The sequence below is a fragment of the Ruegeria sp. H6 genome, from assembly GCF_056532975.1.
In genome coordinates this window covers 169,466-400,151 of record NZ_JBQFOA010000001.1, presented here as the reverse complement: position 1 = coordinate 400,151, position 230,686 = coordinate 169,466, and the positions used below count along the sequence as shown (strand labels likewise).

Here is a 230,686-nt window from a genome sequence, read left to right as displayed (position 1 = left end):
GAGAACGCGACCCTGATGCCCAAGTCCCTGTTCACCGACGGTCCGATGGGACTGACGGTATGAGCGGGGTTGGCTTTCACATCGCCGGGGCAACAGCGATCCTGACGCTGGACAAACCGTCCAAGCTGAATGCGCTGACCGTCGACATGCTGGACGCGCTTGAGGCGCATGTGAAACAGGTTGAACGGGACGACACGATCCGGGCGCTGGTGTTGACCGGGGCAGGGGAAAAGGCCTTTTGCTGCGGTGCGGATATCAGCGCCTGGGGCGCACTCAGCCCCGCCGAATTCGCGCGTCATTGGGTGCGCGAAGGGCATCGCATCTTTGACCGCCTGTCGCGGATCGGCAAACCCTCGGTCGCGGCGATCAACGGCCATGCCTTTGGCGGCGGGTTGGAGCTGGCAAGCTGCTGTGACCTGCGCTTGATGACACCGCGCGCCACGTTGGCATTGCCCGAAGCCCGCGTTGGGATCGTGCCCGGTTGGTCCGGGACGCAACGCCTAATACGGCTGATCCCCGAAGCCGCGGTCAAGGAAATGGCCCTGTTCGGTCACCGTATTGGCGCAGACCGCGCGGTTGCCTTGGGCTATGCCGCCGAAGTGGCCGACGATGTTTTGACCCGCGCGCTTGAGATCGCCACCGAGGCGCAGACACTGTCCCCCCGCGCCACCGAGATTGCCAAGAACATGATCCATGCGGCGACTGGCGAAGATTCAGCAGCCGCCATCGAGGCGCTTGGCAGCGCTGCCGCGGCGGCCTCAGCCGATCGGGACGAAGGCGTCGCGGCGTTTTTGGAAAAACGTAACCCTCAGTTTTCAGGGCTTTGACGCATATGAAAGACCTCACGATCAACCCTGCGATCCCGTTCGCGCTGCCTGAAATGTTCGAAGGCCGTCATCTGATTGATGGAACGTGGCAGGCCAGTGCCTCGGGCGAGGTATTCGAGCGCCGCTCGCCCTCGCACGGGCATATCGTCAGCCGGTCAGCCCTGGGCAGTGAGACCGAGGCCAATGCCGCAATCGCTGCCGCGCGCACGGCGTTCGACAGCGGCGTCTGGAGCCGCGCCTCGGGCAAGGACCGCGCAGCCGTGTTGCTGAAAGTGGCCGACCTGATCGAGCAGAATGTCGACCGGATCGCTCTGATCGAAACACTGGAAAGCGGCAAGCCGATCAGCCAGTCGAAGGGTGAGGTTGGCGGTGCGGCGGACCTTTGGCGCTATGCCGCCTCACTGGCGCGCAGCACCCATGGCGACAGCCACAACACGCTGGGCGCGGATATGATGGGGGTCGTTCTGAAAGAACCCATCGGCGTTGTGTCGATCATCACGCCCTGGAATTTTCCGTTCTGGATCCTCAGCCAGAAACTTCCTTTTGCGCTGGCCGCAGGCTGCGCGGTTGTTGTGAAACCGTCCGAAATGACGCCCTCGACCACGCTGATGCTGGGCGAGTTGTTGATCGAGGCCGGATTGCCCGCGGGCGTCTGCAACATGGTTCTTGGCTATGGTGTGCCAGTTGGATCCGTGCTTTCCAGCCATGATGCGGTTGATATGATCAGCTTCACCGGCTCGACCGCCGTCGGCAAGACGATCAGCAAGACGGCGTCGGATACGCTCAAGAAAGTCGCGCTGGAGCTCGGCGGCAAGAACCCGCAGGTGATCTTTCCCGATGCCGATCTTGATGCGGCTGCAGATGCGGTAGTTTTTGGTGTCTATTTCAACGTCGGCCAGTGCTGCAACTCCAGCAGCCGCATCATTGTTCATGAGGACATCGCCGAGGCGTTCTCGGCCAGAATTGTAGACCTGTCCCGCAAGGTGAAATTCGGCGATCCTTTGGACCCGAGCACTCAGGTCGGGGCGATTGTCACGCCGGAACACAACGCCAAGATCGACGGATACGTCAAACAGGCTCAAGCCGCTGGCGCGACCATTGCTCTGGGCGGGGACCGCCTGAGCGTCGCGGGGCTTGGCGATCAGTTTTACCAACCTACCATCGTCACAGATGTCCAGCCGGACATGCCGATTGCGCGGGATGAAGTGTTTGGCCCGGTTCTGTCGGTGTTGACGTTCAAAACACTGGACGAAGCCATCGCACTGACCAATGATAGCGCTTACGGTCTGTCTGCCGGGGTCTGGAGTGACGACGTTCACACCTGCCTGGAATTCGCCCGACGCGCAGAAGCGGGTACGGTTTGGACCAACACCTGGATGGACGGATTCCCCGAGGTCGCCTTTGGGGGCGTCAAACAATCCGGGCAGGGGCGGGAGATCGGACGCTACGGGTTTGAGGAATTTTTTGAGGTGAAATCGGTGGTCATGCGCATCGGCAACAGCCGGGCGCCGTGGGTGCCGCAAGAGTGACCGGTGCGACTCGAAGCACCGGAGAAAAGATCGCATTAAGGGAGGAAACAAAATGCGTAATCTTCTGAAGACCAAATCTCTGATTGTGGCAGGCCTGCTGTGCACGACCAGCCTGGCCCATGCGGAAGAGGTTGAGGTTCTGCACTGGTGGACCTCAGGCGGTGAGGCCGCGGCGCTGAACGTTCTCAAGGATGATCTGTCGGGACAGGGTGTCGGCTGGACCGATATGCCGGTTGCAGGCGGCGGTGGTGAGCAGGCGATGACCGTTCTGCGCGCCCGCGTCACCGCCGGCAACGCGCCAACCGCCGTTCAGGGTCTGGGCTTTGACATTCAGGACTGGGCCGCGCAGGGCGCATTGGCCGATCTGAACGACGTGGCCGCGCAGGAAGGCTGGGACGATGTTGTACCGGACGCGCTGAAGGCATTTGCCAAGCATGACGGCAAATGGGTGTCGGCCCCGGTGAACGTGCATTCCACCAACTGGGTCTGGGCCAACAAGGCGGTTCTGGATGCAAACGGCATCGCACAGCCCACCAGCTGGGATGAGTTCGTCGCTGCGGTCGAAGCCCTTAAGGCAGCGGGCGTGACACCGATTGCCCATGGCGGTCAGGCCTGGCAGGATGCGACAATTTTTGACGCGGTGGCCATGTCGACCCTGGGCCCCGACGGCTACAAGGCGGCCTTTATCGATCTGGATGAAGGTGCACTGGGTGGTGACGCCATGAAAGAGGCGTTCGACCGCATGGCCTTTATCCGCGACAATGTGGACGAGAACTTCTCGGGCCGTGACTGGAACCTCGCGACCGCGATGGTCATCAATGGCGAAGCCGGTTTCCAGATGATGGGCGACTGGGCCAAGGGTGAGTTTCTGAATGCAGGCAAAGTGCCCGGCCAGGATTTCCTGTGCTTCCGCTTCCCCGGTACTCAGGATCAAGTCACCTTCAACGCCGACCAGTTCATGATGTTCGATCAGGGCGGTTCGGTTTCGGCTGAACAAGCAGCCCTTGCCAGCGCGATCCTGTCGCCCTCGTTCCAGTCGGCCTTCAACGTGGTCAAAGGATCGGTTCCGGCACGGACCGACGTGAGCGATGCCGATTTCGACGACTGCGGCAAGCAGGGTATGAAGGATCTGGCGGCGGCTGCATCCTCGGGCAACCTGTTCGGGTCGATGGCGCATGGCCATGCGGCGCCTGCCTCGGTCAAGAACGCGGTCTATGACGTCGTGACGGCGCATTTCAACGGCGAATATGACAGCGAAACGGCTGTTGTCGAACTGGTCGACGCCGTCTCAATCGCCAAGTGATCGTGATGTGATCCTCCCGATGGGGCGGCGGAATTGCCGCCCTGTCACCTGCGGGTCCATCCCACGCCTCAACCCAATCCCAACTCGAAGGAGGGCGCGCCATGGCTGCTTCAGCCAACGCGGATTTCAAGACACGCCTTCAGAACTGGATTCCCAAGCTGGTCCTGTCGCCATCGCTGGCGATGATGCTGGTCTTTGTCTACGGCTTCATTCTGTTTTCGGTCTATCTGTCATTCACAGACAGCCGCATCCTGCCAACCTTCGGCTGGGTCGGATGGGAGAATTACGACAAGCTCTGGCGGTTGAGCCATTGGGAAACCTCGCTGATCAATATGGGGATTTTCGCAGGGCTCTACATTGTGATCTGCACCTGCATCGGGCTTGGGCTTGCGATCTTTCTTGATCAGAAAATCCGCGGCGAGGGGCTGCTGCGCCCGATTTACCTCTATCCCATGGCGCTGAGTTTCATCGTAACGGGCACCGCGTGGAAATGGTTTCTGGATCCGGGCATCGGGCTGGAAAACGTGATGCACACCTGGGGCTGGACCAGTTTCGAATTCGACTGGATCAAGAACCGCGACTACGCGATCTATACCGTCGTGCTGGCGGCTGTCTGGCAGACCAGCGGCTTTGTGATGGCGATGTTCCTGGCTGGCCTGCGTGGCATCGACAACGAGATTCTGCGGGCGGCGCAGATGGACGGGGCCTCGAACTGGAACCTCTATCGCCGGATCATCATCCCGCAGCTGCGGCCCGCGTTCCTGTCGGCCTTCGTGATCCTCAGCCACCTTGCGATCAAGACCTTTGACCTTGTGATCGCGCTGACCGGCGGGGGGCCGGGCCGGGCCACCGAACTGCCCGCGACCTTCATGTATTCCTACACCTTCACGCGCAACCAGATGGGGATCGGCGCGGCCTCGGCCACGATCATGCTGATGACCATCGCGGCGATCATGATCCCGTACCTGTATGCTGAACTGCGGGAGAAACGCTGATGTCCCAGGCCACTCAGGATACCGCAATTCGCACCGGTCGCGTCACCCGCACGCTGATCTATCTGGTACTGCTGCTGTTCGCGCTGTTCTACCTGCTGCCGCTTTACGTGATGCTGGTGAACTCGGTCAAACCGCTGGAAGAGATTACCGGCGGTGGCATGATGAACCTGCCCGAAGTTTTCACGCTTGAGCCCTGGTTCAAGGCGTGGTCCTCGGCGCAGATCGGTGTCGATCCGACGGGGTTGAAGCCCTATTTCTGGAACTCGATCAAGATGGTGGTTCCCGCCGTGATCGTCTCGACCATCCTTGGCGCGCTGAACGGCTATGTGCTGACCAAATGGCGCTTCAAGTATGACACCATCCTGTTCGGTCTGATGCTGTTTGCCTGCTTCATCCCGTTCCAGATCGTGCTGATCCCGATGGCGCGGATGCTGGGTATCATCGGGCTGGCGGGCACGACATGGGGTCTCGCCTTGGTCCATGTGGTCTACGGGATCGGGTTTACCACGCTTTATTTCCGCAACTACTATGCGGTTTTCCCGACCGAGCTGATCCGGGCCGCCCAGATTGACGGGGCAGGATTCTTCCAGATCTTCTGGCGCATCCTTCTGCCCAGTTCCGGGCCGATCGCCGTGGTTTCGATCATCTGGCAGTTCACCAACATCTGGAATGACTTCCTGTTTGGTGCGTCTTTCGCCGATGCCAACAGCCAGCCGATGACAGTGGCGCTGAACAATCTGGTGCAGTCGTCAACGGGGGTAAAGGAATACAATGTTCATTTCGCAGGCGCCATTCTGGCCGCCATGCCAACTCTGCTCGTTTACATCGTGGCCGGACGATATTTCGTCCGCGGCCTGATGGCGGGTTCCGTGAAAGGATAAGGTCTCATGGGATTTCTGGACATAGACAACGCGACCAAATCCTACGGGTCGGTCGAGGTGCTGCACAAGGTCGATATCTCGGTGCAGGAGGGTGAGTTTCTGGTGCTTGTCGGCCCGTCTGGCTGTGGCAAGTCGACCTTGCTGAACATGATCGCAGGGCTGGAAGAGATCACCAGCGGCGAGATCCGCATCAAGGATCAGGTGATGAACGGGGTGCACCCGTCGAACCGCAACATCGCCATGGTGTTCCAAAGCTATGCGCTCTACCCGAACATGACGGTTGGGCAGAACATCACTTTCGGGCTTGAGATGCACGGGGTGCCCAAGCCAGAACGCGAAAAGGCGATGCAAGAGGTCGCCAAATTGCTGCAGATCGAGCAATTGCTTGACCGTAAGCCCGGTCAGCTGTCAGGCGGTCAGCGTCAGCGCGTTGCCATGGGCCGCGCGCTGGTGCGCAACCCGGATGTGTTCCTGTTCGATGAGCCGCTGTCTAACCTCGACGCCAAACTGCGGGTCGATATGCGGACCGAAATCAAAAAGCTGCACCAGAACTTGGGCACCACGATTGTCTACGTCACCCATGACCAGATCGAGGCGATGACGCTCTCTAGCCGCATCGCGGTGATGAATGGCGGCTACGTGCAACAACTGGGCTCACCGCAGGAAATCTACGACACGCCGGCCAATATCTTCGTGGCAACCTTCATGGGCTCGCCCGCGATGAACGTGGTGCCTGCCAAAGTCACCGTTCTGAACGGTCGCCCTCATGCCGAGGTTGCGCTGCATGACGGGTCGATGGCGCAGCTGCCGTTCAGCCAGGACAATCTGGCCGCCTGGGACGGGCGCGATATCCTGTTGGGTATCCGGCCCGAGACGATCACGGATATGGACGGCGCCGACCGCAAGTCGACAAACATCGCGCAGATGACCAACCGGATCGTGGTGACGGAACCTGCCGGCTCGGACACGTTTGTGTCGATGCAGTTGGGCGGGCGCGATGTGATCGCCCGGATGCGCTCGGACGCCGAGGTGGTGCCGGGTCAGGATTTCGCCTTTGCGGTGAACATGGAAAAGGCCGTGGCCTTTGATCCGGAAAGCGAGATGCGGATTGTTCCGTGACCCATGCCGACGTCATAATCATCGGGTCGGGTATGGGAGGGGCAACGCTGGCCGCCGCGCTGGCGCCGTCGGGGCGCCGGATCTTGATCCTTGAACGGGGCGCGCATCTGACACCGTCGGACCAGGACCGGGATGCACAGGCGATCTTTGGCGAAGGCGTTTTTCGACCAAAGGAAACCTGGCTGGATGGTCGGGATCAGCCGTTCAATCCCGGCAATTACTACTATGTTGGTGGCAACTCGAAATTCTATGGCGCAGCACTGATACGCTATCGGGCGGAAGATTTCGAACCCATCCAGCACCGCGACGGATCAACCCCGGGCTGGCCGATCACATATGATGAGCTGGAGCAAGATTACCAAGCCGCCGAGGTACTTTACGGCGTGCGCGGTAGAGTGGGCGAGGACCCGACCGAGCCGCATCATTCCGGCGATTATCCTTTTTCTTGCGTACCGCATGAGCCGGATATTCAGGCCCTCAAAACCCGGCTAGAAACCGCGGGGCTGACGCCGTCGACCATTCCCCTCGGGCTTGATCTGGAGACATGGCTTGCGGCTGGGCAAACAACCTGGGACGCGTTTCCCAACACCTGTGCCGGGAAAATGGATGCCGAGACAGGCGGTCTGAAACAGGCGTTGAAGCATAGGAATGTCGAGCTGAAGACCGGCGCATGTGTAACGCGGCTTGTCGCCGGATCGGGTGGTCAGATCACCGGCGTTGAGGTCGAAGGAGACGGGGAAAACCACACGCTGACCGCGCCGATCATCGTGCTCGCCGCAGGCGCGGTTCAGTCCGCCGCTTTGCTGTTGGCCTCGGCCAATGAGAACCACCCAACCGGCCTTGCCAATGGATCTGATCAGGTCGGGCGCAATTTCATGAACCACAATTGCTCTGCGGTGCTGGCGCTGCACCCCTTTCGGCGCAACCGGTGCGTTTATCAGAAAACCCTGATGGTCAATGATTACTATTTGCAGGATGGGAAGGGTGGTCCCCCGTTGGGCAATATTCAGATGCTGGGCAAGATCACCGGCCCCATTCTGGCCGCGACCTCATCCTTGCCCGGATGGCTGGCCTCGTGGGTCACCGCGCGCAGCTTTGATTTTTATGCGATGTCCGAAGACCTGCCCAACCCAGAAAGCCGCGTGACCCTGAAAGATGGGCAGATACGGCTGGATTGGCAGCGATCCAACTGGAAGGCGCATCTGGAACTGGTCCGGTCGCTCAAGCGCAAGCTGCGCAAGGCTGGCTTTCCGGTTGTTGTGTCCCAACCTTTTGACCGTCGCACGCCGTCTCATCAATGTGGCACGGCGCGGATGGGATCGGACCCGGGCACAAGCGTGGTCGATCCCTATTGTCGAAGCCATGATCACCCGAATTTATTCATCGTGGACGCGTCGGTCTTGCCAACGTCCGCAGCGGTGAACCCCGCACTGACGATTGCAGCGCTGGCCCTGCGAACGGGGCGCCACATCCAGAAAAGAGAATGGGCAGCATGACGGCAGGATATGATTTCATTGTGATTGGTGGTGGGTCCGCAGGGTCCGTTATTGCCGCGCGCCTGACGGAAAACCCCGACATACGGGTTTTGCTGCTTGAAGCTGGTGGCAGTGACCGTCATCCGTTTTTCCACCTGCCCGCCGGGTTTGCAAAGATGACCAAGGGCATCGGATCCTGGGGGTGGAGCACGGTGCCCCAGCGGTCGATGCAGAACAAGGTTTTCAACTATACGCAGGCCAAGGTCATTGGCGGCGGTTCCGCGATCAATGCGCAGATCTACACTCGAGGTGCCGCCCAGGATTATGACGAATGGCGTCAGGCCGGGTGTGAGGGCTGGAGCTATGAAGAGGTCCTGCCCTATTTCAAGAAGTCCGAGGACAACGACAGTTATAGCGGCAGGTATCACGGCACCGGCGGGCCGCTTGGTGTGTCGATGCCTGCCGCGCCTTTGCCGATTTGTGATGCCTTCATCGAAGCAGCCGGCCAGCTTGGCATTCCCAAGACCATGGATGTGAATGGCGAAAAGCAGGACGGAGCGGGGTATTATCAACTGACCCAACGCAACGCGCGCCGGTCATCGGCTGCAATGGCTTTCCTTGCACCCGCCAGATCGCGGCCCAATCTGACCATCCAGATGAACGCTCAGGTGCGACGCATCACCGTCAAGGCCGGGCGCGCCACCGGTGTCGAGATGATCGACGGCACCGTGATCACCGCAGATCGCGAGGTGATCCTGTCATCCGGCGCGATCGGCTCACCGCGTCTGTTGCAGCTTTCGGGCATTGGCCCTGCCGACCAGCTGAAGGCCCTGGGGATCGCCCCGGTTCTTGATCAGCCCGGCGTCGGCGCGAACCTGCAGGATCACCTTGATCTCTACGCGATCTGCGAGGTGACCGGACCCCATACCTATGACCGGTTTGCCAAGCTGCACCTGTCCGCATTGGCCGGGCTTCAATACCTGTTCACCCGCAAAGGGCCCGTGGCCTCAAGCCTGTTCGAGACCGGGGGGTTCTGGTATGCGGATGAAAATGCCCGCTCGCCGGATATTCAGATGCATCTTGGCCTGGGCACGGGGATCGAAGCGGGGGTCGAGGCGATGCCCAACGGCGGCGTCACGCTGAATGCGTGTCACCTCAGGCCCCGCTCTCGGGGGACGGTCAGGTTGCAAAGCAGCAACCCCGCGGACATGCCCCTGATTGACCCGAACTACCTGTCTGATCCTTATGATCGCGAGATGTCGATCCGCGGTCTGAAACTGGTGCAGGAGATTTTGGCGCAGGACGCCCTGAAACCCTATGTTCTGGCCGAACGTTTACCGGGGCCGGACGTGAAGACAGATCAGGAATATTTCGATTTCATCTGCGTCCATTCAAAGACGTCGCACCATTGCGCGGGAACCTGCCGCATGGGCAACGACGCCGAGGCTGTTTTGGACCCGCGCCTGCGTTTCAACGGGATCGACGGGTTGCGCGTGGCCGACGCGTCGGTGATGCCGACAGTCAACTCATCTAACACAAATGCGCCTTCAATCATGATCGGCGAGAAAGCCGCCGACATGATCAAGGAAGACCAGGGGGTCCTGTCATGATCAGACATATCGTCTTGACCAAGTTCAAATCCGAGACACCAGAAGAAACTATCACCGGAATTTACAACGGTCTGTCCGCATTGACCCACAAACTGCCGGGTGCGCGCAATTTTGTCGGCGGTCGGTCGGAAAGCCCCGAACAGATCGAGCGTGGGTATATGCACGGCTTCGTCATCGACTTTGACGATTGGGCGGCGCTGGAAACCTATCAGAACAACGACGAACACAAGGGCTTCGGCGGTCAGCTTGTCGAAAACGCGGTAGGCGGAATTGACGGTATTCTGGTGTTGGATTTGGACGTAAACCCGTGAACCGGGAAGGCCGGAAAACCGAAAGGCGCAACAGGTAGCATGGGACACAGACCAACCATTCTGGATGTCGCCAAAAAGGCGGGCGTTTCGAAATCGACCGTCAGTTTGGTGTTGCAACGCAGCGATGCGGTCAAGGCCGAAACCCGCGATGCCGTCCGGCAGGCGATTGCAGACATCGGCTATGTCTACAACCGGTCGGCCGCAACCTTGCGCTCTGCTTCATCCGGATTAATCGGGCTGGTGATCAACGACCTGCGCAACCCGTTCTTTACCGAATTCGCTGCACTGTTTCAGATGGAGCTGGCGCAGAATGGGTTCGCCACTGTTCTGGCCAATACCGACGAAGACCCGCAGTTGCAGTTGCAAATGATCTCGACCCTGGCCGAACACGGCGTTTCCGGGCTGGTGATCTCTCCGGCTTATGGCAATGAAACGGAAACGCTGGCGCTGTTGGAGGCATCGGGGATCCCGAGCTTTCAGGTTTTCCGAAGCCTGGATGGCGAGAGCCCGGTATTGCCGTTCTTTGCACCGGACTATCAACGCGGAAGTCGGCTGGCGACCGAGCATCTGATGCGATCCGGCTGCAAACGCATCGCGTTTCTGGGAGGGCTTGAGGGCCGGCCCGTCACACAGGAACGCATGAGCGGCTATCTTTCGCTGCTGAAGGAAAACGGTATGACACCTCTTGTGCTGACCGGTGAATCCACGCGGGCATTTGGCAAGTCTATGGCGTCGAGGCTTTTGTCGGACTACCCCGATGTCGACGCGGCCATCTGCTTCAACGACATGGTTGCGCTGGGTGTTTTGTCAGGTGCTGCCGAATTGGGTGTCGAGGTGGGCACGCGTCTGCGTGTCGTGGGCTTTGACGATATCGAGGATTGCCAGGACAGTACCCCACCGCTGTCGTCTGTGTGCTGCAACATCCCCGAATTTGCCCGCTCGACCGCTGAGCAGGTTCTGAATTGGGTCAAGGCGGGTGATAGGCCTGCCGAACACGCCCGCAGTAGCGTCCGGCTTGTCGAACGTGCGTCAAGCAATCGCCAAACAGCACCATAGAAGGAAGGAACAGCAATGAACGAAGTCAAGGTTGCGGTTTTGGGTGCCTCGGGTTGGATGGGCAAGGTCCATACGATGGCGTATCAGACCTTTCCGCATTTCTTCGGTACCAGCAACGGGACTGCCAAAGTGGTGGCTGTGGTCGTCAATACCCCCGATGCCGACCCCGATCTGCGCCATCGCGCGCCGGAGGCGAAGATTCTGCAGAAATGGCAGGAGGCCGTAGCCGACCCCGAGGTCGATCTGGTCGATATCTGCCTGCCGGACAATATGCACTATGAGGTTGCCAAAGCAGCACTTTTGGCCGGTAAACACGTCTTTTGCGAAAAACCCCTGGCGGACACGGCTCAACAGGCGCGCGAACTTGCCGATATCGCTGCGCAAAAAGGGCTGATCACCCGGGTCGGCCACGCTTTTCCCAGAAACCCGGTGCATGATCTGGCGAAAGAGATCATCGAGGGTGGTGAAATCGGAGAAATCACCCTGTTCAAAGGCTGTCAGCATGTCGACGTTTTTGGCGATCCGTTGGCCCCTTACATGTGGCGCGCCAATGGTGATCTTGCACCCACCGGGATTGTCGGTGACACCGGATCGCATGTATTCAGTTTCATGGATTTTCTGGTCGGGCCCGTGAAGTCTCTAATCGCTGACAATTACATCGTCACCGAAAAACGCCCGGTTGTAGATGGCTCTGGAATGGGCGAGGCTACCAACCTGTCCGGCAATGAAAACTGGGAACCCATCACCAATCCCGACGGCACGAATATCATCTGCAAATTTGCCAATGGGGCTCGGGGTTTGGTGGATTTCAGCCGCATCGCGACCGGTCGCAAGTTCCAGCAGAGTTACGAAATTTACGGCACCAAGGGCAGCCTGGCCTATTCCTATGACGAGGTGAACCGACTTCGGTTTTATTCCAATGATGACAAAACCGGGCGGCGCGGGTATCGCGAGATTGACGTCGGCCCCGAACACGAAACTTTCCGCGCGTTCCTGCCGTTGCCGAATTTCGCCCTGGGCTATAACGAAAGCAAGATCATCGAAGCCGCCGAGGTCATCAAGTCGATCACCACCGGGCAACCGATGTGGCCGACCTTTGAGGCGGGACACCATATTTGCCAGATTGTAGATGCCTGCATGGAGTCGTCGCGGCTGAAACACTGGGTCGATATCGACTGATATGCCAGAGGAAACAAACCCGTGAGTGTCAATGTCCCCCAGCATATCCTCGATGCCCTGACAGATGTGGCGATGCCGCGCCTGAACCCCGAGCCCGAGATATCGACCTGCGAAATAGCGGGCGGGTATGAAATACCTGTGCAGCCCTGCGGCAGTCTTGTTGTCGGCAGCGGTGCGGCGGGGCTGCGTGCTGCGGTTGAACTCAAACGCCGCGGTGTGGATGTCACGATCATCTCTCAGAGCGCTTGGGGTGGAACCTCGGCCTGTTCCGGCTCGGACAAGCAAACATTGCACACGGCCAACACCAAAGATCACGGCGATGATTTTCAGGACATGGCGGCCTCGATCCGCGCAGGTGGGGCCATGGACGAAGACACGGCCTATATCGAAGCGGTTGGGTCAATCCGGGCCATGGCGTCATTGCAATATCTCGGGCTTCCTTTGCCGCAAGACCACTTTGGCGGCACGCTGCGCTACCAAACCGATCATGATGAGGTCGGGCGCGCCACCAGTTGTGGCCCGCGCACCTCGCGACTGATGGTCCAGGTTCTGGCCAAAGAGGCCATTCGCCTGGGCATCCCGTTTTTCAACCACACAACCGCTGTGAAGGTACTGACAACCGGGCAGGGTGCGGGGAAACGGGTGGTGGGCCTGTTGGCAATTCGCCCTAAGGCCAGCTCGGACACGAACCCCTATGGGCTGACGCTATTTCGGTGCAACACGCTCGCATTTGCTGCCGGAGGGCCCGGAGAGCTTTACCGGGACAGCGTCTTTCCGAATGGCTGTTTCGGATCCCTAGGTCTGGCGCTTGAGGCGGGCCTGGAACTGACCAACATCACGGAAAGCCAGTTCGGCATCGGCACCCGCCGCGAGGGGTTTCCCTGGAACCTGTCGGGTACGTATGTGCAGGTCATACCGTATATCTATTCGGTTGATGACGCGGGTGCTGAGCATCATTTCTTGCCCCGGTACTACCGGACCACGCAGGAAATGGCGTCGAACATTTTCCGCAAAGGCTACCAATGGCCTTTCCACGCGACCCGAATGCTGGACCATCAAAGCAGTCTGGTCGATCTCGCCATTTTCAAGGAAACCCAAATGGGTCGGCGGGTTTTTTTGGACTTTAACCGAAACCTGTTACCTGTCCCCGGAGATCAGCCCTTCAGCCTTGAGCGGCTGGATGAGGACGTGCGCAATTATCTTGAAAACGCCGGTGCGGATCAGGCCTTGCCGATTGATCGGCTGCGCCATATGAACCCGTTGGCGATTGAGCTGTATAAACGTTACAAAGTTGATATCACAGCAGATCCTTTGGAGTTTGCCGTTAACAATCAACATATGAACGGCGGGATTGCCGTGGATATTTGGGGCCGCACAAATGTCACCGGCATCTATGCGATTGGTGAGGCCGCAGGCACCCATGGTGTGACACGTCCGGGAGGGTCGGCTTTGAATGCAGGTCAGGTTTTCGGGACCCGCGTGGCGGAACATATCGCAGGCAGCGATGTGGCCCTTGGTGGGTCAGCCACCGACACCGGGCATGCCCTTGACGCCGCCGTTTCGGAAATTGAGGCCACGCTCAACCCCGAAAGCCGGCAAACCGCAACGTCCATTCGGGATGAGGTTCAGGCCCGGATGAGCGATCATGCGGGTATCATGTGTGTGCCTCAACAGGTGTCATCTGCCCTGACCGATGCAAAACAGCTCAACCGCAGCATCCGTCAGGACGGTATCGCCTATCGTCGCAACAGTGAGGTCGGGCGCGTGTTGCAATGGCAGCAAATGGGCCTCGCCTCCGAGGCGGTCCTGACGGCTCTGGATCACTTTGTTTCGCAAGGTGGCGGCAGCCGGGGCGCGCGTGCGATATGCGATCTGGACGGGGATGCTCTGCCACAATCTGCCAACGGTCCGATACCCGAGGCGCGGTTTCGGTCCGAAAGAGAGGCCGACAAGAACGACCAACTCATCGTGCATCTGGACGGCGAAACCATCGTGGTTACGACACGCCCCATTCGCCGGTTTGACGAAAAAGCCCAAAGCTTTTTTGAACGCGATTGGCCCGCCTGGCTGACCGGGGCGATCTACGATGATGACAGTGGAGATGGCGCAAAGTGCTGAGTTTTTCATCCCAAAAAGTGATCGCGATCGGCGAAGCGATGATCGAGATGGCTGATCTGGGCAGCGGGACCTATAAGCGTGGCTTTGCGGGCGATACGTTCAACACGGCCTGGCATATGGCGCAACTGCTTGGCGATACCGCGCCTGTCGGCTTCGCAACAAAGGTAGGTGTTGATGCGGTCTCGGCGGCGTTTGTCCAGCAGGTGCAGGAAGACTGGCTTAACCCCGACGTGATCGGCCGTGTCGATGACCGCACCATGGGTCTTTATATGATCGAACTGGATGGGGTCGAACGCAGTTTTCAGTACTGGCGTGATGCATCGGCAGCACGGCTTCTGGCAGAGGATCCGGACTGGCTGTGTCAGGTTGTACAAGGCGTCGGCTTGATCCACCTGTCGGGAATTACATTGGCCATCCTGTCCCCCAAGGCGCGAGATGTGTTGTGGGACGTGCTGGCCAAGGCGCGTTCGGATGGTGCATTGGTTTCTTTTGATCCGAATGTCCGACCCAGGCTTTGGGCTTCGGCAGAGGAAACCCGCGAAACGCTGGCGAGGTACAATCAAATCACTGACATTGCGTTGCCCAGTTTCGATGATGAGCATGCCTTATGGGGAGATGTTTCGCCCATCCAGACGGTTGAGCGACTAAAGTCTGCGGGCGTTACCGAGATCGTGGTGAAAAACGGCTCGGACGCTGTGAGGGCGTTTGCGTCAGGTCAGATGACAACGGTCGAGACGCCTGAGGTCGATGGTATTCGCGACACATCCGGTGCCGGGGACGCGTTCAATGCGGGATACCTGACCGCGCGGCTGGTTGGCCAATCGCAGGCCACAGCAATCGCATGGGGCCAACGGGTCTCGGGCGAGGTGATCCGCCATTTCGGCGCGCGCATACCCAAAGCACATGTGCCTGTCCTACTGTGAAGGTAGGGTGCTCTGGATCAGCATGATCCGCAAAGACCTGCCCGCGTTGCGTATCGGATGACCGTGCCCCTGACGTCCGCGTCGATCAGTGTCGTGTAACTCGCCGGATCGCTCGATGCTCTGCTCTCGCATCGCGTGTGAGGACTGATCTAAGCTTTGATCATGTCCTCAAGTTTCGCGCGATCGACTTTCGAGGCGTGGCGCTTGTCCATAGGGATAGCGGCTACCGAAATCACAGTGGGAACGCCAAAACCACGGGCAGAGTTCCGCCAGTCTTCAAGGTGATCCGCGGACCCCTGGACGCAAAGTACGGGGCCTGCCTTGGTGTTGATCAATGCGGATCGAACGACGCCGGGCCATTGCTGCGCTGCAACTTCAATCGCAAAGGGAAACAGCGTGCCTGAACTGACTTCGATTTCGGATCCGACCCGCCCCCATAGCCATAAGCGCCCGTCATCATCCAGCGTACCAGCGTCACCGGTCCGGTGCCATATGATGTCACCTTCCTTGATCTTGTTTACCTCTGAGTGGGCTGGATCCAGGTACCCGTCATTCACATGCGCCCCGGCGACCTGAATCTCAGCGTCGCGAATGCGAAGCATGACCTCGGGCACCGGGTGACCAACAAGAAGACCCTTTCCGGCAGCCATGTCGTGGTGATCCTGTGCCGAGATGTCGGTGGCGTTGAGATGGGCAATCGGTTCCGCCTCGGTCGATCCGTAGACGCAGATAACCGACAGCTTGTGGCGGGTTCTTAGGGCCTCCACCAGGTCTGGAAACACCGGGCCGCCACCGGTGAACACAGTGTGCAAAGGCCCGGTATCGCAGGATTGAACCAGTTTTTCACACAGTGATGGCGGTATGAGGGCGCGGGTGACGTGTTGTGCCCGAATCCAGTTTTGCAACTGCATGGGTGACAGACGGTCCAGCTTGCTGAGCCTCCAATTGGGCAAAACGCTTGTGCGCCCGGCCGCAAGATTGATCAGGGTGAACACCGGGAAAGCAACCAGATCGCGTTCCGCCTTGTCGCTGTCGAGAAGGGGGGCGATGGCATCGTGCTGCGCCATCAGAAACGCATGCGAACGCGGTATGGCTTTGGGCTGGCCGGTGGTCCCGGAGGTAAAAGAGATCAGGGCGGTATCGTCCGGCTGCACCTTGTGTACCGCTGGCTTGCGCTGACTTTCTCCGGGGGTCAGCAGGGGAAGTGTCCAGAGGTCTGGAATCAGAACCTTTAGCAAAGAATACAGGCCCGCGGCACAAAAGGCTTTGGGCTTTGTTGTCCGGGCGGCGTGGCGCAGGCCGGACAACCCCATTGCGGGTTCGGGCAAAACAACCGTGGCACCAAGCGACCAAAGGGCGGCCAGGCTTGCATATAGATCCGCATTGACGGGCATGGCCAACAGCACCCGATCCCCTGGCCGGATGCCCTTGTCCTGCCACCGGCCCGCCAGGTGCTGAACGCGCCTATGAAGGGCCTGAAAGGTCATTTGGCGACCTTTGCCATCCACGATGGCGATCCGGTCCGGATCCCGATCGACCGCAGCGGCGAAGTGGGACAGCAGGTCAGCCATTCAGCTTGCATCCCAGCAGGGAATAGCGACGGAAAATCGTGGCGCCTTCGGCTGCACTGCGGTCGGCAGAGGTGTTGTCATCATGGATCAGCGCATGAATGGCGGTGTCGTATCCCATGCTGAACGCGGCCCTGTGAAACCGGTGGGCCAGGTGGCGCCCGGCGCCCGGTTCGAGGCTTGCATAGGTCTTGAGGATCGCCGAGGCCGGATTGGGGCCTTCGGCATAGTTGGGAATGCCAAACAGAAACCCGGCCAAGGTCCCGTCAGGGCGGCGCGCAAAAAGGATCAGCTCGCGCTTCATCATCGGCACAACCGGCATATACATGGTCAGGAAATCTGCCTCGGATATCGGTTTGTAGAACGCGTTGCCGGAAAATGCGCGGGTTGACAGGTCGAAGACCTGACGGAACAGCGCCTCGGGGTCTGTTCCGTCCCACTCTTCCACCACGAAACCGTCACTTTCCGGCGGTGCTGACCCGGCTGCAGCTTGCAGCGACACCCGGGCCGAGAAATAGCGGCTGATCTCGGTGAATCCTGCGGATCGGAACACCTCAGGCTCATGCGGTTTGTTGGTGGGTTCCATCAGGAATGGCGCGGACCCATCGCTGTCCGAGACGAACCGGTAACTGTGCCAGGTATCGCCTGACATCGGCCCGATGATGCGATCCAGACCTGCGTCTTGCACACGTTCCATCCCTTTGCGCAGGATTTCGGCTCCGGCTTCGGGTGTTTTGCACGAAAAATCGCCAAATGTAGCGGCGGGAGTACCATCCCAGTTCGGACCGCTCAGATATACGGTCAGCTTTGCATCTGTTGTTTTGATGGTCTCTTTGGTCATGAAACGGCTCCGGCAACGAACCCCGCGCCAAGCGATCCGGCAACAGCCCAAATGTAATAGAGCAAGGGTGGGACAAGGGCCAACAGGGTCAGCCTGAGCACCCGGTCCTTTTCGAACCAGTGTGGTCGGGCCAACGGCAGGGTGGCAGTGCAAGTTAGCAAAAACAGAGTCAAAACCGTCAACGGCTCGGCCCAGTTGGACGTCTGGGAATTCTGGGAAACAACCCAGGTTCGAATGAAAAACAGGGCAACCGCAGCAAGGGGTATGGCAAAGGGAACGGACCTCAGCGCCAGGGCCGTCAGTCCCATGGTCAACCCCATTGCGCTGAGGCCAAAAAAGGTAACCGCATCCCAGCCGGTTGCATTCCCGACCGCAAGCCAGCCAAATCCCAAAAGCCCCAGCGCGGCCACGATATCCAGATCGGGATACTTGCTGTCACAGGGCGACGCGGTGCGCGCCCAGAGATGCGCGGCCAGAACCATGATCGGCAATACCGTGTTCTGCAGTTTTGCGGCGGCCAACAGCAAAAAGACCGCGACGACATAGACGCGGGTTGCATGTTTGGTCAGGCCCAGCTTGGGGCCCACCACTCCGAAACTGACGAGGGCTGCAAAGAACATGGCAGCCAACAAAGCAAGCTCTGCCAAAGAGCTGTAGTAGTGGCTTTTCAGAAAGATCAACAGGCCAAGCGGCAGGAACAGGTTGTCAAACCCCCGCCAACTTTGCGCCTCGACCAATGTGCCAAATGCCGCAACCATAAGGCACAGCATCAGGATGTTTGAGGGAGGAAGTGTCGACAGGAACAAAAAGCAGATGATCGCAACCAATAGGGTTACGACAAAAAACACCACTGAGCCTTCCAGGCTCTTGTCGCCATCTTCCACGACATAGCGTTTGGTTCCATAGGTGGTTCCGGCAAGGGCCGCGGCAGCATCCGCCAGTGTCAAAACCGCGATTGGCAGGATGTAGAACAGCGTGGTGTCCCTTGCCAACAGGAAGCACAGCCCAACCGAGAGGGCGAGCAGAAAGTCACCGTAGGAGGTGCGGTCCACACCATGCAAAGTCGCGCCCAGGCCCGATGAAAAACGCGGCAGGCGCAGCACCAGCATCACCAGGCTTGTGGCCGCGATCAGCATGTAAACCGGCCAGCGATCGGGAAAGAGCCAGGGCAGGAGCAACGCGAACAGGCCGGTGCTGACATGCATAAGCTTGCGTTGCACTTCGGGGCTCAGGCCTGCTGTACGGGCCAGATGGCGTATGCCCATCATGACGCCGATCAGGGCCAGCACGGACCCTGCTGCGAGCAGGATTTGCCCGGCTACGGTCACGCCTGAACCTCTTCGACGACGAAATCGGAATAGAAAAAAGCCATGTCACGGGCTTTCTGCTGCATTTCGATGTCGGTCAGAGTGATGACTCTGTCGCTGAATTCCGGGGCGACACGCCGGGGTGCCATCATGTTCCAATAAACCAGCCGGGCGTTCGGCTCGGCGGCGGCCAGGATAGAGCTATAGACCTGCGGGAAGGTTTCAGGGGACATGTATTCGAAAATGTCGGACAGGTTGAAGCCGCTGGCCTTTTCGCCGGTCGACACAAACGCCTCAAGCGACCCAAGACGGATATCCAGACGATCCAGCCGGGATCGGATCGTCTCATAATGCTCGGGGCGCCACGCCATTGGCAGAGCCTCGCCGTGATCGCCCTTGAGAATCCAATGTAGATAGGGGTTTTGCGAAGGATCTGTATCCACACCCGCGTGACGGATGCGACGCGCCACATGCTGGGCGGGGCTGCCATCGACATGGTCAAAGAACGCACTGTCGCGGCCCATACGCCCCATGACAAAACGAGAGAAGAAGATGTTCAGCAATATCCGCCATCGGACCGTGTTGAACCTTGTGTCGAAGAAAACCTGTCGCTCGGCAGGCGGGCGGGGGACAAACACTGCGTCAAGGGTTCGGCGAGAATGCACAAGCGGCAGCAGCCAGGTTCGAAAGATGCGAAAATAGCGTTCGAACTTGCCGACACCGCCGATACCGTATTTTTTGACATCCCTTTCCAGGGTCTGCCAAAAGGCGCGTGTTTGGTCATCTGTGGCGTTCAAGACGCGGCTCAGCAATGCACCCCGCCGGGTGCTGGGACGCGAGCCTGTGAGCTCGATGAATTCGGGGTGGGACAGCGCCCGATAGGCGGCGACCCTGAGGTTGAGACAGGCGATTTGGGCCGGGGATAAGTCCAGAACCACAACGCGCGCAGGATCGAGCGTCAGCATCGCCAGCGCATTGTCCCCGGCCGAGCAGATGGAGACCAATGTCTTACCGGCGCAGTCGCCCAGGGCAGAGGTGAGGACATCTGCGTCCTCCCACAATTGGGCATAGCGGATGTGGTCGAAATCCGCTTTGCTCTCAATCTCGCTGCTACCCATCGCACCGCTCCACCGCGCCGCTTGCCCCGTCGACCCGGATCACCTCGCCATCTTCGATCCAGTGCGTGGCACCTTTCAGACCGACCACGCAGGGAATACCCAGTTCGCGCGCAACAATAGCCGAATGCGACAACAGCGATCCCCGCTCGACAACGATTGCGGAGGCGTTTGAAAACACGGCGATCCAGCCAGGGTCGGTATGGCGGGCGACCAGAATGTCGCCGGGGTTCAGGGCCTCGGTGCGCGGGTCGCGGATCACCCGCGCGCGCGCCTTGATCTGCCCTGCGGAACACCCTGTGCCGTGTTTCACACGCGCTGCGTCCACCTCGGTTTCTGCGTTGTCGGACCAGACCGGCGCGATAGCGGGACCACGAATTTCGATACGCTCCGGCGGGTCGGGGCGTCGGGCCGCGGCCTCATCTTCGTGTTTGCGCCGCGCGACTATGCTTTTCAGGTCTGGTGACAGGCTAAAGCCCTCAACCGCGCCGAGAACTTCGGGCGTTGTCAGGAAAAATATGTCCCTTGGCGACGAAAGCAGATCGCGGGCGGCAAATTCCCGGCCAATGCCCAAAAACACACGACGGGCATAACCAAAGATGCGCGTGCGCTCAAAACGCAAGTTTTCACGGTCGCGCACCCGCGCCTTGGTCCAGCTCAGAATCCATTTAGCTAAATACCGTTTGACGGGATTTGACGGAAAGAGCGCCTTCCAGTCGGTTTCAGCGCCCTCCTGTCGCACTACGGGCGGACGTTCGGCGCTGGCGGCTATAGCCAGCAAAAGACTGGTCGGGTCATCCCGCAACGGAACGCTTTCCAGTTTGAGCTCTTCCGTGCACCGGTCGCCGAATTTCTCAAGATACGCATCAACCTCGACTTCGATGGGCCGGTGCCCTGACAAAACCGAAAGATGCGCGTTGGCCTTTAAAGGTTCGGTAAGCCCGGCCTGCCGAACCAACTCTCCCATCCGGGCGATGCGCTGTGCGGGTTCTGCCGATACAATGTCACCTTGCCCGATCATGAGGTCATTGTGCAGGGTCAACCCGTCCTCGCCCAGCCACTTTTGCAGCAAATTGCGCGAGCCGCCAAAGGCAATCATGCACAGAAAATCGTTGATCAGCGGGGCATCCCATCGATCCAGCAACGTACTTTCGATGCGACGATATTCGGCGGCCAGTTCGGTGGCATTGGCGGCATCCACATCCAGCCCCGTCTGCAATATGTCGTTCAGCCGGTGGTAAAAGTCTCGTCGGGTGCGCGGCAGGCGGATGGCCTGCCAGATCAGACCGCCCGCAACCTTGGTCAGTTTCGCGTATTCCACGACCTTGCCCCAACCGGTGGCGGGGGGCGGAGCCAAGGCATCCGTGACCTCACGCGGCATCGGCACGGAAACGCCCATCATCGTTTCCATATAGTCGCGGTTCAGCGAGAACCCCGGCAACAGCGCCAGCGCGCGATACCAGTTGATCAGATTGTAATAGGCGCGCCCGTCCACCCGCCCCAGCAAGTTGTCAAATACGGTGGGGTTCCCGGCGACCGTGTGCCGGGGGACACCCAACAGCCTGACGAATGCGCGATAGACCTGAGAATACACATGCAGCGCAAAAGAATAAGTCAGCGGGCTGACGATGCCCGGATAGCTTTCGACGATGTTGGAATTGTCGAAAATGGTCAGCGTCTGATCGTCGAGCGGTGCAGGGCGCAGGGCCGTGGTGATCGGTCTGGCCTGCAGAATATGCAGGCCCTGTGCATCAATGGCCCATTCGATGTCCTGCGGGGAACCGAACAGCGCCTCGGCCTTTTGGGCAAGGGCCGCGATCGAGTGTGCCTCGGGCACGGTCAAATATGCGGGCGTATCAGGTGCGTCTATCAACCCGCCTTTTGCGTCAATGACCCAGTCCTCTCCGTCCGCTTCACCTGACACAAGCTGTTCTGCAAGCCCATCAATGGCAGAAATCACCACCACATTGCGCCTGCCACTGACCGGGTCGGCGGAAAAGGCGACGCCTGCTGCTTTGGCATCGATCATACGCTGGACGATGATGGCTGGGGGTTCGGCCTCGCCGCCGGATTTGACAGCGCGGTAGGTTTCGACCGTTGCCGAGAACCCCGATTGCCACACCTGCTTGGCTGCCGCGATTACACCTTTGCCCGGTACATTCAGAACAGTTTCAAACTGCCCCGCATGACTGTGGTCCACGCCATCTTCGGACCGGCCAGAACTGCGCACCGCATAAGGCCCGGGCCCAAGTGTTTTCAGCGCGGCAGTGACGGCAGCTGACAGACCCTTTTGCGCGACGGGCCCGGATTGCCCCATGCGAAACGCGTCATTGGTGATGACAAAAAACGCGGGCGGGGAAAATCCATGCTGAGTCAGATGCGACAGGGCCGCGGCTTTCCCACCGACAACCGAGACATCGTTGGCATCTGTTTGGGCGATGATGAATGTCATGCGGCGGTTCCAATCAGGAAGGGCAGGAAGCCAGCCGTGGCGTAGCAAAAAAACACCCACAGGCCGGACACAGTGTCCATCCTGTTCTGGGCTGTCACGGTTGGCGCCTGAGAATAGCGAAAGATCGAAACTCCGCAGGGGATCAACGCAAGCGCGCCGATCAGCGCTGTCGACCAGCCCACTCCGGTGGCGCTGCCTGTGCCGACAAGAAGCGTGTAAGACAGCAGGACACATCCCATCCAGATGCGCCCCGCCTGACGTGGCCCCCAAAGGCCCGAATAGGTGTCGACCCCGTCGATTTCGTTTTCGGGAGCCCATAATTTGCGCCCGATCTCAAGAACACAGCCATTCACGAAAGACAGCGCCAGAAACAACCATAACGAAGGTGCGGCCCCGCCTGCCGGTAGCCATTCCAGACCGGTCAGCAACAGATCAATCAGCGGCATGATCGCCATATGGCTAAGCAGGTAAAGGATCGGTCGTGCCTTCAGCCAGGCGGGAACGCCGAATTCCATGGTCATTGCCGCCAACCAGACCCAGACCACGCCCAAGAGCCACAACACCGAGGGATGCCAGAGCCAGGCGGCGGCAAGCGCCAAGGGGATGGTCAGCATACCCAGGTTCAGAACTTCTCTCTGTGACACCAGGCCGCGCGGGATCGGTCTGTCGGGCCGATACCGCCGGTCATCCTCGATATCCTTGAACTCGTCACAGACCCGCATCTGAAAGAACAGTGCCATGGCCAGTACAAAACCAGCGGCAAAAGCGGGCCATTCGGGCAGGGGGCGGTCTGCTAGACGGGCGGACACGCAGATGCTGGCTGCGGAAAACACCAGCAGCAGGGGGACGGTTTTTTTCAGCGGAAAGCGCTCGGATTGATAAATCCAAAGCCGGTTCAGATAACTCATCTTTGGCGGGCCAGACTTTCATGGGCCCGGGTGAAATGACCCGCGGCAATTGCCGCAACGATCGAGATTTCACCGCAAAGACATGTGGCTGCAGCAACCTCGGCCAGCGCCGTGCCACAGCCGCTGCCCCTGAGACCCAATATGTTCAACGCCGCCGACTGACTTGGCAGGCCGGTGCCACCACCGACCGAGCCGACCAATATGTTCGGAAGCGTGACCGAGCAGAAAAGGTCCTCTCCGTTCGGTTCCATCCGGGTAACACCCATCGCACTTTCCGCGACGCAAGCCGCGTCCTGACCGGTCGCGATGTAGAAGGCAGCCAAGCCGTTGGCATAATGCGCCTGCGCGCCGAACTGGCCTGACAGATGCGCCCCAAGATTGGCGACACGCCCATAGTTGAGCATCGCGTCGACCGTGGTTCCCAGCGTCTTTTCGACAATCTCAGCGGGCAGGGTGACCGAGGCGCTGACCTTGCGCCCGCGCCCTGTCACCAGCCCCAGTGCCGAGGCCTTCTTATCGCCCGAGAAATTCCCTTCGATATACCAGTTTTCGATCCCGACCGGGCAGTTGTCCGCGATGGCGTGGCACAACGCGTCGGTGGCGATGGTCACCATATTCTGACCCGCCGCGTCGCCTGTGGTGTAGCGGCAGATCAGAAAGACAACGTTGGTGTCAATAAAGGGTTCCAGCGAAACGAGTTTGCCATGGCGGGTTGTTGCTTCGGCCACGGATTGGAGCATGTCGACATGTGTCACAACCCAATCGACAAATTGCCCGGCCTTCAGCAGGCTCTCGAACACAAATGCCGGGGTCCGCAATACACCTTCGTACAAAACAGCCGTGCTGATACCGCCCGACCGGGTGGCCGCATATGCGCCCCGGGCATAAGAGGCGACCAGCGCGGCCTCGGTTGTGGCCAATGGGACATGAAAATCGCCGTTTGCGTTCATCCCGTTCAAACGAAGGGGGCCGATAACCCCGATTGGCAGTTTTACCGTCCCGATAAAATTCTCAATATTGGAGCCATAGGTTTCGGCGTTTTCGATGGTCGCCGGATCGGCGATCTGTGCCTGATCTTCTGCGCTGGCGGTGGCTTTCAACTTGTCCCAAAAACGCAAGACCATCTCTTTGGTCGGTTTGCGCGAAGGGCGCAGTGCCGCAAACTCGGCGTCATTGGGCGCCATCTGCTGAGGTATCTGATCGGCATCAAATCGTGCTTTAATGCGTTGAAGCATTTCCCGAACGTGAAATGGAATGACCAATAGCGCGCTCCAATGGATATTCTGAACTGACGTGTTGCAAACAATAATCGATGCGAGGGCACGTTATCAGTCGTTTGCCTGAAATCCAGCCCAATGTTGATCTACCAAGTGTTTGATCCCAAAGGGTCTCGCATTTACCGCAGTTGAGCGGGATTTAACCCATCCATCCGCCGATCCACTCCACCCATGGTGGTACTGGGCTGATGAGCGGAAACAAGCGTGTTGGCGCGGTACCGCCGGGGCTGTCTTGAAATCGACATCGATACCAGTCACCTTAATCCTAAGAGTGTTTTCCCGGGAAGCGCCGGTTGATGCTCGATAGTCTAGTGGTATTTTTCGCCGCGCAGAATTGACTAAGAATTTGATTTTTAAGCAACTAATTTTCAGCATTAGGATTGCCCCATGCCCTCATTTTTAAAGGTTTCATTCCTCTTTTTGACCGTCCCAACTGTTTTATACGCCGATGATTTGTCACGGGTCACCGTCGATATCGACGGTGTTCAGGCCGACCAACTCAACGTGAATGCAGAGCTTAGCGCTGACGGTCGGCTTGTTGTTTTCTCGTCTCGCGCGACCAATCTGGTGCCCAACGATACCAACGATGCCGAGGACGTTTTTGTAAAAGACCGCCTGACCGGAGAGGTCTTTCGCGTCTCGGTCGCCTCTGACGGAACCGAAGGCAACGGCGACAGTTCCGGCGGGATGGGTGCGGTCCTTGTGGTCGGAGGCATGTTTGTCAACCGCCCAGATATCACCCCGGATGGCCGTTTTGTGGCCTTCGCCTCGGAGGCGAGCAACCTTGTTCCCGGCGACACCAATAACAGCCGTGATGCGTTTGTTCATGACAGAGTGACAGGCATCACCGAACGGGTCAGTGTCGCCTCTGACGGCTCAGAGGCAACTGGCAACGTGCACCCAGTCGTGTCGATCAGCGATGATGGTAACCTTGTCGCATTCGCATCGGTGGCCAGTTACGATGGCAGCGATACGCAGGACGACGACCAGATTTACCTGCACGACCGTGCCGCGGGCACAACCACGCGCATCACCTTTCCCGATCCGGATGATCTTGTGCAGGACAGTTCATACCCCGATGTCAGCGGAGATGGCAGCCGGGTTGTTTTTGCCAGTGCTGGCAGCGGTCTGACGGATGATGATCCTGAGTTCTTTGGCGTGTACCTTTTTGACGTTCTCAGCGGTGATATCTCATTGCTGTCGACCCTGCCCGACGGAACACCCGCAGACGGTACAAGTGGATACCCGCGCATCTCGCGCAATGGGGAATTCGTATCATATTACAGCTTCTCGGATGCGATTGTGGATGATGACGATAATGGGCTGGTCGACCTTTTCCGGCATGAGATCGCAACGGGTGAAAATATTCGCGTCAGCGAGGCCATTGATGGTACGCAGGCCGATGACGACAGCTATTTTGCGGCCATCGGGCCGAATGGCGACCGGGTTCTGATGATCAGCAGGGCAACCAACCTGCTTGATGCACCGATCGTCAACGATCAGCATACGCAAGTCTTCCTGCGTGATCTTGCGGCAAATACGATGACACTCGTTTCTCATGGTCTTGGCGGCGAACCGGCAGAATTCTCTTCGGTTGGTCCGGCGATCTCTGGCGACGGCAGCGTTGTCGCATTCACGACCCGTGCGGCCAATCTGGTCAACAACGATACCAACCGCACCACTGACGTCTTTGCCACAGGTGACTTCGCGCCCGAGCCCGAACCGCAGAGGTTCGAATACGCGACCAAAGTGGTCTGCGGCGTCATCCGCCCAGGCGAAGCGCCCCGCTTGGCGCCGGGGTTTTACGCCACATCCGTCAATATTCACAATCCCGGCGTGGACGAGGTTTCGTTTTTCAAGAAACTGGCCCGTGCAATCCCCCCGGGCGGCCAGGTGCCGGGTGGCATCTTTCCGATCGGCACCGATACGCTGGCCTATGACGAGGCGTTGAACAGCGATTGCGTCGATCTGCGCACGCGTCTCTTTCCTGAATCCGACCCATCAGATTTCTTCGAGGGCTTTCTTGTCGTGCAAAGCCCCGAGGCGCTGGATGTTACGGCGGTCTATTCGACCGCCGGTTTGGATCGCAATGGGCAGGTTGCGGGCCATAGCTCGATCGATGTCGAGGTGATTCCGGCGCGCGACCGCGCAGAAGGCTGCGACATTGAACTGACCAAGGAGGTCAGCGAACCGTTTCCGCCTTTGGATATCGGAGGCCTCCGGATCCGAGCGCTGCGCTATGATATCGGATTTACCCATTCGTGTGACTTCGAACTGACCGAGGTCGAAATCACCGATGTCATCGAGACCGAGATTTCCGAGGGTGCGTTGGCTGCGATCCCGATCATCCCGCTTGTTGAGCCGGTCATTGTAGAGCCGGGCGGGACCTTTCAAAGCGTTGATTTTCAGGTGATGCCGGACACCACCTCTCAGGCGACAATGCGGGCAGAGTTCGATGATATTGGTCCAGGCGAAGACGGGCTTTTGGCCTATTGGGTCATCGGTGTGGAATTTGGCGACGTTTACGGTGGGCTCGTGCGTAACACGGCAACCGTCTCAAGCGACGCCTTTGAATCGAGTCTCGACAACAACACCGCCAGCACAGAGACCCCGTTCTGAACGACCCGGATGGGTGGTCCTGCCTTCCGCACCTATCGCGGCCGGGCTGACAAGGGCCGTTGTGGCTAGAATCTTCTACACAGGGCGCTGCCTGTCAAAGGACAGCGTCCCCCGGGCGGCCTAGCTTGCATTCTGGTTGAACCGTGATAAGGCGGCGTCATCTTTCGGAGGGTCTTTGGCGCCTGTCATAAACGCGACGGCATCGGACATCGTATAATCCTTGGGATCAATCGTGCAGAGTCGTTTGCCCAGCCGGTGTACGTGAATGCGGTCGGCGACCTCGAACACATGCGGCATGTTGTGGCTGATCAGGATGATCGGAATGCCACGCGCACGCACGTCCTGGATCAACTCCAGCACTTTGCGGCTTTCCTTGACTCCAAGGGCCGCAGTCGGTTCGTCCATGATAATGAACTTGGTGGCAAAGGCGGCGGCGCGGGCGACAGCTACACCCTGGCGCTGACCACCGGAAAGTGTCTCAACCGCCTGATTGATCGACTGCACGGTCATCAGCCCAAGCTCGGTCAGTTTTTCGCGGGCGAACTTCTCCATCGCGGGGCGGTCGAGTTGGCGCAGGTATTTGCCCATGAACCCCTGTTTGCGTATCTCGCGCCCCATGAACATGTTGTCGGCAATCGATAGGGCAGGGGACATGGCAAGCTGCTGATAGACGATCTCGATCCCCATGTTCCGCGCGTCAATTGGCGAGGTGAAGTTGACCTTTTTGCCTTCGATCAGGATCTCACCCTCATCCGGGATTGTGGCACCGCAGATCGCCTTGACGATGGACGACTTACCCGCGCCGTTGTCGCCGATGACGGCCAGGATTTCCCCCTGACGCAGTTCAAAGTCGGAATGGTCGATGGCGGTGACGTGGCCATAGCGCTTCACGATCCCGCGTCCCTGGACGACTGGCGTTTTGTCTGACATCAGCCCGATACCTTTCTGATCCACTGGTCAACGGCGACCGCTGCGATGATGAGAAGTCCGATCAACAGGAAGGTCCATTGCGCGTCGGCGCCCAGAAGTCTGAGCCCAAGCGTGAAAACGCCAACGATCAGCGCCCCGAAGAGGGACCCCAGAATAGATCCGCGCCCGCCGAACAAAGAGATACCCCCGATCACAACAGCGGTGATGCTTTCGATATTGGCCAACTGACCGGATGTCGGCGAAACCGACCCGATGCGCCCGATCAGGGCCCAACCCGCAAACGCACAGATCAGACCCGACAGCATGTAAACCGACATCAGCGTTCGGTGCACATTCACGCCGGATAGCTCGGCCGCCTCGGGGTCATCGCCCACTGCATAAACATGCCGCCCCCAGGCGGTGTGTTTAAGCGCATAGGCCAGTACGAAAATCAGAACGAGCATGAAGATCACACCAACCGTGAACGTCGCGCCGCCGATGCTGAACTTGGTGCCAAAGAATTGCAGGAACGGCGCATTGGCCTCGATATCCTGACTGCGAATGGTCTCGTTCGCGGAATACAGGAAGTTTGTCGCCAGAACGATCTGCCACATCCCAAGTGTGACGATGAAAGGGGGCAGCTTGACGCGGCTCACAAGCCAACCATTGAGAGCCCCGATCAGCGTTCCCATCGCCAGTCCGCACATGACGGCAATGGGCACGGGGATGCCATAGCGGAAGGTGAACTGACCCATGATGACGGATGAAAACACCATGATCGCCCCAACGCTCAGGTCGATGCCGGCGGTCAGGATGACAAGACTTTGTGCTGCGGCCACGATGCCTACGATCTGAACCTGCTGCAGGATCAGCGTCATGGCAAAGGGCGAGAAGAATTTGGACCCCAGCAGCAAACCGAAGATCACGATCGCGCCGACCAGAACGATCAGCGGCACAAAGGACGGATTGACATGCAGAAGATGCTGCAACTTTCCCAGAATACCACGCCTGTGGTCTTCAAACTCCGCCACGGTTTCCGACGTGTTGGCGGCGGTTTCGAATTTCTGGGCGTTTTGGTTTGCTTCAGACATCTCTCCCCCCTTTTCGTGGCTGGCATCATGTCCACGAATTCAGTTTACAGGAAGTTTCGGTTTTCTGGTGAAGGGATTGGTGAGGCGCAGATACACCTCACCCAAAGGGGATGTTCTTAGCCCCAGCAGAGATCAAGACCTTCTGCAACCGACAGCGACTCGACGCCATCGACCGGCTGATCGGTAATAAGCGCAACGCCCGTGTCATAGAAGTCTTTGCCAGGGGTGTTTTCGGGCTTCACGCCCTCTTCGGCCCATTTCTTCACGGCTTCGACACCCAAAGATGCCATCAGCAACGGATACTGCTGGCTGGTGGCGCCGATTACACCGGCTTCGACGTTTTGAACGCCAGGGCAGCCACCATCGACCGATACGATCAGAACGTCATTTTCACGTCCGATGGATTTCAGCGCCTCATATGCGCCCGCAGCGGCCGGTTCGTTGATGGTGTGGACAACGTTGATCGATGAATCCTTGGCCAGAAGGTTTTCCATCGCGCGGCGACCGCCTTCTTCGTTGCCGTCGGTCACGTCACTACCAACCAGACGCGCATCGGTTTCGTCGCCGATCACATTCGGGTCTGCCAGCTCTACGCCGAACCCGTCCAGGAAGCCCTGATTGCGCAGAACGTCGACAGTTGGCTGGCTGACGTTCAGATCCAGCGTCGCGATCCTGGCATCGGCAGCAGCGTCGCCCATTTTGGCCTTGGCCCATTGACCGATCAGCAACCCGGCCTTGTAGTTGTCCGTCGCGAATGTTGCATCTGCCGAGTCAATCGGGCTGAGCGGCGTATCCAGCGCAATGACCAGGACACCCGCATCCCGCGCCTGTTTAACGGCGGGAACGATCGAGCTGGTGTCAGATGCGGTCAGCAAAATACCTTTGGCACCGTCAAGGATGCAGGTTTCAATCGCCTGGACCTGAGTTTCATGGTCGCCATCAACCTTGCCGGCAAACGCCTTGAGCGTCATGCCAAGCTCTTCTGCTTTGGCAGTCGCGCCTTCCTTCATCTTGACGAAGAAGGGGTTGGTATCGGTCTTGGTGATCAGGCAGACGGTTTCACCAGCCGCTTGCGCAGAGGCTGCCGCCAGTGTCAGCGCAGTCGCGGATGCGGCAAGCTTGAGTAGATTTCTCATGTTGTCCTCCCAGAAAATTGTTGTCGCCCCGCGTAACGTCCCTGCAAGGCGCGCCTTCATCCTCCAATGAAGGTCCTGTTCAAGAAACTGTGATTCTGGCCTTGCTGTCAATAAATAAATAAAGTTTATTTATTAATTTGCCGGGACGCCTTTTCATAAGAAAATAAGGTGTTTATGTTTACTCTCATGGAGAAAGAGGCGCTCAAGATACTGACCGGTGGGGTGAGCCAAAGCGGAGTTCGCGATCACAACGAACGCCTGATTCTGACCGTATTACAACGGCATGGGTCCGCCGCAGGGGCCGAGATTGCGCGGCTGACCGGCCTGTCCCCGCAAACCGTTTCCATCATTTTGCGCAAGCTTGAAAAAGACGAGATCATCAAGCGCGGCACGCCGATGCGCGGGAAAGTCGGGAAGCCTTCGATCCCGATGGAGCTTAACCCCGAGGGCATCTTGTCGGTCGGAATGAAGATCGGACGACGCAGCGCCGATCTGCTTTTGATCGACTTCACCGGACATCCACGCCGCCAGCTTTCCACCACCTACGACTATCCGCTGCCCGAGGCCGTATTCGGGTTTCTCGAATCCGGTTTGGAAACGCTGCTGTCCTCGGAGCCTCAAAGGCTTCGCGAACGTGTCTGCGGTATCGGGATCGGTACCCCCTTCGAGCTTTGGAGGTGGCATGATCTGACCGGGCTGGCAGCCAAGAAATTCAGATCGTGGAAAAACGTGAATTTCTTTTCCGAAGTTGCCAAGTTCAGCGATCTGCCGGTTTTCGTGGTCAACGATGCAACGGCGGCGTGCCACGCAGAGCATCTTTATGGTCGTGGGGCAGAGTATCGGGATTACTTCTATTTCTTTATCGGTTCGATGATCGGCGGCGGCGTTGCGTTGAACGGCACCGTATTCGAGGGCAACCAGGGCAATGCGGGGGCTTTGGGCGCGATGCGGACGACCGGTCCTTTGGGAGAAAGTCAGCAACTGATCGATACCGCCTCGTTGTTTCTGCTGGAGGACCGGTTGATCGAATCTGGTGTCAATCCAGGGGTTCTGTGGCAAAAGCCACAAGATTGGAGCAGTATTTCGCGCTATGTCGAGCCCTGGATCGGAACCACGGCGCAGGAATTGGCCAAGGCTGCCTTGTCTATATGTGCGGTCATCGACTTTGAGGCGATTTTTATCGACGGTGCGTTCCCGCCGGAAGTGCGTGACGAACTGGTTGCCCGGGTTCGCCGCTATCTCGTCAATCAGGACAAACGGGGGTTGATCCCTCCGGTCGTCGAGGCCGCCGCAGTTGGGGAAAACGCCCGTGGTATCGGGGCAGCAAGCAGCCCGATCTTTCGCCAGTTTCTGCTGAATACCAACGCAGGGCTTTCCGGGATGTAGCCGCGATCAAGCTGCGCAGACAGGAATAAACTGCGGATTTGATTCAAACTTGATCTGGCCCTTCGCTGCACGGGCCTGATCCTAACCGGATGACACCGTTTCCGAGGGCAAAGCCGACGGGCTTCAACTTGATGTCTTTTCTCAAAAGCTTGACCTGTCTGCGCAATAAATTCGACCGGCAAATTGCCAGATTGATTGCACAGACAGAATTTCAGGAACGCCCACCGAAAGGAGCCATAAGATGAAAACCCACTTGATTGCATCCGCCACTATGTTCGCACTTGCCATCAGCGCCGGAGCGTCAACGGCGCACCCATCGCCTGGTCACAGCACATTGGGCGGAGGTGAGATTTCCCGCGCGTCCCATGTCCAGTCGGACGCATCCCGCGGTAACGTTTTGCCGGTTGCCGGGCTGGAGGGTGCGGGCCAGAACGTAAACAAGGAAAACGCCGAAGCGGCCATCAACAGAGAATTTGAACCGGGCCTGGGGTCAAATGGCGGAAGATGTTCTGAGATCCCTCCTCATGACAACCACCACAAATATTCGCCGTGTTACTGATTTCGGGAAACTGTTGCGCCCTGTCGCGTTTGATTTCCCGGATGCAGGGCCGGAATGTGCCCAAATCCAAGGAAATGTGATCCGCATCACTGACAAATAGTCCGGATCCGATAATTCTGAATACAGTTGATTGATCGCGCTTGATATTTTTCCAAAGCGTATCTTTTCACTATCCTCCCTGTGGACTGGGGCGCGCTGTAAGCTGGCGCGCCCATTTTTGTTGGCAGATCACACCTCAATGCTGTGAATATGGCCAGAATTCCGGTAAACCGGCGATTATTTGCGGTCTTTTCTCAAAATCTTGACGTGTCAGCGCAATAAACCTGCGAAGCCGAACCTTAAATTGATTGCACACAGCGTATGGAACGCCCGTTTATTTGAGGAGAGAGACGATGAAAAAGACAATCCTTACAGCCGCCACACTGGTCGCATTTGTCACAAGCGCCGGAATGTCCATGGCCGCGCCGTCAGAGGTCATCAGCCAAGAAACCTCCGAAATCTTCGATCCGGGTCTCCCGTCGAAACCTGAGGTTTCAAACTCGGACAACTGTGACTCTTGCTCAGATGCCAAGTCGTAGACCCACCAAAACGAACATTGCGGGTGATTGAACTTCGGGTCAGCCGCGAGGCATCCTAGACGGCCCGAACACGGCCAGGGGATTGGCCCGTCCAGGATTTGTAGGCATTCGTGAACGCAGCCTGATCGGAATACCCAAGCGCAAACGCAATCTCGGACAGGCTGAGCTTGGGGTCATCCAAATATTGCTCTGCCAGCCGTCGCCGAATGTCTTTCAGCAGCTGTTTATAGGTCGTGCCCTCTTTGGTCAGTTTGCGTCCAAGTGTACTGATACTCATCCCAAGCGTTTTCGCGATTTCATCTTGTGTCGGGGCGTTGAACGACAGTCGCGAAGTAATCTCGCCCTGCACCAACGCGCTTGTCTCGCCTAGTATGGGCGGCAGGTCCTTCATCAGGGTTTGCACATGTTTTTCAAGGTGCAGCAGCAGGGCCGGATCCGTGTCCTTGATCGGAATATCTTTCACGGCATTGTCAAACAGGATGCCCGGAACTCTGTGGCCCGGTTTGATGGTCACCGAAAGGGCATCCGCAATCTGCGCGTGCCTTTCACTGGTCAAACCGTGGGGGAATCGAACCTCAATGACGGGCAGGGGTGCCTCAGCCGCGATTTGCAAACTGGTCAAAAGAGCGGAAATCCGAAACTCGTTATGGGCGCCATCGGTATGCATCAACCGGGCGGCTGAATCCACCTCTAGGAACAGGCCCTGTTTGTCACCATAGAATGAAAGCTTGGCGAACCCCCGCGCCAAGCGCGCGTAGTTTACAGCTTTCTCAATCGCCTCGCCCACGGTCGGAGAGTTCAATACGACATAGCTGAGAAGGGTCGTCCGCCGGGGGTTGAACGTCTTGCCCGCCGAGATCGCAAAAAGAGGGTCACCTGTCTTTTCGATGGCAAGCTCCAATAGGCGCAGCTCATTGCGCACATCAACAAAGTCCGGTGGGGTTTCGGCAAGGTCCGCTGGCAGGTTCGCTGATTTCAGAAGCGCAACAATATCCAAGCCACGGTTGTCCAACAACTTGGCGATGTGATGCGCGCCAAATCCCGGTACATTCCAGGTATGGGTCTCCGAGTTCACGTTTTTCGTCATGCTGAGACGCCGCCCGAAAATGAAGTGCCCTGTATTTTCAGGGCGTTTTGCAGTTAGGCGATTTTAAGCAGGGTGCAAAAGCGATGCCAAGCCATCGTTTGAACCGGCGTTCCAACGCGCGAAACTTTGACCCGCAGGCTTGCAGGCCCGGTTGAGTTTCGTAAGTTAAGCGCAAACATCTGCGAGGGCATGGAATGAGTTGGGCCGAATATCTTGACACACACCAGTCGCGCTTTGTCGAAGAGTTGTGCGACTTCATCCGCATTCCGTCGGTATCGGCCAAGCCCGAAAATGTGGGCGACGTTCGAAAAGCCGGGCAGTGGGTGGTTGATCGGCTGGTCGCGGCGGGAATGGAAAACGTCCAAATGATGGACACCGCAGGCCATCCGGTGGTCTGTGCCGATTGGCTGCATGCCGGGCCCGATGCGCCCACCATTCTGATCTACGGCCACTTTGACGTTCAGCCTGCCGAACCGTTCGAGCTCTGGTCGTCACCTCCGTTCGAGCCGACGATCCGCGGGGACCGGATTTATGGGCGTGGGGCGACGGACGACAAGGGCGCAATGCTGATTCCGATCCTTGCGGCTGAGGCTTTACTGGCAGAGACCGGGAAACTGCCGGTCAACGTGCGCTTTTTCTTTGAAGGCCAGGAAGAGATCGGATCGCCCGACCTTCCGCCTTTTATCGAAGCAAATCTCGACAGGCTGCAGGCCGATATGATCTTTTCCGCCGATGGCAGTCAGTGGGATACTGAAACGCCGCAATTGGTACTGGGGTTGAAGGGGCTTACTTCGCTGGAAATTACGGTTCAGGGCGCCAAGTCCGATCTGCATTCCGGCATGCATGGCGGTGGCGTTGCAAACCCGGCAATGGCGTTGGCGCAGTTGCTGGCCAGCATGAAATCAACCGATGGGCGGATCACGGTGGACGGCTTTTACGATGATGTCGTCGCTTTGACCGATGAAGACCGCGCGGCAATTGCGCGGGTGCCCTGGGATGAGGCGGCCTATCTCGCCCAAACCGGTGCCCCGGCGACGCTGGGCGAGCCGGGATTTACAACGCGTGAAAACCTGTGGGCGCGCCCGACGCTTGAGGTTAACGGGCTGACCAGCGGCTGGCAGGGAGACGGCACAAAGACCGTGCTGCCCGCGATTGCCTCAGCCAAGATCACCTGCCGGCTGGTCGCCAATCAGAACCCCGAAAAGATTTTTGATCTGATTTCTGCTCATGTTTCGGCCCATTGCCCACAGGGCGTCACCGCCGAAGTGTCGCGCAACCCCGGGCGTGCGGACCCGTTTCTGGTCCCCGCCGGGCACAATGCCACCGCAATCGCGGGTCAGGTTCTGGAAGAAGTTTACGGAAAGCCCGCTTATAAAACCCGCGTCGGTGGCTCGATCCCAGTGATGTCGACGTTGCTGGACGAGTTGGGGTTGCACGCGGTCATGTTTGCCTTTGGTCACGAAGACGAAAACCAGCATGCCCCGGACGAGTTCTTCCGCCTGCCGACTTTCAGACGCGGCCAAACAGCTTATGCCCGCCTGATGGAACGGTTGGGAGAGTAGATGTTTGGGGCCAATCCTGTGCTTGCACCGGCTGTGTGAACCCCGGTCTGTCTAAGGTCGGGAGAGCATTCAGGGCAGGGGGCAAGGTCAGCCGGATCTGACAGGAAACCGCTTGGCCGAGATGTTCAATCTTCCCCAATCGTCCATCGGTATCGTAGCGTTTGTCAGGCCGTCCAACACATGCCAGTTCGTGTCGTCCAAAATCATCCTAAGGGGATGAATGGCCTGTTCGGTCGGCGTGGCAAAGCGCAGGCGAACAATCGTTTTGGCCTGAACGGCGTGTGACATTGCGCGGACGCGGGGATCGTCGACAATGGTGGTTCGGGAAAGTTTGAACCGATCTGCTGCCGTCTTCGCTTCGATCCGTGTCTTGTCGGGAAGGCTTTCGATCAGCTTGGCCTGCGCGCGCTTTGCCGCGTTTTCAAGGCTTAATGCCGAAATCATTGGATTGTCGGCCTGCAAAATGAGGCCCAGGGCCGTTGCCTCGTCCCGTGCCAAACCGGTCAGGCGCGTGCGGTAATTGAACCCCAACTCGATCCCACCGCCGTTGCCCTGGTGAACGATGATCGGCAAGCCTGCTTCCGTCATCGCATCCACATCACGCAGAATGGTGCGAGGGGCGACCTCTAGTTCTTCGGCAAGTTGGACCGAGGTCTGGCGGCCGCGGTTTTGCAACAGCAGCAGTATTTGCAGAAGACGGGCGGCGCGCATGGTGCTGTTCCTAACATGACATAAGATGTCATGTTACTTCGATTATCCGTTCGTCTGTCAAGGATGAGGACGGGCATGAAAACATATGAAACATCGATTGAAATCTCGGCGCCGGTGGAACGGGTATGGTCTGTGTTGACCGAAGATTTACCCCGGGATCCAGTTCCCTTTGGTATTCTTCGGATCGAAGGTGCTCTGACCGAGAAAAACCGCATCAAGCTAAGGTCCGAGGTCGATCCGAAACGGAGTTTTGGATTGACAGTGACCGAATTGCAGGCTCCGACCAAAATGGTTTGGCGCGGTGGTATGCCTTTTGGGTTGTTTACCGGCACACGGACGTTTCACCTGTCATCAACTGGCCAGGCGACCACGTTTCATATGCAGGAAGTCTTCAGCGGTGCGCTCTCGGGCGTTATCGTAAAGTCGATGCCGGACTTGTCCCCGAGCTTTGAGAAATTTGCAAATACACTGAAAGAAAAGGCTGAAGCCGATGAATGATGTCGTTTACGGATCCGGTATGCAGGACGACCCTTGGGTCCTGAAAACTCCACCGCTGAGCTCGGAATTTCAGGTCTGGAAGGATGAGGCAAATGACCCGCCTGCATTGGTTGTGCAGGTTGGGAAAACAAGGTTGTCCTATCAGTTGCGCGCACTTGAGGATGCGCATGCGATGTTGAAGGCGCATGGCGACTGGATGCCGCTTGGGAATGCGGACGAAGGTAAGCCAACAAAGCCCGGTACTCTGGAAGATTGGGCGCGGTCGGAGGCCAACCCGGTGGGCGGTTACTATGGTCTGCGCAAAGGTTATCGGGGGCGTTTTGCAAACTATGTGGGCCCGGTGCTGGAACTGTTGGGCTTGGCCGAACTGGAACACAACGCCCGCAACAACCGTATTCGGGCGCTTTAGTGGTCGTGGCGTATGGGTGGATCACAAAACGCCGGGCGCGTGAGGGCAGGCGGTGTTGATCCATGCTGCGATGCTGAAAGGTGCCCTGGGTCCAAGAGAGCACGTCAAGATCCGGGCCCTTTCACTGAAAACACTCAGACACGAACTCACCAAACAATTCTGTCTTGGACGCAGACCGGCCTTCGGGTGGATAGACAAACCAGATTGGTGCGTCCGGTGACCACAACGCTCCGGGGCAGAGTTCGACAAGGCTGCCGTTTTCAAGCTCTTCCTTGATCGCTAGCCGCGATTTGATCGCCAGACCAAGACCCTGCTTCACGGCGTCTGTCAAAGTGTCCGAGTTTGAAACAAGCACGGTGGATCGCACGCTGGCGTCCTTACGCTTTCCCTTTGAATCGGCAAACGCAATCCGTGTTTGCCAGGGCAGACAGACCCAGGGCAGTTCGACCATTTGTTGCAGGTCTTGTGGCATTCCGTGGCGGGCAAAATAGTCTGGCGAGGCGCAGATAATCCGTTGGTTCCCGCTCAGTTTACGCGCAACCAGTGCGCTGTCGGACAGGTTGCCAACGCGTATCGCGCAATCCTGACCTTCGGCAGACAGCGAAACAAACCGGTCAACCGCAAGAAAATCAAAGGTCAGCTTGGGATGTGCGCGTTGAAAGTCAGGCAGCGCCGGCAGAACATAGCGGGTCAGGATCCAAGGCGACATGGTCACCCGGATATGACCGGTCAGGCTTGCCGATCCGCTGCCTGCATCGCGTTCGGCCTGAGCGAGGTCAGACAGGATCGCCTCAGTCCGATCAAAGAATATCTGACCTTCATCTGTCAGCTTCAACATACGGCTGTTGCGATGGAACAAGGTCAGTTTCAGCGCCTGCTCAAGCTTGTTGAGCCGGTGGCTGGCGGTGGCCGGGGAAATGCCGACGCGTCGGGCACCTGCGGTGACCCCATTGACCTCGGCGATGGCGACAAACGTCTTTAGATCGTCAATCGAGTACATTTGAAAATTTCTAACGATGGTTTCGGAATTGGGCGTATTTATCTAACCTATTCGATTGAACTACTCCAGTGCCAAATCAACGGAGGAGTGCTCATGAGACATATATTCAGTGCAATCAGTGCGGTCGCGGTTTTGGCGGGCCCGGCAATGGCTGCGGACTTGGAGACCTATCTGGAGTTTCCCAAAGATATGCCGCCGGGCAATTTGGCGATCGGGCCGGACGGGCGAATGTTCATGTCAGTTCATGAATTTTACGGACCCGAATTGCGCGTGGTTGAGGTCATGCCGGACGGCAGCACCAAACCCTATCCAACCGAAACATGGGCGCGTGCCCCGGAAGATGACGGGGATGGGCTGCAGGGTGTTCTTGGCCTGCGGGTCGATCGTGAAGGTATTCTTTGGATGCTGGACGGGCAGGGCGAAACGCAGTCCGGGCGTGTGGTTGGGTGGAATACCAATACCGAAGAGCTGCACGCGATCTACTATGTCGGGCAGCCTGTTGCGCGGCCGACATCTTTCCTCAACGATCTGGCCATCGATCGCGAACATGACGCAATCTACATTTCGGACACCGGCGACGGCGTGAATTCGGCGGTGATTGTGATCGACATGGCAACCGGGCGGGCACGCCGTGTGCTTGAGGGCAGCGCGTTTACTGTTCCCGAAGACACCCCGATGATCATCGACGGGCGTGAGATCACCTTGGGTGGAAATCCCGCCAAGATCGGCATCAACCCGATCACTATCGATCCGACCAACAACTGGGTCTATTTTGCGCCGATGACGGCGACGTCGATGTATCGTGTCAGGACGGCGGATCTGCTGGATCAAAGCCTGTCCGAAGATGCGCTGGCTGCCAAAGTCGAACGGTATGGCGACAAGGTCATCTCGGACGGATCGACAATTGATGCCGAGGGCAATGTATACATCACCGCAATGACGGATAACGCAATCGGTGTCACCCGGCCCGATGGGACCTATGAGGTCCTCTATCAATCCGACGACGATCTGCCGTGGCCCGATGGATTCTCGATGGGCGTGGACGGGTATGTCTATGCCACGATCAATGAGCTTCACCGGTCTCCGGTATTGAACGGTGGCGAGGATGCGTCGATCGGTACCTACCGCATCGTGCGGTTCCCCTCGCTTGGGACTGCCATCAGCGGCAGGTAAAGGCTGATCCATCCGTTGTAAGCGGTTTGCCCAGCCTGATGACCTTGGCACGACATCCGCGCCCGACAGGAAACCACGTACCCTTTGAATAATCGGGAATGTGGTTTCCTTCGTGTCCATCAGAATGTGACACATCCTCGGAATTACGCGTAACCACGCCAGGACCCGTTCAAACGAACTGCAACGCGGTCCTTGCGTCATTGCCATTACAGACAAAAAATCAAGGAGATGTCAGAAATCTGAAGAGCGAACCGATGGTTCTGAACTTTGATCTGTGATATCGGCAAATATCTTTTTGCTACGCTAAGCTAGGCGATGACGGACGCCATGATGCCACAGGCCCAAAGGTTCGTGTTTTTTCTGACAGATGAGTTCTCTCATCTGGCGTTTTCATGTGCAGTGGAACCGTTGCGAATAGCGAACCTGATCAGCGGACAAGAGCTTTATCAGTGGTCCTTGCACTCGGAAGACGGTCAATCCGCTGTTTCGTCGAACGGCGCCAGAACCATCGTGGATGGTGATTTCGCATCGGTTGGGAAATGCCACCGGCTGTTTGTTCTGTCGGGCATCAACATGCGGAACCATGTCAGCCGGCCATTGTTGGCGGCTTTGCGAAGAGAAAGGGCAAAAGGGACAGAAATCGGCGCGTTGTGCTCGGGCGCATGGATCCTGGCCGAAGCCGGGTTTCTGGACGGGCAGAAGGCTGCCATCCATTGGGAATATCACGACAGCTTCATGGAAGAGTTTCCCAATGTAAATCTGGTGCGCAGCGTGTTTGTTCCCGATGAAAAGCACGTTACAGCCTCCGGTGGCACCGCGACGGCTGATCTGATGCTGCATCTGATCGAGGCGGATCATGGCGAGGATCTGGCGCTCGACGTGGCGGATCAGATGGTTTACGTGGCCGTCAGAAATGCCACCGCGGAACAGCGTGTGTCGTTGCAGTCCAGAAACGGAATGCGCAACAAACATCTGATCGGTGCCATTCGCATCATGCGCGACCAGATTGACGAGCCCATTTCGCCCTCAACAATTGCGACCGAACTTGGAATTTCGACCCGTCAGCTGGAACGGTTATTTGGAAAATACCTGAATTCCACTCCAAAGAGATACTATGTCGAAATGCGCCTTGACCGCGCCAGAACGCTTCTGTTGCAAACCGAGGATTCTGTGACAGACATCGCGATGGCCTGTGGATACGAAAGCCCCGGGCATTTTTCCAAAGTCTATCGCGCGCATTTCGGTGTCTCGCCACACGCGCAGCGGAACAAAATCAGCTAGTTGTCACGCTGGGTGGGATAACTCGTGTCACGCCGATGCGGCCGGGTCTTTGTGTTCTGAGCGGTATGGGCGCGGCGGGCCGATGTCGTATCTATCAAAAATCCTTCGGTAGATGGCGGGCAGAACCTTTCAAAAAATGTGATGGTTCAGAAAATTCTGGAGGTTCCCGATGACCACTGAAACCCGCATTCGTTCCCGCTCTGGCGGGCGTTCTGCTCGCCGCGCCATTCGTACAGCGCCAAAATTCGATATGCTTCCCGGACTGGTGAACAAGCTGCCAAATTGCGAGGTCATGGACCGAGAACAGGTCGAACGTATCGACGCTGCTGCGATGGACATTCTTGAAAATGTCGGTGTTCAGTTCCGTGACCCCATTGCACTGGAAGACTGGAAGAAGGCCGGGGCCAAAGTCGGTGGTGAACTGGTTTATCTGGATCGGAACATGGTGCGCGATCTGATCTCGACCATTCCGGCGCAATTTACGTACCATGCGCGCGATCCGAACAAGAACGTCAAGCTGGGCGGCAAGAACGCGATATTCGTGCCGATGACAGGGGCACCGTTCCTGCGCGATCTGGAGGATGTGCGCCGCAATCCGCTGTTGGAAGATCTGGCGATGTTCCACAAGCTCAGCCACATGTTGCCCGCGCTGCACAGTTCGGCCCACCACATCGTGGAGCCCTACGATCACCCGATCAGCCAGCGCCATCTGCGCATCACCTATTCGTCGATGAAATACTCGGACAAGACGTTTATGGGTATGACGACCTCGCCCAAAAACGCCGAGGATGTGATGGATATGTGTGACATCCTGTTTGGTGAAGGGTTCATCGACGATCACCCTGTTACCACTGGTAATTGCAACGGCAACAGCCCCTTGGTCTGGGATGAAACCATGCTGGGCGCGATGCGCGCCTTCTGCCGCCGCAATCAGCCGGTTTTGTGCTCTCCCTTCGTTCTGGGTGGCGCGAACACACCCGCTTCGGTGCCCGCCACCGTGGCGCAGCTGACGGCCGAGGCGCTGTCGGCGCTGGCCTACACACAGGTGATCCGCAAAGGTTGCCCGGCGATCTGGGGGCATTATCTGTCGACCGTATCGATGAAATCCGGCGCACCGATGGCGGGCACGCCCGAGATCAGTCTGATGAACTTCATGATCGGCCAGATGGCGCGGTTTTATGACGTGCCGTGGCGGACCTCAAACACGTTGGGCGGGGCCAAGACGTTTGACGCGCAGGCCGGGTACGAATCCGCCACCACGCTGGGCGCGGTCGTTCATGCGGGCGCGAATTATATCTGGCACTCGGCGGGCTGGAACGAAGCGGGCATGCACTGTTCGGTCGCCAAGTTTGTCGTGGACGCAGAACAATGCGCCATGGCGTACCGCATGGCGGAAGGTCCCAAATGGCACGACTTTGATCAGGCTGCGGCGGCGGTTCCTGATGTGGGCCCGGGAGGCCACTATCTGGGTCATCCGCACACGCAGGACAATTTCCAGGAAGCGTTCTTCATGCCCGACCTGTTCGACAACAACTCGATCGAGCAGTGGCAGGCTGAAGGCGGTGTTGAAATCACAGAACGCGCGCTGAATTACGCCAAAAAGCTGCTGGCGGAATATCAAGAACCAAAGCTGGACGAGGCCAGGAACGAAGAATTGCTGGAATACATCGCCCGCCGCGAACGGGAAATTCCCGCGGCGGAGGAGTTGAACCAGACGTATTGAGCCCGCGTTATTGCCCAGCCCAAACGGTCAGTGTCAGGGCAGGCTAAGCTGCGCCATTCGTCCGCCGTCAACGGTATAGACCTGACCGGTGATGAACCCGCTTTCTTCGGAGGCCAGAAAAGCCACCAGCGCTGCCACTTCTTCGGGTTTGCCGGTCCGCGCGATGGGGTGGATTTTGCCGATGTCACGGCGAAACGCTTCTGGATCGGGCATTGTTTCGATAAAGTCGAGGTTCAGGTCAGTGTCAATCCACCCCGGCGCGATGGCATTGCAGCGGATGCCCTCGGGCCCGTGATCCACCGCAACAGCGCGGGTCAGCCCGTGCAACCCGGCCTTGGAGGCGCAATAGGCCGCGTGACCGGGATTGCTGCCCAGCCCTTCGATCGAACCGGTGTTTACGATGCTGCCCCGGGTCTTGCGCAAATGGGTCAGCGCGGCCTGTATCAAAAGAAACGGGGCTGTCAGGTTGACGGTCAGGGTTTTCTGCCAGTCAGCAAGGCTCATGCCCTCGACACCAGCCTCTTGCATCATTCCGGCATTGTTGACCAGCACGTCCAGACGTCCGGCCCGCGCGACGACCTCGGCCACCACCTGCGCCGGAGAGGTGGGATCGGTGAAATCGGCCGCGATCCCTTCGAAACGGTCATCCGCGCCCCGCTGCGCGGTAAAGACCCGCGCGCCTTCGTCGGTCAAGCGTACGGCGATGGCCTGCCCGATCCCCGAGCGCCCGCCGGTGACCAGTGCCACTTTGCCGTCAAACCGCTTCATGCGACCGGTTTCCCGCCGTTGACCTCGACCAGTGCGCCACACATGTACCGTGCCGCATCCGAGGCGAGGAACAGGACGACATCGGCAATGTCCTCGGGCTCGGCAATGCGGCCCAGTGGGACGGTTTTGCCCAGTTCGGCCACCGCTTTGTCGGGGTCGAAGCCACGTTTCTCAAACCCCGAGCGCAGCATGGGGGTGTTCACCTCGTTCGGACAAACTGCGTTGATGCGGATGCCCTGATGCGCGTGATCCATGCCCATGCATTCGGTCAGCGACGCAATCGCCGCCTTGGTCATGCAATAGAGCGCATGGTTCGGGCCGGGGGCTTTGCCGCCCCAGCAGGATGAGGTGTTGACGATGGCCCCTCCGCCGGTCTTGGCCATCAGCGGGATGGCCGCGCGGCAGATGCGGAACGGGGCTTCGACATTCACGCCCATCGACAGCGCCCAATCGGCATCCGAGGTCTCGGTCACAGGGCCGCGGGTGATGACGCCTGCGTTGTTGATCACTATGTCCAGACCCCCCAAAGCCTGTTGCGCTGCGGCGGCCAGATGATCGCTGTAATGCGGGTCCAGCAGGTCGCCAGGCAGGTGCACGTCGGCCTCGATCCCGTCCGTGGATCGGTCGGCAACAGCCAGTTTCGCGCCATTCTCGCGGAGCTTTTCGGCGATCACCTTGCCGATTCCACCGGCGGCGCCTGTCACAAGTGCGCATTTGTCCTGAAACATGATCTAGCTCTCCCAAATAGCGACGGCAGGGCCCAGCAACTCGCGCCTGACGGTCACGCCCAGCCCGGGCGCATCCGGAGGTGCGACGCCCCCGTCCTGAACCGGTGCATGGAACGAGCCGATCTGGTGTTCGATGATGTCGCGCGTATCCAGAACGCAGCGCAGCAGGTTGCTGGGAACCGTCGCGCCCATATGAACAATGGCGGCAAAGGCCAGGGTCGACCCGGTCGTGTCCTGAACGCTCATCGTCAGACCGGCGGCGCGGCAAATATCCCGCTGGCGGCGCGCATGGGTCAATCCACCCGCTTTGGTGATCTTCAGCCCGATCCCGTCGGCCAGATCGTTGGCCACCAAAAGGGCCACATCTTCGTCCATCTGACTCAACTCGTCCAGAATGATCGGAACGTCGGTGCGGTCCCGCAAGGACATGGTTTCCCGCCAGGTCGCACAGGGCGCTTCCAGCACAAAGTCCAGACCGGTCGGCAAGGCGCGCAACATGCGCAGGGCCGTTTCCGGCACCAGCCCGCCATTGGCGTCGACAATGAAATACTCACCGGGCTGACGGTCGGCCAGTGATGCCGCAATGCGTTCGGCATCCAGAGCTGGGCCGCCTTCGGCTTCGGATGCGCCGATCTTGACCGAGTGGCCGCGATACCCCTTGGCACGATGCTCCGCGACGCGCGCGCGCATGTCTTCGGGCGCTCCGGCATAGATTGAACTGATGGTCGGCAGGCGCCGACCCGTCGCGCCACCCAGCAGGGTACAAACCGGCAGGCCCACAGATTTGCCGAACAGATCCCAGCAGGCTGCGTCGATTGCGGCCTTGGCATGGTTGTGCCCGGTCAGCGCCTGATCCATCGCATCGTTGATGCGGTCGACCTCTCGCGGGTCGCGACCGATCAGATGAGGTGCAATCTCGGTGATCCCCGCGCGTGCTCCCAGCCCGTGCGCGGCAATGTAGTTGGGACCAAAGGGCGTGCTCTCGCCCCAACCTTCAGTGCCGTCATCTGCCGTGATGCAGACAAACGTTCCGTCAAAGCTGGTGTAGGTGCGCCCGCCAGACAGCTCATAGGACCCATGCGCATAAGGCAGGTCCACCTGAAACATCTCGATCTTGCGGATTTTCATGTTTTCACCTGCGGCGGGATCAGGACCAGCTGACCTGTATGGGACTTGCTCAGAAAATCCTCTTGCGCTGTTGCAATATCCCGCAACGGATAGGTCCCGGCGACCACCGGGCGAATTTCGCCAGCCTCGATGTATTTCACCAGATTTTCAAAGACGATGTCTTCCTGAAAGGTGCATCCGAACAGCGTGAGGTCTTTCAGATAGAGCGTGCGCACATCGATCTCGCAGATCGGACCCGCAATCGCTCCGGCGGTAGCATAGCGCCCGCCGCGCCGAAGAACCTCCAACAAGCTGGGCCATTGCGGCCCGGCCACCAGATCGACAACCAGATCGACAGAGCCTGCGCCCAATTCAGCCACCAGATCGGCGTCACGGTCCAAAAGGTGATCCGCCCCAAGGGCGCGGACGGCATCGGTCTTGGCGGCTGAACACAGCGCGATCACCTGCGCACCCCGGCGTTTGGCCAGTTGCACAGCGGCCGAGCCCACGCCGCCCGAGGCGCCCGTGATCAGAATGGTTTCGGCCCCGACACCTGCTCGATGCAGCATATTCTCGGCGGTGGAATAGGCACAGGGAATGGCGGCAAGCTCGACATCGTCCCAGTCGCAATTGACCGCCAAGGTCTCGCGCGATGGGGCGATGGTGAACTGCGCAAAGCCGCCATCACATTCGCTGCCGATGGTCCAGCATTCGTACGGACGGTAGTCGACATAGCTGCGCAGCATGTTGCGGACGATCACACGCTCTCCGATCCGGGTAGGGTTGACGCCCTCTCCAACCGCCGCGATATAGCCGCAGACATCGGCGCCCTGAATGCGCGGAAAAGACAGCGGCGTACCCGACCAGCTGGCATCATCATCGTCCACCGTTTCAAAGCCCGCCGCCCCGCCACTGTTGGTGTCGCCGGTGACCTTTTTCGAATACCAGCCAATGCGCGTGTTGATGTCGGTGTTGTTTACCCCCGCCGCAGCGACCTGGATCAGAACCTCGCCCTTTGCGGGCTGCGGCACCGGAATATCCGTGCGATATTCCAGCATCTCGATACCGCCGTGACCGACAAGGTGAACGGCGTGCATGGTCTTGGGTATCATCTGGTTCTCCTCAGAACGATGCGACGGGTTCGCCAAACAGGCTTTCATCGGGCGTTATGCCAAGGCCCGGAGCTGTTGGGCGCTGGATATGACCGTCAACAATCCGGACCCCATGTTCGGGGTCATAGTGTCCGTCGATATACGGCGCGGCCAGCCAGACCCCTTCCATCAGGGTCGGGCGCACAGTGGATGCGATTTGCGTACAGGCGGCGGCGATAATGTCGCCTCCCCAACTGTCGTCGCAGGTATGGGGCAGGTTTCGCGCCTCACAGATGTCGCGGAAAGAGCGCATGTTCTGCAGCCCTCCGATCCGCGTGACCTTCATGCCAAAACCGTCGACGAGGCCCGTTCCGGCAGCCGAAATCACCGTGTTCAGATCGACGCTGTTTTCGTCCATGTAGATCCCGTGACTGACCTGCGGACGGATCTTTTGCAGATCCTGATAGGTGTCGCAGGGCTGTTCCATGATAAAGGGGATATCGGGACATTCCCGGCTGACACGCAGCGCGTCACGCGTGGTCCAGCCCCGGTTCCCGTCCACCGCAAGACGCATGCCAGAGCCGCGGACAACCTCCCAGACTTTGCGGATGGTCTCGATATCAATCTCGACCGGTCGTCCGCCAACCTTGATTTGCAGGCGCGGGTAGCCCTCGTCCATCTTTTGCCGGGCAATCTGGGCAATTTGATCCGGCGCGCCCACGCCGGTCGCGTAGTAAGACGGGATCCGGTCGGTCAGGGCGCCCCCCAGCAGATCGGCGACACTGATGCCAAGCCTCTTGCCGATCAGGTCATGGGCCGCGATATCGATGGCCGCCTTGGCATAGTTATGCCCGTGCAACAGGCTGTTCATCTTGTGGTGCAGGGCCACGGGCCACAGATCCGCGCCGACCAGGCCCTTGGCCATCTCGGTCAAAGCGGACCTCGCGCCGCTGGCATGGGCCTCGGCATAGGTAGGTCCAACAGGGCAGGTTTCGCCCCAGCCAACCATGCCGCTTTCGTCCACCAGCTTGACCAGAGTTGTGTCCAGCGCCCAGACCTCGGCATTTGCCATGGTGTAGGGGCCGTTTTTGACAGGCAGGTCATGCGCGTAGATGTGGATTTCCTTGATCTTCACAACAATTCCTTTTCGTCGTTGGGCCGGTTGATCCGACGCTCGTGAATATTCGCCGCGTTCAGCAATGCGCGGGCGCAGCGCAGCGTGGCGTCAGACGCCTTTTCGACCCCCATCAGGCGCGCGCTTTCCGTCAACCCTTCGTGGAGTATCAACAGCGCCTCGGAAAGGGCCTGCGCATCGCAAGAGGGATCGGCCTTCAACAACCGCGTGCGAAACATCTGTCGCACATGCGATTTATGCGCCTCAACGGTGGTGCGGATCGGTTCACTTTCGGGATAGGCCGCAAGGGCATTGCGAAACAGACACCCGGTATTCGACACCTCGGACAACCAATCGGACAGGCGCGCAAGAACGTGCAAAACATGGTCTGCACCGTCCTTTTCATCCTGACCGATCCAATTGGAATAGGCCGTATCCCGGTGTCTCAGCGCGCCGATCACCATTGCCTCGCGGCTGGGGAAATACTTGTAGAGCGTGCGCAATGAGACATTGGCGCCATTGCGCAATGCTTCGACGCCCTGGGTGGCAAACCCCATTTCCGAAAACTGACGGTCAAGATTTTCGGCGATCCGAAGTTGTGTGTCATTCATGGAGAAAAGGGTAGAGCGATCATTCTACCTCGGGCGCGCCAGTTTGCGACACCGCTGTCTTTTGAACGACACGGGCAGAAGTTTCTGCAACAGACCTCGCGCCGGATCAGGCTGCGGATGTCGGACTTAGAAACTGTGCCTTCAGAAAACAAAAAAGCGCCGCCCATTTGGGCGACGCAGAGTGTTTTGGATAAGCCCCTTGTTATTCGGCGGCTTGCGTTTGATGGGTGCCGTGCTTGTCACGCATTCCGTCTCGGAACAGGGCCTTGCCGAGCGCGATGCACATCAGGCCCATCACCATGGTAAACGGTAGTGCTCCGATGATCATCGCGTTGCGCAACGCATCCAGAGGGTTGTTTTCACCCGCCGCAAGGATCAGCGCGCCGATCACCGCCGTCAGGATCAGACCCCAGATGATGCGGTGCTTGATGCCCGTTTCCTGGCTGCCACCCGACATGATCGTGTTCATCACCAGAATGCCCGAGTCCGCCGAGGTGACGAGGAAGGTCATGATCAAGATCACGCACATCACGTTCAGCATCGACAGCAGCCCGCCGTCCAGCATGAAGGACAGGGTGGTGAACAGCTTGTTGGTGTTCGATGCTCCGATGATCGCGCCACCGGCTTCACCGGCCAGTTCCAGATCGATTGCGGTGCCACCCAGTACGGTCATCCATGCAAAGCAGACCAGGGCAGGTGCGAAGACGCAGCCCAGGATGAACTCACGCACCGAACGGCCTTTGGAGATGCGCGCCAGGAACAGGCCCACAAAGGGCGAGAACGCGATCCACCAGGCCCAGTAGAACGTGGTCCAACCGGCCTGCCAACCGAACTGACGGCCTTGCTCACCGGCTGCATAGGCAGCGGCCAGCGTGGCCTCGTCCAGCTCGGCAGCGGCGCCTTCCAGACCGCTCTTGAAGCCGTCAAAGCTGCCCCAGGCGTTGGTTGCGCCACCCATCAGGGCATCGGCATGGGCCTGTGCTTCGGCGGGAAGGGCTGCGGCAAAGGCTTCTGCGGACAGCGGGCCATAGGACACAAAGCTCAGCGAGATGTAGTGAAAGATATAGTCGACCATGGCAGTACCATAGGTGGTCATGGCGAAGATGAACGATCCGAACACGACAAAGGTGGCCAGCAGGATGATCGACAGAACAAGGTTCAGGTTTGACAGGTATTTCACGCCCCTGCCAACACCAGACACAGCCGAGATGATCGACAGGCCCATGATCACGAGCAGACCGGAGATCAGGCCGACCTTCGACGGTGCCGGTACGTCGCCACCCAGATCCATGACCCACTCAACCCCAGTGATCGCATATACACCGTCGATGAACTGGCTGATGCCATAGCCGATGGTGACCGACACACCCAGGATGGTCGCAACCACACCCAGAACGTCGACCACATGGCCCAGAAAGCCGTTCATCAGCTTGCCGAACAGCGGCGTCAGCGCCGAGCGGATGGTCAGTGGCATGTTGCGCGTATAGGCGTAATAAGCCAGCGACAGGCCAGTAACCACATAGATCGCCCAGGCATGGAAGCCGTAATGCAGGTAGGTGTAGCGATAGGCCGACTGCACCGCCTCGGGTGCATTGGCTTCGACATTACCGGCGACGACCACGGGGTTTGATCCCCACAGGCCCAGAGGCTCGGCCGTGGCAAACACCATCAGGCCGACACCCAGACCGGCCCCGAACATCATCGAGAACCAGGAAAAGTTTGAAAATTCCGGCTTTTCACCCGGGGTTCCCATGACGCGCTTGCCGGTGCCGGGCAGGATGGCCACAACCGCCAGAAAGAAGAAGAACAGGCCTACAATGACGATGTAGAAGCTGTTGAACACCTCCAGAAGCTGGCCGTTCCAGCTGCCCAATGTGCCGTTGGCATTGGCCGGAAACACCAAAGCCCACAGCACCAGAGCAACCATGATACCCTTGCTGATCAGCGCAATCGGCACGCTGTTGTTTTCATAAAAACCGCTATCCGCAGTCTTTATCTCCAAATCCGTAAACGGTTCTTTTATCGACATCAGTTTCCTCCCGTGTCGTGGTTTGCCGCCATTGTCTGGCTGTTATTGTTGGCGTTATTGCAATTCCTTGCTACTCCGCTGCCGCTTTCCACTCTTTCCAACGCAAAACGGTGTTTGCACCAATTTGACGAAAAGGTTGGGGGGGCAGACGTTTGGGTGCGGCTTCGGTGCTAAAATGAGCCGAGATTTCCGAGACATGGCCGCAGGCCAGTTCAGCCGCAGCGATGCCGGTCAAGGTGCCGCGCGCGGTGCCCAGCCCGTTTTGAACGCAGCCCGTATAGACGCCGGCATCAACCTCGCGGGTGACGGAAACGCCATTGCGGCTGAGGCACAGGTGCCCGGCCCATTGATGTTCCATCTGCATCCCGGCCAATTGCGGGAACCGTTGATCGAATTTCCGCTGCATGACCCGGGCTGCGCGTTTCAGGTCGTTTTGTGTGGCTGTCATCCCGGGGCGCAGGGCCGCGCAGGTACGGGTAACAATACGGTTGCCACCCTGACCGGTATCGATACGGCGCATGGTCGTGCCCATCGGATCGGACGGGGTAACACCCCAGCGGGGTTGCCCGCCCAGTTTGGTCATCGCATTGCTGTCCAGTTCCGGGGTCATGGCGGCGAACAGAAACACCTGCATCAGCCGATCGCGTTCGATGCCAAAACTTTCCAGATGGCCGTTGACTGTCAGCACCAGTTTAGAGGTCGTAACCGAACCCTTGGCAGACTGAACCCGCCAGCCGGTCCCGTTGCGCTCAAAACGGGTCACAGGGCTGTTCTCAAAAATACGCACACCCTGACCCGCCAGACCTGCGGCCAATCCCCGAATGTATCCGGCGGGTTGCAGCATGACTGTGCCCGGCGTGTAGAGACCCGAGATATAATGGCGCGAGCCGGTCAGCTCATGCATCTGTTGGGCGTCCATCGCCTGGCTGTTTTCGCCCAGCGAGGCCAGATGCCGCGCATAGCTTTTGTTATGCGCTGCGGCGGTGTCGCTGACGGCGCCGTTGACCTTGCCGACCGGGTCAAAATAGTTCGGATCAATCTGGTATTCCTCGACCGCAGCGCGGGCGAAGCCGATGGCCTGCCGGTTCAGAGTGATCATCTTGCGGTCATGACAGCCGCCGGCATAATCGTCCGAGGCCAGATCATGGGGCAGGTCGATCATGAAACCCGAGTTGCGCCCCGCTGCGCCTTCGGCGACGCGCCCGGCCTCGATCACTACGACCTGTGCCTTGGGCTGCAATTGCGTGATACGTCGCGCGGCGCTCAGCCCGGCAAAGCCGCCGCCAATGATCACAAAATCGGAGGTCAAGTGCTCCTCCAGCACCATTGCCGGGGTCTGGGGGCCCAGAATGGTATTCCAGGCTGCCGGTCCACGGTGAACCGGCAGCGATTTTGCGGTGTACCGCGTCAACTCACGGCCTCGTCTTCGTCATCTGCCAGGTCAATCCAGATCGTTTTCAACTGAGTGTATTGATCATGGGCATGGACCGAGTTGTCTCGTCCGCCAAAACCCGACTGTTTATAGCCACCAAACGGCGTGCTGATGTCGCCTTCGCCAAAGCTGTTGACTGTGACCGTCCCGGCCCGCAGCGCGCGTGCCCCGCGAATGGCGCGTTTGGCATTGGCGGTGAAGATCGACGCGCACAGACCATATTCCGTGTCGTTGCCGACCTGAATCGCCTGATCAAAGCTGGACACTTCGATCACCGACAGAACCGGGCCAAAGATCTCTTCGCGGGCCAGCAGGGCCTTGTTATCCGCAACCTCGACCACAGTGGCCTCGACAAAGCCGTTCACTGCCTTGCCGCCGATCAGCACATTCTCGGCCTTCTCAAGATATCTGCAGACCTTGGCGAAATGTGCCTTGGACACCAGCGCGCCCATGCGGGTTTCCGGGTCCAGCGGATCGCCGATATTCCACTGTTTGGCGTGATGTGCGATGCGTTCCAGCAATTCCGCCTTCACGTCCTTATGCACAATCAGCCGGGACGAGGCCGAGCAGTTCTCGCCCATGTTCCAGAACGCGCCATTGACCAGATGCTGGGCCACGCGGTCCAGATTTTCGGCGTCATCCATGACGATGGCGGGGTTCTTGCCGCCCATCTCCAGCACCACCTCTTTGGCGTTGCTTTCTGCCGAGTAGGTCAGGAATTTTTTGCCCGTCACGGTCGAGCCGGTGAAGGACACCATGTCGATATCCATGTGGCGACCAATGGGCTCGCCCACATCGCCGCCACCGCCAGGCACGATGTTGAGAACACCGGCAGGCACACCCGCTTCCATCGCCAGTTCGGCCACGCGCAGCGCGGTCAGGGTGGTTTCCTTGGCCGGCTTGATCACCAGCGAACAGCCCGCCGCCAGCGCCGGGCCGATCTTCCAGGCCAGCATCAGCAAGGGGAAGTTCCATGGCAGCACCAGACCCACCACGCCGATCGGTTCACGGACCACCATGGCGATGTGATCGTCACTGGCCGGGGCGACTTGATCATAGATCTTGTCGATGGCTTCCGCGTGCCATTTCAGGCAATGGATGGTTTCGGGCACATCCACGGTCTCGCAATCATAGATGGTTTTGCCGCTGTCGATGCTTTCCATCACTGCCAACTCGCGGGCATTGCGAGTCATAAGTTTGCACAGCCGGATCAACACGTCCTTGCGCTCGGACGGGTGCAGTTTCGACCAGCGACCATCATCAAATGCGTCGCGCGCCTTTTCGACTGCAAAATCCACATCCTCGGACCCGCAGGCGGCAATTTCGGCCAGGGTTTCACCCGTGGCCGGGTTAATGGTGGTGAAGGTCTTGCCTGAAATCGCCGGGCGGAAACCGCTGTCGATGAAGGCGCCGGTTGGCAGGTCCAGACCTGCGGCGATGGATTTGTATTCGTCCTGTGTCAGCAGAGCCATGTGTCTTATCCTTCTGCCACGATATAGGCGATTTTGCGTTTCAGCACGCGCGTGACCTGTTCCAACGCGCGTTTGTCATCCTTGTTCAGGCCCTTCAGCGGCGGGCGCATGATGCCAGCATCAATGCCGTTCATGGTGACACCGTGCTTGATGGTCTGGATGAACTTGCCGCCTTGTTCCAGCACGTGCATCAGCGGCAGCATTGCGCTCATGATGCGGCGGCCTTTGTCGAAATTGCCCTCGACCACGCAGGCATTGTACAGCGCCACATGTTCGGCTGGCAGAAAGTTCGACCCGCCACAGACCCAGAACGGCGCCCCCCAGGCAAAGAACTCCAGCGCCTGGTCGTCCATGCCGCAGCCCAGCTGGATATGCGGATAGTCGCGCGCCAGCAGGTGCACCCGGTTGATATCGCCCGAGCTTTCCTTGATGCCGCAGAAATTGCGGCTGCGGCCCACACGGTCCAGGAATTCCTCGCCCATCATGGTGCCGGTGCGGTGCGGATAGTTATAGAGCATCACCGGCAGATCAGCCGCTTTGTCGATGGCCAGAGCGTTCAGCGCATTTTCCCGGTCGGTGGGCACCGAATAGGCCGGGCTGGCCAGCAGGATCGCATCCGCCCCGATCTCGCGCGCGCCTGCCGCCAGCGCGATCGAATCCGGCGTCATCATCGCCCCCGTGCCAACAACCAGCGGCAGGCGTCCTTTCAGACGGTCATGGGTGAACTTCGCCACCTCAAGGCGCTCGGCCACGGGTTGGGCATAGTTTTCACCGGTCGAGCCGCCCGAGATCAGGCCATGCACGCCATTTTCAACCAGATAGTCGATCACGTCCGACAGCGCGTCCCAATTGACGCTGCAATCATCGTGAAAAGGGGTCACAACAGGTGTGTAGATCCCTTCGAATTTGAATAGGGGGGTCATCTATATCCTCATGCAGGGTCTTTTCGCGCCATGGATCCCAGCGGCAGGTCAAGCCCGGCAGGCGTGACGAACAGCTCGATCTGGTCGCGGGACAAGTTCCAGTGATCGATGGCCAGCTGCGCAGCAGCCGCCTCATCGCCCGCCTCGATGGCGGCGATGATGGCGTCATGCTGGGAACTGGCGACAGCGAGATTTTCGGCCATGGCCGCGTCCTGCGGCCGATAGAACGTCATGCCAACACGGGCATGGTCGATCAGCAGCCGTTTGAACGAGGGCAGCAGATAGATGTTATCGGCCATTTCGCCGGTGATCTCGTGAAACAGGTTGTTGGCCATTGCGCGGTCCGCACCGGAACCCGACCGCAGCGCGGCTTTGAAGGCGTCTTGCGCCTGCTTCAGCGCCTCAATCTGATCAGGCTTTGCATTCACCGCGGCGAGCTGCAGAATACCACCGTAAATCATGGGAGCGGCCAGGAAGAAATCGCGCAGTGTTGTGTAGGACATGTCCGACACACGGGCACCGCGGTTATCGCGCAGCTCAAGATAGCCTTCCCCGGCAAGCTGGCGAAATACCTCGCGCAAGGGCGTTCGAGACAGGTCAAACTGCTCAGATAGGGTCGCCTCATCCAGATCCGCACCCGGTTTCAGCGCAAGCGTCATGACGGATGTTTTCAGATACGCATAAAGCTGCTGTTTCTTGCGACGCGAGGCGTCCTTCATCTGTGTACTCCTTTCGAACGACGCAACCCGAGGCGAAAACGGAATCGCCGCAGTTTCTACGATCAACTAGGTATATCTATTCAGTATTCAAATTGTGTACAAGAAAAAAACAATGAAAGTTCAAGCTGCGAAAACACAGGTGAAAGAGCCCATGGGGTCGTTCTCACGCATTGGGAAAGGACATCTGCACCACCGGTTGCACTTTGGTGCTTCGTGTCAGATCGGCGGCAATTTATGTTGTTTTCGAATGATGTTGGTCAACGCGGAAAGGCCGGGATGTTTGTGCCGCCGACTTGCATAATAGATGTGAAGGGGCTCATCCGGTGAGGCATGCGCGTCCAACACGATGCGCAAGCTTTCTTCCTTCAATTCCTTGGCGACGCGTGACTGCAGCACATAGGCAAGGCCCAATCCGGCCTTGGCCGCGGAAATGGTGGTTGCTGTGTCTTTGATCGTGATATTGCCCGGCACTTTTTGGGCGCGATCCACACCGTTCTCTTGCAATTCCCAAGCGTAATTTGACCCGTCGCCCAACTGCAATTGCAGGCAGGTATGATGGCTCAGGTCCGACGGAACCTCAGGGGTGCCCCTCGCGTTCAAATAGCTGGGCGCGCCGACGACGACCCATCGCAGGGGGCCGGTCAAGGGAACTGAAACCATATCTTCGGGCACGTGGTGTCCATATCTGATGCCTGCATCAAACCCTTCTGCCACGATGTCGATAGGGCGTTCTTCAACGGCCATGCTCAGGCGGATATCGGGGCACCTTTCGACAAAGTGGGGCAGGGCAGGCGCAAGCAGCAGATAGGCCGCATCCGAAGATGCATTGATCCGCAACTCGCTGAAGCTGGCAGCACCCGGCGCGTCGATGTCCTGGAGCGCCTGCTCAATCGTGTCGAAGCCTTTCTCCAGAGTTTTGGCAAACTCGGTGCCCAGATCCGTCGGCATGACGGAACGGCTGGTCCGGTTCAGAAGCTTTGCGCCCAATTTGGATTCCAGCCGTCGTATGGCATGGCTGGCGGCTGATGGCGTCACGCCAAGCTCAATCGCCGCGGCAGTGAAACTGCGACGGCGCATGATGGTCAGAAAGAGGCGTAGATCTGCGAAATTTGTCTGGCTGGCTTTTTGAATAGTGAACGCCCCTCAGCTTTGGATTGAACTAGGTTCAACTAATAGCAATTCAACTTCAAGTCCATTGGGCCTATTTCTGCCTGAGATCGCATTTCTGAGCGAAATGAAGAACACCCGTCGAACCGGGTCTTCGTATTTTTAATATCGGGTGGTGACTGCTGTTGGTACGGCCCGACCTTCCTGACCAATCCTCTGAGGGCAATTTCATGCAAACAAGACTATTCGGTCGAACGGACCGCCGCGTTTCCGAAATCGGGTTTGGCGCCTGGGCCATCGGCGCTGATTGGGGTGCTGTTTCAGAAGAGGACGCGCATATTGCACTCAACGCGGCGCTGGATGCTGGAACCAGTTTTATTGACACTGCGGATGTCTACGGCGATGGACGGTCCGAGCGTATCATCGCTGATGTCTTGAAGGCGCGCGGTGGGAACCGGCCTTTTGTCGCGACCAAGGCAGGGCGGAGGCTTTCTCCGCATCTGGCAAGCGGCTACTCGCGGGAAAACCTGTCGGCATTTGTCGATCGGTCGCGGGAAAATCTGCAGATGGATTGTCTTGATCTTGTTCAATTGCATTGCCCACCCACCGAGGTCTTTTATCAGCCCGCAGTGTTCGACGCGCTGGAGGGCCTTGTCGCGGACGGGAAAATCAAGGGCTATGGTGTTTCGGTCGAAAAAGTCGAAGAAGGCCTTAAGGCGTTGGAATTTCCCGGCGTCGCTTCGGTTCAGATCATTTACAATATCTTCCGACAGCGCCCCGCGCAGCTGTTCTTTCGCGAAGCCAAAGCGCGCGATGTTGCCGTAATCGCACGGGTGCCGCTGGCTTCGGGCCTGTTGACCGGCAAGATGAGCGCAACATCCGAATTCGCGCCGGAAGACCACCGGGCCTATAACCGCAATGGCGAAGCCTTCGACAAAGGCGAGACCTTTGCCGGTGTGCCGTTTGACATAGCGCTCGACGCTGTCGATGAAATTCGGAAACTGGTGCCTCAGAACATGACGATGGCGCAGTTCGCCTTGCGCTGGATCCTTATGGAAGATGCGGTCAGCGTCGTCATTCCGGGGGCAAAGACGGCGACACAGGCCAAAGGGAACGCGGCGGCCAGCGGCTTTCCCCCGCTGACAGCCGAGACCATGGCGGCGTTGCGCGAACTCTACGCATCGCGGCTGGCGCCTTATGTCCACCATCATTGGTAAGTTTTGCAAACAAGACGTCCTTTGCAGTTACGAGGACGCATAACATCACGGGGAGGCTCAAATGCCCGAGTTCGCACATTACCCAAGCCTGAAAGGCAAGCGCGTGCTGGTAACAGGCGGTGCGTCCGGCATTGGGGCGTCGACAGTCGAAGCCTTTGCTGAACAGGGGGCGGATATTGCCTTTCTGGATCGCGATGCTTCGGCATCGCAACAGGTGGCCGACAGAACAGGCGCACGGTACGCGTTATGTGATCTGCGTGACATAGCTGCGCTGCAAGAGGCGATTGCTAGCCTGGGGCCATTCGACGTTCTTGTAAACAATGCCGCGCGCGATGACAGGCACAATTGGGAAGACGTGACGCCGGAATATTGGGATGAGCGCATGGCAACGAACCTGCGCCATATGTTTTTTGCCATCCAGGCCGTCGCCCGGGGCATGATTGCAGCCGGCGGAGGCTCGATCATCAATATCGGCTCGAATTCGTGGTGGGAAACCAAGGGCGGTTTCCCGGCCTACGCGACGGCGAAATCCGGTGTCCACGGTCTGACGCGGACCATGGCGCGCGATCTGGGCGGTCACAGGATACGCGTTAATACAATCGTTCCGGGCTGGATCATGACAGAACGGCAAAAGGACCTTTGGGTCACGCCGGACGCGATTGAGTTTCAGAAAAAGGAACAATGCCTGCCCGACCTGATCGAACCGATCTATGTTGCGCGGATGGTGTTGTTCCTTGCCTCGGACGATTCTGCCATGTGCACGGCGTCGAACTATATGGTTGAGGCGGGCTCCATCTAGGGCGCTCAATCCAACACTCCATCGAAAGCAGACAAAGCAACCGAAAAAGGAAAGCCAGGATGTCAAAGACCCAAATCGGATTTGTGGGCGTGGGCCTTATGGGCCACGGGATGGCTAAAAACATCTTGAGCAAGGGCTATCCTGTAGCCGTCATTGCGCACCGAAACCGCGCGCCGGTCGAGGATCTTATGGCGCATGGCGCAACCGAGATGCGGGATTTGCAGGAGCTCGCGGCCTTGTGCGACGTCATCCATATCTGTGCGCCCGGATCGCCTCAGGTCGAAGACATCGTGGGCGCCATGTTGCCTCATCTCAAAATGGGCGCAGTCGTCATCGATTGCTCGACTTCCGACCCCACATCAACCGAAAAGCTGGCCGCGCGCCTCGCGGATCAAGGGTGCGAGATTGTGGATGCGCCGCTCGGGGGCACTCCGGTTCAGGCCGAGGCTGGCGCGTTGAGCACCATGGTCGGCGCGACCGATGACACGTTTGCCAGGGTTCGTCCGATCCTGGCCTGCTGGGCTCAGGTTATCGTGCATCTGGGCCCCACGGGGTCGGGGCACAAGATGAAGCTGCTGAACAACTTTCTGTCGCTCGGATACGGTGCTCTCTATGCCGAGGCTCTGTCGCTGAGCCGCAAAGTGGGCATTTCAGTCGAACAATTTGACAGCGTCATCCGCGGCTCGCGCATGGATTGCGGATTCTATCAGACCTTCATGGGGTACGCTGTCGAGGGCAATCGGGAGTCGCACAAATTCACCCTATCGAACGCATACAAGGACATGCGCTATCTGGCATCGATGGCCGACGCCGCCGGTGTCGCCAACCCGGTAGGCAATGCGATCAAGAACTCGGTGGCTCTGGCGGTCAACACGGGTGGAGACGGGCCGGAAGACTACATCCCGCATCTGGTGGACTTTGTGGCCAAGGCCAACGGTTTGGCCAAAGACACATAGATCATTTAATAAATCACAATTGCAGCTGGGGTGATCAGCATCCCGCTTCCTGCCTGCTTCTCTGATGCCCATTCAGGGTCCGAACTTCTATTTCGGGCGCTGACTCCGCTCCTATTTTCAACTGATAAAGCTGAAATTTTAGGCGCCCGTCGCAGGCTTTTCGCCTGATGGGTGAAAAAAACTGGCAAAGTGAGCGAACCTATTTATAATTGGTTTGTACTCTTCGAATCGAGGTCACCCGCTTGAACACCGCTGATGCCAAGACCCCCAATGGCCATCAGAGCCGTCGGACTTTACTGGAGCTTTCGAACCTCACGCTGAGTTTCAAAGGCCAAACGAACGATGTTGTCCAGGGCGTCAACCTTCGTGTGCACCAGGGTGAGGTTCTGTGTATCGTAGGGGAATCCGGATGCGGTAAAAGCGTCACGTCGATGGCGCTGATGGGGTTGCTTCCACCGAAGTTCTCGCAAATTTCCTCAGGAAACCTGTCGATCCTGGCTGAAAATTGGGATCTATCGACAGAACAACTGCCAGCCAATATGCGCGGCAACAAGATCTCGATGATTTTTCAGGAACCTATGACCTCGCTCAACCCCGCGTTCCGGATTGGGGATCAGATTGCCGAGGTTGTACAGCGCCATAGCGATGTAGGGCGCGGCGACGCGATGGATCGCGCCAAGGATATGCTCGGGCGCGTCGGGATCGCGGACCCTGAACGCAGGTTGCGACAATATCCGCACCAATTGTCCGGTGGTATGCGCCAGCGGGTGATGATCGCCATGGCGCTGGCGAATGATCCTGATGTTTTGATTGCAGATGAGCCGACAACCGCGCTGGATGTCACCATTCAGGCGCAAATCCTGGACCTGATCCGGGATCTGAGGGATGCGACGGGCATGGGCACCGTCATGATCACCCATGATTTGGGTGTCGTTGCCGAAATCGCAGACACGGTCGCGGTCATGTATGCCGGGCAGGTTGTCGAACAGGGGCCGGTGCGGGATGTGTTCGACAACCCTCAGCACCCTTATACGATCGGATTGATGAGCGCGATGCCGCGTTTTGACCGTCCGGGCGAACCACTGGCCATCGTGCCGGGTACGGTTCCGACAATTGCCAATATGCCAAGCGGATGCCGGTTCCGCAGTCGCTGTGCCTTTGCCACGGAACTCTGCACCGGTCGGCCGAAACTGGAAGATCAAGGCGCAGGGCATGAGGTCGCCTGCCATTTTGCCCCGCTCGAAGCGCATGTGAGGGTCAGCGCATGAGCGGCGAGATCATCCTTGAGGCGGTCGATGTGGTAAAGCACTTTGGTGCCGATGGCGGATGGCTATCGCGCAAAGCCGCCGTGCAGGCCGTTGATGGCGTTTCAGTACAGATCAGGCAGGGTGAGACCTTTGCCATCGTCGGAGAATCCGGTTGCGGCAAGTCCACGCTGGCCCGGCTGTTGATGCGGTTGCTTGAACCCACGGATGGCCTTGTCAAATTCGACGGCACGGATGTCAGCCATGCGCAAGGCGAACATCTGAAAGCCCTGCGCGGTGACATGCAGTTTATCTTTCAGGACCCGTTTTCGTCGCTCAATCCAAGGATGAGCGTGGGTCAGTTGGTGGGTGAACCGCTTGAAGTACATGCGCCCGAACTCAGCCCAACGGACCGGCGTGAACGCGTCGCCGCGTTATTGCGCAAAGTTGGCCTGCGCGCGGCCCATGCTGACCGGTATCCGCATGAATTCAGCGGTGGCCAGCGGCAGCGGATCGGGATCGCCCGCGCGCTTGCGGCGGAACCGCGTCTTATCATCGGGGATGAGCCGGTCTCGGCGCTGGATGTCTCGGTTCAGGCGCAGGTGATCAACCTTCTGGCGGATTTGCAGCGCGAATTGGGCCTGACCCTTGTTGTGATCGCTCATGATCTGGGCGTCATCCGGCATATGAGCGACCGGGTTGCCGTCATGTATCTGGGCCGGTTTGTCGAAGTGGGCCAGGCCGAAGATGTGCTGTCGCGTCCACGTCATCCCTACACACAGGCATTGTTGGCGGCCATCCCGATGATGGACGCGCCGAACCGGGAAAAAGCACCCGAATTGCTGGGTGAATTGCCAAACCCGTCAAACCCGCCGTCGGGGTGCCGGTTTCACACGCGCTGTGCCTATGCGCGGGCCCAGTGCAAAACCGAAAGCCCCGTTCTGGACGGAGACGGGCATCAGACCGCCTGCCATTTCTGGGAGGAAATCGCGGAAACGCGCGCACCAGCCGAGCCGGCACAGAAGTCCGAGAAAGCCGAGGCGCGATTTGCCCTTTACCGTGCCGCCACCACCGGCGGCACCGTCATTCATAACACGAACCAACCAACAGCAGAGGAATAGACGATGAGATACGTGAAAAACGCCATGGTCACGGCCCTACTGGGCGCGACCGCACTGGCCGCGACGCCCGGGTTTGCCAAAGACCTGCGCATCGCCCTGCAATCGGATGCAGATGTTCTGGACCCCGATCAGTCGCGCACTTTTGTGGGCCGGATCGTTTACGCGTCGATGTGTGACAAGCTGGTCGACATTACGCCCGAGCTGGATATCGTCCCGCAACTTGCCACCGCGTGGGAGACCTCGGCAGATGGCAAGCAGATCACCATGCAGCTGCGCGAAGGCGTGGTGTTCCACGACGGCACCCCGTTCAACGCCGAGGCCGTGGCCGCCAATATCGAACGGTCGCAGACACTGGATGAATCCCGTCGCAAGTCCGAGCTGAAATCCATCACCTCGACCGATGTAACGGGTGAGTACGAGATTGTGCTGAATTTGGCCGGTCCCGACGCCACGCTGATTGCGCAACTGGCTGACCGGGCGGGTATGATGGTGTCTCCGACGGCCGCCGCTGCGGCAGGTGCCGATTTCGGACTGAACCCCGTGTGTTCCGGCGCGTTCAAGTTTGAGGAACGGGTGGCACAGGACAAGATCGTTCTGACCAAATTTGATGACTACTGGAACGCCGATGCGATACATTTCGACAGCGTCACTTTCCTGCCGATCCCGGATACCACCGTGCGTCTGGCCAACCTGCAATCCGGCGATATCGACATGCTGGAACGTCTGGCCGCGACCGATATCGCACAGGCCAAAGACGACAGCGATCTGGTGGTGGATAGCGCCGTTTCCTTCGGCTATCAGGGCATCACGTTCAACATCGACAATGGCGAAAAGGGCGACAACCCCTGGGGCAATGACAAACGTCTGCGTCAGGCGCTCAGCTATGCGATCGACCGCGGCGCACTGAATCAGGTGGTGTTCGAAGGCGCCTATGCGCCGGGCAACCAGTCCTTCCCGCCGAACTCACCCTGGTACAACACCAGCCTGCCGGTTGAAGGGCAGGACCTTGAAAAGGCCAAGGCTCTGCTGGCCGAGGCGGGGTATCCCGACGGGATCGACCTTGAGGTGCAGGTGCCAAACTCGACCGAGCCGCTGGCGGTGATGCAGGTGGTTCAGGCGATGGCGGCGCAGGCCGGGATCAACATCTCGCTGACCTCGAAAGAGTTTGCGACCTTGTTGGCCGACCAGTCGGCGGGCGACTACACTGCCAGCCAGATCGGATGGTCGGGCCGCGTGGACCCCGATGGCAACAACCATCAGTTCGTCACCACCGGTGGCGGCATCAATGACAGCCACTACTCGGACCCGAAAATGGACGAGATGATGAACAAGGCCCGCGTGCTGCCCAGTTCGGACGAGCGTAAGGCGCTCTATGACGAGGCGATGGTTCAGATGCTGGATGATCTGCCGCGTCTGTTCCTGTATCACGTCACCTGGATCTGGGCCTACAACGACAAGATGAAGAATTTTGTCGCCTATCCTGACGGCATGATCCGTCTGGAAAACGTCACCTGGGAAGAGTGATCCCACAACCCCGCGCGTCGTGATGGCGCGCGGGGTGTTTTCGCGCAAGAGGCTGATCATGTTCCCCTATCTGGTGCGCCGCATCCTGATCGCGGTGCCGACCATCATACTGATCTCTATCTTCGTTTTCTTCCTGCAAAAACTATTGCCGGGCGATCCCCTGCTGGTGCTTGCAGGCGAAGAACGTGACCCCGAAGTGCTGGAGTTTTTGCGCGAGAAATATCGACTGAACGACCCGATCCCGGTGCAATATCTCGCGTGGATCGGCAATGCGCTGCAGGGGGATCTGGGAACGTCTTTGCGGTCGAACCAGCCGGTCACCGAACTGATCGCAGAGAAACTGCCCGTTACGATCCAACTGGCCTCTATGGCGATCCTCTTTGCGCTGCTGATCGGCATTCCTGCGGGGATATTGTCGGCGGTCAAAAAGGGAACCGTCACCGACTATATTGCCAATATCGTGGCCTTATCCGGCCTGTCGATCCCGAATTTCTGGCTGGGCATCATGCTGATCCTGCTGGTTTCGGTAAAATGGCAATTGCTGCCCGCCTCGGGCTATGTACCGCTGAGTGAGGATTTCTGGCAATCCATCCGCACCATGCTGATGCCCGCCTTTGTGCTGGGCACCGGGCTGGCGGCCACGCTGATGCGGCACACGCGGTCGTCGATGTTGGGCGTTCTGAGTGCGGATTATGTACGCACCGCCCGCGCCAAGGGCTTGTCCGAGCGTGTGGTGATCCTGAAACACAGCTTTCGAAACGCGCTGACACCCATCGTGACGATCACCGCCCTGTTGTTTGGCGAATTGATTGCCGGTGCCGTCCTGACCGAGCAAATCTTTACCATTCCCGGCTTTGGCAAGTTGGTGGTGGATGCGGTGTTCAACCGGGATTATGCCGTCGTGCAGGGGATCGTATTGGTCACCGCCGTGGGGTTCATCGTCATGAACCTAATCGCCGACATGATGTATTTCTTTCTCAATCCACGCCTGAGGGAGCAGTAGATGACGGACGTCACCTCAGCCGAAACCGGGACTGACTCTGTTCTGGCGACCAAGCCCGAAAACCGGGTCTGGAAGAAACTGCGGGCGCATCGCAGCGCGATGTTTGGCGGGTGCCTGGTATTGTTCTTCCTGCTGGTTGCCCTGGCTGCGCCCTTGCTGCCCATTCCCGATCCGGCCGCAACCGATTGGGGGGCCGTTCGTAAACCCCCGAGTGCCTCGCATTGGCTGGGCACGGATGAGATCGGGCGCGATATCCTGTCGCGTATGATCTGGGGCGCCCAGGCCTCGCTGTTGGCCGGTGTCATTTCGGTTGGGGTCGCAGTTCTGCTGGGGGTGCCGCTGGGGCTGATCGCCGGTTTTTTTGGCGGTTGGACCGACGCCCTCATTTCGCGCTGTACCGAGGCGCTGCTGGCCGCGCCCTTCCTGATCCTTGCGATTGCACTGGCCGCTTTTCTTGGCCCATCCCTGACCAATGCGATGATCGCCATCGGTATCTCGGCGACGCCGATCTTTATCCGACTGACTCGCGGACAGGTCATCAATATCAAATCGGAAGACTACGTGGAAAGCGCGCGCGCCATCGGGTTGCCGACGCCCCGTATCCTCAGCCGGTATATTCTGCCCAACGTGCTGCCGCCCATTCTGGTGCAGGCCACGCTGACGATTGCCACGGCCATCATCGCCGAGGCCGCATTGTCTTTCCTTGGGTTGGGTCAGCAACCTCCTGCACCCAGCTGGGGATCGATGCTGAACACCGCCAAGAATTTCCTCAACCAAGCCCCTTGGATGGCCCTGTGGCCGGGGATATCCATCTTCCTTGTTGTGCTTGGTTTCAACTTATTGGGGGACGGGCTGCGAGATGCGCTCGACCCGCGCGAACACTAAATCAATACTGGAGCCACCATGTCCGATTTCACCACCCGCCCCGAGATACGAGGTACCTTCGGTGTTGTCACCTCAACCCACTGGATTGCCTCTGCGGTCGGGATGTCCATTCTTGAAAAAGGCGGCAATGCGTTTGACGCCGCCGTGGCCTGTGCTCTGACGCTGCAAGTGGTCGAGCCGCATCTGAACGGCCCGGCAGGGGACATGCCCGCAATTTTTCATTCGGCCCAAACCGGTGAGACGCAGGTGCTCTGTGCACAAGGCGTGGCCCCGGCGGGTGCAACAGTTGAACATTATACCGAACAAGGCCTGACACTGATCCCCGGGTCCGGGCTGCTGTCGACCGTGGTGCCGGGGGCCTTTGACGGTTGGATGCTGATGTTGCGCGATCATGGCAGCTTGTCCCTGCGCGAGGTCATGCAACCCGCCATCAACTATGCGCGCAACGGGCATCCTGTGTTGCCGCGTGTTGCCAATACGATTGCCGGGCTGGCGGATTTCTTTGCTCAGGAATGGCCCAGCTCGGCCGAGGTCTGGACACCGGGCGGCAAAGCGCCCGAACCTCATGCGCTGTTCCGTAACCCCGATCTGGCCGCAACCTACGACCGTCTGGCCGACAGCGCGGGCGAGACCCGGGAAGCGCAGATTGATGAGGCGCGGCGGCAGTGGCGGGAAGGGTTCGTGGCCGATGCAATCTTTGACTATCTGAAAGAAGCACATGTCATGGACGTCTCGGATGCCCCGCATTCTGCGGTGCTTGCCCGCGAAGACATGGTCAATTGGCGTGCAAGCTATGAACCACCGCTGTCATTCGAGTATGAGGGGTGGACGGTCAACAAGACCCATGCCTGGAGCCAGGGGCCCGTTATGTTGCAGGCGCTGGCGATTCTGAAAGGGTTCGATCTGGGCGCAATGGATCCGAACGGGGCAGAATTTGTGCATACCGTGATCGAGGCCATGAAACTCGCCTATGCAGATCGCGAAGCCTATTACGGCGATCCCGATCACAGCGATATTCCAATGGATGTGCTGCTGAGCGAGGACTACAACGCCGAGCGCCGCCAGCTGATCACCGCAAAAGCATCGCTGGAACAGCGCCCCGGGCGGGTGCCGGGATTTGAGCATTTGGCGGATGCCTACATTGAGCGCAGCGCCCGCGACTTCAATATCGGCGCGGTTGTGGCCCAGGAACCCACCATGTCGCACCTGACCGAAAAGCGTGGCGACACGGTACATCTGGACGTGATCGACCGCTGGGGTAACATGGTCGCGGCCACCCCGTCAGGGGGGTGGTTGCAAAGCAACCCGGTCATCCCCGGCCTGGGCTTCCCGTTGAACTCGCGCGCCCAGATGTTCTGGCTGGAACATGGCTTGCCCACCTCGCTTGCACCGGGCCGACGACCGCGTACCACACTGACGCCCAGCCTCGCTGAAAAAGACGGTGTGCGTCTGGTTTTCGGCACCCCGGGCGGGGATCAGCAGGATCAATGGCAGCTTATCTGGTTCCTGCGGTTCGTGCATTTCGGAATGGAATTGCAGGCCTGCATGGACGCGCCGCTGTTCCATTCGATGCATTTCCAGGGATCCTTCTTCCCGCGCGAGGTTCGGTCGGGCGAGATGATGATTGAACCCAATGTGGGCGCAGACACCATCGCCGATTTGCGCGCGCGGGGGCACAACGTTGTTGTTGCCGATCCGTGGACCATCGGTCGCCTGACGGCAGCTTTGCGCGAAACCGACGGTTCGATGCGCGCGGCGGCAACGCCACGGTTGATGCAAGCCTATGCGGCGGGCCGATGACCTGGTCGCTGATTGCCCGAGATGACGACGGAAGTATTGGGCTGATCGTCTCAAGCAAGTTCTTCGCCTGTGGGGCCGTGGTCCCTTATGTTGGGGCCAAAGTGGCCGTGGCCAGCCAGGCCTTTTGCAACCCGGTCTGGGGCACCGAAGGCCGCGCGCGGCTTGCGGCGGGCGAGGGCGCACAGGCCGTTCTGGACGATCTGGTTGCGCGCGACGAAGGGCGCGCGATCCGACAGGCCCATCTGATGGGGGCCGACGGAACCTTCGCGCTCCATACCGGTGCCGATTGCGTTGACTGGGCCGGACATCTGGCAAAAGAGACACATTCGGTCGCAGGCAACATGCTGGCGGGCCCCGAAGTGCTTGAGGCCACGTCCGAGACGTTTCTGAAACTTGCAGACCGGCCGTTTGCCGAACGACTGATCGGTGCGATGCAGGCCGGTCAGGACGCAGGCGGTGACAAGCGCGGAAGGCAGGCCGCCGGATTGGTTATCCACAGGGGCGAAGACCACCCCTGGCTTGATCTGCGTGCGGATGATCATTCGGACCCGCTGGATGAGCTTGCGCGGCTTTGGGACGTGGCCCAGGAAAGATACGTGCATTTCACCACGGGTATGCCCACTGCCGCGCGGTTTTCCGGATCGCCCCAGCGCGAAGGGATTGACGCCGCAATTGCCGCCGCCGAAGCTGCGCGCAAGGCGGAAGGGCGCGAAAGCGCATCTGCTGCGGTCGAGACAAACTAGCAGGGACATAGATGTCACTGAACGCAACATCATCACGGGTACGCGGTCAGCTTCTGGCACTGATTTCCGCGGGCGAGTGGGAAGGGCAGGGCAAACTGCCCACTGAACGGGCATTGGCGGATCGATTTGAGGTCGGGCGCAGGCATGTGCGCCAGGCGTTGGATGCGTTGGAAACCGAAGGTCTGGTTTGGCGCAAGCAAGGCAAGGGGACATTCATCGGCCAACCGGCTGACCCGATGGGCGACTTGGCCGCAAAAATCACAGGCGAGACCAATGCCCTTGAGGTCATGGAGGCCCGGCTGTGCATCGAGCCGGAACTGGCCGCGCTTTGCGCTGATCGGATGACCACCGAAGAGGTTGGCCGCCTGCGTCATCTGGCACAGCGCCAATTCGAGGCAGCCGACGCGCAAGCGACCGAGCTGTGGGACGGATCATTTCACCGGCTCATCGCGCAATGTGCCCGCAACCGCCCGCTTTTGACGGCCTATGCGCTGCTCGATAAAATCAGGTCTGATGCGACATGGGTGCGCATCCGGGCCAGGGTGCGCGACAAGGCCTCACTCGCGGTGACCCATTCCGAACATATGGCCATTGTCGAGGCGATTGCCCTGCATCACCGGGATGCCGCCCGACAGGCCATGCGGGATCATCTGGAAACCCGCTTTGCCGCTTTGGAAGGTGAATTGCTGGATCGCGGGCATGACGGACCGCTTGCGGCTGAACATGCAGGTGGCAAAACCGCATGACCAAGGCTCTAGCGGCAGGTGATACCGCTGAGACCTGCTCTGCCCAAGCCGTGTCTGACAGCAAAAGCTGAAATCACCTGATGTTCTAGGCGCGGGTCTGCCAGGTTTTGATCAGATCGCGCAGCTCGTTCTTGCGCACCTTACCTGTCGACGTCTTCGGCAAGTCCTGAAACACGACCTTTTTGGGCCGTTGATAGCCTGCCAGATGCGCGCGCGACATTTCAATGACCGCATCCTCGTCCAGATCAGTGCCAGGCTCGACCTCGACAAAGGCGCAGGGCACTTCGCCCCATTTTTCGTCGGGCATCGCGACAACCGCCGCAAGGGTGATGCCCGGTATCTGGTAGAGCGCATTTTCGACGACGATTGAACTGATGTTTTCGCCGCCTGAGATGATGATATCCTTGGATCGGTCGCGGATCTGTATGTAGCCATCCGGGTGACACACAGCGAGGTCCCCTGACCAGAACCAGCCATCGCGAAAGGCCTCATCCGTGGCCTCTTCGTTTTTGTAGTACCCCTTCATGACGATGTTGCCGCGAAACGCGATCTCGCCCATTGTCTCGCCATCCATAGGCACGGGGGCTCCGGTCTCTGGATCAAGAACCAGTACGTCTTCTTCCAGCTCGTAAGCCACACCCTGGCGCGCCTTGAGGTTGGCCTGTTCGGCCTTTGGCAAATCATCCCAATGCGGTTGCTGCGCACAGACCACGGCGGGGCCATAGACCTCGGTCAGACCATAGACATGCGTGATCGTAATCCCCATCGTCTCCATCGCGGCGATCACTGTCGCGGGCGGCGGGGCGGCCGCGGTCATCATCTTGATGGATTGCGGAAACTCTCGTTTTTCGGCCTCTGCCGCGTTGGCGATCAGCGACATGATGATCGGGGCACCACACAGATGCGTCACCGCGTGATCGGCAAAAGCATTGTAAATCGCATCTGCCCGCGGCGCGCGCAGGAAGACATGTGTGCCGCCAAGCATGGTGATCGTCCAGGGAAAGCACCAGCCGTTGCAATGGAACATCGGCAGGGTCCACAGATAGACCGGGAAATGCCCCATCGACCAGGTGATCACGTTGTTGGTCGCGTTGGTATAGGCCCCCCGATGAGAGTAAACGACGCCCTTGGGCCGCCCCGTGGTGCCGGACGTGTAATTCAGTGCGATGGCGTCCCATTCATCATCGGGCAGGCGATAGGGAAAACTCGGATCACCCTCGGCCAGTAATTCGTCGAAGGTCAGCGCGCCAATGCGCGGGCCGCCGGGTCCTTCAGGATCTTCGATGTCCACAACCAGAACATCACGGCCCAAGATTGCCAAAGCTTCTTTGGCAAGGCCGGAAAACTCAGTATCGACCAACACTATCCGTGCCTCACCATGCTCAAGGATATAGGCGATGGTTTCAGCGTCGAGCCGTGTGTTGTTGGCGTTCAGCACAGCCCCGATCATCGGCACCGCCAGCGCGCATTCCATGGCTTCGGGTATGTTCGGCGCGATCAGCGCGACCGTGTCGCCCTTGCCAATCCCGCGTTTCGACAGGGCAGAGGCAAGCCGTTTGCAGCGTTCGGCCACCTCGGCCCATGTGCGGCGTATCTCGCCATGAACCTCTGCCAATTTGTCGGGGTAAACACGTTCCGTCCGTTTCAGGAACGTCACCGGCGACAGCGGTGTGAAATTTGCCGGACGCTTTTCAAGTTCGGGGCCAGTGAAGTTCATTCGCCCTCCCATTCAGGCATTTCTTCTTTGGTGCTGGCATCGATATCACGCTCGGCGCCTCGCGCCGTCATGTTCTCAGCCATTGCATCTTCCGTAAAGGGATAAGCTGTATCTGTCGCGTGTTTCCATCGCCTCGGCCAGACTGGATTAAGCCGCGATTTGGTCAAAGGCCCAATGGGGCGAAGATGGATGAGATTTTTTAGGATGTGAGAAAAACTGACAAAGGCTTCAAATAAACTCGATAGGAATAATCGATTTCAAAGAGTTATATCAGGGTGAACCGAAAAAACCTCACGCAATTAGGTGATCGAGAGACATATGCCCGAAGTTAAAGTCGCGCTGATGACAGGGACGGGACAAGGCATTGGCCGGGGCTGCGCCGTTGAAATGGCAAAGGCAGGCTACAAGGTCTCGCTGATGTCCCCCTCTGACCGTTCGATCGAGCTGGCCCAAGAGCTTGGAGGCATTGGTCGCCGTGGCTCGGTTCTGGAGGTCGATGATTTGCAAGCGATGGTCGACGACACCATGCGCACCTATGGCCGAATCGATGCCATCGTCAGCAACATGGGTCATGGCGGTACGGTGCCCGAAGCTATCAAGACGGTTGGGTTTGACGCGGATTTCGATGGGCCGCTTTTGGAACTCAGCGACGCGCTGTGGCACGAAAGTCTGGACATGTACGTGCTGAACGTCGTCAAGATTGCCCGCATCGCCACACCCATCCTGATCGAGCAAGGCGGCGGCGCTTTCGTTAACATCTCATCCATGAACACGATCGAGCCGCGCGCGCCTTACCCGATGAGCATGCTGCGCGGTGCGCTGCACAGCTTCTCAAAGCTCTATGGGGATCGCTATGCGCGCCACAACATTCGCATGAACAACCTGTTGCCCGGATTCTGCGAAAACGTGAACCTGTCCGAAAGGGCCCGCCGCGAAATCCCCGCACAGCGCGCCGCAACGTTCGAAGAAATCGGGCAGGCTTGCGTGTTTCTCGCAAGCGAGGGGGCCCGGTACATCAATGGTCAGAGTATACTATCCGACGGCGGAATGAACCGCGCAGTAAGATAGCAGAAAGTCTCTGATATGATTGTAAAGGCACTCAAAGATATCCTTGGAACAGATCGGGATGTGTCCGGTCCGGGCTGGAACAGCAGAAGGTTGCTTCTGGCACAGGACGGAATGGGGTTCACGCTGACCGACACGATCATCGAAAAAGGCGCCGAGCTGGAGCTTGAATACAAACACCATTTAGAGGCGTGTTATTGCATCGAGGGTAGGGGCCAGATCAGGCCATATGACGATGAAACCTGGCATCCGCTTGAACCGTTCACACTCTATGCGCTGGATCAGCACGATCGGCATGTGGTGCAGGCCACTGATACCGATCTAAGACTTGCTTGTGTTTTCACCCCACCGCTGAGCGGTAGCGAAGTGCATCGAGAGGATGGAAGCTATGGTCTTGGAGGTGAATCCGGAAAGAAATAAGCAGAAATACAAAAGGCGACCGCAAGAGATTAGCTGAAAATGCGGGCAAGGTTCAAAAACCGGAATGGGAAAGCGAGGCACATGGCTCGTCGTTCATTTTTAATTCTCTGTTCGCCGTTTTGAGGCTGAGTAAAATATCAAGATCAAAGCATCGTTGGTCACAGATGGTGTACTTTCTATGGTTCAGAAAAATCATCCTTTAATTGAGTATTTTGCAATTGACTCAGCGAAAAGATGTATCAATCTGTCGGCATCGATACCTACTGAGTTTAACCCTCCCTCTTCGCAACAAATCGAAAGGTTCTACCAAATGAATAGAAATATCCCTCTGACGCTTTCCGTGGCGATTTTGCTTGCTTTCGCGACCAGCGCAAGTGCGTCTGACGATATCAGCTTCCCAGTTCCCACAGGTGTTCCTTAGGTAAAAGGCGGTTTCAAAAACACGTCGAGCGGTATCGTCACCAAGGTCAACCAGCAATCCCAAAATGGCTGTGAGCAAATCGACAAAGAACATGATGCCAATGTCGGCTCTGATGGTGGCTTCTATATCTACTACAATCCGGTATGCGACTACGAGTTCCACGTCGAAATCAAGGACTGCAACAACCAAGAGCTGCACATGTCCTCATCCGACATCCAAGCGGGTCAAACAGAAGCGCATTTGAAGGGTGTATGCCCGAACCCCAACCTGACCCGCGAAGTTCCCTGAACACGGTAATTGGATCACCGGGTTCGGTCGCGTTGAAAGCCGCAAATCCGTGGGAGCGGTTCGGTCCGCTCCTTTCCGGTTTGACATTCGGAAATCAGATTTGTTTGCCTTCTGTCGGTTATATTGTCTTTGGCAGAGTCCCTTCCCGCCAATAGGCAAGCCCGGGTACTTAAAGACAGGCCCGAGAGCCATCTCTGAACAATCCCAAATACGAGAGAGAGCGATGTCTAAAGCTTTGAAACTCAAGACGGTTGCCCTGATTTCAATTGCGGTCCTTACCTGCAATGCCGCGCTGGCGGATGATCTTTATACGGTCAAGATAACGAACAATACGGATTATGCATTCATAAACGGTGTTTACGAAAACAAGTCGGGGGTGAACGTTCAGACCCCGATACCGACAACGATCCCAATCGGCGAGAGCGGTACGGTTCAGTTTGAGTACAACATCAACACGTCCCCGCACCTCAATATGCATTGGACGCTTGAGAACGACAACGACCACGCGGTTGCAGCCATCATCAAGAGCCCGGGCAATTGCCACACGGACGTACCGGACGGAGTACACAGCGATCACTACAACTGTAATTCCAAAAACATCAGTTTCGTCTACTGCATGAGCGATCAGACAGAGGATTGCAGCAGACAATAAGGCGTTTGGACATGGCGCGCTTAAGCGTTCGATCAATTCCCAAAAGCAGAGCTAATACCTCTTGGCTTGAGAGGGCAAAATTTGTAGCTTTGAGCCCAAAAAAGACTATTGAGATGCAACCAGAAGAATAGTCCTTGAGGGGCCTATGACGAGCAAAACAGACGCAGATCGGACTGGAATCTGCTTGACCAGAGCGTTTCGCGAGATCCGCGCGTTGACCGCATATCGTATTCGACAGATGGCCAACAATATGATGCGCAAGGGAACACGCATGCTTTGGTTTGCCATGGCCCTGTTTCTGGCTGCCTGCAGTGGCAACATTATTTCAAACAGCGGTGTCTATTATAATCAGGGTCTTGAGGACTCCTATAATAGCATCTTGCTGACAAACATTGTGCGTTCAGCCAAAGGCCGGCCTACTTATTTCTCAGCCGTAGGCGACTATTCGGGAAGCACGGACAATAGTCTCGGTCTGTCGACGGATCTTGATGCCAGCATCAACGAGCTGAGCTCGACCGATGTGGGCCTTGGAATTGACGCGGGCCCTGATAACTCGCGCAACGCAAACGTTTCTTCGCTTGAAACCGAACAGTTCACGCAGGCGATCCTGACGCCGCTCAGTCGTAAATTGTTTTTCTTGTTGGCTGAAGGGCAGGCGCGCGAACGGCTTGATCTGCTGACTACATTGACGGTCAAATGGATAGCTGTTCCCAAAAGCACCATTGCAGGCCTGCAAAGACAGGCCACAAACGAATGTGCAGGGAACACGGCAACCTTTCCCAACGCACTGAAAGCCATGTGCCGACAATTGCCCCTTGTCATTGCAAATGGCAATTGCGCTGGCTCGCTCACATCCGGCGGAGGCCGCATCGTGCTCCGGAGCGATCCTACAAACGCCTGTCAGCACGCACGCTTTCGCGCGCTGGTCGAGCCGATCACCATATTGCAGCCCGCATTGTTACGGGCCAATTCCGGGAATTCGGTCACGTTACTTGCATTGGAGCAATCCGCAGCGGCGCCGGTCTCTGCACGAGAGGTCCGCAACGGGGCAGTCGCGGCTGCAAATGACGACAGCAACAACACAAAGACACCACCATCACAAAATCAGGATCTTTTGCTGTTTGGCAGCGGAAGCTCATTCGCGCTGCGATCCCCCAAGGAGATCATCCAATATCTGGGCGAAATTGTTAAAGCAGACTATTTGAACGAAGCCGTCCCCATGCTGACAGGGCCAAGGGGCAGTGAAATCCCGGTTTTCGAACTCCTCCACGACGACCGCATCACATCAGACGCAAAGCTCTATGAAATTGATGGAGAACCCTATGCTCTCGATGAGCCGGACCTAGGCAAACATGCGAGCAGTTTTTCTTATCCGTCTCTGGCCGTTTTGAAAGAAGTGATCAGCCTGAATACTTCGCAAAGTGTCCTGCCCAAGAGCCCTAATATTTTGGTTCAATAACGAAGGAGTAGTCCCAAATAAGAAGCACGATCATTGTCTGAATCATTTGGGCGCAACCAATCGGAATTCCGGTATAGTTTTGTTCCAAAGCTCCGATCGGTGCACCCGCATCCAAACAGGTCGAGTTGTAACCCATAAGAAACTGATGGCTCGACGAGATGTTCTGTTACGGCTTCATCTGCACAGGCATAATTTTTTATTCTCAGCTCAATTCGATGTTGGCGGTATTTCTTTAATAAGTGTGAATGGCGTTGCGCTATAAATTAACATAACATTGATTATCAGATTACTTGCGCAGCCCCAAAACGAATACGTCACCCGTTATTAATTCGGGAATACACTCTGCCCTCAAAAGTCAACGAGAGTGAGCTGACATGGGCTGGATGGTTATAAGTAGGCGCGAGAGAAGCAGCAAATATTTAACTGCCGTGCGTGCTTAGTCTCTGACTAAGATTCGAAGCTTTCCGCCATCATCTGGCAATGATTTCGTGAGTTCTGAATGGAGACGATGAAGTTCCCATGCTGGTAAAGCACCAAGAGACACTCCCTCGGCGGCTTCTTCTGAGCAAAACGGAGGATACGCGTGTATTAGATGTCCGTCTGGTAGTTCGCCGTGATCTTGCTGGAACCGCAAAAGAGGTTCCATGGCTAAGAACCCAATAGGATCAGCATTTGCCCGTCTGAGGAATTCACCGAGGGACAACCCCATGTCTTCAATCTCGCCTGTCTCAGCAGACAAGCGGATGACATCAGTCGATCTCAGAAGGAACTGATCGCCGACACAGTCTTCGGCAAATGGCACCCACTCTCGGCTAACCGCAGGAAAGAGTTCGCCAATCGAATCTGGCCCTAACCACGCTCGACGAAAGGAGTGCCAATCAGGCTCCTTGCAGGCGCCACGTACATGCAAGCCACCACCAAATTGAACGAAGCCGTTCAGTGAAGTTAAAACAGATGCAAGGCTTTCCGGTAAACGTTCCAATAGCGCTTTGTCGTCTACTGGCGGTCCTTGAAGTGTTACGTGGCTCAATTCCATATCTGGATCATAGCCAAAGCCGCACGGGTTACCACCGTAGCGCACCTACTTCGCAAGGCATTTTAGCCCTCCAATATACAAGGTCTCCGGGCTGCGAAGCCTTGCTCCCGTCACATCCCGTGATGACACCTTTGCTTTGCACAACCAGTGACGTTTCTATTTGGGTGCACCGATCTTTCAGAGCTCAACGAATGCGAGCCCCAGACTCCACGTCGAAGATCATGGCGCGCTCTGGTCGCAGGACGAGGCTGACCGTTTCGCCTTCGCGGCTGCGTTCGTCGTCGCGTTCTTCGACGATCAGTTTGTCGCCGTTTGAAGCGGTGAGATAGCTATAGGACACGCCCCCAAGCGCTTCGGTCAGATCGACTGTCAGGGCCTCTCCGGTGCGGTCCAGGCCGATATGTTCTGGCCGGATACCCAGAGTGACCTTGTTCATGCCCGCAGGTATCGGCGCTGGTGGTGCAAGCGGTTCGGACAGCGCGGGATGTGTCAGCTTGCCGTCGACAATGTCACAATCCAGAAAGTTCATCGACGGGGAACCGATGAAACCGGCCACAAACCTGTTGTCCGGATTGCGATAAAGTTCGAGCGGAGCGCCGACTTGTTCGATTCGACCGTCACGCAGAACAACGATCTTGTCGGCCATGGTCATGGCTTCGACCTGATCGTGGGTGACGTAGATCATCGTTGCCCCGATCTCCTTGTGCAGCCGCGCAATCTCGACGCGCATCTCGACGCGCAACTCGGCGTCGAGGTTGGACAAAGGCTCGTCGAAAAGGAACACTTCGGGACCGCGTACAATGGCACGACCGATGGCGACACGCTGACGCTGACCGCCGGACATCGCTTTGGGCTTGCGTTTCAGATACGGGCCCAATTTCAGGATATTCGACGCCTCCTGAACTTTCTTTTCGATCTCAGCCTTCGCCACACCGTTCATTTTCAGGCCGAAACCCATGTTTTCGGCAACGGTCATATGTGGGTAAAGCGCATAGGTCTGGAACACCATCGCAACGCCGCGTTTGGCCGGGTCCATATGTGTCACATCCCGTGCGCCGATTTTGATGGTCCCTTCCGAGGTTTCTTCCAGCCCGGCGATCATCCGCAACAGTGTCGATTTCCCACAGCCTGACGGGCCCACAAACACGCAGAACTCACCGTCCTGAATATCAAGATCAACGCCATGAATGACTTGTGTGGACCCATAGCGCTTGATCGCCTTCTCCAGTGTCACTCCGGTCATGAGATAAGTACCTTTTCCTGTTGTGTTTCGGGAAAGCGCCAAGATTGCGCTTCGCGCCCAATATTGCTCGCGGTCTGGAGAACGCGCGGCGCCCATTGTTCGAGTTCTTTCAGGTCCGTGCGGCTGGTTGGGCCTGTGATCGACAGCGCACCCAAGACCCGTCCACCGGCTGTCAGTACGGGCGCAGCAATACAGATGATGCCCGGTTCATGCTCTTCCCGGTCGAATGCGTATCCGCAGGCCCGGACCTGATCCAACTCAGCTCGCAATTCCTGTTCTGATGTCAGTGTATTCGGTGTGAACCGGAAATAGCTTTGCTGGGATAAAGCCGCGGCAAGCGTTGTTTCGGGTAGAAATGCAAGCATCGCCTTGCCGACGCCGGTGCAATAGGCTGGGCCAACTTTGCCGGCTTGGCTGTACATCTCAACCGGTTCTGTTGCATTGCGCTTGTCAACGTAGAGAACCTGATTGGCGTCCAACTGCGCCAGATGCACGGTTTCGCCAAGATCGCGGCTAAGCGAATCCAAATGCGGACGGGCCACGGGCGCCAAAGAGCTTTGAGTCCAGGCCGCATGCGCCAGACGCACAAGGCGAATCCCCGGCGCATAGGATTGCCGGTCAGGGTCATAGTTGAGCATACCCTGATTGGTGAGGGTCTGAAGAAACCGATACAGGGTCGCTTTGGGAAAGGGGCTTTTGTCCAACAGCTCAGCAAAACGCACGGGCCGGCTGAATCCCGCAACGAGATCCAACACATCGCACGCCTTACCGACAGTCCCGTCCCCTGACATCTGGTGCCGTCTCCTCCCCTTCGCCCTGCCCTTGCAGGATTGTTGTTGACAACCCTAACGGAAATGATGTGTAGTTTTCAATATATAAATCATAGTTCCAAATAATGGAACAACTTTGGATGCACATGGGAGGAAAATATGTATTCCAAAACCAAAAAGACATTGGCCGCCCTCGCCGCCTGTACAGCAATCGCAGGGCCAGCCGCAGCTGAGCTGAGCGGCGATATGTCGATTTTCCTGGATACGTCGAACCCGGCACCGCGCGCGACGATGGAAGCGATGATCGAACGGTTCGGGGAAAAACACCCTAATCTGAACATTGAAGTCACGGTGATCGACCGCGAAGCCTACAAGACGCAGATCCGAAACTTCCTGACGGCCAACGCACCGGATGTTGCCACCTGGTATGCCGCCAACCGCATGAAACCCTATGTCGAAGCGGGTCTGTTCGAAGACGTGTCTGATTTGTGGGCCGAGCCGATGTTCGAGGAAGACCTCAAATCGACCAAAGGCGCGATGACCATCGATGGCAAGCAGTGGGGCGTGCCCTACACCTACTACCAGTGGGGCGTCTATTACCGCAAAGACATCTTTGATGAACTCGGCCTGAGTGAGCCTTCCACATGGGACGAAGAAAAGGCGAACTGCGAAAAGATCGTAGCGTCGGGTCGGGCCTGCTATACCATCGGCACCAAGTTCCTGTGGACCGCTGGCGGATGGTTCGACTATCTGAACATGCGTACCAACGGTTATGATTTCCACAACCAGCTCGCCAACGGCGAAATCAGCTGGGAAGATGACCGCGTCAAGCAGACCTTTGCCAACTGGAAAGAGCTGATCGACATGGGGGCGTTTATCGACAACCACCAGACCTATAGCTGGCAGGAAGCGCTGCCCTTTATGGTCAATGGCGAAGCTGCAGCCTATCTGATGGGTAACTTCGCGGTCGCACCGCTGCGCGATGCAGGTCTGACCGATGATCAGTTGGATTTCTACCAGTTCGTCTCGATCAACCCGGGTGTGGAACTGGCGGAAGATGCTCCGACCGACACCTTCCACATCCCTTCGGCTGCTCAGAACAAAGAGGCCGCCCGGGAGTTTCTGAGGTTTGTCGCCTCGCCCGAAGAGCAGACAATCATCAACAATGGCAAAAACCTGGGGCAGTTGCCTGTGAACTCGAAATCCACCGTGGATGACGACAAGTTCCTGCAAAAGGGCTTCACTATGCTGAGCGAAAACAGCCCAGGCGGCGTCGCGCAGTTCTGGGACCGGGATGCACCTGCTGAAATGGCCAAAGTGTCGATGGAAGGCTTCCAGGAATTCATGGTCAAGCCCGACAGCCTCGACAAGGTTCTGTCCAAGCTGGAGCGCGCCCGCGGTCGTATCTACGACAAATAAGGTGTCGGCAGCCGCACTTTAAGTCGCACAGGTAAAGACAATCGGCGGGGTAAAATTCCGCCGGTTGAAACACTTCCCAGACAAGAGATGGCCATCATGACCGCCTCGACCGACATTACCGAGACCGAAACTGAAAGCTGGTTTCACCGAAACCAACAAGCGATTGCGCCCTGGCTTTTTCTGGCACCGGGGATCCTTTTCTTCCTGGTTTACGTCATTGCCCCCGTTTTTCAGTCGTTCAACCTGTCACTCTATGAGTGGGATGGGCTGGGTCAGGCCGAGTATGTCGGGATGCGCAACTATGAAGACCTCTATTATGAATGGGTCGATCGCGATGCATTCTATGTTTCGCTCAAAAACAACCTGATCTGGCTGGTCCTCTACCTGCTTGCCATTCCCGCAGGGTTGTTTATCGCGTTACTACTGAACCAAACCGTGTTCGGCATCCGGCTGTATAAGTCGCTGTTCTTTTTCCCGTTTGTAATCAGCCAGGTCGTTGTCGGGCTTGTTTTCACATGGTTTTACGATCCGACCTTTGGTTTGCTGAACCAGTTTCTGGGGCTGTTCGGCGCTGGTCCGATCAACGTGCTCGGAAACGAGCATCTCGTGACCTACGGCATCATCGCGGCCGGGCTTTGGCCGCAGACCGCCTATTGCATGATCCTGTACCTCACCGGTCTGAATGCGGTGGACCCCGAACAGATCGAAGCGGGGCGACTGGATGGTGCGAAGGGTATCAAAATGCTGTGGTACATCGTGCTGCCGCAGCTGCGCCCGGCGACCTTCATCGCCTTTGTGGTCACCATCATCGGAGCGCTGCGATCCTTCGACCTGATCTCGGTCATGACGCAAGGCGGTCCTTTCGGGTCGTCCCGTGTGCTGGCCTATTACATGTTCGAGGTTGCCTTGTCCGAATACGGCTTCCGCATGGGCTATGGCGCCGCGATTGCCGTGGTGCTGTTCATGATCATGATGTGCTTCATCGTCTACTTCCTGTGGTCGATGTACCGCGAAGAGAAGGGACACTGATATGTTTCCCACACCCATCGAAAAACAACCCAAAGCGGCCCAGATAACCTACAAGATTCTTCTGCCGGTCGCTCTTTTGATGTGGCTTGGCCCGCTTCTCGCTGTCGCGCTTTTCTCGGTCAAACCGGACGCCGATTTTGTGAATGCCAACTATTGGGGCCTGCCGACATCCTTCGAATTTGCCAACAATTATGGTCAGGTGTTCTTTAACAGCGACATGCCGCGCTACATGCTGAACTCGCTTTTGATTACCGTTCCGACGGTCATCGGGGCGGTGGCGCTTAGCACCATGACCGGCTTTGCGCTGGGGATTTACAAATTCAAGGCGAATATGTGGATTTTCTTCATGTTTGTTGCGGGCAACTTTGTCCCGTTCCAGATTCTGATGGTGCCCGTTCGCGACCTGACGCTGGAGCTGGGCCTTTATAACACCAAAACCGGTCTGGTCCTGTTTCATATCGCGTTCCAGACCGGGTTCTGCACACTCTTCATGAGGAACTTCATCAAAGCCCTGCCCTTTGCGTTGATCGAAGCGGCCCGGGTCGAGGGGATCAGCGAGTTCAGGATTTTCTGGTACGTCGTTCTGCCCTTGATGAAACCCGCGCTGGCCGCATTGTCCGTTCTCATGTTCACTTTCATCTGGAACGACTATTTCTGGGCCGTTGTCCTGACGCAGGGCGCCGAAAGCCAGCCTGTGACAGCCGGTATCACCAGCTTTAACGCGCAGTTTCGGGCCGCCTATCACTTGATGAGCGCGGGTTCCATCGTGGCGGCTCTGCCACCGGTTGCCATGTTCTTCCTGATGCAAAAACACTTTATCGCGGGCCTGACCCTCGGAGCTGTGAAGTAATGATAAGAACCTGGTCGCTTCATGATGAGCGGCAATCCCTGGTGCTTGCGGCGCATCGCGAGCGCTTGCCCGAAATTGTGTATTTCGGCCCCCGGCTGCCAGAGAATGAAGACCATGAAACCTTGTTTCAGGCCCATGGTCTGGATGTGACCGGCGGTATGCTGGACGCCAACCCGGAACTGTCTATGTGCCCTGAGGCGACGCGCAGTTTTCCGGGTCAACCCGGTCTGATTTTGCGTGACGGCGACGGCACGCCGATCCTGCCGAAATTCTGTTACGCCGCCGAAAAGGTCGAGGATGATCATCTGACCCTGACCTTTCGGGACGAAGACCACCGATTGACCTATCAGGCGGTGTTCTCGATTGACCCGAAAACCCATATCATCGAAGCCCGCGCCGTGCTTGAGGCGGATCGCCCCGTCATTCTGCACTGGCTGTCTGCACCGGTGTTTCCAGCGCCGCAACTGTCGGACAGTTTGATGGATTTCGCCGGGCGTTGGTGCGGTGAGTTCCAGACCAACACCACCCCGTGGTCTGCGGGCATCCGCTATCGCGAGAACCGCACCGGGCGAACCGGTCACGAGCACTTTCCGGGTCTGATCGTCCCGGTGCGCGGCGCAACAAACGCGCAAGGTCAGGCTTATGGGTTTCACTACGGCTGGTCCGGTGGGCATCGCATGTTGGCCGAGGAATTGCCCGACGGGCGGCGCCAGATCCAGTTCGGGCATGCCGCGCGCATGGAACGCGAAGCGGCCACTCGGTTTGAGACCGCGCCGCTCTATGCCGTGTTTTCAGCCGATGGGATCAACGGTTGCGCGGTTGCTTTTCAGCGTCACCTGCGGGATCGCATTGTCGCCTTTCCAAAGCCCGACCGCCCCCGCCCGGTGCACTACAATTGCTGGGAAGCGGTCTATTTCAATCACAACCTGCCAGAGCTCAAAGATATCGCAGACCGCGCCGCAGCGCTTGGGGCAGAGAGGTTTGTTCTGGATGATGGCTGGTTTGGCCAGCGGGATGATGACACCTCGTCGCTGAGCGATTGGGAAGTCGACGCCCGGAAATACCCCGACGGTCTGGACCCGCTGATCAATCACGTTCATTCGCTTGGGATGACGTTCGGCATCTGGTTTGAGCCTGAAATGATCAACCCCGACAGCAGCATCCACCGGGCCCATCCGGAATGGGCGCTGGGGGGCGAGGATCAGATACTGGGGCGGCAGCAAAAAGCGCTGAACATGGCGTTGCCCGAGGTTCGCGAATTCCTGTATGACCGCATGTCCGCAATTCTTGCAGGCCATGAGATTGACTATATCAAGTGGGATCATAACCGCGTGCTGCCTATGCCGGACGCGGCGCAAACCCGCGGATCATACGCGCTGATTGACCGGCTGCGTCAGGAGTTTCCACATATCGAGATCGAAAGCTGCGCCAGTGGCGGTGGGCGGATCGATTTTGGCATTCTCAAACGCACCCAACGCGTTTGGCTCAGTGACAGCAATGACGCGTTGGAGCGGCTGCGCATTCAGCACAATGCGGCGATATTCCTGCCCATGGCCGTCACCGGAAGCCATGTGGGCCCGCGCGTCTGCCACACCTCGGGCCGCGTGCTCGACATCCGGTTCCGGGCCTGGGTGGCCGCCCAGCGGCATATGGGGTTCGAAATGGACCCGCGCGAATTGACCGATCAGGAACAGGCGGTTCTGCGAGAGGTCACACAATGGTGGAAAGACAACCGTGATTGGCTTTACCATGCCGACATCTTGCGGTTGGACAGCCCCGACCCGTCGGTTATTGCCGAACAGCAGCAGACTACGGATGGATCGCGTTTTGTCGTGTTCGCGGGCAAGCTTGACACCTCACCGCAGATCGCGCCGCGCCCCCTGCGGCTGACCCGGCTTGAGGCGGAGGCGCAATACCGCGTCGAGCTGCGCGACACCGCGACCGCGCCAGCCACGTTGTCGCGTGGCAACCCGGCTTTGAAACAAGGACCTGTAACCGTAAGCGGCCAATATCTGATGAGCCATGGCTTGTCTCTGCCGTGGAGCTTCCCGCAATCGATGTGGGTGATTGAAGGGCATAAACTATGACTAAGAAACGTCGTTCGCAGCACTGGTATGGAAAACTGGACAAGGACGGGTTCATCCACCGGTCCTGGATGAAAAACCAGGGCTTTCCTGATCACGCCTTTGACGGGCGACCTGTCATTGGTATCTGCAATACCTGGTCCGAACTGACCCCTTGCAATTCCGGCCTGCGCGATCTGGCCGAAGGGGTCAAACGCGGGGTTTGGGAGGCCGGGGGCTTTCCGGTCGAATTCCCCGTCATGTCACTGGGTGAGACCCAGATGAAGCCGACCGCGATGCTGTTTCGCAACCTGCTGGCCATGGATGTCGAGGAATCAATCCGTGCCTACGGTATCGACGGGGTCGTCCTGCTGGGCGGATGCGACAAGACCACACCGGGCCAGTTGATGGGCGCAGCTTCGGTCGATCTGCCGTCCATCGTGGTCAGTTCCGGTCCGATGTTGAATGGCAAGTTTCAGGGCAAAGACATAGGTTCGGGAACCGATGTGTGGAAATTCTCCGAAGCGGTTCGCGCCGGAGAAATGACCTTGCAGGATTTCATGAACGCTGAATCCGGCATGTCGCGCAGCGCCGGTGTCTGCATGACAATGGGGACAGCCAGCACAATGGCATCGCTGGTCGAGGCGATGGGGATGTCCCTGCCCACAAACGCCGCCCTGCCCGCCGTTGATGCCCGCCGCATGGCCCTGGCGCATCTGACCGGCAAGCGGATTGTCGAGATGGTGGACGAAGACCTCAAACCCTCGGACATTCTGACCAAAGAAGCTTTTGAGAACGCGATCCTCACCAACGCAGCTGTCGGAGGGTCGACCAACGCGGTTGTGCACCTGCTGGCGCTGGCGGGCCGGGTCGGCGTGGACCTGACCCTCAAGGATTTTGAGATCGGATCGGAAATCCCCCTGCTGGTGAACTGTATGCCCTCGGGCAAATACCTGATGGAAGACTTCTGCTATGCAGGCGGCGTGCCGGTTGTTCTGAACGAACTCAAACCCTTCCTGCGCCCTTCAAAAACCGTGCTGAACAAAGACATCGCGGCCCATTACGAGGGTGCAGAATGTTTCAACACGGATGTGATCCGCCCCTTCGGCGACCCGGTGAAACCTGCCGCAGGGCTGCGCGTTCTGCGCGGTAATCTTGCGCCCAAAGGGGCCATCGTCAAACCCTCTGCCGCGACAGATGCGCTGCTGGAAACCGAGGCCGAAGCTTTCGTGTTCGAAAACATCGAAGATCTGAAAGCCAATATCGACCGCGAAGATCTGCCGGTCACGCCCGAGACCATTCTGGTGCTCAAAGGCTGTGGTCCCAAAGGTTATCCCGGAATGCCCGAGGTTGGTAACATGCCGATCCCGGGGAAACTGGTGAAACAGGGCGTCCGCGACATGATCCGCATCAGTGATGCGCGCATGTCGGGCACAGCCTATGGCACCGTGATCCTGCATGTCAGCCCCGAGGCTCAGGCAGGCGGCACATTGGCGCTGGTCAAAACCAGCGACCGGATCCGTATTTCGGCCAGTAAAGGCGAGATGGAATTGCTGGTCGACGAAACAGAACTGGACGCGCGTCGTGCCGCGTGGCAACCGGACGATCCGCATTACACCCGCGGATATGCAAAGCTCTATATCGACCATGTGCTGCAAGCCGATCAGGGGGCGGACCTCGATTTCCTTGTGGGTAAAGACACCCGCCTCGTGACCAGAGAGAGCCACTGATGACCAAGCAAGCCACGTTCCCCGACCTGGAGGGCGCATCCGTCTATATCACCGGCGGCGGCTCGGGCGTTGGCGCTGCATTGACCGATGGGTTTTTGTCGCAAGGGGCCAATGTGGCCTTCATCGGTCGTTCGGATGCCAGCGCCTTTGTCGACGAGATGCGCGACAAACACGGTCGCGCGCCTTTGTTCATGCAGGGTGACATGACCGATACCGAGCTTTTGCACGCCACCATGCAAAAGGCCGCCGAGGCGCATGGCCCGCTGGACGTTCTGATCAACAACGCAGCCAATGACAAGCGCCACACGCTGGACGAGACGACGACTGAGTTTTGGGATTGGATGATCGAGGTCAACCTTAAGGCCTATTACTTTGCCTGTAAGGAAGCCGCGCGGCAGATGCAGGGCAAGGGCGGGGCCATCGTGAATTTCAGCTCGATCAGCTACATGATGGGAAACTCCGGCTATCCGATCTATACGACATCGAACGCGGGTATCACTGGCATGACGCGATCCCTGGCACGAGAGTTGGGGCCGCAGAAAATCCGCGTGAATGCCCTGGCCCCGGGTTGGGTTTTGACGCAAAAACAACTGGATATGTGGGCCACGCCCGAAGACCTTGCCGCCCATCTGGATCGCCAATGCCTCAAGGAACATCTGACGCCCGAAGACATGATTGCGCCTACCCTGTTTCTTGCGTCCGAGGCCAGTCGGGCGATGACCGGACAATGCATAGCGGTCGACGGGGGCGTGGTGGTATCGGGGTGATGAAATGAACACTGAGTGGATAGCTGTCGATTGGGGAACGTCTCATCTGCGGGCATGGGCCATGCAGGGCGACAAGGTTCTGGATCAGGCCGAGTCCGCTGACGGCATGGCGCGCCTTGCCAATGGCGACTTTCAATCGGCCCTGCTGTCACTGATTGAAAGCTGGTTGCCAGCTGCGCCTGTTGACGTCATTGCCTGTGGTATGGTGGGGGCACGGCAAGGTTGGGTTGAGGCGCCTTATTCAGCGGTTCCCTCCGCGCCGGTTCCGGTTACGCCGTTTCGGGTGCCAAACACCGATCCTCGCATTCGCGCCTTTGTTGTGCCGGGGTTAAAGCAGATGTCACCTGCCGACGTGATGCGCGGTGAGGAAACGCAGATTGCCGGATACCTGGCCACCAGGCCGAATTGGGACGGGGTTATCTGCCTTCCCGGTACGCATACAAAGTGGGTCCAGGTCTCTGCCGGTGAGGTCGTCAGCTTTCGCACCTTCATGACGGGCGAGCTTTTTGATCTTTTGCGACGCCAATCCGTTCTGAAACATTCGATTGGTGAGGGCTGGAACGACGCGGCCTTTTCCGAAGCCGTGGCTGACGCGTTGTCGAAACCCGAACAATTCGCAGCGCGGTTGTTTGGATTGCGGGCTGCCGACCTGCTGCATGGTCAGGACGCAAACATCGCCCGGGCGCGTCTGTCCGGTGCACTGATCGGGGTCGAACTCGCGGCCACACGCCCCTATTGGCTGGGTCAGCAATTGGCGATCATCGGGGCCAAAACCCTGTCGGGCCTTTATGCACAGGCCCTTGCTGATCAAGGCGCGTTTGTCGACACCGCAGATGCAACTGTTACAACGCTGGCCGGTTTGAAACTGGCCCGAAATCTGACGAGGAAAACAGCATGAGCCGCCCCATTATTGCAATCTTGCGCGGTCTGCACCCGAACCAGGCAGTCGATGTTGGCACTGTCCTGCTGAATGCCGGGATTGACCAGATCGAGGTTCCGCTGAACTCGCCGGACCCGTTGGAGAGCATCCGCCTTTTGGCTGGTGCCTTTGGTGACAAAGCCCTGATTGGCGCGGGCACCGTATTGACCACAAGCGAGGTTGAACAGGTGGCGGCCGTTGGCGGAAAGCTCATCGTTTCTCCCAATTTCGATGCCGATGTCATCGGCAAATCCGTAGCACTTGGCTTGCAAAGCTGGCCGGGTGTCTACACGCCGACCGAAGCCTTCGGAGCGCTAAAGGCAGGGGCCACTGGGTTGAAACTGTTCCCCGGTGTGATGGCCGGCCCCACCGGCCTTGCGGCCTTGCGTCCGGTCTTGCCAAAGGGGACAAAAGTGTTCGCGGTAGGTGGCGCAGGGCCTGAAAACTTCGACAAATGGCTTCAGGCCGGAGCGGACGGATTTGGAATAGGATCGGCCCTGTTCAAACCCGGCATGAAAGTCTCTGAAATCGCCGAGCGTGCCCGCACAATCGTGTCCGCCTATGACAGGGCGGTGGCATGACTCACGTCTATGACAACCGCCCCTGCGAGTTGGGAGAGGGGCCATTGTGGCATCCCGATCGGAAGCAGCTGTTCTGGTTCGACATCGTCGGAAAACGTCTGATGACCCGGAACGGTGACACACCGCAGCACTGGCAGTTCGACGAACATGTCTCGGCGGCTGGGTGGGTCGACCGGGACACGCTTTTGATGGCATCGGAAACCGGGCTGTGGCGCTTTGACATCGAAAGCGGCGCACGGGAACGGGTTGTGGCGCTTGAGGCCGACAACAGCATAACACGCTCGAATGACGGTCGCGCCGATCCGTGGGGCGGCTTCTGGATCGGGACGATGGGAAAGCAGGCCCAGCCAAAGGCAGGCGCGATCTATCGGTTCTACCAAGGTGAATTGCGCCAACTTGTGCCGGATGTCACCATATCGAACGCGATCTGCTTTGCGCCCGACAAAAGCTGTGCCTATTACACGGACACTGCGACCCGACAGGTGATGCGTCAGCCACTTGATCCCGAAAACGGCTGGCCGGTTGGTGCTGCTCAGGTCTTTCTGGACCTCAACGCAGATAACCTGAACCCGGACGGGGCGGTTGTTGATACTTCGGGCAATATCTGGATCGCTCAATGGGGTGCCGCGCGGGTAGCGGTTTACAATTCCCAAGGGCTGTTTCAGAAAGCGATCGCTATTCCGGCCCTTCAGCCCTCCTGCCCCGCTTTTGGTGGCGAAGACCTGACAACCCTGTTCTGTACGACCGCCCGTTCAGGGTTGGAGGCCGATGCGATTGAAACCCAACCCCAAAACGGCATGACTTTTGCGACAGCGACCGCAGGTCAGGGCCAGGCAGAACACAGAGTCCGTTTATGACACCAGAACTTGGCGTTTGCTATTACCCCGAACATTGGCCAGAGGCGATGTGGGCGGAAGATGCCGCGCGCATGGTGGAAACCGGTCTGCGCTGGGTGCGGATCGGCGAATTCGCATGGAGCCGGTTGGAACCCAGGCCCGGCGATCTTCAATTCGACTGGCTTGACCGCGCCGTTGAAACGCTGGGTTCAGCGGGATTGAAAGTGGTGATGGGGACCCCGACGGCCACCCCTCCGCGCTGGATGCTGGACAAGCTCCCGGACATGCTGGCCGTGGACCAGAACGGCAACCCGCGCAAGTTTGGTTCTCGCCGTCACTATTGTTTCAGCCATCAGGGCTACATCGAAGAATGTCGACGCGTGGCTCGGCTGATGGGCGAGCGTTACGGCCGAAACGCCCATGTGCTGGCATGGCAGATCGACAATGAATATGGCTGCCACGACACCACAATCAGCTATTCGGACGCTGCTCTGGCCGCGTTTCGAGTGTGGCTGGCGAACCGTTACGGCACGATTGAGGCTTTGAACGCGGACTGGGGCAATGTGTTCTGGTCGATGGAATACACTGGTTTCGACCAGGTCGACTTACCCAATCTGACTGTGACCGAGCCGAACCCCGCCCATGTTCTTGCCTTCCGCCGGTTCAGCTCGGATCAGGTTGTGGAATTCAACAAGGCTCAGGTCGATGTATTGCGTCCGCTGACCGATGCGCCGCTGTCGCATAATTACATGGGCCGGGTGCTGGAATTCGATCATTTCAAAACCGGGGCCGATCTGGATATCGCGACCTGGGACAGTTATCCGATCGGTTTTCTGTCTGACCGGCTGGAAGCCGAAGACAGCCACAAGACCGCTTTCCTGCAACAGGGTGACCCCGACATGCAGGCCTTTCACCACGATCTGTACCGTGCCGTTGGTCGGGGCCGCTGGTGGGTGATGGAACAACAGCCCGGCCCGGTCAACTGGGCCCCCTACAATCCGGCCCCCCTGCCCGGCATGGTACGCCTCTGGTCGTTGGAGGCCGTAGCGCATGGGGCGGAAGTGGTCAGCTATTTCCGCTGGCGGCAGGCACCCATGGCTCAAGAACAGATGCATGCAGGCCTGTTGACCGCATCCGGCGCCGACGCACCGGGTTTGGCCGAGGCGCGGCAAACAGCCGATGACCTGGCGCAACTGGGTGATGTTGCAGCCACAAAGGCCGACGTTGCCATCGTGTTTGACTATGCCTCGGACTGGGCCTGGACAACGCAACCGCAAGGGGCGGGGTTCAACTACTTTTGGTTGGTATTCTCCGCCTATCGCGCGCTACGCCGGGCGGGGCTGTCGGTTGATGTCGTCCCTGCGGGCGCTATACCCAATGGGTACGCACTGCTGCTTGCGCCGGGTCTGGCGACGGTGGATGGAGATCTGGAAAAACGCCTGTCAGAGGCCTGTGATCTGGCCATTCTCGGGCCCCGCAGCGGGGCGATTACCGCTGAATTCCAGATCCCCCAGAACGGGCGGCCCGGTTTGTCCCGGCTGGAATGCGAGGTTGAACTGGTCGAAACTCTGCCCCCGAACGTGGAGCGCCGCGTTACCGGCGGTGGTGCGGCACAGCACTGGATCGACCGGTTGTCCGGCGATGCCACCGATTTGCTGAATTTTGAGGATGGCACCCCTGCCCTGAAAGGCGAAGAAGGGCTGTGGTATCTGGCCGGGTTCCCGGATGAGGCGCTGTGGGATCGGGTGATTGCGATGGCCGCGGATAAGGTCGGTCTGACCTTGCGACCGATGCCTCATGGCTTGCGGTTGCGGGAAACAGAGCGGCACGTCTTTCTGATCAACTATAGCAGTGACCCGGTTGAGTGGCAGGGCCAGGAAATCAGCGGCTGCGATGTCAGGATACTTGAAATCGCTTAATCCGACCTGGCGCCGGAGGAATAGTAGAACGCAATCGCCTGCGCCCGGTTTTTAACCGAAAGCTTCTCGTAGATATTGGACAGGTGAAACTTGACGGTATTTGTCGAAATTTTCAGGTCTTTCGACAATTCTCGGTTAGACAGACCCTTGGCCAGCGCCTCAAGGATAACACGTTCTTTGCGCGACAGCGTGTGGATCGGGTCTGTTTGCATCTTGCGCACATCGATGAATGGAAACACCATTTTACCCGCCGCGACGTCGGCGCAGGTTTCCAGCAATACGTCCACCTCACCCGAGCGCGACGCAAACCCCGCCGCACCCGCTTGCATGGCAAGGCGGGGTATGTCCCCAACATCATCGCCATAGATGACAAACCGGGGGGCGCCCTCTTGTTCGCGCAAAACCTCGATCAGTTTTGCTGCACCCAGAACTGGCAATGTCCACGAAATCACGCAGACCCGAACCGGCACGCGCATCACCGCGCCCAGGAACCCTTCGGCCGTCGCCGATGTGGCCACCAAAGAGAATCGCGGATCGCGTTCGAAAATTTCGGACATGGCCGACAGCACCAGCGGATTGTTGTCGGCCAGCATGACGTTGATCGGGGTTGGTGAAGGCTCGGCCATTGATTTTACATCCAAAAATTCTGAATTACTACCCAATTGGGTGGGTGATATATCGGTATACCGCCGTATATTTGCCAAAAAGGGTAGGAAATGACCCATCCTTTTAGACATGCCAAAGCAGTAGTAAGTTACGTTGCGCGATGATGCAAGCGGCGCTTTCCTGATCCTCAACGCGATGTCGGGCGTGGATGTCCACCCCGACGGTGAAGGAGGATCGCATGACGTTTCAGATTTATCCCACGCTCGAAATCCCCCAGACCCTGGCCGCTGGCCCGGGTCCGGGCAATACCGATGCCCGCGTCCTGCAAGCCTTTGCAGGTGCCGGGGTGGCCGATCACATGCAGGGCGATGTCCTGCGCGGCATGGTCGAATGCAAGCATATGCTGCGCCAGATCTGGGGCACCGCCAACACCTATACATTCGCGGTTGCCGGTACAGGCTGGAGCGCGCTGGACACGATGTTTTCGGCGGTCATGCCCGGCGACCGGGTGGTTGCCTTTACCAACGGCACCTTTTCGGGCATCGATTCACTGACCCTGCGCATCAAGGCGGCCACGCCCGACGAACATGCCGCCAATCCGCTGGACCCGCAGGCCGCCAGTGTCACCGTGATCGACGTGCCGCATGGGCAGCCGGTAACGGGTGAGATGGTCGAAGCCGCGCTGGCCGAACACAAACCCAAATGGGGGTTCATGGCCCATTGGGAAACGGGTTCGGGGCGTATCAACGACCTGCGCGGGTTCTCGGATGCCTGCGAACGCCACGGTGCGATGGGTCTGATCGACGCCGTGTCGTCCCTGGGTGTCGAGGATTTTCGCATTGACGATTATCCGGGCATCGCGGGCTGGGCCTCGTGCCCGCAAAAAGGTCTGTGCTGCCTGCCGCTGACCTATGCCCCGGTCAGCTTTACCGACGCCTATATCGACAGCCTGCAATCAACGGGGGCCTACAGCTATGTCCACAACCCTGTTTTCGAGGCCCGCCACTGGGGCATCGTCGATGGGCAGGATGTTGAAAAAGGCACCTATCACCGGACCCATTCCGGGTACGCAGTTGCGGCCTTTCACGAATCCCTGCGCCTGACGCTGACCGAAGGCTTGGCCAAACGGGCGGCCTCGTACCGGACGCATGAAAAGGTGCTGCGCGATGCCGTGACTGCGTTGGGATGTCAGGTGACATCGGACATGCCCAGCCTTTTGGTTCTGAACCTGCCACCCGAACTGGCCGGGCGCGAGATGGAGCTGGTGCAGAACTGCCGCGCCCGGGGTTTTGGCATCTGGCCGACCCTCAGCGCGCCGGTTCAGGTCAGGATCGGTATCCTCAATCAGCTGAACCGCCATGCGATCTCTCAGATCGTCCGGCTCTTTGCCGAGGCGATGCGTGAATTGGGCGGCACTGTTGATTTCGAGGCGATCGAGGCCCTGCTGGAAAGCCGCTACGGCACATCAATCGCGGCGTGAACGCACTGCATAAACGGGAGGAATGCAGATGGATATCCATGAATATCAGGCGAAAGAGGTTCTTTCGAATTTCGGCGTCGCCATACCGTCGGGCGCGCTGGCCTATAGCCCCGAACAGGCGGCGTACCGCGCGCGGGAACTGGGCGGGGACAAGTGGATTGTCAAGGCGCAGGTCCATGCCGGGGGCCGCGGCAAGGCCGGCGGCGTCAAGCTGTGCAACAGCGAGAACGAAATCCACGAAGCCTGTGACAAGATGTTTGGCCGCAAGCTGGTGACGCATCAGACCGGCCCCGAGGGCAAGGGCATCTATCGCGTCTATGTCGAATCCGCCGTGCCGATTGATCGTGAGATCTATCTGGGTTTTGTCCTGGACCGCTCCAGCCAGCGGGTGATGATCGTAGCGTCCTCAGAGGGCGGGATGGAGATCGAAGAGATTTCCGCCGAACGCCCCGACAGCATCGTGCGCTCCATCGTGGAACCGGCCGTGGGTTTGCAGGAATTTCAGGCGCGCGAGATCGCCTTTGAACTGGGTCTTGAACCCCGGTTGGTGCAGCACATGGTGCGTACCTTGCAGGGCTGTTATGCCGCCTTCAGCGAGCTGGACGCCACCATGGTCGAGATCAACCCGCTGGTCATCACCGGCGACGACCGGGTTCTGGCGCTGGACGCCAAGATGAGCTTTGACGACAACGCCCTGTTCCGCCATCCCCAGATCGCTGAACTGCGTGACAAAAGTCAGGAAGACCCGCGCGAAAGCCGTGCGGCGGATCGCGGCCTGTCTTATGTGGGGCTTGAGGGCAATATCGGCTGTATCGTGAACGGCGCCGGTCTGGCCATGGCCACGATGGACACGATCAAACTGGCCGGGGGGGAGCCTGCGAACTTCCTGGATATCGGCGGCGGCGCCTCGCCCGAGCGGGTGGCCAAAGCCTTTCGTCTGGTGCTGTCCGACAGCAATGTACAGGCGGTGCTGGTCAACATCTTTGCGGGCATCAACCGCTGCGACTGGGTGGCCGAAGGCGTCGTGCAGGCGCTGCGCGAGCTGGAGCTTGACCTGCCCGTCATCGTGCGTCTGGCGGGCACCAATGTCGAGGAGGGTCAGAAAATCCTGGCCAAATCCGGCCTGCCGATCATCCGCGCCACAACTTTGATCGAGGCTGCCGAACGCGCCGTGGGCGCATGGCAGAATGATCTGACCCAAAACACCAAGATGAGGGCCGTGTAATGAGCATTCTTCTGGATCGCGACACCCGCGTTATCGTTCAGGGCATCACCGGACGCATGGCGCGTTTTCACACGCGGGACATGCTGGATTACGGCACCAATGTCGTGGGCGGCGTGGTTCCCGGCAAGGGCGGCGAAACCGTCGAGGGCGTGCCGGTGTTCGACACCGTGAAACAGGCGGTCGAAGCGACCGGCGCAGATGCCAGCCTTGTCTTCGTACCGCCCCCCTTTGCGGCAGATTCGATCATGGAGGCCGCCGATGCCGGCATCCGGTATTGTGTCTGCATCACCGACGGGATCCCGGCGCAGGACATGATCCGCGTCAAACGCTATATGTATCGCTATCCCAAGGATAAGCGCATGGTGCTGACCGGCCCGAACTGTGCCGGAACCATCAGCCCCGGCAAGGCGCTGTTGGGGATCATGCCCGGTCATATCTACCTGCCCGGCAATGTGGGCATCATCGGGCGGTCCGGCACGCTGGGCTATGAGGCCGCAGCGCAGCTGAAAGAGCGCGGCATCGGTGTGTCGACCAGTGTCGGCATCGGTGGCGACCCGATCAACGGCTCCTCCTTTCGCGATATTCTTGAGCGGTTCGAATGGGATGAGGATACCGAGGTGATCGCCATGATCGGCGAGATCGGCGGCCCGCAAGAGGCCGAAGCGGCGGAATATATCCGCGACCATATCACCAAGCCGGTTATCGCCTATGTCGCCGGCCTGACCGCGCCCAAGGGCCGGACCATGGGCCACGCTGGCGCAATCATCTCGGCCTTTGGCGAAAGCGCCTCCGAGAAGGTCGAGATCCTGTCGGCCGCTGGCGTGACCGTGGCCGAAAACCCGGCGGTGATCGGCGAAACCATTGCCCGCGTTATGGGAAAGGCTGCGTGATGGTCAAACCTTCGGTCCTTGTCACCCGTCGCTGGCCTGCCGCCGTCGAGGCGCAACTGGCCGAAACCTACAACACCGTGCTGAATACCGGGGACAAACCATTGTCCCCGGCGGAACTCCGCGAGGCATTTGGGAAATACGATGCGGTTCTGCCCACCGTGACCGACACGCTCAGCGCCGAGGCGCTGGACGTGCCAGCCGCGCAGACCAAAATCCTTGCCAATTACGGGGTCGGGTACAGCCATATCTGCGAACCTTCGGCGCGTGAGTTGGGCATGACCGTGACCAACACGCCTGACGTGTTGTCGGAATGCACCGCCGATCTGGCCATGACGCTGCTGCTGATGGTGGCCCGCCGCGCCGGCGAAGGCGAGCGCGAGCTGCGCGCAGGTGGCTGGTCAGGCTGGCGTCCCACGCATCTGGTTGGCACCAAGGTCAGCGGCAAAGTGCTGGGCATCATCGGCTTTGGTCGCATCGGTCAGGAAATGGCGCGGCGCGCGCATCACGGGTTTGGCATGAAGATCGTGGTCCAGAACCGCAGCGCCGTGCCGCTCGACGTGCTGGGCCAGTTCAACGCCAAACAGGTCGACACGGTGGATGATCTGCTGCCGCACTGCGATTTCGTCTCGCTGCATTGCCCCGGCGGGGCCGCAAACCGGCATTTGATCAACGGGCGCAGGCTGGATCTGATGAAACCCGGTGCATTTCTGATCAACACTGCAAGGGGTGAGGTTGTGGACGAACACGCCCTTGTCCAATCGCTGATGTTTAATACGATCGGCGGGGCGGCGCTGGACGTGTTTGACGGTGAACCCCGCATCAGCCCGGACCTGCTGCACTGCGACAACCTTGTGATGCTGCCGCATCTGGGCAGCGCCACACAGGAAGCGCGCGAGGCCATGGGATTCCGCGTGCTCGACAATCTGAACGACTTTTTCGCAGGCCGCACGCCGCGTGATCAGGTGATCTGATGCACGCCCTAGCCCAAACCATCGACCCGACCCCGGCCTCGTCGCCTTATGCCGACGGGTTGCGCGCCGAACTGCGGCTGTTGTGGCGCAACATTCTGCTGAAACGGGCACCGCATGTAGCCACATGGGCCGAGGCGGCGCCGCTGGGGCCCATCCCCTCGGGCCCTCAGGCGACGCCCTATCTGCAAGCCCTGTCGATCTGGTTTCAGCTGCTGCGCATCATTGACGAAAACGCCGAAATCCGCGGCCGTCGCCTGACCGAGACCCAATCCGGGGCCCAAGCGGTGGAAGGCGGGTTTGCGCAGGCGCTGTCTGACCTGCCCCTGACGGTCAGTCAGACCGAAAGGTTGACTGCCGACCTGTGCGTGGGCCCCACCCTGACCGCGCATCCGACCGAGGCCAAACGGGTGACGGTGCTGGAAATTCACCGGCGGATTTATCGCACCCTTGTCAGCCTTGAAACCCAACGCTGGACCCCGACCGAACGCACCGAATTGCTGAACGGTCTTGAGGCCGAGATCGACCTTTTGTGGCTGACCGGAGAACTGCGCCTGTCCCGCCCTAGCCTTCAGGACGAAATCGAATGGGGGCTGCAATTCTTCCGCGATGCCATCTTTGACGCCGTGCCACAGGTCATGGACCGGTTCGATCAGGCCTGCCTGCATGTGCTGGGTCAGACGTTGGACAAAACGCCGGATATCCGCTTTCACAGCTGGATCGGCGGCGACCGGGACGGCAATCCCAATGTCACCGCTGAAATGACTGCGCTGGCCCTGAAACGCGGACGTGAAACGATACTGGATCTGTATTGTCAGGCACTTGATCGGGCGGCCAGCCGGCTCAGCATCAGCGCGTTGATCCTGCCCCTGCCCTCACCGGATCGCGACCGTTTGCAAGGGATCATCGACCATGCACCGGACACGGGCCGCAACCGCAATGAACCGTTCCGGCAGGCCCTGAGCGCAATCCGCAATCGGCTGGCACAGGAGGGCTATGACCATATCTCGCAATTCACGAGCGATCTTGACGCGCTGGATGCTGCATTATGTGCGGTCGATGCGGATATTCTGGCGCGGCGACATATCCGCCCCTTGCGCCGGGCTGCATCGGTCTTTGGGTTCCGCACCGCGACGCTGGATATTCGCCAGAATTCCACCGTTACCACCGCTGTTCTGGCCGAGATCTGGGCGCAATCCGGGGCAGCGCCGAACTATGGCACATCCGCCTGGTCAACGCGCCTGCGAACTGAGCTGGCGGATCAGAGCCTGCCCTATCGAAACCGCGCCGCGCTCAGCGATCAGGCGCAGGAATTGCTGGCGCTTCTGGCGCTGATCCACAGTGTGCGATCAGGACCGGACCCAAAGGCAATCGGGCCGTTCATCCTGTCGATGACCCGGTCTGCCGACGACATCCTGGGCGTCTACCTGCTGGCCCGCTATGCCGGGTTCGGGTCCGAGACGCTGGATATTTCGGTGGTGCCGCTGTTTGAGACAATCGCCGATCTGCGCAATGCTCCGGCAATTTTGCTGGACGTACTGGCCGTGCCGCTTGCTCGCCGCAGCCTGAAAACCGGCGGCAATCTGGTCGAGGTGATGCTGGGCTATTCCGACAGCGGCAAGGATGGCGGCTATTTCTGCTCAACCTGGGAGCTTGAGCGCGCCCAACGCCGTATCATGACGGCGCTGGCCTCGCAAGGGTTCACGGCGACGTTCTTCCATGGGCGTGGTGGTTCGGTCAGCCGGGGCGGCGCGCCGACCGGACGCGCCATCGCCGCACAGCCCAGCGGCACCATTGCCGGGCGGCTGCGCGTCACCGAACAGGGTGAGGTGGTTTCGGCCAAATACGCCAATCGCGGCACCGCGGCGGCGCATCTGGAACTGCTGCTTTCCAGCACGCTGCGCCACACGGCCAAACCCGGCAAGGCACCGACCCGACCCGAATTCGATGATGCGATGGATGCCCTGTCGGAACTGTCACAGACAGCCTATGTCTCGCTTTTGCAGATGCCGGGGTTTCTGGATTATTTTCAGCAGGCCAGCCCGGTCGAAGAACTGGCCCGTCTGAAAATCGGATCTCGCCCGGCGCGCCGATTTGGCGCGGCCAGTCTGGACGATCTGCGGGCCATCCCCTGGGTTTTTGCATGGTCGCAAAACCGCCACCTGATCACCGGCTGGTACGGGTTCGGGTCTGCCATGGCCAGTTTTCGCAAGTTCCGTGGCGCACGTGGGGATGATGTGTTGCAAGATATGTTTCAGCATTCGCGCCTGTTTCGTCTTGCCGTCGATGAGATGGAAAAATCGCTCTATCAGGCCGACATGGAGATCGCCGCGCAGTATGGCGAATTGGTCGCCAATTCCGAGACCCGCCAACGCATCTTTCAGACGATCAAAGCGGAATATGACAGCGCCTGCGACGTGGTGCAGTTCCTGACCGGCGGCCAAGCCATTGGCCATCGCTTTCCCCGGCTGCGCGCGCGGTTTGATCGCAAACGGGCGGAACTGGCCCGCATTCACGCGTTGCAGGTCGATCTGTTGCGACAGGCCCGAAATGATGCGCAGGCCGGGTCGGTTCCCGTGCCCCTGCTGCAATCGATGAATGCCATTTCCGCTGGCCTGGGCTGGACCGGCTAACCCTTGTTCCGGGTGTTTCGCAGCAAACGCCCCAACCCCGAATTCCACAAAGAAGGACCAAACCCCATGAGCTTTCATTCCATTGACCAAGCCCCCGCCCGCCTGAACCGCAGCGAACTGGCCGTTCCGGGCAGCCAGCCGGGCATGTTCGAAAAGGCCGCCAAGTCTGACGTCGATGTCATCTTTCTGGATCTGGAAGATGCCGTTGCGCCTGACGAAAAGGAACAGGCGCGCAAGAATATCATCGCGGCGCTGAACGATATCGATTGGGGCAGCAAAACCATGTCGGTGCGGATCAATGGGTTGGACACTCACTACATGTATCGCGACGTGGTGGATGTTGTCGAACAGGCGGGCGCACGGCTGGACCTGATCATGATCCCCAAGGTTGGCACGGCTGCTGATGTCTATGCCATCGACATGATGGTCACGCAGATCGAAGACGCGATGGGTTACAAAAAGCGCATCGGGTTCGAACATATCATCGAAACCGCGCTGGGGATGCAGAATGTCAGCGAAATCGCGGCAGCCTCAAAGCGCAACGAAAGCATGCATTTCGGCGTTGCGGACTATGCGGCCTCGACCCGTGCGCGCACCACGATCATCGGCGGCGTGAACCCGGATTACTCGGTGCTGACCGACGCAGACGCGGACGGAGGTCGCCTGACCCATTGGGGTGACATGTGGCACTATGCGCTGGCCCGTATGGTCGTGGCGGCGCGTGCCAATGGTTTGCGTCCGATCGACGGTCCGTTTGGGGATTTTCAGGATCCCGAGGGCTACAAGGCCGCTGCCAAACGCGCGGCGGTTTTGGGGTGCGAAGGCAAATGGGCCATCCATCCCAGTCAGATCGCGCTGGCGAACGAAGTCATGTCACCCGGCGACGCCGAAGTCACAAAGGCGCAGCGCATTCTCGAAGCCATGGCCCAAGCCGAGGCGGCAGGAAAAGGAGCGGTGTCGCTGGATGGCCGGTTGATCGACTATGCCTCAATCCGGCAGGCCGAGGTCATGGTCGAAAAGGCCCGTCAGATCGCGGCGGCCTAACCGCCCGATGAAACGGTGGCGGCCAGGATCGCCGCGCACCGTATTACCAATACCACCGCCGCAGCAGGGTTTGTCTTGCCGCTGCGGTGGCTTCGGTGCGTCCGAGGACCAGTTTGGGATGTTCGCGCAGAGGGTCAATGCGATCTCCGTCAGGTCTGATTCAGTGCAATCGATGTCGGATTTGAGAGTATTCAATCAACCAAATTGCGTGAAATCTGGAAAAAAAGGTCCGATTCATGCGATATTCTGGTTTCAAAGTTATCCAACAGGCGTTGACCGGCCACAAGGGCTGGACCCCGGCGTGGCGCGATCCTGAACCCAAGGCGCACTATGACATTGTGATCATAGGGGGTGGCGGTCATGGTCTGGCGACAGCGCATTATCTGGCCAAGATCTATGGGCAGCGCAAGGTCGCAGTGATCGAAAAGGGCTGGATCGGTGGCGGCAATGTGGGCCGGAACACGACGATCATCCGCTCAAACTATCTGTTGGACGGGAATGAGCCGTTCTATGAATTCTCATTGAAACTGTGGGAAGGTCTGGAACAGGACGTGAACTACAACGCGATGGTCAGCCAGCGCGGGATTATCAACCTGATCCATTCGGATGCGCAGCGTGACGCCTTTACCCGGCGGGGCAATGCGATGATCCTGAACGGCGCGGATGCCGAATTGCTGGATGCCGATCAGGTGCGCCGGGAATATCCGTTCCTGAATTTCAACGATGCGCGGTTCCCGATCAAAGGTGGTCTGGCGCAGCGGCGTGGCGGCACCGTGCGTCACGATGCCGTGGCCTGGGGATATGCGCGCTCAGCCGACAGTTTTGGCGTCGATATCATCCAGAATTGCGAAGTGACCGGGTTTCGGATCGAAGACGGTACATGTCTGGGCGTCGAGACCTCGAAAGGGTTTATTGGCGCGGGCAAGGTCGGCTGTGCCGTTGCGGGCAATTCGGGGCGGTTGATGGGCATGGCAGGAATGCGCCTGCCGATCGAAAGCCATGTCTTGCAGGCCTTTGTCTCGGAAGGTCTGAAGCCGGTTCTGCCCGGTGTCATCACCTTTGGCGCGGGGCATTTCTATGTCAGCCAGTCCGACAAGGGCGGACTGGTCTTTGGCGGCGATCTGGACGGGTATAACTCCTACGCACAGCGCGGCAATCTGCCGGTGGTCGAGGATGTCTGCGAAGGCGGCATGGCGCTGATGCCGATGATCGGCCGGGCGCGTTTGCTGCGGATGTGGGGCGGGATCATGGACATGTCGATGGACGGGTCGCCCATCATCGACCGGACCGGCATTGACGGGCTCTATTTCAACGGCGGCTGGTGTTATGGCGGCTTCAAGGCAACCCCGGCCTCGGGCTATTGCTTTGCGCATCTGTTGGCGCGGGATGAGCCGCACCCGACCGCAACCGCCTATCGCTTCGACCGGTTCCGTACCGGGCATATGATTGACGAAAAAGGCATGGGCAATCAGCCCAACCTGCACTGAGGGGACCAGCGCCATGATCATCCATCATCCCTTGCTGGGCCCGCGTGACAGCTCCGAATTTGTCTATCTGGGCGACGCATCGCTGATTGACCGCCCCGACTGGCAGGGCGACGACGCGGTGGCGGCGTTTCACGATTATGCCTATCTGCGTGACAATCCCGCCGGTCTGCATCGCGAGTTGTGGTTTCACGAAGGCGGCGACCGGTCGTGGCTGGTTGTGACCCGCAATACCGTCACGCATGAGATCACAGACGTGGAATTGGCCCGAGACGTGGCCCGGGCACAGGGACGTTCGAAATGACCCAAAGCAACAGGCTGAGCGGTGGCCAGATCGACCGCACCACAACCCTGACCTTCACGTTCGACAATCGCAGCTATACGGCGCATCCGGGCGATACGCTGGCCTCGGCCCTGCTGGCCAATGACGTGCGCCTGATGGGACGGTCGTTCAAATACCACCGCCCGCGCGGCGTGCTGACCGCAGGATCCGAAGAACCCAACGCCATCGTCGAACTGCGCACCGGCAACCGGCAGGAACCCAACACCCGCGCCACGACGATCGAGGTGTTCGACGGGCTTGAGGCGAATTCGCAAAATCGCTGGCCCAGTCTGAAATTTGATGCGCTGGCGATCAATGACAGGTTTTCGAACTTCCTGTCGGCGGGGTTCTACTACAAGACGTTCATGTGGCCTGCGGCGTTCTGGGAAAAACTGTACGAACCGATCATCCGCCGCGCTGCCGGTCTGGGATCGCTGTCGATGCAAGAAGACCCTGACGAATACGACAAGGGGTTCCGGCATTGCGATCTGCTGATCATCGGTGCAGGCCCCTCGGGTCTGGCTGCCGCATTGACGGCTGGGCGGGCCGGGTCCGATGTCATTCTGGCGGATGAGGATTTCGCGCTTGGCGGGCGGCTGAACAGCGAAACATTTGCGCTGAACGACGACCCTGCTGATGTCTGGGTGGCGCAGGTGCTGACCGAGCTTTCGGCGCTGCCCAATGTGCGTCTGATGCCGCGCACCACCGTGATCGGCGCATTTGACCATGGCATTTATGGTGCGGTCGAACGCACGGGCGACCATCTGCCCACCCTGCCCGCCGGCAAACCGCGCCAGATTCTGTGGCGCATCTATGCTCAAAAGGCGCTGCTGTGTGCCGGGGCCACCGAACGCCCGATCGCGTTTGAAAACAATGACCGTCCCGGCGTCATGCTGGCCGGGGCCCTGCGCAGCTATGCCAACCGCTTTGCCACCACGGCGGCGCAGCGCGTGGCGATTTTTACCAACAATGATGACGGCCACCGCACCGCCACCGATCTACACGCCAAGGGTGTTAAGATCGCTGCCGTTGTGGATGTGCGGCCCGATGCGCCGATCAGCTATGACTACGAAGTGCTTGCGGGCGCACAGGTCGTTGATACCAAAGGCCGTCTGGGCCTGAGTTTTGTTGAGGTCAAGCTGGCCGACGGATCGACCCGCACATTGGACTGTGGCGCGCTTGGCGTATCCGGTGGCTGGAATCCCAACGTGCATCTGACCTGCCATCAGCGGGGACGGCCCGTTTGGAACGCGGATCTGGCCGCCTTTGTTCCGGGCGCGGATCTGCCCCCCGGCCTGACGGTTGCGGGCGCGGCGAATGGCGTGATGTCGACCCACGGTGCCCTGCAATCCGGAGCGCAAGCGGCTGCTGACGCGCTTGACCTGAACAGCACACCTGATTTGCCAAAGGCCGAGGATGACCCGGTCTCCCACACACCTTTCTGGTATGTGCAAGGCTGTGCGCGCGCATGGCTGGATCAGCAAAACGATGTGACGGTCAAGGATGTGAAGCTGAGCCATCAGGAAGGGTTCCGTTCGGTCGAGCATCTGAAACGCTATACGACGCTGGGCATGGCGACCGATCAGGGCAAAACCTCGAATATGGGCGGTCTGGCGATCATGGCCGAACTGGCGGGCAAGTCGATCCCCGAAACGGGCACGACCATATTCCGCCCGCCCTATACGCCGGTGCCCATCGGTACTTTTGCCGGGCGTATGAAAGGGCAGGAGTTTCATCCCACCCGCCTGACGCCCTCGCATTACTGGGCCAAGGAACGCGGCGCTGTCTTTGTCGAGGTTGGCAACTGGCTGCGGGCGCAATGGTTCCCCCTGCCGGGTGAGACGCATTGGCGTCAGTCCGTTGACCGCGAAGTGCGCCAGACCCGCGCCTCGGTCGGTGTGTGCGATTGCACGACGCTTGGCAAGATCGACGTGCAGGGCACTGATGCCGCGGATTTCCTGAACCGCATCTACTGCAATGGCTTTGCCAAGCTGGCGGTAGGTAAAACCCGCTATGGCCTGATGCTGCGCGAGGATGGCATTGCCATGGATGATGGCACCGCCGCACGTCTGGCCGAAGATCATTTCGTTGTGACAACAACCACGGCCAATGCGGTCAAAGTCTATCAGCATATGGAGTTCGTCCGGCAATGCCTGTTCCCGGATATGGATGTTCAGTTGATCTCGACCACCGAGGCCTGGGCGCAATATGCGGTGGCCGGCCCCAATTCGCGCAAGCTGCTGCAAAAGATCGTGGACCCGGAATTCGACATCTCGAACGAGGGCTTTCCCTTTATGGCCTGCGGCAACATCACCGTCTGCGGCGGGCTGCGGGCGCGGCTGTTCCGCATTTCCTTCTCGGGTGAGCTGGCCTTTGAAATCGCGGTGCCTGCGCGCTATGGCGATGCACTGATGCGGCGGCTGATGACCGAGGGCGCAGAGTTCGATGTTGTGCCCTATGGCACCGAAGCGTTGGGCGTGATGCGGATCGAAAAAGGCCACGCCGCTGGCAATGAGTTGAACGGAACCACCACGGCGTTGAACCTTGGCATGGGCCGGATGGTGTCCAAGAAGAAGGACAGCATCGGATCAACCCTGTGCGAACGCCAAGGTCTGAATGAAGCGGATGCGTTGAGCATGGTGGGTGTCAGGCCGGTGAACAATGCCGACAAGATCACCGCCGGAGGGCATCTGATGGCGGCTTCCGGCCCTGTCGATGCCGCCCATGATCAGGGCTATATCACCTCGGCCGCCTTTTCGCCGTCGCTGGACAGCCATATCGGCCTTGGTTTTCTGAAAAACGGCAGTGACAGGCAGGGCGAAAAGATGCGCCTTGTGTCACCGCTGACCGATCTGACCGTCGAGGTCGAGATCGTTTCAGCCCATTTTGTCGACCCCGAGGGAGAACGGCTTCGTGCATGATCTTGTTGCAATAACCGCTTTGGGCGGATCTGAGCCACGTGTCGATACGGTCGGCAGCGTCACCTGCACCGAGGTGCCCGGTGTGGCATTAACCTCGGTCGCGGCCCGCGCTGGTCGCGAGGCGCAGGCCCGCACCGCGCTTGCGCAACTGACCGGCACCGCCGCCCCGGATGTGGGTAAATTCGCAGGCGATACCGTAGCAGCGTTCTGGACCGGGCCGGATCAGTGGATGCTCGAAGCTCCGTTCGACACCCACGAAGATCTGGCGCATCAGGTGAAAGACTGTACCGACGATTCTGCATCCGTCTCGGAACAGACCGACGCCTGGGCCCGGTTTGATCTGATCGGGGGCGATGTTCTGGCGGTTCTCGAACTGCTGTGCATTCTGGATTGCCGCAAAATGGCACCCGGTGAGGCGGCACGCACATCGATCCATCATCTTGGGTGTTTTGTCCTGTGTCGCGCACCCGGTTCATTCAGCCTGTACGGCCCTCGATCTTCGGCGGGTTCGCTGCATCATGCCGTAGTGGCGGCAATGACATCGGCGCTGTGATCTCAGCTTGAGGGCAAGGGCGCGTTGTCTTCGACGCGAAATCGGTTGATGCGGCGGCGGTCCTCGCTGGGGCTGAGCCCGAAGGCGGACCGGTAATGCGTGACCAAAGGCGTGACCGAGCTGAAGCCTATGGCGGCGGCAATATCGGCAATGGGGTCTTTGGTATAGACAACCATCTGCCGTGCCGCCTTCATGCGCATCGCACGAAAGTAGTGGCTGGGGCTTTGGCCGGTGGCCTGTTTGAAGGCCCGCTCGATCTGGCGGGGCGTCACGCCGGTTTGATCCGCCAATTCGGCAATAGAAATCGGGTCGCTGAAACGACTGGCAAACAGCTCAACGCATTTGGCCACCAGCGGCGGCAGTGTTTCACCCGTGTCGGGCTGGCTGGTATCCGGCACTTGCTGGCGCACGCCTTCGCCCCGCATCAGGGGATGCTGAAACCAGCAGGCAACCTCATGCGCGACATCGCCGCCCAGACGGTCTTGAATCAGATGCAGTGCCAGATCGAACGCGGCGGCAGCCCCGGCGGCGGTATAGCGAGAGTTGTTGGTTACGATCACCTCACGCCGGGCGTCCATGCCCGGGAACTCGGCTTCGAACGCGGCCTCGTAACACCAGTGAACCGAAACCGGATGGTCTATCATGACGCCCGAGCGGACCAGCGGAAACACACCCGCACTTATTCCCCCCAGAATGGTCCCGTGACGTGCCAGCATGCGCAACGCGCCATTGCCTTGCGTCGGGTTCTGAAACCGCGATGTCGGGCTGCTGAGCAGGAAAAGAATATCGATCGACTGACAGTTCGACAGGTCGCTCTCGGCCTCGAACCGGACCTGGGCGCTGGACCGAACCTTGCCCCCGTCCTCCGTCACCAGCGACCAGCAGAACGCCTCGTGCCCCGCAATCTCGTTTGCGGCCCGCAAGGGTTCGATCACTGATGTCAGGCAGGCCATCGGAAACCCGTCGAACAACAGAAACCCAATCTCGATTTTCTTCTCTGTCAGCATGATTATTTTACTATCAGGAATATCAGGTGCTATAATAGCCCAATTGGAATTGGGTATTGCAACGCAGTTGCTTGCGCAGCCGATTTGGACACGTATAGCAAGGTGTTGAAAGCGATACATTGAAAAAACGCGACACAGACATGACGACCAATCTGACGCAGAATCCGCATTCCGTTCGTACAGGTGAACGTGAAAAAGTGCTTGAGGTCGCCATCGGCCGCGAAGTGCGTGCCTTTCGCAAACAGCAAAACATTACGGTGGCCGAACTTGCACAGTTGACGGGCTTGTCGATCGGGATGCTGTCCAAGATCGAAAACGGCAATACCTCGCCTTCCCTGACCACGTTGCAGTTGCTGGCCGATGCGCTGTCGGTCCCTTTGACCAGTTTCTTCCGCCAGTTCGAGGAACGTCGCGAAGCCGTTCATACCAAGGCTGGCGAAGGGGTGGAACTGGAGCGCGAAGGCACCCGCGCCAATCACCAATATAATCTGTTGGGCCATATCGGTGCCAATGGGTCGGGCGTGATTGTTGAGCCCTATCTGATCACATTGACCGCCGAATCCGACGTGTTCCCGACCTTTCAGCATGGCGGGATCGAAACGATTTACATGCTGGAGGGCGAAGTCGATTACCGCCATGGTGACCAGATTTACCCGCTTGGCGCAGGTGACACCCTGTTCTTTGACGCCGACGCTCCGCATGGCCCGGAACGGCTGGTCAGCCTGCCCGCGCGGTATCTGTCGGTGATCAGCTATCCGCAGACAAACTGAAACGCCACGGCACCAGGCCGTGGCGCATATTCCAGTCTTCTGGGGTTACTTCTGCAAAGGCGGTTCTGTGTCCAGATCCGGCCAGATGCCCGGCGATGTCGGCAGGCCATCGTCAAACTGGCTGAGGTAGTCCAGCATCATCGGGCGGTTGTCGATGAAGCCTTTGTATGTGGCAAGTTCCACGGGCAGGTCGCGGATGACACGGTGCAGGCGACGACCCCATTTCGGCACCGTCATCAGATCCTGAAAGCTGCACAGATAACAGCGGATCGGGAAGACCAGCGCATTCGACCGCGGCAGACGGAAGAACGTCTGCAATTCGACCCGCAGATGCTGTTTGTGGGCAATGTTTTCGGGCGTCAGCGTGGTCTTTTGAATGCCCCATTTATGATAGTTTTCCGGGCTGGTATCCAACAGCGGATTCACCGTCATGGTCCAGTTCAGCCGCCGCGCGGGCGCGCCCTGCTGGATGTTCAGCAAAAACTTCAGCGCGCGTTTGAAAATCCCCATCTCATGGGCTTTGGGGACCGGGGCGTGCCATTCGAAAAAGTTCATGCCGATGTCGAAATCCAGGCTCCAGTCGGCCTGTGTTGTCACCATCCCGGCATCCATCCACAGCATCTCATCGCGCTGATCCAGCACGGCGAAATCGCCCTGCGCCTGACGGGTGATGTATTCCATCGGTCCATAAGGCAGCGTGGTTTCATCCATGAAAGTAAAGCTGTGGTCGATCCCCAGCGGCTTGTTGATCCAGCGCCACTGATTGCCGTTGCGATGCAGCTCAAACAGGTCGGGGTAGTCCTCGGACTTGCTGACCATGATCAGCTCCAAAAGATCCCAGCCTGCCAGGGTCATATGCGGCAGCGACTGACAGCGCAGCGGATCCTGATCCAGCACGATGGCGCGGTCTTTCATTTCGGAGACATAGTGTTCGTCCACATCGAACCGCATCTCATAGACCGAGCCCTTGGGCCCGCCCCGGTGCTGTTCCATGTTGACCGAATACATATAGCTGTCTTCGTGAAACGGGAACGGAAAGCGTTTGATCGCCCAGTCCGAGTTGTGGAACGTATAATCGTCGCGGAAGGATTCATCGTTGAATTGAATGGTCATGTCGGGCCTCCTCTCAGCGGTCCAGCACGAGGGACTTGCCCTCGAAACGCGAAACGCAGGGCATGATTTTCTTGCCTGCCGCCTTTTCTTCGTCGGTCAGCCAGTGATCGCGATGCACAAAATTGCCGTCGTGATCCAGCACCACGGTTTCGCATTGTCCGCAGGCCCCGCCGCGGCACAGATAGGGCGCATCGACGCCTTCACGCTCCATCGCTTCCAGCAGGCTTTCGTTTTCGCCCACATGCACAACCTTGTTCGATGCGGCCAGCCGCACTTCGAACGGTTTGCCGGGCTGCGGAGCCAGAAACTCTTCGTAATGGACGCAATCCTCGGGCCAACCTTCGGCGGCGGCGGTGCGGCGCACCCAGTCGATCATGCCCTTGGGGCCGCAGACATAGACATGTGTTCCCAAAGGCTGCCCGCTCAGCAGGTTTTCCAGATCAATCACCTGTTTCAGATCGTCATAATACAGATGCGTCTCATTCGGGTGGCGATCTGTCAACTGATCCGCATAAGAGGCCAGCGCCTGATTGCGGCAGGCGTAATGCAGTTCCCAATGGCCGTGCAGCAGCTCCAGCTGTTTGATCTGGGCCAGAAACGGAGTGATCCCGATGCCACCGGCCAGAAACAGATGCTTGCGCGCGCGCAGATCAAGTGAGAACAGGTTGACCGGATAGCTGATGGTCATTTCATCGCCCAGCTTGACCTGACGGTGCATATAGAGCGACCCGCCCCGACCCTGATCGTCGCGCCGGACCGAGATTGTGTAAGACGACTGATCAAAAGGATCGGACATCAGCGAATAGGGATTCAGCCGCGTGATGGAACCGTCCTGCATTTCGACGACCGTATGCGCGCCGCCTGAAAAGGTGGGCAATTGCCCGCCATCAACGCGTTCGAAGCGAAACCGCGTCACCAGATCGTTCAGCGGGGTGATTTCGGTCACTTTGACCTGAATTTTCTCGGCGCCGCTCATTCGTAGATCCCCTTTGGTTCGGGCACGTTGCCATGATCCTCGGCATCCACGCGGACGCCCTGATAGGCGGCAAGGCGGCGCGAATAGTGATCGCGGACAAACAGGTTCAGACCGCAATGGGCGCAGACAAACGGGTCAACCTCGACATCTTCGGTGATGCCTTTGCAGTGTACGCATTGCATCCGCCGCGCGACCGAGCCGCGATGTTCGGTCTGGATCGCGGTATGCGGCAAGCCGACGGCTGTGACCTCATTCATGGCCTGGCCCATCATGCCCTCGGTCCCGGTCAGATAGACCTGCAACCCCATATGCGCATCCTCCAGCACGCGGCGAATGCGCTGCAATGCGGCCTCATATGAGGGGCCTTCATAGTATTGCGCAGGGGTCAGCTCGCACAGCTTTTCCGAGTAATCCGTCCCTTTCGGGATATAGATCAGATGGGTTTTCGCCATCAGGTCGGGTGTCGCTATGTCAAGGATGGCCTCGGCCCCTTCGGCCTCGGCAATCATGAGGTGATGGTCGCCCTGGCGAACCTCTAGCGTGCCCCAGACCGGGCGGCTTGCGATTGACTTGGGAAATTCGAACTTTGACATTTTGCCCTCAAATCGGAAAAGGGCGCCACGGTATGTCCGTCGCGCCCCCTGAAACTCAGCCCTTTGCGGTTCTGATGGATTTGTCCTTGTCGTAGAACGGCATCTCTTGCGCCGTTGCTGCGATCTCGGTGCCGTCGCCGTTGCGCACCGTCAATTGGGTGCCGGGCGCGGCACAGTCCACCGGCATCCGGGCGATGCCGACATTGTGGCCGTTGACCTCGGAATACATGCCAAAGGTGACAACGCCGACCTTTTCGCCATTTTGCAGCAGGTCCGCGCCCTCATCCGCCGGGGTCGTGCCCTCAAGCAGAACGCCGTAGATCTTGAACCGTTCCTTGCCCTGCGCGGCATAGTGGTTTTCGGCCCCGATAAAGCCGGTCTTGCCGGGCGAGACGGTGAATTCCAGACCCAGCTCCCACAGCGTATCACCGCAGGTTTCATTGTCGAACGGATAGGTTTCGGAATTGTCGCCGGGATAGAACAGCAGATAGCTTTCAGTGCGCAGCAGATCGAGGGTCGAGAACTGCACCGGCACGATGCCCAGATCCTTGCCTTCGGACAGGATGCTGTCCCACAGATGCACCGCATCCTTGGCCTGACAGAAAATCTCATACCCGCGTTCGCCGGTATAGCCCGTGCGCGAGATCATGACCGGACGGCCAAACAGCTTGGTCTGCATGATGCCAAAATAGGCCAGATCGCGGATGCCCGGCACATGCTGGGCCAGAAACTCGACCGAGGCCGGGCCCTGCAACGACATGTCATGCAGGTTGTCGTCGAAGATCACCGCGCAGTTCTTGCTGGCGGCGACGGTGCTCAGCTGCTCCATTCCGGTTCCGGTGCCATGCACCACCAGCCAGCTGTTCACAGAAAGACGATAGATGATGCAGTCATCCACGAACTTACCCTGATCATTCAGGATCGCGGCATAGGTTGACCGCCCCGGCATGATCTTTTCGACATTCCGCGTGGTGACACGGTCAATCACCTGCGCCGCGTGTTCGCCCACAACATGGACCTTTTTCAGACCCGACACATCCATCAGACCAGCCTTGGTGCGGATGGCCTCGTAATCGGCTTTGGCACGTTCGGGGCTGTGGTCATAGAACCATGCGGTTCCCATACCGTTCCAGTCTTCAAGTTCGCCGCCGATTTCGGCGTGGCGCTGCGCAAGGGCGGACGTCCTCCAAAGAATGGCCATGTTCAGGTCTCCCGTTGTTTGGTTATTGCTTGGTTGGCTTTACCGGCATATTGAGGCTGATGTCGGATTGAAAATCAACACCCATGTGCAGAAATTTTTCCTGTTGGGAATATTAGGCTGCAATTTTTGCACCCTAAAACGCACATGTATATTCGCTGAAATTGTTACTTATCAATGCAATAGGCTGAATTTCGATACATCTGACCATGCGAAAAACAAGTCCCATAAAGATATTTGCCCCACATATCTATTGACAGGTCGTCGATGAAATTGTCCCCTGAGTAGATAAATATTCCCAGCAGGAAATTCTACGCAAAAACCCTCCTGCTGGAACAACAGGGAGACTACGAAGTGGATGGAAACCTAAATGCGTTAACAACGATCTTTACCGAGTTTTATTACTGGGTCACGGTCGTCTTCATGTTCCTCATCCATGTGGGCTTTTGCATGTACGAGGTCGGCGCAAGCCGTGCCCGTAACCATATGCACACATTGATGAAAAACATCATGATCATTCCGTTGGTGACGGTCACGTTCTTCTTCTTTGGATGGTGGATTTACTGGGCGTTCCCGAATTTCCCGTTCTGGGGCGGGCTGGATGCCGAAGCCGGTGCCGCAAACCTGCCATGGGCAGACACCATGGGCACCAATACCTCCGACAGAATCACAGGCGTATTCTGGGCGGCGTTCCTGCTATTCTCATGGACGGCGGCCTCGATCGTTTCGGGATCGGTAATTGAACGGATCAGATCCTCGGCCCTTTGGGTCCACGCGGTCATGATCGGTTCGGTCTGGTGGATCATCGACGCGGCCTGGGGCTGGCACTATGGCGGCTGGATGGTGCGCCTTCTGGGCTATCATGACGCCTATGCATCCGGGGTTATCCACGCGATTGCAGGCGGCTATGCGCTGGGTGTGATCATGGTTCTGGGTCCGCGTCTGGGCAAGTTCGCCAAGGATGGCACGCCGCGCGATATCCCGCCGCACAACCCGTGGATGCTGACCATCGGGATTTTCCTGATCTATACCGGCTTCTGGGGCTTCTACGCAGCCTGTAACGTCCCGTTGATCTCACCCGAAGGCATTGACGGTCAGATCACAGGTATCACCTGGACCGCGACCAATATCTATCTGGCCCCTACCACACTGTCGGCGATCACCTTCAACTTCCTGATGTCACTGTCGGGCGGTCTGATGGCGGCCTATGTGATATCCAAGGGCGATGCGTTCTGGACCTTCTCAGGCGGGCTCGCTGGTATTATCACCGCTTCGGCTGGCAACGACTTGTATCATCCGATTCAGGCGATGATCATTGCCGCGATTGGTGTCGTGATCGTGTACAAGCTGCACTACTGGGTCGAACGTCGGTTCAAGCTGGACGATGCCGTTGGGGCCGTTGCGGTGCACGGCTATGCCGGGTTCGTGGGTCTTGTGATCTCGGGCTTTGTTCTGTGGGGCGTGCCTTCGTCGCCATACGAAGGCTATGCAACGATCAACCCGATCGGTCAGATCACCGGCGCGGTCATCATGTTCTTTGTTCTTGGCTTCCTGCCGGGCTGGATTCTGGCTAAAATGCAGGCAGCGGCGGGCGTTCTGCGTATCCCCGAAGAGGTTGAGCTTCAGGGTCTCGATTACGCCGAACACCATGCTTACGAAGACGCCAAGGCGGCGATCATCGAGGCCGACAAACAAGAACTTGCCGCCCGCGGCATCGCAGCGAAGTAAAGGAGAAAGACATGTCTACAAACGGATATACAAGCTGGGCTGTCGATCTTGCCGATGTCGGACCGATCTATCCCTTCCAGGGGTACGAAGTTCTGATGGTCATCGTGGGTGTTATCTTCTGGCTCGGCTGGCACCGCATCCAGTTCGTCCGTGAAGGCGAGCATCTGGAAAAGGCGCGCCACACCGGAGATGAAGAGAAGGTGAAGGCACAGCTGGAACGGTACTGATCCGGCTTTGAACCCCGGCAATGGGCGGAAAATCAGAGGTTCCGCCCATTGCCTCTCAGGAAAATTATTTTCCTATGATTATTGATGTCCCTCCAATTTATTGGTACGTTCGAATCATAGAGAAACACACAAGGAGATCTGCCAGCCATGTGCGGAATTGTTGGATTATTCCTCAAAGATCAGTCTCTTGCACCGCAATTGGGCAATATGCTGACAGACATGCTGATCACCATGACGGACCGTGGCCCCGATAGCGCGGGTATTGCGATTTATGGTGAGGAATCAGGTGGTAAGACCAAGATGACCCTGCAATCGCCCAATCCCGGCGAAGATTTTGCAGGTCTGGCCGACGAGCTGGGCCAGCGCCTGGGCGCGGCGGTTAGCCAGACCGACAATGACACGCATACGGTGCTTGAGGTGCCAGCCGGTCAGTTCGAAGCGGCACGGGCCGCGCTGGCCGAGTTGCGGCCCTCGGTACGGATCATGAGCCGGGGCGAGATGCTGGAGATTTACAAAGAGGTCGGCCTGCCCAAGGACGTGGCCGCGCGCTTTGACATCAGCAGCATGAGCGGCACCCACGGCATCGGCCACACCCGCATGGCGACGGAATCGGCGGTGACGACGATGGGCGCGCACCCGTTCAACACCGGGCCCGATCAGTGTCTGGTGCATAACGGGTCGCTGTCCAACCACAATTCGCTGCGCCGCAAACTGCGTCGTGAAGGTGTGGTGATCCAGACCGAAAACGACACCGAGGTCGGTGCCGCCTATCTGACCTGGAAAATGATGAATGGGGCCTCTCTGGGCGAGGCACTGGAAAGCAGTCTTGAGGATCTGGACGGGTTCTTTACCTTTGTCGTCGGCACCAAAGACGGGTTCGGCGTGGTCCGCGACCCGATTGCCTGCAAACCGGCGGTGATGGCGGAAACCGATCAATATGTGGCCTTTGGCAGCGAATATCGCGCGCTGGTCAACCTGCCCGGTATCGAAGACGCCCGCGTGTGGGAGCCCGAGCCCGCCACGGTATATTTCTGGTCCCACAATGACAGCCCCACAACCACGGAAAAGGCCGCCTGACATGCAGACCTATGATCTTGAAGCAAATGGCCTGCGGGGGCTGAATTCTGCCCTGCAAGCGCAGTCGGCCGAGACCAACCAGACCAGCTGGGAAATCGTGAACCCCAAGGGCAGTCATGCAATTGCCGTGGGGCTGGACTCACCGATTGAAGTGACGGTGAAAGGCTCGACCGGGTATTATTGCGCGGGCATGAACCAGCAGGCCACCGTGCGGGTCGAAGGCTCGGTCGGGCCGGGTGTGGCCGAAAACATGATGTCTGGTCAGGTCATCGTCGATGGTGACGCCAGCCAATATGCCGGGGCCACGGGCCATGGCGGGCTGCTGGTGATCAAGGGCAATGCCAGCTCGCGCTGCGGCATTTCGATGAAGGGCATCGACATCGTGGTGCAGGGCAATATCGGCCATATGTCGGCCTTCATGGCGCAGGCCGGCAATCTGGTGGTCTGCGGCGATGCGGGCGACGCGCTGGGGGATTCGCTTTATGAGGCGCGGCTGTTCGTGCGCGGTTCGGTCAAAAGCCTGGGCGCGGATTGCATCGAGAAAGAGATGCGGCCCGAACATCTGGACATCCTCAGGGATCTGTTGGACCGCGCGGGCGTGGATGCCAAGCCAGAAGAGTTCAAACGCTATGGCTCGGCCCGTCAGCTTTACAATTTCGACGTCGACAACTCGGCCGCTTACTAAGGATAAAGGGTATGAAAGATATGGACGATCAGACCCCCCGCACCGTGCCGATCCAGTCGGCGACATTCTCAAACCCGATCAACGCCGAAATTCGGCGTGCTGCGGCCACCGGTATTTATGACATCCGGGGTGGCGGCGCGAAACGCAAGGTGCCGCATTTCGACGACCTGCTGTTTCTGGGCGCATCCGTGTCGCGTTATCCGCTGGAGGGCTATCGCGAACGCTGCGATACCTCGGTAACGCTGGGCACGCGCTTTGCCAAGAACCCGATCCAGCTGGACATCCCGGTCACCATCGCAGGCATGAGCTTTGGCGCATTGTCCGGCCCCGCGAAAGAGGCGCTGGGACGCGGCGCATCGGCTGCGGGCACCTCAACCACCACAGGTGATGGCGGCATGACGCCCGAAGAGCGCGGCCATTCCAGCAAACTGGTCTATCAGTATCTGCCGTCGCGCTATGGGATGAACCCCAACGATCTGCGCAAGGCCGACGCGATCGAGATTGTGGTCGGTCAGGGCGCAAAACCCGGTGGCGGCGGGATGCTGCTGGGTCAGAAAATCAGCGACCGCGTGGCCGAGATGCGCACTTTGCCCAAGGGGATCGACCAGCGTTCGGCCTGTCGCCACCCCGACTGGACCGGCCCGGATGATCTTGAGATCAAGATCCTGGAGCTGCGCGAAATCACCGATTGGCAGGTGCCGATCTACGTCAAAGTGGGCGCGACGCGGCCTTATTACGATACCGCGCTGGCGGTGAAGGCCGGGGCGGACGTGGTGGTCATGGACGGGATGCAAGGCGGCACCGCTGCCACGCAGGATGTGTTCATCGAACATGTGGGCCTGCCGACGCTGGCCTGTATCCGCCCCGCCGTGCAGGCCTTGCAGGATCTGGGCGTGCATCGCGAGGTGCAGCTGGTGATCTCGGGCGGGATTCGCACCGGGGCCGACGTGGCCAAGGCGATGGCGCTTGGCGCGGATGCGGTGGCCATCGGCACGGCTGCTCTGGTGGCGCTGGGGGATAACGATCCCAAATGGGAATCCGAGTACCAGAAACTGGGCACCACCACCGGTGCCTATGACGACTGGCACGAGGGTCAGGATCCCGCAGGGATCACCACGCAGGACCCAGATCTGGCCGCGCGACTTGATCCGGTCGATGCGGGTCGGCGTCTGCGCAACTATCTGAAGGTCATGACGCTTGAGGCGCAGACCATCGCCCGCGCTTGCGGCCACAACCACCTGCACAACCTTGAACCAGAAGATCTGTGCGCCCTGACGATGGAGGCCGCCGCCATGGCGCGGGTGCCGCTGGCGGGCACCACCTGGTATCCGGGCAAGGACGGGTTCTAGATCCAACGCGGCGCGGCCCCCTGACGGGGGTCGCGTTTTTTGTTTTGAAACACGGACATTCAACAGGGAAAGGAAAGCCATCGTGACAACAGATCTCGCAGCTTTCGCAAAAGAAAAAGGCATCAAATACTTCATGATCTCGTTCACCGACCTGTTCGGTGGGCAGCGGGCCAAACTGGTGCCCGCGCAGGCGATTGCCGACATGCAGGAAGACGGTGCGGGCTTTGCCGGGTTTGCCACCTGGCTGGACATGACCCCGGCGCACCCGGACATGCTGGCGGTGCCCGATCCGTCTTCGGTGATCCAATTGCCGTGGAAGCCCGAGGTTGCCTGGGTCGCGGGCAATTGCGTGATGGAGGGGCAGGATGTCGCCCAGGCCCCGCGCAACGTACTGCGCCGCCTGATCGACGAGGCCGCCGCCGAAGGGATGCATGTCAAGACCGGCATCGAGGCCGAGTTCTTTCTGCTGACCCCCGATGGCGAGCAGATCAGCGATCCGTTCGATACCGCTGAAAAGCCCTGCTACGACCAGCAGGCGGTGATGCGCCGCTATGACGTTGTGCGCGAGATCTGCGATTACATGCTGGAACTGGGCTGGGGCCCCTATCAGAACGACCACGAGGACGCCAATGGCCAGTTCGAGATGAACTGGGAGTTTGATGACGTTCTGAAAACTGCCGACAAGCATTCCTTCTTCAAGTTCATGACCAAATCGGTGGCCGAAAAGCACGGGCTTCGGGCCACCTTCATGCCCAAACCGGTCGAAGGGCTGACGGGCAATGGCTGCCATGCCCATATCTCGGTCTGGGACGCGCCCGGTGCGGATGCGAAAACCAACGTGTTCGCGGGCGAAGGCGAAGGCCCCACCGGCGAGGTTGGTCTGGGGGAACGCGGCAAGCATTTCCTCGGCGGCATCATGAAACACGCCAGCGCACTGGCGGCGATCACCAACCCCACGGTCAACAGCTATAAGCGTATCAACGCGCCGCGCACCATGTCGGGGGCCACTTGGGCGCCGAACACGGTCACGTGGACCGGCAACAACCGCACACATATGGTGCGCGTCCCCGGCCCCGGCCGGTTCGAACTGCGCCTGCCGGACGGGGCCACCAACCCCTATCTGTTGCAGGCGGTGATCATCGCGGCGGGTCTGTCCGGCATCCGGTCCAAGGCCGATCCGGGCAAGCGCTGGGACATCGACATGTATGCCGAGGGTCACAAGGTACGTGGCGCGCCCAAACTGCCGCTGAACATGCTGGACGCCCTTCGCGAATACGACAAGGACAAAGAGCTGAAGGCGATGATGGGGGCCGAATTCTCCTCCGCGTTCCTGAAGATGAAACATCAGGAATGGAACTCGTTCGTGTCGCATTTCTCGCGCTGGGAAAAGGACAACACGCTGGATATCTGATCCGGCGATCCCGATATCTTTACGGGGCCGCAGTCAGACCTGCGGCCTCTATTATTTCAGTCGAACGCTCGCCTCATGAATGTTCTGATCTTTCAACACACTCCGGGTGAAACCCCCGGCGCGTTTGCCGACCACATCGCCTCGCATGGCGATACGACCCATATCGTGCGTCTGTTTGACGGGCAATCGATCCCAACGTTGGACCGGTTCGATCTGTTGCTGGTTCTGGGCGGCCCGATGGATGTCTGGGAAACACAGGCGCATCCGTGGCTGGAGCCCGAGAAACAGGCGATCAGGACATGGGTTCATGACCTAAACCTCCCGTATTTCGGCATATGTCTGGGCCATCAGCTTTTGGTCGATGCCCTGGGGGGCACGTGCAGGCCCATGCAAACGCCAGAGATCGGTGTGCTGCCCATCCATCTAACAGGCGCTGCATCTGGGGATTCCCTGTTCGCGCCCCTGCCCGGCACGTTCCCGGTGCTGCAATGGCATGGGGTCGAGGTTGCCGACCTGCCCCCCGATGCAACGGTTCTGGCGCAGTCTGAGGGCTGCACCGTACAGGCCCTGCGGGTTTCGAACAACGCCTGGGGCGTGCAGTTCCACCCCGAGCTGGTACACGGTACGATCCAATCATGGATGGGCGATCCCGCAAACCATCACTGCGCCATGGACTGGCTTGGATCAGCGGATGCGGTGCAGGACATGATTGCAGACAGTGACCGCATTGCCGGGAATCAATTCAGGCACACGTCGCAGATCTACGCCAGTCTGCGGCAGCTCTGATCAGTTCTGATCAGCCTCAACCCGCCAATCGGGCACATCATTGACCAGCATCAGGGCTGCGCGGCGTAGGGTGGTGCGCATTCTGTCGACCACCGGACCTTCCATGTCGCAATCCGCCAACGCGGCATCAAATGTTTCCAGCCAAAGTTCGGCATCGGCCTCACGTATGGGCACATGCGCGTGGATTTCCCGCAGGTCCATATGGCCGAAACGTTCGCGGTAATAGGCCCGACCACCCAGAAACCCGCTCAGGAATTCGAACTGCGCCTGTCGGGTGTGATTCAACCCATGACCGCGGAAATGCAACCTGTGCAGGGCATGCACCGCCGGGTCGGTCTCCATCCGGTCATAGAACCGTTCGACCACTGCCCGCAGCTTTTCTTCGCCACCAAACTGGCTCAAAGCTGATGACATAGGTCTGAACTCCGCGTTGCTGTCGCCAATAGATATTGCATATCAGGAAAATAAGTTTATCACCAGTGACATGTTGGCGCGGATGAATGCGAAAGAAAGAGACGGTCAATCCGGGCATGCCCGGCCCTTCGAGGCAACCGGATGAGCGCCCTTACACTGGGTCTGCTAGCTGCGTTGTGCTGGGGCTTTCACGACCTCGCAGTGCGATATGTCAGCCAATCGGTCAGCATCATTGCCTCACTGATGGCAGTCCTTGTCTCGGGCGCTGTGCTGCAGTTTGCGCTTGTGGCAGGCTGGTCGGGATTTTCGCCGATCTCGGCTTCGGCGCTGACCTATGCCATCGTGGCGGGCGGTTTTTACCTGTTGGCCGGTCTCAGCATGTATGCCGCGTTTCAGCGCGGCCCGGTACGGCTGGTGGCCCCGCTTGTGGCCAGCTATCCGGTCCTGTCCGTCGGTATCGCGATCTGGCGCGGGTCCGAGGTCAGCCTCTGGCATTGGCTGGCGATCATCGCCATTGGCGTCGGTGTTTCCATCGTCGCTGCACGATCCGAGGGCGAAGGGCCAGATTACCCGCCCCCCGGCCCCACAATCCTATTCTCTTTGCTGGCCGCAATCGGCTTCGCCACAACCTTTGCCATGGGGCAATACGCAACCGAGCTGAGCGATGAATTCACCGTATCCCTGATCGGTCGCCTGACCGCCATCCCCGCGCTGGCTGTCATCGCGTTCGCCGCGCGCAAAACACTGTGGCCCGGCCTGAAAGCGCTGCCCCTGCTGTGTACGATGGGGGCTTTGGATGCGGTGGCGATCCTGAGTGTGGTGTCGGCGGGCGGGCTGCCCAACGCGCAATATGCTTCGGTTGCGGCCTCGGTTTTCGGGTTGCTGACTGTTGTGCTGGCCTGGGCTATCCTGAAAGAGAGAATGGTCCCCCTACAATGGCTAGGCTGCCTGATCGCCTTTGCCGGGATTGGCTATCTGGCAATTTGAGGATAGCCCCGCCGCCAGATCGCCGGTTTTAAACGGTAAGCCCTTCAGGCTCTGGCAATCCATTTGCGCGGCATGCTGCGGTTAGGGTGTTGGCCAGCAGGCAGGCGATGGTCATGGGGCCGACGCCGCCGGGGACCGGGGTGATGGCGCCGGCGCGGGCGGAGGCGCTGGCGTAGTCGACGTCGCCGACCAGTTTGTTTTTGCCGTCACGCTCGATCCGGTTGATGCCCACGTCGATCACGGTGGCGCCTTCCTTGATCCAGTCGCCGGGCACCATTTCCGGACGGCCCACGGCGGCGACCACGATGTCGGCGCGGCGCACCACGTCGGGCAGGTCCTTGGTGCGGCTATGCGCGATGGTCACGGTGCAGCTGTCGCCCAGCAGTAGCTGCGCCATCGGCTTGCCCACGATGTTCGAGCGGCCAATCACAACCGCATCCATCCCCGACAATGATCCATGGTGGTCGCGCAGCATCATCAGGCAGCCCAGCGGCGTGCAGGGCACCATCGATTTCTGACCTGTCCCCAGCAGGCCCACATTCGAGATATGGAACCCGTCCACATCCTTGGCCGGGTCGATCGAATTGATCACCAGATCCTCGTTCAGATGCCCCGGCAACGGCAGCTGCACCAGAATGCCATGCACCGCCGGGTCGCTGTTCAGCTGGTCGATCAGCGCCAGCAGGTCCGCCTCGGAGGTATCGGCGTCCAGCTTGTGCTCATACGAGTTCATGCCGACCTCGACCGTCATCTTGCCCTTCGAGCGCACATAGACCTGGCTGGCCGGGTCTTCGCCCACCAAAACCACGGCCAGGCCGGGGGTGATGCCGTTTTCCTCTTTCAGCTTTGCAACCTGATCGGCCACTTGCGCACGCACCTTGGCGGCAAAGGCCTTACCGTCGATAACCTGGGCTACCATTCTGTCGTCCCTTCTTTCAAAAAGCGGAGCGGGCGCATATGCGCCCGGCCTGTCAGTCAGCGCCGATCACACGCTCCTCGCGCGTAATCGACCAGTCAATCAGAATGCGCCACAGCTGTTCGGCAAGATCAGGGTCCAGCCCCAGCTCCTGCGCATTGATGCGCGCGTTCTGCACCACCTGTTCCACACGGTCCGGGATGCGGGCCGGAAGCCCCTCGGTCGGCTTCAGCTGAATGGCGCGATCGATATAGCGCGACCGCGTCACCAGCATCTCGATCAGGCGGTGATCCAGCATGTCGATCTGACCCCGCAATTCATGCATGGATTGACAGTCTTGCGGAGGTTTCAGATTGGACATGGCGATCTCCTCGTGACCCGGCTTCCCGGATCACGAGATGGTTTGTAAACCGGCTTAGAACAAGCCCTCAATCTCACCTGCATCGTTCAGGCAGATGGTTTCCGCGGCAGGTTTGCGCGGCAGACCAGGCATGGTCATGATCTCGCCGCAGACCACCACGATAAAGCCAGCACCTGCCGACAGGCGGACCTCACGCACCGGAACCGAATGGCCGGTGGGCGCGCCGCGCAGGCTGGGATCGGTCGAGAAGCTGTACTGCGTCTTCGCCATGCAGACCGGCAGGTTGCCATATCCGGCCTCTTCCCATTCGCGCAGCTGATTGCGGATCTTGTTGTCGGCCAGCACCTCATCGGCGCGGTAGATGCGCTTGGCGATGGTTTCCACCTTCTCAAACAGCGGCATCTCATCAGGGTAGATCGGCGCAAAGTTGGCAGAGCCGCCTTCGACAATCTCGACCACTTTCTCGGCCAGCGGGGCCGAGCCTTCCGAGCCCAGTTCCCAGTGACGCGACAGAACCGCCTCGACCCCGTGATCGGCGCAGTAATCCTTTACCGCCTGCACCTCGGCATCGGTGTCGGTGACAAAATGGTTGATCGCAACCACAACCGGCACGCCAAAGGATTTGACGTTCTCGATGTGACGGCCCAGGTTGGCACAGCCCGACTTTACCGCATCGACGTTTTCCGCGCCCAGATCGGCCTTGGCCACGCCGCCGTTCATCTTCATCGCGCGAACAGTGGCCACCAGCACCACAGCCGACGGCGCAATCCCCGCCTTGCGGCACTTGATGTTCATGAACTTCTCGGCGCCCAGATCGGCGCCAAAACCGGCCTCGGTCACAACGTAATCGGCCACTTTCAGCGCCGTCTTGGTGGCAATGACCGAGTTACAGCCATGGGCGATATTGGCGAACGGGCCGCCATGCACAAAGGCCGGGTTGTTTTCCAGCGTCTGCACCAGGTTCGGCTGCATCGCGTCCTTCAGCAGAACGGTCATCGCGCCTTCGGCCTTGATGTCGCGGCAGTAGACCGGGGTTTTGTCACGGCGATAGGCCACGATGATGTCGCCCAGGCGCTTTTCCAGGTCCTTCAGGTCGTTGGCCAGACACAGGATCGCCATCACTTCGGATGCCACGGTGATGTCAAAACCGGCCTCACGCGGGAAACCGTTGCTGACGCCGCCCAGAGACGCGGTGATCTGGCGCAGGGCGCGGTCGTTCATGTCGACCACACGCCGCCAGGCAACGCGACGGGTGTCGATCTCGCATTCATTGCCCCAGTAGATGTGGTTGTCGATCATCGCCGACAGCAGCGAATGCGCGCTGGTGATGGCGTGGAAATCGCCGGTGAAGTGCAGGTTCATCTCCTCCATCGGAACAACCTGCGCATAACCGCCCCCCGCAGCGCCGCCCTTCATACCGAAGTTCGGACCAAGCGAAGCCTCGCGGATACAGATCATCGCGTTCTTGCCGATGCGGTTCAGACCGTCGCCCAGACCCACGGTAGTCGTGGTCTTGCCCTCACCCGCAGGGGTCGGGTTGATTGCGGTCACCAGGATCAGCTTACCGTCCTCGCGGCCCTGAACCGAGTTGATGAAGTCCTGGCTCACCTTCGCCTTGTCGTGGCCATAGGGCAGCAAATCCGCAGACTCGATCCCAATCTTCGCCCCAATCTCCTGAATCGGCTGCTTCTTCGCCTCGCGGGCAATCTCAATGTCGCTCTTGTAGCTCATGGCACAAAGTCCCTGTCCATATCCTAATTTACCCGGCGATCTAACCGGTCATGCGGAATCCATACCGTTGTATACAGAGCAGGAGGGCCAATGATTACGACATATTCACGCCGCGAAACGGCGTGGCGCCATTTCCCAGCTCAGGTCACATAAGATTGATCTGATCCCCCCAGAGAAAATAGGTGTCTTAAGGGGTCCAGGCGCGTTGATCGGGGACAAAAAGTTTCATCCGGTCATGCAATTTCAGCGTTCCGGGTCTCTCGACCCAGGCGGTCACACCGCGCCGTCCTTGCGCGGCGGGTTTGAAAGCCGCGCCATGGCCAGGTAGTTCGGCCTCGACCTCACGGCCCGGAAGCACGCAGGGACGGTTTTCCATGTCGATCGTAATCGTCACCCCATCCGGCCCTTGCAAGCGCGAGGATGGCGGGACATGAGTGAAATCGGGAATCCCGCGCAACAGGATGCTGACGCCAAGATATGACGGGTTCAGCGTATCCAACCCCATTTCAGCCGCAGTCGCCTGCATTTCTTCGTCGGAAAGCACAGAAAGCTGGCGCACATTTCGGATTTCGGTGCCTTGCGGATAGAGGTTGCGCATCCTGACGCATGAAGGCCGCTCGGTTCCTTCGTGCCGCGCGCCAGTCACCCCCGCGAAGCCAAGGGTCAGCGCCTCGACAGGTTCGGCTCGGATGGACTCACCCGCTGGAATATGGCCCAACCAAACAACCTCGCCCGTGAATTCGGTTTCGCGCATTACCGGCATTGTTTTCCTCCGCTGCAGTGATCCAGCGGCCAATAGAATGCAGTGGTGCGGGAAAGAAAAGAAAAACCCGAGCCTTGGCCCGGGCTTTTGCTGTTATGCTGTTGGTTCAGGCTCCATCCCGCCATCGGGTGGGGATTTCTTGGCCTTGGTCTTGGGAATGGCGGTGACGCTGGGCGCATTGCCCTCATCGGATTTGTCACCCTCATCATCGCTCTCGCTGGGCGGCTCGCCATTCATGACGCGCTTGATCTCATCACCTGTCAGAGTCTCGTATTCCAGCAGACCTTGGGCCAGGCGCTCCCACTCTTCATTCTTGTCGGTCAGAATCTTGTGGGCCCGCTCATAGCCTTGCTGGATCAGGCGTTTCACCTCTTCCTCGATCAGCTCTTTGGTATGGGCCGACACCGAGAAACCAGCGGTGTTGCCCTGATAGCCTTCGTGAGCCTCGGCGTAGTCGATATTGCCGACCTTGTCCGACATGCCCCAGCGCATCACCATCGCGCGGGCCAATTGGCTGGCCTGCATGATGTCACCCGCCGGACCGTTCGAGACATGGTCTTCGCCATACTTGATCACCTCGGCAGCCTTACCCGCCATGGTCATCGCAAGCTTTTGCTCACACTCGTCCCGGTGATAGTTCAGACGATCCATTTCCGGCAATGACACAACCATACCCAGCGCCCCACCGCGCGGAATAATAGTCGCCTTGTAGACAGGATCGCACAAAGGCAATTCCAGACCCACCACGGCGTGCCCAGCCTCATGATACGCCGTCTTTTCCTTCTGGTCCTGGGTCAGCACCATGCTGCGGCGCTCGGCCCCCATCATCACCTTGTCCTTGGCGTTCTCAAAGTCTTCCATGGTGACAAAGCGACGACCGACGCGCGCAGCCATCAGCGCTGCCTCGTTCACAAGGTTCGCCAGATCGGCACCCGAAAAGCCCGGCGTACCCCGCGCGATGATGCGCAGATCGACATCGGGGCCCAGAGGCGTCTTGCGCGCATGCACACCCAAGATCTTCTCGCGCCCTTTGATATCGGGGTTGCCAACGGTCACGTTGCGGTCAAACCGGCCGGGACGCAGCAGCGCAGGGTCCAGAACGTCCTTACGGTTGGTGGCCGCCAGAATGATCACGCCTTCATTGGCCTCGAACCCGTCCATCTCAACCAGCAACTGGTTGAGCGTCTGTTCGCGTTCGTCGTTGCCGCCGCCATAGCCTGCACCACGATGGCGACCCACGGCGTCGATCTCGTCGATGAATACGATACAGGGCGCGTTTTTCTTGGCCTGTTCGAACATATCACGCACACGGGACGCACCGACACCCACGAACATCTCAACGAAGTCCGAACCCGAGATGGTGAAGAACGGCACACCCGCCTCACCCGCAATCGCGCGGGCCAGCAGCGTTTTACCAGTACCCGGAGGGCCCACCAGCAGAGCGCCCTTGGGAATCTTGCCGCCGAGGCGCGAGAATTTCTGCGGGTTGCGCAGGAATTCGACGATTTCTTCCAGCTCTTCCTTGGCTTCGTCGATGCCTGCAACATCGTCAAAGGTCACACGACCATGCTTTTCGGTCAGCATCTTGGCCTTCGATTTGCCAAAACCCATGGCGCCGCCTTTGCCGCCACCCTGCATCCGGTTCATGAAATAGACCCAGACACCGATCAGCAGCAGGAAGGGCAGCAGAGTGATCAGGAACGATTGGAACCCTGATTGTTGCTGTTTTTCAGCGCGAACAGGGATGTTTTTGTCGATCAGCAGTTTGGTAACTTCGGCATCCGTCGGCTTGATCGTGACATAGTCGCGATTGTCGCTGGTGCGGTACCGAATTTGTTCACCATCCAAAGTTACGTTCGTCACATCGCCAGAGTCCACGGCGCTGACGAATTCGGAATAGGTTCTTTCATTATTCTGAAGCGTTCCGCCCGATCCGCTGAACAGGTTGAACAGTGCAAGGATCAGCAAAAACAGAACGACCCAGAAGGCGATATTGCGAGCGTTGCCCAAGGAAAGTCTCCCAAAAGGTGTGGCAGATGGGGATCTGCCCAAGTTGCCCCTTAAAATAGAGATGATTGAGGCATGTTCAATGCGATAAAATCGAAGCGTGAAACTCTGGCCTGTTTATCGGCCCCTCAGCGTACCACAAGTTCGTCAATCCGGCTAGCGGAGCGGCCAGCAACCGACCGTCGGACCAGGCTGACGGGCTGGAAAGCAGCACCGCGCGCGGCTTTCCCAACGCACGCCAGTTGCCCAGTTGGGCAAGGCCTTCCTCTCCCAATGCCCGAATGATCACGCCATCGGCCTTGGGCCCGGACAAAATCCAGCGCGATTCCCAAACCTCATCGGGGCGCGCGAAATGGTCGGCAACCGCCTTATGTTCCCGGCAAATCCAACAGTTTCCTCCGTCTGGCGCCAACAGGCACCCGCCCAGCGTGCCGCTAACCCCATCAGTAATCGACTGGAGTGCCTGATCGACAGCGCTTTGGCGTGGCGGGTACTCCGCGCCGGAAATCCACTGGATCGCGGCCACAACGATCCGACGGCGGGTTTCCATGGGCAGGTCACCAAATCCATTACGGTCGACACACAAATCCCCGCCCTCGACACGCACGGTTTTCTGGGCGGAAACCTGCGCGAAATGCTCCAACGCCTTCCGCGCCTGGGTCAGGTTTTCAGCGACCCGCGACAGCGCCTCGGGTGTGATCCCGATCTGATCAAGCTGGCCCAGAGTTTGTCGCACCTTGATCCGGTCAAACCGTTCGTCCTGATTCGACGGGTCTTCGATCCAATCCACGCCTTCAGCGATCAGGTAAGACCGCAGCCGGGCACGCGTGATCGACAGCATCGGGCGCAACAAAGCGATCCCATCTTGTCGTCGGATGGGGGACATGGCCGATAAACCAGAAACCCCCGCCGACCGGGCAAGGCGCATCAGCACGGTTTCGGCCTGATCATCGGCGGTATGTCCCAGCGCGATTGCGTCAAGGCCCTCATCCGCAGCCCATTGCAGCAACAAGCTATATCGTGCGCGTCGCGCGGCATCCTGAAGGTTCCCGGACCCGTTCCACCCGCTCCATTGCAAAGTTTTGTGAGAAATTTCCCAATTTCTGGCCAGTTTGGCGACGTTTTCGGCTTCCGTGGCGGAATTTTCACGTAATCCATGGTCGACCGTGGCGGCCAGAACCTCAAAACCTTCCTGTTTCGAAAGATCGCTAAGTGCTCGCAGCAATGCCGTCGAGTCGCCGCCCCCCGAAACCGCCACACCCAATCGGCGGGGTATCGGAGCGGGCAGCCCGGCCCGGAGATCATCAAGTACGGAGTGTTTGTCGGTGCTCAAGAACAGCCCAGCGACGCCATTTCCTGGACCGCCTGCCCTGCAAGGCCTGAACCGGGGAACCGAACGCCGACTTCGCCCAGCGTTATGCAGGCTTGCTGGGTTTGGCCCAGACGCCCCAGCGCGGCCCCCAATTCGTACAGCGCCTCAGGCGCCAATGGCCCTTCGGAATCACCCGTGAAGCTTGCCAGAAAGGCGCGCGCAGCTTCGCGTGTGTCGCCCAAGCCATCCAAGGCCTGCCCGCGACGCAGATTGGCCTGCGACGCCAACGGACTGCCGGGATATGACAAGTCGAACTGGGCAAACATATCTGCCGCTGTCTGAAAATTTCCATCCGCAAGCGCCTGAGCGGCGGCGTCGAAATCCGCCTGCTCACCCACGGCAAGCTCGATTTGTCCCGTATTTTCCGGGGCGGCGGGCGTGATCACCGCGCCTCCGCCGGTTGCAGATGTTTCGCCACCCAGCGTGCTGGTCGGCTCGCCCGAGATTTCGCAACCCGCTTCCAGCTCGCACAGCCGGAATTCCATATCGCCGATGCGGTTGGTCCCGTCAGTGACGATGTTCTGCACCCGCTGGTTCAACTGCTCGGTCTGACGGGTCAGGCGCTGCAATTCGGCCTCGATCGCATCCACGCGTTCCAGCACCGAATTGCCCGACAGGTTTGGCGCCGGAGATCCAGTGGTCGAAAACTCGCGCTTGAGCCGCTGAATTTCCACATGCAGCACCGTCAACTCTTGCCGGATATCGGCCAGTGTCTGCTGATCCTGCGCCTGCGCCACGCCGGCGACACTTATCATTGCCGCCAGAACCAAACCTGCAATTCGCATCATCTTACCCCGTGGTTGATCCCGTCAGGACAGTCACTGCCCGGCGGTTCTTGGAATAGCAATCCTCGGTGCTGCAAATTTCGATCGGGCGCTCCTTGCCGTAGCTGACAGTTGTCAGACGGTTACCTGCCACCCCGCGCGAGATCAGGTATTCGCGTGCTGCGTTGGCCCGGCGTGCGCCAAGGGCGAGGTTGTATTCCCGGGTGCCCTGCTCGTCCGCATGCCCTTCGATGGTGGCCACGTAGTCGGTATTTGCCAGCAACCAATCCGCTTGCCCTTGCAGAACCGTTTGGGCCTGAGGCGACAAGGTCGATTGATCAACCGCAAACAGCACACGGTCACCAACCGTTTGCTGGAAATAGGCGGGCGAGCGTGGATCGCTGGGTGAGCCGGGCACAAGCGCCCCGTTGCCACCCGCACCGCCGCCCAACGCGGAAGGATCGTTGTTCGTACAAGCAGAGATCAGGGCCAGCGCCCCAACAGCTGCGATCTTGCTCAAAAGGTTCATGTCTGGCCTCGTTGTTTTTGTCTGTTTATTGCCGATTGTCTAGCACAGCAGCGTGTTTTTGTGAACGCTGCCGTGGCTGGCATTCCATCAATTCTGCAATGGCCCCCAGGACGGATCACTGCCGCCATCCGGCGTGCGTACCGGCCGCAGGTTACGGCCCGAAATATCGACCGAATAGAGAGAGGACCGACCGCTGGCGCCCTGCGTTTCGCGGGTGAACATGATGACACGACCGTTTGGCGACCAGGTCGGGCCTTCGTCCAGGAACGACGCGGTCAAAAGACGCTCTTCATCACCGTTGGTGCGCATCACGCCGATATGGAACCGGCCCTTGTTCTGCTTGGTGAACGCAATCAGATCCCCGCGCGGCGACCAGACGGGCGTGCCATAGCGACCCTGACCAAAGCTGATACGTGTGGCTTCGCCACCGTTCGAGGGCATCACGTACAACTGCGGCGTACCCGACCGGTCGCTTTCGAATACGATCTGGCTGCCATCCGGGGAATAGCTGGGCGCCGTTTCAATCGCGGGTGTATTGGTCAGCCGCACGCTCTGCCCCGAGGCCAGATCCATTTTCCACAGATCGGTGTTTCCGCCTTGGGTCAGCGAATATACGATGGATTGCCCGTCTGGCGAGAAACGCGGCGAAAAGCTCATGGTGCCTTCCTGGGTTGGCAATTCCTGCCGTCTGACACGGCCAACATCCAGAATGTAGATGCGTGGTTGTCCGGTTTCATAGCTTGTATAAAGCAGACGATCCCCTGTCGGCGAAAACCGCGGGGCCAGCACGATGGCGGAACTGTCGGTCAGGAACTGCACATTCGCCCCGTCATAATCCATGATCGCCAACCGCTTGCGCCGCTGATCCTTGGGCCCGCTTTCCGAGACATACGCCACGCGGCTGTCAAAGTATCCGCCCTCACCCGTGATGCGGCTATAGACCTGATCAGCCACCTTGTGCGCCATGCGCCGCCAGCCATCCGTGGTGCCAGCAAATTGCAGGCCATTGCCCAACTCCTGACCCGAGAACACGTCCCATACCCGGAAACGGACTGTCAGACGCTTGCCCGAGACATTGACCGCCCCGGTGACCAAAGCCTCAGCATTGATCGCTTTCCAATCCGCAAACTGCACCGGGGCGTCAAAGCTGCTGACCCGGCTGATAAAGGCGTCCGATGAGATTTCTCGGAACAGCCCCGTACCGGTCAAATCCGCAGCAATCACCCGGGATATATCCTGTGCATACTGCGAAGCCGCTGGTCCGTCCGGTACAAAATTCGGAACGGCAAGGGGCAAAGGTTCGATGATCCCTTCGTTCAGTTCCAGTCGCAGCGTGTTATCTTGCGCATATACCGGCACCGACATCAGGGTCAGGCCAACGAAGAGGCTTGTCAGGAGTTTCATCATTTTATCCGCATCCTCTCGGGATTGAATGTAATCTCAACATCTCGCCAATGATCATATTTGTCAGCAGGCAAGTCATATCCTTTGGCGCCACAGCGCAAAATTGCGCGCCGGGCCGCTTCGTATGCTTGGTTTGAGGCAGCCGATGACCCGTCGGAGCTGTCCAGCAACCGCAGGCTGCCGCTGACAACTTTGCCGTCCTGAGACAACGAGAAACCAACAACGACAACGACATTCAAGGCGTCCGTCGACAGCGAGCCGACATTCCAACATTTCGAAACCGCCAATCGCATTGCATCCTTCTCGCCACTGGTAAGCGGTGGGCCCGAGGGCGCGGTTCCAGTGCCCAAAGCCTCGGCCAGGGCATCATTGATCGCCGTCTGATCGTTCGTCGCTGGCGCTTCCGGTTCGGGCGCGGGCTCGGGTGCCTCGGCCACCTCGGGTTCAGGTTGCGGCGCTGGACGATTGGGGCGAACACGCGGTCGCGGCGAGGTTCTGGGCGCCGCGTCGTCCACTTCTTCTGCTTCGGTGACAATCTCTGGAGACGCTTCTTCCGGCGCGGTCTGATCCTGTTGCTCTTGCTGAATCTCTGCCCCTTCGTCCAGAGACACGGGCGGGGTTTCCACATCGTCCGGCTTGGCATCGGGGGGCGGCGGCTCAATGGCCTCCGGGGCCACTTTATCGGTCGGATTGGGCTGCGCCTCGGGGCCGGGCGGCACCGGCAAGGCCACAACTTCGGTCTCAGGCTGTTCAAGAACGGGCGGCTGGTCCGGGATTTCCGGCTCGGGCGGGATATCTACAGTTTCCGGCAGGGGCTCGGGCTCTGGCTCGGGCGGCGTTTCCGGTTCCGGACGCGGCTGATCTTCGGGCTCGGGTTCAGGTACATTTGCCTCGTCCACTGGCGCATCCGGCTCTGACAAGGTTTCAGGCTCAACAGGAACAGCGGGCGCGCCGCGCCGCGCGGTCAGCGCATCGAACTGCTCAGCGGAAATCACCGTCACATCCTGTACCGCCATCGGCAACGGCTCGGACCGGAATGTGCCGCCGAACAGAGCCCAACTGATCAGACTCACATGCGCAATCGCCGAAATCTTGGTGCCGGTATCCACCGTGCGACCTCACTCTCCACCTTCGTCCAGCGTCGGGCCGCCGGTATCGGTCACAAGGCCCACATTGGAAAACCCACCCGCATTCAGCGCACCCATGACCTCCATCACCTGCGCATAAGGAATGGCCCCGTCTGCGCGCAGGAACACCCGGTCGCTGCTGCGTTCGACCGCAATGGCCCGCAACTTGCCGATCAATTCTTCCCGCAGCACATCTGTTGTTTGGATCTGCACTTGACCACCCGCCGTCAGCGTCACGGTCAAAGGTTCTTCGTTGTCACCGGGCAAGGCGCTGGCTGCTGTCTTTGGCAGATCCACCGGAACACCAACCGTCAAAAGCGGTGCCGCCACCATGAAGATGATCAGCAACACCAGCATGACATCGACAAAAGGTGTCACGTTGATCTCGGCCATTGGCTGCGCCCGTCCGCGCCGCCGCCCCCGTCTGCGCCCGTTCTGGCCCGAGGATTGCTGAACCGCCGCGCCCATCCTTAGCTGTCCAACTGACGTGACAGAATGGTGGCAAACTCATCGGCAAACGCCTCATAGCCGCCCACGATCCGGTCGCTATCGGCGCTGAGCTTGTTATAAAAGATCACCGCCGGGATGGCTGCCAGCAGACCCAGACCCGTGGCCAACAAGGCTTCGGCGATACCGGGCGCTACAACGGCCAGATTGGTGTTTTGCTGCTCGGCAATCTCGATGAAGGCATTCATGATACCCCAGACTGTGCCGAACAGGCCGATAAAGGGCGCGGTCGAGCCCACCGTCGCCAGAATGGGCAAGCCCTTCTGCAATGTCTCGGCCTCTTTCGCGATGGCCACATCCATGGACCGGTCAATGCGAGAGGTTGCGCCTGCAATCAAACCGCCATCGGTGCGATGAGATCGCCGCCATTCGATCATGCCCGCCGCAAAAATCTTTTCCGAACTGCCATTTGGCTGGGTTCCGATCTGCTCAAACAACGCATCCAAAGGATTGCCCGACCAGAAGCTCTCGTCAAAAATTGCGGCCTCTCGCCGGGCCGCGCGATAGTTGATCAGTTTCTGGATGATGATGCCCCAGGACCAGATTGATGCCACGATCAACATCAACATCACCAATTTGACGATAAATGTCGCGCGGGCAAACAGCCCCCACATGGAGAAATCGATCTCCTGCGCCAGCGCCAGCGTTTCAGCTTCCATTAACCTGCTCTTTGTTTTTGCCTGAGGGCCATTTGGCCTCGTTTTGCCAAACGCTAACGCAGATGGTTGCGAAAAGCCAACAGAACCACCCTACGGGCGGAAATTGTTACAACAATGCGCGAATCTCTGCCGGAAGCCGTACCGGCTTACCCTGCGCGTTCATGCAAACCGCTGTCACAGAGGCGCGAAACACCTCGGTCTCGCCTCGGCGCACCAGTTGCGACATCGTCAGACGCGCGCCTGAGAGCGAGATCATCTCGGTCTCAACTACCAACTCATCTTCGAACTTTGCCGCTGCCAGGTAATCCGCCTCGATCCGGCGCACGACCCAGACAATGCCCGCCTCACGCATCGCGTTCTGGTCATTGCCCAGCTTGCGCACCCAGTCCGACCGCGCCCGTTCGATGAACCGCAAGTAGTTTGCATGATACACCACGCCGCCCATGTCGGTGTCTTCGTAATACACGCGGACGGGATAGGTGTGTTTCATTGCGGCTGCTCCATCCGGGCAAACAGGCGAAGCGCATGGGACTTATCCATCGCACTCTGCGGCAGAACAGGATCATATGCTGCCCGGATCAGCGCCGCAATCTCAGGCCGCAGGATTGTTGTCTCTCCCGCCACCGCCAGGGGGGATTGCGCGCGAAACGCACTGTCCGACCATAAAACAATCGTTTGCACAACCTGGCTCAGCGCCAGCGTTTCTGCCGGAACCTTGGACAGTTCACTGTCTATCCTCAGAAACACAAAGGCCGCACGGATGGCCCCATCCTCTTCAAACCGAAATATCCGGTATTGATTGGCATTGACTGCGACCAACCGGTCCACCAGCGGCACTAGGTCTGGGATCAACCGGTCCAGATCAGGCACTTCAAGCAGTTCGGCCCAATCCCGAAAAAAGAACACCATGCAATTTGCGCCCAGCTCGGGATCCGTTTCGGCCATCTTGTGCCCGGCCAAAGTCACAACTGCCTCGAACGCGCCTTTGACGGTCGCAAGGGTCGCATCTTCAACACCAAAAACGATGGGAACGATGGGACGCCCCCATCGCGCAAACAGAAACTCGCCGCTTTCGCGGGTAAACAGCGCTTCGATATCCTCGGGTGTCACGCCCCGCCCCTTCTTCTCGTTTCAAATACGGCCGCCGGAGGCATAAAATCTAAATCGCAGCGCATCAATCAAACAGATCGCTTTGACCCTTTGGCGCGGCCATTCCCAAATGAGACCACGCCTTTTGCGCCAACATTCGTCCGCGCGGCGTGCGCTGGATCAGGCCCTGTTGCAACAGAAACGGCTCGATCACTTCTTCCAGTGAATCCCGGCTTTCCGACAAGGCTGCCGAAAGCGTTTCAATACCCACCGGCCCGCCAGCGTAATTCTCGGCGATCAGCGTCAGGTACCGCCGATCCGCGCCATCCAGACCCAGATTGTCCACGCCCAACCGTGTCAAAGCCCCGTCGGCGAGCTCCCGTGTGATCCGCCCATCGCCTTCGACAATGGCAAAATCCACCACCCGGCGCAGCAAGCGTCCGGCGATCCGAGGTGTCCCGCGAGACCGGCGCGCGATCTCGCGCGCGCCCGCGTCATCGGCGGGTGCACCCAGTTTGCGCGCATTGCGCGTGACGATCTCATGCAACTCATCCACGGTATAAAACTGCAACCGGGTCGGAATGCCGAACCGGTCCCGCAGTGGTGTGGTCAACAACCCCATCCGGGTCGTAGCCCCCACCAACGTAAAGGGCTGCAGCTCGATCCGAACCGTGCGCGCTGCCGGGCCTTCACCGATCACCAGATCCAACTCGAAATCTTCCATCGCGGGATACAGCACTTCTTCGACCGCTGGGTTCAGGCGGTGTATCTCATCAATAAACAGCACATCGCGCGGTTCCAGATTGGTCAGGATCGCCGCCAGATCCCCAGCCTTGGCCAACACCGGACCCGAGGTCATGCGAAAATTCACCCCCAGCTCGCGCGCCATGATCTGTGCCAGCGTTGTTTTCCCCAGCCCCGGCGGGCCGTGGAACAGGGTGTGATCCATCGCTTCCCCCCGCTGCCTCGCAGATTGGATGAAGATGCGCAGATTGGCCCGGGCTTCGGCCTGACCGATAAACTCATCCAGGCCCTGAGGGCGCAGCGCGCGGTCATTGTCCTCGGGCATTGGCTCGGGTCGAAGGGCGGGATCGGCGTCAATCATTTACTCATCCCTTCGGAGCGAGAAGTTTCAAAGCCGCCCGGATCAACTCGGCCTCATCCGCATCGGGCAATCCTGCCGCGGCCTCGGCCACAGCTGAGGCCGCATCAGACGGGCCATATCCAAGGTTCGACAAGGCCGACAGCGCCCCAGCCGAGGCCGCAGCCGCGCCCGAGGCAGGCTGGGCCGCCCGTTTCGGCGCCGGTGATGGCTCGGTCAGTTCAACCACCTCGGGCGCGGGGCCATCTGTGGCTTCGATAATCGTTCCGCCCATGGCCATGACACCGGGCGCCTTGTCCTTTAGATCCAGCACAATGCGTTGCGCAGTTTTGGGACCCACACCTTTGGCGGCCTTCACGGCGCCCCAATCGCCCAGCGCAATCGCGCGGCTAACCCCATCGGGGCCCAAAGCGCTGAGGATCGCAAGCGAAACCTTGGCGCCAACGCCCTGAACGGAACACAGCAGCCGGTGCCACTCCTTCTCGACCAAGGTCAAAAAGCCATAAAGCTGCATCAGGTCTTCGCGCACCACCATGTCGGTATAGACCGACACCGCCTGCCCCACCCCGGGCAGGGCCGCCATGGTCCGGTCCGAGCAAAACACCAGATAGCCCACGCCACGCACATCGATCAGAACATGATCCGCCGCTCGATAGTCCAGACGTCCTGTCAGCTTGCCAATCATGCCCGTACCTCTTTCAATCGTGCCTGCGGCGCGGTCCCGTAATAGGAATGACAGATTGCAATGGCCAGCGCATCCGCCGCGTCCGCCCCTTTGGGCTGGCACCCCGGTAATTGCAGTTTGACCATATGGATCACCTGCTCTTTTTCCGCATGGCCAACACCGACCACGGTTTTTTTGACCCGGTTGGGCGCGTATTCCCCAACGGGCAATCCCGCCTGCGCCAGCGTCAGCAGAGCAACACCCCGCGCCTGGCCCAGTTTCAGCGTCCCTGCCCCATCCTTGTTCACAAATGTCTGCTCGATGGCCGCCTGATCGGGGCGGTGGTCCGCGATCACTTCGACAATCTGGTTGTGCAAAGACAGCAGACGTTCCCCCAGATCGTCCCCATCCGATTTGCAGAGCCCATTCGCAACATGGCTCAGACGGCTGCCATTTGATTCGATGACGCCCCATCCCAGGGTTCTTAGCCCCGGATCAATGCCCAGAATTCGCATCTTTCGCCCCGGTCTGCTCGTGTTTTTTGACCTTTCTTCCCGATTAGCACGAAGCATGAACATTTTCCAAGCGAATTGACCTGAAGTCCAAAAACGACACTTGTATCCAGATCGCGACTTTCCGGCAGGTTTGCGACACCAAAAGAGCTATTTTCGACCTGTAGATTAAGCAATTTTTAGCAATGATTTAAGGGAATTACAGGTTTTGGAAGCATTGCAAAAAATGCATAGGACACATGCATTTTTCGCTCTTGTACGGGTCAGAACGACTGTCTAAGTGCCCGTCAGATCGCAAGATCGAAAGTTAACACAAACCAGAAGGACACAGGATATGGCTGTACTGGACAACACCCGGGTTGCCACTGGCTCAATCGGCCTTTTCGGCCGTATCGGCGCATTTATCGCATCGGTCGCAAACGCCGTTGTTGATTGGAACCAAGCCCGCGTTACACGCAACGTGCTGAACGAGCTGAGCGACCGCGAACTACAGGACATCGGACTGTTTCGCGGCGACATCGACGAGCTGGTTGGCCGCTAAAAGCGCCACTCACACGCTGCCCGATGGATTAAGGGCAAACAAAAACCGCCTGCGTTTCTGCAGGCGGTTTTTTTGTCCGAATGATGACTGCGTTGCCTTGGCGGGTTATGTCGAAGCTTAGAACAGTTTCGACATCTGCACGGCCAGAAACTCGGAAACCGGGTCGGCCTGCATGATCCAAGCACCCGCCTGTTCCACCGAGGTTCCTTGCTGCAGCGCATCCACCCGGGTTTCGTAAGAGACCTCACCCAGATTATACAGCAAGAACGCTTTGAACACGAAGAACACCACGAGGCAGAATAGCAATACCTTCGCGGGAACCGCCGAACGGACGCGCTGTGGCTTCATCACCACCAGCCCATCAGGACGCATACTGGCGCGATAGCCGCGGCTCAGTTTTTCGTGCTTTTTGGTCAGCTGCGTGACGCGCCGATCAAATTCCAGTTGTTTTCCAGTCATGGCAGCCTCCGAAAACCGCCCCCAGTTAAATCCATCCACCCCCGATTGCGTTCAATAACGCTAGAGCCATAATGGGACGAATCCGTGGCGGAAATCCAGAAAACTCCTGTAAATTGCCTAGATTTAGCCCTGTTTTGTTAAGATTAGCGTCGTCCATTCACCAATCTGCCCTCTGGAATACAGATTGAACCCATTTTGTGCATAAACTTTCAAAACGTCGTCGGCCTGTTCATTGAGTATCCCTGAGAGAATCGCCTGCCCACCAGCCCTCAGATTTCCACTGATCTCGGGCGACAGCGCGACAAGCGGTCCCTTGAGAATATTGGCAAAAATCAAGTCATAGGGCGCGTGCGCTTTCAGGTCGGGATGATCAAAGCCTGCAGCCTCGATACATTCGACGGCACCATCCATGCCGTTGGCCTTCAGGTTGGCTTTTGCGACGTCGACAGCAACCTGATCGATGTCGCTCGCCAAAATCGTGCCGTCCCAGACCCGCGCTGCGGCCATGGCAAGAACGGCGGTGCCGCAGCCGATATCCGCCACTTTGGTGGCCGAAAACCCCTCATCCAGCAAGGTATCCAACGCTTTGAGGCAGCCCAAAGTCGTGCCGTGATGACCGGTGCCAAAGGCCATTGCAGCTTCGATCAGCAAGGGTATACGGCCTTCGGGCAGTTTATCCGCATCGTGGCTGCCATAGACAAAGAACCGACCGGCTTCGACCGGGGCCAATTCGCGGCGCACATGGGCAACCCAATCGGTTTCGGGCAGTTCCGACACCACAAAAGCCTTGGCCTCAAACGCCGCGGCCAGAACCGCCAGCGCGGTTTCATCCGGCGTTTCGGTGAAATATCCACCCACTTCCCACAACCCCGATCCATCCTCGACCTCAAAAACGCCAACACCCGTGGGTTCAGGGTCCAGACGCTCCATCGCCTCGCCCAGGCCTTCGGCAGCTTGCTTGCCGTTCAGAGTCGTCAGCGCGGTGAATGTGGGCATGGGGGCCTCCTGTTTCAGTTGCACCTGCGCCTAGGGCGCGACCGCGCCAAGGTCAAGCACTTGCACCTATTCGGCAGGGGCCGCGGCGTATTTGGTCAGGGTCGTCTCATTGCCAGGCTCAGGATGGCGCGGGATCAGCAGGGACAGCAGCAAAGACACAATTGCCATCGCGGCGGCCAATCCAAACACCGCCCCGGGCGAGATGACCCAAAGCAGTCCCAGCAGCGCGGGCAGGAATACGGCGGCGATGTGATTTATGGTGAAAGCCACAGCAGCGGTCGGTGCAATATCCGCAGGATCGGCGATTTTCTGGAAATAGGTCTTCAACGCCAGCGCCAGGGCAAACAGCACATGGTCGATCACATACAGGATCGCCGCCAGCAAAACGCCCCAGCCGAACCAGTAAATCCCGCCATAGGCTGCAAAGACGATGGCCAGACCCACGTATTCAAAGATCAGCGTGCGCCGTTCGCCGAACCGGGCAACAGCTTTGCCCAGCAAGGGCGCGGCCATCATGTTGATCATCAGGTTGATCAGATAGAGGCTCGTGAGTTCATGCACTTCAAAGCCGAATTTCTCGACCATCATGAAACCAGCAAATACAATGAATATCTGCCGCCGCGCACCGGCCATGAATTGCAACGCGTAGTAAAGCCAATAGCGTTTGCGCAGCACCAGTTTCTTGGTCTGCGGGGTCGGCGCGTCGAACTGCGGGTAGGCGATCAGGCTGAACAGAGCCAGCGCAACGGTCACGCCGCCAGAAGCCATAAATACGAAGTTGTAGGACAAATCGAACCTGTCCCAGGTCAAAACAATAAGCCCATAGACCACGGCCGTGGCGGCCGATCCCATGGCCACCAGCCAACCCAGCACCTGCGGCGCGCGGTCCTTTGGCAACCACTGCAATTGCAACGACTGATTCACCGTCTCGTAATAATGAAAGCCGATCGAGCTGAAGAGCGTCACAAACAGCAACCCGCCGAGGCTTGGGAACCACGCGGTCACAGCCGTCGCCGCGCCCAGCATCATCAGCGAGATCATCGCAAGCACCTGTTCACGGATGAAAATGATCACCGCGATGACTCCAACAGCCAGAAATCCGGGGATCTCTCTTACCGTATGCAGCAGCCCGATATCGGCCCCGTCAAAATTGGCTGCTTCGATGACGAAGTTGTTCAGCAGCGCGCTCCAGGCATTGAAGGCGATGGGCATGGTCATCGCCATCACGAACAAAAGCGTGATGGGGCGGCGCCAGAACGGAAGGCTCTGCGCCTCGGACAGGGGCATTGGACCGGGCATAGGCACCCTCTACGCCCATTTTGAGAGTTTGGCGAGGGGGAAGCGTGCGGCGCACAAAGGCTCTGCACGCATGCAGAGTCAGTAAAAGCTCTGCGGGTCGATATCGACGGTCAGTCGGATGTCGCCTTTCAGTCGTAAGGGTGCAATCCAACGGGCGATGGCATCCTGAATGGGTGCGCCTTTTGGGGCTTTGACCAACAGCCGCACCCGATGCCGCCCGCGAATGCGCGCAATTGGGGCAGGGGCGGGGCCGAAAACCTGCGCGCCAATCTGGGTCAGCGGGCCCGTGTTGCGGGCCATGGCGTTGCCGATATCAAAGACCGGACCGACCTCAGGCCCGGACAGCACGATCCCGGCCATGCGACCATAGGGGGGCACTCCGGCGGCCTGACGGCCCGCAGCCTCGGCCTTCCAGAACCCTTCTTCGTCACCCGACAGAATCGCGCGGATCACCGGGTGTTCGGGCTGAAAGGTCTGCAACAGCGCCTGCCCGGGCTTGTCTGCACGACCAGCGCGCCCAGCCACCTGCCGCATCAGCTGAAACGTCCGTTCCGCCGCCCGCAGGTCGGCCCCATGCAGGCTGAGATCGGCATCAATGACCCCAACCAGCGTGAGCTTGGGAAAGTTGTGTCCCTTGGCCACAAGCTGCGTGCCGATAACGATATCCGCATCTCCGTCGGCAATTTCCTCGATCTTGGCCTTCAGCGCCCGTGCCGAACCAAAGAGGTCAGAGCTCAGCATCGCGATCTTGGCGTCGGGAAAGGTCGCCTCCGCATCTTCCGCCAGCCGTTCGATGCCTGGGCCAACCGGGGCCAGCTTGCCCTCAACTCCGCACGAAGGGCAATCCTCGGGCATCGGCTTGGTCTCACCACATTGATGGCACATCAGGCGTTTCAGAAACCGGTGTTCAACCATTCGCGCATCGCAATGATCACACGCAATCTGTTCGCCGCAGGCCCGGCACAAAGTCACAGGGGCATAGCCGCGGCGATTGATGAACAAAAGCGACTGTTCGCCCTTTTCGATCCGCTGAGCCACCGCCTGCCGCAAAGACGGAGAAATCCATGTCCCCGGCTGCATCTGTTCGATCCGCATGTCGATGGGTTTCATCTCGGGCAGGACCGCCGCCCCGAACCGCGAGGTCAAATCAAGGCGTTCGTATTTGCCCGCCTCTGCATTGGCCCAGCTTTCCAGCGACGGCGTGGCACTGGCCAGAATGACGCGCCCACCACATATGGCCGAGCGCAACACAGCCATGTCGCGCGCACTGTAATGCACGCCGTCTTCCTGTTTGTAGGACGTGTCGTGTTCCTCATCGACCACCACCAGCCCCAGATCGCGGAATGGCAGGAACAAGGCCGACCGAGCCCCTACGACCAGTTGTGCATTCCCCTGCCCGACCATTCGCCAGACCCGGCGGCGTTCGGTCATGGTGGCGCCCGAATGCCATTCGGCCGGGCGGGCGCCGAACCGGGCCTCGACCCGGGTCAGAAACTCTGCCGTCAGCGCAATTTCAGGCAATAGAACCAACGCTTGCCGCCCCATGCGCAGAGTTTCGGCCACAGCCTCAAGATACACTTCGGTCTTACCTGACCCGGTCACGCCCTTAAGCAAGGTGGTGCCATAGTCCCCGGTCCGCTGCCCGACCCGCAACTGCGCAACCGCCGCGGCCTGGTCCTCGGTCAGGTCCTTGCCCGGCAGGTCCGGGTCCAGATGCGGATAAGGCAGATCGCGCGGGCTGTCCTCTTCTCGTACCGCCCCATGCTTCACCAGCCCTTTGACGACCGATGAGGTCACCCCCGCCTGTTCGGCAAGTTCTTTCAATGTAAAGGCCAAGCCACCGTAGTCGCGCAACACCCCCAGCACCCGCGCCCGCGCATCGGTCATCCGATCCGGTTCCGCACTGCCCAGCCGGTAGACTTTACGCATCGACGGCGGATCGCCCAGCCCCGGTGCGCGCGTCGCCAGCCGCAGCATCGCGGGCATCGGCGTCAGGGTATAGTCAGCCACTTTGCCCAGAAACAGCCGCATCTCTTCGCGCATCGGCGCGACCTCAAGCACCCGGATCACCGACCGTGCTTTGGCCAGATCAAAGCCACCCTGCCCCGGCCCCCAAACCACGCCCAGCACCTTGCGCGGACCCAAAGGTACCTCAACAAACGCCCCTAGAAAGCACCCACCTTCGGGCGCTTTATAATCCAGCGTCCGGTCCAGCGGCTGCGTGGTCAGCACCGCGATCAGCTCTCCTTCGTCGAAAAATCCGTTAGCGCTCACGGTATATCCTTCGCGGGGGGTTCCAGCAGGGGTCTTATTGAGGTAAAGCCATCCGCGACCAAGGCCAACCCATCAAAGGACTGCCCGCATGAAATTCTTCGTAGACACAGCCGAGATCGACGCCATCGCAGAACTGAACGATCTGGGCATGGTGGACGGCGTGACCACCAACCCCTCGCTGATCCTGAAATCGGGCCGCGACATTCTGGAAGTTACCAAAGAGATCTGTGATCTCGTCGACGGTCCTGTCTCTGCCGAAGTGGTCGCCACCGAGGCCGATGACATGATCGCCGAAGGCCGCAAGCTGGCGAAAATCGCGCCGAACATCGCCGTGAAAGTGCCTCTGACATGGGCAGGTCTGAAGACCTGCAAAACGCTCAGCGACGAAGGTCAGATGGTCAACGTAACCCTGTGCTTTTCGACCAATCAGGCCATTCTGGCCGCCAAGGCAGGTGCCACATTCATCTCACCCTTCATCGGTCGTCTGGACGACATCAACCTCGACGGCATGGACCTGATCGCCGATATCCGTCAGGTTTATGACAATTACGGGTTTGAAACCGAAATCCTCGCCGCTTCGATCCGTACCGTGAACCACGTGACTGACAGCGCGCGCATTGGTGCCGATGTCATCACCGCCCCTCCAGGCGTTATCAAGAAACTGGCCGATCACCCGCTGACCGACAAGGGCCTTGAGGCATTCCTGTCCGATTGGGCCAAGACCGGCCAGAAAATCCTCTGATCTTCAGGTACGACCGCGCGGCGCCCCTGGCGCCGCGCCCGGCCCAACGGGCAGAACCTGATCTGAGATCAGGTGATAACCGGCGGGAGCACCCCGCGACACGGTCAAAACGAAATCCACCTTTGCGTGCATTTTTTCCAAGGCAAATGTGGCAGGGCATGTTATAAAGCGCCCAAACAAAAAAAGACCGGACGGGACATGAGCAGCAACATCAAACTCAAGGACAACTTGCGCGCGGCCATTTTGGCTGAACCGGACGCCGTGTTGGAGGATAAGGACCTCATGCAGGCCCTTGTCGCCGCCAACGAACAAGCGCGCGGTGACAACGTCATAGACCTGCGCGGGATCGCCATGCAGCGGCTTGAGGCACGGCTGGACCGGCTGGAAGACACCCATCGCTCGGTCATTGCCGCAGCTTACGAAAACCTTGCGGGCACCAATCAGGTGCACCGGGCCATTCTAAGCCTGCTGGAACCGATGGAGTTTGAGGAGTTCCTGCACACGCTCAGCACGACCATAGCAGAGATCCTGCGCGTTGATCATATCACGCTGGTTCTGGAAACGACGGCGTTGCGCGATGATCCTGCGATCAAAAAGATGCAAGGCGTGCTGTCTGTGGCCGAACCAGGCTTTGTCGACAGCTACATGAGTTTCGGGCGCACAGGTGCCGCACGCGATGTTATCCTGCGCGAGATCCAACCCGACAACACCCAGATCTTCAATGAAAACGCGGTCCAACTGAAATCCGAGGCCTGCCTCAAGCTCGATCTGGGCAAGGGACGTTTGCCGGGTATGATCGTGATGGGCGCCCGCGATCCGAAACACTTCACCCCACAGCTTGGCACCGATCTTCTGGCTTTCTTTGCCGGTGTTTTCGAACGGTCGATGCGTCACTGGCTGTCGTGAGCCTGATTTCCCCAGCCTGTCGCGACGCGTTGCAGCACTGGCTGGACAGTCTGGGGGCACTGGCCGGGCGATCGGAAAATACGCAAACCGCCTATCGCGGAGACGTGACCGATTTTCTGTCCTTCATGACAATGCATCACAGTGCCCGACAAGGCCTTGCCGCGTTGGAGCGCATCACAGTCTCGGATATGCGCGCCTGGATGGCGGATCAGCGCGGCGGTGGTGTCGGCGCCCGCTCGCTGGCGCGTAAACTGTCAGCGGTCAAAAGCTTTTATCGCTGGCTTTCGGAACGCGAAGGGTTCGAACCCACCGCCGTTCTGTCTACCCGCGCGCCAAAATTCACCAAGAAACTGCCCCGCCCCCTGGCCGAAGACGCCGCCCGCGCGATGATCGAGACGGTTGAGCTGCAATCGAGTTCAAATTGGGTCGCGGCCCGGGACGTGGCCGTCGTGACCCTGCTCTATGGCTGTGGCCTGCGTATTTCCGAGGCGCTGTCGCTGACCGGTGCAGATGCGCCGTTGCCGGAAACGCTCCGCATTCTGGGTAAGGGCGGGAAAGAAAGGATCGTTCCCGTCCTGCCCGCCGCGCGGGACGCGGTTGACCAGTATCTCCGGCTCTGCCCGCACCCGCAAAGCGCCCAAGCGCCATTGTTTCGCGGTGTGCGGGGCGGTGCCCTGAACCCGCGCGCCATTCAGGGCGTCATGGCCAAGGCGCGGATGCAGTTGGGCCTTCCCTCCACTGCTACACCCCATGCCATGCGCCACAGCTTTGCCACACATCTTTTGTCTGCCGGTGGCGATCTCAGGGCCATTCAGGAACTTCTGGGGCACGCCTCATTGTCGACGACACAGACCTACACCGCGGTCGACACCGCCCGCCTGATGGAGGTCTATAACCGCGCCCATCCCAAGGCCTGAACGCGGGCCCGACCGAGAATGAAACCAGATCGCCGCAGGGTGCTTTTTGCTTTGCATCTGCGCGCCGCATCGTACATGACACCCCAATGACACTCAGATTCAAAGCTCTTTCCGTTCATCTCTTTACTGCAACCGGAGCCGTTTTTGCGATGCTCGCCATGTTGGCGGCGGTCGAAGAGAAATGGAGCCTGATGTATCTCTGGCTCGTCGTCTCTTTCATCGTGGACGGCATCGACGGCCCTCTGGCCCGGCACTATCACGTCAAACACAACGCGCCTGAGTTTGACGGAGTGCTGTTGGATCTCATTATCGATTATCTGACCTATGTCTTCATCCCCGCCTTTGCCCTGTTCAAATCCGGGCTCATGGATGGGTGGACAGGGTGGTTCGCAATCATTGTCATCACCTTTGCCAGTGCGATGTATTTTGCCGACACGCGCATGAAAACAAAGGATAACTCCTTTTCCGGCTTTCCGGGATGCTGGAACATGTTCGTCATTGTCATCTTCGCGCTGGAACCCAATTTCTGGGTTATCCTGCTGTTGGTCACGCTGCTGTCGATTGCGATGTTCGTGCCGTTGAAATTCATCCACCCGGTCCGGACCGCGCGCTGGCGTACAGTGTCGCTGCCCATGGCCTTTGCCTGGACCTTCTTTGCGGGCTGGGCCGCCTGGGTCGATTTTCACCCGGAAAGCTGGGCCCATTGGGGGCTGGTCGTGACCAGCCTGTACCTGACCTTCGCAGGCATCGCGCAGCAGATCGTGCCACCACGCAAAGACCCGATCAAAGCCTAAAGGACATCCTGCACCTCGAACTCGGTGCCGTTGTGGGTGAAAACATCACCCTTCTGCAGGCCTGCCATCGCCAAGTATATCGGGCTTTGGGTTGAGATCCCCATATAGGTCTTTCCCTCAACCTCGAACCGCGTTGTCGAAACACAGACCACAAAGCGGCGGTTGTTGAACTTGATGACCGCCCCGGGCTGAACCCGCTCTGTCAGGCCAAAATCCGTATTTTCGATCACGTCGATTTTGGCGTGATGGGCATGGACAGGCGCATCAAAGGCCGCCGCCAGATCCGCATTCTCGCGTGAGGCGACAATGTCGTCCTTGTCATGCACTTCGCGGTCGTCCAGCTGAGAATCTTTCAGGAAGGCATCATAATGCGCCTGGGCCGTTGCCAATTCCTGCGCCTCTAGCGACATCAGTCGGTCGATGATGGTCTTCTTCTGGGCTTCGCGATCCTGGTCGGTGGTCATGCAACTCGATCCTTCAAATTCATAATATAATATAAGTTGAGCCGCATCTCCGCCGATTTCAAGCTGGTACTTCAGATCAATAGCCCCGCCGCGCCTTCGTGACGCAACAAGGCGACCTTGGTCTCGACCCCGCCATCCCCGGAAAACCCGCCCAACCCGTTTGCGGCAAGCACCCGGTGGCACGGGATGATCACGGGAATCGGATTGGCCCCGCAGGCTTGCCCCACCGGTTGTGGGGGTTGCCCCAACTCTTTGGCGATGTCGCCATAGGTGCGTGTGTCGCCCAGAGGGATCGCATACATCAGATCACAGACCTGACGCTGAAACGCAGACCCCTCGATGTGATAGGGCAGATCAAACCGATCCAACCGCCCCGCATCATAGGCGCGCAATTGCGCTGCGGCCTCTTGCAGCAGCGGGGTCACCGGTCCTTGGTTTCGACCATTCCAGACAAGACGCATGAGCGCACCGTCGGTCTCTTCGACACCAAGGCAACCAAACTGAGTTTCTACGGCAATCATCGGCATGAACGAACGGTTGCAGATGTGCACCCACACCTGCAACCCGAATCCTGACGATCCGTCTCATCTTTTGTTCAAAAATACCTCGGAGCGCGAGGCAGAGCCTCGCAAAACCCCGGCTAACCTTCAGGCCAGCGCCTCGTTGCAGCGCCCGCAAACACCCGGATGGGCATGCAATCCCACGTCCGGCAGGATCTTCCAGCACCGCTGACACTTATCGCCTTCGGCTTTTTCAAACACCACGGCGACGCCTTCGATCTCAGGCACGCGGAACGCCTCGGCCGGGGCCGGATCGCCTGTGACGGTCAAACCGGAAGTGATGCACATGTCATCCACATCGAACGTGGCCAGCAGATCGCGGGTTTCCTGATCCTCGACATGGACAATCGGCGCAGCCTCAAGGCTGGATCCAATCACCTTGTCCTGACGCTGGATTTCCAGCGCAGCCGTTACGGCCCGGCGGACGCGGCGCACCTTGGCCATGCTGGCCTCCAGTTCCTCGTGGCGCCATTCGGCGGGCGTTTCGGGGAAGTCCATCAGATGGACCGAGCTGTCTTCGCCTCCGAAACGTTCCAGCCAGACCTCCTCCATGGTGAAGACCAGAACCGGGGCCAGCCATGTGGTCAGGCGGTGGAACAGGATATCCAGCACCGTGCGCGCAGCGCGACGGCGCAGACTGTCGCCATCGCAATACAGCGCATCCTTACGGACGTCGAAATAGAATGACGACAGATCGACCGTGGCAAAGGTGAACACGGCGCTGAACACGCCTTGGAAATCGAACGAGGCATAACCGTTGCGCACCTGTTCGTCCAACTCGGCCAGACGGCTCAGCACCCAGCGTTCCAGGCGCGGCATGTCCTCTGGCGCAACGCGGTCGGCCTCGGTGAAGTCGGCCAGCGATCCCAGCATGAACCGCATCGTATTGCGCAGACGGCGATAGCTGTCGGCGGTGCCTTTCAGGATTTCCGGCCCGATCCGCTGGTCGGCGGTATAGTCAGTCTGAGCGACCCACAGGCGCAGAATATCGGCGCCGTATTGCTTGACGACCTCTTCCGGCACGATGGTGTTGCCCAGCGATTTGGACATCTTGTTGCCCTTGGCATCTAGCGTAAAGCCATGCGTGACCACGTTGCGGTACGGCGCACGGCCCTTGGTGCCACAGGCTTGCAGCATCGACGAATGGAACCACCCACGATGCTGGTCGGTGCCTTCCATGTAGACGTCGGCAATGCCGTCCTCAGTCCCGTCCTCACGGTCGCGCAGAACGAACGCATGGGTCGAACCGGAATCGAACCACACATCCAGCACATCAAACACCTGATCATAGTCGTCAGGGTTAACGATCCCGTCGAGGATCTTTTCCTTGAACCCGTCCGTATACCAGATGTCTGCGCCATCCTGCTCGAACGCCGCCTTGATGCGTGCGTTCAATTCCTCACTGCGCAGCAAATAATCTGCGTCCGTCGGCAGCGCCCCTTTCTTGGTGAAACAAGTCAGCGGCACGCCCCAGGCGCGCTGGCGCGACAGAACCCAATCCGGACGCGCCTCGATCATCGAATACAGACGGTTGCGCCCGGTCTGCGGTGTCCATTTCACCAGCCCATCAATCGACCGCAGCGCGCGTTCGCGGATGGTATCGCCCATCTCGCCCATACCATCGTCCAGCTTGCGGTCGACCGAGGCAAACCACTGCGGCGTGTTGCGATAGATGATCGGAGCCTTCGAGCGCCACGAATGCGGATAGCTGTGCTTGATCTTGCCCCGCGCCAGCAGCCCGCCAACCTCGGCCAGTTTGTCGATCACGGCTTTGTTGGCATCACCTTCACCGCCCTTGCGGGACAGGATGTACTTGCCACCAAAGAACGGCAGGTCAGCGCGGAAACTGCCATCGTCCATCACGTTATAGGTGATGACCTGCTCCAACATGCCCAGATCGCGGTAGAGTTCGAATTCCTCCATCCCGTGCGACGGCGCGCAGTGGACAAAACCGGTGCCTTCGGTATCGGTGACAAACTCAGCGGCGCGGAAGTCGCGGATGTCATCCCATTCGCCATTGCCGCCTTCGGCCCCGGCCAACGGGTGGGTCAGCTGGATCTTGGCCAGATCTTCCTGCGTGACATCACACAAGCGACGATACATCGTGTCATCGAGACGCGCGCGCGCAAACACATCCGCCGCGCGATCATCGGCCAGCAGATACCGCTCACCGATCCGCGCCCAGCATTCTTCGGGGCGACCGATGACTTCGTAGAGGCCATAGGAAATGTCCTCGCCGTAAACCACAGCCTTGTTCGACGGCATGGTCCAAGGCGTGGTGGTCCAGATCACCACATAGGCATTGTCCAGCGTTACATCGCCGGTGTTTACGACCTTGAACTTCACCCAGACCGTAAAGCTCTCCTTGTCGTGATACTCGACCTCAGCCTCAGCCAGAGCGGTCTTCTCGATGGGCGACCACATCACGGGCTTGGAGCCCTGATACAAAGTGCCGTTCATCAGGAACTTCATGAACTCGTCGGCAATCACGGCCTCGGCGTGATAGTCCATGGTGATGTAGGGATCGGGCCAGTTGCCAGTGATGCCCAGACGTTTGAACTCGTCCCGCTGGATGTCGATCCAGCCTTCGGCGAACTTGCGGCATTCCTGTCGGAAATCGACGATGTTCACCTCGTCCTTGTTCTTGCCTTTCTTGCGGTACTGTTCTTCGATCTTCCACTCGATGGGCAGACCGTGGCAATCCCAGCCGGGCACATAGCGTGAATCGAAGCCCATCATCTGATGCGAACGCACGATCATGTCCTTGATCGTCTTGTTCAGCGCGTGGCCGATATGCAGGTGACCGTTGGCATAGGGGGGGCCATCGTGCAGGGTGAACGGCTTACGGCCCTCTTTCTCGCGCAGGCGGTCATAAACGCCGATTTTTTCCCAGCGGTCCAGCCATGCGGGCTCTCGCTTGGGCAAGCCTGCGCGCATCGGGAAATCGGTTTTGGGCAGGTTCAGCGTGTCTTTGTAGTCAGGTGTTTCGGCGCACATTTGGGGCGTCCTTGGATGATCTGGTCGTCGATTGAGCGAAGCGGTCGGTGCGAAGTCTCAAACACCTTTGCCCGGCGTCTCAGGTGGTCAGAGCGCCGGGGATATAATTCGAATAATGATGGCCATCCGGTCATACATGGGCGCGCTTATAGGACGCCCGACTTCAATGGTCCAGAGGTTCTGCCTCCTGCGGCGAATGGCGCAGGCTGGCCCACCGGTTCAGCCAGGCCAAACCGGCCAGCGCAAGGCCCAACAGCAGCAGTGAAAACACCCGGATCAACCCGCCCAAACCAGCAATGTCGACCAGGAAAACCTTGGCAATTGCCAACCCGATCACGACCAGCCCCACCTTGCGCATCAAATCGGACCCGCGCGCGAGGGATTGATAGAAAATTCCAGCTCCAACCAGCAAAAGGGCGACTGTATAAGTGTAAAGTTCGGGCTGCGTGACACCAAAGCGTTCGTGCATTTGCGCCGCACCCTGCCAGAGATGCCGGATGGTCAGGCCCAGCCAGATGGCAGACAGCCCCGCCGCCGCACCATAGCTGATCCGCATCAACCAAACCGGCATGGATGGGATCTTCCAGGCCCAGAATGCAGCCACAGATGCGGGCAGCAGATAGGCAATCGCCAGTGTGTTGGCAATTGGCAGCCCCAAAACCGGATCAGCATTGGGGTTCAAAACCGGATTGGCCACGCTCAGGGCTTGCGCCAACCGAAACACAGCGTGACCAGCGAAAAACAGCGCCAGCGCATAGCGGATATAATTAAGCTTCCCACCCAGCCTGAAGCGCTGAACCTGCGCATAAGCCAGCAGCAACCAAATGGTCGCCAACAGGCCCAGGCCCCAGTGGCTATCCTTGGCGCCACCTTCTCCGAAGCCCTCAAGCCAGCGCAGCAAAAGAAGCGATATCAATATACCGCCGGTCGCCCAGGACGCGCTTTCCAGCAGAACATGCGCAATCGGGCGCGGCAGCGGCTGTATCACGCGCCAGGCCAACAAAAAGCCCAGCGTCGCCGACAGGTAGACCAGCACCATCTCCCACAACGGCGCGGCATCGGCCCAATCAAGCCCCGGGTTCAGCACCAGCCGAACCGTAACCGTGAAAACCCCGACCCAGATGAACCAGCTCATCGGAGGCAAGGTGAACATTCGATCCAGACCTGCCGCGACAACGATCATCGCCACCAGCGCAATTGTTAATGCTGCCGAGCTGAGCATGATCACACACGCAAATGTCAGGCAGGACAGCGCCGACAAGGTGACCAGAGCGACCCGCATTCGGTCCTCGCCATCCTGCCCGGCGAACCGTTGCGCAAAAACGACCATAACCGCGGCCAGCGCGATCGCGTGCAAGGCCCACGGGAAGGGCCCGATCACCTCAGCCGGTTGCCAGCCGAGTTCTAACGCGATGGCAATCGCCGGCGCAAAGATCGCCGCACTGCCGGCCCAGACCTTGGCATAGCGTCCGCCCTGAAACGACCGCCACACTGCTGCAAGGCTGACAGCCAAAGCGAAACCGATGATGATGGTAACCGACCAGGGGTAATCGGCCTCAGGCGTTTCAGCATTGGTCTGCCAGAACCCGGTCGCGACGACGCCACTGTCCAAGCCTTGCCGGAACACAAAGGAAACCAGGCCGATCGCCGGGATCAGGGCCAAATCCTGCAGCGCGCGGGCACCTCTCGCCCAAAGGATCAACGCGGCCAGCAGGATCAAATGCAAAAGCAGGGTAAGCCAAAACTCGGCCCGTGTGCCGGGCCATTGCAGCGACAGGGCAACTGTGGTGACGACAACAACGCCAAACGCTAGCAGCGTCGGGAACTGGGGCCAATTTGCATCTTTCGCCATCACCACGGCCTCGGTCACCATCGGGCCGGAATGGTCGGGCCATAGTTTCCGAACGGGGATCGACAGTGTCATCAGCGCAAGCGCGGTGACCATCATCATGAAACCTGGTTCGGTTCTTGGTTCAGACAGAACCAACAGTGCCGACGCGCCATAACCGCCGATCAGGCTGAGAACTGAAATCCAACACCACCGGCGAATTGCATCGATCCCAAGGCCCAAGGAAGCCACGATCAGGAAATAGCCATACAGCCAATTTGGGTCATCCGAACTGCCGCCGACCAGAAACGGGGCCATGAAAGCTCCGATCACGCCAACCGCTGCCAGCAAGGCGCTGTGAAACCATCCCAAAACCAAGGCCATCAACGCGACCAGCACAAGCCCGACAAGGCTCAGCTCGGCTCCGATCAGATCATAAAGCAAACGCGCCGCCAAAATGGCACCGAACAGGGTCACCAGACCCGCGCCCGAAAACACCGATGGCAGATTGGCAGTGGTCGAGGTTTCGTCGTCGCCAAACCTGCGCCTCAGATACTCCCCCGCCGCGATCAGAGCGGCACCAAAAAACAACGCGGCAACCACGCGCGCTGTCGGAGGCAGAAGCCCGCTTTCCACGCCGTACTGAACCAGAAAAATCCCCGCCAGACCCAATGAGACCGCAGATATCGCGTAGAACCAATTGTCGCTCAGCCACGTGGCAAAACGCGACATCATCCCCGGTTCCTGCGGGGGTTCTGCGGGCTTGATCCCGGTATCCGCCGCGGTTGTCGGGGCAAGCGTTTTACGTTTCTTAGGCTCTCCCCACGGCGCAGATTCGGTTGGTTTTGGATCCTCGGAGCTGATCACCTTTTCGGGTTGTGGCTGTGCCAATTGCTTTTCCAGCTGCGCGACACGTCTGCGCAGACGGACATGGCTGACCATCAGGATGATGATCGACACGGGAATGGCCAGAACAATCAGGCCGATCAGGACCAAAACAGGCTCCAAAGCCAAACTCCTTGCAAAAATTCCTTTGAAACTAACGTTGGATCGCTGATTGGGACAATGCGATTTTCGCGATACGCGTCAGATCAACAGACTGTCGAGGCAGGCGAATTGCAGGCTCCGATGACCCAAAGCCAAACTGGCTTGGGTTCCGTCGCCGTTTCTCTGAAAGATGCGAACCTGCCCTAAACCCTGTGCCGCAAACCCGTTCGGCGCTTTATGAGCGGGAAAACAACCCGCTCAGGGCGCGCTTGATCATACCTCTGGTCGATGGCTTGTGCCGGGCCGAGAACGGCAGCGGGCGGCACACCTCCATCGCTGCTACGCCGACCCGGGCGCTGAGCGCACCGTTCACCAGACCTTCGCCAAAGCGCCGGGATAACTTGCTTAGAACGGACCCGCCCAAAACCGGTTCGAGCAAATCATCCCCGACAGCCACGGCGCCGGTCGCAACAAGATGCAAAAAAACAGCGCGCGTGAGCCGCCAGCTGCCCAGAAAACCCGCGCGACCCCCGTAGATTTCGGCCACCCGGCGGATCATCCGCAAAGACGAGGCCAAGGCAGTGACCACATCCGCCAGAGCCAGCGGAACCAAAGCGGTCACGGTTGCGACCTGACGGGCGGCGGCTTCAACCTCGCGGCTGGCGGCCGCATCAAGCGGGGCGAGCAATTCGTCTTCGGCCAGGGTCAACAGTGTTTCCGCATCAAACTGATCCCCCATGCGTTCGGACAGGCGTTGGCGTCCCCAACGCGTTTCCTCGCGCCCTTTGTAGAAAGACAGCAAACGGCGGGTCACAGCGCGGGCCTGATCCAGGCTGTCTTCTGCGAGGGCGGCATCCGCGGCGCGGCGCATGCTGTCGACGCTCGACAACCGGCTGATCGCGGCCAGTTCGCGCAGGGCGATGATCAATGCGACCAAGATCAATGCGGCGATCAAGCCAGTGACGACCCAGCCCAAAATCGGAGCACGCGCCAGCAGCGATGTGGCGAAATCCCACGCCGCAACGGATACAACGGCCCCGACAACAGCCAGCGCCAGCCCCCAGAACCATCGTGACAAGGCCGAGGATTTGCGGGCGGCAAAACAGGCGGCACTCTGCATCGCCTGCCCTTGCGGGGCGGCGATATCCGGCACGGGTGGCGCGTCGGACACCTCAACGCTGGCCGCTTCGTCCTCAAGATCAATCAGAACCGGACCTTTAGCCATGATCAGCCTCCTGCCGCTGCCAGAGGTACTTGATATCCGGCAGGTTTTCGTCGTTTTCTGACCCGTCGCCGCGTGCAATCTCGACAAAACCATTGCGTTCATAGAACCGCTGCGCCGGGTGGTTGGCCTGAAATGCATAAAGGCTGAGCTCGGATCGCCGCGCTTTGGCGTGATCCAGCAGTTTCCTGCCCACGCCCTGCCCGCGCGCATGCTGCACGAGGTAGAGCGATTGCACCTCATCTTCGATCAAGGCAAGAAACCCGATCACCACGCCCTCGTGTTCTGCAACGGTGACCCAGCCCTGATCGATCATCCGGCCACAAAAGGCTATCGTTTCGGCCCCGGAGTGGAGCTGGGGCATCCAGTCATGTTCGCGCGCAAAGTCATGCAAAATCTGGCCGGTGGTTCCGGCGTCGGTGCTACGCGCGGGACGAAGGATGACGCTCATAGCCGATCCCCGATCAGGAATTGAGCGGCCCGGTCCAGACGGATATGCGGCGGCCCGTCGCCGGGCTGAAGGGTCAGCTTCGCCGGTGCAAAAGCCATGAACCCATAATCATCACCCAGCCAGTTCTCAGCCCCATCGCGGGCGGGTGCCAGCAGATGAGCGGGGTCTTCCGGCAACTCTCCGGGGTAGAACGCGGCCTGCTTGCCGCCGTCCAGCAGCCTGCCGCGCACGCAGGGCAGGTCAGATCCGTAATGGCTGCGCATCTCTTCGGTTGTCGCGCGCAGCGAGGCCAGCGACAGCGCCGCCGTTTCGGCCCCCGCAAACCGCGCCCGATCCTGGGCATCGCGTGTCAGCGCTTCCATGATTGCGGTCAGGCGCGGGTGTTGCAGGTGGTGCAAATGGTCGGCCTTGGTCGCGGCAAAGAGGATGCGTTCGACCCGTTTGCCCAGCAAAAGCTGGCTCAGCCATGCGTTTCGCCCCGGTCGAAAGGCCGACAGGATATCAGCCATCGCGCGGCGCATGTCTTCGACCGCTTGCGGGCCTTTGTGAATGGCGCCCAGCGCATCAACCAAAACGACCTGCCGGTCGATGCGCGAGAAATGATCGCGAAAGAACGGCTTCACTACCCTGGATTTATAGGCCTCGTAGCGACGTTCCATTTCGCGCTGCAAGGTCCGGCGGCGCGACGGATCGGTGATAGGCAATGGCGCAAAGGTCAGGACCGGTGACCCCGCCAGATCACCGGGCAGCAAAAAACGCCCCGGCGTACAGTCGTAAAACCCCGCTTCGCGCGCACGGTTCAGGTAGTCGGTGAACGCCCCGGCCAAGGCCAAAGCGGCAGGTTCGTCGTGGGGCGCAGCAAAGTCGGTTGCTTTGGCCTGGGCCAGAAACTCTACCGCCTCGGCACGGTTTTCAATCCGTTCCAACGTTTCCTGAGACCATTCCGCATAAGACTTGTCCAACAGGGCCAGATCCAACAGCCATTCCCCCGGATAATCGACGATATCCAAATGAATCGTCCGCGGCCCTTGCAGCCCTGACAACAGCCCCGCAGGGCGCGCCTTGAACGACAGCCGCAGTTCCGACACGGATCGGGTGCTATCCGGCCAATGCGGCTCTGGCCCGGTCAGGTCGGACAGATGCGCCTCATAGTCAAAGCGCGGTACCGTATCGTCCGGCTGAGGTTGAAGGTAAGCCGTTGAAATGCGCCCTTCCTGATGTGCCGCCAACCCCGGCATACGCCCACGATCCAGCAGGTTGGCGACCAGCGAGGTGATGAAAACCGTTTTGCCCGACCGCGCCAATCCGGTAACGCCCAGACGGATGACCGGCTCAAAGAACGTCTCGGACACGCTGTCGCCAATGGATTCGACACCGCGCACCAGACTGTCTGCCAGGGAAGAGATGACCAAACTGTCGCCCCGCTTTTTTCGTTTATCCCAAGATAGGTAGCGCCCGCGGCACATGCCAGAGCTTTCGGCCTCTTGCCCGGACGCCCGAGGCGCGCTACCAGCGCGCCATGCCCAGATACGCGCTGAAAGTCGAATACCAAGGAGAGCCCTTTGCCGGGTGGCAGCGGCAAAAGGATCAGCCGTCTGTTCAGGGCGCGATCGAGGCTGCCCTGTCGCGCATTCAACCGGGCGAGCACACAATCGCAGCCGCGGGCCGCACGGATGCCGGTGTTCACGCGCTGGGTCAGGTTGCCCATTGCGATATGGATCGGGAATGGGACCCGTTCCGCCTGTCCGAGGCGCTGAATTACCACCTCAAGCCGCAACCGGTGGCGATTCTGGCAGCCGCACCGGTGACCGAGGATTGGCACGCGCGGTTCTCTGCGGTTGAACGGCAATATCTGTTTCGCATTCTGATGCGGCGGGCCCCTGCCACGCATGACAAGGGGCAGGTCTGGCGGATCAATCATCAACTGGACGTGGACGCCATGCAGGCCGGGGCCGACCGGCTGATCGGACGGCATGATTTCACGACGTTCCGGTCGTCGATCTGTCAGGCGGCAAGCCCGGTCAAAACACTGGATGAGCTGCGGGTGGAATCGGTGCAGGGTGTCTCCGGCCCCGAAGTTCACTTCCACGTCCGGGCGCGATCTTTTCTGCACAATCAGGTGCGCAGCTTTGTCGGTACTCTGGAACGGGTCGGTGCCGGGGCATGGACCCCAGATGATGTCAGTGATGCTCTTGAGGCCTGTGACCGCGCGGCTTGCGGTCCGGTTTGTCCGCCACAGGGGCTGTATCTTGCGCGCGTCGGCTATCCCGGTCCGGTTTTCGGCTAGAGCGTTCGCAGCAACAGGCCACCAGCAATCACGGCGATCATCAACCCTGCGACCAGTTCGATCGTCGGGGCCAGAACCGACGCGAACCGCGTGGCCGAGGCCGAAGCCAACAGACCGCCGCGCAGTCCAAAAGATGTCCACCCGACCAACGTCGTGACCGTGGCGGTGCCCAGCGCCATGGCAAAGGCCCCTGCGATGCCAACCATGGCGATGCCCATCTGCCATGTCAGGATCAGAACAAACAGCGCCCCCGTGCAGGGCCGCGCCGCAATACCTGCGATCAGCACGAGGGCTTCGCGCAGGTTGCCGACCTTAGCAACCTCTTCCGCGGTGGGACCATGTTTATAGCCGCATTCGGAACAGACGTCATGGTCGTGATCGTGGTGATGATGGTGATCATGGTCGTGGCTGTGTGCATGCGCGACATCTGCACGGTGCCGCCGGGCAAAGCTGCGGACCCCGCGAAAGACCAGCCACAAACCGATGGCCGCAATCGCCCCGTAACTGATCGGCGCCATGACCTGTTCGGTTGTGTTAACAAGGGTATCGCGCGACAGCTGAAAGACCAGCACTCCGGCATAGACCAGCACAACGGCCGTCACCGCCTGCCCAAGGCTCGAGGCCACGCTGATCGCCGACAAACGCCAAAATGCCACGCGCCGTCCCAACCCGTAGCCACCGATCAGGACCTTGCCGTGACCCGGGCCAATGGCGTGAAAGAACCCATAGGCGAAACACACGGTCAAAAGGGTCGCAACGGCCTGCGGTTGCTCGGCCCGGGCCGCGCGCAGGGAACGGGCGATCTGGTTTTGAAACTCACGCTGTTCACCCGCAGCCCAGGCCGCCAGATGGTCAAACCCGCCGCTGCCCCAAAACCAAAGCAGCAAGCCGAAAGCCAGGGCAACCGGAACAATCAGGTATTTGGACATGAAACACGGATCTCGGTTGCAAAGCTCTCACCGACCAGCGGTATGTCGTTCTCTTCCAGATCGTAGTCGGCATCCAGCGTCAGCAGAAACGCACGCATCTGGGCCAACTGCCCGTCAATATCCGGGTCGATACGTTCAATCGCGCAGATCGCAGGGCCAGAGATGGTGACCGGGCGCGTGACCTCGTAGGCGGTGTAATAGGTCTCGTCAAAGGGTTTGGCTGTCAGGGATTTGGCAACAATCCCGCCGCCTTCGACCGCGCGCAGATGCGTGGTCACGATACGCCCATCCTCGGTCGTGGCAGTGGCCTCTTGCGGGCCGGACAGAGCAACTGGTTCACCCGCAGCATAAAGCACAAGATCGCCATTATACCCGTCAATCCACTGGGCATCGAAACCGGCCAGAAACTGTTCTTCGGACTTGGTCAAAATCCCGTCGCCGTCCTGGTCCAGCTTCATGTCTTCAAGCTGGAACAGAGAGTAAAGCTCATCATACGCCCAGGTCACACGCACATGGGTCAGGTGGCCTGTTTCATCCACAATGAATTCGAGCCCCGTATCGATAAAGACATGAGGGTGCGCTGCTGCCGAAACGGGCAGACAGAGCGCCAGATATGTTGCCAGCCATCGCATGCGATGAAGATAGGTTGCGCGTCCCGCAAGGGCAATGCCGTTGGGTCCGCAAAAGCGCAATCCGGCCCATGGGCTTACGTCTGCGGGAACAGAACCAAAGTCTGCAACGCAGTGCCAACCGGGCCTTCGGTATCAAAAAGCACCGATTGCGACATGCCGATCCCCGTAGACCGCCAGTGCGAGATCGACTGCGAGGCAAACCACTCCCCCTTCGGCAAACGATGCATCTGCACGGTCAAGTCCGTGTTCATAAAGCCGATTTCCGTTGTTGGCGCATTCCAAGAGATACCATTTCCACAATCGGCCAGCGGGCACAGCGCCTGAATCGGAGACTGCGTTTCACCGTCCAGCAGCGACGGGGTTCGCATCCAGACGGTCTTTGGACCTGCCCCCTGGTTGCCACCTGCGGGATAGAGAATGTCTGCGAAATGCGCGAACCCTGGCAAGTCGTGGCGCATGGCACCGATTGGAAACGGCCCCTCCACGACGTCCTCCAGGCTGATCGGCGGGATGTCTACATTCGCGACGGGCCCCAGGTCACGCTGAATGACGTGCATTGTGGTGGCTGTTGCGCACAGGGTGTCGTCCAGATCGTGCACCGTCACATGAGTTGTCGCCAGCGTCTTGGTGTGCCGCGTAGTCTCAGCCGCCACCCTCAGACCGCTCAGCGGCAAAGGGCGCAGCAAATTGACCGTCAAGCGGGTGAGCATCTTCTCTGCCCCCACCTCGGTTTCCGCCGCGCGCACGATCAGGCCCGCCACGGGACCGGCGTGGCAGTGATCGGCGGACCAAGGGCCGCGCGCAGGATCATTGCCCACAAAAACACCCTGGGCATTTTGGTGGAAGAAACTTGGTTTTTCGATCTCAGCCTGCATGCAAATCTGCCTCAGATCTTTTCCTGAGTGTGCTTTTTCAGCTCTGCCCGCGCCACCTGACGGCGGTGCACCGCATCCGGTCCGTCCGCCAGCCGCAGCGTCCGCACATGGGTCCAGGCGGCGGCCAGAGGCGTATCCTGACTGATCCCTTGTGCCCCGAACATCTGCACGGCCTCGTCAATCACCTTGAGCGCCACGCGCGGAGCAATGACCTTGATCTGGCTGATCCAGGGGGCCGCTGCCCTTGCATCGCCCTGATCCATGTACCAGGCCGCTTTCAGGCACAGCAGGCGGGCCATCTCGATCTCCATTCGGCATTCGGCAATGATGTCGAAATTCGCCCCAAGCTGCGCCAGCTTCTTGCCAAACGCCTCGCGCTGAAGGGATCGTTTGCACATCTGCTCCAGCGCGGTTTCCGCCTGCCCAATCGCGCGCATGCAGTGGTGGATACGTCCCGGGCCCAACCGGCCCTGAGCAATCTCGAACCCGCGCCCTTCGCCCAGCAACATGTTTTCAACCGGAACGCGCACGTTAGTAAATCGGATATGCATGTGTCCATGCGGCGCGTCGTCATGGCCATAGACTTCCATCGGGCGCAAGACCTGGATCCCGGGTGAATCAGCAGGCACAACAATCATCGACTGACGCTTGTGCTTTGGCTGCTCGTCCCCGGCGGTTTTGACCATGACGATGTAGACCTTGCAACGCGGGTCGCCTGCGCCGGATGACCACCACTTTTCGCCGTTCAACACGTAGCCATCACCGTCGCGCACACAGGACATCGAGATATTGGTCGCATCCGACGAGGCCACATCAGGCTCGGTCATCAAATAGGCCGACCGAATCTCTCCGTTCAACAACGGGCGCAGCCATTGTTCTTTCATGGCCTCGGTTCCATAACGCTCGAACACTTCCATGTTGCCGGTATCAGGAGCCGAGCAGTTGAACACTTCGGCACCCAGTGGCGTCTTGCCCATCTCTTCGGCGAAATAGGCGTATTCAACGGTGGTCAGACCGAATCCCTTGTCACTGTCGGTCAGCCAGAAATTCCACAGACCTGCAGCTTTGGCCTTGGCCTTAAGCCCTTCGAGGATTTCTGTCTGGCGATCGGTATATTGCCAGCGGTCTCCGGTGTTGATTTCGGCCTGATACTCGGCCTCAAGCGGCATGATGTCGTCACGGATCATGTCGCTTACGCGTTGCAGCAGCGCTTGGTTTTCCTCGCGCAGTCCGAATGTCATCATGACGAACCCTCCTTTGCCCCACCATCGGGCTTTACCTTTGGCCAGAGGATGGCTTAGCTGCCATCACACTGTCCAGTTGCGTGACGGGACGTCACTTTGGCAAATCGAGATAAGGAACCGCCGATGGCACTGTTGATTGAGACCGGATTGACCAATTGGCTCCCCGACGAAGAAATCGCGGCAGAGATCAAGCGCTTGGTGCCCGATCTGGATGTGCGCACGCCCGAGAATTGCGGTGATCCTGCGGACATCAGAATGTTGGCCGTTGCGGGGCTGAGCAACGACCAACTCGCCCGCTATCGAAATCTTGAACTGGTGCAAAAACTGGGGGCAGGCGTCGAAACCATCGTATCCAACCCGAATTTGCCAGATCATATGCGTATCGCTCGATTGAAACCCGATGCGCCTGCACAGGGCATTGCCGAGTGGTTTCTGGCCTATATCCTGCGCGCCCAGCGCCACATGCAGTTCCACGAGGCCTCACAAAAGCGCGCCGAATGGGTATCCAAGGCCCCGATCCTGACCCTTTTGACCACTGTCGGCGTGTTGGGTTTGGGCCATATTGGCAAGCGCACGGCAGAAATGCTGCACGCGGTCGGGTTTCAGGTGATCGGCTGGAGCCGCTCTGCCAAAGAGATTGACGGTGTCACCTGTTTGCATGGCGATGAGGCTTTGCCCGCGCTGCTGGCCCAATGCGACCATGTTTGCGCCATTCTGCCCTCGACCCCCGAAACCGTTGGATTGTTTGATGCCAGTCTTCTGGCCGAAATGAAACCGGGCAGCCAATTGCTGAACGCAGGCCGCGGAGATCTGATCGACGAGGCAGCCTTGATCGCCGCGCTTGACCTTGGAACGCCGGGTCATGCTGTTCTGGATGTGACCTGCACGGAACCCCTGCCCTCAGACAATCCGCTTTGGCGCCATCCGGGCGTGACAATCACACCGCATGTCTCGGGCTGGCATCTGGGCGATGCGCTGTCGGACGTTGCCGAGAACTTCAAGCGGTTGTCAGAAGGTGCGCCGCTGTTGCATGAAGTGGATCGCCAAAGGGGCTATTGATCGCCCCATCGGTCAGGGAGCAAGGATCCAGTTTCCGTTGCCATCGTTACAGCGCCGCGTTCTGATATCGCGCGCTGCATCCTCTCCGGCCGGTTGGACAATATGCTGAAGCACCACGCAGTTGCCCTGCACGCTTTGTATCCGGACCGTGCCTTTTGATCCGGTATCTGCGTTGGTCCAGGCCTGTTCCTGACCGGCGCTGGGTGTACCGCCGGACAACATTGAATTTGCGGTTGCGCTGACCACTTCGAAATCCGCTGGGCTCAACCCCATTTCGGCGATGATTCTGGACAAGGGTTTGGCGTGAACAGATGCACCGACAATCAATGCTGCTGTCAGTGCCAGTGTGAAACGGGCCGCCATCGCTGTCTCCGTAGGTTTGAAATCAATTTGATAGCGAGACTATACGGCGGCGAGATGAACTCCAAGCCCGCCTTCAAATTTTCCCGAACAAACCTATCGCCGCGCAGACGCTAGGCCCGGTTCGCCAATCCCAGCATAGTGCGTTCAAACACAACTCCGAGGCACCAGATGGCAAATCCAACATATTATGCCCCGCACGGGGGGCACCCCGGACAGGACCAATTGCTTACCGACCGCGCCATGTTCACCGACGCTTATGCCGTCATTCCCAAGGGCACGATGCGCGATATCGTGACCAGCTTTTTGCCGTTTTGGGAGGGCACCCGCCTATGGGTTCTGTCCCGCCCGCTCAGCGGCTTTGCCGAGACGTTTTCGCAATACATCATGGAAGTCCAGCCCGGCGGCGGCAGCGACCGACCCGAGACGGACACACAGGCGCAGGGTGTGCTTTTTGTGGTCGAGGGCAAAGTCACGCTGAGCCTTAATGGGGCCGAACATGTCCTGACCGAAGGTGGCTATGCCTACATTCCGGCGGGTGCGGATTGGGCGCTTCACAATCGCGGTGATTCAGTGGCCCGGTTTCACTGGATTCGCAAAGCCTATCAGGCTGTTGACGGGCTTTCTTCACCCGATCCGATCGTGACCAACGAACAGGGTATCGCCCCAACACCCATGCCGGGAACCGAGGGGCGCTGGGCAACAACGCGATTCGTGGACCCCGAAGATCTGCGTCATGACATGCATGTCACCATCGTCACCTTCGAACCCGGCGGCGTGATCCCCTTTGCCGAAACTCATGTGATGGAGCACGGGCTTTACGTCCTTGAAGGCAAGGCCGTCTATCGCCTCAATCAGGATTGGGTCGAGGTCGAGGCCGGCGACTACATGTGGCTGCGCGCTTTTTGTCCGCAGGCTTGCTATGCGGGCGGGCCGGGGCGGTTCAGGTATCTGCTTTACAAGGATGTGAACCGCCATATGCCGCTGTCGCAGTCCGCACGATAATCAGCCAGAACTGTTGCGCGACCCGGGGGTTCACATACAAGCCGCAATCTGATGAAATAAGGGCAGGTTTTCGGTATTGGAGATTTTCGATGTTATTGCGCGCAACGGGTCTGGTCATCGCCACTATTGCCGGTCTGTCGGCCCTGAATGCGACCCCGGCGGCGGCCAAGGAAGAAACCAAGTCGGTTTTTGTCATGAGCCGCACCTGGGCCGTCACTCAGGTCTCCGACGCCCCGGTCGTCTACCGCGCCACGCGCGACAACAACAATCTGAACCCTTTTGGCCCGCCGCCCCGTTTGCGGACCGTTCAGGCGATTGCGGCCATCCAGCAGGCAACCGGGTGCAAACCCATCGTTGCCAGCATGTATCAGAACATCTCGGGCCAGTTCTTTTCGCAGGTCAGCTGCAACTGAAATTGGTACAATACTTTCATTGAGATCGCCTGTTTCGCCTGACATAGCTTGCGCATGAAACTCGCGATCAACGGATTCGGCCGTATAGGCCGCACGATCCTGCGGCAGGTGCTGGCGCTGCCCAGGGATACGGATATCGAACTGGTGCTGATCAACGATATCGCACCGCTTGAGACATGCGCCTATCTGTTCAAATATGACAGCACCTTTGGCCCCTATCCGGGCGATGTAAGGGCCGATGGTCCGGCTCTTGTGGTCGAGGATCGAACCATCCCAATGACCCGTAGCCCGGACCTCCGCCAGATCGACCTGTCCGGGGTCGACGTGTTGCTGGACTGCACAGGGGTTGCCCGCACGACAGATGTCGCCAATCAAGGCCTTGCAGCCGGGGCGGGCAAGGTCCTGATCTCTGGCCCATCCCCGGCAGCAGAAATCACCATCGTATTTGGGGCCAACGAAGACAAACTTGGTGATGCGCGCATTGTGTCCAACGCCTCTTGCACAACGAATGGCTTGGCGCCTCTGGTCAAGGTTCTGGACGCGCTCGTCGGGATCGCGTCTGCGCATATGACGACGATCCACTGCTATACCAACAGCCAGCCGATGGTAGATGCCCCACGGGGTGATCTGGCGCGGTCCCGGGCTGGCGCGATGTCGATGGTGCCAACAACCACCAGCGCGACCCATCTGATTGATGAGGTGCTGCCGCATCTCAAAGGACGCATCTCTGGCGCGGCTGTCCGGGTGCCCACGGCCAGCGTGTCGGCCGTGGACCTCGTGGTGACGTTAGAGCGTGCTACTGACGCGAACGGCTTTGAGGCCGAGCTGCGCGCCGCAGTTGATGCCTCACCCGTCCTGGGCTGGACAGATATGCCGCTGGTGTCATCCGACCTGCGCGCACGGCCCGAATCGCTTGTCATCGCAGGGCCGGAAACGCGCGTCGTTGGCGATCGTCAGGTGCGTGTTTTTGGCTGGTACGACAACGAATGGGGGTTCTCTGCGCGCATGCTGGACGTCGCCCGTCTGATGGCCGGAAAATAGGCGCGACCGCAGCTTGCGGGCCTGCCCGCGAGCTGCCCGGCCCAACCGGTCAGGCGGCATCTTAGATGCAGTCGGAACGGGCGGGAGATTTCGCTTTTCAAGCCGCAACAACGGTGTATGGCACGTCGAACCAGTGTTCCTCCAGGTTCGCACCCTCACCAATCCGGTCGACGACGGCAAACAAACCCGGGCTGTGCAGCGGTGTCAAAACCCCATGCCAGGTTCCGCGACGAAAGTTTATGGCCTGCCCGGGTGCGGTCAGAAACGCGAGGGGGTCGCCCGGCTTTCCATCTTCATCCGGTGCAACGATCACCAAAAACGGGTTTTGCGTCATCGGAACAAAGGTCTGGCTTCCATCCGGATGACGTTCAACCATATCAAGCTGGTAGGGCAAGCTGCGCGGATTGGCGTCAAACAGGCTGATCCCGGCCCGCCCATCGAAAAAATCCAGCGCGGCCAGGTCATGATACCGTCCGCATTGACCCTGATTGATGACCTTGTCCGGGGCACCGCTGATTTGGATCAGATCCCCAAATGGCGCAAATTTCTCGGCTGTGATCGGCTGGGTTGTGATCTGTCGGGTCATGACGGCAAAAGATCCTGCAACCGAAACGCGGCAATGCGTTCCACCTGTCGACAAGCCTCGGCAAATTCTGTGTCGCGATCCTGCTCTACGCGGCGCTGAAACGCCTCAAGGATCGAGGCCTTGGTATGATCGCGCACGGCAATGATGAAGGGAAAGCCAAACTTTTCGGTGTACTGCGCATTCAACCGCGTGAAGGTATCGCGTTCCTCATCCGTCAACGCATCCAACCCGGCCGAGGCCTGCTCGGACGTGCTTTCCTGCGTCAGCCGTTTGGCCTGTGCCAGCTTGCCTGCAAGATCGGGATGTGCTGTCAAAACGCCCAGACGTTCGTCCTCGGACGCAGACCGGAACACCCGCGACAGCGCGTTGTGCAGCCCGCCTGAGGTGTCATGCGCCGCGCCAAGTTCCAACTCAAACGCGCGTTCGGCAATCCATGCGGAATGCTCGAAAATGCCACCAAAACTCGAAACGAACTCCTCCTGCCCCATTTCCGACGGGCGCACGCGGTGCGCGGGCGGATGTGTTCTTTCCCAATGCTCAGCGATCTGCAGACGTGTCGCAAACCAGACATCGGAAAACCCGCGCGCATAATCCAGAAACCGTTTTAGCGCCACAACGCGCCCCGGACGCCCGATCAGGCGGCAATGCAAACCGATGGAAAGCATCTTGGGCGCGCCTGCCTCACCCTCGGAATACAGCGCATCGAAACTGTCCTTGAGATACGAGAAAAACTGATCGCCCGAATTGAACCCCTGCGGCGTCGCAAAGCGCATGTCGTTGCAATCCAGCGTGTAGGGCACAATCAACTGATCCCTGCCACGAACCTGCGTCCAATAGGGCAGATCGTCCGCATAGGTGTCTGCGACATAGGCAAATCCGCCCTCTTCCGCGACAAGCCGCACGGTGTTCTCAGAGCATCGACCCGTGTACCAGCCGCGCGGGCGTGTGCCGACGACTTCGGTGTGCAGCCGGATCGCCTCGGCAATCTGCGCCCGCTCCTCTTCCTCGGGCATATCCTTGTGTTCAACCCATTTCAGACCATGGCTTGCAATCTCCCACCCTGCCGATTTCATTGCGGCAACCTGATCTGGCGACCGGGCCAGGGCTGTCGCCACGCCATAAACCGTGATCGGCAGGTCACTCATCATACGGTGAAGCCGCCAGAACCCGGCCCGCGACCCATATTCGTAGATGGATTCCATGTTCCAATGGCGTTGACCGGGCCATTGAGCAGCGCCTACGATTTCCGACAGGAACGCCTCGGACGCTTCATCCCCGTGCAACACGCAGTTCTCGCCGCCCTCCTCATAGTTCAGCACGATCTGCACCGCCAGCTTCGCCCCGCCGGGCCATTGCGCGTCAGGCGGGTTGGCGCCGTATCCGATCATGTCGCGAGGGTAACGAGGCGGCTGCATGGCACTTTCCATTTTCGGTTTCTGGTCTCGACAGCCTTACCTTAGAAAATCATCCCTGATTATCAAATCAATCCGAACGCTGTTTCCGGTTCTTTCGGCATTTCAACAGTTTTGATGTTTGATCCAAACTGTGGCACATCACTTGCAATAAGATGGAGAGACCCTTGGCAGGCTACCTGACGACACATGTTCTGGACACAAGCCGCGGTTGCCCGGCAGAGGGTTTGAAAATCGCACTGTATCTGGTCACAGGCAATTCACACAAAAAACTGATCGAGATGCAGACAAACGCGGACGGTCGCACCGACAGCCCGATATTGCCGCAGGACAAGTTCAAGCCCGGCACCTATGAGCTGGTCTTTTTTGCCGGCGACTATCTGCGCGCGACGGGTCAGGACGGGGACGATCCGCTGTTTCTGGATCAGGTGCCGATCCGATTTGGCATGTCCGACGCCGAGGCGCATTACCACGTGCCGCTGCTGCTCTCGCCCTACGGATATTCGACCTATCGCGGCAGTTGATCCGTCAGGTTTCTGCGCTGCGCACCACTTTGCCCATCCGCTCGATCATGAAATCCATGAACAGGCGGGTCTTGGGATCCTGATGCCGCCGATGCGTATAAAGACACGCCATCTGCACCGGCATGGGAGGCGTTTCGGTTGCAACCGGAACAAGGCGGCCCGCCTTCAAATGCTCGGCCACTTCGAACACAGGCTTCATCGCGATCCCTTGCCCCGACAACGCCCAATCGGTCAGCACATCGCCGTCGTCACACTCGAACCGGCCTGAAACCGCAAACCGTTTGGCCCCTTCGGGCGTTTCCAGCATCCATTGAAACTCGGTCGCACCCGGAAAGCGCAGGTTGAGGCATTCGTGCTTGTCCGCAATCAGATCCGCACCTGTCTTGGGCATCCCACGACGTTCGATGTAGTCCGGCGCGGCGCATAGCACGCGCTGACAATCGGCGATTTTGCGGATACGCAGCGTGCTGTCCTCAGGTTGGCCAATAAAAAACGCCAGATCCAGCCCTTCGGTCGTCAGGTCTATGGACCGGTCTGTCAGGCGTAATCGCACGTCTATCTCGGGGTATTTCTGCAAGAAATCCGGTACATGAGGCGCAAGCAGCCGCCGTCCGACCCCCAGCGGGGCAGCAACGAACAGCGACCCGCGAGGTGCCTCGATCAGATGGGTAACCTGCGCCTCGGCCTCATCCACCGCATCCAGCACCGACACCGCGCCCGGGTAAAATGCCCGCCCTTGTTCCGTGGGTGTCAGATTACGGGTCGTGCGCTGAAACAGGCGCACACCCAGATGATCCTCTAGCTGCGAAATCCGTGCCGATGTGACCGCGGGTGAAATTCTAAGGTCACGTCCGGCCGCAGACATGCTGCCCAGATCGTAAACTCTGACGAAGGTGCGAATGTTCTCAAGATAGGGCATCTTTTCGTTTTTTTTGATACAGTTTGCCAATATACGGGAATACCGAATAAACGCCCGTTTGCATAGTGTGACGACACCTGATCGGAGAGCTTTTGCATGTATGATTTTGCCGTGTTCTGGGATTGGATGGCGTTTGCCGTGCGTTGGTTGCACGTGATCACCGCCATGGCCTGGATCGGATCGTCCTTTTATTTCATCGCTTTGGACCTTGGGCTCAACCGCGATATCGCCGGCCCCGCTGACGGCGAGGAATGGCAGGTTCATGGCGGCGGCTTCTATCATATCCAGAAATATCTGGTGGCCCCGGAACGGATGCCGGATCACCTGACCTGGTTCAAATGGGAAAGCTATTCCACCTGGCTGAGCGGCGCGGCGCTTTTGATGATCGTCTATTGGGTCGGCGGAGAACTTTATCTGATTGACGCGCAAAAGGCCGATCTGGCCCTGTGGCAAGGTATCTTGATCTCGGCAGCTTCGCTGACTATCGGCTGGCTGGTCTATGATTTCTTGTGCAAATCCGAACTTGGCAACCGTCCGACCCTGTTGATGGTGCTACTGTTTGTGATGCTGGTCGCGATGGGCTGGGGCTATAACCAGATTTTCACCGGCCGTGCGATGATGCTGCATCTGGGTGCATTTACCGCGACGATCATGACGGCCAATGTGTTTTTCATCATCATGCCCAATCAGCGCATCGTGGTGGACGACCTGAAAAACGGGCGCACGCCGGATCCGAAATACGGCAAGATTGCCAAGCTGCGGTCGACCCACAACAACTATCTTACGCTGCCGGTTGTGTTTCTAATGCTGTCGAACCACTACCCGCTGGCCTTTGCGACGCAATACAATTGGATCATCGCCGCGTTGGTCTTTCTGATGGGCGTCACGATCCGTCACTATTTCAACACGCGCCACGCACGGGCGGGCAATCCGACCTGGACATGGCTGGTGACTGCGCTGCTGTTCATCGCGATCATGTGGCTGTCTTCGATCCCGATGCATCAACCAGTAGAAGAAGCCGAAGAGCAGACCCTCACGCCCTATGAGCAAATGTTCGCGGCAGCAGATGGCTTTGAAGAAGCGCATGAGATCGTTTTGGGACGATGCTCCATGTGCCACGCGCGCGAGCCGGTCTGGGACGGCATTCTTTGGCCGCCCAAAGGCGTGTTGCTTGAGACCGAAGCGGATATTGCCCGCAACGCGCAGCAAATCTATCTGCAGGCCGGTGTCACCCACGCGATGCCGCCCGCAAATATCACCTATATGGAACCCGAAGACCGCGCCGCGATCGTGCGCTGGTTTCGAAACGCCGGGCTTTGATCCCAAAATCAGCCGCCGGGCAAACAAAACACTCCGTTTCCGCGTATAAGTTCTTTCCCTGAGGGGAAACAGATGCTCTAAGATGAATGCAACACTCCGCTTTTTCGTATTGTTGCGGATAAATAGTTTCAGCTTGGGGCAGTTGAGATCACATGGGAAAAAAGGGCCGATCGCGCAGCGTTCTGACGTGCTGGTTTTTAGGCACGGTCACTGCCCTTGCCCCGGGAATTGCCCAAGCGCTGGAAATCAGCCTGTCAGCCCCAGGCGCTCCGGCAGAACTTGTGGATCGGCTGGAAGAGACGTCTTCGGTCTTCACCGCAGAGTCCCGGGGGCTGGATACGTCGCTTGAAATCCTGTCTGCGGCCTTGTCGGACTACCGGACCATCGTTCAGATCATGTATGACGATGGGTATTTCGGCCCTGTGGTCAGTATCAAGCTGGACGGTCAGGAAGCCGCCGACATCAACTCACTAGAGGTGCCCGCCCAATTCAACCGCGCCGTGATCACGGTGACGGCGGGACCGGTTTATACATTCGGCACAGCGGTGGTGGAGCCGCTGGCGCCTGATACGGAATTGCCCCCCGAGTACGCCACGGGCGAACGGGCCACCACCGGGGCGATACAACAAGCGGCATCCGCCGGGGTACAGGCCTGGCGCAATGCGGGCCATGCCAAAGCCGAGGTTGGTGGCCAGACCGTCATTGCGCGCCACGCGCAGGCCCGCTTGGATTCCGATATTGATCTGACCCCCGGCCCGCGCCTGACCTTTGGCAAGATGTTCATCGAAGGTGACACCAATGTGCGCCACCGCTCGATTGAAAAGATTGCGGGGTTCCCGACGGGTGAGGTCTATTCCCCCGAGCAGGTGCAAAAGGTCGGCACCCGGCTGCGCCGCACCGGCACATTCAGCGTCGTGTCCCTGAAAGAGCGCGAAACACCCAATCCTGACGGCACGCTGGATTTTGACGCCACGTTCGAGGATCTGCCCCCCCGCCGCCTGACCTTCGGGGCCGAGGTCGCCTCGCGCGATGGGGTGGATTTGTCGGCCACATGGACCCACCGCAATGTCTTTCGGCGCGCCGAGCGTTTGCGATTCGAATTCACGCTCAGAAACATTGGTGGGGCCGAAGATATCGATGGCCGCATCGGTCTGCGGCTGGATCAGCCCGACAGGTTGGGGCCGGATGACAACACATTCTGGAGCGCCCTGCTGGAGCGGCGCAATACCGAAAACTACAACGTGACCATCGCGTCACTCGCCTATGGTGCACGGCGCACATTTTCTGACCGACTCTATGCCGAGGCATCCGCAGGGTTCCAGTGGTCGAGCGCGGATGATGCCTATGGCGATGATCGCCGGTTCCGATATTTCATCATCCCCTTCCGATCCGAATGGGACCAAAGGGACAGCAAGGTCAGCGCCACGCGCGGCTATTATCTGGACGCACAGGTCATGCCTTTTGTTGGATTGTCGGGCACGGATACCGGTATGCGCATGTTCTTTGACGGGCGCGCCTATACCAACCTGGGCACGGGTGGACGCATCGTGCTGGCCGGTCGGGTCCAGCTGGGTTCTGTCGTTGGGCCGCCCGCCGACGGTGTGACGCCCGATTTTCTGTTTTTCTCAGGCGGCGCCGGAACAGTGCGCGGGCAACCGTTTGAAAGCCTCGGCATCCCTGTGGGCAGCGAAGTCGCGGGCGGTAAATCCTTTCTTGGCTTTTCCGGCGAGATCCGCGGCAAGGTGACCGAATCCCTCTCGCTGGTCGGGTTCTACGACTATGGCGCGGTCGATTCCTCGTCTTTTGTTGGCAGCGGTGCCGAGTTTCACTCTGGCGCGGGCATAGGTGTGCGCTATGATCTGGGTGGCTTTGGCCCCCTGCGCTTTGACCTGGCCGTGCCGGTTCAGGGGGACACGGGCGACGGGCTGCAATTCTATCTCGGGATCGGACAGGCCTTTTGACGCATCGTTTCGCATATCCCCTGCTTTTCTCCTGCGCGGCACTGGTGAACCCCGCCCCGCTTGCGGCACAGGATGACGGCGGCGGCAGTATGATCGAGCGGTTTTTGCAGGACACCCTGTCCGGCGACGACCAGAACGTGCGCGTGATAGGCCTGGATGGCGCGCTAAGCTCGCGCGCAACGATCCAAGAGATCACGGTCGCAGATGACGAAGGCGTCTGGCTGACCATCAAAAACGCCGAGCTGGACTGGAACCGTCTGGCCCTGTTGCGGGGACGGTTTTCGGTCAACGCCTTGACCGCGCAAGAGATTGATATCGCCCGTGCGCCCGGCACCACGACCAAGGACACGCCGCCGCCTGCGGCGGAAACCCAACCGTTTCAGCTGCCTGAACTGCCGGTCTCCATTGAAATCGGCGAGATGCGAATCGATGATCTGTCGCTGGGCGAACCACTGATCGGCGTGGCTGCGGACCTGCAAGTGAACGGCAACCTCTCGCTGGCGGACGGCGCGTTGGACACAACGCTGGATATCGACCGGGTCGACCGACAAGGCGACACGATCGATCTGATCGCCGGGTTCGACAACAGCAGCCGCGAAATCAACCTGGACCTGACAGTGGCCGAAGCCTCGGGCGGGTTGATCGGCACGGCGCTGGGTATCCCCGACACGCCTCCCATTGCCTTGACGGCCAAGGGGACGGGGCCGCTGACGGATTTCACCGCCGACATCACGCTGAGCAGCGACAACACACAACGCCTTGCAGGCCAGGTCCGGCTACGCTCGGCCCAACCGGATGGCAGTGCCAACACCGATGGTATCGCCTTTACAGCAGACCTTAGCGGGGATCTGACGCCTTTCCTTGCCGACGAGATGGATGCCTTTTTCGGCACCGATACGAAGCTGTTTGTGGACGGGCGCACCCATTCGGATGGCGCGCTGGATATCGATACGGCCGAGATCACCTCGCAAGCTTTGAAATTGGAAACCCAGCTAAAGCTGGCCTCGGGCGGCAGTTTGCAACTGGTTGCCGTGCAAGGGCGGATCACGCCGCCCGATGGGGATCGCGTGGTGCTGCCGGTTAGCGGGGGTGACACTTCGATCGGTGCGGCGCAACTGTCGCTGCTGTTCGACACGACAAATGGCAACCACTGGGACCTGAGTCTGACGGCAAACGAGGTCGAGGCCGCACAGATCGATATGTCCCGCGCTCAGATCACCGGACAAGGCACGCTGGATCAAACCAGCGGGCTGGCACTGGATGGGGATCTGCAAGCCGTTCTGGACGGGATCGACATGTCTGATCCGGCGCTGAACACCGCTGTCGGGGATCGCATCACTTTGGACGGGCAGTTCGGATACGGCAGCGACCAGTCCCTGAACCTGAGCGGTTTTGAGATCGCGGGAAGCGACTATACCCTGGAGGCTGACGCGCTGATCAGCGGGCTTGCCAGCGGGCTGTCGGTTGAAGGCTCGGCCAGCCTGCAAGCGCAGGACCTGTCGCGGTTTTCCGATCTGGCACAACTGGACCTTGGCGGCCGCGCGCAGATCAGCATTGAGGGCAACGGGTCACCTCTGGAAGGGAGCTTTGACGGGAAAGTCACCGTCATAGGCCGCGATCTTTCGACCGGTCGGGACGATATCGATCCTGTGATCGCGGGGGAAACGGATATCACGCTCGACGCGAAACGCGGGTCGGACGGGATCACAATCCGCGATTTCACCATTTCTTCTCAGGCGCTGGATGCGCAGGCCAGTGGTGATGTAACGACCCCGAACGGCAATCTGACCATCGACGGCCAAGCCAGCGTAAATGCCAACGACCTGTCGATCTTTTCCGGGCTGGCACAGCAGGATCTCAGCGGATCGCTGCAGGCGGAACTGGATGGCAAGGGCAGTCTTGGGTCCCTTGAATTCGACGGCACCGCCTCGGTCATCGCCAACGATGTTCAAACCGGGATGGAGCAATTCGACCCGCTGCTAATAGGGCGTACAACGATTGATCTGGACGGCGCGCGGACCAGCGACCAGATCGTGATCCGCAGCGCGACAATCAATGGAATTGCCCTCAGCACGCAGGTCGCGGCCACGATCAACGACCCGACAGGGGATCTGTCGGTGGATGGCAAAGCGCAGCTGAACGTTCCGGACCTGTCGCTGTTTTCAGCCCTCGCCCAGCGTGATCTGGCCGGATCCGTGCGGACCGAGGTCGAAGGAAGCGCTGATCAGGCCACGCGGCACTTTGACGTACAGGGCAACCTGATCGCCAACAATATCGCCACCGGCATCGACCAACTGGACGCCCTGATCCAGGGGCGCACAACACTGAATGTGGATGCCGTCAACGATGATGAGGGGCTTGATATCCAGACGTTCACTCTGAACGGAACGGCGCTGACAGCCAATGCATCCGGCAAGCTGGACCGCTCTGCCGGGGGCCTGGATTTCTCGGCGGGGCTGGACAATCTGGGCCGCATTTCACCGGCCCTGTCTGGCCCGCTCAACCTGACCGGCAACGTGGCCCCGACCGGATCGGGGCTAGAGGGCAACCTGCGCCTGCAAGGCCCCCAAAGCTCTTACGCCAACCTTGAAGGATCAGTCACAACTGATGGCGCAGCCAATCTGGATTTCGAAGCACAGCTGAATGAGGTTGAACGTTTCGCGCCCGAGTTTCCGGGAACCATTTCCGCCAGTGGCAAGGCCAGCCGAGATGCCGGGCTATGGACCATTGACGCAACCGCCAAAGGCCCTGCGGATATCAACTCGACAGTGGCCGGAACATTTGACGAAAGCAGCGGCAATGCAGACCTGACCATGAAAGGTGGCGTCAACCTGGGTATCGCCAACCGGTTCATGAAACCCAACAGCATCGATGGCACCGCGCAATTTGACCTTGCCCTGCAGGGGGCGCCCTCGATGGAGGCGCTGAGCGGCACGATCTCGACCTCTGGCACGGCGATGGCAATTCCGGCAATCAGCCAGACGATCACCGGCATCGGCGGAACCATAACGTTATCCCAAAGCCGCGCAACGGTCGCGATGCAGGGCGGTGTCCGCGCGGGCGGAGGGTTCACCGTCAACGGCCCCGTGACTCTGACACCGCCGTTCAACGCGCAGATCACGACATCGATCAACAATCTGGTCCTGACCGACCAGCTTTTGTATGACACCACGCTGAACGGCCAGATCGTCTTCAACGGTGCACTGGCCGGCAACAGCTCCCTCGCGGGTCAGATCAATTTCGGTGAAACCAATATCAACCTCGCCGCTGCAACCGGTGCGGTGGGTGCAGCCCCGATCCCGACGATCGAACATGTCAACGAAAGCAGTGCCAGCTATGTCACCCGCGAACGGGCGCAGCTGGTCGAAAGCGAAGAGACGACCAAAAGCGATTCCCGCATTTCGCTGGATATCGGATTGCTCGCCCCGCGGGCCGTGTTCGTCCGGGGGCGCGGCGTGAACGCCGAACTCGGCGGCCGCATCCAGATCGGCGGTACTACAGCCGCAGTCGTGCCTTCGGGCCAGATTGAATTGATCCGCGGTCACATCGACATTCTTGGCCGCAGGCTGGCCCTGACCAAAGGCATTGTCAGCCTGCAAGGCGACCTCACGCCCTATATCGAGTTCGAATCCTCAAGCACCACGTCGGACGGCACAGCCACCATCGAAATCGCCGGACCGCTGGATTCACCTACTGTCGACGTGTTCTCGGACCCCGAGCGCCCCACGGAAGAGGCGCTTGCCATGTTGCTGTTCGGCAACCGCTTTTCCGAGCTCTCGCCCTTTGTGATCGCGCAAATGGCGGCCTCGTTGGCGCAGCTCAGCGGCGCAGGGGGTGACGCAACCAAGGGGGTGCGCGAGGCGACCGGGCTTGACACAATCGACCTTGGCGCCACCGAAAGCGGGGCTGGGCGTCTGGGGGCTGGCGCGTATCTGAGTGACAATCTGTACACCGATTTCACGGTGAACACCGAAGGCGATACCGAGGTGAACCTGAACCTGGACGTCACCGACACTTTCACTGTGCGCGGTACCGTCGATGGACGGGGTGAAACCGGGATTGGTGTCTTCTTCGAGAAAGACTACTGACCCAGCACAGTTGTCTTGACGTCGGCTCCCAACAAAAAAAAAGGCAGGCACAAAAGCCTGCCTTTTCCTTTTTCTTGTTCTGACCGGATCAGAAGTCGAACTTTGCACCAAAATCTGCGCGCAGAGTGCTGTCACCGTCGCCAACTTTTTCGTTGCCGATGCCGCCGCGCAGCGATGCACCGCCGCCCAGATCGTAAATGGCGCCGATACCGTATTGCTGGGTGTCACCGTCACCTGAACCGTCACCATAGGCAGCGGTCAGCGTCAGCGCCGAACCCACATTGTAAGCAGCCGACAGACCATAAGCGGTACCGTTCTCTGCATCGTCGTTCACGTCATCATCTGCCACAAACAGCGTCGCGTTCAGATCGCCGAAATCTGCGCCCAGGGTCAACACGGTCAGGCTCTCGGTGCCAGCAGACGCATCGGTTTCACCATATGCAACAGCTGCGGTGATGTTGTTGTACACATAGCTTGCGCTGACGTCCCAACGGTCTGCGTCAAAGGCATCGCCGTTTTCAGCAAATGTGCGCTGGTCATATGACGCGCCAAACGCGAAATCGCCAACGGCATACTGGAAAAATACCGCGTTATCACCCGAACCGGTGGAGTCGAATTCCAGGAAGGAATAGTCAACACCCGAATACTGACCGATGAATTCTTCCAGGCCGGGCTCGTTGCCGAAATAGTTGGGCAGGTTGTCGAAGGAACCCGACACGTTGCCTGCATCAACACGCAGACCACCGTAGATAACCGAGAAGCGCGCGCCGCTCAGACCCGCGGTTCCGGCCTCACCATTGCCCGAGTCTTCGTCGGCCTGCAAACGCACGCGCGCCTCGAAGCGCACACCATTGTCCGTTTCCGTATTGCCGTCGATGTTCAGACGAAAGCGCGAGATCAGAATGGTGGAATCCGTGTCGATACCGGATGTGGTGGCGCCGTCGACCGTGCTGACCGTACCGGTACGGTCTTCCTGATAGCCGATACCAAAACGGGCAAATCCGCTAAAGTTAATTTCGGCAGCAGCAACACCCGCGGTCGCAATCAGAGCGGTAGATGCGAAGAGAATGTGTTTCATGGGGATTTCCATTGAATGTGTGAGAGAGTGAGCTTTCAAGAGTGGCTCGTCGCTTAATCCGCAAAAAATCAGCCGATCACAATTGGCTCAAAACGTTTCTTTCCGACATGGCTTGTGGCCAGCAAGCACTCTGCCCATTCTGCACAGCAACGACAGCGTTTCTGCACCTGCAAAAGGAGTTATTGACTTGGTTATATTTGAACGTAAATTATTGATTATAAAAACTTAAATATCAAACATACAGCGAATGACGCCTACACCAATAGATCTCTTCAAAGCTTTCAGCAAAGAACACTGTCAGCGGCTTGGGGGCTTTTTGGGTCACACTTTTGGTTCTCAAATATTTGTGTAGGCCTCGGATTATTGAAAACACAAAAATCCTACCAATACCCCACCCAAAGCCGTCTGAAATTCGGAGAACTCTACTTCAGGTTGTATGGAAATCTCCACCCCGGGGGGTGACACAAAAAAGGGGCGGCTATTCGCACAGCCACCCCAATACATTCTCTGCAAATGCGATTTACTCCGCCGCGATGGCATCCTCGATCTTTTCGACACGAATGGCCGAGAATTTGAACTCGGGGATTTTGCCATAGGGATCGATGGCCGAGTTGGTCAGGATATTCGCCGCCGCTTCGACATAAGCGAACGGGATAAAGACCATATCTTCGGCAATCGCCCGGTCGGCGCGCACCATGATTTCGATCGAGCCGCGACGGGTGGTCAGACGGATCATCTCGCCCGGTTCGATCCCCATCAGCTTGAGCGTGCGCGGGTTCATCGAACAGTTCGCCTCGGGCTCAACCGCATCCAGCACGTTGGATCGGCGGGTCATCGACCCGGTGTGCCAATGCTCCAACTGGCGACCCGTTGTGGCAATCATCGGGTATTCGTCATCCGGGGCTTCATCCGGCGGGATGACGCTGGCAGGCGTGAACTTGGCCTTGCCGTCCGCACGCGGGAAGCCATCGCCAAACACGATGGACTGGCCGGGATCGGTCTCGCTGAGCGACGGATAGGTGATCGTCTCGTTTTCAAGCCGCTCCCAGGTGATGTTGTCCAACGATTCCATGGTCAGCTTCATCTCGGCAAAGACCTGGGACACGTCCGTGTAGTCCCAGTTCAATCCGATACGCTGCGCCAGATCGACGGTAATCGCCCAATCCTCACGCGCTTCACCCGGAGGGGCAACGGCAGGACGCACCCGCTGCACCTGACGGTTGGTGTTCGACACGGTGCCGTTCTTTTCATAGAGCGCCGAGGCGGGCAGGATGATGTCGGCATAGTTCGCCGTCTCGGTCAGGAAGATATCCTGCACGATCATCAGATCCAGCTTGGCCAGTGCTTCACGCGCGTGGTTCACATCGGGATCGGACATGGCCGGGTTTTCACCCAGAATATACATCCCCTTGATATTACGCGCATAGATCTGGTCGATGATCTCGGTAACGGTCAGCCCCTTCTCGTTCGAGAAATCGTCAGACCCCCAGACATCCGTAAACTGTGCCCGGATAGTGTCATCCGTGACCGTCTTGTAATCCGGCAGGAACATCGGGATCAGGCCTGCGTCGGACGCGCCCTGCACGTTGTTCTGACCGCGCAGCGGGTGCAGACCCGCACCGGGTTTGCCGACATTGCCGGTCATCAAAGCCAGTGAAATCAGGCAACGCGAATTATCCGTGCCGTGGATATGCTGGCTGACGCCCATGCCCCAGAAGATCAGACCGGCCTTGGCCTGCGCAAAGGTGCGTGCGACACGGCGCAGCTGATCCGGTTCGATGCCACAGATCGGGGCCATCGCCTCGGGCGTGAACTGGCGCAGGTGTTCTTTTTCGGCCTCCCAGTTCTCGGTCCAGCGGTGGATGTACTGGCTGTCATAGAGCTCTTCCTCGACGATCACATTCATGATCGCGTTGAGCATCGACACGTCAGCACCCGGACGGAATTGCAGCATTTCATCGGCAAACTTGCGCATGCCAACGCCGCGCGGGTCCATCACGATCAGCTTACCGCCACGTTTGGTGAACTGCTTGAAATAGGTCGCAGCGACGGGGTGGTTTTCAATCGGGTTGGCCCCGATGATGATCGCCACGTCCGCGTCCTTGATGTCGTTGAAGGCCGCCGTCACCGCGCCTGAGCCAACGTTTTCGATCAGCGCCGCCACGGACGACGCGTGGCACAGGCGGGTGCAGTGGTCAACATTGTTGTGGCGGAAGCCCTGACGGATGAACTTCTGGAACAGATAGGCTTCTTCGTTGGTGCATTTGGCCGAACCAAAGCCTGCAACGCTGCGCGGGTCTTCGTCGCGCAGGGATTTCAGTTTGGTGGCGGCCAGATCCATCGCCTCTTCCCACGTCGCTTCGCGGAAATGGGTCGACAGATCGCTCGGGTCGACATTCAGACCCTTGGCAGGTGCATCCTCGCGCCGGATCAGCGGCTTGGTCAGGCGGTGTGGGTGGTGGATGTAGTCGAACCCGAACCGGCCCTTTACACACAGGCGGCCTTCGTTTGCGGGACCATTGATGCCCTCGACATATTTGACCTTGCCGTCCTTGACCTTCAGCGAGACCTTACAGCCCACGCCGCAGAACGGGCAGACGCTTTCGGTTTCGCTATCGTAGTCCTTGCTGTCGCCTTTCTGCTGGTCGTCCAGCACGGTGGCGGGCATCAAGGCACCGGTCGGGCAGGCCTGAACGCATTCGCCACAGGCAACACAGGTCGAAGCGCCCATCGGGTCGTTCTGATCGAACACCACTTGCGCCGTGTGGCCGCGACCGGCCATGCCGATCACGTCGTTCACCTGCACGTCACGGCAGGCCCGGACGCAGAGGTTGCAGTTGATGCAGGCATCCAGATTGACGCGCATCGCAACGTGGCTGTCATCCAGCAGCGGGATTTTCTCGGCCTCTTTGGCCGGGAAGCGACTGTCGCTGACATCGTTCAGCTTGGCCATATCCCAGAAATGGCTGGATGTGTCGTGTGCTTCTTCGGGCTGATCAGCCACCAGCAATTCCATGACCATCGCACGCGATTTTTCGGCCCGGTCACTGTCGGTTTTCACCACCATCCCATCCGCTGCAGGACGGATGCACGAGGCGACCAGAGTACGCTCACCTTCCACCTCAACCATACAGGCGCGGCAATTGCCGTCGGGTTTGTAGCCCGGTTGCGGCTTGTGACACAGGTGCGGAATGGTGAACCCCTGACCCTTGGCGGCTTCCCAAATGGTCCAGCCCTCGGGCACGGTGACATCTTCGCCGTTCAGGTTGAAGGTGACGGTCTTGGTTGGGCTTGCGTCTAGCATGGCTCTGTCTCCCTTCAGATTTCGTCAGCGAAATGTTTCATGACAAGGCGGATCGGGTTCGGGGCCGCCTGCCCCAGACCGCAGATCGAGGCATCGCCCATGACCTGACACAGATCTTCCAGCAGATCCTGATCCCATTTGTCGGCCTGCATCAGCTTGACCGCCTTTTCACAGCCGGCACGGCAGGGGGTACACTGACCGCAGCTTTCATCCTCAAAAAAACGCAGCATATTCAACGCCGCATCGCGGGCGGTGTCCTGATCGGACAGAACCACCACCGCGGCAGAACCAATAAAGGTGCCGTGCGGTTGCAGCGTGTCGAAATCCAGCGGGATGTCATCCATCGATGCGGGCAACAGGCCCGAGGACGGACCGCCCGGCTGGTACGCCTTGAAGGTCTGCCCTTCAACCATGCCACCGGCAGCCTCAATCACATCCAAGATGGTCGAGCCCGCAGGCAGCAGATAAACGCCCGGCTTCGCAACGCGACCCGAGACCGAATAGCTGCGCAGGCCCTTGCGTCCGTTCTTTTCAGTACTGTTGAGGCATTCCGGCCCCTCACGGCACACTTTGGTCACCCAATAGAGCGTCTCAACATTGTGCACCAAGGTCGGGCGATTAAAGACCCCAACCTGTGCCACGAACGGAGGACGGTGGCGCGGCAGGCCCTTCTTGCCCTCGATCGACTCGATCATCGCGGATTCTTCACCGCAGATGTAGGCACCAGCACCCCGGCGCAGATCGATATAACCCCGCTCAACAATCCCGGTGTCTTCCAGCGCGGCAATCTCGCGACGCAGGATTTCCAGCACGGCGGGGTATTCGTCGCGCATGTAGATAAAGCAGGTTTCGGCCTCGACCGCCCAGGCGGCGATCAGCATGCCTTCGAGGAAGACATGCGGCGTGCGTTCCAGATAGTAGCGGTCTTTGAACGTGCCCGGTTCGCCCTCATCCCCGTTAACGGCCAGATATCGCGGGCCTTCGTTCATGCGCACAAAGCCCCATTTCTTGCCCGACGGGAAGCCGGCGCCACCCAAACCGCGCAGGCCCGAGGACAGGACGTCCTCCTGCACCTTCTCCCAGTCACCGCCCTCGCGCAGTTCTTTCAGCTTGGCATAGCCGCCATTGGCCTCATAAGCGGCAAAGGATTCGTAATCCGGCAGATGCGCATGGGTGTCATCGGCGGCAATTGCAGCCTGCACCTTTTCCGGGGTCGCATGGTCGATATGGTTGTGGCCGATCTCAAGCACCGGAGCGGTATCGCAGCGCCCCATGCAAGGGGCGCGGACAACACGAACCTCGGACGCATCCAGACCGTCCTCCAGCGCTTTTTGCAACTGCTGGGCACCGGCCATTTCGCAAGACAGGGAATCGCAGACACGGATCGTCAGCGCAGGCGGAGGCGTTTCATCTTCTTTCACCACATCGAAATGCGCGTAGAAGGTCGCGGTCTCGTAAATCTCGGCCTGACCAATTCGCATCTCAACCGCCAGCGCGGCGATGTGATCGGCGCTGATATGGCCGTGTGCGTCCTGAATGAGATGCAGGAATTCGATCAACAGGTCGCGGCGGCGCGGGCGGTCGCCCAGCAGGCGATGAATCTCAGCCTGCGCCTCATCCGTGAATTGACGGCCTTTGGGCGTGTGCCGCCCTTTGCCTTTACCTGACTTCCAGACGCCCTTGGGTGCGCCTGATGGCTTGGTATCTAATGGTGCCATGATGCCCTCCGGTTGAGGTTCGTTTCTCATCAGAGCAGCATATCGTCAAATCGCATATCGCAATGACACGATAACGACAGATTATCACTATAAAGACGTCACAACGGCACGTAAGGCCTCAACCGTGGGCAACTCCGGCGCACGCGTCAGGGTTGCCAGGCAAATCGGCTTGCTGACCTCGGGATCAATCAGAGGCAGCGCACGGGTCCCTTTCAACTCGCCCAGCGCACGGACCAGCACCCGAGGCACTACGGTGGCCGCCAACCCCTCACGCGCCATCACCATCGATGCGGTGAAGCCGCTGGTTTCGGCCACCACATCCGGGTGCAGGCCTTGCTCGGCAAAAATACGCTCCAGAATGCGGCGATTCTGCATCTGCGGTTCAAGCAGGCTCAGCGGGAACTCCGCGACACGTGACCAGGGGATCGGGCCGGTCTCGGTCGTCATGTGTGTCGGCACCAACAGGACATAGGTTTCCTCGTACAAGGGCTGCACCTGCCGCAGATCCGTTCCGATACTGTCACCATAGGTGATGCCTGCGTCCAGGCTGCCCTCGTCCAGCCGGTGCTGGATCGCGGTTGCCGACATGGTTTCGATCCGGGTGACAATGCGAGGATGGGCGGCCCGCAGATGTTTGATCAACCGCCCGGTAAACGCAATCGCTGTGGGGATCACGCCGAGGATCAGAGTCCCGGTGATCTCACCCTTGGCAGCGAGCACCTGCTGCTCCAGTGCCTTGGTGTCATCCAGAATACGCCGCGCCCGCTGCACGATCATTTCGCCTTCTTCGGTCAGCCCCTGAAACCGGTTGGCCCGCCGAACGATGGAGACACCCAGCCGATCCTCAAGATTCCGGATACGCATCGAGAAGGCGGGTTGCGATATCCCACATTCCTCCGCCGCCTTGGCAAAGTGGCGATGCCGCGCCAAGGCGCTGAGCAGTTGCAGGTCACGGATCTCGATCATTGATGTGTTCTATCAGACAGAAAACCGAAATCCATGGTAAACGGCTTATTCGTTTGGATACTCCACACTGGAATTGGCTTGCGAAAAACCATTGGCTCGAGATGTGCCGAATTTGTTGCTGTTTTCTACACCCGTGGTTCGCATACAAGTTAACTCACCAAGCATTACTTTGGAGGCTACGGTGAAAGGAAAGATTATTATTTTACACGGCCCTTCAAGCAGTGGGAAATCCACGACAGCTGGTGCGATCCAAGCTTTGGCTGAACTTCCATTCTGGCATCTCTCAATCGATCACTTGCGCGATAGCGGTGTGCTGCCGACCGAACGACTTCGGTGCAAAGACTTCTTTTGGTCGGATTTACGTAAGCCATTCTTTGATGGTTTTCACGCCTCGCTGGCTGCATATGCCAACGCAGGCAACAGTCTAATTGTCGAACATATTCTGGACGAACCAGAATGGGTTACCGAGTTGAAATCCTACTTAGCACCATTCGATGTTTTCTTTGTCGGAATTCATTGCGGCTTGACTGAACTGCGACGCCGCGAACGAGAGCGGGGTAACCGTCGTATTGGCAGTGCGGAACAGGATTTCCATAACATCCACACAGGCCGCGTCTATGACCTTGAAATAGACGGCCAAGAAAACGCAAATCAAAACGCCAAAATCATCTTGGATCGATGGCGTTCAGGCTTGAGGCAGTCAGAGTTTTCTAAAACGCCTAGGGCGACGCCCTAAACGAGCTCAACCCGGTTCTTCAACACAAACGAAGTGATCTGGATCTGGCACAAAACCACTGATCGTGTCGCCACCTAGTTGTTAAACAAAAAGTGCATCACGTCGCCGTCCTTGACGATGTAGCCTTTGCCCTCGGCCCTCATCTTACCCGCCTCTTTCGCGCCCTGTTCGCCATTGGCGGCGATGTAGTCGTCATAGGCGATGGTTTCGGCACGGATGAAGCCTTTTTCGAAATCGCCGTGGATCACGCCGGCGGCCTGCGGGGCGGCGGTGCCGGTGCGGATGGTCCAGGCGCGGGCCTCTTTCGGGCCGACGGTGAAATAGGTCTCCAGCTTCAGCAGGTCGTAACCAGCGCGGATCAGGCGGTCGAGGCCGGGTTCTTCCAGCCCCATTTCCTCAAGGAACATCTGGGCTTCGTCATCTTCCAGCAGGCTGATCTCTTCTTCGATCTTGGCGCTGATGATGACGTGGGAATTGCCCTGCGCCGCGGCCATTTCAGCCACGCGAGCGGAGTATTCATTGCCCTCGGCGGCCTCTTCCTCGGAGACGTTGCACACATAGAGCACCGGTTTGGTGGTCAGCAGTTGCAGCATCTTCCACGCCTTGGAGTCTTCGGCTGAAACCTCGACCAGACGCGCGGGTTTGCCGTTTTCCAGCATCTCTTGCGCCTCGGCCAGCAGACGGTCTTGTTGCTGGGCTTCTTTGTCGTTGCCTTTCAGTTTGCGCACCAGATTGGCACGGCGCTTTTCGATGCTTTCCAGATCGGCCAGCATCAGCTCAGTCTCGATCGTGTCGGCATCGGCCACGGGATCGACCCGCCCGTCCACATGGGTCACGTCGCCATCCTCAAAGCAGCGCAGCACATGAGCGATGGCGTCGGTTTCGCGGATATTGGCCAGAAACTGATTGCCCAGCCCCTCGCCTTTCGAGGCGCCTTTGACCAGGCCGGCGATGTCCACAAATGTCATCCGCGTCGGGATGATCTGTTTCGACGCTGCAATAGCCGCCAGCTTGTCCAGCCGATCATCCGGAACGGCCACATCCCCCACATTGGGCTCAATGGTGCAAAAGGGGAAGTTCGCCGCCTGGGCGGCCGCTGTCTTGGTCAGAGCATTGAATAGGGTCGACTTGCCCACATTCGGCAGACCCACGATTCCCATTTTAAAGCCCATTGCGGCCTCCTGCATAGAATTCGGCCTGCTTCTATGCAGGTCGACCGCGATGCGCAAGCCATAGGCCGGTCCCGTAAAGACGAGTCCTATCTGCAACATCACGAAATCGGCACCAGATGTGTTCTTGCATGCATTGAAACGCCAACCGTACATTCCTGAATAAAAGATCAGTGAACAACCGAAAGACAGTGAAAGTACGATGAAACTCTTTTCGATTTTGGCTTTCGCGCTCGCCGCTGGGACAACAGCGCAGGCGCAATCAATAGTTTTGGGCGCTGGATACGCGGATTTTTCCAACAGCGCGTCCGAGGATCAGGCCATATTCTCGCTGGAATATCAGCACCGTCCCTTCCACGAAGCGACGCGCTTTAGTGCCACTTGGGGCGGCGCCCTGACCGTGGACACGGATGGAGACACCCATATCGGCGCGGGCCTGATTGGCATCTACACCTTTGCGGACCGGTGGTTTGTCGAAGGCAGCGTCATGCCCGGCTATTATTCGGAATCCAACGAGTTGAACGATCTGGGCGGCAATTTTCAGATCCGCAGCCTTCTTGGCGTCGGATACACGTTGAACAACGGAAACAAGGTTTCGCTTGCGGTTACGCACAAATCGAACGCCAGTACGCAAGAGGAAAACCCGGGCGTCAACGCGCTCTTTCTCCGCTACCACCACGCGTTCTGAGCGATTGCCGATCACGCGGGATTGATTTTCGGCAAAAGTTTCTGCACATCAGGTCGAAACCTGACTGCAAGGACTTCCGATGACCCGTATCGACGCCAAATTCGCTGCCCTGAAGGAACAAGGCAAAAAGGCCTTTGTCTCTTACGTGATGGCCGGGGACCCAGACTTTGACACATCGCTTGAGATCGTGAAGGGTCTGCCCGCGGCGGGTGTCGATGTAATCGAGCTGGGCCTGCCCTTTACGGACCCGATGGCGGATGGGCCCACCATTCAGGCCGCCGGGCAAAGGGCGTTGGACGGCGGCATGACCCTGCAGCGCACGCTGGATCTGGCGCGTGCGTTCCGGGAAAAGGATGACACAACACCTATCGTTCTGATGGGGTACTACAATCCGATTTACAGCCGCGGCGTCGACACCTTTCTGGCTGACGCCAAGGCCGCCGGAATTGACGGGCTGATCGTGGTCGACCTGCCGCCCGAGGAAGATGAAGAACTCTGCCTGCCCGCTCAGGCCGCCGGTTTGAACTTTATCCGACTGGCGACGCCTACAACGGACGACAATCGCCTGCCCCGCGTGCTGCAAAACACGTCCGGCTTTGTCTATTACGTCTCGATCACCGGTATCACCGGTGCAGCCGAAGCACAGGCAACAGATGTGGGCCCCGAGGTTGCGCGCATCAAATCGGCGACCGATCTGCCGGTCATTGTGGGTTTTGGCATCAACACGCCCGAGAAGTCGCGCGCCATCGCAACGGTGGCAGACGGCGCGGTAGTCGGCTCGGCCATCGTCAGCCAGATCGGCGCAGGCAAGGATGTAGCCGATGTTTTGGCCTTTGTGAAAACGCTCGCCGACGGAGCGCACACCGCCTAACCTCTGTTCTGGTTCTGTCTAAGACACCGCGACCCGGGCGCACCGGTCGCGGTGTTTTTTTGTGCCGCGACCCGTTTGAACGATACAAATCTCTAGATATTGCGATGCGGTTGCAAAATTGGTAAAGAAACCTAACCAATATCGAAGGGGCGACGCCAATGCCTGTCATTACCAATATCGACGATCTCAAACGCATCTACGAACGCCGTGTCCCACGCATGTTCTTTGACTATGCCGAAAGCGGCAGTTGGACCGAGCAGACCTTTCGTGAAAACACATCCGATTTCGAAGACATCCGTCTACGCCAGAGAGTGGCGGTTGACATGGCGGGACGTTCGACCAAGTCGCAAATGATCGGAGAGGATGTTGCCATGCCGGTTGCACTGGCACCGGTTGGCCTGACCGGGATGCAACACGCTGATGGTGAGATCAAGGCGGCCAAAGCCGCCGAAGCGTTTGGAGTGCCCTTTACGTTGTCGACAATGTCGATCAACTCGATCGAGGATGTGGCCGAAGCCACCACCAAACCTTTCTGGTTTCAGCTTTATACCATGAAGGATGAGGACTATATCAACCGGCTGATCCAGCGCGCCAAGGACGCAAAATGTTCCGCGCTGGTCATCACGCTTGACCTTCAGATCCTTGGCCAACGGCACAAAGATCTGAAAAACGGCCTGTCCGCCCCACCGAAGCTGACGCCCAAAACCATCGCAAACCTGATGACCAAATGGGCCTGGGGGATTGAGATGCTGGGTGCCAAGCGGCGCGAATTTGGCAATATCGTGGGCCATGTGGATACAATCACCGACACACGTTCGCTTGGGACCTGGACGGCCGAGCAATTCGACCCCAGCCTCGATTGGACAAAAGTCGAGAAATTGATGGAGCAATGGGGCGGCAAGGTTATCCTCAAGGGTATTCTGGACGCCGAAGATGCAATAATGGCCGCAAAGCTTGGGGCGGACGCAATTGTCGTTTCGAACCATGGCGGGCGGCAACTGGACGGCGCGCTCAGCTCGATCCGGGTTCTGCCTGAAATTATGGACGCCGTTGGTGGCGACATCGAGGTACATCTCGACAGCGGCATACGCTCGGGTCAGGACGTTCTCAAAGCGTTGGCCCTTGGGGCCAAGGGAACTTTCATCGGACGCGCCTTTATCTATGGCCTTGGCGCCATGGGTCAGAAAGGCGTCACAACCGCGCTTGAGGTGATACAGAAAGAGCTTGATACCACGATGGCACTTTGCGGGGAACGAAACGTATCGGACCTGGGTCGCCACAACCTGCTGATCCCCGAGGATTTTGGTGGTCGCTGGCAGAGCTGAGCAGCACAAAGGGGGCTCTGCCCCCACCGCCGTAAGCGGCGACTCGCCCGAGGTATTTTCGAACAACAGAAGCAACGAGATCCACCTGGTTTTCTTTTGTTCAGAAATACCTCGGAGCGCGAGGCAGAGCCTTGCAAAATACCTCTTTCCAAACCCGGTGAATCAAGCTAAGGACGCGGCTTCACGCGGGCATACAGCCTTGGAGGATGCCCGCCCTAACATTGGAGATATATCATGGCTGGTGAGATTCCTGATCTCGTAGCTCTGGAACGGACGGGGACAGGCAAGGGCGCCGCTCGTCAAGCACGCCGCGAAGGCATGGTTCCGGGCATTGTTTTTGGTGGCGACAAAGAGCCGCTGCCGATCAACATCCCGTTCAACGTTCTGTTCAAGCGCCTGAAAGCAGGCCGGTTCAAGTCGACCCTGTGGAACCTGAAGGTCGAAGGTCACGAAGACGTCCGCGTCATCTGCCGCGACGTTCAGCGTGACGTGGTCAAAGACCTGCCGACCCACCTGGACCTGATGCGCCTGCGTCGGACCACCAAGATCGCGCTGTTCATCCCCGTTGAATTCGTCAACGAAGAAGCAGCACCCGGCATCAAGAAGGGCGGCGTTCTGACCGTTGTCCGCCCTGAGGTTGAACTGATGTGCACCGCCGGCGACATTCCTGAGAAGGTCACCATTGATCTGACCGGAATGGAAATAAACGACGTTGCCACCATCTCGTCGGTGGACCTGCCCGCAGGCACCAAACCGACAATCGACCGTGACTTTGTGATCGCAAACGTCTCGGCGCCGACGGGTCTGTCGACCAGCGACGACGACGAAGGTGAAGACGAAGTCGCCGCCGATGAGGTTGAAGTTGTCGGTCAGGAAGAAAGCGAAGCGGAATAAAGCCTCGTTCCTTTCGAAGTATTTGACGGGGTCCGGTTTCGGGCCCCGTTTCTTTTTGTGTGCCGCACTTTGCGATCCTGCCGGTTGGCCAACCTGAGGCCACATCCCATATCCATCAACCTGTCTGGATTTCCGCGCTGTTTCCGTGCAAGACGTGATCCAGCATTCAATGGCAATTGGTACGATGGCATGAAACTGTTTGTGGGCCTGGGAAACCCGGGCGCGAAATATGCGCGGAACCGGCACAATATCGGCTTCATGGCGCTGGACCGGATTGCCGAGGATCATGGCTTCGGCCCGTGGAAATCCAAGTTTCAAGCCGAAATGGCCGAGGGCCGGTTGGGCGGCGAAAAAGTTCTGTTGCTCAAACCTCAGACATTCATGAACCGCTCGGGCCAGGCTGTTGGCGAAGCGATGCGCTTTTTCAAGCTCGACTCGACCGATGTGACGGTCTTTCATGACGAGCTTGACCTTGCCCCCGGCAAGGTACGGGTCAAGGCAGGTGGCGGTCATGCGGGCCATAATGGGCTACGCTCAATTCACGAGCATATCAGCAACGCCTATGACCGGGTAAGGCTTGGCATCGGTCATCCGGGTCGCAAGGAAATGGTATCCCCTTATGTACTAAGCGATTTTGCCAAGGCTGATGCCGATTGGCTAGAGGATGTGTTGCGTGGTGTTTCCGAGGGCGCGGGTTTTCTGGCCGACGATGACGGCGGCAAGTTCATGAATGCGGTGGCCTTGCGCACCGCCCCGCCCCGGTCCTCGAAAACACCTGCAAAGCCCCAGCCGAAACCCGAGAAGGCAACCGAGCCCGCACCCGACAACAGAAGCGCCATGCAGAAGCTGTTGGACAAATTCCGCTGACGCAGAGGGTTGCCGCGACGTTCGGATTGCGCTGCAGGCTTTCGGTCTTTTCAATACAGCCGTTCAACGGAGGCACCTCATGAAATCTGTGTTGAAATGGTTGGGGCGTATCGTATTGGCGTTGGTCCTTGCCGCAGCGGTGGTCGGGTATTGGAAGCGCGAGGAAATTCAGCGGCTGATGGCCGTCAACTCGCTGTTTTCCGAAGAGAAGATCGTCAACAATTTCTCGCATATGAACGACGCCTTCCTGACCGTCGACCTGCCGCGGGGTGACGGCCCGACCTGGGAACTGCCCTATGGCGCGGCATATAAATTACCCGAGGGAGCGGAGGGTTGGATCCAAAACCGGGCGGTGACCTCCTTACTGGTGATGCAGGATGGGCAGATCCGATTCGAAGAGTACTTTCTGAACACCGGACCGGAGGATCGCCGCATCTCGTGGTCGATTGCCAAAAGCTATCTGTCTGCCTTGTTCGGCATTCTGCTGGACGAAGGTGTCATCACATCTTTGGATGATCCGGTCACGAAATACGCACCTGAACTGACTGGCAGCGCGTACGAGGCCGCCACGATCCGCAACGTTCTGAACATGGCCAGCGGCGTAACGTTTGATGAGGATTATCTGGACTACAGTTCAGACATCAATCGGATGGGCCGCGTTGTGGCCTTGGGGGGTGAGCTCGACGATTTCGCGGCTTCGCTACAGGACAGTTTCGCCACCCCGGGTGAGACCTGGCAATATGTGTCCATCGACACCCATGTGATCGGAATGGTCATCCGCGGCGCAACCGGGCGTAGCGTGTCCGAATTATTAAGCGAAAGAATAATCGCGCCATTGGGATTGGAGCGGGACGGCTACTACATCACCGATGGCGCAGGCGTGGCCTTTGTGCTGGGCGGGCTGAATTTCACAACCCGGGATTTCGCGCGTTTCGGCCAGTTGATCCTGCAGAACGGTGCGCGGGATGGGCAACAAGTAGTGCCTGCGGACTGGATCCGTGAATCAACGCAACCCAGTGCGCCAACCGCGCCGGGCAAGATCGGCTATGGGTACCAATGGTGGATCCCCGTTGGCGCCCATGAGGGTGAGTTCATGGCGCGCGGTGTGTATGGGCAATACCTCTATTTCGACCAACCCCGCGGCGTGCTGATCGTTACAACCGGCGCGGATCGCCGGTTCCGCGATAAAGCAGTGGGAACACAGAACGTGGAAATGTTCCGCAAGATCGCGCAAACCCTGTAAGGTGCCCTTATGCAGAAACAGGACAGCATCAATGTACTTGGGGGCGTTTTGGCCCCTTGCTCGCGCAAACCTCTGACGGGGTTCTTTCGGGACGGCGCCTGCAACACCTGTCCCGAAGATCAGGGCAGCCACACGGTCTGTGCGATCATGACAGCAGAATTCCTGGCCTATTCGAAATATGTCGGCAATGACCTCAGCACGCCGCGCCCCGAGTTCGATTTTCCGGGCCTCACGCCCGGCGACAGCTGGTGCTTGTGTGCCGGGCGATTTCTGCAAGCTCACGACGAAGGTTGCGCACCGAAAGTGCATCTTGAGGCCACGCATCAAAGAGCGCTTGAGATTGTTCCGCTGGACATCCTGACGGCCCACCAAACGGGCGATTGATCCCGATCAGACAGCGACAGCCTTGTACCCCATCGAAGTGCGCGATGGCGGGCCCGTTGGGAAGCTGTGCTGAAATTGCAGGTCCCAGCCCGCGGCAGCCAACATCCCGGAAACGGCTTCGGGGCGGTAGGTGCGGTGCCGCCATTGAAACCAGATTATCGCGTTGCACCAATGGGGTTTACTGACCACCAGCCACAACCCTGCACCCGGTACCGCCAGCCGACGCATCCGGCGCAGCGCGTCCACCGGATCAGGGCAGTGTTCCAGAACATGAGCCACTAATATGCAATCGTAGGGCGCGGGTGGGTCGAACTTTTCCAGCCTGGCTTGCACAGCACTGGCCGTGACCCCTCGCCTGGCCAGCGCGCTTTGCGCCTGACGCAACATCTTGCCCGACGGCTCCATCAGGGTCGTATGCCCACCGGATGTAACTGCCGCCCGAGCCTCGGCAAAGGCACCGGTGCCGCAGCCAATGTCCAATGCGTTCTGTCCAAGATCTGCTTTGGGATCGGCTGACAGGAACCCAAGATAGGCGTCGAAATACCCAAGCAGCCGCATCTTGTCGGCCCAGCCGGGAGCCGCCGCGTCATATTTCTGATCCAGGCGGTTGTGGTCTGCTGCGTGTGACGGATTGCGCATACCGCGCAACCTGCCACAGATCAGCAGATGGGCATAGCCCTAGTCCGCTGCGCGCCCTTCGGTGTCGGACATGTCAAAATCCAGGTATCGCGCAACGGTTTGCACGTCCTTGTCCCCGCGCCCGCACATGTTCATGCAGATCAAGTGATCCTTGGGCAGATCCGGTGCGATCTTCATCACATGAGCCAGTGCATGGCAGGGTTCCAGCGCCGGGATGATACCTTCGGTCGAACAGCACAGCTGGAACGCCTCCAGCGCCTCTTTGTCGGTGATCGAGACATATTGCGCACGTCCCACATCGTTGAGCCAGGAATGCTCGGGACCGATACCCGGATAGTCCAGACCGGCCGAGATCGAATAACCTTCGAGGATCTGCCCATCATCATCCTGCAGCAGGTAGGTGCGGTTTCCATGCAGAACGCCCGGGCGACCGCCCGTCAGCGAGGCGCAATGCTCCATCTTATCGTTCACACCCTTGCCGCCAGCCTCAACACCGATGATGCTGACCTCTTTGTCGTCAAGGAACGGATGGAACAGGCCCATCGCGTTTGAACCACCACCAATGGCGGCGATGATGGTGTCAGGCAAACGGCCCTCGGCCTTCAACATCTGTTCCTTGGCTTCCTTGCCGATGATCGATTGAAAGTCGCGCACCATCGCCGGATAGGGATGCGGGCCCGCCACGGTCCCGATGCAATAGAAGGTGTCGTTCACATTGGTCACCCAATCGCGCAGCGCGTCGTTCATCGCGTCTTTCAGCGTGCCACGGCCCGATGTCACCGGGATAACCTCGGCCCCCAGCAGGCGCATGCGGAACACATTGGGGGCTTGACGCTGTACGTCATGCGCGCCCATGTAGACAATGCACTTGAGACCGAACTTGGCGCAGACGGTGGCGGTGGCCACGCCGTGCTGCCCTGCACCGGTTTCGGCGATAATCCGGGTCTTGCCCATGCGTCGCGCCAGAATGATCTGGCCCAGCACGTTGTTGATCTTATGCGCGCCGGTATGGTTCAACTCGTCGCGTTTCAGATAGATCTTGGCCCCACCCAGATGCTCGGTCAGACGTTCCGCGAAATAGAGTGGCGAAGGGCGGCCCACATAGTTCGCCCAAAGATCATCCATCTCGGCCCAGAACGTCGGATCATCCTTGGCCTTCTCATATTCCTCTTCCAGCGACAGGATCAGCGGCATCAGCGTTTCACTGACAAACCGTCCGCCAAAAATGCCGAACCGTCCCTGCTCATCAGGGCCGGACATAAAGGAATTGAAAAGATCGTTGGCCATGGGTCTCTCCGTCGTCATACCCGTTGTTCATAGGAGGTGACGCAGGGATTTGCCATGGCAAAACGCATCAGGCCACAACTTGTCGGCTTTGTTCCCAAACACGCAGCGCCTGAGCCGAGGTCGGAACCGCGATACACGGAAAGTGATGGAAATCATGCGTCACCGCCAACCTTGCCGACACCGCCATCACGCGACGATGCGGGCCGGACTGCGCAAAAGTCAGCATCGCCTCGATATCCTGCCAAACGCTGAGCGAAAAATAGAGACCGTTATGCGGAAACACTTCGGCATGCAGGCACAACGGATCGCCTTGAGCCTGTTTCAATGCCTGCCGGGCGCGCCAGAAAAACTCAGGCGCATTGTACCAGTGTCTCAGGGAAACTCCGCCAATAGCCGCCAGCATATTCTGTCCTCCTCTTATCGGAGGTACGCTGAAACCCGCAGATCAGATCAATTGGCGGCGGCGATAAAGTCCCGGATCTTTTGCGCATCCTTGACGCCCGGCGCGCTTTCGACGCCCGAGGCCACGTCGACCTGGCGCGCACCCGTCATGCGGATAGCCTCGGCTACATTGTCGGGATTGAGCCCACCGGCCAGCATCCACGGTTTGCGCCAGTATTTGCGCCCGGCCAACAGGCGCCAGTCAAATGCCAGACCATTGCCGCCCGGCAAAACGGCGTTTTTGGGGGCTTTGGCGTCGATCAGCAATTGATCTGCGACCTCACTGTAGAGATCAATCGCCGCCAGATCTTCGGCATCAGCAACACCTATGACCTTCATGACCGGCAAGCCATAGCGGTCCTTGATCTGCTGAACCCGCTCAACCGTTTCAGAGCCGTGCAATTGCAGCATGTCGAACGGTGCGGTCTGGGTAATGGCGTCAAGCACCGCATCGTTGGCATTTACAACCAGAGCCACCTTGGCCACGCCCACCGGCACATCCGCCGTCAATTCAGCGGCCCGTTCGGGCGAGACATAACGCGGCGATTTGGGAAAAAAGTTGAACCCAAGATAACGCGCGCCCGCATCAACCGCTGCACGCACCTGTTCAGGGGCGGTCAGGCCGCAGATTTTCACAGAGATATCGGACATCGAAGCGCTCAGCTCGCCTCGTCCAACAGGGCCAGGACCTCGTCCTTGTCGGCATTCTGCTTTTTCTTGAGCTTTTTGACCTCACGCTCAAGCTTGCGCACTTCGCCCTGCTTCACGGTCGCATCTTTGCGATGTTTGTGTTCGCGCAGCCATTCCCAGATGAAGCCGATCACAAGACCAGCGACCACACCGCCAAGTACCACAATGAACAGCGGCAGAGACGTTCCCAAGTTAAAGCCCAAAAGCTCGGCCAGGGCATCCGGCATCAGCTTGAGTTCGACCAGCTCGCGGTTGGCCAGCGAGATTGAGACCAGAACAATCCCCAGGATTGCCAGAAAACCGTATCGAAGGTAGCGCATCATGGGGTCAGGCTTTACCGTTCAAACGATCCCTTAGCAACTTGCCAGTTTTGAAAAACGGAACACATTTTTCTTCGACCTGCACAGTTTCGCCGGTGCGCGGATTACGGCCCACGCGCGCGTCCCGCTTTTTCACCGAAAACGCGCCAAATCCGCGCAATTCCACCCGGTCGCCACGCGACATGGCGTCGGTCACCTCTTCGAAAACCGTGTTCACGATCCGCTCGACGTCGCGCTGATAGAGATGCGGGTTCTCGTCGGCGATTTTCTGAATCAATTCTGAACGGATCATGCGTGGTACCCTCCCAGGCAGCAGGTGTGACAGGTCTACTGATTTGACAGTATAGGAAAAAACCCGGAACGGGGGAACGCATACTCTGCGCAATAGGGCTAAATTTTGCCACATTCTCACGGGAATTTTTGCTTGTCAGGTCAATTTCCACACCTTTTGCGCGAACATGTCGATCATAAGACCGATCAATCGGAACATATTGATTCGCAACAAAAACGGCCCCGTGCTTTCACACGGGGCCGAATAAATGCGTTTTGGATGCGGGTCCGGGCTTAGTCGCCGGACTTCAGTGCGGCACCCAGAATATCGCCCAGCGACGCGCCCGAGTCGGAAGAACCGTACTGTTCCACGGCCTCTTTCTCTTCGGCAATTTCGCGTGCCTTGATCGACAGACCCAGGCGGCGGGTCTTGCTGTCGACATTGGTGACGCGAACGTCGACCTTATCACCGACCGAGAAACGCTCGGGGCGCTGTTCGGCACGGTCACGGCTCAGGTCGGAACGACGGATGAACGACTTCATGCCTTCGTATTCCACCTCGATGCCGCCATCTTCGATTGCGGTCACTTCGACGGTCACGATCGAGCCACGCTTAACGCCACCCACGGCTTCGGCGAACTTGTCACCGCCCAGGGCTTTGATCGACAGCGAGATACGCTCTTTTTCAACGTCCACTTCCGAGACAACCGCCTGCACGACGTCGCCTTTGCGGTAGTTCTGGATCGCATCTTCGCCACGCTCGTCCCACGACAAGTCGGACAGGTGAACCATGCCGTCGATGTCGCCTTCGAGGCCAATGAACAGGCCGAATTCGGTGATGTTCTTGACTTCGCCTTCGACCTCGGTGCCCTCGGGGTGTGTTTCTGCAAACACTTCCCATGGGTTGCGCTGAGTTTGCTTCAGGCCCAGAGACACGCGACGCTTGGCGCCGTCGATTTCCAGAACCATGACGTCGACTTCCTGGCTGGTCGAAACGATCTTGCCGGGGTGGACGTTTTTCTTGGTCCAGGACATCTCGGAAACGTGCACCAGACCTTCGACACCGGCTTCCAGCTCGACGAACGCGCCGTAGTCGGTGATGTTGGTGACGCGACCCTGATGGACCGAGCCCAGCGGGTACTTGGCAGCAACCAGATCCCACGGATCTTCCTGCAGCTGCTTCATGCCCAGGCTGATGCGGTGGGTCTCTTTGTTGATCTTGATGACCTGAACCTTGATGGTTTCGCCGATCGTCAGGATCTCGGACGGGTGGTTCACACGGCGCCATGCCATGTCGGTGACGTGCAGCAGGCCGTCAACGCCGCCCAGGTCAACAAATGCACCGTATTCGGTGATGTTCTTGACAACACCTTCGACGGTCTGACCTTCGGACAGGTTGCCGATCACTTCGGCACGCTGTTCGGCACGCGATTCTTCCAGGATTGCGCGGCGCGACACAACGATGTTTCCACGGCGGCGGTCCATTTTCAGAATCTGGAACGGCTGCTTCAGACCCATCAGCGGGCCAGCGTCGCGCACGGGGCGCACGTCAACCTGTGAACCAGGCAGGAACGCAACTGCGCCACCCAGATCGACGGTGAAGCCACCTTTGACGCGACCGAAGATTGCACCTTCGACGCGCTGGTCGTCGGCATATGCTTTTTCCAGACGGTCCCATGCCTCTTCACGGCGGGCCATCTCGCGCGAGATGACGGCTTCGCCACGGGCGTTTTCTGCGGCGCGCAGGTAAACTTCTACCTCGTCACCAACAGCGATTTCAGGGGCTTCGCCGGGATTTGCGAATTCTTTCAGATCAACGCGGCCTTCCATTTTGTAGCCGACGTCGATGATGGCTTGGCCGGCTTCGATCGCCAGAACCTTGCCTTTGACAACAGAACCCTCTTCGGGCGTGTCCATTTCGAAGCTTTCATTCAGGAGGGCTTCGAATTCCTCCATGGATGCGTTAGCCATGTGGCGTTCATTTCCTTTACATACGTTTTTGCTGGCCGAGCGGTTGTCTCCGCCGGTCTTGTTTCATGATGTCCTCAGGCGTGATCCGGAACGCCCCCGAGCAAACAAACACAAAGGGCCGAGGTAACCCGGCCCTGCTCAGAAACGTCATCCGGACGTTGACCGCCCGTGTTCAGACAGCGCGCGTATAGGCGGAATTACCGGGATACGCAAGCAGAAAGCCTGTTTTTGCTGAGTTGCGGCGGGGATTGTCCCATCAGCCGCGTTATGGCATCCGCCAGATGTCAGCGTCCTGCTGCAGCATAGACCGCTCGATTGCGTTCAGACGAGAAATCGCCGCATCCGGATTGCGCGCGCCATCCGTGTCCCGCCAGATTTTCAACGCGGACGCAGGGCTCCACGGCAAACAGGCCGACGCCAGCCAAAGCCGCAGGTCTCGCGGCAGCGCATCGTAACGCTCCATCGGCGACCCGCCGCGTTTGCGACGTTTGATCCGGGTTCTGAGGTTTCGCCTAGACGTCCGCCCCGGCACAGAGGCGTCAGCCCGGCGGGCATCCTGAAAGTTGGAATCTTTGGGCATCTGAATCCAAGGGAGTCTCACGATTTGCTATGTTATTTCATAACGAAACTACAAAAACCAGACGCCGCAGGGTCAACAGATCCGAAAAATTCCGTGGTTCAGATTTCCTCGCCTTTTTTCAAAAGCTCTTCGATCAGCGCGCGCTGCAGATCGCCGCTGTCACCGCCGCCAAACTCGGCAGCACCTCCGGAATACAGAGTGCCATAGGTATTCGCGATGTTCACGGTCTGGGCAAGGCCCGAGATCAGCTGATCCTTTTCCAGCAATGACAGCGGATGGATAAACGCGGCCCACAACCTTCCATTTGCGATGGCATAGCGCGCGTCCAGCGTGGTGTCGAAATTGGCCTGCATGACACGCTGCAACTCTTCGCGCGTCAGATCGGCGGCAATTGCAATCGGCACCATCGCCCGCATCCGGTCCGCATTGACGTCAGTCACCACCAAAACCGGCACATCCGCTACGGTCAGTTCGAACCCCGGTCCAAGAGGCTGCGCATCGGGGTCGAGCGCGAACAGTATCTTGCCCAGCCTCTCATAGGTCATCGGGGGTTCCGCCTGCGGCGCATCGGACTCGGCCTGTGGGGCATCGGGCTGCGCCTCTTGGGCCATCAGGCCTGAGGCCGCGAAAATGAGAACGAAGGCTAGTCGGATCATGGGTCACTCCTGCGCGTATGACCCCAACATAAGACGCAGCTTTTACGCTGACCAAACAAAGCTTAGTGAACAAATATTTCCTATCATTCCGTCAATTGGACGATCTGCAATTTTTCCCGGTGTTCCTGCGATTACGCGTTCAAAACCGATTGACTAGGTCTGTTTCATTGATCGGCGCAGTGGCCGATCTGAAACAAACCCAAAAAGGAATCCTGTTATGAAATCTCTTGCACTGACAGCCATGGCAATTGTCGTCGCCCTGTCCACCCCGGCCTTTGCGGCGGATGAAATCAACGTCTCAAACGGCATTTCAGCAGCCGGAGCCCCCCTGGCCGCCCATGGCGTCGATCTGGTCGCTCTGGTCAATGATGGCAATCCGCTGGACGGCTTTGCCACACATTCAGCCACCTATGATGGTGCGTCCTATTACTTCACGTCCGCTGCCAACCGCGAGGCGTTCGAGGCCAATCCTGCAGCCTATCTGCCGCAACACGGCGGGTTCTGCTCCTACGGTGTGTCTGTGGGCAAAAAGTTCGACGGAGACCCGGACCAATACCTGGTGGCAGATGGTAAGCTGTACCTGTTTCTGAACGCCGATACCCGTGCGGCCTTTCTGAAAGACGTCACCGGAACAGCCAAAACGGCCGACGATCAATGGGCCAACATCAAGACCATCGCTGTCGGCGAGCTGTAAGCCGTCGCCCTGCCTGCGGCCTAACGGGTCGCGGGCAGTTTCTGCTGGATCAGATCCACCGCCCGCGCAAGCGCATCGTCGATGCTCAGGTCGGACGTATCAAGCAGCACGGCATCCTCAGCCGGTTTCAACGGTGCGGCACTGCGACTGGTGTCGCGCGCATCCCTTTCACGCACATCGGCCAGAACCTGATCACGTGTCACGTCGCCGCCTTTGGCCGACAGCTCCAGATACCGTCGTTCGGCGCGCACCTCGGCGCTGGCGGTGACAAACAGCTTCACCTCGGCCCTCGGGCATATCACCGTGCCGATGTCGCGCCCGTCCAGAACCGCCCCCCCTGCACGGCGCGCGAAAGCCCGCTGGAAATCAACAAGCGCCGCGCGCACTTCGGGGATCACGGCTACTTTTGACGCCGCCTGCGCGATCTCACCGGTGCGCAAGTTGCCGCGGGCCAGATCCTCGGCGGTCAGAGCTTTGGCGGCGTCGATCGGGTCCATACCCTCAAGCACCTGCCGACCAACAGCGCGATACAGCAATCCGGTGTCCAGATGCGCAAAGCCAAAATGTGCAGCCACCCCTTGCGAGATCGTGCCTTTGCCCGCAGCCGCCGGGCCATCGATGGCGACAGTAAAGCTGTATCCGGTCATCAGACAGGCCGGTTATTGCGCAGCAACTTGGCACCTAGACCAGTCATCAACGGCTCAAAGATCGGGAACGAGGTCGCAATGGGCCCGCCATCATCCACCGTGACCGGTTTCTGTGCACCCATACCCATCACCATGAATGACATGGCAATGCGGTGATCCAGAAAGCTCTCGCAAGTCCCGCCACCGGGGACATTGCCAATGCCCAACCCCTCGACCGACCACCAATCGTCGCCTTCTTCTACGGTCACGCCATTGGCCCGCAAGCCGCGGGCCATAGCGTCGATGCGGTCGCTTTCCTTGACGCGCAGCTCTTTGACGCCGCCCATCATCGTGGTGCCCGTCGCATTGGCCGCGACAACCGAAAGCACCGGGTATTCGTCAATCATCGAGGCCGCGCGTTCCGGGGGAACCGAGATGCCCTTCATGTTCGGCGAATATTTGGCGCGCAGATCAGCAACGGGCTCACCTCCCTCCTCGCGCTCATTCTCATAGGTCAGGTCCGCGCCCATCTCGTGCAGCGTGGTGAACAAGCCTGCGCGGGTCGGGTTCAGGCCGATCCCGGGCACCAGCACATCCGAACCCGGGGTGATCAGCGCTGCACAAACTGGGAAAGCCGCGCTGGACGGATCGCGTGGCACGGCGATGACCTGTGGTTTCAACTCGGGCCGCCCGGTCAGAGTGATGACGCGGCCTTCTTCGGTGTCTTCTACGGTGATTTCTGCGCCAAACCCGGCCAGCATCCGTTCGGAATGGTCGCGCGTGGCCTCTTTCTCGACCACAACTGTCTTGCCGGGCGCATTCAGTCCGGCCAGCAGCACGGCGGATTTGACCTGCGCCGAAGGTACCGGCACGTCATAACGCACGGGCACCGGGTCAGCCGCGCCCACGATGGTCATCGGCAAGCGCCCGCCGGACCGGCCCACAGTGCTTGCCCCGAACAGAGCCAGAGGGTCTGTCACACGCGCCATGGGGCGTTTGTTGAGGCTGGCATCCCCGGTGAAGGTTGCCGAGATCGGAGAGGTCGCCATCGCGCCCATGATCAGCCGCACACCAGTGCCGGAATTGCCGCAATCAATGACCTGATCGGGTTCGGCAAAGCCACCGACACCAACCCCGTGCACCGACCATTCGCCGCCACCGTGATCCGTCACGTCGGCCCCGAAGGCGCGCATGGCCTTTGCGGTATCCAGAACATCTTCGCCCTCAAGCAGGCCGGTGATCCGGGTCTCGCCCACGGCCATCGCGCCCAAGATCAGCGACCGGTGCGAGATCGATTTGTCGCCGGGCACCTCTGCCGTACCGGTCAGCAGACCGCAGGGATGCGAGGTCATCGGGATGGGCGTACCGTGTCCGGACATGGGGGCTCCTGTTTTCGCTATCAGTTCAAGGCGGATTAGCGAATTGGGGGCAGATGGTCCAGTCGCAATCAGCCCATACGCTGAAAGGTCAGGTAATGCGGCGTGCGGCCTTCACGCAGGGCCTTTTGTTCGTACCGCGTGGAAATCCAATCCTCCCACGGTTCACGCCAATCTGCCGGACGTTCGGCCAGCCACTCAAAGCCGGCCTTTGGAACCTCTTCCAACGTCTGGCGAACATAGTCGGGGATATCGGTGGCCACGCGAAAGATGGACCCGGGCTTCAAAACCTTGGCCAGAGGCTGCAAGTGCTCTTGCGTCACGAAACGACGGCGGTGGTGCCGCTTTTTGGGCCAGGGATCGGGATAGAGCAGAAAGGCGCGCGAAATACTCGCCTCGGGCAGAACATCAAACAAATCACGCGCGTCGCCCGGATGAACAGCCAGGTTTTCGACACCGGCCCGGCGGATTTTGCCCAGCAACATAGCGACACCGTTGATATAGGGCTCTGCCCCGATGATGCCGATATCGGGATTGCTCTGCGCCTGATGCACAAGATGCTCGCCGCCGCCAAAGCCAACCTCAAGCCAGACATCCCGCCCGCCAAACAAGGTGTTTAGGTCCAATGGACTGCGGTTCGGATTCGCGTCCCAGTCCACCGCGCCCGGCGAAAGAGACGACAGGTCTTCGGACAGATAGGTTTTTTGGCTGGGCTTCAGGGTTTTGCCCTTGAAGCGGCCATAAAAGTTTCGGCGTGAGCGTTCTGGAGGTTGGGTGCTCATGGCGGTGCCCTCTACTTGAGGATTTCACCTTGTGGCAAGGGCGAAATTGGGGGCCAGCCCCCAAACCCCCGCCGTATTTGAAACAAGAAGAAGAGCGCGCCCGTCAGGGCGCACCTTTTGATTACGATCAGACTGCGGATTTCAGCGCGTCTGCCAGATCGGTGCGTTCCCAGCTAAAGCCGCCATCTGCGTCCGGTTCGCGGCCGAAATGACCATAGGCCGCGGTGCGCTGATAGATCGGCTTGTTCAGTTGCAGGTGTTGACGAATACCGCGCGGCGTCAAGTCCATGACCTGACCAACAGCTTTCTCAATAACGGCATCCGCAATCTGACCTGTGCCGTGCGTATCGGCATAGATCGACAACGGCTTCGAGACGCCAATCGCATAACTCAGCTGAATCGTGCAGCGGTCTGCCATACCAGCGGCAACGACGTTCTTGGCCAGATAGCGCGCCGCATAAGCGGCCGAGCGGTCCACCTTGGTCGGGTCCTTGCCCGAGAACGCGCCACCCCCATGGGGCGCCGCGCCGCCATAGGTGTCCACGATGATCTTGCGCCCGGTCAGCCCGGCATCCCCGTCCGGTCCGCCGATGACGAATTTCCCGGTGGGGTTCACATGCCATTCGGTCTCGGCCGACAACCATCCGTCGGGCAGAGTTTCACGGATATAGGGCTCGACGATTGCGCGAATGTCGTCCGAGCTCAGCGCCTCGTCCAGATGTTGTGTCGACAGCACGATCGAGCTGACGCCGACGGGTTTGCCATCGCGATAGACCACGGAAAGCTGCGATTTCGCATCTGGCCCAAGCGCAGGCTCGCTACCGTTTTTGCGCACTTCTGCAAGGCGGCGCAGAATAGCATGCGAATATTGGATCGGTGCAGGCATCAGTGCCGGGGTTTCGGTGGTCGCGTAGCCGAACATGATCCCCTGATCGCCGGCGCCTTCGTCCTTGTTGTCCGCAGCATCAACGCCTTGCGCGATATGCGCGGATTGTTCATGCAGCAGGTTGGTCACCTCGACCGTCTCGTGATGGAACTTGTCCTGCTCGTAGCCGATATCCTTGATGCAGGCGCGCGCGATCTGGTCGATTCGACCCATGTAGTCATGCAGCTTGTCCTGATCCGACAGACCAACCTCGCCGCCGATGACAACCCGATCCGTCGTGGCAAAGGTTTCGCAGGCAACGCGCGCTTCGGGTTCTTCGCTCAGGAAGGCATCAAGAACGGCATCCGAAATTCGGTCGCAAACCTTATCGGGGTGTCCTTCGGAAACGGACTCCGAAGTGAAAATGTAGTTCTGTCGGGACATGAATGTGCTCCATTAAGTTTCCCCACCACGCCAGGAAGCCGTTGTGATGGGCATCCGAGGGGATACGCGCGCGGTTTAAAAGGGTCAATCGGAAATTATGCGTTAAACCTGCGCGCGTTGCGCCAAAGCAGCGCAAGACCGAGCAACAAAATCGCCAGAACGGGAAGATCGCCCATTCTGCTGTAAAGACTTGGCGCAAAGGGCAGCGGCAGTTCCGCGTCGACAAAACCTGCCTGTCCCAGGGCCAGTGACCTTGTTACCCGTCCCAGCGGGTCAATCATGGCAGACACGCCGGTATTGGCGGACCGCATCATCGGTAGACCTTGCTCGATCGCGCGCATCTGCGCCTGCGCCAGATGCTGATAGGGCCCCGATCGCGTGCCAAACCAGGCATCGTTGGTGATTTGCAGCAGAAAATCGGCGCGACCCGGGGCGGCATTCACATCCTGCGGGAACACCGCCTCATAACAGATCAAAGGCAAGGCCTGACCAAGCGGTCCCGCATCTAACAGCGCCGCACCGGGACCGGCGCTGAAGCCGTTGCCCGTGGTTGCGGCCATGCCATGGATGCCAAAATTGGCCATCAATTCGCCAAAGGGCACATATTCACCAAAGGGGGCTAGGTGGTGCTTGTCGTATAGCCCTGTCTGCCGCCCTGCCTCATCCAGATAGACCATCGAGTTGTAGATTTGCTGGCCCTCAGCCCGCTGCATCCCCAAAACCACAGGCGTTCCGCCCGCCGCCTGCCTGATCACATCCAGATACCCGTCTGCATTGTGAAGCCAGGCTGGTACCGAGGTTTCCGGCCACACGATCAGATCGGGCCTTGGCTCTGCCGCCGTGAATTCGACCTGACGGGCGAAGAACAACCCGGTAAACGCAGGATCCCATTTTTGATGCTGCGGCGCGTTGGGCTGGATCAAACGCACCGTATGGCCGCCGAATTCGACACCTGGGCGCGTGGTACCGTAGAGCATCGCCAGAGAGGCCAATCCCAAACTCAGAATCACTGGACCAAGAGCCTGACTGCGCCGCCCAACCAACGCTGCCCCCAGCGGCAAAGTCGCCAGTAAGGTAAGCGCGCCTAGCCCAAAAGGACCAATCAGAGACAGAAGTTGCGCGACCGGTGTGTTCACCCAGACCTGCGCAAACCCGGCCCAGGGGAAACCGGTCAGAAGATACCCTCTGCACAACTCAGCCAACGAAAGCGTCACCGCCAAAAGCATGGCCTGCGCTATGGGCCGACCACCCATCCGGCGCGCCACCCAGAACGCGACCGCCCAAAAGAGCGCCAACCCGCCCGCCATGAAGACCAGTGCAAACGGGGCCATCCATGCATGACGCTGGGCATCGACCAAAAAAGGCTCGACAATCCAACTGAGCGCATTTGCGAAGTAACCGGTGGCAAAGACCCATCCCAACGCCGCCGCGCGCTTGGGATTTTCACAGGCCAGATACAGCGGAACGATCAGCGTTAGCGACATGATCGTCGCCCACCATTGACCCCATGGCGCAAGACCAAAGGCGGCGACCGCGCCCAATATCACGGCCAGAGCCAGCCTCAACCAGATCGGCCACCCTTTGGCGGGGTTCATTTTATGACATCCGGCAACATCACCTTAAGGCGCTTGATCCGTCTGGGGTCTGCATCCAGCACCTCGAACTCGGGGCCTTCGGGATGCAGAACAACCTCGCCCCGGGCCGGGACGCGCCCCGACAGCATGAATACCAGACCGCCGAGCGTGTCGATCTCTTCCTCGTCCACATCCTCGTGACTGGTCAGGGATCGCCCAATCTCGGCCTCGAAATCCTCAAGCGGAACACGGGCCTGAACGATATAGCAGCCGGGCTTTTCCTGTATCCACAGTTTGTCTTCATCCGCGTCATGTTCGTCGGCAATCTCACCGACAACCTGTTCGATCAGATCCTCGATTGTCAGCAACCCGTCGACGCCGCCATATTCGTCGATCACCAACGCCATGTGGCGACGCTCTGTCTGCATCTTGGTCAGCAAAACGCCAATTGGCATCGAAGGCGGCACAAACAGCAGGGTCCGCAGCATCGAAACCAGATCGAACTCGGTCGAGTTCCCGTTGAACCCATGAGTCAGCGCAAAATCCTTGAGGTGAACGAAACCAAGCGGCGTATCCAGCGTTCCGTCATAGACCGGGATCCGCGACAATCCGCTTTCTCGAAAAACCTGCGCCAGTTCGTCTTTGGAGACTGTCGAAGGGACCGAGACAATCTCGGCGGTGGGGATTGCCACATCCTCGACCCGCATACGCCGAAGGTTCATCATGCCGCGTGATTGCGGTGCGCTGACCTGTGCCCCGTTCACCGGGGCTGCGTCGTCTTCCGAAGTCGAGAACGCATCAATAATCCTTGAGAGAAACCCACTTTTCTCTTCGCTTGTGTCGCTGTTCTGTGCGTGCGCGCCGTGCGCCGCGCTAGAACTGCCGTCTGTGTCGCCCATTTTCCTGTTCCAAATGATCGGGCCTAAATGCCCATGTCATATATTATATGGGTCATCGATACCCATTTTGCCAAGTATCTCGACCTCGACACGCTCCATCAAAGTGGCGTCGGGGTCACGGATGTGATCATAGCCGAGCAAATGCAAAACGCCGTGAACAATCAGATGTGTCACATGATCGTCGAAGGTTTTGCCCGCCTTTTGCGCCTCGCGCAGGCAGGTATCATAGGAAATCGCCACGTCGCCCAGCGCGATGTCCCCGGTAAAATCCGGCTCTGGCCGCGACGGCGTTTGCCCTGCCTTTTCCGGCGACAGATCCTCGGCTGGCCAGCTGAGTACATTTGTGGGCGTGGGCTTTTCGCGGAACTCTGCATTCAGATCAGCAATACGTGCGTCATCGCAACCCAGAACACTGACTTCGCATTGCTCTGCATCCAAACCCACATAATCAAGAACCGCTGAAATGGCGCGACGCGCCAGCGGCTCAAGACCGCCCCAGCGGTCATCTTCGATGGTGAGTTCGAGGTTCATTCAATGTGTCCAAAGCGCCGGGCCCTTGCGGGACAATCAGGTTTGGCGCCCCGCATCGGCCTCATACGCTTCGATGATGGCGGCCACAAGCGGATGGCGCACAACGTCTTTGGAGGTAAAATAGTTGAAACTGATATTCGGGATCGTCTTCAACAACCGTTCGGCATCGGCAAGCCCGGATTGCACCCCCCGAGGCAGGTCCACCTGCGACCGGTCACCGGTGATGACCATGCGGCTGCCTTCACCCAAACGGGTCAGGAACATCTTCATCTGCATGGTCGTAGCATTCTGCGCCTCATCCAGCACCACAAATGCATTGGCCAGCGTGCGGCCGCGCATGAAGGCCAGCGGCGCGATTTCGATCCGTTTTTCCTCGATCAGCTTGGCAAGCTGTTTGCCGGGCAGAAAATCGTTCAGAGCGTCGTATAGCGGCTGCATATAGGGATCGACCTTGTCCTTCATGTCGCCCGGCAGATAGCCCAGCTTTTCACCCGCCTCGACCGCCGGGCGGCTGAGGATGATCCGGTCGACATGCCCGCCGATGAACATCGACACGCCCACGGCAACAGCCAGATATGTCTTACCGGTACCGGCCGGGCCGATTCCAAAGGCCAGTTCGTTGTTGAACAGCGATTGCACATAGGCCTTTTGGGCATCTGTACGCGGCTCGACCAGCTTTTTGCGGGTCTTGATCTCGACCGTTCCGCCCTTGAACATCTCAAGCTGATCGCCGTCCCGCGTCCCGGTTCCGGCCTCGGAATTGCCCATGCGCAATTCGCGGTCCACATCTGCGGCCTCGACATCTTTGCCGCCTTCGAGACGTGTGTAGAGAGATTGCAGAACCTCGACGGCCTGCTTTTGGGCCTCCTCTTCGCCCATGACAACAAGCTGATTGCCCCGGCGCACGATCTGAACAGTCAGTTTCTGCTCGATCTCGGCCAGATTGCGGTCGTACTCACCGCACAGGTCAATCAACAATCGGTTGTCGGGGAATTCAACAAGCGCTTCGCGCTGAGGCAATTCATCTTGCGGTGGGGTCAGGGCACCGATGGCCAATCCGTTCTCCTGTCTTGGCGTTTCACCTTGAGCGTAGACAACAAGTCTTGGTGGACGCAAGAAGCAGATTCATTTTTTCACATTGAATTCGTATTTGACCGAACCAACGGCGAAAAACAGGCGAATGGCCTGGTCAAATTGCACCGGATCCAGTCCTTGCCACGTCAGAATGAATAGTTCAATCCAACCCGAATACCTTGGTATTTGGGCGTGGATTTGGTTGTGAACCCTGATCCGAAATCAACTGTTTCCGAGTCGAACTGAAAATACTCGTATTCGCCCGTGATTGACCAGTTTTCAGTGATCCAGTGTTCCAACCCCAGGCTGGCTGTAAATCCACTGCGATTTCCCGAATCTTCAAATGATCTGGCAGAGGCGCCCGAGTCCAATGCAAGCGACGTCGTTACATCCGCCGCCGTATAGCCGACAGAAACAAAATACAGGATGCTTCGGCTGCGATTGGTCACCCCGTTGCGAAACCGAATCGACAGAACGTCAGAGATCGATGACCCCGCTTCCGCCGTCGTTCCGCCAATCTGCGACGACACGCTGTCTTCAAGCGTGCCGAAATCATACCCCACCTCAAAGCCGAAGATATAGTCGCGACCGCCGATCGTCGGCAGGCTGTTGCGCCAACCGCCCCGCAGCCCGCCATAGCCGCCACTCAGTTCAAGCTCACCAACCGGGAAACGTGCCGTGGTCGTGGTCAGGCCGAACTCGTCGGTCCCGCTGAACCCGTAACCGCCGCTGGCACCAAGATAAAACCCGCCATAGTCCCGGGTATCTGTCTGCGGCGCGATAATATCCGGTTCCGTTACATCCCCGATGACATCACCCGCCAGAACCGGAGCAGCCAAGAACGCAGTCAGCGCAAACCCAGACATGATGCGTGAAAGGGTTCCAACGTAAAAAAACTTATGCGCCACCACTCGTACTCCCCGATGCAAGATCGCCGTCACCTGACAGAGCCAAAAACCACAAGCTCCAGATGCCTCAGCGCAACGCCTGATCCAAAAACTGGAACACGTCCGACCATAGTTCCAACACCTAAATCAAGTGTTAATTTATTCTGAACTTAGCACCACTTGTGGTTTGCGGCCAATCACATCAGCGCCCCGGCCAGGGAATTTGCCCCGGATGCGGTGATTTTGACGTCCCGAATTTCCGCCACATCGACATCGGCATCAGAGACGTGAACTGCGTGAAGATACTCGGATTTTCCGACCATCTGCCCCGCCAGGCGACCCGGTTTTTCAAACAACACTCGGACGGTTCTGCCGACCATGGAATCCTGAATTTCGCGCTGGTGGCGGGTGATCAACGCCTGCAGGCGTTGTAGGCGGTCATCCGCCACCGAAGTCTCAACCTGAGACCTCTCTGCTGCGGGTGTTCCGGGCCGAGTCGAATATTTGAACGAATACGCATAGCCGTAATTGACCTCTTCCACGAGGTCGAGCGTCGCCTGAAAATCTTCCTCGGTCTCCTCCGGAAAGCCCACAATAAAGTCACCGGACATCAGGATATCCGGCCGCGCGTCGCGAATACGTTCGATCAAACGTAAATAGCTTTCGGCGGTGTGGCTGCGATTCATGCGCTTGAGAATCCTGTCCGACCCCGATTGAACCGGCAGGTGCAGATAAGGCATCAGTTTGTCGCAGGTACCATGCGCCTCGATCAGGTCGTCTGTCATGTCGTTGGGATGCGAGGTGGTGAACCGGATCCGTTCCAACCCGTCGACCTTGTTGAGTTCCCAGATCAGACCCGCAAGGGTCATGTCTCCATTTGGACCCGCACCGTGATAGGCATTCACGTTCTGACCCAACAGGGTGATTTCGCGCACCCCGCGTTCCACCAGATCGCGCGCCTCTCGCAGGATGCGATCTGCAGGGCGGCTGACTTCGGCCCCGCGCGTATAGGGCACCACACAGAAGGCGCAGAATTTGTCGCACCCTTCCTGAACCGTCAAAAAGGCGGTCGGGCCGCGTTTGGCCTTGGGGCGGGATTTGAGCTTTTCGAACTTGTCCTCTTCGGGGAAATCCGTGTCCAGCGCCTTTTTGCCCGTGCGGGTCTTGGCCTCCATCTCGGGCAGGCGGTGATAACTTTGCGGGCCGACAACCAGATCGACCAACGGCTGGCGGCGCATAATCTCTTCACCTTCGGCCTGCGCGACACAGCCCGCGACACCGATCTTGAGGTCCGGCTTGTCGGCCTTGAGCCCCTTGAACCGCCCCAGTTCGGAATAGACCTTTTCCGCCGCCTTCTCCCGGATATGGCAGGTGTTCAGCAGAATCATGTCCGCATCATCAGGGCTTTTGGTTTCGACATAGCCCTGCCCGCCCAGCGCTTCGACCATGCGCTCGCTGTCGTAGACATTCATCTGACAACCATAGGTCTTGATAAACAGCTTTTTCGGTTCGGACATGGCACGGGCCTTTGCGTTCGCGGGATCGGCGTCGTCTATACCTATCGAACGCCGCTTGCAATGGCGGCGCAATTACCCGAATTTGGCCGGAAATTCCAGCAAAGCGAAAGCATGGCGGTCGATGCGGTACGACTCACTCGAAGATTTTCTGAAATCCGGCCAAAAGACGATCTCTCGGGGCCCGGTTGCGCTGATTTTCGCAGAGGACGATGTCGAGCTGGGCAGTACCCTGCATCATCACCTGAAACTGGGGTTCAAGGCCGTGATTGCGTTCATGCCTGCCGAGTTCGCCCTGCCCGCCGATCTGATCGAGCGTATTCATCGCGTAACGTTCACCTGCGCGCCGCGGCAGGTGGTGTTCGACACGGTAAACCGACTGATCGACGCCCTGCCCGGATTATGGATCTACTACGGATACAATGCCGAATACCTGTTCTATCCGTTCTGCGAGACACGTTCGGTCGGTGAATTGCTGACCTTTCACGCGGAAGAACGTCGGCATGCGATGCTGACCCATGTCGTGGATCTTTATGCGGCGGATCTGTCTGCCAACCCCAATGGCGTTTCCCGTGACACCGCCATGTTGGACAGTTGCGGATATTACGCCCATACCCGCCACGACGCGTCGGGCAAACCGTTGGAGCGGCAGTTGGACATGTCCGGTGGCCTCCGGTGGCGGTTCGAAGATCACATCCCCTACGAACGTCGTCGCATCGACAGGATCAGCATATTCAAAGCCAGGAAAGGTCTGGAACTGCTGGCGGATCATTCGACGAACGACCCGGAATACAACACGTTCTCATGCCCTTGGCATCACAATCTGACAGCTGCTGTATGTTCCTTTCGGGCCGCAAAGGCGCTGACCTCAAACGCCGGCTCGCGGTTCGAGATTTCAAGTTTCACCTGGCGCAACTCGACCCCGTTCAATTGGGACTCGCAACAACTGCTGGAGTTGGGGTTGATTGAGCCGGGCCAGTGGTTCTAACCCAGCAGCATCGGGAACCAGTCTTCCCGCAGCCTTTGCCCCGCCGCCATGTCATGGCCGGGGAATGGCGGTGATGTCGGGCCGGGCCGTTCCACATAACGGGCGTCGTCCCCAACAAGGCGCAGCGAGAACGCGCGGCGGCGGTTGTCAGATGTGTTTCCCCGGGCGCCATGCAGCGTGCGGAAATTGAAGGCGACGGCATCGCCTGGCTCCATCTCGAACTCAACCACCCGCATCCCCTCGGCATCCGGATCCGGCACCGGGATGTATTGACCTTCGTCGGCAAAGAACCCCTCTTCCGACACCCAGCGGGTTGGCAGGACCTCTTTCTCCCATCGATGCGATCCGGCCACGCAGCGTAAGGTGGCCTGTTTCACGGAATCCAGCGGCGACCAAAAGCTGATCGTCTGCCGCCCTTCGACAAAGTAATAGGGTCCATCCTGATGCCAGGGTGTTGCCATGGAGGTCCCTGGCTCTTTGACCAGAACGTGATCGTGGAACATCTGAACACTCTGCGACTGCATCAAATCCGCGGCGACCTGCGCGGCGGGCGAAGCCTCAATCACATCGCGGAACTGCGAGATACGGGACCAGTTGCAATAGTCGTCAAAGAACCGGCCCGTTTCGCCCTGCTTCTTGTTTTCGGAGGCGTAAGGCCCGGGCGCCGCCATATTCGCGGCGATACCGTCCCTCAGCGTGTCCACATGATCCGCGAACAGCCCTTTGACCAGCACAACGCCATCCGCCTGAAAGCTGTCGATCATCTCCTGTGTGACCAGAGGGTGTGTCATGTCGGTCTCCTTGTTGTGTTGGCCCGATCTGCGCACGGAAAGTGCATCTGTTCAAATAATATCTTTCAAAGTAACTATTAAATTCATGTTATACCTTTCACTCCGGCAGTACGAATATGTCTGCGCCATCGGGCAACATGGCAGCCTTTCGGCAGCGGCCCAACAGCTCAACGTCTCGCAACCGGCGCTATCCACCGCGCTGACGCGGGTGGAATCACATCTGGGCTTTCCTCTATTCACCCGACGGCGCGGGGCGGCGATGGCCATCACGCCACAGGGGCGTACCTTTCTGACACAAGCCGAAGCGCTGCTTGCCGATGCGGCGCGTCTGGAGCGCGCCGACCACCGCAGAAAAGGGACCGAGCGACTTAGATTAGGCTGTTTCACCGATCTGGCACCGCTGCATCTTGCCCCGGCCCTGCAATTGCTGCGTCAATCCTTTCCGGATGCCGAGATTTCCTATTGCATCGACGGCTTCGAAGGCGTGATCACGGGTCTGCTCAATGGCCAGACGGATATCGCAATTACCTATGAGCTGGGGCTGGATGCGGGTTTCAGCCGCAAGAAACTCTATGATAGTGCGCCCAACGCCCTGATACCCACCGGTCACCCTCTCTCTGATTTGGCCCACCTGCGGCTAAGCGATCTGGCGGAGTACCCCTTGATCCTGTCCGACGAAGGCCTGTCTGCCCATCACATGCTTGGCCTCTTTCGACGCAGCAACTTGCGCCCGCTGGTTGCGCATCGCGCCGCTTCGCTTGAGGTTTTGCAAAGCCTTGTTGCCCATGGCGAGGGCATCGGCATCAGCTATTCTATTCTGCCCGGCGAAACCCGGCATGGGCGCGACCACCTGATCAGCCGTCAGATTGACCATCCAGAGGCCATTGAATCCGTTGTGCTGACCAGACATGGTACAGGCCCTGCGGACCCGATAATCACTGCGGCAGAAGGCATTCTCACAGATGTTTTGAAACAGCGCTGACCTACTGCTTTTTGCGCAGGCGGATCACCACATCGACCGAGGCGATCTCGACCCCTTCGGGAGCTTGCGGCAGGCGCTGGATTACCAGCTCTTCCGACGGCGCGTCGCTGAGACGGCTTTCGTCTTCCCAGAAGAAATGTGGGTGGTCATGCGTGTTGGTGTCAAAATAGCTTTTTGACCCGTCCACCGTGATTTCCTGCAAAACCCCTGCATCGCAGAAGGCACGCAACGTATTGTAGACGGTTGCCAAAGACACCGCGTCACCCTGCTTTTTGGCAGAGTCAAACAGACTTTCGGCGGTGACATGGCGATGCCGACCGTCACCAACCAATTGCACCGCAAGCGCCACACGCTGTCGCGTTGGCCGCAGACCCGCATCGACAAGCCATTTTGTCGCTATTTCCCGGCTTTGAGGTGTCATGTGTCCGATACCTGTTTTCGCTGACGCTATATATAAGGGCTCTCAACCTGCAATTTCAAATGAAATTCATTCGCAAAGACTGTCGTAAGTTCAACATGATGTGGCGCGCCGCTCTTGCAGGACCTTGCATACGGGTGCTAGACGAGGCCAGATATAACGAACAGACCCTGGCAGGAGACGCGGCAGAATGTCCCAATTCCCGAGCAGCTTTGACAAAGACGATCTGCTGAAATGCGCCCGCGGCGAATTATTCGGCCCGGGCAACGCGCAGCTGCCCGCCCCGCCGATGCTGATGATGGACCGGATCACGGAGATTTCGGCTGATGGTGGTGAGCACGGCAAAGGACACGTTCTGGCCGAGTTCGATATCACCCCGGATTTGTGGTTCTTTGACTGCCATTTCCCCGGCAATCCGATCATGCCGGGTTGTCTGGGTCTGGACGGTTTGTGGCAGCTGACCGGGTTCAACCTGGGTTGGCGCGGATGGCAGGGGCGCGGCATGGCCGTGGGCGTTGGTGAGGTCAAGCTGACCGGCATGGTCCGGCCCGACCGCAAGATGCTGACCTATAAAATTGATTTCAAAAAGGCGATCCAAACCCGCCGTCTGACCATGGGTGTGGCGGATGGAATCGTCGAAGCGGACGGTGAAATGATTTATGATGTCAAAGACATGAAAGTCGTTCTGTCCGAAGCCTGAGCCTGACCGGCCCGAAATAAGGAGCACGCACATGCGTCGAGTAGTTGTCACCGGTTTGGGGGTTGTCTCCTCCATCGGGAACAATGCCGAAGAGGTCCTGACCTCTCTCAAAACCGGCAAGTCCGGTATCGTGGCCAATGATCAGATGGTCGAGCATGGCTTTCGCAGCCAGATTGCGGGCTCGCTCAAGATCGACGTAACCGAACATGTCGACAAGCGCACCCTGCGTTTTATGGGTCCTGGCGCGGCCTATGCCCATATCGCCATGAGCCAGGCCATTGCCGATGCCGGTCTTGCCGAAGATCAGGTTGTCAATCCGCGCACCGGCCTTGTGGCTGGGTCCGGCGGTCCGTCGACAAGCGCGATGCTGACTGCGCATCAAACGGTTCTGAAAAACGGCGCCACCAAGCGGATCGGGCCGTTCGCGGTGCCGAAATGCATGTGCTCGACGATTTCCGCGAACCTCGCGACCGCGTTCAAGATCAAGGGCATCAACTATTCGATCACTTCGGCCTGCTCGACCTCGCTGCATTGTATCGGCAACGCGGCCGAGCAGATCATGCTGGGCAAACAGGATGTGATGTTTGCCGGCGGCGGCGAGGAACTGGACTGGACATTGTCATGCCTGTTCGACGCGATGGGCGCGATGTCTTCCAAGTATAACGACACGCCGGACAAAGCTTCGCGCGCGTTCGACCAGAACCGCGACGGGTTCGTCATCTCGGGCGGCGGCGGCATCGTCGTGCTGGAAGAACTGGAACACGCGCTGGCGCGCGGCGCCAAGATTTACGCCGAAGTCACCGGATACGCGGCCACTTCGGACGGTCATGATATGGTGGCCCCATCCGGCGAAGGCGGCGAGCGCGCGATGCGGCTGGCCCTGTCGACCCTGCCCGAAGGCCGCAAGGTCGGCTATATCAACGCCCACGGCACTTCGACACCGGTCGGCGACGTAGGCGAGGTTGAGGCCGTGCGCCGCATCTTTGGGGAAGGCAACGTGCCGCCCATCTCATCGACCAAATCGATGACCGGCCATGCGCAAGGCGCGGCGGGTGCGCTTGAGGCGATCTTCTGCCTTTTGATGCTGCACCATGATTTCATTACACCGTCGATCAATGTCGACACACTTGCCGACGGCATTTTGCCCGGTGAAATTGCTACTCAAGTAGTTGAAAACGCAGGCTTGGACAGTGTCATGACCAACAGCTTCGGCTTTGGCGGCACAAACGGCTCCATGATCCTGTCAAAGTATAACGGGTGAACAAGATGTCGGATCAACTCAAGGGTAAACGCGGCCTGATCATGGGCGTGGCGAATGACCGCTCGATCGCGTGGGGCATTGCCAAGGCCATGCACGAGGCAGGCGCAGAACTGGCATTCACCTATCAGGGCGAGGCCTTCGGCAAGCGGCTGGAGCCTCTGGCACAGAGCCTGGGCAGCGACTTTATGGTCGATGCGGATGTCACCGATGACGAATCATTGGATCGTGCCTTTGGTGAGCTATCCGCGCGCTGGCCCACCATCGATTTTGTCGTCCACGCCATCGCCTATTCCGACAAGTCGGAACTGACCGGGCGGTTCCTGAACACCACGCGCGCGAATTTCAAACATTCGCTGGATGTCTCGGCCTATTCCTTTATCGAGGTTGCGCGCCGCGCCTATCCGCTGATGAAGGACAATGGTGGCACGTTGCTGACGCTGACCTATCAAGGGTCGAACAAGGTTGTGCCGAACTACAACGTCATGGGCGTGGCCAAAGCGGCCTTGGAATCAGCGACACGCTATCTGGCCAACGATCTGGGCCCCGAAGGTATTCGCGTCAACGCGATCTCGCCCGGCCCGATGAAGACCCTTGCAGGCGCAGCCATCGGAGGCGCGCGCAAGACCTACAAGTTCTGCGACCAGAATGCGCCGATGCGCTCGAACGCCACGCTTGAGGCCGTGGGCGGCACCGCCGTTTACCTGACCTCGGATGCGGGTATGTACACTTCGGGCGAAATCATTCGCGTCGATGGCGGCTATCACATCCTCGGAATGCCGCAGCCCGAGGCCATGTGACCATAACTTTCCCTGCCATTGCCCTGATTTGACCATCATTGAGCGGCAGGGAAAGACCCATGAGCAAAGTAGATCAAATCCTCGCCAACACCGGCACCGCATCGTCAGCACGTCGCAAACTCGGGTTTCAAGGCAGCCGCACGCGGTTGCTGATGGTTGCGCTGATCGGACTGCTGACAGCCTTCGTGTTCTTCACCCAGCCACAGGTTGTCGAGGGACTGCGTAACCTGTTCGCAGGTTAAACCCCAACCGGTCAGTTGATCGACACGATCTCGATATCGAAGATCAGATCCTGACCGGCCAGCGCGTGGTTTGCGTCCAGCGTGACGGTTGCCTCGTTCGCCTCAACCACGGTTACCGGAACAGCCTGGCCCTGAGGTGTCTGCATTTGCAGCTGGGTGCCCGGATCAAGCGGGATGTCATCCGGGATGCCCTCGCGCGGGATTTCCTGACGCATTCCCGGGTTGATCGGGCCATAAGCGTCGGCACATGCAATCTCGACCCGCTTCTTTTCACCTACCTCCATACCGGGCAAGGCCACATCCAGACCGCGGATGACCTGACCGGACCCAACAGCAAACTCCAGCGGATCGCGACCGTCCGAGCTGTCAAAGACTTTGCCGTCCAGCAAAGTGCCGGTGTAATGGATGCGAACGGTGTCGCCGTTTTTGATTGCGGTCATGGTGGCCTCCGGCCTGAATTGCGATGAACGATCGAACCTAGGCTTTGACACGGGAATGTAAACCCAAAGCTCTTTAACCCCAGAAACTCTTATGCCAACCTGCGCCCGATCACGGGAGGGACAGATGGCCATCACAACCTGCATTTTTGACGCCTACGGCACGCTGTTTGACGTTGCCGCCGCAGCCCGGCAGGCAGCAGCCGAACCAGGGTTCGAGGCGCTGGCCGACACGTGGCCCCAAGTGGCCAACCATTGGCGGCTGAAGCAATTGCAGTACACCTGGTTGCGCGCGGTGGCTGATGCACACACTGACTTTTGGGATGTCACCCAAGACGGGCTGGATTGGGCGCTGGAAGCCAGCGGCCTGCAAGGGGATCCGCGTCTGCGGCAAAGGCTGCTGGATCTTTATTGGGAATTGCAGGCCTATCCCGAAGTGCCTGACATGTTGACCGCTTTGAAAGACGGCGGCATGAAGACAGCGATTCTGTCGAATGGCTCACCGCCCATGCTGGATGGCGCGGTCCAGTCAGCCGGAATTGGTGCCGTACTCGATGACGTGCTGTCTGTGGAATCCGTGGGCGTGTTCAAGCCGCACAAACGGGTCTATGACCTGGTGCAAGAGCGGTTCGGATGTGAACGGGACGAAGTGCTGTTTGTCAGCTCAAACGGCTGGGACGCAGCGGGTGCCAGTGGCTATGGCTTTGTCACCACCTGGGTCAATCGCGCGGGCGAGCCGATGGACAGGCTGCCCTGGACACCAGCGCATGTTTTGTCGGACCTGACGACGATACCCGAATTGGCAGGCCTCTGATGGCGGTCTTCAAGACCTCGGACGGTTTACAGATCTTTTTCGAAGTCACAGGCGCCGGGAAACCACTGCTGTGTCTGCCCGGGTTGACCCGAAACAGTCGGGATTTCTCTTTCTTTGCACCGCATGCCCGCGATGCGCAGATGATCACGATGGACTATCGCGGTCGTGGGCAATCCGACCATGACCCCAACTACGGCAACTACAACGTGCTGCGCGAAGCTCAGGATGTGATCGAGTTGCTGGATCATCTGGGCTTGGGGGCAGTGACCATTCTTGGCACCTCACGCGGGGGGCTGATTGCTATGGCTTTGGCTGCCGGTCATCCTGACCGTCTGGCCGGTGTGATCCTGAATGATGTGGGACCGGTTCTTGAACCGGCGGGCCTTGCCAAGATCATGGACTATGTAGGCCAGCCGCCCAAATCAGCGACCTATGACGCCGCCGCAGAGGCCTTGCTGCACCTGATGGCCCCACAGTTTCCGAACGTCGCGCTTGAAACATGGCGCCAGCAGGCAGAGTTTCAATATGAGCAGACGGAAACGGGCCTGACCCTGCGATATGATCCCAATCTGCGGCAGGCCTTGATCGATCAGGCCGCAGCCGGAGTTGCGCCAGACCTTTGGCCACTGTTTGACGCCCTGCGCGACATTCCAACCGGCGTGATCCGTGGTGCCAATTCGGATATTTTAAGCCGAGAAACGCTCACACAGATGCAAGCGCGCCATCCCGGTCTTATATCGGTCGAAGTACCGGATCGCGGGCATGTGCCGTTTCTGAACGAACCGCAATCCATCAGCATCATTCACAAGGTATTGGACGCCGCATGAGCAGTTTGGAAATGATCGAGGCCGCCGCTGGCCGTTTGCAGGGCCATGTCAGGGAAACGCCGCTTCTTAGCTCGCCGTTTCTGGATGAGATTGCCGATCGCCGTGTTCTGGTAAAGCCGGAATGTCTGCAACATACCGGCAGTTTCAAGTTTCGCGGGGCGTGGTCCGCGATCTCGGCCCTGGATGATGCGGCACGCCAGCGGGGTGTGATCGCCTATTCATCGGGCAATCACGCGCAAGGGGTGGCCTATGCAGCGGCGCAACATGGGATCGCGTCGGTCATCGTGATGCCCTCGGACGCGCCACAGCTGAAGATCGACAACACGCGCGCCCTGGGGGCTGAAGTTGTCCTCTATGACCGCGCCCGCGAAAGCCGCGAAGAGATTGGCGAGGCGCTGGCCTCGGACCGTGGCCTAACCCTGATCCGGCCCTATGACGAGCCGCTGGTGATTGCCGGGCAAGGCACCGCCGGGCTGGAGATCGCCCGACAAGCGCCAGAGCTGGGCGTGTCAGAGGCAGATGTCCTGATTTGCTGCGGTGGCGGCGGGCTGTCGGCAGGCATTGCTCTCGCGCTAGAGGCGCACGCCCCCGGCCTGCGCCCGCGCCCCTGCGAACCCGAAGGGTTTGACGACGTGAAACGTTCGCTGGCCTCGGGCGGAATTGAAAAAAACAACGCCACCTCGGGCAATATCTGCGACGCAATTCTGACGCCGCAACCGGGCGAAATCACTTTCTCCATTCTCAATCGCCTCTGCGGCCCGGGCATCTCGGTTTCCGAGCAAGAGGCTCTGCAGGCGATGGCCCAGGCGTTTTTGCGTTTGAAGATCGTTCTGGAACCCGGCGGTGCGGTTGCTTTGGCGTCGGCCTTGTATCGCAAGGACGAAATCGAAGGCGAGGCTGTCATCGTGGTCGCCTCGGGCGGGAATGTCGATCCAGCGGTGTTCGGTCAAGCGTTGGAATTCCTGACCTGACACATCGCTGAATTAAGTTCATTATTGGGCCGCGCCTTGATCAAGGGTGCTGTGTTGGGAACGGAACAATGAAAATTGCCGAGCTTGGGGATGTGCGGCTGCACTACCGGGTAGACAGGGATCCCGAAGGGCCCCCGATCGTTTTCGCCAATTCGCTGGGCACCGATCTGCGGTTGTGGGATTCCATCCTGCCGCATCTGCCGCAGGGGCTGCGCATCATCCGCTATGACAAACGCGGACATGGTTTGTCGCCCGCACCGCCCGCCCCCTATTCGATGGGGGCATTGGTGCGCGACGCCGAAGCGTTGTTGGATTATCTGGATGTGAAAGATTGTGTTTTTATCGGATTGTCTATCGGTGGTATGATTGCGCAGGGACTGGCCGTCAAACGCATGGATCAGGTCCGGGCATTGGTGCTGTCGAATACGGCCGCCAAGATCGGTACACCTGCGCTCTGGCAGGATCGCATGTCCGCCATAGAAAAGGGCGGGATCGAAGCCGTCGCAGATGCCACGATGGAGCGTTGGTTCTCGCGAGCGTTTCGCAAACAACCGGAACTGGCGCTGTGGCGGACCATGATGACGCGGCAATCCGTCGAAGGATATCTGGGCTGTTGCGCTGCGATTTCGGGAACCGACTTTTATACGCCCACCAGCGGATTGCGCCTGCCAACGCTGGGCATAGCCGGCAGCGAAGACGGATCGACCCCTCCCGATCTGGTGCGCGAAACGGTCGATCTTGTCCCCGGCGCGCGGTTCGAGTTGATCCGCAAGGCCGGGCATTTGCCCTGCGTTGAACGACCCGAAGACTACGCCGCCGTCCTGAACAGATTTCTGACGGATATCGGGCACATCTGAAGGAGAAGTGAGTTGGCGGAAATTCTGTTGATCCACGGTTCATGGCACGGGGCCTGGTGTTGGCGCGACCTGACACCTGAACTGACGGCCATGGGCCACTCTGTCCGTGCCATCGATCTGCCCAGCCACGGGTCAGACCCGACATCCCCGTCCGAGGTCACGTTAGAGATGTGCCGCGATGCGGTGCTGGACGCCACGACACCGGATACGATCCTTGTCGGCCATTCCTGGGGCGGATATCCGATCAGCGCCGCTGCCGAAGCAGCGCCCGATCAAATGCGCGGACTGATCTATCTGTGCGCATATGTCCCCGAATCCGGTCTGTCTCTGGTCGACATGCGCAAGCGCGCTGCGCGTCAATTGCTTTCAGGGGCCATTGAAAAATCCGTGGATGGGTCATCCTGTTCGGTTTTTCCAGACAGGGTTCAGGACCTGTTCTACCACGATTGCTCGTCCGAAGTTTTTCAATATGCACTGGCCCGCCTGTGCCCACAGGCTATCCTTCCGCAGACCACCCCGCTGAGCGTGGGTGAAAACCTGGCACGGGTGCGCAAGGCCTATATCCGAACCCTAGATGACCGGACGATCCCGACAGAATACCAAGAGACGATGAGCGCCAGCGTGACACCCGAGCTGAGGTTTACGATCAACAGCGCGCACTCGCCGTTTTTTTCGCACCCTCAACAGCTTGCAGAGCTGATCGACAAGGCCTTGCGCCAAATGTGATCGCACTGGTTTTCGCCAAGTCAGGCCTTTCCACAAGGAATACCGACGGCTAGGGTCCGTCCTAACCTGCTGTTCGGAAACCCCATGCGTCTGCCCTTTTTGTTTGTTCTTGGAACCGTGATGATTGACGCGATGGGCATCGGCCTTGTGCTGCCCATCATGCCGCAGCTGATTGTCGAGGTTCAGGGCGGATCGCTGGCCTCAGCCGCTATTTGGGGCGGCATCCTGAGCACCGCGTTTGCCGCAATGCAATTTCTCTTTGGGCCGGTTCTGGGCAACCTGTCGGATGCCTATGGGCGGCGGATTGTTCTGCTGGTGTCGCTGTTTGTGATGGCGCTTGACTATGTGGTCATGGCTCTTGCAGGCAGCATCTGGCTGCTGTTGGTCGGGCGCATCGTTGGCGGCATTACGGCTGCGACCCATTCGACCGCCGCCGCCTTTATGGCCGACATCTCGAAACCGCACGAGAAAGCCGCCAATTTCGGCCTTTTGGGCGCGGCCTTTGGCGTGGGCTTTGTGCTTGGACCGATGATGGGCGGTGTTCTGGCCGAATTCGGAACGCGCGCGCCCTTCTGGGCCGCGGCCGGGCTGTCGGCGCTTGGGTTCCTGCTGGGGCTTTTGGTGATGCCGGAAACCGTGACCAAGGAAAATCGGCGCCCGTTCCAGTGGCGACGAGCAAACCCGGCGGGGTCACTGAAGGCGATCGCCGCCCTGCCCGGCATTCGCCCCATGCTGTGGGTCTATTTCCTCTATTCGGTCTCGATCTATGTCTACCCGGCGATCTGGTCGTATTTCACGCTCGAACGCTTTGGCTGGTCACCGCAGATGATCGGTTTGTCACTTGCGGTTTACGGCATTGGCCTGGCCGCCGTTCAGGGCGGATTGATACGTCCTGCCACCAAATACCTGGGCGAGCGTGTGACCGTGGTCTGGGGCATGGGGTTCGAGATTTTCAGCTTTGCGCTGCTGGGTTTTCTGACCAATGGCATGATCGCGCTGATGCTGATCCCGATTACAGCCCTTGGCGCTGTGGTCACGCCTGCGCTTCAGGCCATGATGTCCAAGGCCACGCCAGATTCGCAACAGGGCGAGCTGCAGGGTGTTCTGGCTGCGCTGCATGCCCTGTCGATGATCATCGCACCTTTGGTGATGACCAACGTGTTTGCGCATTTCATCAGCGAAGACACACCGCTCTATCTGCCAGGGGCACCGTTCCTGCTGGCGATGGTTCTGATGCTGATAGGCATGACACTTTTTCTGCGCCCATCCCGTGCCGCTGCGTAAAACGACACCGTCATGACGGAAACCGTCTTGCGGGACGCATCCTGACAGGCCACCGTGATCCGAAAAGGAACGGGGATAAACATGCAAACCATCAAAGCTGCCGTCTGCCACGCTTTTGGGGAACCGCTGGTGATCGAAGACGTCCTGATCGCGCCACCCGCAATGGGCGAGGTCGAAGTGACGCTGGATGCGGTTGCGATCTGCCATTCGGATATCTCATACGCCAGCGGCGCATGGGGCGGGTTTCTACCAGCCGTTTACGGACATGAGGCAGCTGGAGTTGTCAGCGCAATTGGGGAAGGCGCCGGAGGTTTCAAAATCGGCGATCCGGTGGTGGTCACCCTGATCCGGGCCTGCGGATCCTGCCCGCCTTGCGCCAGCGGAAAGCCGACGATTTGCGAAACGCCCTATGACACGGTCAAAGGCCCCCTGCGCACGGCAGCCGGAGATCCGTTGGAACAAGCTATGGCCTGTGGGGCCTTTGCTGAAAAGGTTGTGGTCGATCACCGGCAGATTGTGAAAATTCCGGCATCCTTGTCCAAGGACGTTGCGAGCCTGTTGTCATGCGGCGTGATCACCGGCGTTGGAGCCGTTGTCAACGCGGCCGGGCTGCGCCCCGGTCAGGATGTCGTGGTTATCGGAGCCGGTGGCGTGGGGTTGAACGCCATTCAAGGCGCAAGGATCGCCGGGGCCCGCCGTATCGTCGCGGTCGACTTGACCGAAGACAAGCTTGAGATCGCAAAGGAGTTTGGGGCCACCCATGGTGTTCTGGCCACGCTCGATGCCCCGTGGAAAGCGGCCTATAAGGCGTTGGGCGGACGCGGGGCTGATGCCGTGCTGATCACAGTCGGGGCCATTCCCGCCTATGATCAGGCACCGCGTTATCTGGGGCGCGGCGGCAAGGCCGTGATGATCGGGATGCCCCATTCCGGCGCGCAGGCCAGTTATGAACCCGTTGTTCTGGCCGCAATCGGCCAAGGGCTGATCGGATCGAAAATGGGCGATGTCGTCATTCAGCGTGACATTCCCTGGATGATCGATCTGTACCAACAGGGGCGGCTGAAACTGGACGAGCTGATCTCGGGTCGTTGGTCTCTGGACCAGATCAACGAAGCAATTGAGGATACCAAGACCGGATCGGCCAAGCGCAACGTGATCCTGTTCAATCGGGACTGACCCGGAAAGGAGCCGGCATGAAACTGCAGGACCTCGATATCATCGTCACCGCCCCTCCGGCGCCGGGTTGGGGCGGGCGGTATTGGATTCTCGTCAAAGTCACCACCGACACGGGCATTACAGGTTGGGGCGAATGCTATGCCTCGTCGATCGGTCCGGATGCGATGCAGCATGTGATCCGCGATGTGTTCGAACGGCATATGCTGGGCGAAAATCCCGAAAACATCGAGTTGATGTTCCGCCGGGCCTATTCCAGCGGTTTCACGCAACGCCCGGACCTGACCGTGATGGGTGCGTTTTCTGGGCTTGAGATCGCGTGTTGGGACATTTTGGGCAAGGATCGCGACCGTCCTGTGCATGCCCTGATCGGCGGGCGCATGAATGATCGTATTCGCGCCTATACCTATCTATATCCCCTGCCCCAGCATAACCTGACCGATTTCTGGACCTCGCCGGAACAGGCCGGAGAATGCGCGGCGGAAATGGTTCGGCGCGGGTTTACCGCGGTCAAGTTCGATCCGGCCGGTCCCTATACGATCCGCGGAGGGCATATGCCCGCGATGTCCGACATTTCTATGTCGGTGGCGTTCTGCAAGGCCATCCGCGAGGCGGTTGGTGACAAGGCAGATCTGCTCTTTGGCACGCATGGGCAGTTCAACACGGCAGGCGCCATACGGTTGGGCCAAGCGTTAGAGCCCTACTCGCCGCTTTGGTACGAAGAACCGACCCCGCCCGACATGATCGAAGACATGGCCCGCGTTGCGCGCAACGTGCGCATTCCGGTCGCAACCGGTGAGCGGTTGACCACCAAGGCCGAGTTCGCAGCCGTTCTCAGGGCCGGTGCCGCAGAAATCCTGCAGCCCGCACTGGGCCGGGCCGGTGGCATCTGGGAGATGAAGAAGGTCGCCGCCATCGCCGAAGTGTTCAACGCGCAGATGGCACCGCATCTTTATGCCGGACCGGTCGAGTGGGCCGCCAACGTCCATTTGGCCGCTGCGATCCCCAATCTGCTTCTGCTTGAGACCATCGAAACACGTTTTCACAATAATTTGATCAAAGGGTCAATAATGGTCGAGAACGGCTTTGTGACCCCACCCGACGGGCCCGGCCTGGGCATCGAAATCGACGAAGAACTGGCCCGCGCGCACCCGTTCACAGGGGATGGGCTGCACCTGCAAATGCAGGAAGAACCTTGTGATTATGTCAATGGAAACGCCTTCCAGGGCGGCGCACCGGCGACGGAGGGGTGACAAGAGCGTTGCGTTTGGGGCATATTGCGCCAACCCCTATTGCCCATTTCGGACGCCACGTGACTGCACAGGATATCAACTCTCAACAGCTTGCTCCGCAAACGCCAACTGACCTCAAGGAAAGCGCTGCGAATGCGGCAGCATACCTTAAGGCGCTGGCCCACGAAGGGCGGCTGATGATCTTGTGCTATCTGGGTGCCGGTGAGCGGTCTGTGGGTGAGTTGGAGCGCTTGCTAGAGTTGCGGCAGGCCGCTGTCAGTCAGATGCTGGCCCGTCTGCGCGAAGAAGGTCTGGTGACCACACGCCGCGAAGGCAAAACGGTATTTTACGCGTTGAAAGACGGAAAGACGGCACAAATCATAGAAGTCCTCTACGCCCATTTCTGCAGCCCCTCCGACTGAACGCGTCAGCTTGAGACGTATCCGGCAATCACCTGCATCAGCTTAAAGGCCGTGGCCGCGTCGTTTTCGACAACAGCCAGGAACTCTTCTTCACCGATACGCAGGCAGGACAGCTGAGTTTCAGCAATCATGCTGAGGGCGCGGGGCTCTTTTCGGATCAGACCCAGTTCGCCGACCAACGCACCTGCGCCCACGGTGGTGATCAGCGTGTCCGGGCCGTCGGGTTGTGGAAGATACAGACCTGCCTCACCCTCTAGCACCACATAGGCGCCATCGGTGGGCTGATCGTCTTTGAGGAATACGACCTCGCCCGGTTTGGCATCGAACCAGCGCGCACCAAAGGCCAGCAGGCGAAGTTGCCTGCGGTCTAGTCCCGAGAACAACGGGGTTTGTTCCAGCGCACGCAACTTGCGCGCCAGATCGGCAGAGGATGCACTGTCTTCTTCCACGTCCATTGGCCCTTCATCCGAGACCACCCGACCTTGCCGCACTTCGATATGCATGTCGAATACATCCGGGTTCTGAAACTGGTCGTTGAGGTAAATCACCGTGGTCTCCGGCAACAGCGCACGCAGATTTTTGTAAACTGCCACCTGTGTCTGCATGTCATAGCTGGCCAGCGCGTTTTCGAGGATCAGAATGTCGGGTTTCTTGATCGTCGCACGGGTAAAGGCCAGCGGCTCGGCAAAAACGGCAGGAAGGTTTTGACCGCCCAGCGCGACCGGGATGTCATAGATCAGTTCAACCACCAGCGGGCGGGCGCCATTTTCAGCCAGAACATCGACGATCAGCTTGCGCACTTCGTCCGTGCGGGCGCCGCCGATTTGGCTGACCTTGCCGAACAGCGCGTTTTCCATAACCGTCAGGCCTGGTGCAAATTCCTGCGGGTCCAGTGGGACGAACACATCGTGCAGACGCTCCATCAGCTTTTCCGAATGGCTGGCGCGCAATTCAAGAATGCGGTTCTTCAACTCATCGGTAAATGCAGGCCCGATCTGTTCGGCAGAGATGACAAAAGGCACAACCAGCAGATTGGCCAGTTGGGTGTCGTTCAGGCCGGACACGCCTTCTTGACGTGTGGTTTCAACCAGCTCAACCGCGGCCTCATAGGTCTGCGCCTCAAGTCCCAGATTGCGGAACAGCGGGTGATCGGTTCCATCCAGCCCAAAGATCTGCCGCAGCATGTCGATCACGTCCCGGGTCAAACCGACCAGGGTTTCGTCCAGCCCCAGCTCGCGCAATTGTCCCAGAAAAACCCTCTGCCCGGCCAGAACCTCTTGAGTCACCGGAATACGCGGCGTGGCAAAAAGCAGGTTTTCCACCACGGGCAAAGCCGGGTTATAGGTCTGACGGTCAAAGATCAGCGCCTGTTGGTCCAACCCGGCCCTGCGTACCGCCTGCTGCACGACGGGGCGCAGTTCCACCAGTTTGCGGGCCAATTCGGGATGACTGTCGGCGTCAAACACCTGTTCGGCACCGCGTTGATACAAAGCGGCCCCCGACCCCATCCCGTCGATCAGTTTCAGCCACCAATCGCGCAGTTCCGGCGCGGTCTTGTATCCCGCCAGATCGGGGTCAAGCCATTCTGCTCGATACGGATCGCTGCTGTTGCCCGCGCGCAGGGTTTCGGCAAAATCCGCGTCTGTCCCGCCCTCGGTCACCGGTTTCATCCGCATCGGCATCATCACGTTGTCGCCCAACGAGCCCTGAAACATCACAGGTCGTGAGGACGCGTATCCAATACGGCTGGCAATCACCGCCTGATGAAGCCCAGCGAGGTCCAAATCGCCCACTCCGATCCGCCCCGCGCTGGGCAGAATTTCGCGCGTCAGCAGTTCCGCCATCGCCCTACGGTCTTCTTCGCTGGGTGCGGAGATCCCGATGGTTTTGCCGCCGGGGAAGGTCAGGTCCAGATCGTCCAGAACCTGATTGCCATCCATATCGCGCACTGAAACGCGATCCAGCCTGATATCGCCGGTCAGGCGCGGACGGGCGTCGGGCTCGCCTTCGAACAGCTTTTCCTCTTGCATTCCCGCTGGGGCAAACCGCTCGACGACCACGTCCCAGCGCAACGACATGTCTTGCGTCTGGTTGTAGTAGGTCAGCAGTTCTTTCCACGGTGAGCTCAGATCCTTGTAGGCCGCCAGCGCTGCGACCAGAGCCCCTAGAGAAACCGAGCCTTGCAGAACCAAAAGACCGCCAATCAGGTAGAACATGAAAGGCGTGATCTGCGAAATGAAGTTGTTGATGAACTTCATGAAGAATTTCTTCTGGTAGATCTCGAACCGGATCGCAAACAGACGACCCAACTGGTCCGAAATCATGGCCCGACGGTATCGCCATCCGCCGTTTGCACGCAAAGTCGAGGCACCGGCTGCGTTCTCACCGATCTGGGCCGCCAAAACGCGCACTTCTTGGATGCGGCGTTTGTTCAGCAGATTGATCTGGCGTTGCAGCTTGGGGATCAGCCACGCTTGCAGTGGGATCAACGCTACAGCGGCCAGCCCGAACCACACGCTTTGCAAAAACAAAAACGAAAGGATCGTTATCATCTGTCCTGCCTGCAGCACCGGTTGACTGATTGCATCCCCCATCAGCCCGCCCATCGGCTCGCTTTCGGCGGTGATCATCGACACCATCTCGCCCTGACTGACACGTTCGAAATAAGGCTGTGGAAAGCGCAGGGCGCGGTTTATCAATTGATAGCGAAAGCGGCGCAACATCCGTTCGCTCAGCACACCTTTCATGGTGTTGATGCGCATCTTCATCAGTCCATGCGCCAAAACGGCGGCCAGGAACGCAAAGCACAAGATCATCAGAAACGTCGTCTGTTCGAGGCTGTATCCCCACACGTTCACAATCGAGCTGGACGCACCAATGGCGTCATTGATGATACGTTTGGGCAGTTCCAACGTCAGATACAGCAGCGGAAACAGCGTCGCCGTCACGGCCAGCAGAACCAGCTGGTCGCGCTTGGAATATTTCCAGATGAACCGAAAAATTGTCCGTTCTATGGACCCGACCCCTGATAGTGATGCGTTATACAAATCATTGATTTGGTCGCAGATACAACGTCTCGAATTTACTGCAATCGTATCCAGAGACGCAAATGAATTTCGAAACAGCGCCGAAATGTGGTTGTGTGAACAAGTTCATTTGCGTGACGCGGGAATAGGCCCTAGTCTCCGATTCAGGACGATATCGGGAGGACTCATTTGCCTGCCACGCTAGGCACATTGTTTCTATTGCTCTGCTTGCTGCAGATCAAACACATGTTTGCCGACTATTATTTACAGACGCCCAAAATGCTATCAGGGCGCAGCACGTATGTTCATTTGGGACGAGCGCAACATGCAGCGGTGCATGTCGTGGGCTCTGTGCTGATTTTCTGGGCGCTTCGGGCACCGTGGGAGTTCATTCTTATTATTTCGGCGTTGGAGTGGATCGTTCATTTCCACATCGATTTTGCCAAAGCCTTCTACACCGACAAGAAAAAGCTACAGCCCAACCAGGCCGCGTTCTGGCGCGCTGCGGGGTTGGATCAGTGCATGCACAACCTGACCTATATTGCGATGGCCTGGGCCTGGGTGACCTTCGCGGCGACGTAATTCGCCGCCCGCATGAACAAGAGCGGAAGTCCCTGCGCGACGCGGTGCAAAATCACTCAAAATACCCTTCCAGACCACCGTTCATCACTGATTTGGATGAACCCAACCGCCTTTGGGCAGGGTTCCGAATTTGGAATAGCCGGAACCGATTGATGGCTTTGTAGCGCAGCTTTGATTGAATGGCACCCTAAAGACTGGCGCTTGGCCTTTGCTGGATCGTCTCAAACCAGTTCAGCGTCGCGGTGTTTTCTTCGGGAATTCTCATGCGGATGACGCGCGCGAAATCGACAAAGACAAAGGCTGAAATGTCAGCGAGCGAGAATCTTTCACCAGCCAGGAATGCACTGTCCTTCAATCGCGTTTCGAGCAATTCAAAGAATGACGCCACGCGAGCTTTGCCCCGCTCGGCCAGGTCCGGGATCTGCGCATAATTTGTGGGGCCCGGAATGGCACGATCCGCAAAAGACGGGTGCGTATTGCGGAGCGTTTCGCCAATCGGCGCGCCGCCTTGTAGCTCGACAATCGCATTCCACATCAGAACCAACCCTTTTTCGTCGGCGGTCTGACCCATCAGCGGCGGTTCGGGAAATCGAGCTTCGAGATAGGCGGCGATCCCAAGATTTTCGGTCAGGATGGTGTCCTCATCCGTCACCAGCACCGGGATCGTCGCGCGTGGATTTACGGCCAGAAAGGTCTCCTCCATCTGCTCACCCTTCGCGATCGAGATTTCGCGGGTCTCGATCTCAATCCCCTTTTCGGCGATGAATATTCGCGCGCGGCGCGGGCTTGGAGCAGTTGAGCAATCGTAAAACAGCATCTGGCGTTTCCTTCTGAAAAATCGTTTTTCAGAAGGTAGACTGCATTGTCTTTGCCGCGCGAGTCACAAACCTATGTGACCCTGCGGCAATTCAGCGTTGGTAGACGAAACAGCGCCCTTCGACCGCGCCCTCGGGCAATGGCAACTCGGTCAGCCCCTCAAAATACATGCGATCGCTGGACACCATCAGCCCACCCGGTGCAAGCAGCGGTTCGATCAGCGGTGAGACAAAGCGCGCAAAAGCATCGTTCTTTTCTCGGTTGTGCCCGCCCAGATCCGCATGGATCAGGCTGGCTGACGCTCCGAACCGGTCGACGGATGCAGGAAGGGTTTCACGCACATCTCCCAAAATCACGCGATCTTCGGGGGGCGTCGAATCCGGGTGCGAGGCAACTGCACGCTCGAATACATAGACCGGTCGGTCTTGCACGTGCTGCGCCAGATGATGATACGTTCGACCATTGCCCAACCCCAATTCAAACACTGGTCCGGGCTGCCCCGATGTTTGTGCAATGGCAAAATCCAGGCAGGCACGTTGCGAGACCATGCGGTCGATGAACAGATCCAGGCGACTTTGAGCTTCTGGCACAGCTTTTACCTCTGCTGACAATTACGACACCTAACCTGTGCCCTTCGATCCGGTAGTGTCAAATTCTCAAGGGAATGTGTAGTCACGCTGCGGAAATTTCACGATTCCGCGACAATTCAGGTGAAGAAGGTGTTTGACTAGGCAACCCCAACCGCGCGAGACTGTCGCAAAAAGAACAGGGAGTTCACATTACCGATGTTTATGGGCGGTCAAACGGGTAGAAAACCCGCATGAGTGCGTTGTTGTCCGTTCAAGACCTCAGCATCGGTTTTGGCACCGGTCCCGACGTTGTCCAAAACGTCAGTTTTGAGGTTGATGCCGGACAAACCCTTGCATTGGTGGGTGAGTCCGGTTCCGGCAAGACGATTTCTTGCCGGGCCGCGCTGCGCATTCTGCCCCGCACCGCTCAAATCCGCAGCGGCACGATCACCCTGAACGACTCCAAAGGCTCTGCCGATCTGACGAAGATCAGCGAAAAACAGATGCGCGCCATTCGCGGAAATCGGGTGTCCATGATTTTCCAGGAGCCGATGCGCTCGCTGTCGCCGCTGCACAAAATCGGCAATCAGGTCAGCGAGGTGCTTTGGCTGCACCGCAACGCATCCGAAGCGCAGGCGCGCAAAGAAGTGCTGACGCAGTTCGAACGCGTCGGTTTCCCGGACCCGGCCCGTGCCTACGATTCCTACCCTTTCGAGCTGTCGGGCGGAATGCGCCAGCGTGCGATGATTGCGATGGCGATGGTGTCCAAGCCTGATCTGCTGATTGCAGATGAACCGACCACCGCGCTGGATGTGACGACGCAGGCGCAGGTCTTGGGACTGATAAAGGAATTGCAGCGCGAAACTGGGATGGCGCTGGTGCTTGTCACGCACGATCTGGGCGTTGTCGCCAACATGGCCGAAAAAGTGGTCGTGATGCACAAGGGCCGCGTGATGGAGGCTGGCCCCGCCGCCCCTATCCTGACCGACCCTGCACATCCCTACACCCGGCAGTTGTTCGACGCCGCCCCGGCAATACCGGATCAGGACGCAGTTGGAATGCCGATGCCCGCCGAGGATCTGATCCTTGAGATGACCGATGTGTCCAAGACCTACACGATGCGGTCCAGCAAAGGATGGAAGGCCGACAAACTAATCCACGCCTGCCGCGGTGTCGACCTGAAACTGGCGCGCGGTAAGACGCTGGCGATTGTGGGCGAAAGCGGCTCGGGCAAGACAACGGCTGCACGAATCGCATTGGGGGCGGAATTGCCAGACCCCGGCGGGCAGGTTCTGTTCCGAACCGCGCCGGGTGAAGACCCAATCACCGTTCATAAGATGTCCAAGGCCGAGCGTACGGCGTTTCAACGCAAAGCCCAGATGGTGTTTCAGGATCCCTATAGCTCTCTCAGCCCGCGGATGCGCATTCAGGATGCAATGACCGAACCGCTGGAGATCCACAATCTGGGCACCGTGTCTGAACAGCGGGACAAGGCGGCAGAGATGCTGCAGCGGGTCGGGTTGAACGCGGATATGCTCAAACGCTATCCCCACGCGTTTTCCGGCGGACAGCGCCAACGCCTGTCCATTGCCCGCGCGATGATGCTGGATCCGGCACTGATCGTCTGTGACGAGCCGACCTCGGCGCTGGATGTTTCGGTGCAGGAACAGATTTTGACCTTGCTGGAAAACCTGCAGGACAGTCTGAACCTGTCTTACCTGTTTATTTCCCATGACCTTGCCGTCGTCGCCCGGATTGCGGACGAAGTGGCGGTAATGCGACAGGGGCTGGTCGTAGAACAAGCCCCACCGGAAACACTGTTCTACAACCCTCACCACCCCTACACCAAGGCGCTGATCGCTGCACAGCCTGAGCCCGACATAAACCGCCCGATCAACCTGAATATGGTTGCTTTGGGCGCGGGTTCGCCAGACAGTTGGGAAGAAGCCTTTCGTTTCACGGACTCCATGGTACCCTCACTGATAGAAATGGAGCCCGGCCATAAGGTACGTTGCCATGTTTAAGACCACTCGCCACTTCGTCCTGGCCTCATCACTGGCCCTCTTGGGCTTGTTGCCTGTCACTGCCCGATCCGGCCCGGAACTGCAGGAAAATGCGTTCTGGCAATCCGAAGTCGCAAGCGGCAACCTGCCGCCTGTCGCGGAACGCGTTCCCGCCGACCCGCTGATCGTGAACCTTGAGGAAAAAGGCCGCGCATTTGGCACACCGGGCGGCACCTTGCGGACCATGGTGACGCGCTCAAAAGACATCCGCCAGATGGTTGTCTATGGCTATGCAAGACTTGTGGGCTTTGACAGCAACTACGAAATTGTACCCGACCTGCTGGCGTCTTTCGAAAACGAAGGCAACAAGAAATTCACTCTGCATCTGCGCGAGGGCCACAAATGGTCGGATGGAACGCCCTTCACGTCCGAGGATTTCCGCTATTGGTGGGAGGATGTGGCGAATAATGAATTGCTCAGCCCCTCGGGACCACCGGACTTTCTGATCGTTGAAGGAAAACCACCAATCGTTTCCTTCCCTGATGAAACAACAGTGGTTTTTGAATGGGCTGATCCAAACCCGAATTTCCTTCAATCGCTGGCGCAGGCGCGGCCTCCGTTCATCTATCGGCCTGCGGAGTTTCTGAAGAAATACCACGAGAAGTTTGCCAACCCCGACGACCTTGCCTTCGAGGTCGAGGATGCGCGCGTCAAAAGCTGGGCCGCGCTGCACAACAAGCTGGACAACCTTTACAAGTTCGACAACCACGAACTGCCGACCTTGCAACCCTGGCTAAATGCAAGTTCCGGCAAGAAGATCCGCCACAACTTCGTGCGCAATCCCTATTATCACCGCATTGATTCAAACGGGGTTCAGCTGCCCTATATCGACGTTGTCGAGATGGAGATTGTGGCCCCCGGACTGGTCGCCGCAAAAACCAACGCAGGTGAAAGCGATCTGCAAGGCCGTGGTCTTGCGTTCCGTGATGCCTCGATCCTGAAAAAAGGCGAAGCGGGTGGGGGCTACAAGACTCTGCTGTGGAAAACCGGGGTCGCGTCACAGATCGCGATCTATCCGAACCTGAATTTCGAAGACGAAGGCTGGCGCGATGTGTTGCGCGATGTGCGCGTGCGCCGGGCCTTGTCGCTGGCCATTGACCGCAAGACGATCAACCAGGCGCTTTACTTCAAGCTGGCGCATCCCGGTGCGATGTCGGTTCTGCCCGCATCACCGTTTTATGACGAGGCCAACGCAGTCTCTTGGGCCCAGTACGACATTGATCAGGCGAACGCTTTGCTGGACGAAGCGGGCCTGGATCAGCGCGATGGCAATGGTATCCGGTTGCTGCCTGACGGACGGCCGATGGAACTGGTCATCGAAACCGCCGGCGAACGGCAAGAGGTTGAAAACGCTTTACAGATCGTCACCGACACTTGGCGTGATGTCGGCGTCAAACTGGTGATGCGCCCGCTGGATCGCGATATCCTGCGCAACCGCGTGTTTTCCGGCAACTCGATGGCGTCGGTCTGGTTCGGCTGGGATGATGGCATCCCCCAGATGCATACGTCGCCTGCCTATCTTGCCCCAACCGATCAGGTCTTTTTGGCCTGGCCGAAATGGGGGCAGTATTATCAAACCGGCGGCGATGCGGGCGAGCCGCCCGACATGCCAGAGGCCGAGCGCCTGATGGAATTGGCCCATGATTGGGAAATCGCTTCGACCGACGAAGAGCGCGAGGCCGCCTGGCGGGAGATGCTGAAAATCCACGCGGACCAACTCTATGCGATCGGCATCCTGAACGGTGCACCGCAACCGATCGTCGTGTCCAACCGCCTGCGCAATGTGCCTGAACAGGCAATGTGGGCATGGGAGCCCGGCGCGCATTTCGGCATTCATCGACCAGACGAATTCTTCTTCGCCGACTGATCAGGAGCAGCTAAATGGTCATGCTGCGCTATGCGGTGTATCGCTTTTTTACGATGCTGCTGACTTTGTTGGTGGTGTCGGTCCTGATCTTCGTGATCATCAACCTGCCGCCCGGCGATTATCTTAGTAATCAGATTGCCGAATTGCAGGCCTCGGGCCAATCCGCAGGTGTGGCCAAGGCCGAGTTTCTGCGCAAGGAATACTCGCTGGACCGGTCGCTGCCCGAACAATACCTGATCTGGATGGGATTCTGGCCGGGCCCGCACGGGTTCGAGGGTCTGTTGCAAGGCAACTACGGCTGGTCCTTCGAATTTGACCGCCCCGTGCGCGAGATTGTCGGCGACACGCTATGGCTGACTGTTGTCGTAAACCTTGCCGCAATCCTGTTTGTCTATGCCGTGGCCCTTCCCCTTGGTGTGATCGCTGCGGCACGGTCGCGCACATGGATCGACTATACCTCCGCATTCGTGGGCTACCTTGGGCTTGCAACCCCTAACTTCCTGCTCGCGTTGATCCTGTTCTACTATGGTCACCGCTACTTCAACCTGCCCATCGGAGGGTTGATGGATCCGTCCTTCGAAGGTCAACCGATGAGCTGGGACAAGCTGAAATCGATCCTTGTCCACCTGATCGTCCCGACCTTTGTGATCGGCACTTCTGGCGCGTCCGCCATGATGCAGCGCCTGCGTGCCAACATGCTGGACGAGCTGGGCAAGCCTTACGTTGAAACCGCGATTGCAAAGGGTATGGCCCCATCGCGGATGCTGACCAAGTATCCCCTGCGCGTCGCCTTCAACCCATTCGTGGCTGACATCGGAAACCTGCTGCCCTCAATGGTCTCCGGCTCGGTTCTGGTCTCGGTTGTTCTGGGCCTGCAAACCATCGGCCCAACCCTGCTGACGGCACTGAAAACACAGGATCAGTTCCTGTCGGCCTTCATCCTGATGTTCGTGGCCCTGCTGACCCTGATTGGCACCATGATCTCTGACATCCTGCTGGTCATGCTCGACCCGCGCATTCGATACGAGGGGCGTGAGGCATGACAGACAAACCCGACGGCCGCTATGTCGACGACGCCCCGTTCGATCCCGAAGCCTCGATCCAGCAACTGGAACGCGCTGATCTGGATGCGCCCAACTGGATATTGGTCTGGCGCAAATTCAGAACGCACAAGCTGGGCCTGATCTCGGGCATCTTTCTACTGCTGTGCTATGTGGCGCTGCCTTTCGCAGGCTTCATCGCCCCCTACGGCCCCAACGATCGAAACGGGGAACACCTGTATGCCCCGCCGCAATCGGTGAACTGGTTCCACGAGGGTGAATTCATCGGGCCCTACGTCTATCCCATCGTGGCCGAGGCTGACCTGGAAACCTTTCAGTGGAAATTTGTCCCCGACGAGGATGACCCGCGCCCGATTAGGTTCTTCTGCGAGGGGTCCGAATATAAACTGGCGGGGCTGATCAAGTCCGACACTCACCTTTTCTGCGCGCCCGAGGGGGCCACGCTGTTTCTCTGGGGCTCGGACCGTCTGGGCCGGGATGTGTTCAGCCGCATTCTGTATGGAGCGCAACTGTCGCTGACCGTCGGCCTGATCGGCATTTCAGTGTCATTCTTCCTGGGCATCCTCTTCGGATCAATGGCCGGATATTTCGGCGGCAAGATCGACTGGGTCATCAACCGTGTGATCGAAATCCTGCGATCCCTTCCGGAATTGCCGCTCTGGCTGGCGCTGTCCGCAGCCGTGCCGTCGAACTGGAGCCCCGTGGCGGTCTTCTTCATCATCTCGATCATCCTCGGCATCCTCGACTGGCCGGGTCTGGCCCGATCGGTGCGCGCCAAATTCCTGTCGCTGCGCGAAGAAGAATACGTGCGCGCCGCCGAGATGATGGGCGCATCCTCGGGCCGGGTCATCCGCAAGCACTTGCTGCCGAACTTCATGTCTCACCTGATAGCCTCGGCCACCCTGTCGATCCCGGCAATGATCCTCGGCGAAACCGCGCTCAGCTTTCTTGGCCTTGGCCTCAGGGCCCCGGCTGTCAGTTGGGGCGTCATGCTGAACGACGCCCAGAACCTTGCGTCGATCGAGATCTATCCCTGGACCGCAATTCCAATGTTACCGATCATTGTGGTTGTTCTGGCCTTCAACTTCCTCGGCGACGGCCTGCGCGACAGTCTTGATCCCTATCAGCAATGAGCCTGCTCTCGGCCCTTCCCGCGCCAGAGACCTACAAGGTCAAAGGGGCCGGTGCCTATTCAAGCGTCTATGCAGTGTCCGAGCTGGCAACCGCCAGCTTTGCAGCTGTCGGTCAGGAACTTGCCGGTCTGGTCACCGCATTGAACCTGTCAGACACTGCGCCCGATGTGGCGGTCGATCACAGACTGGCATCTTTGTGGTTCGGCTATTCGTTTGCCCCGGACGGATGGGAGATGCCATCCCTATGGGATGCAATTGCCGGAGACTATCGCGCCTCCGACGGCTGGATCAGGCTCCACACCAATTTGCCGCACCACCGACGCGCCGCTTTGGCTATATTGGGGACAACCCCGGATCGGGACACCGTCTCCAAGGCCGTCAGAACCTGGTCAGCCTCAG

At 58.9% G+C, this 230,686-nt stretch carries 215 protein-coding genes and 1 riboswitch (2 of these 216 cut by a window edge); of the genes, 112 read left to right on the top strand and 103 right to left on the bottom strand.

Annotated elements, in window-relative coordinates:
* The 14 genes from ACR0AG_RS01895 to ACR0AG_RS01830 form a co-directional block, all read left to right on the top strand.
* Positions 1–63 carry the 3' end of an acyl CoA:acetate/3-ketoacid CoA transferase gene (locus ACR0AG_RS01895; protein WP_480835876.1) on the top strand. The gene continues 1,509 nt to the left of window position 1, outside the view, so the window shows 63 of its 1,572 coding nt (coding positions 1,510–1,572); the start codon falls outside the window, past its left edge; the stop codon is at positions 61–63.
* Positions 60–827 carry an enoyl-CoA hydratase/isomerase family protein gene (locus tag ACR0AG_RS01890; RefSeq protein WP_480835874.1) on the top strand — a complete coding sequence of 256 codons (768 nt, stop codon included), beginning with the start codon at positions 60–62 and terminating at the stop codon, positions 825–827. Before ACR0AG_RS01895 ends, ACR0AG_RS01890 begins: the two co-directional genes overlap by 4 nt.
* Positions 828–832: 5 nt before the next feature.
* A complete protein-coding gene (locus ACR0AG_RS01885; protein WP_480835872.1) occupies positions 833–2,356 on the top strand; it encodes an aldehyde dehydrogenase family protein in 1,524 nt (507 codons plus the stop codon).
* Between the two features lie 52 nt (positions 2,357–2,408).
* Positions 2,409–3,659: an ABC transporter substrate-binding protein gene (locus ACR0AG_RS01880; protein ID WP_480835870.1), complete on the top strand. Its 1,251-nt coding sequence runs from the start codon at positions 2,409–2,411 to the stop codon at positions 3,657–3,659.
* A 101-nt stretch (positions 3,660–3,760) separates the two neighbouring features.
* Positions 3,761–4,654: a carbohydrate ABC transporter permease gene (locus tag ACR0AG_RS01875; protein WP_170573032.1), complete on the top strand. Its 894-nt coding sequence runs from the start codon at positions 3,761–3,763 to the stop codon at positions 4,652–4,654.
* Positions 4,654–5,535 carry a carbohydrate ABC transporter permease gene (locus tag ACR0AG_RS01870; protein WP_170573034.1) on the top strand — a complete coding sequence of 294 codons (882 nt, stop codon included), beginning with the start codon at positions 4,654–4,656 and terminating at the stop codon, positions 5,533–5,535. The genes ACR0AG_RS01875 and ACR0AG_RS01870 overlap by 1 nt, the downstream gene beginning before the upstream one ends.
* Before the next feature lie 6 nt (positions 5,536–5,541).
* Entirely contained in the window at positions 5,542–6,654 is a 1,113-nt protein-coding gene (locus tag ACR0AG_RS01865; RefSeq protein ID WP_480835866.1) for an ABC transporter ATP-binding protein, read from the top strand.
* Positions 6,651–8,150, top strand: a complete 1,500-nt coding sequence (locus ACR0AG_RS01860; RefSeq protein ID WP_480835863.1) for a GMC oxidoreductase — start codon at positions 6,651–6,653, stop codon at positions 8,148–8,150. Before ACR0AG_RS01865 ends, ACR0AG_RS01860 begins: the two co-directional genes overlap by 4 nt.
* Complete coding sequence (locus ACR0AG_RS01855) at positions 8,147–9,739, top strand: GMC family oxidoreductase (RefSeq protein ID WP_480835860.1); 1,593 nt, start codon at positions 8,147–8,149, stop codon at positions 9,737–9,739. The genes ACR0AG_RS01860 and ACR0AG_RS01855 overlap by 4 nt, the downstream gene beginning before the upstream one ends.
* Entirely contained in the window at positions 9,736–10,050 is a 315-nt protein-coding gene (locus ACR0AG_RS01850; RefSeq protein ID WP_480835856.1) for a Dabb family protein, read from the top strand. The genes ACR0AG_RS01855 and ACR0AG_RS01850 overlap by 4 nt, the downstream gene beginning before the upstream one ends.
* Positions 10,051–10,089: 39 nt before the next feature.
* Positions 10,090–11,106: a LacI family DNA-binding transcriptional regulator gene (locus ACR0AG_RS01845; RefSeq protein ID WP_480835852.1), complete on the top strand. Its 1,017-nt coding sequence runs from the start codon at positions 10,090–10,092 to the stop codon at positions 11,104–11,106.
* Between the two features lie 15 nt (positions 11,107–11,121).
* Entirely contained in the window at positions 11,122–12,285 is a 1,164-nt protein-coding gene (locus ACR0AG_RS01840) for a Gfo/Idh/MocA family protein (RefSeq protein ID WP_480835849.1), read from the top strand.
* Between the two features lie 21 nt (positions 12,286–12,306).
* Complete coding sequence (locus ACR0AG_RS01835; RefSeq protein ID WP_480835846.1) at positions 12,307–14,403, top strand: FAD-binding protein; 2,097 nt, start codon at positions 12,307–12,309, stop codon at positions 14,401–14,403.
* Positions 14,404–14,420: 17 nt separating this feature from the next.
* Entirely contained in the window at positions 14,421–15,326 is a 906-nt protein-coding gene (locus ACR0AG_RS01830; RefSeq protein ID WP_480835843.1) for a sugar kinase, read from the top strand.
* Between the two features lie 149 nt (positions 15,327–15,475).
* On the opposite strand, the gene ACR0AG_RS01825 is transcribed toward ACR0AG_RS01830, so the two are convergent.
* The 7 genes from ACR0AG_RS01825 to ACR0AG_RS01795 are packed head-to-tail and all read right to left on the bottom strand — an operon-like array spanning position 15,476 to position 24,752.
* Positions 15,476–16,897, bottom strand: a complete 1,422-nt coding sequence (locus tag ACR0AG_RS01825) for an AMP-binding protein (protein ID WP_480835841.1) — start codon at positions 16,895–16,897, stop codon at positions 15,476–15,478.
* Entirely contained in the window at positions 16,890–17,735 is an 846-nt protein-coding gene (locus tag ACR0AG_RS01820) for a hypothetical protein (RefSeq protein ID WP_480835838.1), read from the bottom strand. Before ACR0AG_RS01820 ends, ACR0AG_RS01825 begins: the two co-directional genes overlap by 8 nt.
* A complete protein-coding gene (locus tag ACR0AG_RS01815) occupies positions 17,732–19,063 on the bottom strand; it encodes a hypothetical protein (RefSeq protein ID WP_480835836.1) in 1,332 nt (443 codons plus the stop codon). Before ACR0AG_RS01815 ends, ACR0AG_RS01820 begins: the two co-directional genes overlap by 4 nt.
* Positions 19,060–20,160: a BtaA family protein gene (locus ACR0AG_RS01810; RefSeq protein ID WP_480835834.1), complete on the bottom strand. Its 1,101-nt coding sequence runs from the start codon at positions 20,158–20,160 to the stop codon at positions 19,060–19,062. Before ACR0AG_RS01810 ends, ACR0AG_RS01815 begins: the two co-directional genes overlap by 4 nt.
* On the bottom strand, positions 20,153–22,609 hold the full coding sequence (locus tag ACR0AG_RS01805; RefSeq protein ID WP_480835832.1) for a PEP/pyruvate-binding domain-containing protein: 2,457 nt from the start codon (positions 22,607–22,609) through the stop codon (positions 20,153–20,155). The genes ACR0AG_RS01810 and ACR0AG_RS01805 overlap by 8 nt, the downstream gene beginning before the upstream one ends.
* On the bottom strand, positions 22,606–23,517 hold the full coding sequence (locus ACR0AG_RS01800) for a UbiA family prenyltransferase (protein WP_480835829.1): 912 nt from the start codon (positions 23,515–23,517) through the stop codon (positions 22,606–22,608). The genes ACR0AG_RS01805 and ACR0AG_RS01800 overlap by 4 nt, the downstream gene beginning before the upstream one ends.
* Entirely contained in the window at positions 23,514–24,752 is a 1,239-nt protein-coding gene (locus tag ACR0AG_RS01795) for a hydroxymethylglutaryl-CoA reductase (protein WP_480835826.1), read from the bottom strand. The genes ACR0AG_RS01800 and ACR0AG_RS01795 overlap by 4 nt, the downstream gene beginning before the upstream one ends.
* A gap of 495 nt (positions 24,753–25,247) precedes the next feature.
* Between ACR0AG_RS01795 and ACR0AG_RS01790 the strand changes: the two genes are divergently transcribed.
* The gene (locus ACR0AG_RS01790) at positions 25,248–27,413 is read left to right on the top strand and encodes a TolB family protein (RefSeq protein WP_480835823.1); all 2,166 of its coding nucleotides are present in this window, start codon (positions 25,248–25,250) and stop codon (positions 27,411–27,413) included.
* A gap of 120 nt (positions 27,414–27,533) precedes the next feature.
* Here the strand turns inward: ACR0AG_RS01790 and ACR0AG_RS01785 are convergent, their stop codons facing one another.
* From ACR0AG_RS01785 to ACR0AG_RS01775, 3 genes are all read right to left on the bottom strand, one after another.
* A complete protein-coding gene (locus tag ACR0AG_RS01785) occupies positions 27,534–28,343 on the bottom strand; it encodes an ATP-binding cassette domain-containing protein (RefSeq protein ID WP_480835819.1) in 810 nt (269 codons plus the stop codon).
* Entirely contained in the window at positions 28,343–29,413 is a 1,071-nt protein-coding gene (locus ACR0AG_RS01780; protein WP_480835817.1) for an ABC transporter permease, read from the bottom strand. Before ACR0AG_RS01780 ends, ACR0AG_RS01785 begins: the two co-directional genes overlap by 1 nt.
* A 116-nt stretch (positions 29,414–29,529) precedes the next feature.
* Positions 29,530–30,549: a substrate-binding domain-containing protein gene (locus tag ACR0AG_RS01775; protein ID WP_480835814.1), complete on the bottom strand. Its 1,020-nt coding sequence runs from the start codon at positions 30,547–30,549 to the stop codon at positions 29,530–29,532.
* Between the two features lie 186 nt (positions 30,550–30,735).
* On the opposite strand from ACR0AG_RS01775, the gene ACR0AG_RS01770 reads away from it, so the two are divergent.
* From ACR0AG_RS01770 to ACR0AG_RS01760, 3 genes are all read left to right on the top strand, one after another.
* Positions 30,736–31,935, top strand: a complete 1,200-nt coding sequence (locus tag ACR0AG_RS01770) for an ROK family transcriptional regulator (protein WP_480836862.1) — start codon at positions 30,736–30,738, stop codon at positions 31,933–31,935.
* A 241-nt stretch (positions 31,936–32,176) separates the two neighbouring features.
* Positions 32,177–32,494 (top strand): hypothetical protein, encoded by a 318-nt coding sequence (locus tag ACR0AG_RS01765; protein WP_480835811.1) that lies wholly within the window; start codon positions 32,177–32,179, stop codon positions 32,492–32,494.
* A gap of 392 nt (positions 32,495–32,886) precedes the next feature.
* Positions 32,887–33,072, top strand: a complete 186-nt coding sequence (locus tag ACR0AG_RS01760; protein ID WP_480835809.1) for a hypothetical protein — start codon at positions 32,887–32,889, stop codon at positions 33,070–33,072.
* 55 nt (positions 33,073–33,127) lie between these two features.
* Here the strand turns inward: ACR0AG_RS01760 and ACR0AG_RS01755 are convergent, their stop codons facing one another.
* Positions 33,128–34,159, bottom strand: coding sequence for an AraC family transcriptional regulator (locus ACR0AG_RS01755; RefSeq protein ID WP_480835807.1), 1,032 nt, complete (start codon positions 34,157–34,159; stop codon positions 33,128–33,130).
* Positions 34,160–34,353: 194 nt separating this feature from the next.
* On the opposite strand from ACR0AG_RS01755, the gene ACR0AG_RS01750 reads away from it, so the two are divergent.
* Positions 34,354–35,721, top strand: a complete 1,368-nt coding sequence (locus ACR0AG_RS01750; protein WP_480835805.1) for a dipeptidase — start codon at positions 34,354–34,356, stop codon at positions 35,719–35,721.
* A gap of 87 nt (positions 35,722–35,808) precedes the next feature.
* Here the strand turns inward: ACR0AG_RS01750 and ACR0AG_RS01745 are convergent, their stop codons facing one another.
* Positions 35,809–36,432, bottom strand: a complete 624-nt coding sequence (locus ACR0AG_RS01745) for a helix-turn-helix transcriptional regulator (protein WP_480835803.1) — start codon at positions 36,430–36,432, stop codon at positions 35,809–35,811.
* Positions 36,433–36,507: 75 nt separating this feature from the next.
* On the opposite strand from ACR0AG_RS01745, the gene ACR0AG_RS01740 reads away from it, so the two are divergent.
* Positions 36,508–36,930 (top strand): SRPBCC family protein, encoded by a 423-nt coding sequence (locus ACR0AG_RS01740; RefSeq protein ID WP_480835801.1) that lies wholly within the window; start codon positions 36,508–36,510, stop codon positions 36,928–36,930.
* Positions 36,923–37,339 carry a DUF6855 family protein gene (locus ACR0AG_RS01735; RefSeq protein ID WP_480835799.1) on the top strand — a complete coding sequence of 139 codons (417 nt, stop codon included), beginning with the start codon at positions 36,923–36,925 and terminating at the stop codon, positions 37,337–37,339. Before ACR0AG_RS01740 ends, ACR0AG_RS01735 begins: the two co-directional genes overlap by 8 nt.
* Before the next feature lie 121 nt (positions 37,340–37,460).
* Here the strand turns inward: ACR0AG_RS01735 and ACR0AG_RS01730 are convergent, their stop codons facing one another.
* A complete protein-coding gene (locus ACR0AG_RS01730) occupies positions 37,461–38,339 on the bottom strand; it encodes a LysR family transcriptional regulator (protein ID WP_480835797.1) in 879 nt (292 codons plus the stop codon).
* A gap of 93 nt (positions 38,340–38,432) precedes the next feature.
* Here ACR0AG_RS01730 and ACR0AG_RS01725 point away from each other — a divergent pair, with 93 nt between their 5' ends.
* From ACR0AG_RS01725 to ACR0AG_RS01715, 3 genes are all read left to right on the top strand, one after another.
* On the top strand, positions 38,433–39,512 hold the full coding sequence (locus ACR0AG_RS01725) for an L-dopachrome tautomerase-related protein (protein ID WP_480835795.1): 1,080 nt from the start codon (positions 38,433–38,435) through the stop codon (positions 39,510–39,512).
* Between the two features lie 330 nt (positions 39,513–39,842).
* On the top strand, positions 39,843–40,793 hold the full coding sequence (locus ACR0AG_RS01720; RefSeq protein ID WP_480836861.1) for a GlxA family transcriptional regulator: 951 nt from the start codon (positions 39,843–39,845) through the stop codon (positions 40,791–40,793).
* 169 nt (positions 40,794–40,962) lie between these two features.
* On the top strand, positions 40,963–42,516 hold the full coding sequence (locus ACR0AG_RS01715) for a trimethylamine methyltransferase family protein (RefSeq protein ID WP_480835793.1): 1,554 nt from the start codon (positions 40,963–40,965) through the stop codon (positions 42,514–42,516).
* A 33-nt stretch (positions 42,517–42,549) separates the two neighbouring features.
* Here ACR0AG_RS01715 and ACR0AG_RS01710 read toward each other — a convergent pair whose 3' ends face one another.
* The 12 genes from ACR0AG_RS01710 to ACR0AG_RS01655 all read right to left on the bottom strand — a co-directional run bounded on the left by ACR0AG_RS01710 (position 42,550) and on the right by ACR0AG_RS01655 (position 55,641).
* A complete protein-coding gene (locus ACR0AG_RS01710; RefSeq protein ID WP_480835791.1) occupies positions 42,550–43,284 on the bottom strand; it encodes an SDR family NAD(P)-dependent oxidoreductase in 735 nt (244 codons plus the stop codon).
* Positions 43,281–44,012, bottom strand: coding sequence for an SDR family NAD(P)-dependent oxidoreductase (locus ACR0AG_RS01705; protein WP_480835788.1), 732 nt, complete (start codon positions 44,010–44,012; stop codon positions 43,281–43,283). Before ACR0AG_RS01705 ends, ACR0AG_RS01710 begins: the two co-directional genes overlap by 4 nt.
* Before the next feature lie 3 nt (positions 44,013–44,015).
* Positions 44,016–45,140 carry a mandelate racemase/muconate lactonizing enzyme family protein gene (locus ACR0AG_RS01700; protein WP_480835786.1) on the bottom strand — a complete coding sequence of 375 codons (1,125 nt, stop codon included), beginning with the start codon at positions 45,138–45,140 and terminating at the stop codon, positions 44,016–44,018.
* Positions 45,137–46,231, bottom strand: coding sequence for an alcohol dehydrogenase family protein (locus tag ACR0AG_RS01695; RefSeq protein WP_480835783.1), 1,095 nt, complete (start codon positions 46,229–46,231; stop codon positions 45,137–45,139). The genes ACR0AG_RS01700 and ACR0AG_RS01695 overlap by 4 nt, the downstream gene beginning before the upstream one ends.
* Positions 46,232–46,241: 10 nt before the next feature.
* The gene (locus ACR0AG_RS01690) at positions 46,242–47,345 is read right to left on the bottom strand and encodes a mandelate racemase/muconate lactonizing enzyme family protein (protein ID WP_480835778.1); all 1,104 of its coding nucleotides are present in this window, start codon (positions 47,343–47,345) and stop codon (positions 46,242–46,244) included.
* Entirely contained in the window at positions 47,342–47,935 is a 594-nt protein-coding gene (locus ACR0AG_RS01685) for a TetR/AcrR family transcriptional regulator (RefSeq protein ID WP_480835776.1), read from the bottom strand. Before ACR0AG_RS01685 ends, ACR0AG_RS01690 begins: the two co-directional genes overlap by 4 nt.
* Positions 47,936–48,137: 202 nt before the next feature.
* A complete protein-coding gene (locus ACR0AG_RS01680; protein WP_480835772.1) occupies positions 48,138–49,964 on the bottom strand; it encodes a BCCT family transporter in 1,827 nt (608 codons plus the stop codon).
* Positions 49,965–50,034: 70 nt separating this feature from the next.
* Complete coding sequence (locus ACR0AG_RS01675; RefSeq protein ID WP_480835769.1) at positions 50,035–51,375, bottom strand: NAD(P)/FAD-dependent oxidoreductase; 1,341 nt, start codon at positions 51,373–51,375, stop codon at positions 50,035–50,037.
* Positions 51,372–52,868 carry an aldehyde dehydrogenase gene (locus ACR0AG_RS01670; protein WP_480835766.1) on the bottom strand — a complete coding sequence of 499 codons (1,497 nt, stop codon included), beginning with the start codon at positions 52,866–52,868 and terminating at the stop codon, positions 51,372–51,374. The genes ACR0AG_RS01675 and ACR0AG_RS01670 overlap by 4 nt, the downstream gene beginning before the upstream one ends.
* 5 nt (positions 52,869–52,873) lie before the next feature.
* Positions 52,874–53,791: a dihydrodipicolinate synthase family protein gene (locus tag ACR0AG_RS01665; RefSeq protein WP_480835763.1), complete on the bottom strand. Its 918-nt coding sequence runs from the start codon at positions 53,789–53,791 to the stop codon at positions 52,874–52,876.
* A gap of 8 nt (positions 53,792–53,799) precedes the next feature.
* Positions 53,800–54,510 (bottom strand): GntR family transcriptional regulator, encoded by a 711-nt coding sequence (locus tag ACR0AG_RS01660; protein ID WP_480835762.1) that lies wholly within the window; start codon positions 54,508–54,510, stop codon positions 53,800–53,802.
* Positions 54,511–54,726: 216 nt separating this feature from the next.
* On the bottom strand, positions 54,727–55,641 hold the full coding sequence (locus ACR0AG_RS01655) for a LysR family transcriptional regulator (RefSeq protein ID WP_480836859.1): 915 nt from the start codon (positions 55,639–55,641) through the stop codon (positions 54,727–54,729).
* A gap of 206 nt (positions 55,642–55,847) precedes the next feature.
* Between ACR0AG_RS01655 and ACR0AG_RS01650 the strand changes: the two genes are divergently transcribed.
* The 11 genes from ACR0AG_RS01650 to ACR0AG_RS01600 all read left to right on the top strand — a co-directional run bounded on the left by ACR0AG_RS01650 (position 55,848) and on the right by ACR0AG_RS01600 (position 67,655).
* A complete protein-coding gene (locus tag ACR0AG_RS01650; RefSeq protein WP_480835760.1) occupies positions 55,848–56,834 on the top strand; it encodes an aldo/keto reductase in 987 nt (328 codons plus the stop codon).
* 61 nt (positions 56,835–56,895) lie between these two features.
* Positions 56,896–57,633 carry an SDR family NAD(P)-dependent oxidoreductase gene (locus tag ACR0AG_RS01645; RefSeq protein ID WP_480835757.1) on the top strand — a complete coding sequence of 246 codons (738 nt, stop codon included), beginning with the start codon at positions 56,896–56,898 and terminating at the stop codon, positions 57,631–57,633.
* 8 nt (positions 57,634–57,641) lie between these two features.
* Positions 57,642–58,589, top strand: a complete 948-nt coding sequence (locus ACR0AG_RS01640; RefSeq protein ID WP_480836857.1) for an NAD(P)-dependent oxidoreductase — start codon at positions 57,642–57,644, stop codon at positions 58,587–58,589.
* A gap of 242 nt (positions 58,590–58,831) precedes the next feature.
* Complete coding sequence (locus ACR0AG_RS01635) at positions 58,832–59,857, top strand: ABC transporter ATP-binding protein (RefSeq protein ID WP_480835754.1); 1,026 nt, start codon at positions 58,832–58,834, stop codon at positions 59,855–59,857.
* Positions 59,854–60,954, top strand: coding sequence for an ABC transporter ATP-binding protein (locus ACR0AG_RS01630; RefSeq protein ID WP_480835751.1), 1,101 nt, complete (start codon positions 59,854–59,856; stop codon positions 60,952–60,954). Before ACR0AG_RS01635 ends, ACR0AG_RS01630 begins: the two co-directional genes overlap by 4 nt.
* Before the next feature lie 3 nt (positions 60,955–60,957).
* On the top strand, positions 60,958–62,478 hold the full coding sequence (locus ACR0AG_RS01625) for an ABC transporter substrate-binding protein (protein WP_480835748.1): 1,521 nt from the start codon (positions 60,958–60,960) through the stop codon (positions 62,476–62,478).
* 58 nt (positions 62,479–62,536) lie between these two features.
* Positions 62,537–63,481 carry an ABC transporter permease gene (locus tag ACR0AG_RS01620; RefSeq protein ID WP_480835746.1) on the top strand — a complete coding sequence of 315 codons (945 nt, stop codon included), beginning with the start codon at positions 62,537–62,539 and terminating at the stop codon, positions 63,479–63,481.
* Complete coding sequence (locus ACR0AG_RS01615; protein WP_480835744.1) at positions 63,482–64,366, top strand: ABC transporter permease; 885 nt, start codon at positions 63,482–63,484, stop codon at positions 64,364–64,366. It abuts the gene before it with no gap.
* Between the two features lie 18 nt (positions 64,367–64,384).
* Positions 64,385–66,166, top strand: a complete 1,782-nt coding sequence (locus tag ACR0AG_RS01610; RefSeq protein ID WP_480835742.1) for a gamma-glutamyltransferase family protein — start codon at positions 64,385–64,387, stop codon at positions 66,164–66,166.
* Positions 66,163–66,909 (top strand): DUF1028 domain-containing protein, encoded by a 747-nt coding sequence (locus ACR0AG_RS01605; protein WP_480835738.1) that lies wholly within the window; start codon positions 66,163–66,165, stop codon positions 66,907–66,909. Before ACR0AG_RS01610 ends, ACR0AG_RS01605 begins: the two co-directional genes overlap by 4 nt.
* 11 nt (positions 66,910–66,920) lie before the next feature.
* Positions 66,921–67,655 carry a FadR/GntR family transcriptional regulator gene (locus tag ACR0AG_RS01600; RefSeq protein ID WP_480835736.1) on the top strand — a complete coding sequence of 245 codons (735 nt, stop codon included), beginning with the start codon at positions 66,921–66,923 and terminating at the stop codon, positions 67,653–67,655.
* Between the two features lie 85 nt (positions 67,656–67,740).
* Here the strand turns inward: ACR0AG_RS01600 and ACR0AG_RS01595 are convergent, their stop codons facing one another.
* Positions 67,741–69,372 carry an acyl-CoA synthetase gene (locus ACR0AG_RS01595; protein ID WP_480835734.1) on the bottom strand — a complete coding sequence of 544 codons (1,632 nt, stop codon included), beginning with the start codon at positions 69,370–69,372 and terminating at the stop codon, positions 67,741–67,743.
* 318 nt (positions 69,373–69,690) lie between these two features.
* Between ACR0AG_RS01595 and ACR0AG_RS01590 the strand changes: the two genes are divergently transcribed.
* Together ACR0AG_RS01590 and ACR0AG_RS01585 are read left to right on the top strand one after the other, a co-directional pair.
* Positions 69,691–70,440: an SDR family oxidoreductase gene (locus ACR0AG_RS01590; protein WP_480835732.1), complete on the top strand. Its 750-nt coding sequence runs from the start codon at positions 69,691–69,693 to the stop codon at positions 70,438–70,440.
* A gap of 15 nt (positions 70,441–70,455) precedes the next feature.
* Positions 70,456–70,857, top strand: coding sequence for an ectoine synthase (locus tag ACR0AG_RS01585; protein ID WP_480835730.1), 402 nt, complete (start codon positions 70,456–70,458; stop codon positions 70,855–70,857).
* Between the two features lie 223 nt (positions 70,858–71,080).
* On the opposite strand, the gene ACR0AG_RS01580 is transcribed toward ACR0AG_RS01585, so the two are convergent.
* Complete coding sequence (locus tag ACR0AG_RS01580; protein ID WP_480835727.1) at positions 71,081–71,476, bottom strand: hypothetical protein; 396 nt, start codon at positions 71,474–71,476, stop codon at positions 71,081–71,083.
* 313 nt (positions 71,477–71,789) lie between these two features.
* On the opposite strand from ACR0AG_RS01580, the gene ACR0AG_RS01575 reads away from it, so the two are divergent.
* Together ACR0AG_RS01575 and ACR0AG_RS01570 are read left to right on the top strand one after the other, a co-directional pair.
* Positions 71,790–72,218, top strand: a complete 429-nt coding sequence (locus ACR0AG_RS01575; RefSeq protein WP_480835724.1) for a hypothetical protein — start codon at positions 71,790–71,792, stop codon at positions 72,216–72,218.
* Between the two features lie 238 nt (positions 72,219–72,456).
* Positions 72,457–73,677: a hypothetical protein gene (locus ACR0AG_RS01570; protein ID WP_480835719.1), complete on the top strand. Its 1,221-nt coding sequence runs from the start codon at positions 72,457–72,459 to the stop codon at positions 73,675–73,677.
* A gap of 436 nt (positions 73,678–74,113) precedes the next feature.
* Here the strand turns inward: ACR0AG_RS01570 and ACR0AG_RS01565 are convergent, their stop codons facing one another.
* The 3 genes from ACR0AG_RS01565 to ACR0AG_RS01555 form a co-directional block, all read right to left on the bottom strand.
* A complete protein-coding gene (locus ACR0AG_RS01565) occupies positions 74,114–74,713 on the bottom strand; it encodes an SMI1/KNR4 family protein (protein WP_480835717.1) in 600 nt (199 codons plus the stop codon).
* 184 nt (positions 74,714–74,897) lie between these two features.
* Positions 74,898–75,956, bottom strand: a complete 1,059-nt coding sequence (locus ACR0AG_RS01560; RefSeq protein WP_480835713.1) for an ABC transporter ATP-binding protein — start codon at positions 75,954–75,956, stop codon at positions 74,898–74,900.
* Positions 75,953–76,747, bottom strand: a complete 795-nt coding sequence (locus tag ACR0AG_RS01555) for an IclR family transcriptional regulator (protein ID WP_480835710.1) — start codon at positions 76,745–76,747, stop codon at positions 75,953–75,955. The genes ACR0AG_RS01560 and ACR0AG_RS01555 overlap by 4 nt, the downstream gene beginning before the upstream one ends.
* A gap of 138 nt (positions 76,748–76,885) precedes the next feature.
* On the opposite strand from ACR0AG_RS01555, the gene ACR0AG_RS01550 reads away from it, so the two are divergent.
* The 10 genes from ACR0AG_RS01550 to ACR0AG_RS01505 all read left to right on the top strand — a co-directional run bounded on the left by ACR0AG_RS01550 (position 76,886) and on the right by ACR0AG_RS01505 (position 88,839).
* Positions 76,886–78,145 (top strand): ABC transporter substrate-binding protein, encoded by a 1,260-nt coding sequence (locus ACR0AG_RS01550; protein WP_480835707.1) that lies wholly within the window; start codon positions 76,886–76,888, stop codon positions 78,143–78,145.
* Positions 78,146–78,232: 87 nt separating this feature from the next.
* Positions 78,233–79,174, top strand: coding sequence for a carbohydrate ABC transporter permease (locus ACR0AG_RS01545; protein ID WP_480835705.1), 942 nt, complete (start codon positions 78,233–78,235; stop codon positions 79,172–79,174).
* Between the two features lies 1 nt (position 79,175).
* Entirely contained in the window at positions 79,176–80,024 is an 849-nt protein-coding gene (locus ACR0AG_RS01540) for a carbohydrate ABC transporter permease (protein ID WP_480835703.1), read from the top strand.
* The gene (locus tag ACR0AG_RS01535; RefSeq protein ID WP_480835700.1) at positions 80,024–82,111 is read left to right on the top strand and encodes an alpha-galactosidase; all 2,088 of its coding nucleotides are present in this window, start codon (positions 80,024–80,026) and stop codon (positions 82,109–82,111) included. The genes ACR0AG_RS01540 and ACR0AG_RS01535 overlap by 1 nt, the downstream gene beginning before the upstream one ends.
* Positions 82,108–83,817 carry an IlvD/Edd family dehydratase gene (locus ACR0AG_RS01530; protein WP_480835699.1) on the top strand — a complete coding sequence of 570 codons (1,710 nt, stop codon included), beginning with the start codon at positions 82,108–82,110 and terminating at the stop codon, positions 83,815–83,817. The genes ACR0AG_RS01535 and ACR0AG_RS01530 overlap by 4 nt, the downstream gene beginning before the upstream one ends.
* Positions 83,817–84,584, top strand: coding sequence for an SDR family NAD(P)-dependent oxidoreductase (locus tag ACR0AG_RS01525; protein ID WP_480835696.1), 768 nt, complete (start codon positions 83,817–83,819; stop codon positions 84,582–84,584). Before ACR0AG_RS01530 ends, ACR0AG_RS01525 begins: the two co-directional genes overlap by 1 nt.
* A 4-nt stretch (positions 84,585–84,588) precedes the next feature.
* The gene (locus tag ACR0AG_RS01520) at positions 84,589–85,482 is read left to right on the top strand and encodes a 2-dehydro-3-deoxygalactonokinase (RefSeq protein ID WP_480835693.1); all 894 of its coding nucleotides are present in this window, start codon (positions 84,589–84,591) and stop codon (positions 85,480–85,482) included.
* Positions 85,479–86,084, top strand: coding sequence for a 2-dehydro-3-deoxy-6-phosphogalactonate aldolase (locus ACR0AG_RS01515; RefSeq protein ID WP_480835690.1), 606 nt, complete (start codon positions 85,479–85,481; stop codon positions 86,082–86,084). Before ACR0AG_RS01520 ends, ACR0AG_RS01515 begins: the two co-directional genes overlap by 4 nt.
* The gene (locus ACR0AG_RS01510; RefSeq protein WP_480835686.1) at positions 86,081–86,941 is read left to right on the top strand and encodes an SMP-30/gluconolactonase/LRE family protein; all 861 of its coding nucleotides are present in this window, start codon (positions 86,081–86,083) and stop codon (positions 86,939–86,941) included. Before ACR0AG_RS01515 ends, ACR0AG_RS01510 begins: the two co-directional genes overlap by 4 nt.
* A complete protein-coding gene (locus ACR0AG_RS01505) occupies positions 86,938–88,839 on the top strand; it encodes a beta-galactosidase (protein WP_480835683.1) in 1,902 nt (633 codons plus the stop codon). Before ACR0AG_RS01510 ends, ACR0AG_RS01505 begins: the two co-directional genes overlap by 4 nt.
* Here the strand turns inward: ACR0AG_RS01505 and ACR0AG_RS01500 are convergent.
* Positions 88,836–89,465, bottom strand: a complete 630-nt coding sequence (locus ACR0AG_RS01500) for a response regulator transcription factor (protein WP_480835680.1) — start codon at positions 89,463–89,465, stop codon at positions 88,836–88,838. The two genes, ACR0AG_RS01505 and ACR0AG_RS01500, sit on opposite strands and share 4 nt — an antisense overlap.
* Positions 89,466–89,683: 218 nt before the next feature.
* Here ACR0AG_RS01500 and ACR0AG_RS01495 point away from each other — a divergent pair, with 218 nt between their 5' ends.
* The 10 genes from ACR0AG_RS01495 to ACR0AG_RS01450 all read left to right on the top strand — a co-directional run bounded on the left by ACR0AG_RS01495 (position 89,684) and on the right by ACR0AG_RS01450 (position 102,965).
* Positions 89,684–90,925 (top strand): pyridoxal-phosphate-dependent aminotransferase family protein, encoded by a 1,242-nt coding sequence (locus ACR0AG_RS01495; RefSeq protein ID WP_480835678.1) that lies wholly within the window; start codon positions 89,684–89,686, stop codon positions 90,923–90,925.
* Between the two features lie 28 nt (positions 90,926–90,953).
* Positions 90,954–92,150: a malate--CoA ligase subunit beta gene (locus ACR0AG_RS01490; RefSeq protein ID WP_480835676.1), complete on the top strand. Its 1,197-nt coding sequence runs from the start codon at positions 90,954–90,956 to the stop codon at positions 92,148–92,150.
* Entirely contained in the window at positions 92,150–93,040 is an 891-nt protein-coding gene (gene sucD / locus ACR0AG_RS01485) for a succinate--CoA ligase subunit alpha (RefSeq protein ID WP_480835674.1), read from the top strand. Before ACR0AG_RS01490 ends, sucD begins: the two co-directional genes overlap by 1 nt.
* Entirely contained in the window at positions 93,040–94,011 is a 972-nt protein-coding gene (locus ACR0AG_RS01480; protein WP_480836855.1) for a 2-hydroxyacid dehydrogenase, read from the top strand. The genes sucD and ACR0AG_RS01480 overlap by 1 nt, the downstream gene beginning before the upstream one ends.
* Positions 94,011–96,641: a phosphoenolpyruvate carboxylase gene (locus ACR0AG_RS01475; protein ID WP_480835672.1), complete on the top strand. Its 2,631-nt coding sequence runs from the start codon at positions 94,011–94,013 to the stop codon at positions 96,639–96,641. The genes ACR0AG_RS01480 and ACR0AG_RS01475 overlap by 1 nt, the downstream gene beginning before the upstream one ends.
* A gap of 66 nt (positions 96,642–96,707) precedes the next feature.
* Positions 96,708–97,685, top strand: a complete 978-nt coding sequence (locus ACR0AG_RS01470; RefSeq protein WP_480835669.1) for an HpcH/HpaI aldolase/citrate lyase family protein — start codon at positions 96,708–96,710, stop codon at positions 97,683–97,685.
* Positions 97,686–97,921: 236 nt separating this feature from the next.
* Positions 97,922–99,172, top strand: a complete 1,251-nt coding sequence (locus ACR0AG_RS01465) for a sarcosine oxidase subunit beta family protein (RefSeq protein WP_480835668.1) — start codon at positions 97,922–97,924, stop codon at positions 99,170–99,172.
* A 13-nt stretch (positions 99,173–99,185) separates the two neighbouring features.
* Positions 99,186–99,473 (top strand): sarcosine oxidase subunit delta, encoded by a 288-nt coding sequence (locus tag ACR0AG_RS01460; protein ID WP_480835666.1) that lies wholly within the window; start codon positions 99,186–99,188, stop codon positions 99,471–99,473.
* Complete coding sequence (locus ACR0AG_RS01455; RefSeq protein ID WP_480835663.1) at positions 99,470–102,412, top strand: sarcosine oxidase subunit alpha family protein; 2,943 nt, start codon at positions 99,470–99,472, stop codon at positions 102,410–102,412. Before ACR0AG_RS01460 ends, ACR0AG_RS01455 begins: the two co-directional genes overlap by 4 nt.
* Positions 102,405–102,965 (top strand): sarcosine oxidase subunit gamma, encoded by a 561-nt coding sequence (locus ACR0AG_RS01450; RefSeq protein ID WP_480835661.1) that lies wholly within the window; start codon positions 102,405–102,407, stop codon positions 102,963–102,965. Before ACR0AG_RS01455 ends, ACR0AG_RS01450 begins: the two co-directional genes overlap by 8 nt.
* 2 nt (positions 102,966–102,967) lie before the next feature.
* On the opposite strand, the gene ACR0AG_RS01445 is transcribed toward ACR0AG_RS01450, so the two are convergent.
* A complete protein-coding gene (locus ACR0AG_RS01445) occupies positions 102,968–103,972 on the bottom strand; it encodes a GlxA family transcriptional regulator (RefSeq protein WP_480835659.1) in 1,005 nt (334 codons plus the stop codon).
* Between the two features lie 140 nt (positions 103,973–104,112).
* On the opposite strand from ACR0AG_RS01445, the gene ACR0AG_RS01440 reads away from it, so the two are divergent.
* Entirely contained in the window at positions 104,113–104,742 is a 630-nt protein-coding gene (locus ACR0AG_RS01440; RefSeq protein WP_480835658.1) for a helix-turn-helix domain-containing protein, read from the top strand.
* 45 nt (positions 104,743–104,787) lie between these two features.
* Here ACR0AG_RS01440 and ACR0AG_RS01435 read toward each other — a convergent pair whose 3' ends face one another.
* From ACR0AG_RS01435 to ACR0AG_RS01420, 4 genes are read right to left on the bottom strand one after another with little or no spacing between them, the layout of a single operon-like run.
* Positions 104,788–105,855 carry a heme-dependent oxidative N-demethylase family protein gene (locus ACR0AG_RS01435; RefSeq protein WP_480835656.1) on the bottom strand — a complete coding sequence of 356 codons (1,068 nt, stop codon included), beginning with the start codon at positions 105,853–105,855 and terminating at the stop codon, positions 104,788–104,790.
* 13 nt (positions 105,856–105,868) lie between these two features.
* Positions 105,869–106,831 carry a PDR/VanB family oxidoreductase gene (locus tag ACR0AG_RS01430; protein ID WP_480835654.1) on the bottom strand — a complete coding sequence of 321 codons (963 nt, stop codon included), beginning with the start codon at positions 106,829–106,831 and terminating at the stop codon, positions 105,869–105,871.
* Positions 106,828–107,424 (bottom strand): dimethylamine monooxygenase subunit DmmA family protein, encoded by a 597-nt coding sequence (locus ACR0AG_RS01425; protein WP_480835651.1) that lies wholly within the window; start codon positions 107,422–107,424, stop codon positions 106,828–106,830. The genes ACR0AG_RS01430 and ACR0AG_RS01425 overlap by 4 nt, the downstream gene beginning before the upstream one ends.
* Before the next feature lie 55 nt (positions 107,425–107,479).
* Complete coding sequence (locus ACR0AG_RS01420; RefSeq protein WP_480835650.1) at positions 107,480–108,625, bottom strand: aminomethyl transferase family protein; 1,146 nt, start codon at positions 108,623–108,625, stop codon at positions 107,480–107,482.
* A gap of 351 nt (positions 108,626–108,976) precedes the next feature.
* Here ACR0AG_RS01420 and ACR0AG_RS01415 point away from each other — a divergent pair, with 351 nt between their 5' ends.
* The 7 genes from ACR0AG_RS01415 to ACR0AG_RS01385 all read left to right on the top strand — a co-directional run bounded on the left by ACR0AG_RS01415 (position 108,977) and on the right by ACR0AG_RS01385 (position 115,885).
* A complete protein-coding gene (locus ACR0AG_RS01415; protein ID WP_480835648.1) occupies positions 108,977–110,350 on the top strand; it encodes an ammonium transporter in 1,374 nt (457 codons plus the stop codon).
* 11 nt (positions 110,351–110,361) lie between these two features.
* Positions 110,362–110,577: a hypothetical protein gene (locus ACR0AG_RS01410; protein WP_480835645.1), complete on the top strand. Its 216-nt coding sequence runs from the start codon at positions 110,362–110,364 to the stop codon at positions 110,575–110,577.
* A 147-nt stretch (positions 110,578–110,724) separates the two neighbouring features.
* The gene (locus ACR0AG_RS01405) at positions 110,725–111,654 is read left to right on the top strand and encodes a class II glutamine amidotransferase (protein WP_480835643.1); all 930 of its coding nucleotides are present in this window, start codon (positions 110,725–110,727) and stop codon (positions 111,652–111,654) included.
* Between the two features lies 1 nt (position 111,655).
* The gene (locus ACR0AG_RS01400; RefSeq protein ID WP_480835641.1) at positions 111,656–112,339 is read left to right on the top strand and encodes a protein GlxC; all 684 of its coding nucleotides are present in this window, start codon (positions 111,656–111,658) and stop codon (positions 112,337–112,339) included.
* A 20-nt stretch (positions 112,340–112,359) separates the two neighbouring features.
* Complete coding sequence (locus tag ACR0AG_RS01395) at positions 112,360–113,688, top strand: FMN-binding glutamate synthase family protein (RefSeq protein WP_480836853.1); 1,329 nt, start codon at positions 112,360–112,362, stop codon at positions 113,686–113,688.
* 82 nt (positions 113,689–113,770) lie between these two features.
* Positions 113,771–115,099 (top strand): type III glutamate--ammonia ligase, encoded by a 1,329-nt coding sequence (gene glnT / locus ACR0AG_RS01390; protein WP_480835639.1) that lies wholly within the window; start codon positions 113,771–113,773, stop codon positions 115,097–115,099.
* Between the two features lie 75 nt (positions 115,100–115,174).
* On the top strand, positions 115,175–115,885 hold the full coding sequence (locus tag ACR0AG_RS01385; RefSeq protein WP_480835635.1) for a type 1 glutamine amidotransferase: 711 nt from the start codon (positions 115,175–115,177) through the stop codon (positions 115,883–115,885).
* Here the strand turns inward: ACR0AG_RS01385 and ACR0AG_RS01380 are convergent, their stop codons facing one another.
* Positions 115,886–116,299 carry a group II truncated hemoglobin gene (locus ACR0AG_RS01380; protein ID WP_480835633.1) on the bottom strand — a complete coding sequence of 138 codons (414 nt, stop codon included), beginning with the start codon at positions 116,297–116,299 and terminating at the stop codon, positions 115,886–115,888.
* Between the two features lie 141 nt (positions 116,300–116,440).
* Here ACR0AG_RS01380 and ACR0AG_RS01375 point away from each other — a divergent pair, with 141 nt between their 5' ends.
* Complete coding sequence (locus ACR0AG_RS01375; protein ID WP_480835631.1) at positions 116,441–117,286, top strand: EamA family transporter; 846 nt, start codon at positions 116,441–116,443, stop codon at positions 117,284–117,286.
* Positions 117,287–117,314: 28 nt separating this feature from the next.
* On the opposite strand, the gene folD is transcribed toward ACR0AG_RS01375, so the two are convergent.
* From folD to ruvC, 17 genes are all read right to left on the bottom strand, one after another.
* Positions 117,315–118,205 carry a bifunctional methylenetetrahydrofolate dehydrogenase/methenyltetrahydrofolate cyclohydrolase FolD gene (gene folD / locus ACR0AG_RS01370; protein WP_480835629.1) on the bottom strand — a complete coding sequence of 297 codons (891 nt, stop codon included), beginning with the start codon at positions 118,203–118,205 and terminating at the stop codon, positions 117,315–117,317.
* 52 nt (positions 118,206–118,257) lie between these two features.
* On the bottom strand, positions 118,258–118,563 hold the full coding sequence (locus ACR0AG_RS01365) for a chorismate mutase (protein WP_480835627.1): 306 nt from the start codon (positions 118,561–118,563) through the stop codon (positions 118,258–118,260).
* A 54-nt stretch (positions 118,564–118,617) separates the two neighbouring features.
* Positions 118,618–120,294, bottom strand: coding sequence for a formate--tetrahydrofolate ligase (locus ACR0AG_RS01360; protein WP_480835625.1), 1,677 nt, complete (start codon positions 120,292–120,294; stop codon positions 118,618–118,620).
* A 187-nt stretch (positions 120,295–120,481) separates the two neighbouring features.
* Complete coding sequence (locus ACR0AG_RS01355; RefSeq protein ID WP_480835623.1) at positions 120,482–121,057, bottom strand: MOSC domain-containing protein; 576 nt, start codon at positions 121,055–121,057, stop codon at positions 120,482–120,484.
* Positions 121,058–121,150: 93 nt separating this feature from the next.
* A complete protein-coding gene (gene ftsH / locus ACR0AG_RS01350; protein WP_480835621.1) occupies positions 121,151–123,067 on the bottom strand; it encodes an ATP-dependent zinc metalloprotease FtsH in 1,917 nt (638 codons plus the stop codon).
* Between the two features lie 76 nt (positions 123,068–123,143).
* Positions 123,144–124,397 (bottom strand): tRNA lysidine(34) synthetase TilS, encoded by a 1,254-nt coding sequence (gene tilS, locus ACR0AG_RS01345; protein WP_480835619.1) that lies wholly within the window; start codon positions 124,395–124,397, stop codon positions 123,144–123,146.
* On the bottom strand, positions 124,394–125,221 hold the full coding sequence (gene ybgF / locus ACR0AG_RS01340; RefSeq protein ID WP_480836851.1) for a tol-pal system protein YbgF: 828 nt from the start codon (positions 125,219–125,221) through the stop codon (positions 124,394–124,396). The genes tilS and ybgF overlap by 4 nt, the downstream gene beginning before the upstream one ends.
* Before the next feature lie 4 nt (positions 125,222–125,225).
* Positions 125,226–125,729 carry a peptidoglycan-associated lipoprotein Pal gene (gene pal, locus ACR0AG_RS01335; protein ID WP_480835617.1) on the bottom strand — a complete coding sequence of 168 codons (504 nt, stop codon included), beginning with the start codon at positions 125,727–125,729 and terminating at the stop codon, positions 125,226–125,228.
* Positions 125,730–125,816: 87 nt separating this feature from the next.
* Positions 125,817–127,136, bottom strand: coding sequence for a Tol-Pal system beta propeller repeat protein TolB (gene tolB / locus ACR0AG_RS01330; protein ID WP_480835614.1), 1,320 nt, complete (start codon positions 127,134–127,136; stop codon positions 125,817–125,819).
* The gene (locus ACR0AG_RS01325; protein WP_480835612.1) at positions 127,133–128,242 is read right to left on the bottom strand and encodes an energy transducer TonB; all 1,110 of its coding nucleotides are present in this window, start codon (positions 128,240–128,242) and stop codon (positions 127,133–127,135) included. Before ACR0AG_RS01325 ends, tolB begins: the two co-directional genes overlap by 4 nt.
* A 9-nt stretch (positions 128,243–128,251) precedes the next feature.
* Positions 128,252–128,728 carry a protein TolR gene (tolR, locus tag ACR0AG_RS01320; RefSeq protein ID WP_480835609.1) on the bottom strand — a complete coding sequence of 159 codons (477 nt, stop codon included), beginning with the start codon at positions 128,726–128,728 and terminating at the stop codon, positions 128,252–128,254.
* A 2-nt stretch (positions 128,729–128,730) separates the two neighbouring features.
* Positions 128,731–129,426 (bottom strand): protein TolQ, encoded by a 696-nt coding sequence (tolQ, locus tag ACR0AG_RS01315; protein ID WP_480835605.1) that lies wholly within the window; start codon positions 129,424–129,426, stop codon positions 128,731–128,733.
* Positions 129,427–129,532: 106 nt separating this feature from the next.
* The gene (gene ybgC / locus ACR0AG_RS01310; RefSeq protein WP_480835604.1) at positions 129,533–129,916 is read right to left on the bottom strand and encodes a tol-pal system-associated acyl-CoA thioesterase; all 384 of its coding nucleotides are present in this window, start codon (positions 129,914–129,916) and stop codon (positions 129,533–129,535) included.
* Complete coding sequence (locus ACR0AG_RS01305; RefSeq protein WP_480835603.1) at positions 129,913–130,536, bottom strand: hypothetical protein; 624 nt, start codon at positions 130,534–130,536, stop codon at positions 129,913–129,915. The genes ybgC and ACR0AG_RS01305 overlap by 4 nt, the downstream gene beginning before the upstream one ends.
* A 64-nt stretch (positions 130,537–130,600) precedes the next feature.
* Positions 130,601–131,620 (bottom strand): Holliday junction branch migration DNA helicase RuvB, encoded by a 1,020-nt coding sequence (gene ruvB / locus ACR0AG_RS01300; protein WP_480835600.1) that lies wholly within the window; start codon positions 131,618–131,620, stop codon positions 130,601–130,603.
* 4 nt (positions 131,621–131,624) lie between these two features.
* Positions 131,625–132,302 carry a Holliday junction branch migration protein RuvA gene (gene ruvA, locus ACR0AG_RS01295; protein WP_480835599.1) on the bottom strand — a complete coding sequence of 226 codons (678 nt, stop codon included), beginning with the start codon at positions 132,300–132,302 and terminating at the stop codon, positions 131,625–131,627.
* On the bottom strand, positions 132,299–132,796 hold the full coding sequence (gene ruvC / locus ACR0AG_RS01290) for a crossover junction endodeoxyribonuclease RuvC (protein ID WP_170568962.1): 498 nt from the start codon (positions 132,794–132,796) through the stop codon (positions 132,299–132,301). Before ruvC ends, ruvA begins: the two co-directional genes overlap by 4 nt.
* A gap of 331 nt (positions 132,797–133,127) precedes the next feature.
* Here ruvC and ACR0AG_RS01285 point away from each other — a divergent pair, with 331 nt between their 5' ends.
* The gene (locus ACR0AG_RS01285; protein WP_480835595.1) at positions 133,128–133,334 is read left to right on the top strand and encodes a DUF1127 domain-containing protein; all 207 of its coding nucleotides are present in this window, start codon (positions 133,128–133,130) and stop codon (positions 133,332–133,334) included.
* A 117-nt stretch (positions 133,335–133,451) separates the two neighbouring features.
* Here ACR0AG_RS01285 and ACR0AG_RS01280 read toward each other — a convergent pair whose 3' ends face one another.
* The 4 genes from ACR0AG_RS01280 to ACR0AG_RS01265 all read right to left on the bottom strand — a co-directional run bounded on the left by ACR0AG_RS01280 (position 133,452) and on the right by ACR0AG_RS01265 (position 138,362).
* Complete coding sequence (locus ACR0AG_RS01280) at positions 133,452–133,793, bottom strand: hypothetical protein (RefSeq protein WP_480835594.1); 342 nt, start codon at positions 133,791–133,793, stop codon at positions 133,452–133,454.
* A gap of 123 nt (positions 133,794–133,916) precedes the next feature.
* A complete protein-coding gene (locus ACR0AG_RS01275; protein ID WP_480835592.1) occupies positions 133,917–134,789 on the bottom strand; it encodes a 50S ribosomal protein L11 methyltransferase in 873 nt (290 codons plus the stop codon).
* A gap of 66 nt (positions 134,790–134,855) precedes the next feature.
* The gene (locus ACR0AG_RS01270) at positions 134,856–136,088 is read right to left on the bottom strand and encodes an MFS transporter (RefSeq protein ID WP_480835590.1); all 1,233 of its coding nucleotides are present in this window, start codon (positions 136,086–136,088) and stop codon (positions 134,856–134,858) included.
* Positions 136,089–136,166: 78 nt separating this feature from the next.
* A complete protein-coding gene (locus ACR0AG_RS01265; protein ID WP_480835588.1) occupies positions 136,167–138,362 on the bottom strand; it encodes a primosomal protein N' in 2,196 nt (731 codons plus the stop codon).
* 88 nt (positions 138,363–138,450) lie between these two features.
* On the opposite strand from ACR0AG_RS01265, the gene fsa reads away from it, so the two are divergent.
* The 4 genes from fsa (at position 138,451) to ACR0AG_RS01245 (ending at position 141,721) form a co-directional block, all read left to right on the top strand.
* Positions 138,451–139,104 carry a fructose-6-phosphate aldolase gene (gene fsa, locus ACR0AG_RS01260; RefSeq protein WP_480835586.1) on the top strand — a complete coding sequence of 218 codons (654 nt, stop codon included), beginning with the start codon at positions 138,451–138,453 and terminating at the stop codon, positions 139,102–139,104.
* Positions 139,105–139,302: 198 nt separating this feature from the next.
* Entirely contained in the window at positions 139,303–140,010 is a 708-nt protein-coding gene (locus tag ACR0AG_RS01255; RefSeq protein WP_480835585.1) for a DUF484 family protein, read from the top strand.
* Positions 140,007–140,927 carry a tyrosine recombinase XerC gene (locus ACR0AG_RS01250; RefSeq protein ID WP_480835583.1) on the top strand — a complete coding sequence of 307 codons (921 nt, stop codon included), beginning with the start codon at positions 140,007–140,009 and terminating at the stop codon, positions 140,925–140,927. Before ACR0AG_RS01255 ends, ACR0AG_RS01250 begins: the two co-directional genes overlap by 4 nt.
* Before the next feature lie 86 nt (positions 140,928–141,013).
* Positions 141,014–141,721, top strand: a complete 708-nt coding sequence (locus ACR0AG_RS01245) for a CDP-alcohol phosphatidyltransferase family protein (protein ID WP_480835582.1) — start codon at positions 141,014–141,016, stop codon at positions 141,719–141,721.
* Here the strand turns inward: ACR0AG_RS01245 and ACR0AG_RS01240 are convergent.
* The 7 genes from ACR0AG_RS01240 to ACR0AG_RS01210 form a co-directional block, all read right to left on the bottom strand.
* Positions 141,718–142,185, bottom strand: coding sequence for a hypothetical protein (locus ACR0AG_RS01240; RefSeq protein ID WP_480835580.1), 468 nt, complete (start codon positions 142,183–142,185; stop codon positions 141,718–141,720). The two genes, ACR0AG_RS01245 and ACR0AG_RS01240, sit on opposite strands and share 4 nt — an antisense overlap.
* 71 nt (positions 142,186–142,256) lie before the next feature.
* Positions 142,257–142,712, bottom strand: a complete 456-nt coding sequence (locus tag ACR0AG_RS01235; protein WP_480835578.1) for a methylated-DNA--[protein]-cysteine S-methyltransferase — start codon at positions 142,710–142,712, stop codon at positions 142,257–142,259.
* 120 nt (positions 142,713–142,832) lie between these two features.
* Positions 142,833–145,742: an isoleucine--tRNA ligase gene (gene ileS, locus ACR0AG_RS01230; protein WP_480835576.1), complete on the bottom strand. Its 2,910-nt coding sequence runs from the start codon at positions 145,740–145,742 to the stop codon at positions 142,833–142,835.
* Between the two features lie 163 nt (positions 145,743–145,905).
* A complete protein-coding gene (locus ACR0AG_RS01225) occupies positions 145,906–148,578 on the bottom strand; it encodes a DUF2339 domain-containing protein (RefSeq protein WP_480835575.1) in 2,673 nt (890 codons plus the stop codon).
* A 214-nt stretch (positions 148,579–148,792) separates the two neighbouring features.
* Positions 148,793–149,782, bottom strand: coding sequence for a YcjF family protein (locus ACR0AG_RS01220; protein WP_480835571.1), 990 nt, complete (start codon positions 149,780–149,782; stop codon positions 148,793–148,795).
* Positions 149,775–150,230 carry an N-acetyltransferase family protein gene (locus ACR0AG_RS01215; RefSeq protein ID WP_480835569.1) on the bottom strand — a complete coding sequence of 152 codons (456 nt, stop codon included), beginning with the start codon at positions 150,228–150,230 and terminating at the stop codon, positions 149,775–149,777. The genes ACR0AG_RS01220 and ACR0AG_RS01215 overlap by 8 nt, the downstream gene beginning before the upstream one ends.
* Positions 150,227–151,642, bottom strand: coding sequence for a YcjX family GTP-binding protein (locus ACR0AG_RS01210; protein ID WP_480835567.1), 1,416 nt, complete (start codon positions 151,640–151,642; stop codon positions 150,227–150,229). The genes ACR0AG_RS01215 and ACR0AG_RS01210 overlap by 4 nt, the downstream gene beginning before the upstream one ends.
* Positions 151,643–151,749: 107 nt before the next feature.
* On the opposite strand from ACR0AG_RS01210, the gene truA reads away from it, so the two are divergent.
* Positions 151,750–152,517, top strand: a complete 768-nt coding sequence (truA, locus tag ACR0AG_RS01205) for a tRNA pseudouridine(38-40) synthase TruA (protein WP_480835565.1) — start codon at positions 151,750–151,752, stop codon at positions 152,515–152,517.
* Here truA and ACR0AG_RS01200 read toward each other — a convergent pair.
* The 4 genes from ACR0AG_RS01200 to ACR0AG_RS01185 form a co-directional block, all read right to left on the bottom strand.
* Positions 152,514–153,446, bottom strand: a complete 933-nt coding sequence (locus ACR0AG_RS01200; protein WP_480835563.1) for a nickel/cobalt transporter — start codon at positions 153,444–153,446, stop codon at positions 152,514–152,516. The two genes, truA and ACR0AG_RS01200, sit on opposite strands and share 4 nt — an antisense overlap.
* Positions 153,431–154,078, bottom strand: a complete 648-nt coding sequence (locus ACR0AG_RS01195; protein ID WP_480835561.1) for a DUF1007 family protein — start codon at positions 154,076–154,078, stop codon at positions 153,431–153,433. Before ACR0AG_RS01195 ends, ACR0AG_RS01200 begins: the two co-directional genes overlap by 16 nt.
* A 74-nt stretch (positions 154,079–154,152) precedes the next feature.
* Entirely contained in the window at positions 154,153–154,953 is an 801-nt protein-coding gene (locus ACR0AG_RS01190) for a thioesterase family protein (RefSeq protein WP_480835559.1), read from the bottom strand.
* 11 nt (positions 154,954–154,964) lie between these two features.
* The gene (locus ACR0AG_RS01185; protein WP_480835557.1) at positions 154,965–156,197 is read right to left on the bottom strand and encodes an acyl-CoA dehydrogenase family protein; all 1,233 of its coding nucleotides are present in this window, start codon (positions 156,195–156,197) and stop codon (positions 154,965–154,967) included.
* A gap of 123 nt (positions 156,198–156,320) precedes the next feature.
* On the opposite strand from ACR0AG_RS01185, the gene ACR0AG_RS01180 reads away from it, so the two are divergent.
* A complete protein-coding gene (locus ACR0AG_RS01180; RefSeq protein ID WP_480835555.1) occupies positions 156,321–157,256 on the top strand; it encodes a 2-hydroxyacid dehydrogenase in 936 nt (311 codons plus the stop codon).
* 12 nt (positions 157,257–157,268) lie between these two features.
* Here ACR0AG_RS01180 and ACR0AG_RS01175 read toward each other — a convergent pair whose 3' ends face one another.
* Positions 157,269–157,619: a hypothetical protein gene (locus ACR0AG_RS01175; protein WP_480835553.1), complete on the bottom strand. Its 351-nt coding sequence runs from the start codon at positions 157,617–157,619 to the stop codon at positions 157,269–157,271.
* Positions 157,620–157,787: 168 nt separating this feature from the next.
* Here ACR0AG_RS01175 and ACR0AG_RS01170 point away from each other — a divergent pair, with 168 nt between their 5' ends.
* The 3 genes from ACR0AG_RS01170 (at position 157,788) to ACR0AG_RS01160 (ending at position 160,075) form a co-directional block, all read left to right on the top strand.
* Positions 157,788–158,621, top strand: coding sequence for a bifunctional allantoicase/(S)-ureidoglycine aminohydrolase (locus ACR0AG_RS01170; protein WP_480835551.1), 834 nt, complete (start codon positions 157,788–157,790; stop codon positions 158,619–158,621).
* Positions 158,622–158,710: 89 nt separating this feature from the next.
* On the top strand, positions 158,711–159,034 hold the full coding sequence (locus ACR0AG_RS01165) for a hypothetical protein (protein ID WP_480835550.1): 324 nt from the start codon (positions 158,711–158,713) through the stop codon (positions 159,032–159,034).
* 54 nt (positions 159,035–159,088) lie between these two features.
* Positions 159,089–160,075, top strand: coding sequence for a type I glyceraldehyde-3-phosphate dehydrogenase (locus ACR0AG_RS01160; protein ID WP_480835548.1), 987 nt, complete (start codon positions 159,089–159,091; stop codon positions 160,073–160,075).
* A 97-nt stretch (positions 160,076–160,172) separates the two neighbouring features.
* On the opposite strand, the gene ACR0AG_RS01155 is transcribed toward ACR0AG_RS01160, so the two are convergent.
* Together ACR0AG_RS01155 and puuE are read right to left on the bottom strand one after the other, a co-directional pair.
* Complete coding sequence (locus ACR0AG_RS01155) at positions 160,173–160,661, bottom strand: ureidoglycolate lyase (protein ID WP_480835546.1); 489 nt, start codon at positions 160,659–160,661, stop codon at positions 160,173–160,175.
* The gene (puuE, locus tag ACR0AG_RS01150; protein ID WP_480835544.1) at positions 160,658–162,076 is read right to left on the bottom strand and encodes an allantoinase PuuE; all 1,419 of its coding nucleotides are present in this window, start codon (positions 162,074–162,076) and stop codon (positions 160,658–160,660) included. The genes ACR0AG_RS01155 and puuE overlap by 4 nt, the downstream gene beginning before the upstream one ends.
* A 164-nt stretch (positions 162,077–162,240) precedes the next feature.
* Between puuE and uraH the strand changes: the two genes are divergently transcribed.
* Positions 162,241–162,597, top strand: coding sequence for a hydroxyisourate hydrolase (gene uraH, locus ACR0AG_RS01145; RefSeq protein ID WP_480836849.1), 357 nt, complete (start codon positions 162,241–162,243; stop codon positions 162,595–162,597).
* Positions 162,598–162,601: 4 nt separating this feature from the next.
* Here uraH and ACR0AG_RS01140 read toward each other — a convergent pair whose 3' ends face one another.
* Positions 162,602–163,516: a LysR family transcriptional regulator gene (locus ACR0AG_RS01140; protein WP_480835542.1), complete on the bottom strand. Its 915-nt coding sequence runs from the start codon at positions 163,514–163,516 to the stop codon at positions 162,602–162,604.
* Positions 163,517–163,612: 96 nt separating this feature from the next.
* Here ACR0AG_RS01140 and ACR0AG_RS01135 point away from each other — a divergent pair, with 96 nt between their 5' ends.
* From ACR0AG_RS01135 to ACR0AG_RS01125, 3 genes are all read left to right on the top strand, one after another.
* Positions 163,613–164,836 (top strand): urate hydroxylase PuuD, encoded by a 1,224-nt coding sequence (locus tag ACR0AG_RS01135; RefSeq protein WP_480835540.1) that lies wholly within the window; start codon positions 163,613–163,615, stop codon positions 164,834–164,836.
* 152 nt (positions 164,837–164,988) lie between these two features.
* A complete protein-coding gene (locus ACR0AG_RS01130) occupies positions 164,989–166,797 on the top strand; it encodes an autotransporter assembly complex protein TamA (RefSeq protein ID WP_480835538.1) in 1,809 nt (602 codons plus the stop codon).
* A 44-nt stretch (positions 166,798–166,841) separates the two neighbouring features.
* Positions 166,842–170,885 carry a translocation/assembly module TamB domain-containing protein gene (locus ACR0AG_RS01125; RefSeq protein WP_480835536.1) on the top strand — a complete coding sequence of 1,348 codons (4,044 nt, stop codon included), beginning with the start codon at positions 166,842–166,844 and terminating at the stop codon, positions 170,883–170,885.
* A gap of 88 nt (positions 170,886–170,973) precedes the next feature.
* Here the strand turns inward: ACR0AG_RS01125 and ACR0AG_RS01120 are convergent, their stop codons facing one another.
* The 4 genes from ACR0AG_RS01120 to ACR0AG_RS01105 all read right to left on the bottom strand — a co-directional run bounded on the left by ACR0AG_RS01120 (position 170,974) and on the right by ACR0AG_RS01105 (position 177,951).
* Positions 170,974–171,963: a porin gene (locus ACR0AG_RS01120; protein ID WP_480835534.1), complete on the bottom strand. Its 990-nt coding sequence runs from the start codon at positions 171,961–171,963 to the stop codon at positions 170,974–170,976.
* A 520-nt stretch (positions 171,964–172,483) separates the two neighbouring features.
* Complete coding sequence (gene fdhF, locus ACR0AG_RS01115) at positions 172,484–175,267, bottom strand: formate dehydrogenase subunit alpha (protein ID WP_480835532.1); 2,784 nt, start codon at positions 175,265–175,267, stop codon at positions 172,484–172,486.
* A 14-nt stretch (positions 175,268–175,281) separates the two neighbouring features.
* Positions 175,282–176,985 (bottom strand): NAD(P)H-dependent oxidoreductase subunit E, encoded by a 1,704-nt coding sequence (locus tag ACR0AG_RS01110; RefSeq protein WP_480835531.1) that lies wholly within the window; start codon positions 176,983–176,985, stop codon positions 175,282–175,284.
* Between the two features lie 87 nt (positions 176,986–177,072).
* Complete coding sequence (locus ACR0AG_RS01105; RefSeq protein ID WP_480835530.1) at positions 177,073–177,951, bottom strand: LysR family transcriptional regulator; 879 nt, start codon at positions 177,949–177,951, stop codon at positions 177,073–177,075.
* A gap of 181 nt (positions 177,952–178,132) precedes the next feature.
* Between ACR0AG_RS01105 and ACR0AG_RS01100 the strand changes: the two genes are divergently transcribed.
* The gene (locus tag ACR0AG_RS01100; RefSeq protein WP_480835528.1) at positions 178,133–178,687 is read left to right on the top strand and encodes a chloramphenicol phosphotransferase CPT family protein; all 555 of its coding nucleotides are present in this window, start codon (positions 178,133–178,135) and stop codon (positions 178,685–178,687) included.
* A gap of 74 nt (positions 178,688–178,761) precedes the next feature.
* Here the strand turns inward: ACR0AG_RS01100 and ychF are convergent, their stop codons facing one another.
* Positions 178,762–179,859, bottom strand: a complete 1,098-nt coding sequence (gene ychF / locus ACR0AG_RS01095) for a redox-regulated ATPase YchF (RefSeq protein ID WP_480835526.1) — start codon at positions 179,857–179,859, stop codon at positions 178,762–178,764.
* 199 nt (positions 179,860–180,058) lie between these two features.
* Between ychF and ACR0AG_RS01090 the strand changes: the two genes are divergently transcribed.
* From ACR0AG_RS01090 to ACR0AG_RS01060, 7 genes are all read left to right on the top strand, one after another.
* Positions 180,059–180,544 (top strand): acyloxyacyl hydrolase, encoded by a 486-nt coding sequence (locus tag ACR0AG_RS01090; protein ID WP_480835524.1) that lies wholly within the window; start codon positions 180,059–180,061, stop codon positions 180,542–180,544.
* Positions 180,545–180,623: 79 nt separating this feature from the next.
* Positions 180,624–181,415, top strand: coding sequence for a tryptophan synthase subunit alpha (gene trpA / locus ACR0AG_RS01085; protein ID WP_480835522.1), 792 nt, complete (start codon positions 180,624–180,626; stop codon positions 181,413–181,415).
* Between the two features lie 158 nt (positions 181,416–181,573).
* Complete coding sequence (locus ACR0AG_RS01080; protein WP_480835520.1) at positions 181,574–182,740, top strand: alpha-hydroxy acid oxidase; 1,167 nt, start codon at positions 181,574–181,576, stop codon at positions 182,738–182,740.
* Positions 182,741–182,974: 234 nt separating this feature from the next.
* A complete protein-coding gene (locus ACR0AG_RS01075) occupies positions 182,975–183,634 on the top strand; it encodes a 50S ribosomal protein L25/general stress protein Ctc (protein ID WP_480835519.1) in 660 nt (219 codons plus the stop codon).
* 189 nt (positions 183,635–183,823) lie between these two features.
* Positions 183,824–184,501, top strand: a complete 678-nt coding sequence (gene pth, locus ACR0AG_RS01070) for an aminoacyl-tRNA hydrolase (RefSeq protein ID WP_480835517.1) — start codon at positions 183,824–183,826, stop codon at positions 184,499–184,501.
* A gap of 79 nt (positions 184,502–184,580) precedes the next feature.
* Positions 184,581–185,744 carry a serine hydrolase domain-containing protein gene (locus ACR0AG_RS01065; protein WP_480835515.1) on the top strand — a complete coding sequence of 388 codons (1,164 nt, stop codon included), beginning with the start codon at positions 184,581–184,583 and terminating at the stop codon, positions 185,742–185,744.
* 9 nt (positions 185,745–185,753) lie between these two features.
* A complete protein-coding gene (locus tag ACR0AG_RS01060; protein WP_480835513.1) occupies positions 185,754–186,128 on the top strand; it encodes a DUF2237 family protein in 375 nt (124 codons plus the stop codon).
* A gap of 6 nt (positions 186,129–186,134) precedes the next feature.
* On the opposite strand, the gene ACR0AG_RS01055 is transcribed toward ACR0AG_RS01060, so the two are convergent.
* From ACR0AG_RS01055 to ACR0AG_RS01015, 9 genes are all read right to left on the bottom strand, one after another.
* Positions 186,135–186,767: a class I SAM-dependent methyltransferase gene (locus ACR0AG_RS01055; protein ID WP_480835512.1), complete on the bottom strand. Its 633-nt coding sequence runs from the start codon at positions 186,765–186,767 to the stop codon at positions 186,135–186,137.
* A gap of 39 nt (positions 186,768–186,806) precedes the next feature.
* On the bottom strand, positions 186,807–188,054 hold the full coding sequence (gene trpB, locus ACR0AG_RS01050; RefSeq protein ID WP_480835510.1) for a tryptophan synthase subunit beta: 1,248 nt from the start codon (positions 188,052–188,054) through the stop codon (positions 186,807–186,809).
* A 67-nt stretch (positions 188,055–188,121) separates the two neighbouring features.
* Positions 188,122–188,457, bottom strand: a complete 336-nt coding sequence (locus ACR0AG_RS01045; RefSeq protein WP_480835509.1) for a hypothetical protein — start codon at positions 188,455–188,457, stop codon at positions 188,122–188,124.
* A 47-nt stretch (positions 188,458–188,504) separates the two neighbouring features.
* Positions 188,505–189,146, bottom strand: coding sequence for a phosphoribosylanthranilate isomerase (locus ACR0AG_RS01040; protein ID WP_480835507.1), 642 nt, complete (start codon positions 189,144–189,146; stop codon positions 188,505–188,507).
* Between the two features lie 8 nt (positions 189,147–189,154).
* Positions 189,155–189,505 (bottom strand): LapA family protein, encoded by a 351-nt coding sequence (locus ACR0AG_RS01035; protein ID WP_480836847.1) that lies wholly within the window; start codon positions 189,503–189,505, stop codon positions 189,155–189,157.
* Between the two features lie 7 nt (positions 189,506–189,512).
* A complete protein-coding gene (ihfB, locus tag ACR0AG_RS01030) occupies positions 189,513–189,797 on the bottom strand; it encodes an integration host factor subunit beta (RefSeq protein WP_008758048.1) in 285 nt (94 codons plus the stop codon).
* A gap of 272 nt (positions 189,798–190,069) precedes the next feature.
* Positions 190,070–191,746, bottom strand: coding sequence for a 30S ribosomal protein S1 (rpsA, locus tag ACR0AG_RS01025; RefSeq protein ID WP_480819302.1), 1,677 nt, complete (start codon positions 191,744–191,746; stop codon positions 190,070–190,072).
* 265 nt (positions 191,747–192,011) lie between these two features.
* Positions 192,012–192,326, bottom strand: a complete 315-nt coding sequence (locus ACR0AG_RS01020) for a DUF6525 family protein (RefSeq protein WP_480835505.1) — start codon at positions 192,324–192,326, stop codon at positions 192,012–192,014.
* Positions 192,327–192,424: 98 nt separating this feature from the next.
* Positions 192,425–192,982, bottom strand: a complete 558-nt coding sequence (locus ACR0AG_RS01015) for a hypothetical protein (RefSeq protein WP_480835504.1) — start codon at positions 192,980–192,982, stop codon at positions 192,425–192,427.
* A gap of 217 nt (positions 192,983–193,199) precedes the next feature.
* Here ACR0AG_RS01015 and ACR0AG_RS01010 point away from each other — a divergent pair, with 217 nt between their 5' ends.
* Entirely contained in the window at positions 193,200–193,676 is a 477-nt protein-coding gene (locus tag ACR0AG_RS01010; protein ID WP_480835502.1) for a YHS domain-containing (seleno)protein, read from the top strand.
* 20 nt (positions 193,677–193,696) lie between these two features.
* Here the strand turns inward: ACR0AG_RS01010 and cmk are convergent, their stop codons facing one another.
* From cmk to miaB, 10 genes are all read right to left on the bottom strand, one after another.
* Positions 193,697–194,323, bottom strand: coding sequence for a (d)CMP kinase (gene cmk, locus ACR0AG_RS01005; protein WP_480835500.1), 627 nt, complete (start codon positions 194,321–194,323; stop codon positions 193,697–193,699).
* Entirely contained in the window at positions 194,323–195,681 is a 1,359-nt protein-coding gene (gene aroA / locus ACR0AG_RS01000) for a 3-phosphoshikimate 1-carboxyvinyltransferase (RefSeq protein ID WP_480835498.1), read from the bottom strand. Before aroA ends, cmk begins: the two co-directional genes overlap by 1 nt.
* Before the next feature lie 68 nt (positions 195,682–195,749).
* Positions 195,750–196,460, bottom strand: a complete 711-nt coding sequence (gene trmB, locus ACR0AG_RS00995; protein WP_480835497.1) for a tRNA (guanosine(46)-N7)-methyltransferase TrmB — start codon at positions 196,458–196,460, stop codon at positions 195,750–195,752.
* 127 nt (positions 196,461–196,587) lie between these two features.
* Positions 196,588–197,769 carry a methionine adenosyltransferase gene (gene metK, locus ACR0AG_RS00990; protein ID WP_480835496.1) on the bottom strand — a complete coding sequence of 394 codons (1,182 nt, stop codon included), beginning with the start codon at positions 197,767–197,769 and terminating at the stop codon, positions 196,588–196,590.
* Between the two features lie 5 nt (positions 197,770–197,774).
* A riboswitch (SAM-SAH riboswitch) is annotated at positions 197,775–197,822 on the bottom strand.
* A 42-nt stretch (positions 197,823–197,864) separates the two neighbouring features.
* A complete protein-coding gene (gene lnt / locus ACR0AG_RS00985; RefSeq protein ID WP_480835494.1) occupies positions 197,865–199,364 on the bottom strand; it encodes an apolipoprotein N-acyltransferase in 1,500 nt (499 codons plus the stop codon).
* Positions 199,361–200,242, bottom strand: coding sequence for a hemolysin family protein (locus ACR0AG_RS00980; RefSeq protein ID WP_480835492.1), 882 nt, complete (start codon positions 200,240–200,242; stop codon positions 199,361–199,363). The genes lnt and ACR0AG_RS00980 overlap by 4 nt, the downstream gene beginning before the upstream one ends.
* A 36-nt stretch (positions 200,243–200,278) precedes the next feature.
* Positions 200,279–200,773: an rRNA maturation RNase YbeY gene (gene ybeY, locus ACR0AG_RS00975; protein ID WP_480835491.1), complete on the bottom strand. Its 495-nt coding sequence runs from the start codon at positions 200,771–200,773 to the stop codon at positions 200,279–200,281.
* 36 nt (positions 200,774–200,809) lie between these two features.
* Positions 200,810–201,829, bottom strand: coding sequence for a PhoH family protein (locus ACR0AG_RS00970; RefSeq protein ID WP_480835489.1), 1,020 nt, complete (start codon positions 201,827–201,829; stop codon positions 200,810–200,812).
* Positions 201,830–201,993: 164 nt separating this feature from the next.
* The gene (locus ACR0AG_RS00965) at positions 201,994–202,713 is read right to left on the bottom strand and encodes an outer membrane protein (RefSeq protein WP_480835487.1); all 720 of its coding nucleotides are present in this window, start codon (positions 202,711–202,713) and stop codon (positions 201,994–201,996) included.
* 218 nt (positions 202,714–202,931) lie between these two features.
* Positions 202,932–204,251, bottom strand: a complete 1,320-nt coding sequence (gene miaB, locus ACR0AG_RS00960) for a tRNA (N6-isopentenyl adenosine(37)-C2)-methylthiotransferase MiaB (RefSeq protein ID WP_480835485.1) — start codon at positions 204,249–204,251, stop codon at positions 202,932–202,934.
* A gap of 121 nt (positions 204,252–204,372) precedes the next feature.
* On the opposite strand from miaB, the gene ACR0AG_RS00955 reads away from it, so the two are divergent.
* Entirely contained in the window at positions 204,373–205,236 is an 864-nt protein-coding gene (locus ACR0AG_RS00955) for a hypothetical protein (protein WP_480835484.1), read from the top strand.
* Here the strand turns inward: ACR0AG_RS00955 and ACR0AG_RS00950 are convergent.
* Positions 205,233–206,027, bottom strand: coding sequence for a phytanoyl-CoA dioxygenase family protein (locus tag ACR0AG_RS00950; protein WP_480835482.1), 795 nt, complete (start codon positions 206,025–206,027; stop codon positions 205,233–205,235). The two genes, ACR0AG_RS00955 and ACR0AG_RS00950, sit on opposite strands and share 4 nt — an antisense overlap.
* 85 nt (positions 206,028–206,112) lie before the next feature.
* Here ACR0AG_RS00950 and ACR0AG_RS00945 point away from each other — a divergent pair, with 85 nt between their 5' ends.
* A complete protein-coding gene (locus ACR0AG_RS00945) occupies positions 206,113–207,009 on the top strand; it encodes a LysR family transcriptional regulator (RefSeq protein WP_480835480.1) in 897 nt (298 codons plus the stop codon).
* Position 207,010: 1 nt separating this feature from the next.
* Here ACR0AG_RS00945 and irrA read toward each other — a convergent pair whose 3' ends face one another.
* Positions 207,011–207,430: an iron response transcriptional regulator IrrA gene (gene irrA, locus ACR0AG_RS00940; protein WP_480835479.1), complete on the bottom strand. Its 420-nt coding sequence runs from the start codon at positions 207,428–207,430 to the stop codon at positions 207,011–207,013.
* 187 nt (positions 207,431–207,617) lie between these two features.
* Between irrA and fabA the strand changes: the two genes are divergently transcribed.
* Genes fabA through ACR0AG_RS00920 form a run of 4 tightly spaced genes read left to right on the top strand, consistent with a single transcriptional unit; the run spans position 207,618 to position 210,427 of the window.
* Positions 207,618–208,127 (top strand): bifunctional 3-hydroxydecanoyl-ACP dehydratase/trans-2-decenoyl-ACP isomerase, encoded by a 510-nt coding sequence (fabA, locus tag ACR0AG_RS00935; protein WP_480835477.1) that lies wholly within the window; start codon positions 207,618–207,620, stop codon positions 208,125–208,127.
* Between the two features lie 31 nt (positions 208,128–208,158).
* Entirely contained in the window at positions 208,159–209,388 is a 1,230-nt protein-coding gene (gene fabB, locus ACR0AG_RS00930) for a beta-ketoacyl-ACP synthase I (protein ID WP_480835475.1), read from the top strand.
* A 5-nt stretch (positions 209,389–209,393) separates the two neighbouring features.
* Positions 209,394–210,185: an enoyl-ACP reductase FabI gene (locus ACR0AG_RS00925; protein ID WP_480835472.1), complete on the top strand. Its 792-nt coding sequence runs from the start codon at positions 209,394–209,396 to the stop codon at positions 210,183–210,185.
* A 59-nt stretch (positions 210,186–210,244) separates the two neighbouring features.
* Positions 210,245–210,427, top strand: coding sequence for a hypothetical protein (locus tag ACR0AG_RS00920; protein WP_480835470.1), 183 nt, complete (start codon positions 210,245–210,247; stop codon positions 210,425–210,427).
* 11 nt (positions 210,428–210,438) lie between these two features.
* On the opposite strand, the gene ACR0AG_RS00915 is transcribed toward ACR0AG_RS00920, so the two are convergent.
* A complete protein-coding gene (locus ACR0AG_RS00915) occupies positions 210,439–210,867 on the bottom strand; it encodes an FKBP-type peptidyl-prolyl cis-trans isomerase (protein WP_480835469.1) in 429 nt (142 codons plus the stop codon).
* A 124-nt stretch (positions 210,868–210,991) separates the two neighbouring features.
* On the opposite strand from ACR0AG_RS00915, the gene ACR0AG_RS00910 reads away from it, so the two are divergent.
* The 9 genes from ACR0AG_RS00910 (at position 210,992) to ACR0AG_RS00870 (ending at position 219,170) form a co-directional block, all read left to right on the top strand.
* Positions 210,992–211,678, top strand: coding sequence for a haloacid dehalogenase type II (locus ACR0AG_RS00910; protein ID WP_480835468.1), 687 nt, complete (start codon positions 210,992–210,994; stop codon positions 211,676–211,678).
* Positions 211,678–212,505, top strand: a complete 828-nt coding sequence (locus tag ACR0AG_RS00905; RefSeq protein WP_480835466.1) for an alpha/beta fold hydrolase — start codon at positions 211,678–211,680, stop codon at positions 212,503–212,505. The genes ACR0AG_RS00910 and ACR0AG_RS00905 overlap by 1 nt, the downstream gene beginning before the upstream one ends.
* Positions 212,502–213,476, top strand: a complete 975-nt coding sequence (locus tag ACR0AG_RS00900) for a threonine ammonia-lyase (RefSeq protein WP_480835464.1) — start codon at positions 212,502–212,504, stop codon at positions 213,474–213,476. Before ACR0AG_RS00905 ends, ACR0AG_RS00900 begins: the two co-directional genes overlap by 4 nt.
* A gap of 68 nt (positions 213,477–213,544) precedes the next feature.
* Positions 213,545–214,333 carry a 3-oxoadipate enol-lactonase gene (gene pcaD, locus ACR0AG_RS00895; RefSeq protein ID WP_480835462.1) on the top strand — a complete coding sequence of 263 codons (789 nt, stop codon included), beginning with the start codon at positions 213,545–213,547 and terminating at the stop codon, positions 214,331–214,333.
* Positions 214,334–214,345: 12 nt separating this feature from the next.
* Complete coding sequence (locus ACR0AG_RS00890; RefSeq protein ID WP_480835460.1) at positions 214,346–215,059, top strand: alpha/beta fold hydrolase; 714 nt, start codon at positions 214,346–214,348, stop codon at positions 215,057–215,059.
* An 84-nt stretch (positions 215,060–215,143) separates the two neighbouring features.
* A complete protein-coding gene (locus ACR0AG_RS00885) occupies positions 215,144–216,343 on the top strand; it encodes a TCR/Tet family MFS transporter (RefSeq protein WP_480835458.1) in 1,200 nt (399 codons plus the stop codon).
* 81 nt (positions 216,344–216,424) lie between these two features.
* Positions 216,425–217,519, top strand: coding sequence for a Zn-dependent alcohol dehydrogenase (locus ACR0AG_RS00880; protein ID WP_480835456.1), 1,095 nt, complete (start codon positions 216,425–216,427; stop codon positions 217,517–217,519).
* Between the two features lie 17 nt (positions 217,520–217,536).
* Complete coding sequence (locus ACR0AG_RS00875) at positions 217,537–218,769, top strand: mandelate racemase/muconate lactonizing enzyme family protein (protein WP_480835454.1); 1,233 nt, start codon at positions 217,537–217,539, stop codon at positions 218,767–218,769.
* 59 nt (positions 218,770–218,828) lie between these two features.
* Positions 218,829–219,170, top strand: a complete 342-nt coding sequence (locus ACR0AG_RS00870) for an ArsR/SmtB family transcription factor (RefSeq protein ID WP_480835452.1) — start codon at positions 218,829–218,831, stop codon at positions 219,168–219,170.
* A gap of 5 nt (positions 219,171–219,175) precedes the next feature.
* Here the strand turns inward: ACR0AG_RS00870 and ACR0AG_RS00865 are convergent, their stop codons facing one another.
* A complete protein-coding gene (locus ACR0AG_RS00865; RefSeq protein WP_480835449.1) occupies positions 219,176–222,217 on the bottom strand; it encodes an ABC transporter transmembrane domain-containing protein in 3,042 nt (1,013 codons plus the stop codon).
* A 168-nt stretch (positions 222,218–222,385) separates the two neighbouring features.
* Between ACR0AG_RS00865 and ACR0AG_RS00860 the strand changes: the two genes are divergently transcribed.
* Positions 222,386–222,778, top strand: a complete 393-nt coding sequence (locus tag ACR0AG_RS00860; RefSeq protein ID WP_480835447.1) for a DUF3307 domain-containing protein — start codon at positions 222,386–222,388, stop codon at positions 222,776–222,778.
* A 187-nt stretch (positions 222,779–222,965) separates the two neighbouring features.
* Here ACR0AG_RS00860 and ACR0AG_RS00855 read toward each other — a convergent pair whose 3' ends face one another.
* Both ACR0AG_RS00855 and ACR0AG_RS00850 read right to left on the bottom strand, forming a co-directional pair.
* Positions 222,966–223,595: a glutathione S-transferase family protein gene (locus tag ACR0AG_RS00855; RefSeq protein ID WP_480835446.1), complete on the bottom strand. Its 630-nt coding sequence runs from the start codon at positions 223,593–223,595 to the stop codon at positions 222,966–222,968.
* A 91-nt stretch (positions 223,596–223,686) separates the two neighbouring features.
* Positions 223,687–224,184, bottom strand: coding sequence for a class I SAM-dependent methyltransferase (locus ACR0AG_RS00850; protein ID WP_480835444.1), 498 nt, complete (start codon positions 224,182–224,184; stop codon positions 223,687–223,689).
* Between the two features lie 230 nt (positions 224,185–224,414).
* Between ACR0AG_RS00850 and ACR0AG_RS00845 the strand changes: the two genes are divergently transcribed.
* The 5 genes in view from ACR0AG_RS00845 to ACR0AG_RS00825 are tightly spaced (at most 14 nt apart) and all read left to right on the top strand, a layout consistent with a single transcriptional unit that may run on beyond the window.
* The gene (locus ACR0AG_RS00845) at positions 224,415–226,187 is read left to right on the top strand and encodes an ABC transporter ATP-binding protein (RefSeq protein WP_480835442.1); all 1,773 of its coding nucleotides are present in this window, start codon (positions 224,415–224,417) and stop codon (positions 226,185–226,187) included.
* Complete coding sequence (locus tag ACR0AG_RS00840; protein ID WP_480835440.1) at positions 226,180–228,093, top strand: ABC transporter substrate-binding protein; 1,914 nt, start codon at positions 226,180–226,182, stop codon at positions 228,091–228,093. Before ACR0AG_RS00845 ends, ACR0AG_RS00840 begins: the two co-directional genes overlap by 8 nt.
* Positions 228,094–228,107: 14 nt before the next feature.
* On the top strand, positions 228,108–229,136 hold the full coding sequence (locus ACR0AG_RS00835; RefSeq protein WP_480835438.1) for an ABC transporter permease: 1,029 nt from the start codon (positions 228,108–228,110) through the stop codon (positions 229,134–229,136).
* The gene (locus ACR0AG_RS00830; RefSeq protein WP_480835436.1) at positions 229,133–230,287 is read left to right on the top strand and encodes an ABC transporter permease; all 1,155 of its coding nucleotides are present in this window, start codon (positions 229,133–229,135) and stop codon (positions 230,285–230,287) included. Before ACR0AG_RS00835 ends, ACR0AG_RS00830 begins: the two co-directional genes overlap by 4 nt.
* Positions 230,284–230,686: the start of a CoA transferase gene (locus tag ACR0AG_RS00825; RefSeq protein ID WP_480835434.1), read on the top strand. The gene runs 953 nt beyond the window's last position; the window shows 403 of its 1,356 coding nt (coding positions 1–403); the start codon lies at positions 230,284–230,286; its stop codon lies beyond the right edge, outside the window. The genes ACR0AG_RS00830 and ACR0AG_RS00825 overlap by 4 nt, the downstream gene beginning before the upstream one ends.

Bases quoted from the DNA above. Each gene is read 5' to 3' on its own strand.
- ACR0AG_RS01890 (WP_480835874.1), top strand. From the start codon at position 60: ATGAGCGGGGTTGGCTTTCACATCGCCGGGGCAACAGCGATCCTGACG.
- ACR0AG_RS01885 (WP_480835872.1), top strand. From the start codon at position 833: ATGAAAGACCTCACGATCAACCCTGCGATCCCGTTCGCGCTGCCTGAA.
- ACR0AG_RS01880 (WP_480835870.1), top strand. From the start codon at position 2,409: ATGCGTAATCTTCTGAAGACCAAATCTCTGATTGTGGCAGGCCTGCTG.
- ACR0AG_RS01875 (WP_170573032.1), top strand. From the start codon at position 3,761: ATGGCTGCTTCAGCCAACGCGGATTTCAAGACACGCCTTCAGAACTGG.
- ACR0AG_RS01870 (WP_170573034.1), top strand. From the start codon at position 4,654: ATGTCCCAGGCCACTCAGGATACCGCAATTCGCACCGGTCGCGTCACC.
- ACR0AG_RS01865 (WP_480835866.1), top strand. From the start codon at position 5,542: ATGGGATTTCTGGACATAGACAACGCGACCAAATCCTACGGGTCGGTC.
- ACR0AG_RS01855 (WP_480835860.1), top strand. From the start codon at position 8,147: ATGACGGCAGGATATGATTTCATTGTGATTGGTGGTGGGTCCGCAGGG.
- ACR0AG_RS01850 (WP_480835856.1), top strand. From the start codon at position 9,736: ATGATCAGACATATCGTCTTGACCAAGTTCAAATCCGAGACACCAGAA.
- ACR0AG_RS01845 (WP_480835852.1), top strand. From the start codon at position 10,090: ATGGGACACAGACCAACCATTCTGGATGTCGCCAAAAAGGCGGGCGTT.
- ACR0AG_RS01840 (WP_480835849.1), top strand. From the start codon at position 11,122: ATGAACGAAGTCAAGGTTGCGGTTTTGGGTGCCTCGGGTTGGATGGGC.
- ACR0AG_RS01825 (WP_480835841.1), bottom strand. From the start codon at position 16,897: ATGGCTGACCTGCTGTCCCACTTCGCCGCTGCGGTCGATCGGGATCCG.
- ACR0AG_RS01820 (WP_480835838.1), bottom strand. From the start codon at position 17,735: ATGACCAAAGAGACCATCAAAACAACAGATGCAAAGCTGACCGTATAT.
- ACR0AG_RS01810 (WP_480835834.1), bottom strand. From the start codon at position 20,160: ATGGGTAGCAGCGAGATTGAGAGCAAAGCGGATTTCGACCACATCCGC.
- ACR0AG_RS01805 (WP_480835832.1), bottom strand. From the start codon at position 22,609: ATGACATTCATCATCGCCCAAACAGATGCCAACGATGTCTCGGTTGTC.
- ACR0AG_RS01800 (WP_480835829.1), bottom strand. From the start codon at position 23,517: ATGAGTTATCTGAACCGGCTTTGGATTTATCAATCCGAGCGCTTTCCG.
- ACR0AG_RS01795 (WP_480835826.1), bottom strand. From the start codon at position 24,752: ATGCTTCAACGCATTAAAGCACGATTTGATGCCGATCAGATACCTCAG.
- ACR0AG_RS01785 (WP_480835819.1), bottom strand. From the start codon at position 28,343: ATGTCAGACAAAACGCCAGTCGTCCAGGGACGCGGGATCGTGAAGCGC.
- ACR0AG_RS01780 (WP_480835817.1), bottom strand. From the start codon at position 29,413: ATGTCTGAAGCAAACCAAAACGCCCAGAAATTCGAAACCGCCGCCAAC.
- ACR0AG_RS01775 (WP_480835814.1), bottom strand. From the start codon at position 30,549: ATGAGAAATCTACTCAAGCTTGCCGCATCCGCGACTGCGCTGACACTG.
- ACR0AG_RS01770 (WP_480836862.1), top strand. From the start codon at position 30,736: ATGGAGAAAGAGGCGCTCAAGATACTGACCGGTGGGGTGAGCCAAAGC.
- ACR0AG_RS01765 (WP_480835811.1), top strand. From the start codon at position 32,177: ATGAAAACCCACTTGATTGCATCCGCCACTATGTTCGCACTTGCCATC.
- ACR0AG_RS01760 (WP_480835809.1), top strand. From the start codon at position 32,887: ATGAAAAAGACAATCCTTACAGCCGCCACACTGGTCGCATTTGTCACA.
- ACR0AG_RS01755 (WP_480835807.1), bottom strand. From the start codon at position 34,159: ATGACGAAAAACGTGAACTCGGAGACCCATACCTGGAATGTACCGGGA.
- ACR0AG_RS01750 (WP_480835805.1), top strand. From the start codon at position 34,354: ATGAGTTGGGCCGAATATCTTGACACACACCAGTCGCGCTTTGTCGAA.
- ACR0AG_RS01745 (WP_480835803.1), bottom strand. From the start codon at position 36,432: ATGCGCGCCGCCCGTCTTCTGCAAATACTGCTGCTGTTGCAAAACCGC.
- ACR0AG_RS01740 (WP_480835801.1), top strand. From the start codon at position 36,508: ATGAAAACATATGAAACATCGATTGAAATCTCGGCGCCGGTGGAACGG.
- ACR0AG_RS01735 (WP_480835799.1), top strand. From the start codon at position 36,923: ATGAATGATGTCGTTTACGGATCCGGTATGCAGGACGACCCTTGGGTC.
- ACR0AG_RS01730 (WP_480835797.1), bottom strand. From the start codon at position 38,339: ATGTACTCGATTGACGATCTAAAGACGTTTGTCGCCATCGCCGAGGTC.
- ACR0AG_RS01725 (WP_480835795.1), top strand. From the start codon at position 38,433: ATGAGACATATATTCAGTGCAATCAGTGCGGTCGCGGTTTTGGCGGGC.
- ACR0AG_RS01720 (WP_480836861.1), top strand. From the start codon at position 39,843: ATGCCACAGGCCCAAAGGTTCGTGTTTTTTCTGACAGATGAGTTCTCT.
- ACR0AG_RS01715 (WP_480835793.1), top strand. From the start codon at position 40,963: ATGACCACTGAAACCCGCATTCGTTCCCGCTCTGGCGGGCGTTCTGCT.
- ACR0AG_RS01710 (WP_480835791.1), bottom strand. From the start codon at position 43,284: ATGAAGCGGTTTGACGGCAAAGTGGCACTGGTCACCGGCGGGCGCTCG.
- ACR0AG_RS01705 (WP_480835788.1), bottom strand. From the start codon at position 44,012: ATGTTTCAGGACAAATGCGCACTTGTGACAGGCGCCGCCGGTGGAATC.
- ACR0AG_RS01700 (WP_480835786.1), bottom strand. From the start codon at position 45,140: ATGAAAATCCGCAAGATCGAGATGTTTCAGGTGGACCTGCCTTATGCG.
- ACR0AG_RS01695 (WP_480835783.1), bottom strand. From the start codon at position 46,231: ATGATACCCAAGACCATGCACGCCGTTCACCTTGTCGGTCACGGCGGT.
- ACR0AG_RS01685 (WP_480835776.1), bottom strand. From the start codon at position 47,935: ATGAATGACACACAACTTCGGATCGCCGAAAATCTTGACCGTCAGTTT.
- ACR0AG_RS01680 (WP_480835772.1), bottom strand. From the start codon at position 49,964: ATGTCGATAAAAGAACCGTTTACGGATTTGGAGATAAAGACTGCGGAT.
- ACR0AG_RS01670 (WP_480835766.1), bottom strand. From the start codon at position 52,868: ATGGCTCTGCTGACACAGGACGAATACAAATCCATCGCCGCAGGTCTG.
- ACR0AG_RS01665 (WP_480835763.1), bottom strand. From the start codon at position 53,791: ATGACCCCCCTATTCAAATTCGAAGGGATCTACACACCTGTTGTGACC.
- ACR0AG_RS01660 (WP_480835762.1), bottom strand. From the start codon at position 54,510: ATGAAGGACGCCTCGCGTCGCAAGAAACAGCAGCTTTATGCGTATCTG.
- ACR0AG_RS01650 (WP_480835760.1), top strand. From the start codon at position 55,848: ATGCAAACAAGACTATTCGGTCGAACGGACCGCCGCGTTTCCGAAATC.
- ACR0AG_RS01645 (WP_480835757.1), top strand. From the start codon at position 56,896: ATGCCCGAGTTCGCACATTACCCAAGCCTGAAAGGCAAGCGCGTGCTG.
- ACR0AG_RS01630 (WP_480835751.1), top strand. From the start codon at position 59,854: ATGAGCGGCGAGATCATCCTTGAGGCGGTCGATGTGGTAAAGCACTTT.
- ACR0AG_RS01625 (WP_480835748.1), top strand. From the start codon at position 60,958: ATGAGATACGTGAAAAACGCCATGGTCACGGCCCTACTGGGCGCGACC.
- ACR0AG_RS01620 (WP_480835746.1), top strand. From the start codon at position 62,537: ATGTTCCCCTATCTGGTGCGCCGCATCCTGATCGCGGTGCCGACCATC.
- ACR0AG_RS01615 (WP_480835744.1), top strand. From the start codon at position 63,482: ATGACGGACGTCACCTCAGCCGAAACCGGGACTGACTCTGTTCTGGCG.
- ACR0AG_RS01610 (WP_480835742.1), top strand. From the start codon at position 64,385: ATGTCCGATTTCACCACCCGCCCCGAGATACGAGGTACCTTCGGTGTT.
- ACR0AG_RS01605 (WP_480835738.1), top strand. From the start codon at position 66,163: ATGACCTGGTCGCTGATTGCCCGAGATGACGACGGAAGTATTGGGCTG.
- ACR0AG_RS01600 (WP_480835736.1), top strand. From the start codon at position 66,921: ATGTCACTGAACGCAACATCATCACGGGTACGCGGTCAGCTTCTGGCA.
- ACR0AG_RS01595 (WP_480835734.1), bottom strand. From the start codon at position 69,372: ATGAACTTCACTGGCCCCGAACTTGAAAAGCGTCCGGCAAATTTCACA.
- ACR0AG_RS01590 (WP_480835732.1), top strand. From the start codon at position 69,691: ATGCCCGAAGTTAAAGTCGCGCTGATGACAGGGACGGGACAAGGCATT.
- ACR0AG_RS01585 (WP_480835730.1), top strand. From the start codon at position 70,456: ATGATTGTAAAGGCACTCAAAGATATCCTTGGAACAGATCGGGATGTG.
- ACR0AG_RS01575 (WP_480835724.1), top strand. From the start codon at position 71,790: ATGTCTAAAGCTTTGAAACTCAAGACGGTTGCCCTGATTTCAATTGCG.
- ACR0AG_RS01570 (WP_480835719.1), top strand. From the start codon at position 72,457: ATGGCCAACAATATGATGCGCAAGGGAACACGCATGCTTTGGTTTGCC.
- ACR0AG_RS01565 (WP_480835717.1), bottom strand. From the start codon at position 74,713: ATGGAATTGAGCCACGTAACACTTCAAGGACCGCCAGTAGACGACAAA.
- ACR0AG_RS01560 (WP_480835713.1), bottom strand. From the start codon at position 75,956: ATGACCGGAGTGACACTGGAGAAGGCGATCAAGCGCTATGGGTCCACA.
- ACR0AG_RS01555 (WP_480835710.1), bottom strand. From the start codon at position 76,747: ATGTCAGGGGACGGGACTGTCGGTAAGGCGTGCGATGTGTTGGATCTC.
- ACR0AG_RS01550 (WP_480835707.1), top strand. From the start codon at position 76,886: ATGTATTCCAAAACCAAAAAGACATTGGCCGCCCTCGCCGCCTGTACA.
- ACR0AG_RS01545 (WP_480835705.1), top strand. From the start codon at position 78,233: ATGGCCATCATGACCGCCTCGACCGACATTACCGAGACCGAAACTGAA.
- ACR0AG_RS01540 (WP_480835703.1), top strand. From the start codon at position 79,176: ATGTTTCCCACACCCATCGAAAAACAACCCAAAGCGGCCCAGATAACC.
- ACR0AG_RS01535 (WP_480835700.1), top strand. From the start codon at position 80,024: ATGATAAGAACCTGGTCGCTTCATGATGAGCGGCAATCCCTGGTGCTT.
- ACR0AG_RS01530 (WP_480835699.1), top strand. From the start codon at position 82,108: ATGACTAAGAAACGTCGTTCGCAGCACTGGTATGGAAAACTGGACAAG.
- ACR0AG_RS01525 (WP_480835696.1), top strand. From the start codon at position 83,817: ATGACCAAGCAAGCCACGTTCCCCGACCTGGAGGGCGCATCCGTCTAT.
- ACR0AG_RS01520 (WP_480835693.1), top strand. From the start codon at position 84,589: ATGAACACTGAGTGGATAGCTGTCGATTGGGGAACGTCTCATCTGCGG.
- ACR0AG_RS01515 (WP_480835690.1), top strand. From the start codon at position 85,479: ATGAGCCGCCCCATTATTGCAATCTTGCGCGGTCTGCACCCGAACCAG.
- ACR0AG_RS01510 (WP_480835686.1), top strand. From the start codon at position 86,081: ATGACTCACGTCTATGACAACCGCCCCTGCGAGTTGGGAGAGGGGCCA.
- ACR0AG_RS01505 (WP_480835683.1), top strand. From the start codon at position 86,938: ATGACACCAGAACTTGGCGTTTGCTATTACCCCGAACATTGGCCAGAG.
- ACR0AG_RS01500 (WP_480835680.1), bottom strand. From the start codon at position 89,465: ATGGCCGAGCCTTCACCAACCCCGATCAACGTCATGCTGGCCGACAAC.
- ACR0AG_RS01495 (WP_480835678.1), top strand. From the start codon at position 89,684: ATGACGTTTCAGATTTATCCCACGCTCGAAATCCCCCAGACCCTGGCC.
- ACR0AG_RS01490 (WP_480835676.1), top strand. From the start codon at position 90,954: ATGGATATCCATGAATATCAGGCGAAAGAGGTTCTTTCGAATTTCGGC.
- sucD (WP_480835674.1), top strand. From the start codon at position 92,150: ATGAGCATTCTTCTGGATCGCGACACCCGCGTTATCGTTCAGGGCATC.
- ACR0AG_RS01480 (WP_480836855.1), top strand. From the start codon at position 93,040: ATGGTCAAACCTTCGGTCCTTGTCACCCGTCGCTGGCCTGCCGCCGTC.
- ACR0AG_RS01475 (WP_480835672.1), top strand. From the start codon at position 94,011: ATGCACGCCCTAGCCCAAACCATCGACCCGACCCCGGCCTCGTCGCCT.
- ACR0AG_RS01470 (WP_480835669.1), top strand. From the start codon at position 96,708: ATGAGCTTTCATTCCATTGACCAAGCCCCCGCCCGCCTGAACCGCAGC.
- ACR0AG_RS01465 (WP_480835668.1), top strand. From the start codon at position 97,922: ATGCGATATTCTGGTTTCAAAGTTATCCAACAGGCGTTGACCGGCCAC.
- ACR0AG_RS01460 (WP_480835666.1), top strand. From the start codon at position 99,186: ATGATCATCCATCATCCCTTGCTGGGCCCGCGTGACAGCTCCGAATTT.
- ACR0AG_RS01455 (WP_480835663.1), top strand. From the start codon at position 99,470: ATGACCCAAAGCAACAGGCTGAGCGGTGGCCAGATCGACCGCACCACA.
- ACR0AG_RS01445 (WP_480835659.1), bottom strand. From the start codon at position 103,972: ATGCTGACAGAGAAGAAAATCGAGATTGGGTTTCTGTTGTTCGACGGG.
- ACR0AG_RS01440 (WP_480835658.1), top strand. From the start codon at position 104,113: ATGACGACCAATCTGACGCAGAATCCGCATTCCGTTCGTACAGGTGAA.
- ACR0AG_RS01435 (WP_480835656.1), bottom strand. From the start codon at position 105,855: ATGACCATTCAATTCAACGATGAATCCTTCCGCGACGATTATACGTTC.
- ACR0AG_RS01430 (WP_480835654.1), bottom strand. From the start codon at position 106,831: ATGAGCGGCGCCGAGAAAATTCAGGTCAAAGTGACCGAAATCACCCCG.
- ACR0AG_RS01425 (WP_480835651.1), bottom strand. From the start codon at position 107,424: ATGTCAAAGTTCGAATTTCCCAAGTCAATCGCAAGCCGCCCGGTCTGG.
- ACR0AG_RS01420 (WP_480835650.1), bottom strand. From the start codon at position 108,625: ATGGCCATTCTTTGGAGGACGTCCGCCCTTGCGCAGCGCCACGCCGAA.
- ACR0AG_RS01410 (WP_480835645.1), top strand. From the start codon at position 110,362: ATGTCTACAAACGGATATACAAGCTGGGCTGTCGATCTTGCCGATGTC.
- ACR0AG_RS01405 (WP_480835643.1), top strand. From the start codon at position 110,725: ATGTGCGGAATTGTTGGATTATTCCTCAAAGATCAGTCTCTTGCACCG.
- ACR0AG_RS01400 (WP_480835641.1), top strand. From the start codon at position 111,656: ATGCAGACCTATGATCTTGAAGCAAATGGCCTGCGGGGGCTGAATTCT.
- ACR0AG_RS01395 (WP_480836853.1), top strand. From the start codon at position 112,360: ATGGACGATCAGACCCCCCGCACCGTGCCGATCCAGTCGGCGACATTC.
- ACR0AG_RS01385 (WP_480835635.1), top strand. From the start codon at position 115,175: ATGAATGTTCTGATCTTTCAACACACTCCGGGTGAAACCCCCGGCGCG.
- ACR0AG_RS01380 (WP_480835633.1), bottom strand. From the start codon at position 116,299: ATGTCATCAGCTTTGAGCCAGTTTGGTGGCGAAGAAAAGCTGCGGGCA.
- ACR0AG_RS01375 (WP_480835631.1), top strand. From the start codon at position 116,441: ATGAGCGCCCTTACACTGGGTCTGCTAGCTGCGTTGTGCTGGGGCTTT.
- folD (WP_480835629.1), bottom strand. From the start codon at position 118,205: ATGGTAGCCCAGGTTATCGACGGTAAGGCCTTTGCCGCCAAGGTGCGT.
- ACR0AG_RS01365 (WP_480835627.1), bottom strand. From the start codon at position 118,563: ATGTCCAATCTGAAACCTCCGCAAGACTGTCAATCCATGCATGAATTG.
- ACR0AG_RS01360 (WP_480835625.1), bottom strand. From the start codon at position 120,294: ATGAGCTACAAGAGCGACATTGAGATTGCCCGCGAGGCGAAGAAGCAG.
- ACR0AG_RS01355 (WP_480835623.1), bottom strand. From the start codon at position 121,057: ATGCCGGTAATGCGCGAAACCGAATTCACGGGCGAGGTTGTTTGGTTG.
- ybgF (WP_480836851.1), bottom strand. From the start codon at position 125,221: ATGCGAATTGCAGGTTTGGTTCTGGCGGCAATGATAAGTGTCGCCGGC.
- pal (WP_480835617.1), bottom strand. From the start codon at position 125,729: ATGAACCTTTTGAGCAAGATCGCAGCTGTTGGGGCGCTGGCCCTGATC.
- tolB (WP_480835614.1), bottom strand. From the start codon at position 127,136: ATGATGAAACTCCTGACAAGCCTCTTCGTTGGCCTGACCCTGATGTCG.
- tolR (WP_480835609.1), bottom strand. From the start codon at position 128,728: ATGGGCGCGGCGGTTCAGCAATCCTCGGGCCAGAACGGGCGCAGACGG.
- tolQ (WP_480835605.1), bottom strand. From the start codon at position 129,426: ATGGAAGCTGAAACGCTGGCGCTGGCGCAGGAGATCGATTTCTCCATG.
- ybgC (WP_480835604.1), bottom strand. From the start codon at position 129,916: ATGAAACACACCTATCCCGTCCGCGTGTATTACGAAGACACCGACATG.
- ruvB (WP_480835600.1), bottom strand. From the start codon at position 131,620: ATGATTGACGCCGATCCCGCCCTTCGACCCGAGCCAATGCCCGAGGAC.
- ruvA (WP_480835599.1), bottom strand. From the start codon at position 132,302: ATGATTGGCAAGCTGACAGGACGTCTGGACTATCGAGCGGCGGATCAT.
- ruvC (WP_170568962.1), bottom strand. From the start codon at position 132,796: ATGCGAATTCTGGGCATTGATCCGGGGCTAAGAACCCTGGGATGGGGC.
- ACR0AG_RS01285 (WP_480835595.1), top strand. From the start codon at position 133,128: ATGGCTGTACTGGACAACACCCGGGTTGCCACTGGCTCAATCGGCCTT.
- ACR0AG_RS01280 (WP_480835594.1), bottom strand. From the start codon at position 133,793: ATGACTGGAAAACAACTGGAATTTGATCGGCGCGTCACGCAGCTGACC.
- ACR0AG_RS01275 (WP_480835592.1), bottom strand. From the start codon at position 134,789: ATGCCCACATTCACCGCGCTGACGACTCTGAACGGCAAGCAAGCTGCC.
- ACR0AG_RS01270 (WP_480835590.1), bottom strand. From the start codon at position 136,088: ATGCCCGGTCCAATGCCCCTGTCCGAGGCGCAGAGCCTTCCGTTCTGG.
- fsa (WP_480835586.1), top strand. From the start codon at position 138,451: ATGAAATTCTTCGTAGACACAGCCGAGATCGACGCCATCGCAGAACTG.
- ACR0AG_RS01255 (WP_480835585.1), top strand. From the start codon at position 139,303: ATGAGCAGCAACATCAAACTCAAGGACAACTTGCGCGCGGCCATTTTG.
- ACR0AG_RS01245 (WP_480835582.1), top strand. From the start codon at position 141,014: ATGACACTCAGATTCAAAGCTCTTTCCGTTCATCTCTTTACTGCAACC.
- ACR0AG_RS01240 (WP_480835580.1), bottom strand. From the start codon at position 142,185: ATGACCACCGACCAGGATCGCGAAGCCCAGAAGAAGACCATCATCGAC.
- ACR0AG_RS01235 (WP_480835578.1), bottom strand. From the start codon at position 142,712: ATGCCGATGATTGCCGTAGAAACTCAGTTTGGTTGCCTTGGTGTCGAA.
- ileS (WP_480835576.1), bottom strand. From the start codon at position 145,742: ATGTGCGCCGAAACACCTGACTACAAAGACACGCTGAACCTGCCCAAA.
- ACR0AG_RS01220 (WP_480835571.1), bottom strand. From the start codon at position 149,782: ATGGCTAAAGGTCCGGTTCTGATTGATCTTGAGGACGAAGCGGCCAGC.
- ACR0AG_RS01215 (WP_480835569.1), bottom strand. From the start codon at position 150,230: ATGAGCGTCATCCTTCGTCCCGCGCGTAGCACCGACGCCGGAACCACC.
- truA (WP_480835565.1), top strand. From the start codon at position 151,750: ATGCCCAGATACGCGCTGAAAGTCGAATACCAAGGAGAGCCCTTTGCC.
- ACR0AG_RS01200 (WP_480835563.1), bottom strand. From the start codon at position 153,446: ATGTCCAAATACCTGATTGTTCCGGTTGCCCTGGCTTTCGGCTTGCTG.
- ACR0AG_RS01195 (WP_480835561.1), bottom strand. From the start codon at position 154,078: ATGCGATGGCTGGCAACATATCTGGCGCTCTGTCTGCCCGTTTCGGCA.
- ACR0AG_RS01190 (WP_480835559.1), bottom strand. From the start codon at position 154,953: ATGCAGGCTGAGATCGAAAAACCAAGTTTCTTCCACCAAAATGCCCAG.
- ACR0AG_RS01185 (WP_480835557.1), bottom strand. From the start codon at position 156,197: ATGATGACATTCGGACTGCGCGAGGAAAACCAAGCGCTGCTGCAACGC.
- ACR0AG_RS01180 (WP_480835555.1), top strand. From the start codon at position 156,321: ATGGCACTGTTGATTGAGACCGGATTGACCAATTGGCTCCCCGACGAA.
- ACR0AG_RS01175 (WP_480835553.1), bottom strand. From the start codon at position 157,619: ATGGCGGCCCGTTTCACACTGGCACTGACAGCAGCATTGATTGTCGGT.
- ACR0AG_RS01170 (WP_480835551.1), top strand. From the start codon at position 157,788: ATGGCAAATCCAACATATTATGCCCCGCACGGGGGGCACCCCGGACAG.
- ACR0AG_RS01165 (WP_480835550.1), top strand. From the start codon at position 158,711: ATGTTATTGCGCGCAACGGGTCTGGTCATCGCCACTATTGCCGGTCTG.
- ACR0AG_RS01160 (WP_480835548.1), top strand. From the start codon at position 159,089: ATGAAACTCGCGATCAACGGATTCGGCCGTATAGGCCGCACGATCCTG.
- ACR0AG_RS01155 (WP_480835546.1), bottom strand. From the start codon at position 160,661: ATGACCCGACAGATCACAACCCAGCCGATCACAGCCGAGAAATTTGCG.
- puuE (WP_480835544.1), bottom strand. From the start codon at position 162,076: ATGCAGCCGCCTCGTTACCCTCGCGACATGATCGGATACGGCGCCAAC.
- ACR0AG_RS01140 (WP_480835542.1), bottom strand. From the start codon at position 163,516: ATGCCCTATCTTGAGAACATTCGCACCTTCGTCAGAGTTTACGATCTG.
- ACR0AG_RS01135 (WP_480835540.1), top strand. From the start codon at position 163,613: ATGTATGATTTTGCCGTGTTCTGGGATTGGATGGCGTTTGCCGTGCGT.
- ACR0AG_RS01130 (WP_480835538.1), top strand. From the start codon at position 164,989: ATGGGAAAAAAGGGCCGATCGCGCAGCGTTCTGACGTGCTGGTTTTTA.
- ACR0AG_RS01120 (WP_480835534.1), bottom strand. From the start codon at position 171,963: ATGAAACACATTCTCTTCGCATCTACCGCTCTGATTGCGACCGCGGGT.
- fdhF (WP_480835532.1), bottom strand. From the start codon at position 175,267: ATGCTAGACGCAAGCCCAACCAAGACCGTCACCTTCAACCTGAACGGC.
- ACR0AG_RS01110 (WP_480835531.1), bottom strand. From the start codon at position 176,985: ATGGCACCATTAGATACCAAGCCATCAGGCGCACCCAAGGGCGTCTGG.
- ACR0AG_RS01105 (WP_480835530.1), bottom strand. From the start codon at position 177,951: ATGATCGAGATCCGTGACCTGCAACTGCTCAGCGCCTTGGCGCGGCAT.
- ychF (WP_480835526.1), bottom strand. From the start codon at position 179,859: ATGGGCTTTAAAATGGGAATCGTGGGTCTGCCGAATGTGGGCAAGTCG.
- ACR0AG_RS01090 (WP_480835524.1), top strand. From the start codon at position 180,059: ATGAAACTCTTTTCGATTTTGGCTTTCGCGCTCGCCGCTGGGACAACA.
- trpA (WP_480835522.1), top strand. From the start codon at position 180,624: ATGACCCGTATCGACGCCAAATTCGCTGCCCTGAAGGAACAAGGCAAA.
- ACR0AG_RS01080 (WP_480835520.1), top strand. From the start codon at position 181,574: ATGCCTGTCATTACCAATATCGACGATCTCAAACGCATCTACGAACGC.
- ACR0AG_RS01075 (WP_480835519.1), top strand. From the start codon at position 182,975: ATGGCTGGTGAGATTCCTGATCTCGTAGCTCTGGAACGGACGGGGACA.
- pth (WP_480835517.1), top strand. From the start codon at position 183,824: ATGAAACTGTTTGTGGGCCTGGGAAACCCGGGCGCGAAATATGCGCGG.
- ACR0AG_RS01065 (WP_480835515.1), top strand. From the start codon at position 184,581: ATGAAATCTGTGTTGAAATGGTTGGGGCGTATCGTATTGGCGTTGGTC.
- ACR0AG_RS01060 (WP_480835513.1), top strand. From the start codon at position 185,754: ATGCAGAAACAGGACAGCATCAATGTACTTGGGGGCGTTTTGGCCCCT.
- ACR0AG_RS01055 (WP_480835512.1), bottom strand. From the start codon at position 186,767: ATGCGCAATCCGTCACACGCAGCAGACCACAACCGCCTGGATCAGAAA.
- trpB (WP_480835510.1), bottom strand. From the start codon at position 188,054: ATGGCCAACGATCTTTTCAATTCCTTTATGTCCGGCCCTGATGAGCAG.
- ACR0AG_RS01045 (WP_480835509.1), bottom strand. From the start codon at position 188,457: ATGCTGGCGGCTATTGGCGGAGTTTCCCTGAGACACTGGTACAATGCG.
- ACR0AG_RS01040 (WP_480835507.1), bottom strand. From the start codon at position 189,146: ATGTCCGATATCTCTGTGAAAATCTGCGGCCTGACCGCCCCTGAACAG.
- ACR0AG_RS01035 (WP_480836847.1), bottom strand. From the start codon at position 189,505: ATGCGCTACCTTCGATACGGTTTTCTGGCAATCCTGGGGATTGTTCTG.
- ihfB (WP_008758048.1), bottom strand. From the start codon at position 189,797: ATGATCCGTTCAGAATTGATTCAGAAAATCGCCGACGAGAACCCGCAT.
- rpsA (WP_480819302.1), bottom strand. From the start codon at position 191,746: ATGGCTAACGCATCCATGGAGGAATTCGAAGCCCTCCTGAATGAAAGC.
- ACR0AG_RS01020 (WP_480835505.1), bottom strand. From the start codon at position 192,326: ATGCCCAAAGATTCCAACTTTCAGGATGCCCGCCGGGCTGACGCCTCT.
- ACR0AG_RS01015 (WP_480835504.1), bottom strand. From the start codon at position 192,982: ATGATCCGACTAGCCTTCGTTCTCATTTTCGCGGCCTCAGGCCTGATG.
- ACR0AG_RS01010 (WP_480835502.1), top strand. From the start codon at position 193,200: ATGAAATCTCTTGCACTGACAGCCATGGCAATTGTCGTCGCCCTGTCC.
- cmk (WP_480835500.1), bottom strand. From the start codon at position 194,323: ATGACCGGATACAGCTTTACTGTCGCCATCGATGGCCCGGCGGCTGCG.
- aroA (WP_480835498.1), bottom strand. From the start codon at position 195,681: ATGTCCGGACACGGTACGCCCATCCCGATGACCTCGCATCCCTGCGGT.
- trmB (WP_480835497.1), bottom strand. From the start codon at position 196,460: ATGAGCACCCAACCTCCAGAACGCTCACGCCGAAACTTTTATGGCCGC.
- metK (WP_480835496.1), bottom strand. From the start codon at position 197,769: ATGTCCCGACAGAACTACATTTTCACTTCGGAGTCCGTTTCCGAAGGA.
- lnt (WP_480835494.1), bottom strand. From the start codon at position 199,364: ATGAACCCCGCCAAAGGGTGGCCGATCTGGTTGAGGCTGGCTCTGGCC.
- ACR0AG_RS00980 (WP_480835492.1), bottom strand. From the start codon at position 200,242: ATGGGCGACACAGACGGCAGTTCTAGCGCGGCGCACGGCGCGCACGCA.
- ybeY (WP_480835491.1), bottom strand. From the start codon at position 200,773: ATGAACCTCGAACTCACCATCGAAGATGACCGCTGGGGCGGTCTTGAG.
- ACR0AG_RS00965 (WP_480835487.1), bottom strand. From the start codon at position 202,713: ATGTCTGGGTTTGCGCTGACTGCGTTCTTGGCTGCTCCGGTTCTGGCG.
- miaB (WP_480835485.1), bottom strand. From the start codon at position 204,251: ATGTCCGAACCGAAAAAGCTGTTTATCAAGACCTATGGTTGTCAGATG.
- ACR0AG_RS00955 (WP_480835484.1), top strand. From the start codon at position 204,373: ATGCGGTACGACTCACTCGAAGATTTTCTGAAATCCGGCCAAAAGACG.
- ACR0AG_RS00950 (WP_480835482.1), bottom strand. From the start codon at position 206,027: ATGACACACCCTCTGGTCACACAGGAGATGATCGACAGCTTTCAGGCG.
- ACR0AG_RS00945 (WP_480835480.1), top strand. From the start codon at position 206,113: ATGTTATACCTTTCACTCCGGCAGTACGAATATGTCTGCGCCATCGGG.
- irrA (WP_480835479.1), bottom strand. From the start codon at position 207,430: ATGACACCTCAAAGCCGGGAAATAGCGACAAAATGGCTTGTCGATGCG.
- fabA (WP_480835477.1), top strand. From the start codon at position 207,618: ATGTCCCAATTCCCGAGCAGCTTTGACAAAGACGATCTGCTGAAATGC.
- fabB (WP_480835475.1), top strand. From the start codon at position 208,159: ATGCGTCGAGTAGTTGTCACCGGTTTGGGGGTTGTCTCCTCCATCGGG.
- ACR0AG_RS00925 (WP_480835472.1), top strand. From the start codon at position 209,394: ATGTCGGATCAACTCAAGGGTAAACGCGGCCTGATCATGGGCGTGGCG.
- ACR0AG_RS00920 (WP_480835470.1), top strand. From the start codon at position 210,245: ATGAGCAAAGTAGATCAAATCCTCGCCAACACCGGCACCGCATCGTCA.
- ACR0AG_RS00915 (WP_480835469.1), bottom strand. From the start codon at position 210,867: ATGACCGCAATCAAAAACGGCGACACCGTTCGCATCCATTACACCGGC.
- ACR0AG_RS00910 (WP_480835468.1), top strand. From the start codon at position 210,992: ATGGCCATCACAACCTGCATTTTTGACGCCTACGGCACGCTGTTTGAC.
- ACR0AG_RS00905 (WP_480835466.1), top strand. From the start codon at position 211,678: ATGGCGGTCTTCAAGACCTCGGACGGTTTACAGATCTTTTTCGAAGTC.
- ACR0AG_RS00900 (WP_480835464.1), top strand. From the start codon at position 212,502: ATGAGCAGTTTGGAAATGATCGAGGCCGCCGCTGGCCGTTTGCAGGGC.
- pcaD (WP_480835462.1), top strand. From the start codon at position 213,545: ATGAAAATTGCCGAGCTTGGGGATGTGCGGCTGCACTACCGGGTAGAC.
- ACR0AG_RS00885 (WP_480835458.1), top strand. From the start codon at position 215,144: ATGCGTCTGCCCTTTTTGTTTGTTCTTGGAACCGTGATGATTGACGCG.
- ACR0AG_RS00880 (WP_480835456.1), top strand. From the start codon at position 216,425: ATGCAAACCATCAAAGCTGCCGTCTGCCACGCTTTTGGGGAACCGCTG.
- ACR0AG_RS00875 (WP_480835454.1), top strand. From the start codon at position 217,537: ATGAAACTGCAGGACCTCGATATCATCGTCACCGCCCCTCCGGCGCCG.
- ACR0AG_RS00855 (WP_480835446.1), bottom strand. From the start codon at position 223,595: ATGCTGTTTTACGATTGCTCAACTGCTCCAAGCCCGCGCCGCGCGCGA.
- ACR0AG_RS00845 (WP_480835442.1), top strand. From the start codon at position 224,415: ATGAGTGCGTTGTTGTCCGTTCAAGACCTCAGCATCGGTTTTGGCACC.
- ACR0AG_RS00840 (WP_480835440.1), top strand. From the start codon at position 226,180: ATGTTTAAGACCACTCGCCACTTCGTCCTGGCCTCATCACTGGCCCTC.
- ACR0AG_RS00835 (WP_480835438.1), top strand. From the start codon at position 228,108: ATGGTCATGCTGCGCTATGCGGTGTATCGCTTTTTTACGATGCTGCTG.
- ACR0AG_RS00830 (WP_480835436.1), top strand. From the start codon at position 229,133: ATGACAGACAAACCCGACGGCCGCTATGTCGACGACGCCCCGTTCGAT.